This is a genomic window from Alteromonas genovensis, from assembly GCF_010500895.1.
GTDB lineage: Bacteria > Pseudomonadota > Gammaproteobacteria > Enterobacterales > Alteromonadaceae > Alteromonas > Alteromonas genovensis.
In genome coordinates this window covers 1-170,315 of the sequence record NZ_JAAAWO010000010.1, presented here as the reverse complement: position 1 = coordinate 170,315, position 170,315 = coordinate 1, and the positions used below count along the sequence as shown (strand labels likewise).

137 protein-coding genes, 2 tRNA genes and 1 other RNA gene are annotated in these 170,315 nt (G+C 44.1%); 72 read left to right on the top strand and 68 right to left on the bottom strand.

Features of this window, described 5'->3' with window-relative positions; genetic code table 11:
* Nucleotides 1-295 precede the first annotated feature (295 nt).
* The 3 genes from GTQ48_RS13625 to GTQ48_RS17940 all read right to left on the bottom strand — a co-directional run bounded on the left by GTQ48_RS13625 (nt 296) and on the right by GTQ48_RS17940 (nt 5,484).
* A complete protein-coding gene (locus GTQ48_RS13625) occupies nt 296-3,928 on the bottom strand; it encodes a YobI family P-loop NTPase (protein WP_163107156.1) in 3,633 nt (1,210 codons plus the stop codon).
* A gap of 342 nt (nt 3,929-4,270) precedes the next feature.
* Nucleotides 4,271-4,882 (bottom strand): tyrosine-type recombinase/integrase, encoded by a 612-nt coding sequence (locus GTQ48_RS13620; protein WP_203565232.1) that lies wholly within the window; start codon nt 4,880-4,882, stop codon nt 4,271-4,273.
* 347 nt (nt 4,883-5,229) lie between these two features.
* Nucleotides 5,230-5,484, bottom strand: coding sequence for a Fic family protein (locus tag GTQ48_RS17940; RefSeq protein ID WP_416359968.1), 255 nt, complete (start codon nt 5,482-5,484; stop codon nt 5,230-5,232).
* 774 nt (nt 5,485-6,258) lie between these two features.
* On the opposite strand from GTQ48_RS17940, the gene GTQ48_RS13605 reads away from it, so the two are divergent.
* The 3 genes from GTQ48_RS13605 (at nt 6,259) to GTQ48_RS13595 (ending at nt 10,359) form a co-directional block, all read left to right on the top strand.
* Nucleotides 6,259-7,248, top strand: coding sequence for a proline iminopeptidase-family hydrolase (locus GTQ48_RS13605; protein WP_163107155.1), 990 nt, complete (start codon nt 6,259-6,261; stop codon nt 7,246-7,248).
* A 568-nt stretch (nt 7,249-7,816) separates the two neighbouring features.
* A complete protein-coding gene (locus GTQ48_RS13600; protein ID WP_163107154.1) occupies nt 7,817-8,470 on the top strand; it encodes a hypothetical protein in 654 nt (217 codons plus the stop codon).
* Between the two features lie 761 nt (nt 8,471-9,231).
* A complete protein-coding gene (locus GTQ48_RS13595; protein WP_163107153.1) occupies nt 9,232-10,359 on the top strand; it encodes a M14 family metallopeptidase in 1,128 nt (375 codons plus the stop codon).
* 82 nt (nt 10,360-10,441) lie between these two features.
* Here GTQ48_RS13595 and GTQ48_RS13590 read toward each other — a convergent pair whose 3' ends face one another.
* The gene (locus tag GTQ48_RS13590; protein WP_163107152.1) at nt 10,442-11,353 is read right to left on the bottom strand and encodes an AraC family transcriptional regulator; all 912 of its coding nucleotides are present in this window, start codon (nt 11,351-11,353) and stop codon (nt 10,442-10,444) included.
* Nucleotides 11,354-11,586: 233 nt separating this feature from the next.
* On the opposite strand from GTQ48_RS13590, the gene GTQ48_RS13585 reads away from it, so the two are divergent.
* The 3 genes from GTQ48_RS13585 to GTQ48_RS17835 all read left to right on the top strand — a co-directional run bounded on the left by GTQ48_RS13585 (nt 11,587) and on the right by GTQ48_RS17835 (nt 14,286).
* A complete protein-coding gene (locus GTQ48_RS13585) occupies nt 11,587-12,537 on the top strand; it encodes an SDR family oxidoreductase (protein WP_163107151.1) in 951 nt (316 codons plus the stop codon).
* A gap of 457 nt (nt 12,538-12,994) precedes the next feature.
* Nucleotides 12,995-14,014 carry a capsular polysaccharide export protein, LipB/KpsS family gene (locus GTQ48_RS13580; protein WP_163107150.1) on the top strand — a complete coding sequence of 340 codons (1,020 nt, stop codon included), beginning with the start codon at nt 12,995-12,997 and terminating at the stop codon, nt 14,012-14,014.
* Nucleotides 14,015-14,151: 137 nt separating this feature from the next.
* Complete coding sequence (locus GTQ48_RS17835) at nt 14,152-14,286, top strand: MerR family transcriptional regulator (protein ID WP_275405639.1); 135 nt, start codon at nt 14,152-14,154, stop codon at nt 14,284-14,286.
* A 431-nt stretch (nt 14,287-14,717) separates the two neighbouring features.
* On the opposite strand, the gene GTQ48_RS13575 is transcribed toward GTQ48_RS17835, so the two are convergent.
* Entirely contained in the window at nt 14,718-16,433 is a 1,716-nt protein-coding gene (locus GTQ48_RS13575) for an ankyrin repeat domain-containing protein (RefSeq protein WP_163107149.1), read from the bottom strand.
* A gap of 683 nt (nt 16,434-17,116) precedes the next feature.
* On the opposite strand from GTQ48_RS13575, the gene GTQ48_RS13570 reads away from it, so the two are divergent.
* A complete protein-coding gene (locus tag GTQ48_RS13570) occupies nt 17,117-18,193 on the top strand; it encodes an ADP-ribosylglycohydrolase family protein (protein ID WP_163107167.1) in 1,077 nt (358 codons plus the stop codon).
* Between the two features lie 403 nt (nt 18,194-18,596).
* Nucleotides 18,597-21,224 carry a zinc-dependent metalloprotease gene (locus GTQ48_RS13565; protein WP_239060128.1) on the top strand — a complete coding sequence of 876 codons (2,628 nt, stop codon included), beginning with the start codon at nt 18,597-18,599 and terminating at the stop codon, nt 21,222-21,224.
* A 136-nt stretch (nt 21,225-21,360) separates the two neighbouring features.
* Here the strand turns inward: GTQ48_RS13565 and GTQ48_RS13560 are convergent, their stop codons facing one another.
* Both GTQ48_RS13560 and GTQ48_RS13555 read right to left on the bottom strand, forming a co-directional pair.
* Entirely contained in the window at nt 21,361-22,014 is a 654-nt protein-coding gene (locus tag GTQ48_RS13560; RefSeq protein ID WP_163107148.1) for a trimeric intracellular cation channel family protein, read from the bottom strand.
* Between the two features lie 54 nt (nt 22,015-22,068).
* On the bottom strand, nt 22,069-22,839 hold the full coding sequence (locus GTQ48_RS13555; RefSeq protein WP_163107147.1) for a HesA/MoeB/ThiF family protein: 771 nt from the start codon (nt 22,837-22,839) through the stop codon (nt 22,069-22,071).
* Between the two features lie 139 nt (nt 22,840-22,978).
* Between GTQ48_RS13555 and moaB the strand changes: the two genes are divergently transcribed.
* The 7 genes from moaB (at nt 22,979) to GTQ48_RS13520 (ending at nt 28,022) form a co-directional block, all read left to right on the top strand.
* Entirely contained in the window at nt 22,979-23,485 is a 507-nt protein-coding gene (gene moaB, locus GTQ48_RS13550) for a molybdenum cofactor biosynthesis protein B (protein WP_163107146.1), read from the top strand.
* Nucleotides 23,486-23,624: 139 nt separating this feature from the next.
* Nucleotides 23,625-24,152, top strand: coding sequence for a cyclic pyranopterin monophosphate synthase MoaC (gene moaC / locus GTQ48_RS13545; RefSeq protein ID WP_163107145.1), 528 nt, complete (start codon nt 23,625-23,627; stop codon nt 24,150-24,152).
* 67 nt (nt 24,153-24,219) lie between these two features.
* Nucleotides 24,220-24,480 (top strand): MoaD/ThiS family protein, encoded by a 261-nt coding sequence (locus GTQ48_RS13540; protein WP_163107144.1) that lies wholly within the window; start codon nt 24,220-24,222, stop codon nt 24,478-24,480.
* 2 nt (nt 24,481-24,482) lie between these two features.
* A complete protein-coding gene (locus tag GTQ48_RS13535) occupies nt 24,483-24,956 on the top strand; it encodes a molybdenum cofactor biosynthesis protein MoaE (RefSeq protein ID WP_163107143.1) in 474 nt (157 codons plus the stop codon).
* Between the two features lie 62 nt (nt 24,957-25,018).
* Entirely contained in the window at nt 25,019-26,044 is a 1,026-nt protein-coding gene (gene modA, locus GTQ48_RS13530) for a molybdate ABC transporter substrate-binding protein (protein WP_163107142.1), read from the top strand.
* Entirely contained in the window at nt 26,032-26,763 is a 732-nt protein-coding gene (modB, locus tag GTQ48_RS13525) for a molybdate ABC transporter permease subunit (protein WP_239060127.1), read from the top strand. The genes modA and modB overlap by 13 nt, the downstream gene beginning before the upstream one ends.
* Complete coding sequence (locus GTQ48_RS13520) at nt 26,760-28,022, top strand: ATP-binding cassette domain-containing protein (RefSeq protein WP_163107141.1); 1,263 nt, start codon at nt 26,760-26,762, stop codon at nt 28,020-28,022. The genes modB and GTQ48_RS13520 overlap by 4 nt, the downstream gene beginning before the upstream one ends.
* Here GTQ48_RS13520 and hemN read toward each other — a convergent pair.
* Complete coding sequence (hemN, locus tag GTQ48_RS13515; protein ID WP_163107140.1) at nt 28,009-29,454, bottom strand: oxygen-independent coproporphyrinogen III oxidase; 1,446 nt, start codon at nt 29,452-29,454, stop codon at nt 28,009-28,011. The genes GTQ48_RS13520 and hemN overlap by 14 nt on opposite strands.
* Here hemN and GTQ48_RS13510 point away from each other — a divergent pair.
* Nucleotides 29,431-30,342 carry an SGNH/GDSL hydrolase family protein gene (locus GTQ48_RS13510; protein ID WP_163107139.1) on the top strand — a complete coding sequence of 304 codons (912 nt, stop codon included), beginning with the start codon at nt 29,431-29,433 and terminating at the stop codon, nt 30,340-30,342. The genes hemN and GTQ48_RS13510 overlap by 24 nt on opposite strands.
* Before the next feature lie 161 nt (nt 30,343-30,503).
* Complete coding sequence (locus tag GTQ48_RS13505) at nt 30,504-31,145, top strand: DsbA family oxidoreductase (protein WP_163107138.1); 642 nt, start codon at nt 30,504-30,506, stop codon at nt 31,143-31,145.
* An 11-nt stretch (nt 31,146-31,156) separates the two neighbouring features.
* On the opposite strand, the gene GTQ48_RS13500 is transcribed toward GTQ48_RS13505, so the two are convergent.
* The 3 genes from GTQ48_RS13500 to GTQ48_RS13490 are packed head-to-tail and all read right to left on the bottom strand — an operon-like array spanning nt 31,157 to nt 34,460.
* Nucleotides 31,157-32,749 carry a GGDEF domain-containing protein gene (locus GTQ48_RS13500; RefSeq protein ID WP_239060133.1) on the bottom strand — a complete coding sequence of 531 codons (1,593 nt, stop codon included), beginning with the start codon at nt 32,747-32,749 and terminating at the stop codon, nt 31,157-31,159.
* A gap of 1 nt (nt 32,750) precedes the next feature.
* Complete coding sequence (locus GTQ48_RS13495) at nt 32,751-33,206, bottom strand: hypothetical protein (protein WP_163107136.1); 456 nt, start codon at nt 33,204-33,206, stop codon at nt 32,751-32,753.
* 9 nt (nt 33,207-33,215) lie between these two features.
* Nucleotides 33,216-34,460, bottom strand: coding sequence for a hypothetical protein (locus GTQ48_RS13490; RefSeq protein WP_163107135.1), 1,245 nt, complete (start codon nt 34,458-34,460; stop codon nt 33,216-33,218).
* A gap of 325 nt (nt 34,461-34,785) precedes the next feature.
* On the opposite strand from GTQ48_RS13490, the gene GTQ48_RS13485 reads away from it, so the two are divergent.
* The 4 genes from GTQ48_RS13485 to GTQ48_RS13470 all read left to right on the top strand — a co-directional run bounded on the left by GTQ48_RS13485 (nt 34,786) and on the right by GTQ48_RS13470 (nt 38,836).
* Complete coding sequence (locus tag GTQ48_RS13485) at nt 34,786-35,472, top strand: histidine phosphatase family protein (protein WP_032096588.1); 687 nt, start codon at nt 34,786-34,788, stop codon at nt 35,470-35,472.
* 11 nt (nt 35,473-35,483) lie between these two features.
* Entirely contained in the window at nt 35,484-36,698 is a 1,215-nt protein-coding gene (locus GTQ48_RS13480; protein WP_163107134.1) for an acyl-CoA dehydrogenase family protein, read from the top strand.
* A gap of 39 nt (nt 36,699-36,737) precedes the next feature.
* Complete coding sequence (locus GTQ48_RS13475; RefSeq protein ID WP_163107164.1) at nt 36,738-37,769, top strand: phosphotransferase family protein; 1,032 nt, start codon at nt 36,738-36,740, stop codon at nt 37,767-37,769.
* 92 nt (nt 37,770-37,861) lie between these two features.
* Entirely contained in the window at nt 37,862-38,836 is a 975-nt protein-coding gene (locus GTQ48_RS13470; protein WP_163107133.1) for an NADPH:quinone oxidoreductase family protein, read from the top strand.
* Nucleotides 38,837-39,038: 202 nt separating this feature from the next.
* Here the strand turns inward: GTQ48_RS13470 and GTQ48_RS13465 are convergent, their stop codons facing one another.
* The 3 genes from GTQ48_RS13465 to GTQ48_RS13455 form a co-directional block, all read right to left on the bottom strand.
* Nucleotides 39,039-39,317: a hypothetical protein gene (locus tag GTQ48_RS13465; RefSeq protein WP_163107132.1), complete on the bottom strand. Its 279-nt coding sequence runs from the start codon at nt 39,315-39,317 to the stop codon at nt 39,039-39,041.
* 272 nt (nt 39,318-39,589) lie between these two features.
* Nucleotides 39,590-40,354 carry an SDR family NAD(P)-dependent oxidoreductase gene (locus tag GTQ48_RS13460; RefSeq protein WP_163107131.1) on the bottom strand — a complete coding sequence of 255 codons (765 nt, stop codon included), beginning with the start codon at nt 40,352-40,354 and terminating at the stop codon, nt 39,590-39,592.
* A 43-nt stretch (nt 40,355-40,397) separates the two neighbouring features.
* Nucleotides 40,398-41,303: a haloalkane dehalogenase gene (locus GTQ48_RS13455; RefSeq protein WP_163107130.1), complete on the bottom strand. Its 906-nt coding sequence runs from the start codon at nt 41,301-41,303 to the stop codon at nt 40,398-40,400.
* Nucleotides 41,304-41,546: 243 nt separating this feature from the next.
* On the opposite strand from GTQ48_RS13455, the gene GTQ48_RS13450 reads away from it, so the two are divergent.
* The 4 genes from GTQ48_RS13450 to GTQ48_RS13435 all read left to right on the top strand — a co-directional run bounded on the left by GTQ48_RS13450 (nt 41,547) and on the right by GTQ48_RS13435 (nt 47,794).
* The gene (locus GTQ48_RS13450) at nt 41,547-43,667 is read left to right on the top strand and encodes a 3-hydroxyacyl-CoA dehydrogenase NAD-binding domain-containing protein (protein WP_163107129.1); all 2,121 of its coding nucleotides are present in this window, start codon (nt 41,547-41,549) and stop codon (nt 43,665-43,667) included.
* An 11-nt stretch (nt 43,668-43,678) separates the two neighbouring features.
* Nucleotides 43,679-44,860, top strand: coding sequence for an acetyl-CoA C-acyltransferase (locus GTQ48_RS13445; RefSeq protein ID WP_032096579.1), 1,182 nt, complete (start codon nt 43,679-43,681; stop codon nt 44,858-44,860).
* Between the two features lie 9 nt (nt 44,861-44,869).
* Complete coding sequence (locus GTQ48_RS13440; protein ID WP_163107128.1) at nt 44,870-46,669, top strand: acyl-CoA dehydrogenase C-terminal domain-containing protein; 1,800 nt, start codon at nt 44,870-44,872, stop codon at nt 46,667-46,669.
* A gap of 105 nt (nt 46,670-46,774) precedes the next feature.
* On the top strand, nt 46,775-47,794 hold the full coding sequence (locus GTQ48_RS13435; protein ID WP_163107127.1) for an alpha/beta fold hydrolase: 1,020 nt from the start codon (nt 46,775-46,777) through the stop codon (nt 47,792-47,794).
* Nucleotides 47,795-47,836: 42 nt separating this feature from the next.
* On the opposite strand, the gene GTQ48_RS13430 is transcribed toward GTQ48_RS13435, so the two are convergent.
* Both GTQ48_RS13430 and GTQ48_RS13425 read right to left on the bottom strand, forming a co-directional pair.
* Complete coding sequence (locus GTQ48_RS13430) at nt 47,837-48,235, bottom strand: DUF3718 domain-containing protein (protein ID WP_163107126.1); 399 nt, start codon at nt 48,233-48,235, stop codon at nt 47,837-47,839.
* A gap of 325 nt (nt 48,236-48,560) precedes the next feature.
* Nucleotides 48,561-49,463 (bottom strand): LysR family transcriptional regulator, encoded by a 903-nt coding sequence (locus GTQ48_RS13425; RefSeq protein WP_163107125.1) that lies wholly within the window; start codon nt 49,461-49,463, stop codon nt 48,561-48,563.
* A gap of 221 nt (nt 49,464-49,684) precedes the next feature.
* Between GTQ48_RS13425 and GTQ48_RS13420 the strand changes: the two genes are divergently transcribed.
* Nucleotides 49,685-50,131 carry a MaoC/PaaZ C-terminal domain-containing protein gene (locus GTQ48_RS13420; protein WP_163107124.1) on the top strand — a complete coding sequence of 149 codons (447 nt, stop codon included), beginning with the start codon at nt 49,685-49,687 and terminating at the stop codon, nt 50,129-50,131.
* 167 nt (nt 50,132-50,298) lie between these two features.
* Here GTQ48_RS13420 and GTQ48_RS13415 read toward each other — a convergent pair whose 3' ends face one another.
* Both GTQ48_RS13415 and GTQ48_RS13410 read right to left on the bottom strand, forming a co-directional pair.
* Nucleotides 50,299-50,454: an entericidin A/B family lipoprotein gene (locus GTQ48_RS13415; RefSeq protein ID WP_081926709.1), complete on the bottom strand. Its 156-nt coding sequence runs from the start codon at nt 50,452-50,454 to the stop codon at nt 50,299-50,301.
* Between the two features lie 62 nt (nt 50,455-50,516).
* Nucleotides 50,517-51,422, bottom strand: a complete 906-nt coding sequence (locus GTQ48_RS13410; protein ID WP_163107123.1) for a mechanosensitive ion channel family protein — start codon at nt 51,420-51,422, stop codon at nt 50,517-50,519.
* Between the two features lie 410 nt (nt 51,423-51,832).
* On the opposite strand from GTQ48_RS13410, the gene GTQ48_RS13405 reads away from it, so the two are divergent.
* The 12 genes from GTQ48_RS13405 (at nt 51,833) to rpsO (ending at nt 67,053) form a co-directional block, all read left to right on the top strand.
* The gene (locus GTQ48_RS13405) at nt 51,833-54,553 is read left to right on the top strand and encodes a TonB-dependent receptor plug domain-containing protein (RefSeq protein WP_163107122.1); all 2,721 of its coding nucleotides are present in this window, start codon (nt 51,833-51,835) and stop codon (nt 54,551-54,553) included.
* A gap of 164 nt (nt 54,554-54,717) precedes the next feature.
* A complete protein-coding gene (locus tag GTQ48_RS13400; RefSeq protein ID WP_032096572.1) occupies nt 54,718-55,020 on the top strand; it encodes a 4a-hydroxytetrahydrobiopterin dehydratase in 303 nt (100 codons plus the stop codon).
* Between the two features lie 193 nt (nt 55,021-55,213).
* Nucleotides 55,214-55,290, top strand: a tRNA-Met gene (locus tag GTQ48_RS13395).
* Nucleotides 55,291-55,343: 53 nt separating this feature from the next.
* Nucleotides 55,344-55,420, top strand: a tRNA-Met gene (locus GTQ48_RS13390).
* Between the two features lie 509 nt (nt 55,421-55,929).
* Nucleotides 55,930-59,262, top strand: coding sequence for an MHYT domain-containing protein (locus tag GTQ48_RS13385; RefSeq protein ID WP_239060126.1), 3,333 nt, complete (start codon nt 55,930-55,932; stop codon nt 59,260-59,262).
* A gap of 12 nt (nt 59,263-59,274) precedes the next feature.
* The gene (locus GTQ48_RS13380) at nt 59,275-60,276 is read left to right on the top strand and encodes a response regulator (RefSeq protein WP_163107120.1); all 1,002 of its coding nucleotides are present in this window, start codon (nt 59,275-59,277) and stop codon (nt 60,274-60,276) included.
* Nucleotides 60,277-60,576: 300 nt separating this feature from the next.
* A complete protein-coding gene (gene rimP / locus GTQ48_RS13375) occupies nt 60,577-61,035 on the top strand; it encodes a ribosome maturation factor RimP (protein ID WP_163107119.1) in 459 nt (152 codons plus the stop codon).
* Between the two features lie 45 nt (nt 61,036-61,080).
* Nucleotides 61,081-62,577 carry a transcription termination factor NusA gene (gene nusA / locus GTQ48_RS13370; protein WP_032096571.1) on the top strand — a complete coding sequence of 499 codons (1,497 nt, stop codon included), beginning with the start codon at nt 61,081-61,083 and terminating at the stop codon, nt 62,575-62,577.
* 24 nt (nt 62,578-62,601) lie between these two features.
* Entirely contained in the window at nt 62,602-65,184 is a 2,583-nt protein-coding gene (gene infB, locus GTQ48_RS13365; protein ID WP_163107118.1) for a translation initiation factor IF-2, read from the top strand.
* A gap of 90 nt (nt 65,185-65,274) precedes the next feature.
* Nucleotides 65,275-65,676, top strand: coding sequence for a 30S ribosome-binding factor RbfA (rbfA, locus tag GTQ48_RS13360; protein ID WP_163107117.1), 402 nt, complete (start codon nt 65,275-65,277; stop codon nt 65,674-65,676).
* Complete coding sequence (gene truB, locus GTQ48_RS13355; RefSeq protein ID WP_163107116.1) at nt 65,677-66,651, top strand: tRNA pseudouridine(55) synthase TruB; 975 nt, start codon at nt 65,677-65,679, stop codon at nt 66,649-66,651.
* Between the two features lie 132 nt (nt 66,652-66,783).
* Nucleotides 66,784-67,053, top strand: a complete 270-nt coding sequence (gene rpsO, locus GTQ48_RS13350; protein ID WP_032096567.1) for a 30S ribosomal protein S15 — start codon at nt 66,784-66,786, stop codon at nt 67,051-67,053.
* A gap of 181 nt (nt 67,054-67,234) precedes the next feature.
* Here rpsO and rluF read toward each other — a convergent pair whose 3' ends face one another.
* The 3 genes from rluF to GTQ48_RS13335 form a co-directional block, all read right to left on the bottom strand.
* A complete protein-coding gene (gene rluF / locus GTQ48_RS13345) occupies nt 67,235-67,981 on the bottom strand; it encodes a 23S rRNA pseudouridine(2604) synthase RluF (protein ID WP_163107115.1) in 747 nt (248 codons plus the stop codon).
* 145 nt (nt 67,982-68,126) lie between these two features.
* Nucleotides 68,127-68,942, bottom strand: a complete 816-nt coding sequence (locus GTQ48_RS13340) for an AAA family ATPase (RefSeq protein ID WP_163107114.1) — start codon at nt 68,940-68,942, stop codon at nt 68,127-68,129.
* Nucleotides 68,943-69,166: 224 nt separating this feature from the next.
* Nucleotides 69,167-70,717 carry a carbon-nitrogen hydrolase family protein gene (locus tag GTQ48_RS13335; RefSeq protein WP_163107113.1) on the bottom strand — a complete coding sequence of 517 codons (1,551 nt, stop codon included), beginning with the start codon at nt 70,715-70,717 and terminating at the stop codon, nt 69,167-69,169.
* A 220-nt stretch (nt 70,718-70,937) separates the two neighbouring features.
* On the opposite strand from GTQ48_RS13335, the gene GTQ48_RS13330 reads away from it, so the two are divergent.
* Both GTQ48_RS13330 and GTQ48_RS13325 read left to right on the top strand, forming a co-directional pair.
* The gene (locus GTQ48_RS13330; protein ID WP_163107112.1) at nt 70,938-71,618 is read left to right on the top strand and encodes a 2OG-Fe(II) oxygenase; all 681 of its coding nucleotides are present in this window, start codon (nt 70,938-70,940) and stop codon (nt 71,616-71,618) included.
* Nucleotides 71,619-71,788: 170 nt separating this feature from the next.
* Complete coding sequence (locus GTQ48_RS13325) at nt 71,789-73,558, top strand: response regulator (RefSeq protein WP_163107111.1); 1,770 nt, start codon at nt 71,789-71,791, stop codon at nt 73,556-73,558.
* Nucleotides 73,559-73,653: 95 nt separating this feature from the next.
* Here GTQ48_RS13325 and GTQ48_RS13320 read toward each other — a convergent pair whose 3' ends face one another.
* Together GTQ48_RS13320 and GTQ48_RS13315 are read right to left on the bottom strand one after the other, a co-directional pair.
* Nucleotides 73,654-76,263: an ExeM/NucH family extracellular endonuclease gene (locus GTQ48_RS13320; protein WP_163107110.1), complete on the bottom strand. Its 2,610-nt coding sequence runs from the start codon at nt 76,261-76,263 to the stop codon at nt 73,654-73,656.
* A gap of 360 nt (nt 76,264-76,623) precedes the next feature.
* Nucleotides 76,624-77,943 (bottom strand): DUF2252 family protein, encoded by a 1,320-nt coding sequence (locus GTQ48_RS13315; protein ID WP_163107109.1) that lies wholly within the window; start codon nt 77,941-77,943, stop codon nt 76,624-76,626.
* Nucleotides 77,944-78,243: 300 nt separating this feature from the next.
* Here GTQ48_RS13315 and ahpC point away from each other — a divergent pair, with 300 nt between their 5' ends.
* A complete protein-coding gene (gene ahpC, locus GTQ48_RS13310; protein ID WP_438823436.1) occupies nt 78,244-78,801 on the top strand; it encodes an alkyl hydroperoxide reductase subunit C in 558 nt (185 codons plus the stop codon).
* 166 nt (nt 78,802-78,967) lie between these two features.
* Complete coding sequence (gene ahpF, locus GTQ48_RS13305) at nt 78,968-80,581, top strand: alkyl hydroperoxide reductase subunit F (protein ID WP_163107107.1); 1,614 nt, start codon at nt 78,968-78,970, stop codon at nt 80,579-80,581.
* A gap of 77 nt (nt 80,582-80,658) precedes the next feature.
* On the opposite strand, the gene efpL is transcribed toward ahpF, so the two are convergent.
* The 3 genes from efpL to GTQ48_RS13290 all read right to left on the bottom strand — a co-directional run bounded on the left by efpL (nt 80,659) and on the right by GTQ48_RS13290 (nt 82,738).
* Complete coding sequence (efpL, locus tag GTQ48_RS13300; protein ID WP_032096555.1) at nt 80,659-81,225, bottom strand: elongation factor P-like protein EfpL; 567 nt, start codon at nt 81,223-81,225, stop codon at nt 80,659-80,661.
* Between the two features lie 469 nt (nt 81,226-81,694).
* Nucleotides 81,695-82,324: a demethoxyubiquinone hydroxylase family protein gene (locus GTQ48_RS13295; RefSeq protein ID WP_163107106.1), complete on the bottom strand. Its 630-nt coding sequence runs from the start codon at nt 82,322-82,324 to the stop codon at nt 81,695-81,697.
* Nucleotides 82,325-82,336: 12 nt separating this feature from the next.
* On the bottom strand, nt 82,337-82,738 hold the full coding sequence (locus GTQ48_RS13290) for a DUF4149 domain-containing protein (RefSeq protein WP_163107163.1): 402 nt from the start codon (nt 82,736-82,738) through the stop codon (nt 82,337-82,339).
* Nucleotides 82,739-83,057: 319 nt separating this feature from the next.
* Between GTQ48_RS13290 and GTQ48_RS13285 the strand changes: the two genes are divergently transcribed.
* The 3 genes from GTQ48_RS13285 (at nt 83,058) to GTQ48_RS13275 (ending at nt 86,678) form a co-directional block, all read left to right on the top strand.
* The gene (locus tag GTQ48_RS13285; RefSeq protein ID WP_420837608.1) at nt 83,058-84,188 is read left to right on the top strand and encodes an SMP-30/gluconolactonase/LRE family protein; all 1,131 of its coding nucleotides are present in this window, start codon (nt 83,058-83,060) and stop codon (nt 84,186-84,188) included.
* Between the two features lie 277 nt (nt 84,189-84,465).
* Nucleotides 84,466-86,172: a S41 family peptidase gene (locus GTQ48_RS13280; RefSeq protein WP_163107105.1), complete on the top strand. Its 1,707-nt coding sequence runs from the start codon at nt 84,466-84,468 to the stop codon at nt 86,170-86,172.
* Entirely contained in the window at nt 86,172-86,678 is a 507-nt protein-coding gene (locus GTQ48_RS13275; protein WP_163107104.1) for a hypothetical protein, read from the top strand. Before GTQ48_RS13280 ends, GTQ48_RS13275 begins: the two co-directional genes overlap by 1 nt.
* Nucleotides 86,679-86,831: 153 nt before the next feature.
* On the opposite strand, the gene GTQ48_RS13270 is transcribed toward GTQ48_RS13275, so the two are convergent.
* Nucleotides 86,832-89,150 carry a YgiQ family radical SAM protein gene (locus GTQ48_RS13270; RefSeq protein ID WP_203565230.1) on the bottom strand — a complete coding sequence of 773 codons (2,319 nt, stop codon included), beginning with the start codon at nt 89,148-89,150 and terminating at the stop codon, nt 86,832-86,834.
* A 182-nt stretch (nt 89,151-89,332) separates the two neighbouring features.
* Between GTQ48_RS13270 and GTQ48_RS13265 the strand changes: the two genes are divergently transcribed.
* Complete coding sequence (locus tag GTQ48_RS13265; RefSeq protein ID WP_163107161.1) at nt 89,333-89,794, top strand: EVE domain-containing protein; 462 nt, start codon at nt 89,333-89,335, stop codon at nt 89,792-89,794.
* A gap of 115 nt (nt 89,795-89,909) precedes the next feature.
* Here the strand turns inward: GTQ48_RS13265 and GTQ48_RS13260 are convergent, their stop codons facing one another.
* Nucleotides 89,910-90,353: a hypothetical protein gene (locus GTQ48_RS13260; protein ID WP_032096550.1), complete on the bottom strand. Its 444-nt coding sequence runs from the start codon at nt 90,351-90,353 to the stop codon at nt 89,910-89,912.
* A gap of 144 nt (nt 90,354-90,497) precedes the next feature.
* On the opposite strand from GTQ48_RS13260, the gene GTQ48_RS13255 reads away from it, so the two are divergent.
* The 9 genes from GTQ48_RS13255 to GTQ48_RS13215 all read left to right on the top strand — a co-directional run bounded on the left by GTQ48_RS13255 (nt 90,498) and on the right by GTQ48_RS13215 (nt 103,069).
* Nucleotides 90,498-92,843 (top strand): TonB-dependent receptor, encoded by a 2,346-nt coding sequence (locus tag GTQ48_RS13255; RefSeq protein ID WP_163107103.1) that lies wholly within the window; start codon nt 90,498-90,500, stop codon nt 92,841-92,843.
* A gap of 19 nt (nt 92,844-92,862) precedes the next feature.
* Nucleotides 92,863-95,016 carry an FAD-dependent oxidoreductase gene (locus GTQ48_RS13250; RefSeq protein WP_163107102.1) on the top strand — a complete coding sequence of 718 codons (2,154 nt, stop codon included), beginning with the start codon at nt 92,863-92,865 and terminating at the stop codon, nt 95,014-95,016.
* A 151-nt stretch (nt 95,017-95,167) separates the two neighbouring features.
* A complete protein-coding gene (locus GTQ48_RS13245) occupies nt 95,168-96,016 on the top strand; it encodes a DUF547 domain-containing protein (protein WP_239060124.1) in 849 nt (282 codons plus the stop codon).
* A 65-nt stretch (nt 96,017-96,081) separates the two neighbouring features.
* Nucleotides 96,082-97,338 (top strand): ABC transporter substrate-binding protein, encoded by a 1,257-nt coding sequence (locus GTQ48_RS13240; protein WP_239060123.1) that lies wholly within the window; start codon nt 96,082-96,084, stop codon nt 97,336-97,338.
* Entirely contained in the window at nt 97,338-99,185 is a 1,848-nt protein-coding gene (locus GTQ48_RS13235; protein WP_203565229.1) for an ABC transporter permease, read from the top strand. The genes GTQ48_RS13240 and GTQ48_RS13235 overlap by 1 nt, the downstream gene beginning before the upstream one ends.
* A 26-nt stretch (nt 99,186-99,211) precedes the next feature.
* The gene (locus tag GTQ48_RS13230) at nt 99,212-99,850 is read left to right on the top strand and encodes an ATP-binding cassette domain-containing protein (RefSeq protein WP_163107100.1); all 639 of its coding nucleotides are present in this window, start codon (nt 99,212-99,214) and stop codon (nt 99,848-99,850) included.
* Nucleotides 99,844-100,497 (top strand): CDP-alcohol phosphatidyltransferase family protein, encoded by a 654-nt coding sequence (locus GTQ48_RS13225; RefSeq protein ID WP_163107099.1) that lies wholly within the window; start codon nt 99,844-99,846, stop codon nt 100,495-100,497. Before GTQ48_RS13230 ends, GTQ48_RS13225 begins: the two co-directional genes overlap by 7 nt.
* 14 nt (nt 100,498-100,511) lie before the next feature.
* On the top strand, nt 100,512-101,327 hold the full coding sequence (locus tag GTQ48_RS13220) for a sterol desaturase family protein (protein WP_163107098.1): 816 nt from the start codon (nt 100,512-100,514) through the stop codon (nt 101,325-101,327).
* A 275-nt stretch (nt 101,328-101,602) separates the two neighbouring features.
* Nucleotides 101,603-103,069: a sensor domain-containing diguanylate cyclase gene (locus tag GTQ48_RS13215; protein ID WP_163107097.1), complete on the top strand. Its 1,467-nt coding sequence runs from the start codon at nt 101,603-101,605 to the stop codon at nt 103,067-103,069.
* 97 nt (nt 103,070-103,166) lie between these two features.
* On the opposite strand, the gene GTQ48_RS13210 is transcribed toward GTQ48_RS13215, so the two are convergent.
* Nucleotides 103,167-105,629, bottom strand: a complete 2,463-nt coding sequence (locus tag GTQ48_RS13210) for a TonB-dependent receptor (protein WP_163107096.1) — start codon at nt 105,627-105,629, stop codon at nt 103,167-103,169.
* Between the two features lie 448 nt (nt 105,630-106,077).
* Between GTQ48_RS13210 and GTQ48_RS13205 the strand changes: the two genes are divergently transcribed.
* Nucleotides 106,078-108,669 carry an HWE histidine kinase domain-containing protein gene (locus GTQ48_RS13205; protein WP_163107095.1) on the top strand — a complete coding sequence of 864 codons (2,592 nt, stop codon included), beginning with the start codon at nt 106,078-106,080 and terminating at the stop codon, nt 108,667-108,669.
* Nucleotides 108,656-111,052 carry an EAL domain-containing protein gene (locus GTQ48_RS13200; RefSeq protein ID WP_163107094.1) on the top strand — a complete coding sequence of 799 codons (2,397 nt, stop codon included), beginning with the start codon at nt 108,656-108,658 and terminating at the stop codon, nt 111,050-111,052. Before GTQ48_RS13205 ends, GTQ48_RS13200 begins: the two co-directional genes overlap by 14 nt.
* A gap of 68 nt (nt 111,053-111,120) precedes the next feature.
* On the opposite strand, the gene ssrA is transcribed toward GTQ48_RS13200, so the two are convergent.
* Nucleotides 111,121-111,477, bottom strand: a transfer-messenger RNA (tmRNA) gene (ssrA, locus tag GTQ48_RS13195).
* A gap of 129 nt (nt 111,478-111,606) precedes the next feature.
* Between ssrA and GTQ48_RS13190 the strand changes: the two genes are divergently transcribed.
* Nucleotides 111,607-112,845 (top strand): NADH:flavin oxidoreductase/NADH oxidase family protein, encoded by a 1,239-nt coding sequence (locus tag GTQ48_RS13190; RefSeq protein ID WP_163107093.1) that lies wholly within the window; start codon nt 111,607-111,609, stop codon nt 112,843-112,845.
* Between the two features lie 80 nt (nt 112,846-112,925).
* Here GTQ48_RS13190 and smpB read toward each other — a convergent pair whose 3' ends face one another.
* On the bottom strand, nt 112,926-113,405 hold the full coding sequence (gene smpB, locus GTQ48_RS13185; protein ID WP_032096540.1) for an SsrA-binding protein SmpB: 480 nt from the start codon (nt 113,403-113,405) through the stop codon (nt 112,926-112,928).
* Nucleotides 113,406-113,599: 194 nt separating this feature from the next.
* On the opposite strand from smpB, the gene GTQ48_RS13180 reads away from it, so the two are divergent.
* On the top strand, nt 113,600-114,031 hold the full coding sequence (locus GTQ48_RS13180; RefSeq protein WP_032096539.1) for a type II toxin-antitoxin system RatA family toxin: 432 nt from the start codon (nt 113,600-113,602) through the stop codon (nt 114,029-114,031).
* Entirely contained in the window at nt 114,028-114,372 is a 345-nt protein-coding gene (locus GTQ48_RS13175; RefSeq protein WP_163107092.1) for an RnfH family protein, read from the top strand. Before GTQ48_RS13180 ends, GTQ48_RS13175 begins: the two co-directional genes overlap by 4 nt.
* Nucleotides 114,373-114,377: 5 nt before the next feature.
* Here GTQ48_RS13175 and GTQ48_RS13170 read toward each other — a convergent pair whose 3' ends face one another.
* Together GTQ48_RS13170 and GTQ48_RS13165 are read right to left on the bottom strand one after the other, a co-directional pair.
* Nucleotides 114,378-114,857 carry a MarR family winged helix-turn-helix transcriptional regulator gene (locus GTQ48_RS13170; RefSeq protein ID WP_163107091.1) on the bottom strand — a complete coding sequence of 160 codons (480 nt, stop codon included), beginning with the start codon at nt 114,855-114,857 and terminating at the stop codon, nt 114,378-114,380.
* A gap of 28 nt (nt 114,858-114,885) precedes the next feature.
* Complete coding sequence (locus GTQ48_RS13165; RefSeq protein WP_163107090.1) at nt 114,886-116,850, bottom strand: choline BCCT transporter BetT; 1,965 nt, start codon at nt 116,848-116,850, stop codon at nt 114,886-114,888.
* 324 nt (nt 116,851-117,174) lie between these two features.
* On the opposite strand from GTQ48_RS13165, the gene GTQ48_RS13160 reads away from it, so the two are divergent.
* The gene (locus GTQ48_RS13160) at nt 117,175-119,877 is read left to right on the top strand and encodes a TonB-dependent receptor (protein WP_163107089.1); all 2,703 of its coding nucleotides are present in this window, start codon (nt 117,175-117,177) and stop codon (nt 119,875-119,877) included.
* Between the two features lie 96 nt (nt 119,878-119,973).
* Nucleotides 119,974-121,995, top strand: coding sequence for a tetratricopeptide repeat-containing sulfotransferase family protein (locus GTQ48_RS13155; protein ID WP_163107088.1), 2,022 nt, complete (start codon nt 119,974-119,976; stop codon nt 121,993-121,995).
* Between the two features lie 97 nt (nt 121,996-122,092).
* On the opposite strand, the gene ppsR is transcribed toward GTQ48_RS13155, so the two are convergent.
* Nucleotides 122,093-122,905 carry a posphoenolpyruvate synthetase regulatory kinase/phosphorylase PpsR gene (ppsR, locus tag GTQ48_RS13150; RefSeq protein WP_163107087.1) on the bottom strand — a complete coding sequence of 271 codons (813 nt, stop codon included), beginning with the start codon at nt 122,903-122,905 and terminating at the stop codon, nt 122,093-122,095.
* Nucleotides 122,906-123,167: 262 nt separating this feature from the next.
* Here ppsR and ppsA point away from each other — a divergent pair, with 262 nt between their 5' ends.
* Nucleotides 123,168-125,543: a phosphoenolpyruvate synthase gene (ppsA, locus tag GTQ48_RS13145; RefSeq protein WP_163107086.1), complete on the top strand. Its 2,376-nt coding sequence runs from the start codon at nt 123,168-123,170 to the stop codon at nt 125,541-125,543.
* A gap of 119 nt (nt 125,544-125,662) precedes the next feature.
* Here ppsA and GTQ48_RS13140 read toward each other — a convergent pair whose 3' ends face one another.
* The 7 genes from GTQ48_RS13140 to GTQ48_RS13110 all read right to left on the bottom strand — a co-directional run bounded on the left by GTQ48_RS13140 (nt 125,663) and on the right by GTQ48_RS13110 (nt 131,851).
* The gene (locus GTQ48_RS13140) at nt 125,663-125,881 is read right to left on the bottom strand and encodes a PGPGW domain-containing protein (protein WP_163107085.1); all 219 of its coding nucleotides are present in this window, start codon (nt 125,879-125,881) and stop codon (nt 125,663-125,665) included.
* 204 nt (nt 125,882-126,085) lie between these two features.
* Nucleotides 126,086-126,544, bottom strand: a complete 459-nt coding sequence (locus tag GTQ48_RS13135; RefSeq protein WP_163107084.1) for a GNAT family N-acetyltransferase — start codon at nt 126,542-126,544, stop codon at nt 126,086-126,088.
* Nucleotides 126,545-126,565: 21 nt separating this feature from the next.
* Nucleotides 126,566-127,678 (bottom strand): cupin domain-containing protein, encoded by a 1,113-nt coding sequence (locus GTQ48_RS13130; RefSeq protein WP_163107083.1) that lies wholly within the window; start codon nt 127,676-127,678, stop codon nt 126,566-126,568.
* A 118-nt stretch (nt 127,679-127,796) separates the two neighbouring features.
* On the bottom strand, nt 127,797-129,164 hold the full coding sequence (purB, locus tag GTQ48_RS13125) for an adenylosuccinate lyase (RefSeq protein WP_163107082.1): 1,368 nt from the start codon (nt 129,162-129,164) through the stop codon (nt 127,797-127,799).
* A 44-nt stretch (nt 129,165-129,208) separates the two neighbouring features.
* Nucleotides 129,209-129,835: a high frequency lysogenization protein HflD gene (hflD, locus tag GTQ48_RS13120; protein ID WP_032096527.1), complete on the bottom strand. Its 627-nt coding sequence runs from the start codon at nt 129,833-129,835 to the stop codon at nt 129,209-129,211.
* On the bottom strand, nt 129,835-130,944 hold the full coding sequence (mnmA, locus tag GTQ48_RS13115; RefSeq protein ID WP_163107081.1) for a tRNA 2-thiouridine(34) synthase MnmA: 1,110 nt from the start codon (nt 130,942-130,944) through the stop codon (nt 129,835-129,837). Before mnmA ends, hflD begins: the two co-directional genes overlap by 1 nt.
* 358 nt (nt 130,945-131,302) lie before the next feature.
* On the bottom strand, nt 131,303-131,851 hold the full coding sequence (locus tag GTQ48_RS13110) for an rRNA large subunit pseudouridine synthase E (protein ID WP_163107080.1): 549 nt from the start codon (nt 131,849-131,851) through the stop codon (nt 131,303-131,305).
* A gap of 691 nt (nt 131,852-132,542) precedes the next feature.
* On the opposite strand from GTQ48_RS13110, the gene GTQ48_RS13105 reads away from it, so the two are divergent.
* Together GTQ48_RS13105 and GTQ48_RS13100 are read left to right on the top strand one after the other, a co-directional pair.
* Entirely contained in the window at nt 132,543-134,762 is a 2,220-nt protein-coding gene (locus GTQ48_RS13105) for an NADP-dependent isocitrate dehydrogenase (RefSeq protein ID WP_163107079.1), read from the top strand.
* Nucleotides 134,763-135,040: 278 nt separating this feature from the next.
* A complete protein-coding gene (locus tag GTQ48_RS13100; protein WP_163107078.1) occupies nt 135,041-135,910 on the top strand; it encodes a polyphosphate kinase 2 family protein in 870 nt (289 codons plus the stop codon).
* A gap of 407 nt (nt 135,911-136,317) precedes the next feature.
* Here the strand turns inward: GTQ48_RS13100 and cspD are convergent, their stop codons facing one another.
* Nucleotides 136,318-136,536: a cold shock domain-containing protein CspD gene (gene cspD, locus GTQ48_RS13095; RefSeq protein WP_032096523.1), complete on the bottom strand. Its 219-nt coding sequence runs from the start codon at nt 136,534-136,536 to the stop codon at nt 136,318-136,320.
* Nucleotides 136,537-136,744: 208 nt separating this feature from the next.
* Here cspD and clpS point away from each other — a divergent pair, with 208 nt between their 5' ends.
* Nucleotides 136,745-137,065, top strand: coding sequence for an ATP-dependent Clp protease adapter ClpS (clpS, locus tag GTQ48_RS13090; RefSeq protein WP_032096522.1), 321 nt, complete (start codon nt 136,745-136,747; stop codon nt 137,063-137,065).
* A 24-nt stretch (nt 137,066-137,089) separates the two neighbouring features.
* Nucleotides 137,090-139,366, top strand: coding sequence for an ATP-dependent Clp protease ATP-binding subunit ClpA (clpA, locus tag GTQ48_RS13085; RefSeq protein ID WP_163107077.1), 2,277 nt, complete (start codon nt 137,090-137,092; stop codon nt 139,364-139,366).
* Between the two features lie 84 nt (nt 139,367-139,450).
* Here clpA and infA read toward each other — a convergent pair whose 3' ends face one another.
* The 4 genes from infA to trxB all read right to left on the bottom strand — a co-directional run bounded on the left by infA (nt 139,451) and on the right by trxB (nt 142,217).
* Complete coding sequence (gene infA, locus GTQ48_RS13080) at nt 139,451-139,669, bottom strand: translation initiation factor IF-1 (protein WP_013784390.1); 219 nt, start codon at nt 139,667-139,669, stop codon at nt 139,451-139,453.
* A 75-nt stretch (nt 139,670-139,744) separates the two neighbouring features.
* On the bottom strand, nt 139,745-140,458 hold the full coding sequence (locus GTQ48_RS13075) for an arginyltransferase (protein WP_163107076.1): 714 nt from the start codon (nt 140,456-140,458) through the stop codon (nt 139,745-139,747).
* On the bottom strand, nt 140,455-141,201 hold the full coding sequence (gene aat / locus GTQ48_RS13070; RefSeq protein WP_163107075.1) for a leucyl/phenylalanyl-tRNA--protein transferase: 747 nt from the start codon (nt 141,199-141,201) through the stop codon (nt 140,455-140,457). Before aat ends, GTQ48_RS13075 begins: the two co-directional genes overlap by 4 nt.
* 50 nt (nt 141,202-141,251) lie before the next feature.
* The gene (trxB, locus tag GTQ48_RS13065; RefSeq protein ID WP_163107074.1) at nt 141,252-142,217 is read right to left on the bottom strand and encodes a thioredoxin-disulfide reductase; all 966 of its coding nucleotides are present in this window, start codon (nt 142,215-142,217) and stop codon (nt 141,252-141,254) included.
* A 394-nt stretch (nt 142,218-142,611) separates the two neighbouring features.
* On the opposite strand from trxB, the gene yfbV reads away from it, so the two are divergent.
* On the top strand, nt 142,612-143,061 hold the full coding sequence (gene yfbV / locus GTQ48_RS13060) for a terminus macrodomain insulation protein YfbV (RefSeq protein WP_163107073.1): 450 nt from the start codon (nt 142,612-142,614) through the stop codon (nt 143,059-143,061).
* Here yfbV and GTQ48_RS13055 read toward each other — a convergent pair.
* The 5 genes from GTQ48_RS13055 to GTQ48_RS13035 form a co-directional block, all read right to left on the bottom strand.
* The gene (locus GTQ48_RS13055) at nt 143,058-143,549 is read right to left on the bottom strand and encodes a SprT family zinc-dependent metalloprotease (protein ID WP_163107159.1); all 492 of its coding nucleotides are present in this window, start codon (nt 143,547-143,549) and stop codon (nt 143,058-143,060) included. The two genes, yfbV and GTQ48_RS13055, sit on opposite strands and share 4 nt — an antisense overlap.
* Nucleotides 143,550-143,715: 166 nt before the next feature.
* Nucleotides 143,716-145,581, bottom strand: a complete 1,866-nt coding sequence (gene sppA, locus GTQ48_RS13050; protein WP_163107072.1) for a signal peptide peptidase SppA — start codon at nt 145,579-145,581, stop codon at nt 143,716-143,718.
* A 329-nt stretch (nt 145,582-145,910) separates the two neighbouring features.
* Entirely contained in the window at nt 145,911-146,858 is a 948-nt protein-coding gene (locus GTQ48_RS13045) for an MBL fold metallo-hydrolase (RefSeq protein WP_338023325.1), read from the bottom strand.
* A 66-nt stretch (nt 146,859-146,924) separates the two neighbouring features.
* The gene (locus GTQ48_RS13040; RefSeq protein ID WP_163107055.1) at nt 146,925-147,101 is read right to left on the bottom strand and encodes a hypothetical protein; all 177 of its coding nucleotides are present in this window, start codon (nt 147,099-147,101) and stop codon (nt 146,925-146,927) included.
* A 36-nt stretch (nt 147,102-147,137) separates the two neighbouring features.
* A complete protein-coding gene (locus GTQ48_RS13035) occupies nt 147,138-147,416 on the bottom strand; it encodes a hypothetical protein (protein WP_163107071.1) in 279 nt (92 codons plus the stop codon).
* On the opposite strand from GTQ48_RS13035, the gene GTQ48_RS13030 reads away from it, so the two are divergent.
* Nucleotides 147,407-147,958, top strand: coding sequence for an NAD(P)H nitroreductase (locus GTQ48_RS13030; protein ID WP_163107070.1), 552 nt, complete (start codon nt 147,407-147,409; stop codon nt 147,956-147,958). The genes GTQ48_RS13035 and GTQ48_RS13030 overlap by 10 nt on opposite strands.
* 95 nt (nt 147,959-148,053) lie before the next feature.
* Here the strand turns inward: GTQ48_RS13030 and GTQ48_RS13025 are convergent, their stop codons facing one another.
* The 15 genes from GTQ48_RS13025 to leuS form a co-directional block, all read right to left on the bottom strand.
* Nucleotides 148,054-148,896 (bottom strand): DUF2797 domain-containing protein, encoded by an 843-nt coding sequence (locus GTQ48_RS13025; RefSeq protein ID WP_163107069.1) that lies wholly within the window; start codon nt 148,894-148,896, stop codon nt 148,054-148,056.
* 11 nt (nt 148,897-148,907) lie between these two features.
* The gene (ansA, locus tag GTQ48_RS13020) at nt 148,908-149,915 is read right to left on the bottom strand and encodes an asparaginase (protein WP_163107068.1); all 1,008 of its coding nucleotides are present in this window, start codon (nt 149,913-149,915) and stop codon (nt 148,908-148,910) included.
* A gap of 140 nt (nt 149,916-150,055) precedes the next feature.
* Entirely contained in the window at nt 150,056-151,018 is a 963-nt protein-coding gene (gene lipA / locus GTQ48_RS13015) for a lipoyl synthase (RefSeq protein WP_032096513.1), read from the bottom strand.
* Complete coding sequence (gene lipB / locus GTQ48_RS13010) at nt 151,011-151,595, bottom strand: lipoyl(octanoyl) transferase LipB (RefSeq protein WP_239060130.1); 585 nt, start codon at nt 151,593-151,595, stop codon at nt 151,011-151,013. Before lipB ends, lipA begins: the two co-directional genes overlap by 8 nt.
* A 108-nt stretch (nt 151,596-151,703) precedes the next feature.
* Nucleotides 151,704-151,967: a DUF493 family protein YbeD gene (gene ybeD, locus GTQ48_RS13005; protein WP_032096512.1), complete on the bottom strand. Its 264-nt coding sequence runs from the start codon at nt 151,965-151,967 to the stop codon at nt 151,704-151,706.
* A gap of 89 nt (nt 151,968-152,056) precedes the next feature.
* Entirely contained in the window at nt 152,057-153,241 is a 1,185-nt protein-coding gene (locus tag GTQ48_RS13000; protein WP_052010217.1) for a serine hydrolase, read from the bottom strand.
* Nucleotides 153,242-153,475: 234 nt separating this feature from the next.
* Nucleotides 153,476-154,564 (bottom strand): septal ring lytic transglycosylase RlpA family protein, encoded by a 1,089-nt coding sequence (locus GTQ48_RS12995; protein WP_239060122.1) that lies wholly within the window; start codon nt 154,562-154,564, stop codon nt 153,476-153,478.
* On the bottom strand, nt 154,561-155,676 hold the full coding sequence (gene rodA / locus GTQ48_RS12990; protein ID WP_163107066.1) for a rod shape-determining protein RodA: 1,116 nt from the start codon (nt 155,674-155,676) through the stop codon (nt 154,561-154,563). The genes GTQ48_RS12995 and rodA overlap by 4 nt, the downstream gene beginning before the upstream one ends.
* Nucleotides 155,676-157,571: a penicillin-binding protein 2 gene (gene mrdA / locus GTQ48_RS12985; RefSeq protein WP_163107065.1), complete on the bottom strand. Its 1,896-nt coding sequence runs from the start codon at nt 157,569-157,571 to the stop codon at nt 155,676-155,678. Before mrdA ends, rodA begins: the two co-directional genes overlap by 1 nt.
* Before the next feature lie 27 nt (nt 157,572-157,598).
* A complete protein-coding gene (gene rlmH, locus GTQ48_RS12980; RefSeq protein ID WP_163107064.1) occupies nt 157,599-158,069 on the bottom strand; it encodes a 23S rRNA (pseudouridine(1915)-N(3))-methyltransferase RlmH in 471 nt (156 codons plus the stop codon).
* A gap of 88 nt (nt 158,070-158,157) precedes the next feature.
* On the bottom strand, nt 158,158-158,475 hold the full coding sequence (rsfS, locus tag GTQ48_RS12975; RefSeq protein ID WP_032096508.1) for a ribosome silencing factor: 318 nt from the start codon (nt 158,473-158,475) through the stop codon (nt 158,158-158,160).
* 11 nt (nt 158,476-158,486) lie between these two features.
* Complete coding sequence (gene nadD, locus GTQ48_RS12970; RefSeq protein WP_163107063.1) at nt 158,487-159,152, bottom strand: nicotinate (nicotinamide) nucleotide adenylyltransferase; 666 nt, start codon at nt 159,150-159,152, stop codon at nt 158,487-158,489.
* Between the two features lie 2 nt (nt 159,153-159,154).
* Complete coding sequence (gene holA / locus GTQ48_RS12965; RefSeq protein WP_163107062.1) at nt 159,155-160,183, bottom strand: DNA polymerase III subunit delta; 1,029 nt, start codon at nt 160,181-160,183, stop codon at nt 159,155-159,157.
* Between the two features lie 16 nt (nt 160,184-160,199).
* Entirely contained in the window at nt 160,200-160,724 is a 525-nt protein-coding gene (locus GTQ48_RS12960) for an LPS-assembly lipoprotein LptE (RefSeq protein WP_163107061.1), read from the bottom strand.
* A 13-nt stretch (nt 160,725-160,737) separates the two neighbouring features.
* Nucleotides 160,738-163,341 (bottom strand): leucine--tRNA ligase, encoded by a 2,604-nt coding sequence (gene leuS, locus GTQ48_RS12955; protein ID WP_163107060.1) that lies wholly within the window; start codon nt 163,339-163,341, stop codon nt 160,738-160,740.
* 357 nt (nt 163,342-163,698) lie between these two features.
* On the opposite strand from leuS, the gene GTQ48_RS12950 reads away from it, so the two are divergent.
* Nucleotides 163,699-166,095: a Lon protease family protein gene (locus tag GTQ48_RS12950; protein WP_163107059.1), complete on the top strand. Its 2,397-nt coding sequence runs from the start codon at nt 163,699-163,701 to the stop codon at nt 166,093-166,095.
* A gap of 107 nt (nt 166,096-166,202) precedes the next feature.
* Here GTQ48_RS12950 and GTQ48_RS12945 read toward each other — a convergent pair whose 3' ends face one another.
* Together GTQ48_RS12945 and yhbY are read right to left on the bottom strand one after the other, a co-directional pair.
* A complete protein-coding gene (locus GTQ48_RS12945) occupies nt 166,203-166,979 on the bottom strand; it encodes an SDR family NAD(P)-dependent oxidoreductase (protein WP_163107058.1) in 777 nt (258 codons plus the stop codon).
* Between the two features lie 95 nt (nt 166,980-167,074).
* Nucleotides 167,075-167,368: a ribosome assembly RNA-binding protein YhbY gene (yhbY, locus tag GTQ48_RS12940; protein ID WP_163107057.1), complete on the bottom strand. Its 294-nt coding sequence runs from the start codon at nt 167,366-167,368 to the stop codon at nt 167,075-167,077.
* A gap of 95 nt (nt 167,369-167,463) precedes the next feature.
* On the opposite strand from yhbY, the gene rlmE reads away from it, so the two are divergent.
* Nucleotides 167,464-168,093, top strand: coding sequence for a 23S rRNA (uridine(2552)-2'-O)-methyltransferase RlmE (gene rlmE / locus GTQ48_RS12935; RefSeq protein WP_163107056.1), 630 nt, complete (start codon nt 167,464-167,466; stop codon nt 168,091-168,093).
* Between the two features lie 101 nt (nt 168,094-168,194).
* Complete coding sequence (gene ftsH, locus GTQ48_RS12930) at nt 168,195-170,141, top strand: ATP-dependent zinc metalloprotease FtsH (RefSeq protein ID WP_032096498.1); 1,947 nt, start codon at nt 168,195-168,197, stop codon at nt 170,139-170,141.
* Nucleotides 170,142-170,315 lie beyond the last annotated feature (174 nt).

The window sequence follows — 170,315 nt, the reverse complement described above, 5'->3', positions numbered from 1 at the left end:
AAATAAATTGAGCCAGTCTTGCACTTCTCTTCGTTGGTGTCGCTGCATGGGTATTCTCCTTAGCAAAAAAAGAACACCATGCCGTAGCTAATTTATGAATTGAATGTGGGGATTACCGGACGGACACCGTCCGCTTCACGTAAGGTTCGGCCCGATGTCGAATACTGACGGACACCAAGAGACAAGGAGCGGACATTCAGGATTAAAGGCTTTGAGCTTACGAATGGTGCCAATTTCAGGCATTTAATTTGGAGTTGATGCGGTCTATTCCATTCTGTATGAACTAAACCGTTCACTAAACTGGCCTAATCTTCTTTGTATAGACTCTAATCTCACTCCCTTGAATCTTGACCTTGCCCACACAATCAGCTTCCTGAAGCGCTTCTACAAGCCGATTGTTCACTTCAGTATATGGGATCGAAGGCTGCTTTCCGTAGTTTCCAAGAGTGCTAATTGCAGATGGGAATAGCTCTATAGCCTTCATAACAGTTTTCTTACTCCAACGCTTCACGACTCTAATGAGAAGCTCTTTCGCTTCATCTTCGGCCCAATTCTCAAGAAACTTTTTGAATAGTCCAATACCAACGTCCTGATCTTTTACGACTACCATCAAACGCTGTATCACTTCCATTGACAAGCGAGAATCATCAACCTTCAGATAATAAGGTGATACAAGATTAGATAACTCAGCACTCGTACCTAGTATTTCAACATTCAATATGCCACTCAGCTCTATCTTAAAACCTTCTGGTAGTTCTTGATCTTGGAATAACTCAAGCGCAACATCATGCTGAATTGCGCCGGCATAGATATCGATTTCTTTTTGAAATTTTGAATAGTGTTGCTTGATCAGCGCAACCCGAAGCTCAGGATTGTCCTCGGTCTGTTCATAGATTTCTTGGTTAAATGACAATAGGCCCCGCACGACCAACAGCAATTTCTTGCTGTTGGATACTATCGGAAAACCTCTCAATGTCTTATTTAAACCAAGATTCAGTCTTTCATAAATATTGTCTGGAACTTCGTCCAAGTTATAGATGAACCGTTTAAAATTACTTATCTGCTCATCACTTCCTTCGACTCTAAACTTATCATTTCGCAGTGCTTGACTGGCTTTGTCCTCATTTATAAATGCCACTACAAGAGCATTGTCTACCTGCTGTGACATAAAGCATTGGAATATCGTACTCCACGTAGGAGCAACCTTATTTTCTTGCAGAAGATGTTGCCAAAGCTCTTCTCTAACCTTGTCGAGGCTCCTGAAAATGTGATTTTGATGGGAGATTACCCTTCTTTTCAAATCAGGGGATAGCGATTGATCCTGAATGATCATGCTGACCACCCAATCAGGCTCTTCTCGGTTTTGCTCATTACACAGCATCACCCTTTCTAGATATTCCGCTAAATTATCATTCACATAAGAAGTGACGTTCTCATCACACTCAGTGAGTAAGTAATACGTATGCGAATACATCTCGCTGGTATTTTTCGCACTTAAACCGAGCACTACGTGTATGTTTGACATATTGATTTTGAAAAGAAGATGGGCATGTATAAAACTTAATAGACTGGGATTTTCTGAAATCGATGTCAGATCTGAGACTTTGATACCAATGATGTTAAGCACATCGTAACTATATGTACCCGGAGCCGATACGCTGCTGTTGGCATAAATTGCTGCAAGGTTTTCTCCAAGATATCGCCTTAATTCATCTACCCCTTCATGATGCTCTATCAGATACATATCTGCACAATCCAATATTATAGCTATGTGCTGATCAGTATTGCTACCATTAATAACAGCATCAAAATACTCGGTCCATGTTTCGAGTAATGCGTTGCACAATTCTTTTAATCGTTTGCCTTTACTAAAATAAAGCGAAAAGAAGTCCTGAGTTTCATTCGAATTAAATGAATTTTTGACATAATTAAGCGCTAAATATTGCCCATCTTTTTCCGATTCTGACGAATTCAATAAATAGTCAAACAAATACACATTTAATACATAATTACTTGAAAAGTCGCTATTTTTCAGGCGTACACATACTTCTTTTGGGTGATCAATGACTAGATCCGGTTTTGCCGCATCACGTGATTTCATTATGGTATTGAATAGCCTGTCATTAGCACTCCATCCGTCTCTTTCACGGAAGATTGCAATATATAGTGCATAATCTTCATTTAGATAGCCACTTAAGATAAGGAAACGAAACAATCTAATGGGTGCGACATCAGAGATATCTTTGCCTTGATCCTGATAGCTATGAAAAAAAACCTTCAGCTTAGAAGTAAATTGATCCATTGACTTTGGTGATTCGCGTAGGAAATCGGCTAATTTAAGTTGTTCTAACTCTTGAATACGCTCCTTAATATCAGCAATCTCACTGTTGATCGTAGCCTTGGCTTTGTATGATTTTTTCCCTACCAACTTGACTCTTTCATTTAATGATAAATTAGGATCTATTTTCTTCTCTATTTCTGCAAATGACTTTCCACTACTAAATGTGCCATGGTTGCTAGTCTGTGCAAAACCAATGTTTCTTTGTCCTAAAAGTGGTTCGATATCTTTAAAGGTGTTCATTCTCGAAAATGGATAAAAATGATCATTCACTTTCACCCCCAAAACGGGATTTGGTGAGTGTTTTATCAACTCTCCAACGTAAGAGTTTACTAACTCAGATTCAGATCTTGCACGCTCGTTATCTACGTCTTCAATTAATTTTTTTAATTTTGATAGCTCCGCCTTAAAATCTGATTTTCTACATTCCAAAAGCGCCTTTTTATAATTTACCAAATCATAAAAAACACCTTCAGAGTCGTGTAGCGCTTCAAAATCTTTCCCGAATACATTTTTATAAATCATGAGTGCCAGTAGAAATGTAGGATCAATATTCTTATCGTTAATCTCCTGAACGTAGATGACAAACTCATTAAAAATATTATGTATTAGACGCGCATCATTTAAAAAATCAGACACGTCTCGTAGAAAATCTTGATTTAGAGGCCGCTTAAGTTCTGGTAATGACTTGCAGCGTTGGGTTATGACGTCTAGAGAGTTTGCTGTACCGATCACAGGAACAACAGGGATGATAAAATCAAAAAACTTGGTTCTCTGCCGCTCATTAAATGTGGAGTCTTTTAACGCATATAAAAACTGCACATGTCTGCCGTTACCGACACTGTGACACTTGTTAATTAGGGTATTGAGTTCACGCAACTTTATGAATATATCGGGCGAGTCAAAACGATCAAGGTCTTCAAAGATGACTAAGTTATACTCGGTCTGCTCAAAGAAATAGAGTATCTCATCCACATGTTTATTGAGAATGGATGCTGAATCCACATCTTTTTCTACCTCAATATTTTTTAGAGATATCTTTTTGAACGTTGCACCGAATGCACTCAAGTAAAAATGTTTAATCAACCACCAACTGCTAAAAATGAATGCCGTGACAAAAAAGAACAGCGCATAAAATGCACCACTCCACAGTGGTATTGAAAATATTTGTTTACTGTACTGAAAAAGGATCAACGCACCAATGATCCACAGCGTCATGGCCGTTGCGTTAATAATAGGTTTCTTGGGCGTTTTTATCCGCTTAAAACGAGAATATGGTAAGGCATCAGAAGGAGCACTGTAGATCATTTGCTGCAAAATACTGAGCTCAATTTCAGCTCCAGAGGGTTGCTCATTTTCAAAAGAAGCCAGTGAAATCTCTAGCAATTTCACATCATCAGGACAGTTTTCTTTATATCCCTTTATTACACTACTTTTCCCCGAACCGTATGGCCCCGTAAGAGCAATGTTGTAGATATCTCTATCCTTAATGCCAAAATTTAACGCCGACTGATAAATGCAACCATCTTTACTACGTGATACGGGCGCTAGATCAACAAACCATTCGTGCTTTTTTTTATTCTGGTCCATGAAATCCCTTAACTAATATTTCCAAAAAATAGTCATCCTAGGGTGGATTGAAATACTCCCACTGAAAATTGTGGCTGACTAAAAGATTTAATATAGCTGGTCTAGTCCACTGATTGTACTAGTACACTGACTAACCTACATTTTTTTCTTTTTAAAAGAATAACAACAAATAAGGCAAGGTTGCAGATAAAAATTAAAGCCCTACTATTCTTACCAATTTGTGGCAAAGCGACAAACTCCCCCTTCCAGTGACTACCACTTCGCTGATTGCAGAAGTTGGCTTTTAGTAACGCCAGTGTCCGCTATACGTACACAAGGGCTGCACAGGCAGCCCCTTACAGCCTAAACTTCTATAGATTCCGATATTTCCAAAGCGTCGTCCACCTCAATGCCTAAGTAGCGAACAGTGCTCTCTAACTTTTTATGGCCCAGCAAGAGTTGAACTACCCGGAGATTTTTAGTCTTCTTGTAAATCAGATAAGGCTTGGTTCTGCGCATTGAATGGGTGCTGTAGAGAGATGTATCTAGACCAAGTTTTTCAATCCATCCGTGAAAAATGCGGTTATATTGTCTAGTTGATATGTGCTCAGCGCTATGTATACGGGACTTAAAAAGATAATCAGAGGGTTTTAATCCAGCTTTCTTTACCCAAGCCAATATCGATTCTCCCGTGTTTGGTGTTATCTCAAATTGGACAGGACTACCTGTTTTTTGCTGAACGACATGCGTGCGCCTAAGAGCTGAGCGTCCGCAAACGACATCGGAGCCCTTGAGTTTAACAAGGTCACAACCTCGTAGTTTGCTATCAAGACCAAGGTTGAACAGTGCTAGATCACGAGTCCGTCCTTCAAGCTCTAAGCGAATCCGGATACCCCATATATGTGATATCTGAAGAGGCTTTTTCTGACCGATAATACGATTTTTGTTCCAAGGTGTATGGATTTTAATTGCCATGATTTGTCTCCTATTTAATAGGAAACATAATTATGGCAGTCCGGCCAAAGTTTATGGTTTGAATAATGGTACTGACAGATTTTTTTACCGGGAATTCAGCATTGCTCAACCATCAGACTGAGAAGCTATATGATTTCTTATATACTGTGCTTTCTTTACCCTACTTGCGCAGGTATGGCCAAAGTAAACTGCATGAAATTTTAACTATTTTGATTTTGTTCAGAAATATACTGAGCATAAAGAAGGTCAGCAAAATCCGCTTCACCAATTTTGCCCACAACCAAATCTCTGATGGCATCTGCGAATAATTCGTTATCAGCAATTAATTCATAATCATTGAGAGATAACTATTCCAAAGCTACAGCGAGACCAGTCCGTTTGTTTGCATCAGGAAGCGAATGAGAAAGTGCAATAGAGGAAGCATACTTTGCTGCTATTTCGAAAACATCATTCAAGCCTAAATAAACAATAGCATTATCAATCCTGCCTAGCGCCCCCTGAAGCTTATTGATATCAGCGGCCCCCTTCATACCAGGCTCGTTTTCGAGAATGTAGGCGTTAATCTCTATAACGCGCTCGAAGGGGAAAAAAATAAGCTCCATTACATGTAAGCGAGTTTTTCGAACGTACGCTTGTGTGTTCTTAGCACTAGCTTAGTTTCGGATTTCACGATCTGTTGCCCAAACTCACCAGAGAGGTCAAGTTTCTTTCTTGCTGGAACTTTGGGGCGTTGAACAGCTTTAACACCGTAAACTTCAATTTTTGTATTCATAAATACCTCTCATAACTAGGTCGATAGTATACACCTGATTTTAGGAGAAACATATTAAGCCAAGACTATTGGTATCATATGCACACATACCAAGCTAAATTGCCTCTTCAGGCAACAAAAGACAATAACCGGACGTTGATGCAAGGAATTTTTCCAACTCAAAGGACTGTAGACTATCAACTAAATCATCTGCACACTGAGATACCAGTCCCTAGTGAGGGCGCCATTGCTAGCAACTCACTTTCGTACCTATAAACGTTCCCGTCCACAGCAGACATTACTGTTTCAACTCGTTGAGCGATACTACCCTAAATTTAAAAAAATGCAGTAACATCAAGCTAAATCATTGCCATGTGATGTCGAAAAGAAATTCATCAAGCAAGGGCGTCAAAGTCAATAAGGGTTTCCCACTCAGATGTATTTGTGCTGAAGCTCGCCAGCGATACTCTGCGCCAAAGACCCCGAACATTAGTATCGCCTGTTTCAATCCACTGTTTGGCGCTAAAACACCAGTATGCGAACGCGCTTGTGTTAGTGTTATATCCCGAGTAAAGCATACTACTAAGATGAATATTTCACTTTATTCATACTTTAGGAATTAATCATGTACAAAACCTTTTACTACCTGATGTCTCGTTTATTAAATATACTATGTCTTTCATTGTTGGCATTCAGTGCATACGCTGAATACCCCGTGGTTACAGCAGATAAGGAACTCATGGTTCCCGTTGAAGGCGGGAACGTTTATGTCAGGCTTAACGGCGTCACACACACAGATTCCATTCCAGTGGTGTTTATTCACGGAGGTCCTGGCGGTACACACAATGGCTTTGTAGGCATGACTGAACTGGCAGACGAGCGCATTGTAATCATGTATGACCAACTCGACAGCGGAAAATCAGACCATCCAAACGACCCAATAAACTGGCGTGTTGAACGTTTTGTTGAATCATTGGATGCTATTCGCAAGCATTTAAAAGTTGAGAGATGGCATCTGGTGGGACATAGCTGGGGCTCAGCCATTGCCTTGGAGTACACAGCAAAATATCCACAGCACACAGTATCGACTGTGCTTGGCGGCACATTTATTTCTACGCCACACTGGATCATGGATGCTAACTTGTTGGTAAAAGCAGCCCCTCAAAAAATACAAGACACCCTTAAAGAATGTGAATCATCTCAACCTCCGGAAGCACCAGTATGCAATGCTGCATATATCAAGTTGTATTCTGCTTATTACACGCCAGTTAAGCCCAATGAAGCGATTATCTCTTATGAAGAAAACGTTGGGGGGAATGGATTCAACCCGGTGATTTACAATGCCATGTGGGGGCCAAGTGAATTTTTGTCTACGGGTGTATTGAAGCACTACGACGCCACCCATTTGCTAACCAATATTGACCCTGCTAGAACGTTGTTTATGATTGGTCAGTACGATTCAGCACGCATTGATACCGTTCAAGATTATCTCGCGTTAGCGCCCGGCGCCGAACTGGCCGTGGTGCCGGGTGGGGCACATGGTTTTTACGACGACAGACCTATAGTGACACTGGCGTTGTTGCGCAGTTGGTTAAGGCGCAAGGATGCAAATTAATGTGGTTTATATCTTTGGTTGAACCTTAATTACAGCATCTTGAATGTGCAGGGTAGGAAAACTAGCTACCCTAAACTTCTACAACAAGCTTTTCGTTTAACTTTCTAATTATGAGCGCTCCATGCGCCCAAGGGCAGGCCAACGATACATACAGACAAGGAGCAGTCGCTTAGGTTTTAAAAACCCTAGTGCTGCTTTGTGCCATAACCGGACATAGGAACATCAATCCTTGAACTGGCGCTTTGGGCAGACAACGGACGTTACTTCTGAACACGATATTTTGCAGGAATTAGTGTTCTAACCCAATTTATTGACTGGCAAGTCCCATTCAAAAACGCACATTCAGCCAGTCGTAGGATAGGTTTATTTTTGTCACAATTGCCTGTATCAAGTTCAAGGAAGAATCCACTGGATTACATTGGTAAGCTATTGTTGTGTCAGATTTCTTTGCACAGCACAATTATTAAATTAAAAAAATTGTACATTTCAGTGATTTACGATTAGGCATAAAATTTGCTCCGGTGCAGTATGAGTGAAACCTTTTTTGCATCGTTTGGGAATAGAAGTAATGTTAAATAAAATAAAAAAATCTGTGTATGCGTTAACTGTTATTGCGTTGAGCGCTAGTTTTAGTGTCAACGCAAATTTAATTTCTTTCGGAAATACAATCGTTAATAATCCTGAGAACTTCGAGGGTTTCGACAGATCAGGAGCAACCTCTATTGCTGTTACTGATGAATTTAGTTCTAATGGAATTACTTTTAATGCAATAAGCGGAAACAGAGGTCCTACCGCAAATATTAACGGCTCATGCAATGTGGGTGGATTAACAGGTTCTGCTTGGTTAATGATTGGTGTTTTCCCATCTTGCAGTGTAGACAACGAGGTCAATATCGTAGATATGATATTCGACGCCACTGTCACTGAGCTAAGCTTCTTGTTCAGAACTAATAATGCCGCTAACTATCTATACGAGACGTTTCTCGGGCAAACTCAACAAGCTCAGTTGAATATTTCTCGGAATACCGTTGGTAGTGCAACTCAGTTCTTGTTTTCAGGTGAATTTGATCGTATCAGATTTACTGAATTAACTAACTCTACTTGGTTTTGGGTAGATGATGTTCGATGGAACGCAACGGCTGTTAAAGCTCCAGAAACTCTTCTATTATTTAGCCTAGGGTTGTGCGCCATCGTTAGTCTAAGACGGATGAAAGCTATTTGATACTCACTATGACAACTGTCCTTCTATCTAGCTTGGTATGTTGAAATGTCGAATTGTGGAAGTTTTGTATGACGTTTCTTCGTAGTGATATTTTAGGGCAGCTCTGTGTTGTGAGCGGTAAATTCTACCCGTGCAACTTTGAATAGCGTACAGCAGCAACTGCCGTGAACTTGCCCTACGCGTTAGCTAAAACGTATGTCCGGTTATCGCTCTTTGCTGTCCTTGGTTGTAACCGAGGCCGAGGGGCTGCTTTACGTACTTTTCGGACAAGTTGAAACGTAGAATAATGACAAAACTGATAAAACCCGTCTTAGGCTATAAAGTGCAAATCAATCATCATGATTCGCTTTATTTATTATAAATAGAGAACCTGCGACCAATATCAACATGGGTAGTAAAAACCACAATTCCTGCATAATAAACTCCTTGTTGAGAACTTCTCTCAGCATAGCTTAAAAAATTACCCGTAATCAAATTTTGATGCCAGTAATTACCTCTTAAAACCAGTAGCGGCCTGGCAGTAATAATTAAACGATACCAGTTTTAAAATACTACGTTCAGCCACGCCAATGGTTGAAAATCTCCACCTTGGTGCTACTCTGCGTGCTTTCGCAGAGATGGTTTGCAAAAACAAGCATGGTCGGTCTTTACCTTTCTCAGGTATTCTTACCCTAATAGCGCCGTTCTATTTGTGTTAAGTTGCACAGCGACGAAAAAGGGGGCCAGCAGCGCTCCAAAAACTTAAAGATGTCAGAGTGAATATGTCCGCTAATAATACGCAGTTAAAAAAAGAATATTTAGTTGTTGCTCAAAACGCATCAGGCCGTAACTTAAACGTGCCTGTGTATACCTTTTCTGGCAGCAAACCTGGGCCCACTGTTTACATTCAGTCTTCTATTCACGGCGCTGAAGTGCAGGGTAACGTGGTGATTTATCATCTGATCAAGGAACTAAAAAATACCGATATTAGAGGAAAAATTATCTTAGTCCCTAACTGCAACCCTGTAGGCACTAACATTAAGTCGGGCGAATACACATTGGGTCGTTTTGACCCCGTTAATGGTACTAATTGGAATCGTGGCTATTTTTACGACCAAGCCGCGGTAGAACAATTTGCCAAAACCGTGACACCTGAAGAGCCTGTTGATGTGATTAAACATCGTTTTCGCGCTCACTTGTTAGCATCAATTGGGAAGAAGCTTGCAGAGCCTTGGGGACTTGGGCTAGCTCAACAACTAAACTTAAAGCTGCAGCAACTTGCGGTAAATGCAGACTTCGTACTCGATTTACATAACGGGCCTGTGTCAACGCGGCATATCTATATTCCTGAATACGCAAAAGACAGTGCGTTGCTCTTCAATATTCCTCACAATATTTTTATACCAAATGTATTTGCCGGTGCACTTGATGAAGCGACGTTTTGCCCTTGGTGGACATTACAAGACTCTGTTAGGCAAAATCTAGGGCGAAACATACAGTGTAACGTAGAAGCATTTACTCTTGAGATGGGAAGCCAAGAAGTGATTAACTTTGGCGAGGGCAGTGTGGATGCCCACAGTATATTGAGTTACCTCAACGGCAAAGGCGTATTGGTGAATAGTGATTTTACACCCGCTGAAATGACGAGATTAGGTGTTTATCTGCAAGATTACAAAACCTTATATTCTGATTTTGGCGGCATGGTGGAGTACATTGCCAAGCCTGGGCAAAAAGTGCAAAAAGGTGAGCCGTTAGCACAAATACTCGACATTGATGAATTGGACAATAGCCAAGGCAGCAGGATGTTGCACGCTCCGTGCGATCTTATCCCTATGTTGAATTTTCCTTCAGCCTCAGTACTAAGCGGTACCCAGCTGTTCAAATGTTTTACTAACTACTTTGAGTTGTAAGCTCTTGTTAGCAACTACTACTGTAAGTTCATGCTGATAGCTCAATCTATAGGAGCTGCGCGGTTTGTAACACACCACCAATTTATATTGGTGGTTTTGCTTGCTCATTAACGCGGTTGCGTATTTGATTTAGCCCCCACTGCTTTGGCGTTACGCCGTAAAGACGTTTGAAGTCTCTGCTAAATTGTGACGAGCTAACATACCCTACGTCCTCAGCCGCGACGCTTACGTTTGTGCCCTCAGCTATTCTCATTGCCGCATTGTTCAATCTCATGGATTTTATAAACTGAATTGGAGATAGGTTAGTTGCCTGCTTAAATTTGCGATGAAAAACCGCTCTGCTCATGCCCACATGACAGGCGAGGTCGTCGATAGTAACGGTATGCTGTAAATTTGATGATAAAAAGTCGATGGCACGAGGTATGGCGTTTCCAACCCCAAATGCCCGTCTAGCCGATCCACCTGCTTCACCTTTTAATATGGCGTAATACAGCTCTCTTAAACGGCCCTTGCCCAATATATTTATATCTTCCGGTTTATCGTCTAACGCTAATAATCGGATGAGTGCGTTGGTAAAGTCTTCATCCCACGCTGCGATGGAAAGCCCTTGGGCATGGCTATTTTCGTTTGTTTTATGTCGAGCTGTAGATGTACTTTCCATTTCAATGGCAAGCTCTGTCATCATTCGAGTATCTAACGTGATATAGACACCAATGAGCGGATTGTCAGGTGACGCGCTTGGGGTTCCTGCTTCAACAGGAAGCGGTACGGTGCAACTTATGTAGGCATTGCTATCATAAAAATGCTTTTTGCCATCTATTATAGCTTCTTTATCTCCACTCACAATTGCTGTTATCGACGGTTCATAAACCGCAGGCGCACAGCGAACAGACTCTGTTATCTTAAACAATTTCAAGCCGTGAATACCCGTATCTATCAGGCCGTTTTCATTCGCTTTGCTATTTATGATTTGTTTAATTAAGACTTTGCTCATATTTAAAAACTTATTGTTACTTTTTTTTAGAAGTACTGGTTAATCTGTAAAGAGTAGGCTGAATTTATTTCTGGTGATACAAATAGGCAGTTTTTAAAGAGAATTTCGCCTATTTATCAATGTGTATAGTCATTATAGTGTCACTTATTCGATTTGGTGTCTATGGCGTTTGTTTATCGTTAAGGCACACCAAAGATTTAATGTGATAAAACTTTTTTAAACAAAGGTAAGTGATGACTTCAAATAAACAGTTTGGTAAACAAGGGTGGATCCCAGAGCGCCTGAGCTCTCTTGAAAGTAAAACCTATCTCATTACAGGTGCTAATACAGGGGCTGGGTTTCAGGCTACACGTATACTGCTTTCAACAGGCGCTAGGGTGGTGATGCTAAACCGAAATGCCGAAAAGTCTAATGCGGCAGTCACAAAATTAAAAAGTGAATTTGGTAACAGTGCAGATGTTGATTTTGTGTGCATGGATTTGGCCGATATGGCGTCCATAAGGCGGGCATCTGAAGACGTACTTAAATTAGTTACGAAGATAGATGCGCTAATTTGTAATGGTGCTATCGCGCAGGTAGCTACACAGCAATTGACTGCTGATGGTTTTGAAAGTCAGCTAGGAGTAAACCATTACGGCCATTTTTTACTGTGCGGTTTACTGTTCAATAGGATTGATGCCTCGCACGGACGGATAGTTGTGGTATCGAGCGAAGGCCATAAGATGGGTTTACGAACTATTCAGTTTGACGATATGAATTGGGATAAAAACTACCACCCCAACAAGGTGTACAGTCAAAGTAAACTTGCGCAAATGATGTTTGCATACCAACTGCAAAACAAAGTTCAAGCTGCGGGGAAAAATGTAAAGGTGTATGTGTGTCACCCCGGTGCTTCAAACACCTCGTTAATACGAGAAAGTGCAAACAAGATAACCCGAATGTCTTGGGCCATCATGGTTAAGCTAGGTTTAGCGCAAAGCGCAGAAAAAGGCGCATACCCCGAGGTAATGTGCGCAACGGAAGAAAACCTTAAAGAGCGAGCATATTATGGCCCTACAGGTTTTATGAATTTTGGTGGGCCGGTGGGCGAGGGTAAGCTGGAGCCATTCGTTCTAGATAAACATGTAATGACTAAGCTTTGGATGCTGTCGGAGCACGAAACTTCTATGCATTGGACGATTTAGTCAGCATTGCTTGTCAGGGCTCATAGTAATAAAGACATTGAGCCTGTAAAGCTTGTAAAGCGACTAGATGCTCTCAGAGTGTCTGGCAACGAGCGAGAGTTGGTAAATGCTGTTTATTACAAGTCGTCGGCTGTATCTGAGCGAGTGACTGCGTTAATCAACTTTATTAAGCCTAGAATAACACTGTAGGTAGATGCCACGACATTTTGTTTACTTGTCAATTTTCGGCAACATAAAGCATTTATAAATACGTATCAGAGTTTAAAAGTGAAACGTGTTTATGAAAGTTCAGACAGTCAAAAACGTAAAAAGCGACAGCAAATTTTTGTTTATTGCCAGAGGCAGCTCGCACATAAAATACTTTAAAGGATTTGCTTCGCGCAGCAGTTTAAATGTTGACGTGATAAAGATAAATAAACATCTTTTTTTGCCGTCTCATTTAAAGCATTTAAAGCTAGTGAAACAAACCGACATCAATGCGCTTTTACATTTCTATCTTGCCAAAAAAGCGGCATCACACACCACTGTATCAAAGTCTTTTTTATGGGCAATCTATCGATTTGTGATGCGCGTTATCATCATGCTGGATATAGCAAAGAGTATCGACTTAATCGTTAAGTCAAATGCGGATGTAGTCGGCGTTTGGAACGGTCAAAAGCTGCCCAGTTCGTCAATTGCAGAAGCTGCGAAAGTATTGGGAAAGGAGGTAGTTTATTTTGAAAACGGTTTATTGCCCAATTCAACAACCTGCGACTGGTCTGGTGTAAATTGCAAAAGTTCTCTTCCTAAAGAGGGTGAATTTTACCGCCAATTCAATAGTGCAAAATCACTTCCTCGCACCTTGGTGCCAAGATCTCCTGTGGCAGAGAAACAAAAGGGAGTGGATGCAGAGTCGTTGCCTGAGCAGTATATTTTCGTGCCCTTTCAGGTTGAAACTGACAGTCAAATTATTTCAAATTCGCCTTGGATAAAATGCATGGGGCAACTATACCAGCATCTTGCAAACGTCATTGATAAAACAGATAACCCTCATTTACATATTGTTATTAAAGAGCATCCTTCCGAGTCAAAGCGACACGATGATTTGCATAATCGCCATCCTCGAATTGTGTTTGCTAATCAGTGCGAGACACAGCAATTAATCGAGCGTTCTCAAGCCGTGCTAACAATAAACTCAACCGTGGGTATTGAGTCATTACTATTAGGAAAATCTGTAATGACAATGGGGAAAGCGTGCTACGGCATTCATGGTGTGTGTGAGTCAATTGAATCTGAAGAAGCACTGCTTAAAAAGTTAAATCAACTTGATACCTGCTATGGCGAGCCCGAAATCAAAAATGGTTTTCTACATTTCTTATACGAACACTATGTTATTCCCACCGCTTGGAATAAGTTTGATGATGCTCACGTTGATGCGCTAACCAAGCGTTTAACGCAACAAGATTTGCTTTCAAAAAGCGTGGCAGCACAGCATTGATTTGCATCCCTGTTCTTAAAGATAAATCGTTCTTAAACATTATATAATTAAAAAGGTTGACCCTCACCTCAGGTAGTACTTCACAGTATTGCTTGAGGAAACTCACGTTATAAAACGACAAGCTCTGGTAATTAGTCATGAAGATAGCAAAAAAAGACAATTACAGTGTTGGGCAGTTGAGTAAGGCAAGCGGAGTACGTGTGCGCACTTTGCACTTTTTTTCAGAAAACTCACTTAAACAAAACGAAGAAGAGTTTATTAAGTTGCAGTAAGCTCGCGCATTTTAATGAGTGTTGACAGTTTGAGTTTTAGAAGCTTAAGCTGGTTCTGGCACTTTACTTTTAGGGCGCAACAGCCCTGTCATTAAACAACTCAATATTCGCTCTTTGAACATTTGTTACTAGGCTAATTGATGAAATAGAGTGACTGTGGCCTAGAGTTAAGTTGACGCTTGCAATGAGTGAATCTTCGCAGAATACCTTGCTTTTGAACGACGGCTCAAAACAAAGAACGGTCGTTCGGGTATTTAATATGGCAACAACTCATTTCATAGCTTTTAAAACCTATCAAGGAAAAGTAAAACCAGAACCAAAATATAGCTGTACTGCGAGACTATATCGTTACGTATTCTGATGCTTATAAAAACGGTAGGATTTTTCTAATCTCACTTTCTTTAAGGCCATGCTGAAAAGTTTTGTCGATGTTACCGAGAAGCTGTTTTTACAAACGAGAGTGCCATTTTTTTCTGAGGTTGCTCGTAGTGACCTCCTTCTACAACTCTCTCAGTAGTATTTACAACGTAATTGCGTACTTTCCTCGATATTCCAGAGCTTGAACGTTTTATTCTTATCATAGCCTCATATACGCCAAGCTTTGAAATTTCATATTTCGTGTTTGGCGAGATAGGTTTGATCCCTATACCTCTCTCGAATTTTGCTTCTGTATATTTCAAGGAGTTTAGTCCAGACATTGCCGCTGTAATAAGTGCAACTTGATTATGGGCGTCGACATCCGCTCCTTTATTGATTAGAGCATCTACAGTTCGCGCGATATGTTCGCGGTCTTTTTTGTAAAAATATTCGAATGGTAGTGAAAGTGCGGTATGCCCAGCACTCGTTTGTTGATTTGGATCTAAACCAGCCTCTATAAGAGGCGCAATATTATTATACTTACCGAAATAGGCCGCGGTATGAAGTAGTGTCCAATTGCCTATTTGGTTGCTCACATTATTGGTGTACCCCTGATAATAGCTAATCAGTGAATTATAAGGCCATCCACTAGCTGCCTCAGGGTTGGGATGACCTTGCACTCCCATCTGTATTCCAGAGGGATTTAAGTTTTTAGCATAAGTGGTTTCAGTGGAATCTGTTGCTGTATTGATTGGTATTCCAAATATCTCTGAAACAAGAATGATATTATTTATTTCAATGTCGGAAGCAGAAAGGAGTGAAAAGGTAGTTAATGTCGATGGAGCATACATCAACTCAGTTCCTAAGGTGTCTGTCAGTCCTTGTATGAAACCGATTGAAGCCACAGTCTGCCAGTTCGTATGTTTTTCTAGCGGGTCATAGCCGACAGCATGAAATAACGATAAAATTTCTTTGAGGTTATCGCCTCGCAATACTTTTAGAGCTCGAAGAAATGAAGTGGAGTCATTTTGAAACCCTCTGGAACTTAGTGTTTCATGAGGGGTCTTTTCGGTTCTTAACAGCAGTTTCTCTGTGTCTGCCTTTGTCGCTCTCGTCACCATATTTGTATCTTTAACAATTACATGTGTGTCTTTAGCGACTATATTGGTATCTTTTATAACTGCATTCGTGTCTTTAACAACTGTATTCGTATCCTTGACAACCAAATTGGTGTCTTTTACCACACGATTAGTATCTTCAGTAGTTTGTTTAATGTGCCTGACATCTTCATGCATGGCGACAATGGATGCTTTAATTTCTTTGATTTCTGCTAGTGTTTTTAATTGTTTGTCATTAACGCTAGCAATGGCTTTTTGAAGAGAAGTTAAATCACTAATGTATTTAGCGAGTATGCCACCGGAACGGTGCTCAAAATCATCAACGTCTTTGCCCTTTTCAATTTCTTCCGCGATGTCTTCCGACTTAGCAGCAACGACCATCTTCTTGCCGTTAGTCTTCGAATATTCGGATGCCCCAAGAACTATCAAACCTAGTAATAAGGTGGCGATGACTACCCCCCATTTCCAATACGGATAGTGCTCTCGTATTTTAGTACCCCAAGCGGACTTATCCGGTCCAAATGAAAACAGTATCGAGAGGCAAATGCAGAAGACCCCTGCCAGGAACCCGATTTTTATTAATGGCATTAAAACGTCTTGAATTATCGCAGCGAGAGATGCCATACCTACAAAAGCTGCGGAAAAAGATTTAAGTGGGCTCGCTTTGCTCATAATATCTATCCCTGATTGTTTTTATTGATTTTTTATGAAGTTATACATGAGTTAGAATAATATCTTCAAACTTTTTTTAGTTTGGGTGTTAAGTTCAATGATTTGGGCTACACGCGTTGAAGCACCGTTAAAAAGTTAATTTAATCTAGATAGAAAGCATGGCAGTAACCATCAACCGACCACATTGAAGGATCTAATTTTGAAATTAGGCGATGACAATCCGATAGATTAGAGCCAGAACCGCCACTAGTTAAGTAGACACACCACAACCAAAAAATTTGAGTGGACCTGAAATCTATTAATGTCCGCTTTGTCTTAGTTTCAATCGATGGACCCTGCAGCTTCTCAATTAAGAACCAATAAGACAGTTCTTGGCAGGGGCCTGCCCTCATTTTAAAAAGAATAGCGTAATCGAGTATCAGGTCTTATTCTCTTGATATTCGGCGATGCGATCATTCTTATCCAACTCTGCGTATAACTTTTTCTATAAAAACTTTTTCCAGATATCACTATTGCAACTATCACTGCACTTCGTCTATTTGCGAAAAGAACAACGCATTCAAATTGTCAGTTTGTTCTGCCAAAAGGGCGGTAGAAACAATTTGTTTAGATTAGGAGACAAAGCATTGGCTACATCGTCAGAAAGCTCAATACCACAACAAGAGGAAAATACTCCTTCAGCAATTCAAAGCGTTCTTGAGAGGCGCTTTGAGGCCGCATTAAAAAATGCGTTTATTGGTGATGCCTTGGCTATGCCGGTCCACTGGTATTACAACCCAGGTGATATCTTCAAAGCGTTTAATGGCGGCATTGTAAAGTTTGAAGATGCGCCTTCGTACCATCCCTCGTCAATAATGTCTCTGCACTCTACCAGTGAAGGGGGCAGGGCAAGAGCGTCGCGTCAGGCTAAAAAAGAGATTGTTGGTGACGTGATTTTGAAAGGTAAACGGCAATATTGGACGGGCGCGAATCAACACTACCATCAAGGTATGAAGGCCGGTGAGAATACGTTAAATGCCCATTGCGCCAGAGTAATGTTGAGATGCTTATCAAGGGGCTATCAGCGCGATACGTTTCTAGACGAATATATAAAAATGCTAACCGCAAGCCAGCCGCAACACCCTGACACCTATGCTGAGTCTTATCATCGCGGTTTTTTTGCCAATTTAGAGGCTGGAATGCCTGCCCATCAATGCGGTGCAGTAACCCATGATACTGCCTCAATAGGCGGGTTTGTTACCATTGCGCCACTCGCGCTTAGCGCGGCCGTGCGCGGCGACGAACTGAACGCGACACAAAGAGTATGCAGAGAACACTTAATGCTAACTCACCCTAGTGATGATTTAGCCATGGTGTGCGATTTCTATGTTGAACTGTTATTTCGCCTATTACACCAAGAAGGCGAATCGGCGCAGGAGATACTCGAAGATATTGCTACACGGTCAATGGGTTTGTCTTTACCTAAGTTAGTTGCAAAGAAGAAAAGTGACATGGAAGTAGTGGGGCATACCTATTCTCCAGCATGCTATATCTCAGGTGCGTGGCCGAGTATTCTTTACTTCGCTTATCGCTATAGTGATGACAGCAAAAAAGCACTGCTCGCTAATACTAATGTGGGCGGAGACAATGTGCACAGAGGCTTTGTGCTAGGCAGTATCGTAGGGCTTATGGCTGGAGAGCCAATTGACAGTCTTTACAGTGAACTAAGCGATGCAGAGCAATTGAGTACTGAAATTAGCCATGCGGGCAAGCCCCTTTGATAAATGCGTGTCTATTGAATCAGCTTTTTTGAATGGGCTTTGAAACAGGCTTTTCAATAGATAGTTTCTAATAGAGGAATGCCAACTTCAAGCGCCTTGAGTAGATACTTCACTCAGGGCGCCTTTGTTTATGAACCCCATAAGAACACACTATACCTTGGCTTTTGCGGTAAGAAAGTTACGCATAAGTTTAGTGCGAAAAAGCGACAAAATTGTCAGCGTTGACACATTTTGCAACATTTCCAACGGTCTATTGGCAGCAAAACGCGATAGTTTACAAAACAACCTTTTTGATATGCTCCATACTAGGTCTTAACGTTTTAGTAAGTGTAAAAATAACTTTAAATAAAGTAGTGTAAAAAGCCTACATCATAACGATAAAAATAGTCAGACAGGAAACTCTATGAAATTCAATAAAATAAACCAAGCGCTGATGATCGCTTTATTGAGTACGTCAGCAATAAGCCACAACGTCTATGCTCAAGACGAAAGTAAAGAGTCGATTTCAGAGGCCAAAGAAGAAATCAAAAAAGAAATTAAGGAAGAGATTAAAGACGAGAGCGCTGAAGAACAAACCCTTGCTCAAAGCCTAGAAGATAAAATTGCTTACGATGGCTATCTGCCTGTGTATCAAGACAGCGAAGACGGCACGGCTTTAATGGTTATCGATGAAGCTAAACTGAATAAACCGTTTTTATACTTTGCCAATACTGTTGAAGGTGTGGTGGATGCAGGGCATTTTCGCGGCGGTTTTCGCCAACATCGCCTCATTGAAATGCGTCGTGTTTTTGATCGCATTGAAATTGTGGCAATGACACCTCGCTATTATTTCGACCCTGACAACGCCATAAGCAAAGCCGCCAACGCTAATACCAGCGAGGCTGTGCTGGTTTCCACTAAAATTGTGAATGAGGAAGACGGTCGCATAGCCATAAAGCTAGAAGACGTGGTGAAAAATCAAAAGCTTCACCGCGTAGCGCCAATGCCGTCATCAAGACCAGAAGCAGAGAAGAAACGCTTTAAATTAGGTAAGCTTAGCGATGATAAAACTAAAATTGCTGCTATCGACAACTTCCCTGCAAACACCCACATCGTGGTTGATTACGTTTTTGAAAATGACACTCCAAAGGTACGTGGGGGCAACTATATTACCGACCCTCGCTACACCACAATTAGTTTACAGCATGCCTTTATTGAACTGCCCGATAATAACTTTGCATCCCGTAGAGACGACCCAAGAATTGGTTATTTTGGTAAACAATTTGACGATTTAACCACTGATCAAACCTTCATCGGTCGCGATGTAATAAACCGCTGGCATTTAGAAAAGAAAGACCCTACAGCGGCAGTGTCAGACCCCGTTGAGCCCATAGTTTGGTGGATTGAAAATACAACCCCAGTAGAGTGGCGAGACACTATACGTAATGCAACGTTAAGTTGGAATTCGGCGTTTGAAAAAGCCGGTATTAGCAATGCCATCGAAGTGCGTATTCAGCCCGATGATGCAGATTGGAAAGCCGAAGATGTGCGCTACAACGTGCTGCGCTGGACGTCATCGCCAAGACCCCCATTTGGCGGTTACGGGCCAAGCGTTGCCAACCCGTTAACAGGACAAATTATTGCCTCTGATATTATGCTGGAATACAGCTTTATGAAAGGGCGCTGGATTGCAGGAGAAATGTTTACCGACGGCGCTAGCTCTCTTTCATCGCAAATGCCCTCGTCGTTAGGTGATGATGCCGCGCAATACTGTTCATTAGGTCACGAACTTAATGCTGGACTGCTGTTTGGTGAATACGCGTCACTGGCAAAAGGGATGGGGGATATTGAAAAAGACAAGCTTCTTAGGCAAGCCATGCATTACCTTATTTTGCATGAAGTGGGTCATACCCTAGGGCTTAACCACAACATGAAAGCTTCTCAGTTACACGGTCATGATGAAGCCCATGACGCGTCGGTTACACAAGGTATTTTGGCAGGCTCGGTAATGGATTATCCGGCGGTTAACTTTGCGCCTGATGGCGTTTCGCAAGGCGATTTCTACACAGAAAAGCCCGGGCCTTATGATGATTGGGCAATTGAATACGGTTACTCTACTGCGCTAGCAGACCCAGAAGCCGAAGAGAAACGACTGCAAGCTATTTTGTCACGCAGCGCAGAACCAGAATTGGCGTTCGGTAACGATGCTGATGACATGCGAGCGCCAGGGCGGCATCTCGACCCACGAATCAATATCTTTGATATGTCGGGCGATGCAGTTGAATACGCGCGAGACCGGTTTGGGCTTATTAAGTCAACAGCCACAGAAATTAAAGATAAAACACTCGCTGATAATCGTTCGCACAACGACCTCGCTGTGGGTGTTAACGCAGTATTTGGTGAGTTTGCACGTCAGGCTAGTGTTGTTTCTCGTTATGTAGGCGGTGTCTATGTAGACCGCACGTTTGTGGGGCAAGAAGGTTACGAACAGCCCTTTACACCTGTACCTAAGGCGCTGCAGCAGCGAGCAATGGAAACACTTAGCGAGTTTGTGTTTGCGCCTAATGCTATCGAAACCATGGAACCGCTATTTGCTTACATTCAGCGTCAGCGACGCGGTTTCGACAATATGGGGAAAAACGAAGATCCTAAGCCACACAAAATGCTGTTAGGGGCACAAAAGAATGTGCTTACCCATTTGCTTCATCCTGCTGTTCAAATGCGAATGAGTGATACTGCGCTTTATGGCAACGAGTACAGTCTTGAGCAAATGATGGGAGAGCTCACCAAAGGAATTTTTGAGGCTGATATTAAGCGTGACGTAAATAGCTATCGCCGAAACCTGCAAACGGAATATGTGGAGCAGTTGATTAAAATTAGTGGTTTAGAAAAAGCCAGCAACTATGATCATTTGGCCAAAGCAGCTGCGCTTTATGAGCTGAACAGGATTAGTGATTTAGTCGATAACTCACGGGGTGATAGAGCGAGTAAGGTTCATAAATTCTACCTTACCGACCGTATTGAAAGAGCATTTCATAAAAGTAAGTCTTAGCCTTACCTAAGGTTACCGACGCTTTTAAAATAGTTTTTCAAAAGCCTAGCAAAGCCGGCACTATCATATGTGAGTGCCGGCTTTTTAATATTTTGGGATACAGCAAGCTTGTACACATGCAAGTTAATGAGGTGGTTTAGCTGTTTTGTACTTCACTTTTTTGTGAAACTTCACGATCTTTTTTTCTGAAGATAGTGATGTGCCACCCCCAATGTAGCGAGCCCAACCTAAGAGAAATGGTTGTAATAAGAGAACCTAAAATACACCATATGTAACTTATGTCTTGGCTAAATAAGGCGGCATAGACTAGACCGCCCGCCAAACAGGCTGACGCGTAAGGTTCGTTTCGCATTACCGATGGCACTTCCCGACATATAACATCACGGATCAGGCTGCCAAATATTCCGGTAGTAATACCCATCGTAATGGCAACCACCAGCCCCGAACCGCTAATGAGTGCTTTTTCGATACCCATAATATTAAAGATGGCCATGCCGATAGCATCTACCACCAAAAAATAATAATTGTTGACGGAGGGGAGGTAGCGGATAAGCAAAACCGTAGCAATAATGGCAGCGTAGGTTGAGTATAAATAATCCGGCGTTTCAATCCAAAATATGGGCTTGCTTAGCAAAATATCTCGCAGTGTACCGCCACCCAGTGCGGTAACGGTGGCAACCACCACAACGCCAAAGCCACTGATATTTTTTTCGTAGCCAAGCAGTGCGCCTGCTACTGCAAAAAATGCCACCCCAATTAAGCCAAGCACCAAAAAATATTCTGCTGTCATTTAACATCCTTTTACAAGCGTGTTTCGATGAGCAGCTAATGCAATTTTTATGCTCTACTTGGCGAAAGCGGGTCCGCAAATGTCACATTCTGTTGTATCGGGTAGCTGCCAGCGTTGCCACTCGTGCTCTAGGGCGTCAAACGTCATTAAGGTGTTTAATGGTATTGTGTCAAATTGCATGAGTACCTGCATAGCAAGTAAAGACTGATAGGTGCCCACAATATTCGCGACGGGTGAAAATATTCCCGACTCTACACAGCTTAAGTCTGGCGCTGTAAATAGCTGGCGTAAACACCCATAGCAGCGACTCTTGCCGGGAATGGCAACAAATAGCTGCCCTTCAAAGCGAATAGCAGCGCCTGATACTAAGGGCGTACCTGCGGCGTAGCAAAGCTTGTTAATAAGGTCTCTAGCTGTGGCGTTGTCGGTACAATCAAGCACCACATCACAGGAGTTCACGAGACTTTCATGTTCTTCGCCAAACGCTCCATTAACGGCATGAATTTCACAGTCGGTATTCATTTGCACAAGCTGCTGTTGTGCGGCGTGTACCTTACTTTTTGATACATCAGCTTCAGAAAAGAGCGTTTGGCGATGAAGGTTGGTTAATTCTACGTTGTCGAAATCAATAAGGGTGAGGGTGCCAACACCACTTGCACAGAGGTTCATGGCTGCGGCGTTACCTAGGCCGCCCATACCCACAATTAGCACTTTTGCATTTAGCAGCGCCTCTTGCCCGTCTAAATCCACACTTGGCAGAACAATATGGCGGTTGTAGCGCATAGCTTGTTCGTCAGTCAGGTCTCTGTGTCGTGTTTTACGCATAGGTTAAGTCAACTTAAGTATTGAATTCATGGGGTACACCCTTATAAAGTGTCTACTCACAAAAAATTGTGCTGGTTTCAGGGAAGTTTATACTTTATCAAAGCCAGACACGATGTCGCATAGCAAATTAGGAATTTATATGTCTGCTGTTAGCCAGCCGCTCAATATTGCCGTACTCACTATTTCAGATACCCGTTCTCTTGATAACGACAAGTCTGGAGATTATTTAACTCAGGCATTGACTGATGCAGGGCACAACCTTGCTGCTAGAGAGCTAGTAAAAGACGATATTTACCAGCAAAGAGCCGTTGTGTCCTCTTGGATTGCAGATAGTAACATTCACAGCATACTCATAACTGGCGGTACCGGCTTCACCCACAGAGACTCCACGCCAGAGGCGATTAGCGTATTGTTCGACAAAGAGGTTGATGGTTTTGGAGAGCTATTCCGCCAGTTAAGCTATGAAGAAATTGGCACATCTACTATTCAATCTAGAGCTGTCGCTGGCTTTGCTAACAACACGGTGATTTTTTGTTTGCCAGGCTCTACAGGTGCATGTAGAACTGGGTGGGAGCGAATTATTGCCAGCCAGTTAGATGTGGATTTTAAACCATGTAACTTCGTTAAACACTTGGTGACCCTGTGAATACGGGAACAGCCTTGGGCGGGAAAGCAGCCCTGAGCGGGAAAGCAGCCCTGAGCGGGAAAACAGCCCTGAGCGGGAAAGCAGCCCTGAGCGGGAAAACAGCCCTGAGCAGGAAAACAGCCCTGAGCAGGAAAACAGCATGAGCGAATCTTCGGGTAAATTCAGCCACATCGATGCCGGTGGTCAGGCAAACATGGTTGATGTAAGTGATAAAAGCGTAACAAAAAGAGAAGCAACTGCAGAGGGCTTTCTCTATGTTAGCGACAGTGTTATCCAGCAAATAAGCGAAGCCAAAATAGCGAAAGGTGATGTATTTGCAGTGGCAAGAATTGCCGGTATTCAAGGCGCGAAACGATGCAGTGATTTGATCCCCCTTTGCCATCCACTGGCATTATCTAAAGTAGACGTGAGTTTTGATGTTCAGCCCGAAGAAAAGCGGATACGAGCTACCTGTTACTGCAAGCTAAGCGGTAAAACAGGTGTGGAAATGGAAGCGTTGACCGGCGTGAATGTGGCGCTACTCACCTTGTTCGATATGTGCAAAGCCATCGACCCGACTATGCATATGGAAGGCGTACGCGTTCTTGAAAAGAAAGGCGGAAAAACGGGCCATTGGACTAACAGTGAAGTGAGCAATGAATTGAGCAGTGAAGTAAGTCAACAGTGACACATGCCGATAACGTCACAATAGGCGTCAGTAAAGCGCGCATACATTCATTTAGCATAGGAACAGCATGCAGATAACGGTGAAAACATTCGCTCAAACCCGTGAAATTTCGAAAACGCCCACCTTAAGTATCGATGTTGTTGTCGATAGCGATACGGAGGCGACAATTGCCCACGTTATAGCGCAGTTAAGAGAGTTAGATAGAAACTGGGCTCTTGCATTAGAAGGCAGCATTTTAACGGCTAAAAACCAGCAGTTGTGTGACAGCAGCACCGTGTTGAGCCCGGGCGATGAAGTTGCTTTTTTTCCTCCTGTTACCGGGGGCTGAAGATGTTTGCCTACATTCAAGAGCAAGACTTCGACCAGGGCGAATTATATGCTCAGTTGCAATCACAGGCTTCTGCTAAAACGATAGGTAATACGGGCGCTATCGTCACATTTACCGGCTTAGTGAGAGACTTTAACAACGCTGGTGATATTGACGGTATTGAGCTAGAGCATTATCCAGGCATGACTGAAAAAGCGCTGTCTACTTTGATAGACAAGGCGATAGAGCGCTTTTCACTTACCAGTGCCGGTGCGGTGCATCGAGTAGGCCGTATTTATAATAACGAGCAAATTGTTTGGGTAGGCTGCGCCGCTGCGCACAGGCAGGCAGCATTTGATGGCGCATGCTTTTTAATGGACATGCTCAAACAATCGGTCCCTTTGTGGAAAAAAGAGTTTAAAGGCGATAATTCCACGTGGGTTGAAGCAAAAGGTTCGGATGACGCTGCTGCGCTAAAGTGGATGTCTGAGCGTTGAGGGCAGTAACGCGTTTACTCACATTATTGGTAACAGCACTTTTGTTACTCTCAAGCTCCGCAATGGCCACCACGAAAAGTGCGCAAAATTTTTCAAATGTTTTTCACCATCATTATGCAAAGTCACCACGGCTTAACATTGCGGTTGCGGCAAATTTCGCGAAGCCTTTAGCGGCAATTGCATCCGATTTCACCGCTACTACCGGCATCGACGTATCCATAACAACGTCATCAAGCGGAACCCTTTACGCGCAAATTTTTCACGGCGCGAGCTTTGACGTTTTTCTCTCTGCAGACACAGCAAGACCCGCCATGTTAGCGAAGAACAACCTTATTCATCCCGATAACGTGACAGCCTTTGCCCGAGGCCGACTGGCCCTAATTACACCCAATGCCAGTACAGAGACGAAAACGGCGCTTGAACGTTTTATCGCAGAAACCAGCGGTAAGTTTGCTATTGCCAACCCTAAACTAGCGCCTTATGGGCTGGCCGCACAGCAGGTTTTACACAACACGTCATTGTGGAATACGCTTAAAGATAGGCTAGTAAAAGGGAAGAATGTGCTGCAAGCGTATCAGTATGTGAGTACAGGCAATGTAAAAGGTGCTTTAGTCGCATACTCTACAGTGCTTGCCGAAGGTGAGGGTAGTAGTGGCAGTCACAGTGAGAATGAGAACCTCGAAGGTGTATCAGCGCCAACATCAGGTACAATTCTCAATAAACCAGCTGGCTTTGATAAAACAGGTAGCTCTTATATAGCAACTGGCTTACATCAAACAATGTACTGGTCGCTTATTGATGAAAGCCTACACGCTCCCATAGTGCAATCGTTAGCCATTAACGACAACGATGCCGCTGCCTTAAGCCCAAATGTTTTTGATTCGATAAATAGCGTGGGTGAGGTAGTAAATACTGGATCGTTAGTCCACATCAAACCGGCGAGTCTTTTTGTGCAGTATTTACTGTCTTCGTCAGTGCAATCATCACTGAGTGATTGGGGGTATGAAGGTGTATTGAGTCATCATCACACTCATGTTCGCGCTACATATCACATAGGCAAAATGGGTGCTGATTCATGGGGTATGTAGATGCCGATATGGTGAATGCTGAAATGTTAAATACTGTCTTACTCACGTTTAAGCTAGCGTTAGTCACCAGTGTCTTATTGTTGATTATAGTTATGCCCCTTGCATGGATTTTGGCGAACTGGCAACACAAGGCAAAATCATTGGTTCTGTCTGTGCTGGCATTGCCGCTAGTACTGCCACCCACCGTGCTTGGCTTTTACTTGCTCATCGCGTTCTCACCCCAAAGTGCGCTGGGGCAGTGGTGGCTGGCATTAACAGGCAGTACATTGGTATTTAGCTTTCAAGGGCTTGTGCTTGGTTCGTTAATATATTCACTGCCCTTCGCCCTTCAGCCTTTATACAGTGGGTTCGTGCAGCTAGATAAACGGTATCTTGAGGTAGCGAGTTCTCTTGGTTTTTCGCGGTTAGAAGGTTTGTATCGTATTGTGCTGCCTCTTTGCAAAGCGCCAATCATAGTGGCATTTGGGCTCAGCTTTGCTCATACCGTAGGTGAATTTGGGGTTGTGCTCATGATTGGAGGCAACATACCGGGTGAAACCCAGGTACTTTCCATTGCGCTTTATGAGCAAGTTGAAGCACTAGAGTATGAGCGTGCTCATGTAATGTCCCTTGGACTACTTGTGTTTTCCTTTATTGTGTTAGCGCTACTCTATCGCTTTAATGGTGGCGCAGACCCTTCAAGTGGTACTAGAAATATAGACCCGGAGCGCAAGCGATGAGTGTGGCGTTTGAGGTATTGCTTCCAAGCAGAATAGAAGGCCGGGTTGAACTGCGTGCTTCCTCGTCATTTATCGGTATCACTGGGCCATCCGGTGCGGGTAAAAGCAGCTTGTTGCGCTGCATAGCAGGTTTTGAAAAAGGCGCATTAACCCAGGCTAATTGGGGCAATATGTCGACAAAAATTGGTATTGTATTCCAACAGCCCTTATTGTTCCCTCATGTGAATGTGGAAGGCAATTTACAGCTTGCCACCCGTCATGCCAGTGAGCATGCTATTTCTATTAATGAAGCGGTAAAAGGGTGTCACTGCGAGCACCTACTGTCAAAACAAATTGCAACCTTGTCTGGCGGTGAAGCCCAGCGGGTGGCTATTGCAAGGGCATTAGTTAACGGGCCTCACATTCTGCTGCTCGACGAATCACTTAGCGCAATTGATGCTGTAACCAGGCGGCACATTTACGCTTTTTTACGCCACTTGTGCGCGGTATCGCAACTTACATGCTTTGTGGTTTCCCATGACATTGATGAGCTTTTGTTACTGAGTGACGAGATGATTTACGTCTGTGCTGGGAAAATAAAAGCAGTAGGTAATGTAGATAGCGTTGTTCCCAATATGTACCAAGGCGGGGCGATACATACTCCCTCAGCCATACTTAACGGCGTTGTTGAATGTATTGCTGAGGCAACGTTGAGCAGCCACGCTGAAGAGAGTACTCACACAAACGCTGAAAAGACTACCCACCCTGAGCAAGAGATGCTTATTGAACACGCCACTGATTTTGGAGAACCAGATCAGAATACGGTGTATCAAGTCATTGTTAGCGGGCAGCGGCTGTACGTCTCCCAAAAGTCGCTCATTGCAGCAAGGTCCAGTATAGTAAGGTCAAAAGTCGCAAGCTTCAGTGAGTGTGAACCTAATCAAGCAGATAAAAACGAGATTGATAATTCGCTATCCGCTGGCGGCCAGGTGCGATTAGCGGTAAAAGCAAGTGAAGTCAGTATCGATACAAATACGGCAGCAATGACTGAAAATTCGACATCGAGCATATTGAATTCGCTCAACTGTGTGATAGAAGATATTACCCATTTCGATAATCATAAGAGCGGTCGAGTGTTGCTTAATCTTCGTATTATCAACCAGAATGACATGAGCGAGGACGAGCAACCAGCACTGCATGCGGTTATCAGTACGCTATCAGTAAGTCGCCTTCAACTCGCTAAAAATATGCTCGTAATTGCGCGCTTCAAATTGCTTTAGAAAAGCGGGTCATGTTTTTAGTCGAGTCGACATAAGCATCGAAGGTTGCACAAATGGCACGAATGAAGATTCTTGCACTTTCTGGCACCACTATCCCTTCATTCATATGCAACACAAGGCCGTCTTTTTGCAACGGGCGCAACGCGTCGAGTTCAATGGCAAAATAGTCGTCAAAGGCAATGCCGTACTTACCCTCAATAGCGTCTTTTTTTAGCGATAGATTGCACATGAGGCTTGATATTACATCTCTTCGAATAAGGTCATCGTTAGAAAGTGACAACCCAATAGCGGCAGCTGGTCTGTGGTTGTTAAGTTGCTCGTAATAGTCTTTTAATTGCTTTGGGTTTTGTGCAAAAGCGTTGCCTACAGTGCTAATAGCAGACACGCCAAAGCCTACTAAATCTGTATCTCCTTTTGTGGTGTAGCCTTGAAAGTTTCGATGCAGTTGGCCTGCGTTTTTTGCCCTAGCGAGTGGGTCAGCTTTTTTAGCGAAATGATCAAGGCCAATCATGTCATAACCAACCTGCTTAAATTCAGTTACCGCGATATTGTAGAGCGCTGCTTTTTGCTCTGCATTAGGCAAAATGTCTTTACCGAATTTACGCTGTGCGGCAAACCGTTCTGGCAGATGCGCATAGCTAAATAGTGATATTCTGTCCGGCGACATGGCTTTCGTGGCGGCTATTGTGGTTCTAAACGTGTCTTCGCTTTGATGAGGTAGGCCATAGATCAGGTCTAAGTTAATAGAACTAAAACCTAAATTTCTTGCCTCAAAGACTAAGTCTGCGATGTGAAGCGTGCTTTGAACTCGATTTATTGTCTGCTGAACTTGATAATCGGTATCCTGTAATCCAAAGCTTAAGCGGTTATAGCCGAGCTCTCTTAAATTCTTTAAGTAGGGAAGGTCCACGTTTCGCGGGTCTAGTTCAATGGCTATTTCTGCTTGAGCATCAAAGGTAATGTACTTTTTTAATGATGTCATTAAAGTGGCTTGCTGTTGCTCACTTAAAAAACTAGGAGAGCCGCCGCCTAGGTGAAGCGACACAGCCTGTCGTTCTGCTAGCAGATGTGACTTGCTTAATAGCTCTTTTTCGATGTAGTCGAGATATTCGTCTGCTTTGCTGTTGTGCCTAGTCACAATTTTATTGCATCCGCAGTAATAGCAAAGTGTCTGACAAAATGGGATGTGCACATAAATACTTAAAGCCTCAGCCTGTGTGTTTTTATTTGCAATACGAAGTATGTCATTGTTTACTGAGACGAAGTTAAGCGCAGTGGGGTAGGACGTATAGCGCGGTGCATGTTTTGCGTATTTTGCTATTGTAGTTAGATCTATTTCACTTGCTGGCCCTTTTAGTTGATTTACACTTTGGTTTTTATTCTGGCTTACGGCTTGCGGGCTTACAGCTTGGCTTACATCATTTGCGGCCATGACATTTCTTCTTTTACCGATGAGAGAAAACTAACAATATGTTATCAATACAAGGAAGGCGGTGAGTTGATTTGGTTCAATGTTTTGGCGCTTAATATTGGCTTGCTAGTCATTTTTCCCATTATCATTATTCAGGCTATGTGGGTTCGTAAGAAAACCCTTCGCTTACCAGAGCCATCGGGTGCGCGAGAGCTTAAAAGCGAACCTTTAGACCACAAGCCCGAAGGTAAGCAAATACCCTTTAACGTACTGGTGATAGGTGATTCAGCAGCAGCTGGCGTTGGCGTAAGTACGCAATCTGATGCGCTAACTGGAAAGTTGTACCAAGCGCTATCACAATCACTTGGCGAGTCTTTCGCAGTGTCTGTCACTCTCCACGCTCGCACGGGGCTAGCGAGTAGCGATATCATTGCATTGCTTAAGCATGAGCAAAGCCTCCGGTATCAGGTGATTGTGGTTTCCATTGGGGTAAATGATGTAACTAGATTCATCACCTTAACTAAATGGCGCAACAATCTTCGGCAAATTCATCACATTTTGCTGCAAAAATTTCTATGTGAGCAATCTCAACAAGCCCTAATTATTTATTCTGCGGTTCCACCCATGCATGCGTTTCCCGCCATTCCTCAACCCTTGCGTTTTATGCTGGGACAAAGAGCGTCACTGCTCAATCGCGTATTAGCAAGTACCATAGGCATATTACCTTATAGTAGGCTGCTTCAGCTTAATATAGTTAATGTGAAGGGCGAAGCGACAGCTGAACTAATGGCAGAGGACGGTTTCCATCCTTCAAGCGTTGGATATGCACTGTGGGCTGATCAGATTGTTACGCTTGTTAGAAAAGAGCAGAAGGGGGGTGTCGAGGGGGAAAATAGGCGCGCTCACTGAAAGAGCGAATGAGTAAAGTGATCTCCACGTCTTGGTCTACATACCAATAATTAGACTATTCGCACATCGATGACGTGTTTATAGCGTAGTGCGCTTGTAAGAGGGTTATCACATGCCGTACCTTGAGCTACTGAAGCGTCGTGAATTTTAAGGGAGGAAAAATGCAAACAGTTACAATTGATATGGTGTCTGACGTTGTGTGCCCCTGGTGTATTGTGGGCTACAAGCGGTTGCAACAGGCAATACAGCAGCTCGATAACATCAGTGTAGAGGTGAAGTTTCACCCCTTCGAACTTAATCCCGCAATGCCTGAAGAAGGGCAGAACTTGCGTGAGCACGTTATAGAAAAGTACGGTATTACTCCAGCACAAAGCAGTGAAAACAGGCAGCGCCTTATTGATGTTGGTAAAACAATTGGCTTTGATTTTAATCTTGCCGATGACGCTACCATGCAAAATACCTTCAAGGCCCATCAACTTATCCATTATGCCGACGAGATGGGCTTAGCGGTACCCATGAAAATGCGTTTGTTTGAAGCCTATTTTACTGAAGGAAAAGATATCAACAATACAGATATTCTTATTCAGGAGGGAAGCAGCATTGGTCTTGATGTTCAAACCATTAAAGACGTGCTTGCCGATGAGCGGTACAGCGATGCAGTGAGGCAACTAGAATCGGCTTGGATGCAACGAGGAATTCAAAGCGTTCCTACGTTTGTCATAGGCAATCAAGGCGTAGCAGGCGCACAAGACCCCGAAACCCTAGCCGCTTTCATCAAAGAGGCGGCCGGCGCTAGTCAATAGCGAATGAGGGTTTACGCCCTATCACCCTTTTCCTGAGAGTGTGGCTGAGCAAAAATAAGATAGTCATCTGGCGCCGCTATTTTATTTTGCTTAGCTTTGTACATTGCGATATCCGCAAGCTTTATTAATGTATTGATATCTTGGCTCATGCGGGGGTAAAACGCGACGCCAACGCTCATAGTAATAACGGTAGGCGTAGTTTCGTTATTAAAGTAAAACGGCTTCTTAATGGCATCATTCACTTTTGATATGGCCGTTTTCACAGACTTTTCGTCTTCGGCTTGCAACAGCAAAACAAACTCATCACCCCCCCAGCGAATTGCCATGTCATTTTTGCGGATCTTATCCCTAAGTTGTTCCGAAACAAAAATAAGCACTTCATCGCCTGCATCGTGCCCATAAATATCGTTCACCGCTTTAAATCCGTTCAAATCTATTAACGCAAGCGCAAAGTGATGTCCCTTACTCATTAGCTTTGAAATCAGCTTTTCACCGCCATTGCGATTGTATATTCCGGTCAGTGAGTCGAAGTCAGCTTGCAGAGCCAGCATCTGTAATTCATGTTTTCGGCTTGATATATCGTTCAGGGTCAATTGATAAAAACGCTCGCCGTCTTCGGTGATCAATGGACTGGCAATTAATTGAACCCAAATGACATTTTTATTCACCGACTTCAGTTTGAATTCGCCCGTTGCAAACTCATTGCGGGAAAATGACTCCAGTAGCGTTTCTTTAATGGCGGTAGGGTTTTCAAACAGCTCGCTCAACAACTCGCCGTAATCTGGCTTTACTTCTACACCTATTTTCTCGACTAAATCGGTAAAAGCGTTATTGTTAAGTTCAATGGTTCCCGTTTCAGTCATTAGCACCGTTGCCGATTTTGCATTTTCAAATAGCATCCTAAAACGCTTTTCTAAAAACTCAATCTCTTCTCTTAACTGTCTTTCTTGTGAAAACTGCTCTTCAACCTTACCTAAAAGTTGGTTGGTGTCGTTCACCAACGTACCAATTTCGCTGCGAGAGTGGTAGTCAGGTACATCAATGCGCTGTGCGGTGCCGGGTGTAATCTCATGAAGCGAACGTCCCACGCGAAGCATGGGGGCAATAATTATGTAGTAGGTGATAAACAAAGCAACAATACCCACCACCAAAGCTTCAGCGTATAGCGCATAGCTGTTGTCGGTACTGATTTTTTTGGCTTGTTGGATAATGTGATCAAAGTTCGGGTATATATTGACCTCGGCAAGGGCTTCTTCCGGGATAAAAGGGTTTCGCACCGCAAACATACGGGGCTCTGTGTCTCGGTTTATGGCTTCATTCACGTTAAGTTGATAATACAAGGCCTCGCTTTTAATAGAGGCAGCAAGAATCTTGTCACTTTTTACCAAACCATTAATGGCTTCTTTGGCAAGGTCTTCATCCTCTAAAAACGCCGCTATGGAAGCGGTTGCACTTACGGTACGGTAAAGCTCTTCAATGTCATGGTTCGCCTCATTTATTTCATTCTCGTAAGTCACGCGATAAAAAAACTCGGCCGTGGTTAACACCACCACCATAGCGGCAGCAATTAAAAACAATGACAGTCGAAAGCCTAACCCATGCATATTAATCAAAGCGATACACAACCTTCATATTGTCGGTAACATTAGACTCATAAATATAAGCGAGAGCAGACTCATCGTCTTCTAGACGTTGTTTTACATCATCAACGGTTTGTTCTATTACCGGTGGCTTTACCCGTCCTGAAAACCTCAACCTCGACCAGTAAGCATTTATACGTGCAAGGGGCAAACCCACTAATGCTTGGTAAAATTGCGCTTTAAGTTTTTCATCTAATTCAACATCGATAGGAGTCGCTTGTTTACCATTTGGAAACGCAGAATATTTACCCATAAATAAATTAATTAGGCCTTTTTTATCCAACACTTGAACATCGTTATTGTGATTCGTAACAACCACTATCTTACTTGGCACGTTCTCAGCGACATAAGCAAAACAATTGACACTCTCAAGTGCGAGAATTGTTGCAATAACGATGAAGCGGAGGCGATATAAATTCATCATCCACCCCTAAAAACTAAAACTTAAAGCAAGTAGCAGGGTATGAGCAACGCCGTCTTCACTATTGACAACTAATCCATCTCTTGCCCTAAGGCCGCCCCCTCTGGCCTCGATATCGGTTCGTTCGATTTGCGCTTTAAAGGCGAGATTTTCTTTTAAATCCCAACGCCACCCTACGGAAAATGATTGCTGATTGTGTGCCAGCGTACTTCCTACTTCTTCAATGAAAACGGCTAATTCCGCGGTAGTGGGGGTAATAGGAAAATCTGGCTGAGCCTCACTTAAAAAATAAGTGTCTGACTGTGCGAATGAATACAAACCATAAAACGTGTGCGCACCATAGTGATAGCTAACATTTAAAAAACCGTTCAGTGATTGCCTCAATGCAAGTGAATCAGAATCGATATGGGAGAGTTCGCCTGATACTTCCCAATCACCTAGGTACCTATTCATATATAACGATGTGTATTGGATGGTTGCACCGCGCAAACTTAATGAGTTAGCAAAATCGGTGGCGCCACTCCAAAAAGGTTGTAATTGGGCAACCGTTGTCGCAACAAACGCCGAGTCTGAATTATCATTTTCCGCCTCAGTTAACGTGTGTTTTATTGCAACACTCCAATCAAAAGCCACAAACTCAACGCCAATAGAGCGCAAGTCATTAAACGTAATTGGGTCGTACTCATTGCTGGTGAAGTCACTCTCACCTTGGCCCCAAAACGCTTTTACCAGTAGGTTGAAATCGGTGTAAGGTCTTGAATAGCTAATGTCAGCGCCATCAAAACTTCTGGCAGGTACGATCCCATAAACTTCGGTAGGTACTTTTACCCAAGGATAGGCAATTGAAACGTCTCTGGTATCGCTGAAGTGAAATAAATCGGCAGCAAGTCTTCCGGCCCTTAATTGCCACGACGGCGTGATATCGTATCTGAGAAAGGCCATTTGGGTCACTGAGTCTAGATTCTGCTCATCTTGCGCTCGATAAACAAATTGCCCAACAAAATCGAGGTTATTTGAAACACTGTAGTCAAACTGTACGCCAATCAAACTGAGTGGTTTAAAGGCTAAACCATTCTTTTTAGCAATCTCTGCTTGAGAACGGTCGTTGCGAAATTGATAAGTGCGAGTGTCTGCCGTTGCCGTAGCCAGCGTACCAAACCCGCTAACTTCAAGCTTTTCTTGCTCTGCAACAGCGCTGCGAGTCACCAGTAAACTCATTAGAAATGCAAAAAGGAAAAACTGCTTATTTAACATTTATCTGTGTCCATTTCGAAGACTATCCTTACTAACGCGAATAAATATATAAGTCTTTTACTCTTGATTATAGCAAGCATAGCTGAGAAACAAAGAAAGCTAAATAATCGGTATCTTTTGCAACATAACCTCATCGGGAAGACACAAGCAGAATTGCCATAGTTTTGTAAAAGGCTTCTGGGAGTTTATTTCTTTTCATGGCGACGACCAATTTCGTTCAGGTCCGAATAGTTTCACATGATGAACTCCCATTCAAAATATCAATTAAACTTATGCAACTAGTTTTCTTAGTATGGTTAACATATTGGTAACATAAGAGCGTGTAATGACAGATATCTATTTAGTTCGTCACGGGCAGGCGTCTTTCGGTAAGGCGAATTACGACAAGCTAAGTGAACTAGGCGCACAGCAAGCCGTGTGGTTAGGTGACTATTTCCACCATCGCGACATTCAGTTCGACAGCGTTTTTATGGGAGACATGGTAAGACACCGTGAAACTAACGAGGGTATTGCACAAGGGTTATCCGCTGGGGGGAAGTATTTACCAGAGGCTACACGAGACAGTGCACTTAACGAGTTTAACTTTCAGGCGGTTGCTGCTGCGTATCTTAGCCGTTTCCCGGAAGACAAAGTGCCTGAAGGAGCATCACCGGCTGAATTCTATCGCTTATTGAAAAAGGCCATGCTTGCGTGGTCACAAGATGAACTAGAGCATGGGTTGCTCGATGAAACATGGGCGCAATTTGAAGGGCGTGTAGGTTCAATGCTCACACGTTTGCAAAATAGCGATGCAAAACGCGTACTTGTGGTCAGTTCTGGCGGCGCTATCGCGATGATGCTGAAACATATTTTAGGCTACGACTCTGCAACGGTTATCAACATGAATTTGCAAATACGCAATGCCAGCTTTTCACAATGCTTTGCTAATAAGCGAGGCGTTCACTTAAATAACTTCAATAGCGTACCTCACCTGGATGTGACTGACAGGTTACACGCCATTACCTATAGCTAAACGGGACAGCGATGAATTTTGAATATAACGAAAAAACACAAGCGCTTTTAGAAAAACTAAGAGCGTTCATGAAAGACGAAGTGTATCCAATTGAGCAAGAGTACATCCATGCCGTAGAGAATGGAAAAGACCGTTGGAAAACCCCAGCGATGATGCAGGCATTAAAGCAAAAAGCGCGCGAGGCAGGGTTGTGGAATTTATTTCTACCCGAAGAGTACAAGCCTTACGGAGCCGGGCTGACTAACGCCGAATATGCACCACTTTGTGAAGAAATGGGGCGCGTGTTGTTCAGTTCTGAAATATTCAACTGTAGCGCGCCTGACACAGGCAATATGGAAGTATTAGCCAAATACGGCAACGAAGCGCAAAAAGAAGAATGGTTAGTGCCTTTGTTAAACGGAGAGATTCGCTCTGCGTTTGCGATGACTGAGCCTGCGGTGGCGTCGAGCGATGCAACAAATATTGAAACGTCTATTACGCGCGACGGTGATGAGTATGTTATCAATGGTAAAAAATGGTACACCAGTGGCGCAATGAATGAGAATTGCAAAATTATGGTGGTGATGGGCAAAACTGATTTTGATGCACCTCGTCATCAGCAACAATCGCAAATACTCGTGCCTATGGATACCAAGGGCGTCACCATTGTTAGGCCTATGGCAGCAATGGGATTTTATGATGAACCGATTGGTCATGCCGAAGTCTTGTTTGAAAACGTACGTGTGCCTGCTGAAAATCTGCTCGTGGGTGAGGGTAAAGGGTTTGAAATTGCTCAAGGCCGCCTTGGTCCAGGTAGAATTCATCACTGCATGCGTTTAATCGGATGTGCACAGCGCGCATTAGATATGGCCTGTGAACGAGTAGAATCTCGAATTGCCTTTGGCAAGCCGTTAGCAAAACAGCAGTCTATTCGTGAAACCATTGCCAAGATGCACTGCGATATTGAGCAGGCGCGTTTATTAACGCTAAAGGCAGCCGATAAGATGGACAGATACGGTAATAAAGTATCTCGTGACCTTATTGCGGCAATTAAAATTGTTGCGCCAACCATGGCGTGCAACGTGATAGACGACGCTATTCAAATGCACGGTGCGGCGGGAACGAGTCAAGACTTTGTATTGTCTGCAATGTATGCATATGCACGCACCATTAAGCTTGCCGATGGCCCAGACCAAGTGCACATGATGCAGTTAGGTCGTAATTTAATTGCTGATAAAAACGCATAAGGAGCTGTTTTGACTGCACAAAACACGACTGCACCTCATATGTTAGATTTAGCGGTATTAAACACTTACCTAACTACCGCGTGCCCAGAAATAGGGCACATTCAAGAGGCTGAAAAGTTTTCTGGCGGCCAGTCGAACCCGACTTTCAAGCTACTTACTGACAATGGCACCTTTGTTTTACGGCGCCAGCCTCCGGGAAAGCTGCTTAAATCAGCGCATGCGGTAGACCGCGAATTCAGAGTGATTAATGCGCTGCAAAATTCTGAAGTACCGGTTCCTAAGGCATATCACCTGTGCGAAGACCCAGATATTATCGGCAGTATGTTTTATATCATGGCCCATGTTGACGGTGATATTTTTTGGAATAGTGCGCTGCCTGAGATTGCTACTTCCAGCACCCGTAAGGCGATGTATGATGAAATGAACAGAGTGCTTGCGTCATTGCACAGCGTCGATGTTCAATCTGCAGGGCTGAGCGATTATGGAAAGCCCGGCAGTTATTTTGAACGCCAGTTAAGTCGCTGGACTAAACAATACCGAGCGTCAGAGCTAGAGCATATTAAAGAAATTGAAGAGCTAATTAGTTATTTAGAAGCTAATTTGCCTGATGATGATGGACAGGTCTCGTTGGTCCATGGCGACTTTAGACTCGACAACATGATGTTTGATATGTCTGATACCAAGCAACCTAGGGTAATAGCTGTACTTGATTGGGAGCTGTCTACACTGGGACACCCTTATTCAGACTTAGCGTATCAGTGCATGCAGCTGCGCCTTCCCTCAGACATTGCTCACGCAGCAGGGTTAGGAGGGCTAGATCGCGAGGCTTTGGGTATCCCTTCAGAAAAAGCGTATATAGATGCTTACTGTAAACGACGGAATATGGGAAAAATTGATAATTGGACGTTTTATCTCGCGTTCAGTTTTTTCCGACTCGCCGCTATTTTGCAAGGCGTAGTGAAGCGCGCTCACGATGGTAATGCATCTAGTGAGAAAGCGATGCAGTTGGGGGCGATGGTACGTCCTCTAGCGCAAATAGCGAATCAAACCATACACCAAGACAGTGAATAACAGACACACTTGTTTTCTATGATTTAACCCTCGGGGTAATGCGTTTTGGTTTTTTCGCCGAACACATAGAGAAAACAGAATACGGAGAAAAGATGAAAGCGATTGTATGTGAAGCCTTTGGGCCAGTAGATGATTTACGTGTAAAAGACGTTGCCGATCCTGTAGCAAAACCTGGGCATGTTGTTGTTGATGTTCAGGCGGCAGGGGTTAACTTTCCAGATGGGCTCTTGGTACAAGGCCTGTATCAAATGCAACCTGACTTTCCGTTTATTCCTGGCAACGAGGTGGCTGGCATTGTCTGTGAAGTGGGTGAGGGAGTCAGTCACGTCAAAGAAGGACAACGGGTTATCGCGCTCTCTAATCTGGGCGGTTATGCTGAAAAAGTAGCTGTGAAAGCAAGCCACGTTATGCCGTTACCAGACCCTATTCATGTGAATGAAGGTGCGGCGCTTGTTACTGCTCATGCTACTGCTCACCATGCCTTAAAACAGCGTGCGAAGTTACAGCCTGGCGAGACGCTGGTTGTGACAGGTGCAGCTGGTGGCACCGGCTTAGCGGCCGTTCAAATTGGTAAAACAATGGGGGCTAACGTTATTGCAGTATGTTCTACAGAAGAAAAGCTTGCCCTAGCAAAAGAGTATGGTGCAGATGTACTCATCAATTATAAAGACAAGGATCTCAAAGAGACGCTGAAAGAAGTGACGGGCGGAAAAGGTGCCGACGTTATTTATGAATGTGTCGGCGGTGATACTTTTCATGCTTGTAGTAGAAGTATGGCGTGGGAAGGCAGATTACTTGTTGTTGGGTTTGCTGGCGGAGAGATACCTAAGTTCCCAGTAAACTTAGCCTTGGTAAAAGGATACTCGGTAATGGGCGTATTTTGGGGCTCGTTTACTCAGCACGATCCCAAAGGGTTTGCCGAAAATATGCAAGAGCTCCTAACGTGGTATGTACAGGGAAAGGTAAAAGTAGTTGTTGATGAAGCCTTGCCTCTAGAGCAAGCAACCAAAGCGATGACAAAGGTTATGAATAGGGAAGTGAAAGGGAAAATGGTCATCACACCATAAGTATTTTTGCTACTTCCACTAAGCCCACATTACTGTGGGCTTTTTTATGTCTGTGTTAAACATCAGGCTGACAGGCGAGTAAAGCGAGTAGGGCAAGATATGCGTTATGTTAAAATGTATCAGTTGACTGATTAACCAGGGCTGTTAATTACAACAGCCAAAACAGTAAGTCTGAAGAGTTTAGAATAATGAAGTTTACGACTTACTCAGGTTGCGACAATGTGTATGGCAACGCTGTATGAATAAGATGGGCCTGCTTTAACGACGTTTTACTATTTCGCGGAGTGATAATACGTTGCGATACACGGTTAGATAGGTAATTAGAGCTGCGTCGAATTTTTTTGAAAATCGGTTGCACTTGCTCTGAACTATTGAGGTTTGGCTGGTGCTTTGCATCTTCTGCTGCAGCCAAATTATGAGGAAAAAGGGCAGCCGCTAAACAAGCACTAAGCAACATCATGCTAATAAGTGTTTTCATCATTGGCTCTCTTATAATGTTTAGTTCAGCCTCCGGTTTATTGCAGCATTTTATTACAGATTTGGGTGCACTAACCGAGAGAGAAAAGACGTCAGAGGCGGTTGCACTCGCCTCTTTCGTCAGACTTTGTTTGTTGATCTCCATTACAACTAAAATGGATTTAAAACAAAATAGAGTGGCTCATACCGTGGTATGAAAATTTATACTGTATGCTAGGCAATACAGCGGCTTTTTTGTCTTGCGATGACGCCGCTCTTTATTCGCGGTGAAGCCTCTTACCAAGCGGTGACGCCGCCATCTACTGCTATAGTTTGGCCGTTCATATAGCTGTTCCCAGGAGACAGCATTAGCATCATAGTGTTAACTATTTCCTGTGGCTCTCCTAGGCGCTTCATTGGGCTGCCCTGACCAAGTTGAGCTTGGGCCTCTGGTGTATTATACCCGTCCACATTTAGAATGTTGGTTGGGCTGTAAAATGGGCATATTGCATTTACACGCACATTTTTTCTCCCATATTCTACTGCTGCGGTGCGAGTGATGCCGGCAACGGCATGCTTTGCTGCTGCGTAGGCTGCGCCTTTCGGAGCGCCGCCAAGACCTGCAAGAGAACTCACGTTTAACACATGGCCCTTTTCTTGAGTGAGCATGGCAGGAATTTGGTATTTCATGCCAAACATCACGCCTTTAACATTAACCCCAAACTGACTATCCATGATGGCCTCAGTCATTTCATGAACGGGCGCTGGCGTGTGAGCAATACCTGCGTTATTGACGGCAATATCCAAGCGACCAAATTTCTCTAACGCCGCGTCTACCAGCGCCTTATTTAGACTTTCATCTGCAATGTTGCCTGCGATGCTCACCACATCGGTAACACTTTCAAGTTCATTTTTTACCGAGTTGAGCGACGCTTCATTTATGTCGCTGAGCACAAGTTTTGCACCGCGATGTGCAAGCCCTGTCGCCAAAAGCCGGCCAAACCCGCTGCCTGCCCCAGTAATCAGCACAACGTGGTCGGTAAAGTTAAGTAGTGAATCCATGATGTTTCCTTAATGTGTTCTGAAATACCTAGGTCAATACGCCCTAGTAATTGTTAATAAATGAAATAAGAACCTGAGCTAATTCTTCACCCTTGTCCTCTTGTAAAAAGTGACCACCAGATTTAATTGTGGTGTGTGCTATTCCCTTGCAGCCTAAAATGGTGTGCTGCATAAATTTGTCACCGCCTGCTGTCACAGGATCGCTATCGCTAAAGGCGGTCATAAAGGGTTTGTTGAACAGCTTAAGCGACTGCCAAGCGTTTCGATTGGCTTGAGAGTCTGTGCTGTCGGGTTGTGTAGGGACCAATAGGGGAAACATTCTTGCGCCTACTTTATATGTCTCATCAGGGAATGGTGCGTCGTAAGCCGCTTTCACACTATCTGATAAGTCGGTTACTGTGCCTTTATCAATGATATCTGAGGTTGGAAACTCCGGTACGTCTTGAGAAAATCGACGCCATGCTGTAAACGCCTTACTGGGTTTTTGGTCGCCCGTGGGTAGCCCGGTATTTGCAGCCACTACACCACAAAATCGCTCAGGCATATCTGCCACAAGTCGAAGACCTAATAGGCCTCCCCAATCTTGACAGAACAGCGTAGCGGGTTGTCTTACGACTTGGTTAAACCATTCTCGTACCCAAATTAAGTGCCTTGCATAGGTATAGTCACTGCTGCGTGTAGGTTTGTCTGAACGACCAAACCCAATAAGGTCGGGTGCAAGCACGTTGAAGCCTGCATCAGCTAAAATGGGGATCATCTTTCGATAGAGATAAGCCCAAGTTGGTTCACCGTGTAGTAAAACAACGGGATGACCGTCAGTCGGACCTGCTTGGTAGTAGGCCATGGACAGTTCGCTACTAACGGTATCGGTTACTTGAACATACTGTGGTTCGTACGGAAAATCAGAGATATTCGAAAAGGCGCTTTCAGGTGTTTTCAGTATCTGCATAGCTTACTTGTCCCTGTAAATTAAATGTAAAATAATTAACGATATGATAACAAAAACACCCTTATCTCATTCTGTCAATTAATCTGTAACTCCTGTATTGCCTAGCGTGAAAGCGGATCCGATGAAAAAACAGGGTTTCGTTGCCGTATTAAATATTGTGATAAATGTCTATAACACCAATAAACTTGGATGATTGGCAACACTGCAATAACATCCGGTTAACGTGATAAACAGGATATGGTTATGACTCAGACGGATAACAAAGCAGTAGCGTATGATGTGCAGCAGGGTGTTGCCACGCTTACTATGCAGAGTGCACCAGTTAACGCACTCTCTCGAGCACTTCGCGTAGGCCTAATAGGCGGCATTGAACAAGCGATTAACGACAGTGGTGTGAAAGCTATTGTGGTGACATCCGCTCTGCCAATATTTTCAGGTGGCGCCGATATCAGTGAATTTGCAGGCGGTGATTTATCACCAAACTTACCTGAAGTACTAGAGAAGATTGAAAACGCGTCAAAGCCGGTCGTTGCCGTTTTACCGGGGCCAGCGTTTGGCGGCGGTTTAGAAGTTGCCTTAGCATGCCACCATCGCATCACGTTTGCCGACAATAAAGTGGGTCTTCCAGAAGTTAATCTAGGTATTTTACCAGGCGCTGGCGGAACGCAGCGTTTACCTCGCTTGGCAGACGCGCAAACAGCCTTAACAATGATAGTGACAGGTAAGCCCACTTCTGTACTCAAATTACCAGGCGTTTTTGACAAGATATCAGATAAGCCTGAACACCTCTTAGAAGATACCAAAGCGTATTTAGCGTCTTTAGGTGGTGCAACGGCTATTAAGCGTACCTGTGATATTTCCTTAACAATGTCTGATGGAACACAAGCCGTTTTTGACGCTGTAGTCGCTCAAACGAAAAAAGCATCAAAAGGATTTTTCGCACCGCTTAAATGTATCGAAGCGGTTCGCGGCGCCTACACGTTGGCTTTCGAAGATGGCCTTAAAAATGAAGGCAAGTTGTTTATGGAGTGCATGAACACGCCACAAGCGCGAGCGCAGCAGCACTTTTTCTTTGCAGAGCGCGCGGCGGGTCATGTCAGTGACTTCGATAAATCAACACCTGAGCGCGCTATTGAGAAGGTAGCCATTATAGGCGCTGGAACCATGGGCGGCGGTATTGCGATGAACTTCGCCAATGCAGGCATCCCAGTAACGATGCTCGAGCTTAAAGAAGAAGCCTTACAGAAAGGGCTTGCTCTTATTCGCAAAAATTACGAAAACAGCGCTAAAAAAGGAAAGCTTACGCAAGAACAAGTTGAATCTCGCATGGCACTGCTTAGTGGCACAACCACCTACGATGACTTAAGTGACGTAGATTTAGTGATTGAAGCTGTGTTTGAAAAGATGGAAGTGAAAAAGACGGTATTCTCAACGCTAGATAGAGTATGTAAGCCAGGCGCTATTTTAGCTTCTAATACATCTACACTTGATATCGATGAAATTGCTACCTCAACATCTCGACCACAAGACGTCATTGGGCTTCACTTCTTCTCTCCTGCTAATGTCATGCGTTTGCTCGAAGTGGTCAAAGCTGAGAAGACGTCACCTGAGGTTATTAAAACCTGCATGAAGATGGCTAAGCGCATCAAAAAGGTCGCGGTGCTAGTGGGTGTTTGCTTTGGTTTTGTTGGCAATCGAATGATTGAACCATACGGACGAGAAGCGAACCGCTTATTGTTAGAAGGCGCTTCACCAGAGCAAGTGGACAAAGTGCTTACCGATTTCGGCATGCCCATGGGGCCGTTTACAATGGGCGATATGGCTGGGCTTGATATTGGTTACTACGTTCGCCAGTCTCGCCAAGAACATATTGCGCACGACCCGGCATACGGCGCTGTTGCCGACCGCTTGGTAGAAATGGATCGCAATGGCCTGAAAACTGGTCGCGGAACCTATAACTATGAACCGGGCAGTCGCGTTCCTATTCCTGACCCTGAAGTACTCGATATTGCGAAGAAGGAAGCACAGAGACTCGGCGTAGAGCAGCGCTCTGACATCAGCGATGATGAGATTTTGGTGCGAGTCATGTTTTCTCTTATCAATGAAGGTGCCTGTATTCTAGAAGAAGGCATTGCTGCTAAGTCTAGCGATATTGATGTGATTTACGTCTACGGCTATGGCTTCCCTGTGTTCCGTGGTGGTCCTATGCAGTATGCAGATGAAGTAGGGCTTCAGACTATTCTCGATAAGTTAACTACATACCGTGACCAACTTGGCGACTACGGAAAAATGTGGCTAGAGCCTAGCGATTTACTTGTAAAATTGGCGCAAGAAGGCGGCAGTTTTAAGCACTATAAAAAATAAGGAACAATACTATGCGTGATGCAGTAATTGTTAGTACCGCAAGAACACCAATTGGCCGTGCCTACAAAGGCGCGCTCAATAATCTACCTGCGCCTTCACTAGGCGGGCATGCGATAAAGCATGCAGTCTCTCGCGCTGGTATTGATCCAGCAAGCGTAGATGATGTTGTGATGGGTGCAGCCCTAACACAAGGCAGTGGCGGAATGAATATTGGCCGCTTAGCAGCGCTTGCTGGCGACCTACCTACGTCTGTTGCTGGAATGACATTAGACAGACAGTGTAGCTCTGGCATGTATGCTATCGCGACGGCGGCGAATGCTATTCGCACTGGCGATACCAACATCATGGTTGCTGGCGGTTTAGATTCTATTTCACTAGTGCAAAACAAAAGCATGAACATGCATCGTGCGGTAGACCCAGCATTAGTAGCGAAGCATAAAAATATTTATATGCCTATGCTGCAAACCGCTGAAGTGGTTGCAAAGCGATACAACATCAGTCGTGATGTGCAAGACGAGTACGGCTATCAAAGTCAAATGCGAACAGCCGCGGCTCAGTCAGCAGGCAAGTTTGATGACGAAATCGTACCGATTACTGCAACGCAGACACTCTTTAATAAAGAGACCGGTGAAACAAGCGAACGCGAAGTAACCTTATCTAAAGATGAAGGCAATCGTCCAGAAACATCACTAGAAGGTTTACAAAGCTTAAACCCGGTGATTGAAGGCGGGTGTATTACTGCAGGTAATGCAAGCCAGCTATCTGACGGTGCAAGCGCTACTGTTATTATGGATGAGCACTCTGCGGCAAAAGGCAAAGGGCAACCCCTTGGTATTTATCGCGGGATTGCGGTTGCAGGATGTGAACCAGATGAAATGGGAATTGGCCCTGTATTTGCCATTCCTAAGCTATTAAAGCAGCATGGATTAACCATGGACGACATTGGTCTATGGGAGCTTAATGAAGCATTTGCAGTACAGGTATTGTATTGCCGTGACAAGTTGGGCATTCCAGACGAATTATTAAACGTTAACGGTGGTGCCATTTCTATTGGTCACCCCTATGGCATGAGCGGTGCTCGTATGGTGGGTCATTCACTCATCGAAGGTAAAAGACGTGGTGCGAAATTTGTTGTTTGCACTATGTGTATCGGTGGCGGCATGGGCGCTGCTGGTTTATTTGAAGTTCTATAGGTAATTAGTATGGAAGGTTATAAAGCTCCACAACGCGACGCCATGTTTGTAACACATGAGCTACTCGACTTTCAAAGTCACTATCAAAAGCTAGGCTTCGATGAAGCCTCTGAAGACTTGGTATCAGCCATTTTTTCTGAAGCAGCGAAATTTTCAGAAAACACGCTAGCCCCAATTAATCAGTCGGGCGATGAAGAAGGCTGTAAATGGGAAGACGGTGTGGTAACAACACCTAAAGGCTTTAAAGAAGCTTATCAGACCTACGTAGAAGGCGGTTGGCCGAGTATGGCGCATCCGGAAGAGTTTGGCGGACAAAATCTTCCTTACTCTCTGGCTTCTATTATTGCTGAATGGTTCTCTGGTGCCAACCACTCGTGGGCAATGTACCCAGGCCTAAGTCAAGGCTGTATGGAAACATTAAAAGCGCACGGTACTAAAGAGCAGCAAGAAAAGTTCCTTCACAAGCTTATCAGCGGTGAATGGACGGGTACCATGTGTCTTACAGAAGCGCACTGTGGTTCTGACCTTGGTATGCTGAAGTGTCGCGCCGAGCCACAAGAAGATGGAAGTTATAGCCTTACCGGCACTAAGATTTTCATCTCTGCTGGTGAGCACGATATGTCTGAAAATATCGTACACATTGTGCTTGCGCGTTTACCGGATGCGCCAGAAGGCACAAAAGGTATTTCGTTATTCGTTGTTCCTAAATTCAACGTGTCTGACGACGGCGAGAAGCAAGATAGAAACGCAGTAAGCTGCGGCAGTATCGAACATAAAATGGGCATCAAAGCGAGCGCGACGTGCGTAATCAACTTCGATGGCGCGAAAGGGTTCCTGATTGGTCCTCCTAACCGCGGCTTAAACTGTATGTTTACCTTTATGAATACTGCACGTATCGGCACTGGCCTTGAAGGTTTGGCGGCATCAGAGGCGTCTTTCCAAGGTGCGCTTAAGTATGCCAAAGACAGAGTGCAATTTCGTTCAATGACAGGGCGCAAGAACCCAGACGGTCCTGCGGATCCTATTATTGTGCACCCAGACGTGCGTCGTATGCTATTAACGCAAAAAGCATTTGCCGAAGGTAACCGTGCTTTAGCTGCGTATTGCATGCAAATGGTAGACGTAACGCTTTACTGCGACGATGAAGTTGCCAAGCAAACAGCAGAAGCAAAACTTGCATTCTTGACGCCGATTGTTAAAGCGTTTTTGACTGAAACTGCACAGGAAACCACAAGCTATGGTATGCAGGTTTACGGCGGCCATGGTTTCATTAAAGAGTGGGGCATGGAGCAGCTTGCACGTGACACGCGTATTTGTACTATGTATGAAGGAACCACGGGTATTCAGGCAGTGGATCTACTTGGCCGCAAGGTGATGGGTTCTAACGGTGAATTGCTCAATGTGTTTGTTCAGGAAGTTCGCGATTACTGTAACTCACTTCGTGACAATGCACAGTTTAGCGCGTGGACAAACGCCCTTAATTCTCACCTCGATGAATGGCAGCAAGTAACCATGGATATCGGTAAAGTTGCGGCGTCTAACCCAGATGAAATTGGCGCGGCGTCAGTAGATTACCTTATGTATTCAGGTTATGTCACAGTAGGTTACTTCTGGCTTCGTATGGCAGTTAAAGCGCAAGAGCAGCTTGATGCCGGAAGCACAGAAACTGAGTATTATAAGAGTAAAATACTGACTACAGGCTTCTACTTTGACCGTTTGCTTACTCGCACGCGCTCACTAGTATCGGCGATGCAGTCAGGTGCAGACAACCTAATGTCTATGCCTGAAAGCATGTTTGCCGTTGAGTAATTAACGCTTACAACATCTTGTGGTAAAAGCCGGGTGAGGGTGAATGCGCTTAATACGTATTTCACGCTTCCCGGCTTTTTTATTTCCTGCCTATGAGGGAGTGTTATGTTGCAATCGCAATACGTGACAATTGATGGAAAACGCATTCATTATTTGAGTAGAGAGCCCTCAGCGGGTTTAGGTAAAAAGCCCTCAGCGACTCGAAGCAAAGAGCCCTCAGCCGGCTTAGGTAAAGAGCCTTTAGCTGGATTAGAAAAAGAGCCCTCAGCGGAGCTAGGTAAAGAGCCCTCAGCGAAACTAGGTAAAGAACTCACCAGCGATAACACATTGTTTGTATTATTTCATGGTTTTCCTGAAAACGCCCATGCATGGGAAGCGTTCATTCGTACCTTACCTTTGCACTACGATATCGTTGCGCCAGACTTACCTGGTTATCATCTTTCCGATCCTTTAAGTGAAGAACGACAGTATGAAGTTCCTGCGTTAATAAATCGTATGGCCACTTTTATTAAGAAGGTAAAAAAAGGCAGAAAAGTGATTCTGGTTGCTCACGACTGGGGAGGTGCTATTGCGTGGCCGCTCACTGCTTTTCATCCCGACTTAATTCATAAACTGGTTATATTGAATGCTGCGCATCCATCCACATTCACTCAATCTTTAATCGTAAGCAAACAACAACGAGTGAAGAGCCAGTATATCTCTTCGCTACGTGATAAAAACGCAGTGTCGAGTTTGATATCTACAGATTTCAAGTTACTTAAAGACATGCTTGGAGAAGGTTTTTTTGAGCAGCAATGGGATTATGCCTCCACGTTGTTGAATGATTGGGGGCAAGAGGCACGCCTTAGCGCAATGCTCAATTACTACAGATGCATGCCTCAAGATATCCCTCCTGTTGATGCGTCGGACGAAGTGCTACAGACTATTCATGTGCCCAATATTTATATTGGGGTACCCACGCTAGTGCTGTGGGGAAGAAACGATTTAGCGTTTGATAATGCAGTGCTACGCGGGATTGAAAAGTATGTACCTCATTGTGAGGTTATTTATCACGAGACAGCAACGCATTGGATCCACCGAGAGTTTCCAAACTGGGCGTCTGATAGAGTGTTAGCGTTTATTTAGCGCCTTATGAGGCGCTTTTTCGGGTTTAGCTATGTGTGAGTCTTAAATTCTGCTGTTTAGCTCTTCAGAGATTGGAGAAGACTGCAGTCCCTGTTCTGCTATCCATGCTTGCAGTGTTTTACCGTCTGCTTCAGGCGTTTGTAAAACTTTACTTGGCATTTTCTTAACCATTAATGTACCTACTTCAACCGCATTGCTAGAAAGTGCTGTTCTAATCAAGCTTTGTCCACCACACGATATACCCGAGTAATAGTCATGTAATTTTAATCTGTAATCTGACTGCACACGACGCATTTTTTTACGTAGTTCGCCTTTGTCGTCTGCTTCCACAATAGTGCAGATGTTAGCAAGGGCATCATTGATGTCGTCTGCCTGAGCAATGTTTGAAAAGGCGATAGTAGACGCGGCTATAAGTAGAGAAGATTTAACTATTTTCAACATGGTTAAAATTCCTATTCAATATGGGGTGGTTGTTTTGTGTACGACCAAATTAAACGCAATGTCGGGGAAAGCAAAAACATGCAAACAGATAACTAAGTATGAGCGTTCATACCCTATACTAAAGTTCATGCTACTTTAGTGTTGTTTTTAGCTTTTTGTATTAATGATTTGCGTATTTTTTATGCGCTTTTTCGCCAATGTTTGAAAATCACAATTCTGTTAGAAAAGGGTGTTGCTAGTATCAAGCTGACATAAAAAAGCCCCAATGAGGTTTAATCTTATTGGGGCTTAATATGGGGTGTTTAACAATTGATATCTATAAGGCTCAGTGAGGCTTAAAGGTGCTTGCTACTTCCATAATTTGCTCTCGCATCCACATATGAGCATAGTCATGATCAGCACTGACGTGCCAATATAGAAAATATTCTACTGGCGGTAAATCAAAAGGCACTTCATAAATAGCTAGGTCGTAGTGCTTGGCCAAATGGAATGGCAAACACGCAATCAAATCGGTCTTAACAATGGTACTGGGCACTGTTAAAAAGTGCTGACCGCGCATCACTTCTTTCCGGCGCTTACCCATTTTATCTAGTGCAATATCGATAGGGCCTGCTCCCGATTTTCTTTGAGATACGTTGATATGGCCTAAGCGCAAAAACGTTTCTAAATCTAGGCCGTTCTTAAGCGCCGGGTGATTTTTTCTCGCTAATACCACAAACCTGTCTTGAGCAATTTTATCTTTGCACAGGTGGGGGTCGGTAAAGGTAGACGCATCGGCAAAAAAATCTAATGTGCCGCTTGCCATTGCTGACACCACCTGGCTTCGTGGTATTTCGTAATTGGTTATACCGATATTAGGTGCTAAATTTTGAAGGCGAGACACTAGACGGGGCATGATACTGGCTTCTAACAAGTCTCGACTCGCAAAATTAAATGATTTTTCAGCCGTAAGCGGGTCGAAAGTGTGGCTTTCTTGCACACTTTTTCGCAATAGAGCGAGTGCTTGTCTAGCTGGAACGATGATATTTTGCGCCACGGGCGTTGGTGTCATGCTGTGGCCTGTGCGCACGAATAAGGGATCGTTTAGCATCTCTCTTAATCTTGCTAATGAGTTACTCACGGCAGGTTGCGTTATACATAGGACATCGGCTGCTTTTGTTAAGCTGCCAGCTGTGTATATCGCATCAAACACAGCAAAAAGGTTCAAGTCGACTCTATTGAGATTCATAAGTAATCCTTCAGTGGGGCGAGTGCCCTGAAAAAGCCAATAGATAAAACGGAAGCTATGATGACGTAATTAAATGTCACAATTATGTTCACAGCAACCACTAATTATTCACGAGAGTGTAACAAGAATATTTATAAATACCTATTATTAAAAGTTAATTGAAACATTCATCTTAGTAATAGTAGTTTAGTAACATTACAAATAGGACAGGATACAAACCAATGAAAACACTCATCGATTTATCAGTAGGCGATACAATTGAACAGTCAGAATGGCTTGTCGTGTCACAAGACATGATAACTCAGTTTGCCAATGCTACTGGCGACCACCAATGGATCCATCTAGATGAAGCACGATGCGCTAAAGAAAGCCCATTTAAAACTACGATTGCCCACGGCTTTCTATCTGCATCTTTAATGCCTAATGCATTTTCACAAGTTGTAGGGCACAGCGATAAAATTGCTTCAACCATAAACTATGGCATGGATAAGCTACGTTTTTTAGAGCCTGTGAGACGTGATGATGCTATTCGATATCAATTTAAAGTCACTGATATTTCTGATAAACTTCAAGGGAAATTGTACAAGGTCGAAGCTAGCTGCATGCTAAAATCAAGCGGAAAACCCGCACTGGTAGGGACTTTTTTAATGCTTGCTGTATTGGCCTAACGCCAACCTTTACGTTTATTCAAAGCTCGTTTTGAGGGTAGGGCGACGAGCATTCGAGAATATCAGCCGGTGCTGTACGCCCATGTACATGATACACGGACGTACAGTCCCGACTTAGCTTTTATTACATCATTGATGTTTGAACTAATACGCTTATCTGTACTAGCTTATGATGCGTCGTCAGCGGCATCTTCAATGGCGTCGCCAGCACTTTCAATATCTTCTCCAGCGCCTTCAACCGTGGCACAGCCACCGATGCTTGCACCCATTACTAGTGCAAAAAACGCAGTTCTTAAAATCTTTGACTCTATTAACTTATTCATAGTGTATCTCCGTTTTATGATTTGAATAGCCATTCTATTCATAAGATGTCGCAAATCAGTGTTCACTGAATTTCTTCTTTGTCCTTGAGCATAGTGTCAAGGTTATCGCTCCCTTTTGAATTAAAATCCAAAGTACGAATTGGGAACGGAATTAGAATATCGTTTTCTTCCAGAACGGTTTTAACCGTACATACTGCATCGTGGCGTACGCCCATAAAGCCATGTTCACCGGGGTAACTTATCCAAAACCACAGCACTAAATTAATACTAGAGTCGCCAAAGGATTCCGCATATACCGCAGTTTCATCTTTAATAATGACGTACTCTTTATCCTTCATCGCCTCGACAATGACCTTGCCGGCTTTTTCAATATCATCGGCATAGGATATGCCAACAGGAACTTCTATTCGCCTTTTTCCAAGAGTGGAGTAGTTGGTAAGAATATTTCTAAACAAAACCTTGTTCGGTATAACTTCTAACTGTCCGTAAAATGTTTCTACCAAGGTATTGCGCAAGTTAATACTTTTTACGTTACCAAATACGCCTTCTGCTTTTATTACATCACCAATTTCAAACGGCTTCCGAATGCCCATTGCGATACCGGCGATAAAGTTCTCTGTCATATCCTGAAAAGCAAAACCGATGGCTAGGCCAATAATACCTGCGCCGGCAAGTAGCGATGTCACCGTGCCCTTTAAACCCACGAAATCAAGAGCAATAAAAATACCGGCTATTAGAACAAGCGACTTAACAATAGACGTTAGTAACCCTGCAATCTGGCGAGATTCAAACGTACGACGCATCACAGTACCGGCAATATTTCCTACAATCCTCGCTATAAAGCCAAATGCGATGGCAATGATTAATGCAACCACAATGTTAGGAAGGATAGTTATTGCGCTTTCCATCCAAGTTTCTAGCTTTCCGGTGAGCAATTTATACACGTCGTCGATGCGAGGTATTTCCATAAGCGTGTTGTTTTCTTCTATTTGAGACTAATAGAGAAGGGTTAACAAGAACTGTTCCGCTTTTTCAAATCTTTTAAGGTTATGAATTTGTTGAGGTTTATATTTCATCCTTCACAAGAGGGTTGCATGTTGTGAACTAATTTCACGCCTAATCCGCAATTTCTACCCATTATTATCGATATTCACCGCAAGACTTATTCTAAAGTATAACTGGTAAGACCATGTGTAAAATTAATGTAAACATATTATTCACAATAAATTTACAAACTTAGAAATCAGGCATAGTATCAATTTGAGGACATAGGTTGTTTATGCCCTTATAAAAATAACAGAAAATCGAATAGCAGGTCGCTAGCGGAACGCGAGATTATATTTGCCGGTAGTGAAACGCCCAGATTTGGAATCACACTATGAAATTGAATACGCGTAAAACTGCAGTTGCTGCTTATGTTGGCGCTGCACTACTTTGCTCTCCCATGATCGCAACAGCCCAAGAAGCTGACACCGGAAATGAAAAAGAAGCAAAAAGGGATGTTGAACTTATTCTTGTTACTGGTAGTTTCGTTCGTCGCAGCGAAAACTTTGAATCTCCTTCTCCTCTAGCAGTGGTAGACAGCGTCGCAATCGACTCGATTGGTGCAAAAAATATCGCTGATATCACACAAACCCTTACTATTAATTCAGGTGCCGAAAATAACCCGGACGCATTCACTCAGAATGCGACGGCGGGAACCTCAAACATTAATTTAAGAGGTTTGGGTGTTGCTTCAACGTTGGTTATGCTCAACAGTCGACGTCAAGTGGTCAACTCTCAACAAACTAATGAAGGTTTAAACTTCGTTGATACAAGCTCTTTAGTACCGATGATAGCTATCGATCGTGTTGAAATTATCAAAGATGGTGCGTCTGCTCTTTACGGTTCAGATGCTGTTGCGGGTGTAGTCAACTTCATAACAAAACGTAATTATGAGGGAGCTAAAATTACAGCAGATTATCAAGATGGGGCGCATGGAGATAATTCTGAGTATGTACTGCAAGGATTGTGGGGGGCCAGCTCAGATAATGGAAATGTGATGGCTGCTGTAAGTTATACAAGCCGCGACCCATTGTTCTTGTCAGACAGACGTCTCTCTCGTCCACAAGACGATAGTAGTAATTTAGGTAATCCAGGTTCGTATTTTGGTGTACCCGGAATTCCTCCAGGCGTCCCCGTTATTGATCCTACTGGTTGTGCAGAATTTGGCGGTAATGCAAATATTGCAGCGACCGTTCCTTACCCTGGTTTCGGCTCGCTTGATTTAGGAACTTGCCAATATGACTTTGGTCCTGGTTATTCTTACGTTCCCGAAGAGAGTCGTCTAAATATATTCGTGAAATCTGATTATGAATTGTCAGACAGCCTCATGTGGGCCACGGAATTTGGAATGGCTCGTAATCGTGCTGAACGCGGTGGAGCACCAAGTTTTCCAAATTTACGCGGGCCTGTAGTGCCAGCTACTCATCCGGATAACCCGTTTGGTACAGCGGTCCAGTTTTTAGGACGAGCGGAAGGAAATGGTTTTGATGCAGATCCTGCCAACACGGAATCAGAAACATTTCGATTTAATACTAGCCTTAAAGGTGAGCTTGACAACGGCTTCTGGGAAATTAGTTACACCAACGCAAAAAATGAGTTTTTATTCAGCGTTGAAGATGTCTTGAACACGGAGTTCAATCTAGCATTATCGGGTTTCGGTGGAGCAAATTGTGATCCAAGCAGCCCATCTTCAGTCCCAGGTCAAGGGTCTTGTGAATACTTCAATCCTTTCGCTACGTCATTTACTACCTCACCAAATTCGCAATACGTCATAGACTCGTTTTCAGCGGATCAAGTTATTGACTCTGAATCGAAACTGCAAGTGTTGGAAGGTTTCGCTTCATTCGATGTTTTTGAAATGGGTGGCGGATTCGCTGGTCTTGCCGTTGGAATGCAGTACCGCGAAGAAGAGCTAAGCCAAGATTACGATCAATTATCAAATCAGGACAGCTTTTCATTCGTTATTGGTAACCCTGACTTCAGTGGTGAATTGGATGTTTGGGCGGCCTTCGCTGAAATGGCCTTGCCTGTAAATGATCAATTAGATATTCAATTAGCCCTGCGTTATGAAAATTATGGCGGTAGTATTGGCGATACTGTAGACCCTAAAGTAGCGTTCAATTACCGTTTTTCTGATGACCTCTCGTTGAGGGGATCTATTTCTACCTCATTTAGAGCACCATCAATATTTATGCGGAACGGCGGTGCAACAAGCTTACAACAGTTGACAGACTCAGTGGTACAAGGCAACGCATTCGCTGCGGTTCGCACCGTAGGTAATGAAGATCTCACACCAGAAGAATCTACAGCATACAATTTTGGCGTGTCCTTTGAACCATTCAAAGACTTATCGATAGAGTTAGATTACTGGAATTTTGAGTTTGAAGATTTGATTATTCAGGAAAGTGCACAGGCTCTTTTAGACCTTAACCCTACCGACACGTCACGCATTGTGCGTGCGGGGGACCCATTGACGGGTCCAGTTTTGCAAGTTAACAATACTTTTGTGAATGCGAGTTCTTTAGAAACAAACGGAATTGACTTTGTAACAAGCTACAAAATTGAATCTGAATTGGGTACTTTTGTACCAAACTTATCAGCGACTTACGTGTTGGGCTATGACTTGGATGACCCGCAAGCAGGCCAAATTGATGGCGTTGGTCGAAGAAACTTTACGAATATTGGAGTATCTTCACCAGAGTTGCGAGCAAACCTTGGCTTAACTTGGAGGAAAGAAGCTTACAGTGCCAATCTATTCGTGCGTTACACAAGCAGCTACGATGATGACCAAAACTGCGCGGACGGAACAATAATATCACAGGGCTGCGGCAATGCTGGTCTGAAAGAGATTGAAAGTCACGTAACTTTTGATGCTCAATTTAATGTAGATCTCAGTGCCCTGATTGACACTCAAACTTCTTACCTACTAACAGTGGGGGGCATTAATTTAACTGATGAAAATCCTCCTCAGGTTTTCACAAACAGTGGTTTCGACTCTAAGGTTCACGATCCAAGAGGTCGTCAAATATATGCAAGGCTTGCTGTTGAGTTTTAATAATTAGCTTTTTATATAAAAATAGCAAAGCCGGCTTCGATGCCGGCTTTTTTGTAAACATTTATCACCACTGATACCTGAGACTTGGCATTTTAATATTAGCGTTTACTTTTCAATTTATCGCTGAGTTATTTAGAGTATCTAAAACAATAGGAGATAGTGCTATGACAACGAAACTAGATGACGCCGCCATTGAGTCTAAATTAATCACACTCAACGAATTGGTCGTTGATGGTGACAAATGGGTGAGAGACGGTGATGCAATAACAAAGACGTTTTCGTTTAAAAGTTTTATTCGAGCGTTTGGCTGGATGTCACAAATTGCTATTTGGGCAGAAAAGCTTAAGCATCATCCCGAATGGTTTAATGTTTATAACAAAGTGGAAGTAAAATTAACCACTCATGATGTTGATGGATTGAGTGATCTCGACTTTTCACTGGCTGAAAAAATGGAAAAGTTTAAATAGATAGAGACGTAAAAGCGGATAAAACGTATTATTTTGTATTATGTTTGCACACATTGTTCAATAAACCTGCGAACAGTCAGAAAAATGCAATATTTTGATGTTAGACGCTTGTGTTAGAAAAGTCCCTATGTATAATACGCTCCACGTTGAGGCGAGGAAGAAAAGCCAAGCAATCTCAACCGATATTTTCTGGCGCGGGATGGAGCAGTCTGGTAGCTCGTCGGGCTCATAACCCGAAGGTCGTAGGTTCAAATCCTGCTCCCGCAACCACAGAAAATATACCAGAATTTTTAAAATGTGAATATCACATTTTACTGTACAGACGCGGGATGGAGCAGTCTGGTAGCTCGTCGGGCTCATAACCCGAAGGTCGTAGGTTCAAATCCTGCTCCCGCAACCACATTAAAAAGCCTCAGCATTTGTTGGGGCTTTTTTGTATTTGAAACACTGTCATCCTTTCTGAATTAGCATTCTTCACTAACCGCTATAAAACATCATCAGTCTCAATGAACTGTGCTGCTTCTGCAATGTCACCAAAGCATATGGACTTAGCTTTGCTCTATACTATGATTATTAACGATACTATAGTTTATTAACTATGTTTCATTTGCGCAGATAACGCTCTAATCTATATTTATGGCCAACCATCTAAATTACACCCAAACCATCGAAGAATTTTTAAAAACCGCTCTATTTGAAATATCAATTAGTCTAGTTTTCATTAATACGCGTCGCTAGAATTATATTGTGTGCTAATTTGCACACGTATCGGCTGCAATTTTTTGGTTTTATTATTTAATGACTCTCTTAGAACTTTTCATTTTTGACACAAATGCCTCTTTTCTTGAGGGTTCTTATAACTTTCCCCTCATTCTTCTATCTCTGCTTATCGCGGTCTTCGCGTCCTTCATGGCTTTTAATGTAGCCAATCAGGCATCCGTAACTAAACATAAAGCAAGAAAAAGTGTTCTGCTCATCACTGGAAGCTTTGCCTTAGGAGGCGGGGTGTGGTCCATGCATTTCTTAGGCATGCTAGCTTTGGAGCTTTGTACACCAGTAAGTTACGACATCTCAGTAACAATGCTGTCTGCTTTACCCGGAGTAGCGGCCTCTTGGGTTGCACTACATCTATTAACAAAGAGGAAAGTGTCTGTTTCTGAAATTGTGCAAGGCGGAGTTTTGATGGGGTCTGGCATTGGTTGTATGCATTACATTGGCATGGCTGCGATGGATATGGCGCCGTTGTTACGTTACGACCTGCCTATGTTTCTTTTGTCTGTTGTTGTTGCAGTCGTTTTGGCCGTGCTCTCACTATGGATAAAGTTTGGCATCAATGTTGGCGCCAAATCAAAACGAGCACTCTCACGGCACATTGTTTTGGCCAGTGTTGTTATGGGGCTTGCGATTGCGGGTATGCATTACACTGGTATGGCTGCGGCACGGTTTGTACTCCCACCTGGGTTTGAGCTTACTTCTCAGCCACCGAATATCACAACATATTTGGCTGTCGCCACCGCGGTAGTGACTACTGTGCTCATCGCATCGGCGTTAGGCGTGAGTCTATTGTTTAAATATCGAGATACAATGACGCGAGCTATTGAAAGTGAGCGAGTGCAGCGTGCTCTCACTAATACTGCTGTAGATGCCATTATTACCTTTGGTGATGACGGTATAATTCGCACCGCCAATCCTGCCGCTGGCGATGTCTATGGTTACACGGTTTCTGAACTCGTTGGCATGCATGCCAATGAGCTGCTTGTACCGGAACGTCGACATCTTTACGGTCCAGATTTTTTCAAAAAGACCTCCTTTGAAGAAGATCGGACAATTGGCAGAGGGCTTGAGGCCGAGGTGGTTAGGAAAGGTGGAGAGAGGATCCCGGTAAGAGCGGGGATTGGCCATACCCGAATTAATGGGAGAGGCATCTTTGTTTCGCTTGCTTCAGACATGAGAAAGCGAAAAGCAATAGAAAACAAATTAAGAGAGAGTGAGGCTAAATTCAGAAGTTTAATCGCCAACATACCCGGTATGGCCTATCGCAAGCTGGCGAATGCAAAACAGGAGATGACTTTTCTAAGCGACGCGGTAAAAGAGTTAACAGGTTATGAGGCGGATGATTTTACGCTACCTGACTCCAAGCGATGTTTCGCTTCGCTCTATCATCCAGACGATAGTGAATACATTAAAGAAAAGTCAGCACGCGAGGGGACTTTCATTCTTGAGTATCGAATAATTACGAAAGGTGGTGAGGTAAAATGGGTTATTGAGCAGGGAGTAATCGTTAACAATGAGCATGGCGAAGCAGAATATATTGATGGCTTTATTTCAGATATAACGCCAAGAAAAAATATGGAGAATGCGCTTAAAGCTGCTCGAGACAAAGCGCAGGAGGCCGCTGCCGCCAGAGCGGCTTTCCTTGCTAACATGAGCCATGAAATTCGTACGCCCATGAATGCCATAATTGGTTTTAGTGACCTGATGTTAATTGAGGCTACAAGCCAAGACCAGAAGGGGCATCTTACTACTATTAATCGCTCTGCTCGGTCTCTGTTGCATTTACTCAACGACATTCTTGATAGTGCCAAACTCGATAAAGGAAAGCTCGATATTGAACTCAGAGAGTTTTCTTTACGAGAGGAGCTGGACCTGGTTATTTCCACGTTTTGGTTAGAAGCGAAGCGAAAACACGTTGACTTGCGTTTATCGCTAAATGCCCAGCTAGTAGACACGTTTGTCGGTGCACCAGAGCGAATTAGGCAAGTGCTTAACAACCTCATTGGCAACGCAGTTAAATTTACCCACGAAGGTGAAGTCGTTGTTTCAGTGTATCTGCACAGTGACGATATTTACTTTGAAGTGGCCGATACCGGCATTGGTATGACAAAAGAGCAAGTGGAGAGAGTGTTCGACCCTTTTTCTCAAGCAGATGCCTCAATGAGCAGAAAATATGGAGGTACTGGACTTGGCACAACAATCTCAAAACAGCTTGTTGAGTTAATGGGAGGTTCGATATCCGTTTCTAGCGAAGAGAATAAAGGTTCATCTTTTACTTTTTCTTTGCCTCTTGAACCTGTTGAAGCTCCTGTAAAGACAAAATCTTCACGCTCATCTCATTCGAATATCAGACGGTCTCTAAAAGTCTTAGTTGCCGATGATGTCCAACAAAATACTGAGCTTCTTACTTTGTTCCTTACCCGCGCTGGTCATGAGGTTACGTCAGCCGAAGACGGAGAAGAAGCGTTGGAAATGATGAAGGAGCAGGATTTTGATATTGTGCTTATGGACCTACAAATGCCCAAGTTAGACGGACTTCGCGCAGCAAAACAGCGTCGTCAATTCGAAAAGGACAACAAATTAGTCCATGTGCCTATGATAGCACTCACCGCTAGCGTACTCGTTGAGGATAGATTGGCGGCAAAACAAGCTGGCATGGAAGGATTTGCGAACAAACCTGTCGACTTTGCTGCACTAATGCACGAGGTTGCGAGAGTTCTGGAGGAAGACACTAACGATGTACTTTCACTAGAATTTGATAAAGCAAAGTCGCCAGATGGAAAAGAATTATTGGGAAGTAAAGTTATCTCCAGTCAAACTACGGGCGTGCCTCATAATCAAGACATTGTTGATTTAGCACGAGCTACCTTAGTGTGGGGTGACGAAAAGACGGTGCTCTTAGAGCTATCCAAATTTCTAAATCTTGCTCGCGATAAGTTAACTGCGCTTGGCCGCGCCGTGTCAAACAATCACTCAAACGATGCAATTGCTGCTTTACATGCGTTAAAGGGAACCTCCGGAAATCTATGTCTAACTTCGTTCTATCGGCATGTTAAAACTATCGAGTCGCAAGCACTCAAGCATCAGCAAATAGAAAAGCACCAATTAGCGATGTTGAAGCACGATTTGGACGATATTGCTTCTTGCATAGCGACCTTAAGTAATGCTAATAAAAATGTGCACACTTATTCTGAAGGCTCAAACAGTAGCGCTTTGGCAGACAGTCTTACGGGAAAAAGCGCAGAGAGCATTTTGGCAGACAATGCAGTGTTGACTGAGCATGTTGTTAAATTAAAGCAAAGCCTGCTTCAAAACATGATAGATGAGAGTGAGTTAGTTTTTCTGCGTAACGAGGCCGCGTCTTCACACGAAGATGCTGTAGTTCAAATACTGTTCCATATTGATAACTTCGACTTCAAATCGGCGTTACAACACGTCGATGAACTGCTTACAAATTTAGAATCATAGTAGAGGCTGACTATGCTTGAGACAAAAATAGCTAATCCGGTTTTGTTACTTGTTGACGATGAGCCCGCAAATTTGCGAGTTCTCAAACAACTTCTTTCGCAGCAGTACCAGTTAGTGTTTGCTCGCGATGGGTATGAGGCGCTAGAGATAGCTTCAATGCGTAGACCAGACCTTATCTTACTAGATGTAATGATGCCAGGAATGACTGGCTTTGAAGTGTGTGAGTCTCTTAAAAGCAATGAAGTCACAACGCACATTCCCGTTATTTTTGTAACAGCGCTAACTGAAGATATGGATGAAGCAAAAGGCTTCGAGGTGGGGGCTGTTGATTTTATTACCAAACCTATATCACCGGCGGTGGTTAAAGCGCGAGTAAAAACACATCTAAGTCTAGTTCGCGCTGAAGCGCTTATGGAAAGTCGTCTGCACGTAGTTCAGCGGCTAGGGCGCGCCGCTGAGTATAAAGATAATGAGACCGGAATGCATGTGATGCGTATGAGCCATTTTTCAAGAGAGTTGGCATTGGCGTATGGTTTATCTGAGGAGCAAGCCACGACGCTCCTTCACGCAGCCCCGATGCATGACATCGGAAAAATAGGTATTGCTGACAGTATTATGCTGAAACCAGGAAAGCTGACGGATGAGGAGTTTAAGGATATGCAGCGCCATCCTGAGATTGGCGCAGAAATAATTGGTGATTGCGGGGATTCCTTATTATTCAAGGTTGCCAAATCCGTTTCGATGACACACCACGAAAAATGGGATGGAACGGGCTACCCGAAAGGTTTGAAAGGGGAGGAGATTCCTATAGAAGGTCGCATCTGTGCACTTGCCGATGTTTTTGACGCGCTGACAAGTAAGCGGCCTTATAAAGAAGCATGGAGTATCGAAAAGGCGGTAGAATTTATTCAGAGTCAGAAAGGTAAACACTTTGAACCCAAGCTAGTAGATCTACTTGTGGCAATGCTGCCAAAGATAGTGGAAATTAAAGAGGCGTTTAAAGAAATAGAGTAAATTTTGTATCGCTGTTGCTTAATGCAGTACCTGTACGTATAATGCAGTGATTAAGTAATGAGAGCGGGCTCCCTCAAGTTTTTAGGAAAGTAACGCACTTATTAATAGCAAGCTATCACCTGACGGTGTTTTTACCCACATAGATGTCGCTTTCTAATCGCGATGGTATAGGGTTCAGAATTACAACAAAAAGCCCCGCTAGTCCGGGGCTTTTTGTTGTATTAAAACCTAGTGAAGTAACGTTTTTCTAGGTGATGACAGGTGGGCTTATGGCCCTTTTTTCGTTTTTGGAGGTTTGGATTGGCAAGACTTGAAGATAAACTAACCGAAATGCTAAATCCTGGTGTTGAAGCACTTGGATTCGAGTTGGTTGGTGTCGAGTTTGTACGTGCGGGGAAACATTCTATTCTTCGCGTTTTTATTGATCACGAGAATGGTATTTCCGTTGATAATTGTGCAGATGTTAGTCATCAAGTAAGCGCAATATTAGACGTAGAAGATCCGATCAGTACCGAATACAACTTGGAAGTGTCATCACCGGGAATGGATAGACCGCTTTTCAATGAAAAGCATTACAAGGCTTCTGTAGGTGAAGTGGTTCAAGTTCGTTTGTCTATGCCGATGGACGACAGACGTAATTTCAAAGGCGAAGTACTTTCTTGCGAAGACGGCATGGTAAGTATTGAAGTGGATGGCCAACAGTTCCAGTTAGCTGTGGCGAATATCGAAAAAGGTAACGTTGTTCCCACGTTCGATTAACGGAACAGCTCTGCTTTCATCGACGAAGGCAAAAGAGAGGCGAAAATGAATAAAGAAATTTTGTTAGTGGCGGAAGCCGTTTCAAATGAAAAACAAGTGCCTAGAGAAAAGATTTTTGAAGCGTTGGAGTTTGCAATTGCAAGCGCGACGAAAAAGAAAAATGAAGGCGAAATAGAAGTTCGTGTAAGTATCGACAGAACGTCTGGCGACTTTGACACGTTCCGTCGCTGGTTAGTTACACCGGATGACCAAGAACAAGAAAACCCATACGCTGAAATTACAATTTCAGCGGCTCAGGTTGATGAGCCAGAGATAGAATTGGGTGACTATGTTGAAGAACAGATTGAATCCATCAAGTTCGACCGCATAACTACGCAGACGGCAAAACAAGTTATCGTACAAAAAGTTCGAGAGGCAGAACGCCAGCAAATGATTGCTGAGTACGAAGACAGAGTTGGCGAGTTAGTGACTGGTACGGTTAAGAAAGTTAACCGCGACAACATCATTATTGATTTAGGTAATAACGCAGAAGGTGTTATTTACCGCGACGATATGCTCCCAAGAGAGACATTCCGTCCAGGTGATAGAGTACGTGGTCTACTTTATGTTATTCGTCCAGAAGCCCGTGGTGCACAGCTATTTATTAGCCGTACACACCCAGACATGCTGGTTGAATTATTCCGCCTTGAAGTACCAGAAATCGCGGAAGAGACACTAGAAATAAAATCTGCAGCACGGGATCCAGGTTCACGAGCAAAAATTGCCGTTAAAACTAACGACAAACGCTTAGACCCGGTAGGTGCGTGTGTTGGTATGCGTGGTTCACGCGTACAGGCAGTATCTGGAGAGCTAGGCGGTGAGCGTGTTGATATCGTATTGTGGGATGAGAATCCAGCGCAATTTGTTATCAACGCCATGGCGCCTGCCGAGGTAGCATCGATTGTTGTTGATGAAGATAACAACACGATGGACGTAGCAGTTGAAGCAGATAACCTTGCGCAAGCAATTGGTAGAAGCGGTCAAAACGTACGTCTAGCCAGCCAACTAAGTGGCTGGGAACTTAACGTGATGACGGTTGACGATCTCAACAAGAAACACGAAGAAGAAAACGCGAAGGTACTTAACCTATTCACAGCTGGTCTTGATATTGATGAAGATTTTGCATCAGTACTAGTAGATGAAGGCTTTACCACGTTAGAAGAGGTAGCCTACGTTCCAGTAAGTGAGCTTTTAGCGGTTGAAGGATTAGATGAAGATACCGTTGAAGAACTGCGTACAAGAGCGCGTGCCTTCCTAACTACGCGAGCACTAGCGGATGAAGAGTCCCTTGAAGGTGCAGAACCGACAGAAGCCTTATTAAATCTTGAAGGTATGAGTAAACACGTGGCTTATGTGTTGGCCAGCCGCGGTATTACCGACCTAGAAGAATTAGCAGAACAAGGCACCGATGATATCAATGATATCGATGAACTTAACGACGAAACTGCAGGTGCATTAATAATGGCTGCTCGTAACATCGTTTGGTTCAGTGAAGAAGAGTAAGGTCAACAGGGGGATAATTACGTAATGGCAGATGTATCTATAGAAAAGCTCGCCAGCGACATTGGTACGACCGTTGACCGATTGGTTGGCCAATTTAAAGACGCGGGTATTGTAAAGAATGCCGGCGGTCAAGTTAACGAAGAAGAGAAACAAAAACTGTTGGATCATTTAAGTAAGCAACACGGTAGCTCAGCAGAGCCCACGCGCATGACATTAAAGCGCAAGACGACCAGTACATTAAGTGTTGGAAAGTCGAAAGAAGTAAAAGTTGAAGTACGCAAAAAACGTACTTACGTTAAACGTACTGACGTTGAAGAAGAAGCGAAGCGTCAGGAAGAAGAGCGTATTAAGCGCGAAGCTGAAGAAAAAGCGGCAGCAGAAGCTAAGCAAGCAGCCCAAGAAAAAGCACGTAAAGCAGCAGAAGCGAAGAAAGCGGCTGACGAAGAGCGTGCCCGCCGTGCAGAGCAAGCTAAGAAAGACGCTGAAGCTCGTAAGAAAAACGAGCCGGAGCTTTCTGAAGCTGAAAAAGCGAAGCAAGAAGCAGATCGCCAAGAAGAAGAACGTTTACGTAAGGCTCAAGAAGAAGAGTCTCAGAAGAAGCTTGAAGAAGATGCCAAAAAGGCAGCTGAAGAAGCGCGTAAACTAGCTGAAGAAAATGAACGTCGCTGGAAAGAAGAAGAAGAGCGCCGTAAAAAAGCGGAAGCTGAAGAAGTTCACTTGCACTCAAATCGCTATGCTCAAGAAGCAGAAGACGAAGAAGACATGCAGGTTGAGCGTTCATCACGCCGTCGTCGCAAGTCGAAAAAACATGCTGGTGAACACCTTAAGCAAGGCTTTAACAAGCCCGCACAACCTGTAGAACGCGTAGTTAAACTTGGCGCTACTATTACGGTTGGTGAATTAGCAAGCAAGTTAGCGATTAAGTCTAATGAAGTTATCAAAGCCATGATGAAAATGGGTGAGATGGCAACCATTAACCAAGTGCTTGACCAAGACACAGCCGTTTTAGTGGTTGAAGAAATGGGGCATAAGTTTGAGTTAGTGAACGACAATGCGCTAGAAGATGAATTACTCGCTGAAGGCATGGACGGTGTTAAAACAACTCGTGCTCCAGTAGTAACTATCATGGGTCACGTTGACCATGGTAAGACATCACTACTCGATTTCATTCGTCGCGCTAAAGTAGCAGACGGAGAAGCCGGTGGTATTACTCAGCATATCGGTGCCTACAAAGTAGAAACTGATAACGGCGAGATTACTTTCTTAGATACGCCTGGACACGCGGCATTTACTGCAATGCGTGCACGTGGTGCAACGGCGACTGATATTGTTATCTTGGTTGTTGCTGCCGATGATGGTGTTATGCCACAAACTAAAGAAGCGGTTCAGCATGCTAAAGCGGCTGGCGTTCCTTTGATTGTTGCTGTAAACAAAATGGATAAAGAGTCTGCGGACCCTGATCGCGTTAAGAGCGAGCTACTTCAACTTGAAGTTATTCCAGAAGAATACGGCGGTGAGCACCAGTTCTGTAATGTATCAGCGAAAACTGGTATGGGTGTTGAAGAATTACTAGAAGCTATTGTACTTCAAGCTGAATTGCTTGATTTAAAAGCGGTACCTGAAGGTCCATGTCGCGGTATCGTCATTGAATCACGTCTTGATAAAGGCCGTGGTCCCGTAGCGTCTGTATTGGTTCAAGAAGGACAACTTCGCCCAGGTGACATCCTGTTGTGTGGTGAAGAGTACGGTCGTGTTCGTGCAATGCGCGATGAAAATGCACAAGAGATGAAGTTTGCTGGTCCATCAACGCCTGTTGAAGTACTTGGTTTATCTGGTGTACCGGTTGCCGGTGAAGATGCGGCAGTAGTGCAAGATGAGCGTAAAGCTCGTGAAGTAGCTGCGAAGCGTCATCAGAAGAAGCGTGAGCTTAAATTAGCACGTCAGCAAAAAGCGAAACTTGAAAACATGTTTGCGAACATGGCATCAGGCGACGTGAGCGAATTGAACATCGTACTTAAAGCCGATGTGCAGGGCTCTGTTGAAGCGATTGCTGAATCACTCACTAAACTTTCTACATCAGAAGTAAAAGTTAACATCGTTGGTAGCGGTGTTGGTGGAATTACTGAAACTGACGCTACACTTGCAGCGGCATCTGGTGCAATTGTTGTTGGCTTTAACGTTCGTGCCGACGCATCTGCGCGTAAAGTGCTTGAAGCGGAAGAAATTGATTTGCGCTATTACAGCGTAATCTACAGCCTTATCGACGAAGTGAAAGCGGCCATGAGCGGTATGCTTGCACCTGAGTTCAAACAAGAAATCATTGGTTTGGCTGAAGTACGTGACGTATTCAAATCGCCTAAACTTGGTGCGATTGCAGGGTGTATGGTTACCGAAGGTAACATTAAGCGTAGTAATCCAATCCGCGTACTTCGTGAAAACGTTGTTATATACGAAGGCGAGCTAGAGTCACTTCGTCGCTTTAAAGACGACGTACAAGAGGTTCGTAACGGTATGGAATGTGGTATCGGCGTTAAAAATTACAACGATGTGAAAGTAGGTGACCAAATTGAGGTCTTCGAAATCGTTGAGGTTAAGCGCGAAATTTAATTGCCTGGTTTAATTGGCATTTAAAAAGCGGGGGCCGAGTGCTCCCGCTTTTGTCTATACGCTTTTTATAAATAGGGTAAGGAGTTCATAATGGCTCGTGAATTTTCACGTACCGATAGGGTCGCTCAGCAAGTTCATAAAGAAGTAGCGAGTATCCTTCAAAACGAATACAAGCACAGAGTAGGCGACATGCCGCTAATCACTGTGTCTGAAGTTGAGGTATCACGAGATTTAGCACACGCGAAAATCTACGTCACCATCTACAACAGTACTGAAGAAGAAGGTAAAGAGCAGGTTAAGCAACTTAAAGAACTTAAAGGCTTTGTGCGCAGTATTCTAGCGAAGCGTCTACGCATGCGCTCAGTGCCTGATCTTCATTTCTTCGAAGACAGGTCGATCATTGAAGGTATGCGCATCTCAAACTTGGTTTCTCAAACCATTGCTACTGATGAGTCAAAGCGCGACCTTGATGACGAACAAGAGTCGGAGTAAATGGCAAGACGACGTAAAGGCCGTGATATTAACGGCATAGTACTACTTGATAAGCCGCTTGGCGGGTCATCCAACCAGCTGCTTCAAAAGGTTCGATGGTTGTATAAGGCAGTAAAGGCAGGACACACAGGTGCACTAGACCCTTTAGCTAGCGGCATGTTGCCATTGTGTTTAGGCGAGGCAACTAAGTTTTCTCAGTTCTTGCTCGATGCCGAAAAAACCTATGAAGTTACCGCTCAATTAGGTGTTCGTACTACCACTTCAGATGCTGATGGCGAAGTAGTTGAAGAGAAGCCCGTTGATGTTACTGATGCACAGGTTAACGAAGCATGCCTCGCTTTTTTAGGTAAAAGCAAGCAAATACCCTCTATGTTTTCCGCGCTCAAACATCAAGGCAAGCCTTTGTATTTCTACGCCCGTCAAGGTATTGAAATAGAGAGAGAGCCTCGCGATATTGAGGTTTTTGAGCTTGATGTTTTGCGCATCGAATTGCCTTACGTGGATATGCGAATAAAGTGCAGCAAAGGAACTTACATACGCTCAATTGTTGACGACTTAGGTCAAAATCTAGGTTGCGGCGCGTATGTAACACGTTTGCATCGCACTGAAGTTGCAGATTATCCAACGAATAAAATGGTGTCATTAGATACCCTTATCAGCACGCAAGAATCACTCGATGAGGGTAACTTTGCCGCATTAGATGCCTTTCTTATCCCCATGGATACAGCAGTAAGCCGCTTGCCTCGTGTTACTGTTAATGATGAAGAACGCAGTCGCTTCGACCATGGTCAAAGTGTTAGGGGTGTATGCGAAGCAGAACTTATCGCTGGTGTTTCCTACCGCGTTTATCATCAGCAGGCAGACGATTTGTTGTTTTTAGGCGTAGGCGAGGGGGTAAAAGACCCGCGAGATCAGGGACAGCCCAAAAACGAAATCTTCGTTAATCCAAAACGACGGGTGGTATATCCTTCTTAAAAATTAGTTGAGAAGAAATAATAAAAAGAAAGTGCCTTTGTGGCTTGCTAACTGGGCAAGCGTCATTATAATACGCGCTTCATTCCGTTCTGCTGAATTAGTGATCGGCGGAACATAATTTAGGAGAATGTTATGTCACTAACTAAAGAACAAACTGCGAAAATCATTGCTGAGTACGGCGTTAAAGAAGGCGACACTGGTTCACCAGAAGTTCAAGTAGCTTTGCTTACTCACAACATCAACAAGCTTCAAGGTCACTTCGCTGATCATAAGAAAGATCACCACTCACGTCGTGGTCTTCTTCGTATGGTTAGCCAGCGTCGTAAGCTACTAGATTACCTTAAAGGCAAGAACGCTCAGCGTTACCTTGACCTTATCAAGCGTCTAGGCCTTCGTCGATAAGACTTGGGTTATACAAAAAAAGCGTCCATTGGACGCTTTTTTTGTGCCTTGAATTTATTGCTATCTTTTTACTGCTATCTTAGTTGGGGTTTACAGACGTTTTATAACTGTTTTATGAGCACGTTTACACGTGCTTTCACGATTACCGATGAGCACTCTTCTTTTAAACACCTACACCGTCTCACTTTTCTTGCGATGTCTTAGTTGAGTGTTTCACCGCATTATTCAAAGTAGCTAGTTCCCGAGTGGTGAGTTCTCGCCATTGTCCTGGACGAAGGTTACTTAACGCTAAATGCATAATTCTTGTGCGCTTTAACTTAGTAACTTCATACCCTAAAAATTCACACATTCTGCGAATCTGCCTGTTAAGGCCCTGAGTTAAAATAATAGTAAATTTATTTCTGCCTGTTTGCTTAACTGTACATGGCTTGGTCACCGTCCCTAAAATAGGTACGCCGCGGGCCATTTTAGTTAAAAACCTCTCACTTACTGGTTGATCTACCGTGACTTCATACTCTTTGTCGTGCGCGTTCTCTGCACGCAATATCTTATTTACGATGTCACCATCGCTAGTTAAGATAATAAGTCCCTCTGAAGGCTTGTCGAGGCGTCCTACGGGAAAAATTCGCTCTTTGTGACCAATGGCATCAATAATATTGCCTTTCACATGACGCTCTGTGGTGCAGGTGATCCCAATGGGCTTATTATAAACAAGATAGACGCGATCCGATTTATCCTTGGCAACAGCGCCAATACGCTTTTTATCAACTTCTACAGTGTCGTTTGGGCCTACTTTAGTGCCTAATTCTGGAGTCTTGCCGTTAATGGTAACGCGATTTTGCTCAATAAGTTTATCGGCCTCACGGCGAGAACATAATCCTGTATCACTAATGTATTTATTCAAGCGTTTAAGCGTCTGCTCGCTCATTGAACTTGGTTTCCTCTGTTGTTTAGGGCTGTGTGTTGGTAAGTCACCACGACTCGTTTAATAGAAAATAGCGGCTGTTACACGAACAAAGGGGCAGTGAGCCCCTTTATTTATTCATACCGTATTTGCCAATCGCTTTGTTTTTTTAGCCGGCATTTGGCGATGCAGCAGGGCTTGCTCCTGCCGCAGGGGCGCCGTTTGTATTACTCGCGCTTGTACCTGATACCACCTTGGTAGCAATTTCCCTAATTTCATTTTCTAAGCTGTTCAGCCTGCCAGATAAGGTTGCGTTGCGCTTTTCAAGCACAGATAGGGTGTCAGCTAAGTTTTTAACGTCTTGCTGGGTACCTGCTTTGTCATCCGCAGTTTGCTCAAGACGAACGTTCACTGCTAAAAGCTCATCAGCTACTGAGGCCAGCTGGTTTTTCAAAGAACCCATGGTTGCCGATTGTGCATCTACATCTTCAGATACCGCATTTATGTCTTTATTCGCGGCACTTTGAACCTTACTCACGCGCTCACCTAAATCTGCAATTTCTTTTTGGTTTCTGCGCCACGCAGAAGCCCAAAGTTTATCCATTTGTTCCCATAATTCACTGGTTTTATCGTTTAGTTCATTGACTTTAACTTGCAGAGCAACCGTCGATTCGCCCATTTCCTCACCTGTAGCAGAGAGTTTATTCTCCAGTAACATGATGCGCTCTTCTGCTCGCTCAGCAATCGCTTTTTGCTGTTCAAGTAATGTGAATAAATAATAACAGCCACCGCACGCAGATAAGGCAATGAGGGCAATCAACGCTACCCAAATACCGTTGCCACCGGATGAAGATGAGGTGCTTGTTGCTGGAGAGGGCGTGGAAGTACTATCAGGTGACGTTTGGCGCTTGGTTTGATAATCGCGACGGTCTTCGTCATCTAACCTAATAGTTGGAAATTCATCATTTTTTGAGTTGTTAGGCATAATATCGTTACATTCTCATTCTGGTTGTTTCTTCATCGATTAAACCTTACTTTACAAAGCCTAAGGCACAGGTTTACCGCAAGAAACGCTAATTCTTTGCTCACTACAGCATGGTATCGCTTATTTTAATCAAATGCCACGGCTTATCCGTTTAACTCCTTTACATGACGGGGATAGTAAAAAGGCGAACACTTCACGCTGTTGTGTTCGCCTTTTAAGGATGTTTAATCGCCCATCCACTCAACTCGGTACAGGTCGCGACGTCTATCTAAATAGTTTCTCACCGAACCTTCGTTTTGCAGTTTCGTCAGCTTGTCTAAATCTAAATCAACAATCAGAGTCATTTCTGTATTTGGCGTTGTTTCAGACACAATAGCATCGTGAGGAAAAGCAAAATCACTAGGTGAAAATACCGCAGTTTGTCCGTATTGAATATCAACGTTGTCTACTTTAGGTAAGTTACCTACGCTGCCAGCAATTGCCACGTAACACTCATTTTCAATGGCTCTTGCTTGCGCACAGCGTCTAACGCGTAAGTAGCCATTTTTTGTGTCTGTCCAAAACGGTACGAAGAGAATTTGCATTTCCTGATCAGCAAGAACGCGCGCCAGCTCAGGAAACTCAACGTCGTAACAAATAAGCACGCCTATTTTGCCGAAGTCGGTATCAAAGGTTTTCAGGCTATTTCCGCCTTTCATGATCCAGTCTTCTTTTTCATGAGGGGTAGGGTGTAGCTTATACTGACTTTCTATGGTGCCATCACGCTTACAGATATAGCTTACGTTATAAAGCAAATCGTCTTCTACCACAGGCATAGAGCCCGCGATAATGGTGATGTTATAAGACACGGCTAAATGAGACACTGACGTAAGGATTTCATCGGTATAGGTAGCAAGGTGCCATATTGCGTCAATGGACGACTCGGTCGGGCACAGCCCCATAAGAGGTGCATTGAAAAACTCAGGGAACAGAGCGACATCACAGGAGTAATCTGACAACGCATCGACAAAGTATTCAACCTGCTGCAATAACTCTTCTACATTGTTGAAGTAACGCATCTGCCATTGAATACAGCCTATTCTGGCACTCAGTTTTCTACTGGCAATTAGCGACGGAGTGCCTGGCTCGTAGTAAATATTGTGCCATTGTAAAAGCGTAGCGTACCCTTGTGACGCTTCATCTTCGGGAAGATAGGCAGTCATTACTTGCTTTACTTCAAATCCATTAGACAATTGAAAGGTAAGGATAGGATCGTAAATATCCTTCAGTTTTACCTGCTCAATGTATTCATATGGCGTCAGTTCTTGGGCATGGTTACGGTAGTTAGGAATACGACCACCGGCCATAATCGATTTCAAATTAAGATTTCGGCACAACTCTTTTCTTGCTTCATACAGCCTTCTGCCAAGTCTTAATCCTCTGTATTCAGGGCAAACAATGACCTCTACGCCGTAAAGTACATCACCATTTGGATCGTGAGTAGTAAGATAGGCATCGCCTGTGATTTCATCGTAGCTATGTTTGTCACCAAATTGATCATAATCAACAATGACGGATATAGCGAAAGCAACCACTTTGCCCTTATCTTCTATACAAATTTGACCATCAGAAAACGTGGTTACCTGTGCTTTGTAATTAGAGTAGGGCCACGCGCCGCCAACATTGGCGTAAACCTTATCCATAAGATCTTTGACATCGTTGTAGTCATCTAATCGTAAATTTCGTAAGTCGAGGTGATGCTCTGTCTCTTCTATCTGTGTTTGATCTTGACTCATTAACAACTCTCTTTTGCGTTACGTCTTGGTAGGGCCGTTCAAGGTATGCCTACATTCAATCATACATTCAATTAAAAATAAGCAAAAACCATGCTTTTTATTTAGCGATAAAAAATTTTGTGGATCACAACAAAAAAATAGCGGCTCGTAAGCTGTGATATATGTTGTGAATAAGGCTGATTAGCTCTATAACGCTGACAAATCATTTTTCGAATACATCATGCAAAGTCTTAACGTTACTCACCTTACCAATGTTAACCCCCTTCCTGTTTATAATGAGGCTCTTTTCGAGTCAATCGTCAACGACTTAGTGACGCAAGGGTTTAGTGTTCAGCACTCTGCACTGCCTAGTTTTATTACCGACGCATTGCTGTCTTGTCAGGGCGCTATGGCAGACAGTGAATATCAAAAAGCCGGCATTGGTCGAGCGTCAAGTTTTCAGCATGTGGATGCTATACGCACAGACGATATTAGCTGGATTACCGGCAGTACAGTTGAAGGAGAAATCTGGCTATCGTGGTGTGAAGCTCTTAAAACCTACATTAATAAAACCCTGTTTATGGGGTTGTTTTCATTTGAGAGTCACTTTGCTTGTTACGATGTAGGAGCTTATTACAAACGCCACGTAGACGCCTTTAAAGGACAAAGTAACAGGGCGCTCTCACTGGTAGCCTATCTCAATGAACAATGGCTAGAAAGCGATGGCGGCGAACTCGTTTTGTACACAAGTGAAGACGATGCTACAGGTTTTATAGTGCGACCAGAAAAGGGGACGTTTGTGATTTTTTTAAGTGAACAATTTCCCCATGAAGTCTTAACGTCAAAACGTCAGCGTCATTCAGTGGCGGGGTGGTTTAGAGTAAATGGTAGTATTAATGGTCAAATAGACCCACCAAGATAACCATGACTAGCGCAATATGGGAGGTAAGTGCTAATATCAATCCAGATGCAATATTATGCATACTTGCCCACAGCGTTGTTTTTTCATTACTGTAAGTCTTTTACCCAAGCAGGTGCGCTTACAATCAACGTTGTGTTACTTAAGGAAAAGACGTAAGAAGTGGTTGTTAAATGTTGGAAAAAATCCCTGATCCCGTACCAAGAGAAGACCTTCATGTATTGGTTATTGATAATCAAGGATTAGTGCATGATGTAGTGGCCTCAGCACTGCACGAAGTTGGGATAAATCATGTGAGTAGCGCATTTAACGCCTTTCATGCGAAACGCTTATGCGAAACCAGACAGTTTGATTTTGTTTTACTTGCCTTTAATGTCAGTCACGATAAAGATGGCTTTCACTTATTTGAAGAGTTGAAACATCTTAATTACATCAACGATACCACCACGGTTATTTTCTTAAGCGCTGAAACGTCCACAGAGCTGGTAAACTGCATTGTCGAGTTGCAGCCCCATGATTTCTGGGTAAAACCATTACAGCGAACGAAAATAGTTTCTCGTCTTCAGTATCTTCTCCATATTCGATACAAACTGCATAAAATGCTGCACTGCATGCAAAATGGCGATTATTCCACGGCCATGTATTACGCAGAGCGACAATTAAAAGACAGCTCGTTAATAGAATATCACCCGAGAATAAAGCGCTTAATTGGCGATTGCCTGCTGCAATTGCGAGACTTTGAAACCGCCGAAAATTACTTTCGAGAGCTGCTGCAAAGTATGGACCACGCCTGGGTACACATTGGGCTCACTCGCTCGCTGCTTCGCCAAGACGAGCTAGAAGAGGCTCAGCTAATTGTAGATGATTTGCTTCAGCGGCCTGACACTCGCTTTCTTACGTTCGATTTACTGGCCCAGTATTTTATTGAAAAAGAGCAGTTCGATATTGCCTACGAACAAATGAAAGAGGCGAGTCGACTTGCACCGAGAAACATTGAACGAAATAAACGCTTATGGGATTTAGCACGGTTAAATCACGACAAGATTGGCCAGCTATCTGCTGTACAAAATATGGCGAAATTTGCTAAAAACTCTATTCATGACTCACCTCAGCTTTCTTTAAATGTAATACGTTCTACCATCGATTTAGCCACTAGCCTTGGCGGTACTGATGCTGAAAAGTATATTCAACGTGCGCAACACGACCTTGATAATGTCGCACAGCAAAAAGGGGTACGCACTGAACTGGGCGAGCAAGTGAACGTTATTAAAGCCAGAGTGCTGTGTCTAAAAGATGACAAGAAAGGCGCTGAGCAAGTGATGAAGCAAAGCTCAGCGAATACGGATGGTCTGTCTATGGAAGACAGTCTGGATAAGATGAAAGCTTTTCACGAGCTAGGTATGCGCGAGCACTGCATTAGTATTTTGGAAAAACTTCGAAAGCAAATTGAGGGCGATACGTTCACATCGCAAGTGGTAGATGAATATCTCAAGCAAGAGTCTATAGAACGAAACGAAATTCAATTTACGCCTAAAGAGCTCAAGCACATGGCGACGGTGAACTACAAAGAAAATCGTCTTGGTCCTGCTTACAACAACCTTCGACAGGCGCTAACAATTTCTCCCACCGACAAGCAAGTGGCCCTAAGCTTACTTAAGATTATTACAAATATTCACGTGGGCGAAGATTTAACTGAAGATCAAATTGCGTCAGCTAAGGCGGCTGCAAAGGTATTGGTAGAGGGCAAGCTCTCTCCTACTCAAGCTGAAAAGCGAGATATGTACATTCAGCGCTTAGGGCTTGAAATTGATGATGTGCACGCGTCTGACTTTATTGGCGTTCTGTCACAAGAAGTCAGCGCTTTAGACTCCAGCTCTTCAAACAGCAGCGCTTTACAAAGTAGTGATAAGGACGGCGCTAAAGAACGCGAAGCATCTCAATAGAAAAATACCGTACAAATAAGCATTATGTTTTTATAGTAAAATAAAAAGAGGCAGCTAAACGCTGCCTCTTTGTGTTGTCGTGTTATTTTCGACGTTTAGCTAGCGCGTTTTTTAGAAACAGCAGACCAACGGCGAAAGCCAACCATTGCAGCAAGCAATGTTAGAATTCCTCCCATTGAGCCACCAGAACTATCTTCGTCTTCATCGGGTATTGGAAGCGGAGCTGGCTCGTCTGCGACTAAATTGAAGGTAGCAATAAACGGGTCGTGATCAGAGCTTCTAAAAGGACCAATATCAGTAAAAGCATAACCTTCTTCATCTGGGTAGAATCGAAGTGCCTGGTTATATTGAAGTTGATAGGCTTCCACAGAATTGATGTTCCAATGTGTGCCATCAACGGCGTCCGCTAGCATTGCATCGCTTGCTAATACGTGGTCTAGGCTACCCACTTGCTCGGTACCAAAGAACCAGTAAGAAAAACCATCTTCATCAAAGGTTTCTGCAAGGTTATGATAACCATAGCTTGCGTCCACCTCGACAGATTCACCCTCATCCATTCCAGTGTTAATTGCAGTTTTAATCGTGTATCCGCGGTTTTCTGGCGTGTAGTCGGTAAGCACTGCAACAGGGTCTTCTGCGCTGTAGGCATTTAGATCGCCCAGTATTATTTTGCGCTCAGGCAGTGTTTCATCATTTAGCGCATTACCTAGCGTGATGGCAGCAGATACACGAAGTGCGTTACAGCTGCCCTGAATGGTATCAATATCAGAAGGAGCTTCTGCAACATCTTCGGCACACTGCGAGCCCTTTGACTTAAAGTGGTTGACTGCAACGGCAAACGTTTCGCCGCTTTCAGTGTGCTCGAAGGTTTGCACTAGCGACGGACGCATTCTCGCTAGTCTATCTTCCGATACTTGTTGTTCAGGCATCGCCACTATTACCGCATCGCCTTGTGGTGTTACCACTGTGCCGCGATACAATAGCCCAACGGTAATTGCGTCAGTGCCAATTTGCGAGTTATCAGCAGTACTGATAAACGCGTATTGCTCTGCTTCGCCAAGCTGGGCATTAATAGCATTAAGTAAAGATTGAATGGCACTATCATCGCCAAAACCGTCGTTCTCGATTTCCATTAGGCCGACCACGTCAGCATTTAAATCAACAATGGCTTCTACTATACGACCTTCCTGAAGTGCAAAAGCCGCTTCGCTTTCAGCGCCACGATTATCGTCGTAGTCGAACGTCAGTTCACCGTTTTCATCTTCATCACCATTGAAATAGTTAAGAACGTTAAAGGTAGCTACTGACAGATTACCCTCACTTACTACTGGGGTATCTTCACGAGTAGAAGTAACCGCGATGACGTCGGTAGGATTGATGCGATAAGTTCCAAAACTAAAATTCAGCGGGCCCGATGCAGACACAGTGTCGCCAATACGAATGGTATTTGCGTAGCTAAAGTTGGGGAAGAAGCTGATGGCATCTGGGTATTGTGAACCGCTATTATCTTCAATAGTTAATAGGCTAGCTTCGCTCTCTGTCTGTGCAGCAGCAAAAGCATCAGAAAGGGGAGGAGCAATATCGCTTGGCTGACGTTTAACACTATCACTCACCACAATTTCACCGAAACGCCAAAGCGAGTTGGTGCTGGTTACCGTGGCATCGGTGACGCTAACTAACATTCCTTCAAGAGCCTCCAAATCTTCTTCGTAAGGCATTGAAATGCTAGTGGTCATGACATCATCGCTCGCACCGCAATCTGCGGCTACAACGTCGCTATCCATCTCTATGGTTGTCATGCCGAAGTTTTCAGTCACGCTTCCATATAAACGAATGATATTACCAACTGTAATGTCCGTCTCGCCTTCGACAATAATCGCCTCAGATGTCGTTGCATCGCCATCGCTATCAGCGTTTTCTTCTTGGATAAAGAAGCCGCCTTGTCGTGTGGCCGTAATGATGGCTTCAATAATATGACTATTTCCTGCTTCATCAGAGGCAGCGTCATAGCCTTGTATTGCGCTTATGAGTGTTGCATCATCGCCACAAGCGCCTAATGCAACTGGTGGCTCAACAGGCGGAACTTCTACATCACCACCGCCTTCAGTGGTAAAGGTACCTAAAGGAAATGGCGTAGATGCTTCTGCGTTAGTGTTAGCACCGTCAAGGGCATCAACACCGCTGTATGCCCAGTTTTCATCATTAAAAGTTCCTGCGTTTGCGGTTTGTCCATTGCTACGGTAGGCCCATCCATCTAGATATTCCCAAGCAGTGCCGTTACCATCAACGTTTATGTCGCCAAAGGTATCAATAACGTTGCCGCCTTTGAAAAGCTCGACTGCATCATCACCGTTAATCCCCATAGCTGAGCTATCAAAGTCTGGAGCCATACCGAAAAAGCTAGTAAAGCCGTCTATTTCTGAGGCGATATACAGGTACGTTCCTGCTGACGCACTTTGAACTGGAAACGTAAATTCTTCACCATCGCTACCGCCTCCGTTATTGGCACTTCCAATGCCATACTCGGATAGGTCAGCAACGTCATTTATCACATAAAGCTCAACTGCCTTTGGTACACCGCCCGATAAAGGGCCGTCAATCACACCGCTGATGACAATGTCGTTTGCCAACGCGACGTTAGTTGCTGCAGAAAGTGAGAGCGCCGATAGGATGCCTGCGCTAAGTAAAGATAGTGATGTTCTCACGTCATTTTCCCTTTTGTAGTAGTGTTTTTTTATTTTTTTATGCCCGTGAGGGCAGGCAACATTATTGTTGCTTACACTACCGTATAGGGATTTTTTAAGCGTAAATATGACTTAAGTATATTCAAGCTGTTTTTTGAGATTTCATTTATAAACAGTGGCTTAAGTTGTATAGGTAAGTTTATTTATCACATTGGCTATCGCTAAGGAGCTAAGTGATAGCGTTAAGTAACAGTACTGCGTTGTTTTTAGTAACCAAAAACTCGGTGAAGTAATGCACTAGCGTAAGATACGCTCATACCTTTAAAAGCTCATATCTTCACAAAAAAGTGCTTATCGAAGCGCACCCCTTACAAAAGCAGATCATGACAAAGCCAGCTCCTCGCAAAAGTACGCATAATCATCGAGCACTTTATATGCATATTCATTCGAGGCGGTGACCATGTCTTCACCTGCGTCTGGCAATAAATTACAGGCAGCGGTGGCAAATCGCGTGCTGCGACGGTCGCCACGGCAATGCGCCAGTGCTAATGTGTAGCCACAGAGCTCTGCAAAGTAGTTAAAGCCACCTTGATTTGCTTTTTTGCCCATGACGACATCTTCAGGTGAAATGCCAACTTTTGCATGATGGCGCGAACGGATGAGATAGTGCTTGTTGTCAAAAATCGCTTCGTCGAGGATAAGGTCTGGATTGCGCTGCATTCGGCGCTGGCTTCGTGCGGTTAAATGAGCAGGATTAAGCTGATTGACCGGGCAAAGGGATGCGAAGTGATGAAGCGGAGCAGCCTCACGCTGTTGTTTCACTTCTACAATATGACAATGGGAAAAACTCACCGAAGTATGTGGCTTTTTGGGACCGACTAAAAAATAGAAGCGGTCGAGGTTTACCGAGCCGGTTCCGGCATCCTCGCGGCGCACGATATCAACCACTGAGTCATCCATAAAAGGCGCAAAGGCGTTGTAGAGTTCAGAATATTCTTCGTTAGTTAGCGGAGTGAATTTTGCGCTGTTAGCCTTAAATGACAAGGTATCATTATTAAAGTCTACCGCCCGTGCAAGGGCACTTTTTGTTGTAAAAGCGCTGCCGTTAGCGCTTCTCAATACTGCCTTATCGTAAAGCTTGGCTAATTTTGTGGCTACTTTATCAGGTCGCCAGTTAACCGCTTCGTTAATCACGGCTTCATCTTCGGTCACTCTACGGCAGGTTTCGATGTAAGCGTTTAAAAAAGTATGTTGTGCGTTTATCACGTCGTTTTTGCTAATGACGGGTTTTGTTGTGTCAACGTCCTTATCCACATAGGCTCCACTCACAATACCTTCACAATGTATTTGAGACAGCGTAAATGACGTGAGCAACCGCATTATGTCCCAGTGCGCTCTGCCAACGCAGGCATCGTCAAAATCGTTGGGTGAAAAAATGACGGTATCACCGTGGGAGCCCTCTTCAGTAAGAAACCCAAAATTAGACAAGTGGCAATCACCCACAATACTTGTCAGAGGAATGGCATTAAGGTTGTCTGGCAGGCATATGACCCCATTATACACGTCGGAGTAAAATAGCTGTGCAGTACCGCGGAAGAAAACAAAAGGGCTTGAAGCCATTTTTATATGTTTTCCGATAGTCCTTGACGGTGTCGAACCATCAATTCTGGCAATGTCTTGGGCAATTCGCGAGTTTCGCATTAGACTACTCCGGTGTTATATCGCGTTGTTTTTAACCATATTTGATAAGTTTTAATCGTTCGATTCAATAAGTTGATTAGACGATTCACATTTACCAATTAGTGTTTTATAAATTAGCGCGCTATTCTTTGCATCAAGTTGAAGGGCACTTGAATTTAGCGAAACAAAAATTGCAAAACCAAGTGGTCATAAAAAACGTAAAGATTACTCTCGTATGCTACTGGCTTACGAATCTAATTTAAAAGCAATCTTTCTTAAAACATTCTTTCTTAAACCATAATGGAGAATTTAAACATGGCAATGATCAATACTGCTATTAAGCCTTTTAAAGCAACAGCATTTAAAGACGGCGAATTTATTGACGTAAGTAGTGAAGACATTAAAGGCAAATGGTCAGTATTCGTATTTTACCCAGCTGATTTCACGTTTGTATGCCCAACTGAGCTTGGTGATATCGCTGATAAGTACGAAGAGCTACAGTCTCGTGGTGTAGAAGTATTCTCAGTATCTACTGACACTCACTTCACTCACAAAGCATGGCACGATTCTTCAGACACAATCAACAAAATCAAATTTGCAATGATTGGTGACCCAACGGGCGAAATCACACGCAACTTCGATTGTATGCGTGAAACAATGGGCCTAGCTGACCGTGCAACGTTTGTTGTAGACCCAGAAGGTATTGTACAAGCAATGGAAATCACGTCTGAAGGCATTGGCCGTGACGCAGATGACCTAGTACGTAAAATCAAAGCTGCTCAGTACGTAGCGAACAACCCAGGCGAAGTATGTCCAGCAAAATGGAAAGAAGGCGAAGCAACACTAGCACCTTCACTTGACCTAGTTGGTAAAATCTAAGTACTGACGTAACTAGCGCGTTTTTTCAAAAACGCAATTAGTTGATAGGGAGTGAATTCTCGCTCCCTCTATTCAATTTTTATTTAACTTTCCAGTTTCCGCTTATAAGTTGACCATCAAAAATGGTTGGCGGGGATCGGCATGTCGAAAATAAGGCAGGACAACCGTGTTAACTAAAGAAATTTTACAAGCGTTGAAGGGTTATACCGAGACAATGCAAAAAGACGTAACCTTTGTCGTACAGACCGGTGAACACAGCAAGCGTGAAGAGCTTGTTGGCTTTCTGTCCGACATTGCAGGTATAAGCGATAAACTTAGCGTTGAAGAACGCGACACAAACGGCATACTTCGTAGCTCTGTAAGCTTTTTATTAGAAGCTGATGGCGAAGATACGGGGATAAGATTTTCAGGTATTCCGGGCGGTCATGAGTTTAACTCACTGATTCTAGCCATGCTGCATGCTTCAGGAACCGAATTAAAACTAGATGACAGCGTAGCGTCTATAGTTAAAGCAGTGAGCGAACCACTCAATTTTGAAGTGTTTATCAGCCTAAGCTGCCACAACTGCCCAGAAGTCGTTCAAGCGCTAAATCAGTTTGCGTTAATTAATCCAAACATTACGTCTGAGATGATAGATGGCGGTTTGTATCAGAACGTTATTGAAGAACGTGACATTCAGGGCGTACCAAGCGTTTACTTAAACGGCGAACTATTCGCTAACGGTAAAGTAGATGCTGCTGTGCTTATTAATAAGCTTATTGAACAAAACCCAAGTTTAAAAGACGCCAACAAAGGCGAATCAATGCCGTTACAAGACGTAACTGTTATTGGCGGTGGACCAGCTGGTGTGGCATCTGCTATCTACAGCGCTCGTAAAGGCTTAAAGGTATCGGTTATCGCAGAAACATTTGGCGGCCAAGTAAAAGATACCATGGGCATTGAGAATTTAATTTCAGTGTCGAAAACCACAGGCCCAGAGCTTGTAGGTAACTTGATGGAACACGTGCGCGATTATGACATTACTCTTAAAGAGCATGTGCGTGTTGATAACATCGAAAAAGGCAATATCAAAACAATTACGCTTTCTTCTGGCGAGCAAATTCGTACTCGTAGTCTTATTGTTGCCACCGGCGCTCGTTGGAGAGAACTAGGTGTGCCTGGTGAGAGAGAGAACGTCGGGAACGGCGTGGCATATTGCCCACACTGTGACGGTCCATTCTTTAAAGGAAAAGATGTTGCAGTGATTGGTGGCGGTAACTCAGGTATTGAGGCAGCCCTTGATTTAGCCGGTATTGTGAAATCGGTGACTGTTTTTGAATTCATGCCTGAATTAAAAGCAGACCAAGTATTGATTGATCAAGCAAACAAGCGTGACAACATTACCATTATCAAGAATGCGGCAACGCGTCAGATTTTAGCTGAAAATGGCAAAGTAAATGCTATCGAGTACCAAGATCGCAGTACCAACGAAGTGCACACGAAAGAATTAGTCGGTGTGTTTGTTCAAATTGGATTGGTACCGAATAGCCAATTTATGAAGGATACCGTTGAGCTTACTCAATACGGAGAAGTTGTTATTGACGGTAAATGTCATACTTCTGAGCCTGGCATATTCGCTGCCGGCGACGTGACAACAGTGCCTTATAAGCAAATTGTAATCTCGATGGGCGAGGGTGCTAAAGCGTCGCTAGCCGCTTTTGAATATTTGCTAAGTCATGAAGTAGCTGACACTGAAGAAACTAGCGAAAAAACTAGCGAAAAAGAAACAGAAGCTGCCTAACTAAACAGCGGCAGCAGTAACCAAAAACCGGATAAGTTTACTTATCCGGTTTTTTTATAGGCATTGTCTAGTCTAATTTAGGCACGGCTTTGGAACTTGCGTTCCTCAGTGTTCACTTTTATCCATTCGCCAGTGCTGATGTATTCAGGAACTTGCACGACAAGGCCAGTAGATAGGGTAGCTGGCTTGGTGCGCGAGGTTGCTGAAGCGCCCTTGATTGACGGGTCAGTTTCAACCACTTCTAGTTCTACGCTCATTGGTAAGTCGAGAGCAACAGGCACATCACTCACAATTAACACCTGAATAGACTCAGTCTTTTCATTAATGAACAAGGCTTCATCAGCAATACTCTCTTTGTTTAGGTGATAAGGCGTGTAGTCTTCGTTATCTAGAAAGACAAATTCGTCGCCGTCCATGTATGAAAACATCACCGGGCGGCGCACTAAATCAGCCATTTCTAACATGTCTGAGTCTTTAAATGTTTCGTCGAATTTAGCGCCGCTGACGACATCGTACATACGCATACGATATATGCTTCCGCCAGCGCGGCCCTGAGGTACTGAACGATCAATATCTCTTACAATACATGTTTTTCCACCGTAAACGATGGTGTGATTTTTTTTAATTTCACTTGCCTTTGGCATGGTCTTACCCTGTTATTAATGGCTTTATCTACGCGTAGCCATGTTAAGTTTCCCTACTATCTTCCGCTATTTTGCACGAATGAGGAAGTGGATTGTAGCTAAAGTTGTTGCTAAAAATTATAGTTTAAAGGAATTGGCGTTCATATTGTGGGCGATGGGGGTTAGCCGCACCGATACGGTTTTAATTACGCTTATTTCGTTTCCATGTACCGCCGTAAATATAATCACTACAAACAGATACCTCTAGCTGGCAAGTTTTACAGATAATATGCCACTCCCCCCTATAACTAACGCGATACTGAACGTCTGCTTCCACCTTGCAATTGTCACATTGTCGTGGCGGCCTTTCTCTTGTCTTTTTTCCCAATTATGCTTTCCTACCTACACTTTCCACCTAATACTTTCCTACTAGTACTTTCCAACAAAGAATCTCACCAACTCAATGGTTATCTATTTACGCTGACAAGCCCTAGATTTTCTTTGCCATAACAACGGCGATTGCTGAGCCTTTACCTACCATGTTACCCCATAATTTCATGGCACTCGTTGGGGCAGAGGTCATTGCATTGTACGCTTCGTCTCTGTGACTTTGCTCGTCTGACTGGCAACGTCTAAATTTTTCCAGCACATCAAAGGGCGTAGGTTCAACGCTCTCAAGCAGGCCGCACTGTTCTTCGTAGTGCTCATCAACGAAACACTCAACGCAATAGATGGTATAAAAAAACCAGTTACGCCCCAAAATCCTCGGAAGAAAACCGGTCATAAACCCAGCTACCATCCAAAGCAACAGCATATAGCTGCCTCGAAACGGGGGCATGTGGTTTTCAAATATATCGAGATGACTCTTTTCAGTGGCCAGGTGCTCAGAAGCAAACGAAGACATGTTATCGTCTCTCTTTTGCTTTTCATCCTCCTGTCCACTCAGTCTTGGCGGCGTTAGTTTAGCCCAAAGGCCTGCCACTATGCTCACTAAGAAATCGGCGGTAAGGGCGCCGCGGTAAATCCAAACTGCGCCAGTCTCGCCGGCGTGACTAGCTCGTAACTCTTTGTCTACTAGACTTATCCAATTGTTGGTCATCGCTTTGCTTATTATCGACATCACTTTTCCTCGTTAATAGGGGGCCAACAACCCATAGAAAGCCACGCATAGCGCAACTAGCTGTACCGTATTAATTAACACGGTAAGGCGGTGGTATATTTGGAATTTCTTTTCCTGTTGGTTATCGGTAGCGTGATTTGCCAGCGGCATAAGTATTTGACGGCTAACAATGAAGCCGAGTGTGACAGGCGCTATTAGCCAGGCCACTTGCCAATGGCTGCTTATAATTGCAGAAGCGGTAGCAAGTAAACTCAGTGCGCCAAAATACAAATAATAAAAGGGAAAAAAGGTGCGAATAAAAGGTCGGGCGACTTCGCTTGGGAGTTTTATAAAAATTAATGGCGCAAATAGAGCTTGGAAAGTCACCATGCCGCCAACGATAACCACAAGGCACCCACACAATAGAAGAAACATAAACACAGTACTCGTAATCAATGAGTAGTTAATACCGCTGTGGCTACAGTAAAAGATTGATACTTAACGAATTGTAATTTTTAAAAAGACGAGGCATAAAACTAGGTGCATACGCTAGACATTTAACTATTTGGTTTGCCCAAAAAGGACAGGGTCGCTGAAAAAGTGACCAGCAAAGGGCAACGTGCGCCAGAATCATAGGACCTAGGAAACATAAATCAGTACAGCATGACTTAATATAACTAAAATAAAGAGTTCATTTTTAAATAGAGTTGGTAAATTAATAAAAAAAACATGAGATTGCACCGTGGGCACTGCCATATTTCGTTTCCTTTTTCGATTCCTTTTAATAGCGCTTTTTCTTCTTTGTATATGCGCGGCCTATTTCTCTTTTTGGCCAGTACCCATTTCACCCGCATCTTGGCAGGCGCCAAAAGACAATGGCCTGGTTGAAAGTTTCAAGCAGAATGAAAAATTAAAGGCGCTTCGGCGCATACCAATGGCTGATGATTATGGCCCCGAGGACCTTGCAATAAGTGCAAGCGGTGTCATCGCTGTTTCGAGTCATTCTGGAAATATTCTTAGAAAGCGCCCCAGTGATACTCAGTTTGAGGTTTGGGTTAACACAGTAGGTCGTCCTCTTGGGATAGAGTACGATAGCGACGACAATCTATTGGTTGCTGATGCACACCGAGGCCTACTTAAGATTGATGTCGCTGGCACAGTTAGCGTATTGGTCGATAAAGTTGAGGATGGTGGCAAAGATACTGCAGTTGTTTTCGCCGACGATGTTGATATTGCCGATAATGGAATGGTCTACTTTACTGATGCGACATCCAAATTTGCTGCTCAAGATTACGGCGGAACGCTGAAGGCCAGTATGCTTGAGATAATGGAGCACAGGGGGAATGGGAGGCTTATCGAATATAACCCCGTTACTGGGGCTTCAACTGTTATAATGGATGCTCTTATTTTTGCCAATGGAGTCGCAATAAGTAACAACGGCGATAGTGTACTTGTGAATGAAACGGGAAAATACCGTGTATTACGCTATTGGCTAAAAGGCGTTAATAAAGGCAGGGTGACTGTGTTTATGGATAACCTACCAGGGTTTCCAGATAATATTAGTACCACCAAGGAAGGGGATTATTGGCTAGGCTTTGCCGCACCGCGCAGCAGCATGATTGATGAACTGTCTGCTAGTCCTTTCTTAAGAAAGGCCATAATGCGCATGCCCGCCGCGCTGCGTCCAAGTGCAGAGGCTCTCGGGCACGTGATAAAAGTGAGTTCAACAGGTGAGGTACTGCAAAGCCTTCAATCTGCCGAAGGGGGCTATGCGTTTACCACCGGTGCACTTCAAACGGCGGACGGGCTTTATATCTCAAGTTTAACAGAGCCCTCCATAGGTTTTATCCCTAGTGCAGAAATGCCATTTGAAGACAGTGAGTGACTCTTTTCAACACGCCCTCATTTTAAACGAGCAATGTCCTAATAATGTTCCAGCAATATTTCCGCCATATTTTAATTGTTTCATTAGCGTTTGTTTACAAAATTTTAAAGTAGATAAATGTTAAATTGCGGATGTGTGTGGCAATATCGATGTAGAGTTTATTATTTGATCAGTGCGCTGCGAACAGAAACACGTTTACTCAAAGCCATGTTTACGCAAAGCCACGTTTACATAGAGAGCTACGTTTACTCCACTGGTTGCTACAAGGAATATTTGTATGAAGGTAAGCAATTTTTCATCACTAAGAGAGCTCACGATAGCCGCTCTCGTGATTTCATCTGTCACTGCGTGCGGTGGTAGTGGTTCTTCTAACACCACACCTGAAGCCAGCGTCACTCCTCCTACTCCTCCTGTGTCAGAAACGCCAAGTGAACCTGACTGGCAGGCAGGCGTTTACGAGCCCGAATCAAATTTTATCAACCAGTGTGAATCGCCAAGAAGCGGTATCGATCCGTTTTCAGGTAATTCTTATCCTGATGAAGCTGGCACTGCAATGGATGAAAAGCTGTGGATGCGCTCATGGACTAACGATACATATCTTTGGTATGACGAAGTAGACGATAACGACCCTGCTAATTTTTCAATTGCCGCGTACTTTGATCAGCTCAAAACCACAGAGCTTACGCCTAGCGGTACTCCTAAAGACAATTTTCATTTCTCCCGCGCTACCGAGGAGTACAATACGTTAACGCAAACTGGGGTGTCATCGGGTTACGGGGTTGAGTGGGAGTTTGTCAGTTTGACTGCGCCTAGAGAGCTCATTGTGCAGTATACCGAACCAAATTCGCCTGCAGAGACTGCGGGCATACCCCGTGGTGCGTCGCTGAAAACCATCGACGGCGTAGATTTTGTTAATGCTAATACCCAGGCCGAGGTGGATGTGATAAACGCAGGGTTATTCCCCAGTGAAAGTGGCAACACCACCAACCTGACTTTTGAGCTTGTAGACGGTAGCGAGCTATCGGTGAGCGTTACTTCTGCTGACATTGAAGTATCGCCAGTTCAAAACGTCACTGTGCTTGAGACCAGCGCGGGCAAAATGGGATATTTTCAGTTCAATACCTTTATTCGTACAGCACAAGGCTCGCTGATAAACGCATTTGACCAATTTGTGAATGACAACGTTACCGAGCTTGTTATCGACCTTCGATATAACGGCGGTGGGTTACTTGCTTTAGCGTCTCAGCTTTCTTACATGGTGGCGGGCCCTAATCAAACTGACGGCGCTATTTTTGAGACGTTGCAGTTTAACGATAAATATCCAACAAGAAACCCGGTAACAGGCTCTACTATAAGTCCCACACCGTTTTACTCGACAGAAATAGATTACAATGCAGGCTTGCTCACTAATACGCTACTTCCAAGTTTATCGCTAACCACAGTTTATGTAATTACGACCGGTTCTACCTGTTCTGCCAGTGAAGCGGTGATTAACTCATTGCGCGGTGTGGATGTAGAAGTAGTGCAGATTGGTACACCCACGTGCGGAAAGCCTTATGGGTTTTATCCAACAGATAACTGCGGAACCACCTATTTCACTATTCAATTCCAAGGTGTGAATAACAAAGGGTTTGGTGATTTCGCCGATGGGTTTATTCCTAGCTCAACGCCCAACTTTGAATTCGAGTTACCAGGTTGCGATGTGCAAGATGACTTTACAAAACCACTTGGCGATGCCAGTGAAGGTATGCTGTCAGCGGCAATACAATATGCAGAATCTGGTGCATGCCCAGTGAGTACTGCATCTTCAACGTCGGCATCTTTAATATCTGGCTCACACTCTAATGCACCATCTAACAGCCAAGCAACTGGTCAAACTACTGCGAGCGAGTCGTCCCTAGCGATAAAGCCACCTCATACACAGCGAGATGAGTTGATACTGCACAATAAAATTAACGAGCCTATCCTTCGAGGCGACAACTAATGGCGTTTTTAAAGCGTAGAAGAGGCGCCTGTACACGTATTGCAAGCACTGCTAATACCTCAGCGGCATGGGCGCTAAGCAAAGAAAAGCGCAAAGAAAAACGCCTGTCAGCCTGTGTGTTGACGCTTGTTTTGACAGCGACAGTAGGGTGTACTTCCACAAAAGCTGATTCTCCTGAAATGGCCTTACTTGCGACATCACCTCAAACTGTGGCGACCTCAAGGGCTGAATTAGACAGCGTGGCTGTTATCGAAACGGCGATTGGTCAGTGGTTTGGCGGCATGGATATCACCCTTGCAGACAATGCGTTTACTGCGTCGTCTACCTTAAGTATCGAACGAAAGGGCGCAATGGATAAGCGAGGTTTGCCTCTTGACGGCAGGCACAGTAACCCTGCATTTGTGTTTACGTTGCTAAAACGCGGTGATGAGTGCTTTATTCGTAACGAACAGAATAATGAAGAGATGCTGCTTGACGGAGTTGATTGTGTGGCAGCGAAACGATAGTTCACCATAGTTATGATATGTGAATTGCGGTATACGCATTCTTAAAAACAAAAAGGGCCTTTTAGTTACTAAAAGGCCCTTTTTTAGTTTTTTTAAGCTTGTGATTAACACTGCTTTTTTTATTGCGCTCTCTTTCGTTTATTTAGACCGCGCTTATTTAGACCGCTGGGCTTTAGGTCTGTTTGACTTGTTGCCAACGTTTACAGCTTGGTTGCCGTTAAATCCGCCTTTGCCGCCGCTCCTATTTGAACCAGAGCTTTGCTCCTGACGGCCTCCTGATTTGGTATTCTGGGTGTTGCCTTTACCACCGCTCTTGCCATTGCTTTTACGCTGGAATGACGGAGGTAGGCCTGTGTGCTTCGTCAACGCTCGCTCACCTTTACGCCCACGTTGCGCTTTTTGACGCTTTTCATCGGCAGTTTCAGGTGGCACTAAGTGCTGAGGACCGCGACCAATAAGATCTTCTCTGCCCATATTGACCAACGCTTTACGAATTTGCGCAAAGTTTTTAGGGTCGTGATAACGAAGCATAGCTTTGTGCAGACGGCGATGAATTTCACCTTTTGCTGATGGTACTTCTTCACTGTCTTTTGTGACTTTACGAAGAGAGTTTACCTCTGTGTGGTACATGGTCGTTGCTGTGGCCATGGGCGAGGGGTAAAAGTTTTGCACTTGGTCTAGTTTAAACTTATTTTCTTTAAGCCATATAGCAAGACTAAGCATGTCTTCATCAGTGGTACCTGGATGAGAGGCAATAAAATACGGAATTAAGTACTGCTTTTTGCCTGCCTCTTCAGAATATTTATCAAATAGCTCTTTAAATCGATCGTAGGTGCCCATGCCAGGCTTCATCATTTTCGAAAGCGGGCCATCTTCTGTGTGTTCAGGGGCAATTTTTAAATAGCCACCCACGTGGTGTAAGGCCAACTCCTTAACATATTCAGGATCTTCAATGGCTAGGTCGTAACGAACGCCGGAAGCAATAAGAATTTTCTTTATTCCCGGTAAGTTACGCGCACGACGATAAAGGTCTATCGTCGGCTTATGATCGGTGTCCATGTGGGCACAAATACTGGGGTACACACAAGAAGGGCGACGACAGGTTGCTTCCGCTTTAGGGCTTTTACAGCGTAAGCGATACATGTTGGCTGTAGGGCCACCCAAATCAGAAATAACGCCGGTAAAGCCGGGTACAGTATCGCGAATTTGCTCTATCTCTCTGATGATAGAGTCTTCAGAACGGCTTTGAATAATACGGCCTTCGTGCTCGGTAATAGAACAAAACGTACAGCCACCGTAACAGCCTCGCATAATATTGATGCTGAAGCGGATCATGTCGTAAGCTGGAATTTTCGCATCACCATAAACCGGGTGAGGTATGCGCTGATACGGCAAATCAAACACAGCATCCATTTCTTCAGTTTCAAGGGGCATCGCTGGTGGATTTATCCAGATATGTCGGTCGCCATGACGCTGCATAAGTGCTCGTGCACAGCCCGGGTTTGTTTCTTGATGCAAAATCCGCGATGTGTGGGCGTAAAGCATTTTGTTATCTTTTACCGTTTCATAAGCAGGAAGCTTAACGTACACATTTTCCCAAGGCTTACGCTTTTCTTTTTCTTTTTGAGGTGGCTGAATAACAATGGGCGCTGCGTCTGGTGCTTCGCTACTTTTGCTGTCTTTTTCCTCAGAATCACATTCCGGCTCCATAATGTAGGGGCTTGGAATAGGGTCTATTTTGCCAGGACGGTCAAGGGATGTAGAGTCTACACCTTGCCACTCGGGCAACGCCTCTTTCACAATAATTGCGGTGCCACGAATATCGCGCATGTCCGCAATATTTTCACCAGCGGCTAAACGGTGCGTGACTTCAACCAATGGACGCTCTGCATTACCAAAGAAAAGCATATCGGCTTTTGAATCGAATAATACCGAACGGCGGACTTTTTCGCTCCAGTAATCGTAGTGAGCAATGCGGCGCAAACTGGCTTCAATACCGCCAGCAATAACAGGCACGCCCTTGAACGCTTCACGACAACGCTGTGCATACACCGTTACCGCTCTATCTGGACGCTTACCACCTACGTTGCCCGGCGTATAGGCATCGTCATGACGTAGCTTTTTGTCTGACGTGTAGCGGTTAATCATGGAGTCCATGTTGCCGGCAGTCACACCAAAATAGAGATTAGGTTTGCCAAGCTTCATAAAGTCGTCTTTGCTCTTCCAATCTGGTTGAGCAATGATGCCTACGCGAAAACCGTGGGCTTCTAATACGCGACCTATTACTGCCATACCAAAACTTGGGTGGTCTACATAGGCGTCGCCGGTCACCAAAATAACATCGCAGCTATCCCAACCTAATGCATCCATCTCCTCCTTTGACATAGGAAGAAACGGCGCTGTGCCGAGGCAGTGGGGCCAATATTTAGGGTAAGAAAACAGACTGCGGTCGGCTTTAATGGTGGCTTGCATAATGATCACATATAAAAAAACAAAGTTTGCCTGAAAAGCTTGGGCGTGTTGGCGCTAGGCAAATTTTCAGAAATGAACCGTAATTATAGCAGTGTTGCTGCGGTGGGGGTATAGCGCTGTCATTAAATAAGCGCCCTTTGTATACTTAAGGGAATGTGAATAATAAAAATGAAGATACCGCTATGGCTTATTGGTTGTTTAAAACTGAACCCGACGCTTTTTCTATTGATGATTTAGTACAACGGCCGAACCAAACTGAACCCTGGGATGGCGTGAGAAACTATCAAGCGAGAAACTTTCTTTGCGACAGTATAAAGGTTGGCGACTTAGTGTTTATTTATCACTCGAGTTGCAAAACGGTGGGTATCGCAGGAGTGGCCGAAGTTGTGAAAGGAGGCTATCCAGATGTTAGTCAATTCAACCCCGAGTCCAATTACTACGATATTAAGGCAACCACTGACAAGCCTAGGTGGTACTGCGTAGACGTAAAACATGTAGAGTCGTTTAACCGTGTGCTTCCTCTTTGTGAAATAAAAGCGATGCCAAATATTACAGAAATACCCTTGGTAACCAAAGGCGGGCGTTTATCGGTGATGCCAGTAACAGAAAATGAATGGCAGCAGCTATATGCTGCTGCCAAGTAGCGCGATAACTCGTCTATTGAGATCACAATGCTGACTCGGATTGTTAGCTCAGTATGCTAGACCCGCATTTGTCTTCGTGGGCTAGCTTACTATGCTGGCGCTTCAGTGTTTAAGGCTACTTTTTAGAAAGAGTAAATTTAGTGTCTGCTTCGCGAAGAATATACAGTGCAAAGCACGCGCCCCACATTGGCCAAGCGGCAAAAAAGAGCAGATGACTGAACGCATCAATATACTGCGGGAATGAGGACAGCGTTGAGCCACCGTGAAGTAAAAAGATAAGCCCATAGGTATATCGCTTAGCCACGCCGCCAAGAAAAGCAAAAACAAGCGCAAGCTGAAATAGGCCCATAATGTATACTGCCATTTCTGGCACACCGCCAATACCGTAGAACTTTTCAAAGATAGCCATGCCGTGGGCAGGGTTTACAAATTTGTCGAGTGTCCACACAAACATCACGATAAACACAGTGACGCGCAGTGCCAGTAACGCCCAAGGTAGTCGAGTAGTAATAACATCTGATTGTGCAGAAAGGTGTGAATGTGTAGCTGATTGACCCATAAAGGTCTCCAATTGGTTATGAGATAAATGTGATTAATAAAGAACGGGTTGGAGAATAAAAAATTTCAGAAAATAAAAAATGCGCTGAAATTTTTTTAATAACGTATCGGTCTTGTCACATAATATTAAAAAACGGAAACATACATGAATAACCTAGTAGGCCTCGCCATCAGTTCTTTGGCTCTTGCAGTTAGCCAAGGCGTGCAAGCACAACAAACCCAAGAACGGGATATTGAAGTTGTCGAAGTGAAAGGAAATGCGTCTTCACTTGGCAATTTAAATCCAGGCGACAATCAGTTAAAAGGTATCTTTGGCGCCGGAATGTCGGCGGCAGAAACACCTCGTTCAGTCACATCCTTGTCTAGCGAGGCACTAGAAGCATTCAACATTAATGATTTACACGACATTGTCAAAGCTGCTCCCAATGCCTATGCATCAAGTGGTTTTGGTACACCAAGCTTACCAAGCATAAGAGGCCAGCTAGGCGAATTGTTCCAAGACGGTATTCGTCGCCAGGCCGGTAACAATGGTTTCGGACTGCCGCTGTCTTTCAATGGCGTAGAACAAGTCGACGTGGTTAAAGGCCCGTCACCTGTATTATTTGGTAGTACACAGCGAAACGGCGGGTTTGTAAATTTGCAAACTAAAGCCGCCTCAACACAAGGAACGCAAGGTAAGGTGACACTTCGCGCCGGTCGTTGGGAGCAATACTCTGGTCAGGTCGATGTTAATACGGCGATTGAAGAGGGCAAAAGCGGCTTTCGCATAAGCGCAGAATACCTCGATCACGGCAGCTTTTACGATTTTGCAGAGCGAGACAGCGTTAATCTCTTCGCTGCGTATCGCTACACCCCAAGTGATGCACTCACTTGGGATATTAGTGCTGAATACTACGATACCGATTATCCGGACAATGCGGGTATTAATAGACCCACTCAATCGTTAATCGATGATGGCTTGTACATTACCGGTCAGGGCGTTCAGCCTAACGGCAGCACGGTACCTGGTGCGGGGGCAATAATTTCACCCACCGGTGAGGTAGTTATTCCACGTAATCGTGTATTTACCAACCCTGATGATATTAATGGTGCAACCACCACCGTGGTGCGCAGCAGTATCGACTATCAATATGCCGACAACATCACTATTCGCAACTTATCGTATTATCAATATTTAGAGCGCGAAGAAGTGGCGCAAAACAGCTTCGTCGAAATAATCGATGGTGCTGATACCTTTGAAAATAGAACTGAGGTTGATTATCAGTGGTCTGACTCGCAAACAACAACGGTTGGATTATCAATTCGCTATAACGATGTGTTGGGCTACAGCCAATTTACCACTGAAGCCGATAACCCTATCGACTTGACAGGCCCGCTTTCAAACCGCGTAATTCCCCTTACTGATGCACAAAAAGCCCGTTTAGTGCAGTTGCGCCCAGGCGTATTTGTCTCTCCTGGTGCCCAATACGACCTAAACGGTGACGGGGCTGGAGATTTCAATTTATCTGACACGACAGACTCTACCACGTGGCAAACCGGCATAGCGGTGCAGCAGCAATCAAAGTGGACTGATAATTTAACCACTATTGCCGGTGTGCGAATTGATTACTACGACGTTGAGGCCCGAGACCCGTTATCGCCAGAGGGCGTTGAAGCAGCCTCTGATACCTACAGTGATACTTTAAGTAGCTATCAGCTAAGTGCGGTTTACAAGCTTACCAACGCGATTAATCTTTACGCTGCATTTTCCGAAAACGATGCCACCTCCAATAGCATGGGAGGTGGTACGGTACTGGGCGGAGATAACGAGATTAATCCGCTGAATTTCGCTACTGAAAATACGCTGTATGAAGTTGGTGTAAAATATTCACCTAGCAGCGAGTGGTACGCAGAGGTATCGGTGTTTGACCAAACCCGTAGTTTGCGAAACCGCGATGGCAGCAATAGCGGCGTTAAAACCCAAGGTGCAGAGTTTCAAGTGTTTTACCAACACAATGATGTGTGGGTAAACGCAGCGTATAGCTATTTAGACGCGCGCTTTGATGACTCTGCAGCTTTCCAAGGAACGTCACAAGTGATTGATGCCTTCGATAACAGCCGCCCCGATATTGTTAGCGGTACGGGCGTTGGCTCACCATCGTTTACGGCGTTTGCCCCTTCAGACAGTCGAGTGCAGGGAATACCTCGTCAAATGGTGTCATTGAATACAGGCTGGCAGTTAACCGATGACTTCGCAGTAGGCGCTAGTGCTCTTTACACCAAGTCGTTTCCATTAGATTTCTTGCAAACGGTAAACATTCGCGACCAGTATTCCCTTGACTTAAATGCGGACTATCGCATTAATGAACAATTACGTGTTCGTGCAGACGTTATTAATGTGACTGATCAGGACAATTGGCAACCACTGTTTGAAGGCGGTTATTTTGGTGCAACGCTTGTTATGCCTAATGTACCTCGTCATGTTCAGTTAACTATGCAGTATGCGTTTTAAGCGCACATAAGGAATAATAATGTTTAAGAAAATTGCGTTGCTTGCTGTCATTGCAGCCGCTGTCGTTGGGTTTTTCTATTTTGATCTCAACTCGTATTTGACGCTAGAGGGGATGAAAGGCTCGCTAGATACGTTCAAAACTCAAATATCTGAAAACCCGGTGTTAAGCGTCGCGATTTTCTTTGCGATTTACGTAGCGGTAACGGCGCTGTCGTTACCTGGAGCGGCTATTCTTACGTTAGCCGCTGGCGCCTTATTTGGCCTGTTCCAAGGCCTAATTATTGTGTCCTTTGCGTCTAGTTTAGGCGCAACACTGGCCTTTTTCGTCGCCCGGTTTATTTTGCGAGACACGGTACGTAATAAGTTTAAAGAGAAGCTGAAGAAAATTGATGAGGGCGTTGAAAAGCAAGGGCCATTCTATTTATTTACCCTTAGGTTAGTGCCGGTTTTTCCATTCTTTTTAATCAATTTATTGATGGGCTTAACGTCTATCAAAACCTGGACATTTTACTGGGTAAGTCAAGTAGGCATGCTTGCCGGTACGGTTGTTTACGTTAATGCTGGCACCCAGTTAGCGCAGATTGATAGCCTTTCGGGCATTTTATCCCCTGAGCTACTTTTCTCTTTTGTTTTGCTGGGTATATTTCCTTGGATTGCGAAAGGCATTGTGGCCATAGTTAACCGTCGTCGTGCTTACAAAGGCTATAGCAAACCTAAAACCTTCGATAGAAACTTAGTGGTTATCGGTGCAGGCGCTGGCGGCCTAGTAACCAGCTACATTGCTGCTGCGGTTAAAGCGAAAGTAACGCTTATCGAAGCGGGGGAGATGGGTGGAGATTGTCTTAACTATGGCTGTGTGCCCAGTAAGGCAATAATAAAAACGGCCAAAGTCGCTAATCAAATGCGCCATGCCGATGATTACGGGCTAAACCCAGTTTCACCGTCTATGTCGTTTAAAAAGGTAATGAAAAGGGTGCACGAAGTTATAGCAACCATCGCCCCTAACGACAGCGTAGAGCGCTACACAAACCTAGGTGTGGATGTGGTAAAAGGCTATGCGACCATTATCGACCCATGGACCGTAGAAATTAAAACCAATGAAGGCGACGTAAAGCGCTTAACCACCAAGAATATTGTTGTTGCTACTGGCGCTAGCCCATTTATTCCTGAGCTTCCTGGTATCGAGGAAAGTGGGTATGTTACTTCAGACACCCTTTGGACTAAGTTTGCCGAATTAGACGATGCACCTAAAAGGTTAATAGTGCTAGGCGGCGGCCCTATTGGTTGTGAGCTAGCACAGGCCTTTGCCCGGTTGGGCAGTGAGGTGACTCAGGTAGAGCGTGCTCCCCGTTTAATGGGGCGTGAAGATACGGATGTGGCCGACTATGTGCAATCGGTGCTCACAGAGAGTAACGTTAAGGTTCTAACACAGCATGATGCATTGCGGTTTGAAACTCGTGGTGATGACAAAGTGTTAGTGGTGGCTAAAGATGGCAACGAAATCGACGTTGCCTATGACGAAGTTATTATTGCAGTAGGGCGTAAAGCTCGCCTCAATGGCTTTGGCCTAGAAAAGCTGGGCATTCAGTTTGACAGAACGATTGAAACCGATGAGTACCTGCAAACACTCATGCCAAACATTTATGCTGCAGGAGATGTAGTGGGGCCGTATCAATTTACTCATGTTGCAGCGCACCAAGCGTGGTTTGCAGCGGTAAATGCGTTATTTGGAACGTTTAAAAAATTCAAAGTGGATTACAGCGTAATTCCTTGGACGACGTTTATCGACCCTGAAGTGGCGAGAGTGGGTTTAAGCGAACGAGACGCTGTCGAGCGAGATATTGACGTAGAAGTGACGCGATACGAGTTTGCCGAACTAGACAGAGCGGTGACAGAAAGCGCCCGCAAAGGATTTATTAAGGTACTTACACCCCCTGGCAAAGACAAAATTTTAGGTGTAACGGTGGTGTCTGAACACGCCGGAGACTTGCTGGCAGAGTTTGTTATTGCCATGAAGCACGGGTTGGGACTAAACAAAATTTTAGGCACCATTCATACCTATCCAACGTGGGCTGAGGGCGCTAAGTACGCTGCCGGTAATTGGAAGCGCGCGAATCAACCTGAAAAGCTATTAAGCTTTGTTGAGAAGTTTCACACATGGCGCAGGGGCTAATAATGCAATTGGGTAACGTGAAGTTCGGTATATTCTCACCTACCGCTATTAGTGGCTTTTGTGCCACTGCACCTAAACTAGTACCTGAACAAGCACCTAAACAAGCACCTAAACAAGCACGTAAACTAACAACTAGAAGGGCACCTAAAAAATGCGTGAAAATGCACTGATGAAAATGCTCAAAAGATTAAGCGCAGTCGCAGCAATAGGCTGCGCGCTATCCGTGTTCTCGCTAAACGCATTGGCAAACAGCAAATTACATGAGAAATACAATGCACTACTCGATAAACATGTGGTGACTATCGACGGTGGTGCCAGTACTCAAGTTGACTATAAAGGGTTTAAGCGCGATCAAAGCCAGCTAAGCAGTTACCTTGACCAACTCGCCGCAGTGCCGCCGCGTACATTCGACTCGTGGGATCAAAATACGCAGCTAGCATTTCTTATTAATGCGTACAACGCCTATACCATCGATTTAATTCTTACCGAATACCCTGAACTTGAGTCTATTCGAGATTTAGGCAACTTTTTTTCCTCTCCTTGGGACAAAGAGATAGCCCCGCTTCTCGGTAAGTCCCGGTCCCTTGACGATATAGAGCACAATTTAATAAGAGGGGACAATAAATACAGCGAGCCACGTATTCACTTTGCGGTTAACTGTGCAAGCGTTGGCTGCCCAGCGCTTCGAGAAGAGGCCTATGTGGGCGAGCGATTAGACGCTCAGCTCGATATGCAAACAAAGCGTTTTTTAAGGGATAGTTCCCGCAACAAGATAGAAAACGAAACACTCTATTTATCAAAAATTTTCTCATGGTATAAAGGCGATTTTGAAAAAAACTGGAAGGATACTAATTCGGTGTTTGAGTTTATCCTTTTATATAAAGACGCGATGGCGCTAAGCAGTGCTCAAGTCGATTTAATTAAGAACGGAACGGCTGATATTGATTACCTAGAATACGACTGGTCGTTGAACGATACAAAAGCGGCAGCGAAAAATTAGTCATAATGAGAAGGGCGTGCGTTTTTTTACCCGTGTGCAGCGCAAAAAACACTTGCGATGCAATCATGGCTTTCGTTCGGTTAGCATGCCTAACGATATTAATTATCGCAGGTAGTGCTTATGCCGATTCGTTAGTAAATGGCAGTGACAATCCTATTGCTGGTCCAGTTGTTAATCCCCAGACTAATCCCAAAACTGATGCCAACCCCGTTGTGCGATTTCACGCATGGGGCGGCAGTGCGCAGGTAAATAGTTACCTCAAGTGGGTTGCCGATAGGGTTGAGCGCAAACACGGCATTGCGTTAAAGCACGTGAAGCTTGCCGATACCAGCGACGCGGTTTCAAGAGTATTAGCAGAAAAAGCCGCGGATAACTTACATAATGGCAGTGTCGATCTCATTTGGATCAACGGTGAAAATTTCGCTGCTATGAAAAAGAATGCGTTGCTGGCAAAGGGATGGGTGGGTGATATTGCAAACTTTGCGTTAACAAATCCAGATAGTAATTCGGCAATGGTGACAGATTTTGGTGAGCCAACGCTGGGAATGGAAGCGCCGTGGGGTAAAGCATCTATGGTGTTTTACTACCGTAAATCGCACTTTGACTCATACAATAAGCCAGTACCCCAAACTATTCATGCCCTTTTGCAGTTTAGTCAGCAGCAGCCTGGTCGGTTTACTTATCCAGTGGTAACAGACTATTTAGGTATAAGCTTCATCAAGTACGCTGCTATTGCCCTTAATTCGTCAAACCAATCGCTATTTTATAAACCCGTTACTCAAAACGCCCTAGAGAAGATTACTCCTTCGTTATGGACGTACCTTGATGCGCTGCATCCCACAATGTGGCGTAATGGCGAATACATGGTACGACAAGCATCTCAGCTACAGCGATTAATTGGCAGCGGTGAACTTTCGTTGGCCTTTTCGTTTACCGCTGCAGAAATACCAAGTGCGGTAGAGCGGTTTGATTTACCGCGGGATGTGCGTACTTTTGCAATGTCAGACGGTAGTCTGGCAAATGTGCATTTTATAGGGCTAACCTTTAATTCGCCTAATCAAGCGGCGGCAAAAACGGTAGTCAATTTTCTATTGTCCCCTAAGGCCCAGGCAAAAAAACAACGTTTACAGGTATGGGGTGACGACACCGTACTTGACACTAACCTGTTATCCCCTTCGCAAAAAAGCATGTTTGAAACCCAGCAGTCTCATCCTTCAGCACTTGATAAGTCTCAGTCAACGCCTCTGTACGCAGAGCCTCACGCTAGCTGGACCGATGCACTGAGACAGGCCTGGGAAGAGCGATACGGGGCGAGATACTGATGTCTAATTTCAATTCTCAATCTACGCCTCGATCTAGGCCTCAATCTAAGCCTCTATCTAAGCCTCTGTATAAGAATAGAAACCGAAGCTTGGCGCAGGGCCATTTCAATCGCATTGCGGTTTGTGCAAAGTGGCTATTACTCTGCTTACTGATTATTCCCGTGGCTGCTGGCGTTATAGGGGTTTTCTTACCTGCCATGGGTTACTTTCCTGCCATTGGCGCGAATCAATTTGATTTTCGCGTTTTCGCCGCATTATTTGATGTGGCAGGCATTCACACCATGATGTGGCTTTCGCTTTTCACAGGCGTAGTTGCGACAGTGATTGCTGCGCTATTTGCGTTTGTGTTGCTGTCTGTATTTTATCGCTCGCAAATGCTCTCTCGATTACAGATAGTACTAAGCCCTTTTTTGGTATTGCCACACGCCGGTGCAGCAATAGCCCTAGTATTCTTACTGAGTCCATCGGGGTTCTTTGCACGGCTTTTTACGTTCAATAGCAGCGCCATTGCCTCTGCAAATGAAGGTGTTTTTCTTTTCGATAGTTACGGCATCAGCATTATATTAGCGCTAGTGTTAAAAGAAACTCCGTTCGTTCTTCTTATGGCAATAAGTGTGATGTCGCAGCCGCTAATACGGGAGAAAATCAACGGTTACTTTAAAGCAGGTACCGCTCTTGGATACTCACCTATCGCTATTTTCTTTAAATTAGTGCTGCCAATAGTGTTTCCACAAATACGACTGCCTCTTTTAGCAGTATTGGTTTTTGCGGTTTCAAACGTAGAGATTCCGCTCATACTTGGGCCTAATGATCCCAGTACCCTAGCCGTAGCCGTACTGCATTGGTTTAATCATATTGATTTATCTATGCGCTTGCAGGCCTCCTCTGCAGCAGTTGTGCAGGTGGGTATCGCTGTGTTTGCTATTATTGTGATGTTGGCAGTTGAGAAGGGCTTCACCTTTTATGGTAAAAAATGGCTGCAGCGCGGGAAGCGACACGTTACCGATAAAGCAATTAGCGCCATAGCCTACCTACTATTGATAGCGTACGTGGTGCTAGTAGTGAGTGCTATTTACACACTGGTTGCGTTCTCGTTTGCGAAGCAGTGGACGTTTCCTAACATTATACCGGCTGACGTCACCATGGTTCACTGGAACACTGTGTTAGACGCGGTGTTAACGCCCTTATCGAATACCGTGTTATTAGGTGTTAGCGTAAGCTTCAGTGCATTAGTATTAGTGTTACTTACTCTTGAGAGCGAACCATTGAATACTGGAAAGACACGGGCTTCGCTGCTACTTCCTACGGCCTTATTTTTACCTCTTCTAGTGCCTGGGGTAGCCTTTTTGTATGGCTTAGTGTGGTTCCAGCAGCTTATTTTAAAGGATGCCGTTTGGTTTCATGTGTATGTGGCGCACATGGTTTATGTGATTCCTTATGTGTACCTATCACTGGCTGTAGCGTACCGAAAGTTTGATAACCGTTATGTAATGGTGGCGCTAAGCCTTGGCAAATCACCAATGGGTGTGTTCTTTTTAGTAAAACTTCCTCTGCTCATTGGGCCCATTCTGGTTGCCTTTGCTTTAGGGCTGGCAATTAGCTTCAGCCAGTACCTTCCTACGTTACTCACCACTGGCGGGGCAATTTCTACAGTTACCACAGAGGCAGTGGCGTTAGCTGCGGGAAGCAGCGCAAGATTAAGTGCAGCTTATGTGGTTATTCAAGCTGTAATGCCATTGTGTGGGTTTGGTTTAGCGTGGTGGTTATCGAACATACTCTTCAAACCGAGCACAACCAAAATAAGTACAAATAAATCCAGCACAGGTAAAAGTGTAAGAAGCGTATGATCTATCTAACAGAAAAGAGAGCGTAAATGGCACTGACACTCAGAGAGCTTGAAATTTTTAAGGGGAGCGCTTTGCTACTTTCCCTTGATGTCACCGTTGATGAGGGTGAAATTTTAACGGTAATGGGGCCAAGTGGGTCGGGTAAGTCAACGCTGCTGCAGGCAATAGCAGGGCATCTCGACACGCCTTTTTCGTTTTCGGGTTCCATCTCAATAGATGGAACGAATCTAGCTAGTCAGCCGCCACATCGGCGCGGTGTTGGCGTTATGTTTCAAGATGCACTTTTGTTTGAGCACATGACGGTAGAGCAGAACATTATGTTTGCTATGCCTAGTGCTAAGTATCAAACAAAGAGCAGAAAACGAGAAGCTGTGGCAAAGCTGCTTCACGCTGTTGAGTTAGATGAAATGCAACATAGAGTGGTAACCACATTGTCTGGTGGTCAGCAAAGTCGTATTTCTCTATTGCGTACGTTAGCTGCAGAGCCACAGGCGGTATTACTTGATGAGCCCTTTAGTAAATTAGACACAGCGCTTAGACAACACATTCGGGAATGGACATTCACGCAGTTGCGCGAGCGCAATATACCCGCACTACTCGTTACTCATGACAGTGCCGATGCTGTGTCAGCCGGTGGTCAAGCCATTGAGCTATCATCATGTTAGATGCCAAAGTAACCCCGTTTATCAAACCGCTTTTAAGACCCATAGTTGTTGGCTTAGACAAACGTGGTATAACGCCTAATCACGTAACACTCGCAGGATTTATTGTTGGTTTGATAGCCGTGCCTTTAATAATTCTTAACTGGTGGCTAGGGGCCCTTGGCTTCATCATATTCAATAGAGTGTGTGATGGTATCGACGGCGAGCTTGCGCGATATCAAAAAAGCAGTAGCAGTGCTGGTGGTTATTTAGATATTTGCTTAGATTTTCTATTCTATGCTTCAATTCCATTAGCGTTTGGCATTGCGAACCCCAGTGAATGGGGGATACCTGCTGTGGTATTGTTGGCCACCTTTATTGGCACGGGAAGCAGCTTTCTTGCATTCGCAGTCGCGGCAGAGAAATTCAATATCGACCGCCCACAGTTTGCGAATAAAAGCTTTTATTACATGCAAGGGCTTACTGAAGGTACCGAGACGATAGCTGTCTTTTTAGCGTTTTGTATCTGGCCTAACCATTTTCCTATTATGGCTTACTGTTTTGCAGCGGCCTGTCTCGTTACCATAGTGACAAGAGTAAGCGGCGGCTTTGCTACACTTAAACGAGTAGAGCAGTCTAACGCGAGTAGTCAGAAATCAAACCAGCTATAAGAAGAGTGGGGTGAATGGACACTACATCAGTAATCCGACTTTCAGTGTTTATTTCGGTTTTCTTCATCATGGCGATGCTAGAGGCGTTTTTACCTGCGCGTAAATCAACTCTATCTCGCAAAGAGCGGTGGGTAGGCAATCTGTCTATGGTTGTTTTTGGTGCAGTGGTTTCTCGGCTTCTTGTGCCAGCTTCATTGGTAGGGATGTCGTTGTGGGCTAGCGAAAAAGGCTACGGCCTATTCAACATTCTCTTTGCATCAAATAGCACGCTAGTCAGTGCAGTACTCGTTGTGGTGGGGGTATTACTACTGGACGTGGTTATTTATTGGCAGCACAGGTTGTTTCATACCATTCCATTGTTGTGGCGCATTCATAAAATGCATCACGCAGATAGCCATGTAGACACCACCACAGGTTTACGTTTCCACCCAATAGAGATAGTGATCAGCTTAGGTGTGAAAACTGCCGCTGTAGTCGCGTTTGGCGTGCCTGTTTTAGCAATTGTCATTTTTGAAGTCGCATTGAATGGTTTTGCGCTATTTAATCATGCCAACATACGACTGCCTCAAAAGTGGGACGATAGACTGTCGACACTCATCATTACTCAACGATTACACCGCATTCATCATAGCCAAGCTAAAGAAGAATCTAACAGCAATTTTGGTTTTAGCGTATCGTGGTGGGATAAGGTATTTAATAGCTTTAAGTCCCGTGCCCATGAAAGCGACGATAAGTTGCCAATAGGGCAACGTGATGTGCCGCCCACAAAAGACAACGCAAGCATGCTATCGCTGCTTCGTCAGCCCTTTTCCAGACCGGCTAAAGATTGAGCTGAATAAACCTTCCAATCGTTTTTGTTTATATTGTTAATTTTTTTACTGGATGCATATATCATTCATGGGTGTTGAAAAAAACAGCAAGTGGAGGTAAGTGTTGTTATACTTCGCACATAACCAATGCCTGTTTTATCAATAAATACGTTTTTTAACATAGATGTGCACGCTTGGAGTTAGCGTTTCAGTAGAGATTGCGATGATGAAATATACAGCTTAGAAGCTTATCATTGAGACTAGCTTCTAAGCCTCAAAGTAACGAGAGGTTGATATTGCACAGTAATAAAAGAAATGAATTGCTTCAGCAGCTTCCCACACCCCTTATGTTTAAGCAAAGAGGTGATAGCAGCTATTGCTTAAATACCGCGTTTCTTTCACTTTTCGGCATATCACCTGATAGCAAAAAAGGCAGTGAACCCACAGATTTTCGTTTTTATGACCCCCTCACTAAGAATGAGCTTACTGGTGAGAAATGTCCTTATCAAGCATTAGAAAAAGGCGATGTAGCAAGCACCTGGGTTCGCCTTCAAACTCCTGAGCGCTCGTTACACTGCTTTATTAATGGCTCAACCATTACAGACAATGGCACACAATGGCTGGTGTTCCACATTGATGCGAATAATCGAGTGACCGCCAATAACGGAAACGATAGCGCTGGTGCACAGCGGCATATTGAATTTAACCAGTTACTTACCAAATTTTCCTCAAAACTCATTAATGCCAGTGCACAAGATTTGGACGTTATTATTGCTCAAAGTCTCGCTGCCTTTGGTGAGTTTTGTGATGTTGACCGCTGTTATCTTTTTGAGTTCTCAGACGATTTTGCTTTGATGTCTAACACCCACGAGTGGGTGGCCGCGGGCGTTAACCCTTACATTGACGAATTGCAAAATATGCCAACAAAGGAAATGCCGTATTTAATAGGTCATATTGAGCATGGTCTATTTAAAGTGGATGACGTAAGCAACATTCCCGACTCAGCGATTGCCGAACGTGAAGAATTTCAGAAAGAAAATATATGTTCTATCTTGTGCTCCCGAATTATGGCAGATGGTAAAACTCACGGCTTTATAGGTTGTGACATCACCGGAAGCCCTTATACGTGGAGTGCTTCAGATATAGAATACTTAAAGCGAATTGGTGACATGTTGGGCAATACGCTGCAAAATATTTATAATCGTAAAGCCATTCATACTATGCAGCAGGAGCTGATTGAGGCTAATAGACAACTGCAAAAATTAGCTAATATTGACGGATTAACGGGCATAGCAAACAGACGCCTGTTTAACAGCACTTTAGATAAAGACTTAGCCCAAAGTTGTCGAAAACAAGACGCACTATCTCTTTTGCTGATTGATGTGGATTTTTTCAAACTATACAACGACCAATATGGTCATGTTGCCGGTGACAGCGTGCTTCAAAAAGTCGCTCAGACACTAGCAGACAGTTGTGTGGGTACCGATGATTTAGTCGCCCGCTACGGCGGAGAGGAGTTTGCTGTTATCCTGCCTTCTACAACCACCGACCGAGCGAAGGACATAGCCAATCGTATTGTTGAGAATGTTAAGGGGTTGGGTATAGAGCACGAAGCATCGCCTCATGATGGCCTGTTAACGGTGAGTATTGGCATTGCTACTCAAGAAGATAACTGTGATGAGAACTGTGTTGAATTGATTGATAAGGCTGATAAGGCGCTTTACCGAGCAAAATCGACGGGAAGGGGACGTGTCTGCGCTTAGTGCATTGTTGAATTAAAGCGCTCCTTAATAAAAATAAAAAAAGCCCGCTTTGAAAAGTTAAAACACTCCAGAGCGGGCTTTTTTTGTTTGTTATAGCCTAAAACTCATAAGACACGGTTGCACCGAATGTACGAGGCTGATTCGGGTATGCATTGTAACTACCGGCTTGAATTGGTGGTGGAAAGGCAGATAAGAAATACTCATCATTGTTCAAGTTGCGAACCCACACTTTTACGCTTAAACCGTTATCCATAGTTAGGCCCGCACTCGCGTTTAACGTGCCTACTTCTCGAGTAAGTTCAGCGGGAACGTTTTCTACAAGTCGTGCTTCACTTTCAAAAAGATAGTCTGAACGAACAAAGCCATACATGCCGTTACCTAATTCGAAGTTATAGGTAAGCCCCGCAACAAAGCTGCGTTCATGTATGCCTGCCGGCTGTGTTCCTGATAGATCGACTGGCCCGTCTACGCCGTTTGCTCCTTCAAAAGAATCGTAAACCGGGTCGAGAATGGTCCCGCCAAAGGAAAATACCAGTTCATCAGTTAGGTTGAACGTAGAATCAAACTCTATGCCTTTAGTTGATTGTTCACCTGCGTTTGCCAGAACAAAGCCCGTACCGACGAAAATACTCGACTGAAATCCTTCAATGGTTTGGTCGAACAATGTGACGTTAAATGCGCCCCGTTTAAATCTTGCCTTAACACCAAGCTCGTAAACCGTAGACTCCTCGGCTCCTGCATAGCGTGTACCGTAGCTTTGATTTGCTCGCGTTAAACTCGCTGTTTCAAGTGCTTGCTGATCGCTAGGAAACGGACGAGTATCACGAGATAGGTTCCACGAAGAGGCTTTAAAACCTGTTGCAGCGGATGCAAACACGTTGAAATTTCGATTAACTTCATAGGCTAAGCGCACGTTCCACGTGGTTTTGCTGTCGTTTGTATTCCCTCCCTCTACCTCATTAGGAAAAATAAGCTGCGGTGGCAAAAATTGAACACCTTTTAAGGTAGGCACAAACGGTTGTAAATCTGGAATGAAAGCAAGTGGTACGCCGAATACGGTAGGGTCCGTATCAAAATCAATCGCCGACAGTGTTTCGTTGTGAACTTGAGACACCGACACGTCTTTTTCATCATCAGTATACGAAATTCCAACCGTCGCGGTGAGTTTGTCACTTAAATCGTAATCAACGGTAGCAAACAGGCTAAACGCATCGTTTTCTTGCAGGAAGTCTGTGGCCACAAAGTTACTCGCGTTAAAAAAAGCGTTGCGAGGTTGTGCATATACGTCTTCAGCACTCTCTAAAAGTGGCTGTAAACCAAGAATGTTGAAAAATGGTCGTGTTCCTTCCCCATAGTAAAGTACATCGCCTGTATCCACTTCTTCAGAGAAGTAAAATCCGCCTACCATCCAATCGAATTCGTTATCGCCAGTCGAGGTTAAGCGAAATTCTTGGGTAAAGGTTTCTATATCGGTATTACCAGTTTCGGTAAGGATATCAAGTGAGGTGTAATCTACATCAGAATCGTAGCTGCTCGTATTTTTTCGAAACGCAGTAATTGACGTGAGTGTAAAAGAGTCATAATCCACGTCTATTTGAACAGAAACACCGCCATCTTCAACTGTATTAGTAGAGTTTTGGTTAAGCGCTGATTTGAATTCAAACTGGTCTTCTACATCAAGAACGGTTCCACCGAGAGCCCGCACAGCGGCTGTCGTTGGGCCATTGATAACATCGGCCACGGTGCAACAGCGTTCATCAATTTCACTGTAATCAGCAATAAATCGGATTCGTGTATCTTCGGTTGGTTCGTAAAGCGCCTGACCACGGACATTCCACCTATCACGGTTATTCATATCATCAAGTCCAACAACACTGTCGGTATAGCCGTCTCGTTTGTTAATACCGCCAGATACGCTAAACGCCAACTCTTCGGTAATTCCGTTCGTGTAATAACCTCTTAATAAGCGCTGATTAAAGTTGCCAACACCTAATTCCACTTTGGCGGCTTCTATAAACGAAGGGCCTGCTGTTCTAACGTTAATAACACCCGCAGAGGCGTTTTTGCCAAACAGTGTGCTTTGCGGGCCGCTTAATACTTCAACTTGTTCTAGGCGAGGTAAATCACCAATTTGTGCAGCAGCTCTAGAGCGATAAACGCCATCGATGAAAACGCCCACAGAGGGTTCGATACCTGTGTTATTTGTACCGTTACCAAATCCGCGAATTGAAAAATTTGTATTAGAGGAGCGTTGCAGTGGCGTTACACGAAGTGTAGGGACTAAAGCCTGTAAGTCTTGTATATCCAATACTTGCGTTTGCGCTATATCCTCTCCAGTAGTGACGGTAACAGCGATAGGCGTTTCTTGCAGTCCTGTTTGTCGTTTTGATGCGGTTATCAGAATTTGTTCAAAGAGATCGTCATCGGTTTGTGCCTCAGCTTGCGGTGTGTTGGTAGTTGATTCCTGTGCAAGGGCGACATGGCCTGACAGGCCGAGTGTTACTGCAACCATAAGCGCAAGTGGCTTTCGTTTAAAAAATGAAAGTGGACACTTTTCCATAGTACGTTCTCTTGTTGTGTTTATTTTTATAATAAGTTCGTCAATATTGCGTGTTATCTGACATAAATATCGGCGAACGAAGACAGATGTCTAACTTAACGTAAAATCAATCCATGTAAATATAATGTTATCATTTAGTTAAATGATGTTTTATATAAGGTTTGAGTGATATTTGAGCACTCGCCGGCAGGTAGTTAACGTTCTTTCAATTTTAAAGCACTATTTTTCACAAAATAGCACTGTTTAACTTGTTGATTTATCGAGATTAATGACACTTGCGACATTGCATAAACATGAAGTACACCTTTTGTCTAGATTGAGTAATTACGTATAGTATTTTATTTCTTCATAGTCTATTACTTATATAAGTCGTGAATAAAGCAGACAGCAGCTCGACATGCTTTGATGTTGCGATACAAATAAAGGTTTGTATACAAGGTAAACAGCAATGGATTTACAATGGCAAAGCAACAGTGATATAGGTACCGAGTGCGACAAAGAGCCTATTCATGAGCTCGGCCGAGTACAGTCTTTTGGTTTTTTAGCTGCAACTGACAAAGAAGGTATATTTACCCACATTTCCAGAAACGCAGATTTTGGCCCAGGTATCGACAATAACGCACTGTTGGGCACCTCTTTCTGGGAGCTTGTGGGACGAGACGCAAGTCACTCTATTCGAGGAGCACTTCATCAAGCCTCGATAATCAAAAAACCAACTCGACTTTACGCTTTCACACTTCCTACAACAGACACACTTTTCGATGTAAGCGTACACCAAAGTGGTAGTTCCTCAATTATTGAGTTTGAAAACAGAGATCACCGCGCCTCACAAGACAATGTTTTGGCCGCGATGATGAGTCAGATAGCAGAGCCGGATACCTTAGACGAACTCTACGCCGCTTTGGTTGCGGGGATAAAAGTAGCATCAGGGTTTGATAGAGTTATGCTTTATCGTTTTCTTGACGACGGAGCCGGTGAAGTTATTGCTGAAATGAAAGAAAGCAATATGGAGCCTTTTTTAGGGCTGCGTTATCCCGCTTCAGATATTCCAAAACAGGCACGAGAGCTGTATAAAAAAAACCTCATTCGCGTTATTACAGATGTTCACGACGTTACTGAGCCTATCGAATGCGACCATGATATAAAGCAGCCATTGGATCTCTCGTTTTCCAGAACCCGCGCCGTTTCCGAGGTGCACATTCAGTATCTTAAAAATATGGGTGTTGCAGCTTCGATGTCAATCTCATTGATTGTTGACGGCAAATTATGGGGTTTAATAGCGTGCCATCACAATACTGCAAAACTGATGTCCTCGCGAGTATTAGAGGAATTAGAGCTGTTTAGTGAATTATTTTCGCTAGAGCTTGCTCGTAGATTGGTGATGGAGCGGATTATCGTTAGCGAAAACGCGAATGCCTCGTTTGCTAAGATGCTCAGTAATCTGTCTATCAGCAATTCGTTAACGCTTTCAACGGTTGAGCAACTGGATTTGATTAAAAAGCTTATTGATATTGACGGTATTGGTTGTGCATTTAATGGTGATTATAAGCATAATGGAGTGTCGTTGAGTGAAAAGAAAATCCACATGTTGGTGGAAGTGCTTCAGAAACTGCCGAATACGGAGGTTCATGAGCTCGACAATCTAGTGGCCGCAGACAGTAGATTATCTGACAAGCATGTGGCCGGTGTATTAGCGCTGCAGATTTCTAAGCTTCCTTGTGATTACATTTTTCTTTTTAGAACCTCTGTCACTCAGGAAGTTAATTGGGCCGGCAATCCTGAAAAGAGCGTTTCCCAAATTGGCGATCGTAAAGTGCTCACCCCACGCACAAGCTTTGAAAAATGGGTGGAATACAATGAGGGTAAAGCAAAATCTTGGACGACGCTGGACATCGAGCGAGCTAAATCAATTCGACTTGGCATCATGGAGCTCACAATACGGCATCTTCACGAAAAAGAAGCGTTACAGCGAGAGGCCAACGAACGACTCGAACTCTTAATTGGAGAATTGAACCACAGAGTGAGGAACATTCTCAACTTAGTGAGCGCCATTATTGGGCAAACCTCGCAAAGCAAGACTGATTTAAATGATTTCGTTGCATCACTCTCCTCTCGCATTACCGCTCTTGCTCTAGGCCACGACCAACTTACCCATTCTTCTTGGAACAGCATCAGCTTTTCCACACTACTGTTAAATGAACTGAAAGCGTATATGGTTAATGAGGCTGCGTTTAAGATTGAAGGGCCAAACGTAAAGTTAACCGCCTACGCTGTTACTCCACTGGTACTTGTTTTTCATGAACTCATTACCAATGCTGCAAAGTACGGAGCGCTTAGCGCAACCAGCGAAAAAGGCTCGGTGTCAATTACTTGGGATTACAATGAGGCAGGAGATTGCGAGATAAAATGGCAAGAATGGGGCGGGCCTCCGATTACCAAACTGCAAGACGATGGTTTCGGTATGACGGTGATTAAATCGGTTATTCCTCATGAGCTTGGTGGTGAAGCTTTGATAGAGCCCAAGATTACAGGTTTGCAGGCTTCATTTGTCATTCCTAAAAGATACGTTGAGAAGGGAGAAGGTGAAATACCGTCTATCGAAAACCATGGAGCAGCTAATATAGATACGAGTTCTGTAGCTCGTCACAAACAACCAAAAAGGCAACGGTTAGTGAGAGCGGTGATTGTAGAAGATAATTTACTTATATCACTGGATCTTCAAAAAAAGCTTAAACGAGCCGGATTTGAAGATGTTGATATTTACGGCGATTTAGCCTCTGCAAGGATTGGGCTAGACCATAATAAGCCACAAATGGTCTTTCTCGATGTACATCTAGGCAACGAAAACTCCTTCGAACTGGGAATGGAAATTTTGAAAAAGCACATTCCCTTTATGTTTATAACGGGATACGGCGCCGGAATAGATCTACCTCCAGCGTTAAAGAACGTGCGGGTACTGACGAAACCAGTAGATTTTGGGGTGTTGCAAGACGCCATAAATGAAAACGCTGGTGCGAGTGCAGTCTATGCGGAACTTTAAAGACAAGACAGCAGTTATTGTTGAAGATCAAACCATCGATGCATTGAATGCGAGTAGATTCGTCGAAGGATTAGGCATGCGAGTACTAGGCGTTGCAAAGTCAGCTGAAAAGGTTTTCTCTTTATTAGAAAACGAAATACCCGATCTCATCCTGCTTGATATTAATCTAGGTGGAGAAGAGACGGGAATAGAAATAGGGCAGGCGATAACTGGCTCTTACGGTATTCCCATAATTTTTACCACGTCATACGGCGACGATGACACCATATCCAGTGCGCTAGCTATCTCTCCGTACGGGTATTTGATTAAGCCTTATGGTCGGTCGTCGCTTGAAACGGCGATAGGTGTTGCTATGGAACGCAGGCGAATTGAAGATGATATAAGAAACACAAATTCTCGATTCTCAATGGCCTCAAGTGTGGCGAAACTCGGTGTGTTAGAAGTTGACGTTGCATCAAATTCGGTAGTGGTTAATGGCGTCGAAGAATTAATGGATTTTCCGCACTCCCTTAGCTTAGAAAGCTTTTATAACCTGTTTCCAGAGGAGGAAAGAGGTAAGCTTAAAGCCGCCGTCAAAAGGAAAAATAAATATCGCACCATGCTGCAAGTTGAACTTGATGGAAGCGATACACGTTGGTACGAAGTCGTATTGTCTGATGTCACAATGTCGGAGGGGGCGATTCAAATTGGTGCGATTCAAGACGTTTCACCAATGGAGTCTGTTAAATCTAAGCTGAGCATTGCAGATAAAATAATAAGCGAGATCCAGGAAGGAGTCTTGGTGTGTGACGATTGCGGTATTGTGATGAAAGCTAACGATGCCTTTTGTGACATGCTGGGCAAGGTGAAAGAAGAAGTGCTTAATTATCATGTTATGTCCGTATTCCCTAGTGATAGGAAAGACGATGTGCAGCCAGATGTGTTAACTGATGGTTTGAGGGCAGAAGTGACCGTGGTGAACGACTTTGGCATTAGGCATCACCTGGTTATGTCTGTTACGTCTTTCTATCAAGATGGTTCTAACCAATTCTTTGTTGCTATATTCACCGACATAACAGAGTTAAAATCGTCTGAAACCCAGCTAAAGCAACTAGCGTATACCGACTCATTAACAGGTGCTGGCAACCGAAATTATTTGAATACAATCATAAAGAGCTACACATCTTCTAACGAACACTGTGCCATTGTTTTTATCGATATTGATGAATTTAAGCTGATCAACGATTCACACGGTCACGAGGTAGGTGATGAGGTGCTGAAAGGCTGTGTAGCTAGGTTGAGAGCCATAGTTCGGGAAGAGGACAATATAATTAGGTTTGGTGGCGATGAATTTATTATTGTAACCAGCTCAATTTTGCGAGAAGAACTAGAGGGTATTACTAAAAGGCTTAAAGACATATTTGCTGAACCATTTCAAACCAATATTGGCAATTTTAGAATAACTGCTAGTTTGGGCGTAGCGGTGTCTTCAGAATCGATGACGGCTAGTGAATTACTTAAGAATGCAGATATCGCCATGTATTCTGCCAAGCGAAATGGAAAAAACAGTGTGGTTAATTTTGACGAGAGCTTGTCAAAAGATATTGAGTATAGACTGTTTATACAGCAAGGGTTAGATAACGCAGTAGCCTCTAAAGAAATAAGCGCCTATTTCCAACCTATAGTAGACACCGAAGGCAAGGTTTTATCATTAGAGGCATTGGCTCGCTGGCACATTCCAAATTATGGTTCTGTTAGCCCAGAAAAATTTATCCCTATTGCTGAGCTTACGCAACATATTCATGAAATTGGCGTTCACATGCTAACGGAAGCGTGTATTGCATTAAATAAACTGAATTCATGGGGCTTTGACGAAATCAAAGTTAACCTGAATTTGTCAGCAGTGCAGCTGCAAAAGAAGGGGATAATTGAGGCGTTTAAAACGGTCATCGACGCTAATAATATCGATTCGTCTAAGTTAGTACTCGAAATAACCGAGTCTACACTGCAAAACTCAAGAGCGCGGGTTACGCTAAATAAGCTAAAGCTGCTTGGTTTTAAAGTGTCTTTAGACGACTTCGGTACAGGCTTTTCATGCATATCTGAGCTTGCCGATGATATTTACGATGCCATAAAAATCGACCGCTCCTTGTTACCCACTTTTCCGCTTAATGACGACAGCGCTAAGCGAAGAGCGCTTATCATAGAGAATGTAATTTCGTTATGTTCTGCTTTAGATATGCCATGCACATTGGAAGGGCTTGAAACTAGCGAACAGGTGAGCTTTGCCAGACGCATTGGTGCTACGGCAATGCAGGGCTATCACTTTGCGAGACCATTGAGCATGTTCGCATTGATGGAGTATATGCAAGCTAACCATGCGACTAAAAACCAAGCAGGATGACCTGCTCAGCCTTAATTTACTCAATTTCAGGCACAAAAAAAGGCGTTGAATACGCCCTTTTTATGAATTGGTGGAGCTGGCGGGATTTGAACCCGCGTCCAGAAAATGTCTACCTTTGGTACTACATGCTTAGTTTGTCTTTTCTTTAACTACTTTAGACCCCGACAAACAGGGTTCCTGGTAGCTGTCCTAATACTATTTCGCGGTTCAACCTTAGGAAAGTTTCCCTCGCTAGTTTGCTTATATGACCTTCCAAACCCACGCTAGCAAACTAAGCTGTGGTGGAAGGGCCTATACCGGTTATTAAGCGGCTAGTGCGTAGTTTTCGTCGTTTGCGACTATTTAAAGCGGCTTTTTTAAGAGGCCAGCCGCACCTCTGCATGCACCTCCGGCTTCCTAGATCCTGTCGAATCCTAATCAGCCCCGAGTGTGAGACCGAAGTATAACATAACTCAGTGTACGTTAAACGTTTCTTTTATAAATTGCTTTCAAAAGATGCATTTATAATCAATTACCTTTAAAATGCCAGCTATTCAAATCTAGCTGTGTTGTGCATGTCTTCAAACTCTATTCTATATTCACCCTATACATTGCCTTGTGGTATTACGGTTAGAAATCGCGTAGTTAAAGCGGCAATGGAAGAAAATATGTCAAGCAAGGGGTGTGTGCCTGGCGAATCTCTTTACTCCCTTTATCGCTATTGGGCTCATGGAGACCTAGGTATGGTCATCACCGGAAATGTCATGGTAGACAAAGAGGCCATGACAGGGCCAGGTGGCGTGGTGCTAGAGAAAGACACAAATCTTGCACCCTTTCAAAAATGGGCAAAAATTATAAAGTCCAACGGCGCGCTTGCCGTAATGCAAATAAACCATCCTGGTCGCCAAGTATTTAAAGCCATGCAGGGTAAAGCGATAGCGCCTTCTGCGGTGCCGCTAGATATGGGTAAGCACTCTAAATTGTTTGCCGAACCTCGAGAAATGACCTGCCAAGATATTCACGATGTGTGTCAGCGTTTTGTGCATACTGCCAAACAAGCCGAAAAAGCTGGGTTCGATGGCGTAGAGGTTCATGCCGCTCATGGCTACTTGCTCACCCAGTTTCTGTCACCACTAACCAATCAGCGTCAAGACGAGTGGGGCGGCTCTATTATCAATAGAGCACGGCTACTGATTAATATTGTCAGCCAAATACGCGCGGTGTGTGCGAAAGATTTCATTGTTATGGTGAAGTTGAATTCAGCCGATTTTCAAAAAAATGGATTTTCCTTCGATGATGCTTGTGAAGTGGTAAATCGATTAGAGGCGCTGGGGGTCGATGTTGTTGAACTTTCAGGGGGAAGCTATGAAGCACCCGCCATGCAGGGGCAGACCAAAGACAATACCACTCTTGCCCGAGAAGCTTATTTTTTAGAGTTTGCGCACACGTTAGAGAGTAAGACGGATATACCGTTAATGACAACCGGTGGGATTAAACGCGCTGAGATAGCTGAGCGAGTAGTGCAAGAAGGGTGTGAGCTTGTTGGTCTAGCGAGTGCACTTGCCATTACGCCGAATTTGGCGAAAAAATGGCAACAGGAATGGACATATTCCGGCATTATCCCGCACTGCACATGGAAAGATAAATCTTTGGCGAGCCTTGCGAACATGGCCATTGTAAGAAGACAGCTCCGTCGCCTTGGAAACAACCTCACCACACTGCGAAGCCCATCTCCGCTGTGGAGTTTAATATTAGACTTACTGCACCGTAAGAAAATGACTAAGCGGGATGTGGCATTTAGAACGCCTCAGTAAGACCGGCACTTAGTAGCACGACTGATAGGGCGTTTGATAGGTCGGCTTTAAAGGCGTTTTATAACGGGGAGTGCACAGCGTTACACGCTGTGCTTCATCATTCTTTCTTTCTGGCGCTGCCAATCTTTGTCTTTCAGCGTATCTCGCTTATCGTGAGCGTGCTTACCTTTCGCTAAGTGAATTTCTAGCTTAACCCAGCACTTCTTCCAATACATAGATGTAGCAACAATCGAGTAACCTTGTCTATCACGAGCTCCCATCAAACGGTCAATCTCTCGTTTTTTAAGCAACAGTTTACGTGCCCGTTCTGGAGCGGCAATAACGTGGGTCGATGCCTGAGTTAGCGGACTTATTCTACACCCAACAAGGTATGCTTCTGCGTTTTGGATAATGATATACGCATCGGTAATATTGACTTTACCAGACCGAATACTCTTAATTTCCCAGCCTTGAAGCTCTAAACCAGCTTCAAACTTGTCTTCTAAGAAATAATCATGACGCGCTTTCTTGTTCTGCGCGATGTTTCCGGTGGTATTTTTGTTTGCTTTATTCTTTTTCATGGGCGCTATTATACTGATAGTGTGAATAAATGTCTTTAAATGTGTCTTACAAATTTGGGCGTGTATCGTTTTATATTCGCTGAAAAGTATCAGCTGCTAACAGATTATTCATGCACAAATGTGGTTTCAGATCTAAAAAAATGAAAAATAACTGTGATATAATTTTGCGATTAGAAATTGTATTAGTGAAGTAGATGCCAAGTATTCATAGAAGTGCGCTTGTAGCTCATAGTGCAGAGGCCATGTTTAACTTAGTGAATGACGTTGAGTCGTATCCAAAGTTTTTACCAGGTTGTGCAGACAGTAAAATTCTGAACAATACAGAACAAGCGATGAGCGCATCGTTGTTAGTCTCAAAAGCAGGGATTAAACAGTGGTTTACTACCGAAAACGTATTGTATCCAGCTGAGCGAATTGAAATGCAGTTGGTCGACGGTCCTTTTCGGTCTCTATCAGGCGGTTGGACGTTTTCAGCGCTATCTGATGAAGCGTGTAAAATTGAACTTAACCTGCACTTTGAGTTTGCCAATAAGCTTGCGGAAATGGCCTTTGGAAAGGTGTTTAATAGCTTGGCGTCCAGCATGGTGACCGCGTTTACTGAAAGAGCAAAGAGTGTATACGCATGAGTAGCGAGCTAATTACCGTTGAGGTAGCCTACGCGCTGCCTACTAAGCAGTCTCTGGTTAGCATTGCCATAGATAGAGATGCGACAGTGGAAGAAGCTATAAAGTCCTCTAACCTTCTCTACGAGTATCCCGATATCGATTTGTCAAAAACTAAAGTAGGTGTGTGGAGTCGCGTAGTTCGGCTTAAAGACACACTTATTGATGGCGACAGAATAGAGATTTATCGCGGACTAATTGCCGATCCTAAAGAAATAAGAAAACGTCGAGCGGAGAAAGCGAAAGAAGAGGGTAGAGCCGACAAAGTGACTGGCGGCAAGGTCAACCCTCTCAAAGCGAAGTAAACGTACTAGACAGTTTTATCGGAAATGCTTCCTAGTTCCAAAAATGGCGAAGCGTCGATATTTTCTGCATCCATCATGGTGGCTATGCGTTGCATTGTTGCCACCATCTGACTCTGTTCCCATTCCTTAAGCTGAGAAAAACGCTCAACAAAATGTTCTTGCAAAGGGCGAGGTGCATCTTTAACCGCTTCTTTACCGCGGTCGGTAAGAAACACGCCTACCTTTCGCTTGTCTTTGGTGCTTCTAATACGTGTGGCTAGGTCTCGAGACTCAAGCCGGTCCAAAATATTAGTGATAGTTGCAGGGCTCAAATTAATGTTCTCTGCAATTTCGCGAACCATAATGCCTGGCTGCTCTTCTATATTTTGCATAACGAGCAATTGCGGGCCAGTTAGACCCACGTGCTTACTAAGCTGTTTGCTGCGCAAGTCTACGGCGCGGATAACGCGCCGTAGGGCAACAAGCAATTCTTCTTCTTTTCGCATATTTTTTCCAACAAATGCGTAACGTGTGTTACTTAAGCAAATGAATAAAGTGCTGGTGCTTGTGATAGTGATCTATCACATCATTGATTACCGATAACTTCGACCAACCCATGATGTCGTAGTTTTGACCACCTTCACTCAAGTGAACCTCGGCGCGATAATACGTCTTTTGTACACCTTCGTCCATTTGCTCTGATGGCGCGAACTCAGGTTGATCAGTTGGAGTAGGATATACCGCATAAATAAAGTCGGGGTCTGTACCCATAGTAACGGTAAGAATAAAAGCTTCATCAGTTTCTTCAACGTTCACTTCGAAGTTCTGTTCTTCAAATTCTTTACCCACTTCATTCATTGCGGGCAGGGCTACTTTTCTCATAAAGCGAAGTACAGCTTCTTCATCAGGGAACGATACGATGTTCTCTAAACGCCCTTTCCAATTTTTGTCAGCATCGCTGTGCTGTGGTGTACCTGCAAGTACTTGTAAGCTCTCGCGTTTGAAGCCTTCCACGCGCAGCGCTTTCAGTAAGCCAAACATCGCAATAAGCAATACAATAGCAAACGGCAAGGCTGCGGCAATGGTCATAGTTTGCAATGCGCCAAGCCCTCCTGCGTATAGCAGTACAGCACTCACCACACCTACACCTACGGCCCAATAAATTCGTTGCCATACTGGTGTGTCGTTGCGTCCGTGTGAACACAACATATCGACAACCATGGCGCCAGAGTCACAAGAGGTAACGAAGAAAACGATAACCATGAGTACTGCAATGAAGCTAAGTACGCTTGAGTATGGGAATTGTTCTAAAAATACAAATAGTGCTACGGCGGTATCTTCATTCACCATATTGGCAAGCACGTCTTGTCCCTGCACGAGTACTTGGTCAATGGCGCTGTTTCCAAACACGGTCATCCAAAATAACGTGAATACCGATGGAATAAGCAGCACGCCGAGTATAAATTCTCTGATTGTTCTACCGTAAGAAATACGAGCGATGAATAGGCCAACAAACGGTGCCCATGCTAACCACCAACCCCAGTAGAAAATTGTCCATCCACCAATCCAGTCGGTTTTGTCGTAGGCGAATAGGTTAAAGGTGTTTCTAACAATATCAGCAAGGTAAGCGCCGGTGTTCTGCATAAAAGCCTGCAGCAAGAAAACCGTAGGGCCTAAAATTAGCACGAGCAGTAAAAGTGCTATGGCCAGTACCATGTTTGTTTCTGACAGTCTTCTTATGCCCTTGTCTAGCCCAGTGGTTACTGAAATAACAGCGAGACCAACAACGCAAGCCATAATCAGTATCTGAACACCGGTACCCGATGGCATGCCAAATAAGTAATTGAAACCAGCGTTAACTTGAGAAGCCCCAAGGCCGAGAGAGGTTGCAATACCAAAAACCGTAGACGTTACTGCAAAGATATCGACTATATGACCAGGCCACCCATAAATTCTTTCACCAATAAGTGGGTAAAGCGCAGACCGAAGAGTTAGCGGGAGGTTTTGTCTATAAGAGAAATAGCCCAATATGAGCGCGACAATCGCATAGATGGCCCACGCATGAATACCCCAATGGAAAAAGGTGGTTTTCATTGCCTCTCTTACCGCATCTATTGTACCGGCTGCAGCTGTTGGGGGAGCTAAAAAATGCATTAGCGGTTCTGAAACACCAAAGAACATTAGCCCAATACCCATTCCAGCAGCAAATAACATACTTAACCATGTTGGAAAGCTGAATTCAGGTGAAGCGTGGTCGGGACCGAGTTTTATCTCACCGTAGCGAGACATGCCAAGGTAAACGACAAACAGCACCACGAAAGCAACTGCAAGCACGTAAAACCAGCTGCCGTTGGTCACAATAACACTTTGAACAGTTTTAAAGAGAGCGTCAGCGACTGTTGGCATTAAGGCCGCGAAGCACATCAGGCAAATGATGATGGCAGAAGATGTATAAAACACCGGTTTGTTTAGGGGAGACTTGTTTTCATTTTCTATCACGCAGAAAAAATCCTTCCACTTTTGTTCGATTAAAACGATTGCTATCAAATATACCGTAAACTCTCGATTTTATAAACATGAGTTTAAATAATTAGCTTTGAAGTTAACAATGAGAAGAATTCTCATATAATGCGCAATCGAGGTGTGCTTTTTCGCTTATTATTAGTCATTAGTTTATATTTTCGGTGTTTTTGCATGAAACTTAATCGTTAGAGTAGAAATTAATTTCTGTTTGTGGGTTAATAATACTGATCTTATTGATACGTGTTTCAAGTAAACAGTATCCGAAGAATAAAAAACCATTTTCAAAGGAAAACACACATTATGCGTAAAACTCAGCTTAGCTGTGCGATCGTCGCTGCATTGGCAACAACATCTATAGCCGCGCAGGAGTCGAAAGCACCCGCGAAACTCGAAACTATTGAAGTCACTGCAACTAAACGTACTGAATCTATCCAAGACGTACCCGTTGCTGTTCAAGCTCTTAACGGTAAAGCCTTAGAAAATCTTGGCATTGATAACTTCCAAGAGTACGTCGAGTTCCTACCTAACGTTGTTTTCCAAGGAACGGGACCTGGCCAAAACGAGATTTACATCCGCGGCGCCGCAACAACACAATCAAATATAATGCTTTCTTCAGTTCAAGCATTACAACCATCGGTAGCTTTTTACCTAGATGAAATGCCGGTTTCAATGGCGGGTCGTAACCTTGATGTTTACGCCACTGACGTAGAGCGTGTTGAAGTGCTACCTGGGCCACAGGGCACACTGTTTGGCGCTAGCTCGCAGGCAGGTACTATTCGTTTAATCACTAACAAACCAGACCACACAGGTTTTGGCGCTGGTTTCGACACTAACATTGGCTTCACCAAAGACGGTGAGATGAGCAACTCTGTTCAGGCCTACTTCAATATGTCACTTACCGACGACTTAGCAGTTCGCGTAGCGGCGTACAATGACCAACAAGGTGGTTGGATTGACAACGTAAGAAACGTGCCTGGTGAGGGTGGCTATATAGGAAGCGCGGTTGTTGTTGACCGTATCTCTGGTGGCGTACTAGCTGACCCAGTGGCGATGGATGCGAACCGCATTACTAACCCTAACATCTCTTCAAGTTCTGAAGCATCGGTAGTATCGCCTCAGAACGACGCACTTGTTGAAGAAGATTTCAATGATGCGGTTTACTCTGGTGCTCGTTTTGGTTTGTCGTATCACATCAATGACGACTGGGACTTGCTAGTACAACATACTCAGCAAACGCTAGACACTGAAGGTGTATTTTCTTACGACCCAACGCTAGATGGCGAAACGTCTGCTATTCGTTTCCAAGCAGATGAAAACAGAGATGAGTTTGGTCTTACAACGTGGACCGTTGAAGGTCGTATGGACAAGCTCGATGTTGTATATACCGGTGGTTATTTAGACCGTGAAATCGACACCTTGGCTGACTACACGGGCTACACTAACGGTGGTTTGTTCTCGGCATATTACCTTTGTAACCACTACGATACGCCGGATAACGCTGCAGATGAGCGCTGTCTAGATCCAACTAAGTACTATCAAGAAGATACTTCTTCTACACGTAACACACACGAGCTGCGCTTCAATACGACTATGGATACGCCTTGGCGCGTAACTGCTGGTTTGTTCTACGACGAACAAGAAGTAGCGACCGTTGGTCAGTTCAAAATTGCTAATACCGAAATGAGCACGTTTGGTTTTGACAACCTTCAACGTACGCTAGTTGGCAATGAAGGCATTAATAGTGACGGCGGGCCATTCCCAGCTGAAGTAAGTTTTGTTAACGACATTACCCATACTATTGAACAAATAGCGGTATTTGGTCAGGTTGAGTACGACCTAACAGAGAAGTTAACTGCAAGTATTGGTGCTCGTTGGTATCAAATTGACGATATCTACGTAGGTTCAACGTCTACTGTAGACGTAACTCGCCGAATTCGTGCATTTGGTACCCAAGACGCTGACGAATTAGCAGCAGTGGGCTTAGACCCTGATGCCGTTAATGCAGCCATTCAGAGCGGTCAATTAGAAACAGATCTTCTTGATAGCAATGGTGTGCTAACGGTTGACGACACCATTTTCAAATTTTCACTCGATTATAAAGTGAATAAAGATGTATTGGTGTTTGCTAACTACTCTGAAGGTTTCCGTCCTCCGGTAACGAACCGTGTTGGTGGTGGTTTGTCGACAAACCAAGAAGGCAAGTTTAACAACTTCCGTATTCCAGTATATTCAACCACAGATACGCTAGATAACTACGAGCTTGGTTTAAAAGGCGACTTCTTTGACGGTTTATTCCGCGTAAACGCGACAGCGTATTACTCTGAAATTACCGACCTGCAAACGTCTCGTTACGACCCTACAAATATCTCATTCCTAGTATTCACTGATAACGTTGGTGATGCTGAGATAAAAGGGTTAGATGCAGATTTAACGTGGCTTGCTACTGATGACCTAGTGATTAACGCGGCGTTTAGCGTACTAGATACAGAATTGACAAGCGTTAACTCTGAGCTTGAAGGTATTGCGGCAGGTGTTGGTTCACAACTACCTTACTCTGCAGAATTCTCTGGTAACATTAACGCCCGCTATTTCTTTGAACTAGATGGCGACAAGCGCGGCTACGTTAACGGCTCTGTAAGCTACACGGGTGACCGCTATGCAGGCATGGTAATGGATGCTTTCGTAATGGAAGATGCTACTCAGAATATTTACGGCACAGGTTCTGGTCTTAAAATTGAGCAAGAAGCCGCTGTATATGAAGGCGTTACCTACGCAGATTCAAACGGTGAAACCTTCCGTGGCGGCCGTTATGTTCAAGAGTCATACTTCATTGCTAACTTAGCAGTAGGTGTTACGAACGACGTTTGGAAAGCTGAACTGTACATCGACAATGTATTTGATGAGCGAGCGGTTCTAAACATCGATACGCAACAGTTTACGCCAAAAGTAGTTACAAACAGACCTCGCACTATCGGAATGCGTTTCTCTTACGACTACTATTAAGTTATTGTTTGAGACATTGGCTAAGCCATAGGTGAAAAATTAAAACGGCAAACTTTCGGGTTTGCCGTTTTTTCTATTTTTAGGCATGCTGTATAAATGAATACAAAAGAACAACAAACACTTCTTACTATTAAGAAAACCTTAATGCAGTCTCACTTTCAATCGGTGATCACGCAATGTAGTGAATTGCTGACTGCACAGACTCAATCTAATGTGACAGACGCTGCTCTTGATGAAACTAGTAAAGCAGGTGAAACTGGTCTCAGCAGTGATGCACAGCGCGAAGCGCTATATTTACAAGCGGTCGCCTACAGGCTATCAGGTAACACGCAAAATGCGATTGCTACTCTTGATAACGTTATTGCTTTATTTCCAGATTACGGAAGAGCGTTTCAAGAACTGGGTTACTGCTACGCGAACATAGACGGTAAAAAGTCTGCCCACAGCTTTTATCAAGCCACTCGATTTAATCCTGCCTTACTTGCATCGTGGCAACAGCTCGAAAAAGTGTATAAAAGAGACGACCAGAAGCAAGCGCTAACATTGTGTCAGCAGCAAATTCAATTTTTAACCTCACTGCCAAAGCCGCTATTAGGTGCTACAGATTTAATGCACGAAGGCCAATTGCACAAGGCTGAACAGGTTTGCAGACAGTTTCTTACTAATAACAAGCATCACCCTGAAGCCATGATGCTGCTTGCTGAATTAGGCATTCAATTAAAGGTATATAGCGACGCTGAGTTTTTATTAGAAAGCTGCGTTGAAATGTATCCCGACAATGACAGGGCTGCTGCGGCCTTTCAAAGCCTGCTATCAAAGTTAGGAAAATTTCCTGAAGCAGCGGCGCTGGCTAAAAAGCGCTTGGCGCTATCGCCAGATAATTTTACCGTGCAAGTCTCACTGGCTCATGCTCTGGTAGGCATTGGCTCGTTAGATGAAGCAATTCACATATACCAAGAGCTATTATCTGCCAATGATGATCGCCCCGCGTTGTGGGTTGCTCTGGGTCATGCTTACAAAGCGCAAGGCAACATGGAGCAAGCAGTAAGCGCTTATCAAAAATCAATTGCCTTTGCCGCTGATTTTGGAGACGCCTACTGGAGCTTAGCCAATACAAAAACCTACCGTTTTGATGAGCAGACAATGGCAAAAATGGTAGAGCAGGAGTCGTTGGCGTCTACGAAATTAGATGACAAAATTCACCTTTGTTTTGCATTGGGTAAAGGTTTTGAAGATAGAAAAGACGCTAAAACCGCGTTTCACTATTACAGCCTAGGTAATGCGCTTAAAAAACGAACCTTGCAGTTTGATATTAGAAGAACTGAAGTGGCATTAGATGCTCAGCAAAAAGCGTTTAATGCAGAAAGCTTTAATAAGGCTAAAGGCTGTCAGGCTCCAGACCCTATTTTTATTGTCGGCCTTCCGCGTGCTGGCTCAACGTTACTTGAGCAAATACTGGCTTCTCATTCTATGGTAGATGGCACTATGGAACTGCATGACGTATTGGGAATTGCATCTTCACTGAGTCATAAAAAAACGCCGTATCCGTTTAATGTAAACGAATTAGACGATGAAGCGTGTAAAGCACTGGGTCAGCGATATATCGATCAAACTCAAGCTTATCGGCAGGGCGCACCATTTTTTATTGATAAAATGCCAAATAACTTTATTCATATTGGCCTTATCAAAAAAATACTGCCTAACGCAAAAATCATTGATGCTCGCAGGGCTCCCATGGATTGTTGCTTCAGCGGCTTTAAGCAATTGTTTGGGGAAGGGCAAGAGTTCAGCTACGGACAAGACGATATTGGCCGTTATTATGTAGCTTATGAAGCGTTAATGACTCATTGGAAATCAGTACTTTCCGGTGAAATATTAACGGTGCAGCATGAAGATGTGCTTGATGATTTAGAAGGACAGGTAAAGCGCATACTTGCGTTTTGCGACCTTCCGTTTGAAGAAAGTTGCCTCTCATTTTACGAAACAAAGCGAGTTATCAAAACGCCAAGCTCAGAACAAGTTCGCCAGCCTATTTATAAAACAGGTATGGAACAATGGAAGCCATTTGAGGAATATTTAGAAGAGCTTAAACAAGCATTAAGTCGTTTGTCTTCTTAATATTGTTCAGCCCTGTAATGGAAAAAAGCAGCGCAGGCTGCTTTTTTCAATGGAAGCTAGTGTAAGAGTAGAGCTGTTATTTCTCAGCCGACTTTCTCTAATATTTTCTTCGCTTAAGTCCGGTTTCGGCTAAGATTTTTGCTGATATTTCTTCAATGGAATACTTAGTACTGTTCAAAAAAGGAATCTTTTCTTTGCGGTACAAATTTTCCACCTCTCTTAACTCCATCCGACATTGCTGCATCGAGGCATATTTACTGTTGGCACGTCGCTCAGAACGAATTTGATGTAAACGTTCAGGCTGAATAGTTAAACCAAACAGTTTGTTTTTATAACGTCTTAATGCTGGAGGTAGCTTTAGCATGTCTCCCATGTCTTCTTCAGTAAACGGGTAATTAGCGGCTTTTATACCAAACTGCAGTGCCAAATATAAACTTGTGGGTGTTTTTCCCGAGCGAGATACGCCAGTGAGAATAATATCCGCCTCGTCATAGTCTTTTAAGTTTGAGCCATCGTCATTCGCTAACGCGTAATTTACCGCCTCAATACGAATATCATAGGTTGTTTCGTGAATACTGTGCGTACGATGTTTTTCTGGTTTAGACGGTACGCCAAGCACTTTCTCTAATGGAGCAACAAATTGGTCGAGGAAATTGTAGTTAATACCTACCGATTTAGAGATAATTTTGCGAATATCTACATTCACAATTGTATAAAAAACGAGCGGTCGTTCTCCGGTATCTTGAAAACTTTCAGAAATTTGTTCTAAAACTTTCTGCGCTTCTTCCTCAGTTTCTACAAATGGGATGGTGTTGTGATTAAACTCAACGGGGAATAATGATAGTAGAGCGTGACCAAACACCTCTGATGTGATGGCTGTGCCATCTGAAATATAAAAAGCTGTTCTCACAACATATCCTTAACATTGTCGTAATTTAATTACAGAATTAATAAAGAGTTTACATTCTCGATACACCCATTCTATGATGATTTCGTCGAAAAGCCAGACGCTTATCGCGAATGACGACCATTTAAAACAGACTTATGTTGTCGCGCGAAAAGTAGTGGTCATTAACATTTCGACTAACGAATTGAATTTTTTCGGGTAATAAAATCAACAAAACCTGAAATTAACCTCATACCCTACACAAAAAAAGCTGGAGGCTTGGGCTGTGCAAGATTACGTACTTTGGTATCAAGAACTGGGCATGCACGATGTAGGTCGCGTAGGCGGCAAAAATGCATCATTGGGCGAGATGATCTCAAACCTTTCAAACGCCGGTGTGCAGGTGCCAGGTGGCTTTGCAACAACCGCCGAAGCGTTTAATGCGTTTTTAGAACAGAGCGGGTTAGAAGCAAAAATCCACGAAACGCTAGATGTACTTGACGTTGACGATATTGGCGCACTTACTGAAGCGGGTAAGAACATTCGCCAATGGATTATTGACACGCCGTTTCAACCACAACTCGAAGATGCTATCAAAGATGCATTCGTCACTCTGCAGGGGGACGCAGGCGATGAAGCATCTTTCGCCGTTCGTTCTTCAGCTACCGCAGAAGACATGCCAGATGCATCATTTGCTGGGCAGCAAGAAACGTTTTTGAACGTGAAAGGCTACGACTCAGTAATGGTAGCCATTAAACACGTATTTGCTTCACTGTTTAACGACCGCGCCATTTCTTATCGCGTGCACCAAGGTTACGACCACAAAGGTGTTGCGCTATCGGCAGGTATTCAGCGTATGGTGCGCAGTGATATCGCCTCTTCGGGCGTTATGTTCACCATCGATACTGAGTCAGGCTTTGAAGACGTTGTGTTCATCACTAGCTCGTTTGGTTTAGGCGAAATGGTGGTTCAGGGTGCGGTAAACCCTGACGAGTTTTATGTGCACAAGCCAACCCTAGATAAAGGTTTACCGGCTATTGTTCGTCGTAACATTGGCAGCAAGCTCACTAAAATGATTTATTCTGATGATGAAGCTCACGGCAAGCAGGTTTCAATTGTCGATATTGAGCCAGTTCAGAGTAAAACGTTCTCGTTAACTGACGATGAAGTGATGGAGCTAGCTAAACAAGCCCAGATCATTGAAAAACACTACAAGCGTCCTATGGATATTGAATGGGCCAAAGACGGTGTAGACGGCAAGCTTTACATCGTACAGGCTCGTCCAGAAACCGTTCGTAGCCGAGAAGACTCTCAAAGTATCGAGCGTTTCCAGCTTAAAGGCCAAAGCAACATTATTTGCGAAGGTCGCGCTATTGGCCATAAAATTGGTGCAGGCGTTGCGAAAGTTTTAGGCTCTATCGAAGAGATGGATAAGATCCAAGCGGGCGATGTGTTAGTTACCGACATGACAGACCCTGATTGGGAACCTATCATGAAAAAAGCATCAGCGATTGTGACTAACCGTGGTGGACGAACTTGTCACGCAGCAATCATTGCTCGTGAACTGGGTATTCCTGCGGTTGTAGGTTGTACCAACGCAACAGACAGCATTCAAAACGGCGATAGAATCACCGTGTCGTGTGCAGAGGGTGATACTGGTTACATCTATGGTGACGTACTTGAATTTGATGTTGTTACCTCACGCATCGATTCTATGCCAGACCTTCCGCTTAACGTAATGATGAACGTGGGTAACCCGGATCGCGCATTCGACTTTGCACGTCTTCCTCATGCAGGAGTCGGCCTTGCCCGTTTAGAATTTATCATCAACCGAATGATAGGCGTTCACCCGAAAGCTCTTCTTAACTTCGACAGCCAGCCTGAAGAGTTAAAAGAAGAAATTACCGATATGATAGCGGGCTACGAGTCGCCAACGGAATACTACATCGAAAAACTTGTTGAGGGTATTTCAACTATTGGCGCTGCGTTTGCACCTGAGAAAGTTATTGTTCGTATGTCTGACTTTAAGTCGAATGAATACTTCAACCTTGTTGGTGGTTATCAGTACGAGCCTGATGAAGAAAATCCAATGTTGGGGTTCCGTGGTGCAAGCCGCTATATCTCAGAAGATTTCAGAGACTGTTTTGCGCTAGAGTGTGAAGCGATAAAGCGCGTACGCAACAAGATGGACCTTACGAATGTGGAAATTATGATCCCATTTGTCAGAACCGTTGAAGAGGGACGCAAAGTTATTGAGCTTTTAGAAGAGCAAGGGCTTAAGAAGGGCGACAAAGGTCTTCGCATCATTATGATGTGTGAGTTACCGTCAAACGCACTGCTTGCTGACCAGTTCTTAGATATCTTTGACGGCTTCTCAATTGGCTCTAACGACCTTACCCAACTTACCTTGGGGCTAGATCGTGACAGTGGTCTTATTGCTCACTTGTTCGATGAACGTGATGATGCAGTAAAAGCCCTGTTGTCTATGGCAATCAGAGCGGCTAAGAAGCGTGGCAAGTACGTGGGTATCTGTGGACAGGGTCCATCGGATCACGAAGACTTTGCAGCGTGGCTAGTGGCTGAGGGCATTGACTCTGTATCATTAAACCCTGATTCAGTGGTAGAAACATGGTTGTACCTTGCTGAAAAGCACGGTCAATAAACGCCTAAAGTAAAACGAAAAAACCGCTCAATTGAGCGGTTTTTTTTGTTCATAGTTCGTGTTCATAGTTCGTATTCAGAGTTCGGCTAGTTAACTGCATGTTAGCCTAATTTTCAGCGCTACTTTCTTAACCGGCGCATCAACATCATGCGGTCTAATTTTCTCGCACTGGTTGTCATCGATTTTTGGCTAAACTTAAGCCATCCGCGAGCGCGGGGCCAATCGTAACTGAGCAGCATCAACCCTCCAAGTACAAGGAGGATAGAGCCAGGTAATAGGGTAAGGATAATACCGCTGATTAGCAGCAACCCACCAATGGTTAATCGCACTGTCTTCATGTTTATCTATCCCGCTGAATATGTCTTGATACAAAAACGGCAAAAAATGCTGTTACTACTAAAGCATTTGTTCGTACTTTATATACGTATGACTAGATAATGCGCTCTAGTTAGGTAAAAGCCAATAAGTTAAATGTAACTAAGTGTAGATATCGTTCTTTGGGAGAGGGGGCACTGAAGATACCAGCAGTAGTAAATGTGGTGTCAGTGTAACTGGGTGACGTCGGGTAGGGGAAACTGTTTTGCTTTACATTTAAGACGCTGTCTTGGCACGCCCGCGTCCATAAATACTCTACCCGCGGGTTTAAAGCCAATTGAGCGATGGTAGGCCACGCTGTCGAGGTTACACACCACATTGAGTGTAGGAAAAGACTGTTGTTTTGCAGTTTTAAGAAGCGCGGCAAATAACGTTTTATAGATAGACAGTGTTCGATGACTTCGTTTCACGGCTATTCGCCCTAATTCGCCACCTCTAGTGAGTCTTGCAGTGGCAACCGCCTCGTCGTCCCTGTCTAAAATCAGAACATGTGTTGCCGTGCTGTCTTGATCATCAAATTCACTGGCCTGCGGAATTCGCCACTCAACCACAAACACACTTTTTCTGAGTGATTGAATGATTGGTTTTCCATTTTCCCAGTCGACGCTTTTCACCGTAAACGCCATAGTGACATTCCACCCTATTAACTATTCCCAATATCCGTTATTAATAAGTGTAGTTAATGTCTGCAAAAATGCAAAAGAGGGGGCATCTTGGCTCGATGTGGCATCGAACGTGTTGCCTGAGGCAAGTATTTCATACCACTCAATATCGTTCTCGGCCACATCGAATCGGCTACCATTGACGTACAAAGCTAGCGGAAGTCCGTTCTTACCGTCACATAGCAAGGGCCTTATACCGGGTGCGGGCTGAAAGCTTAGGCCCGTTGCAAGATCGTTAGACACCTGCTCAATGGTGACTTCTTGTTCTAATGGAAACTCAGGAATACCTTGTTCGCTCATTGCTTCTAACAGTGAGTGGGTGTAATCCTTTGAATTAATGGTGTCGATTAACTGTTGTTTTAGCGCATTTACATCGCCAGCAATAACTTTCGCGGGTTGCATGGTACTAGGGCGGGAAGGGTCGCTAAAACGCTGATTTCCCGTTCCTTTATCAAGCATCATCGCTAGGCTTTCTGCAAGCTGAAGATTATCAGGTGCACGATAACCAACGGAATAGGTCAAGCTGTCTTCTATTGTTTTACCGTCATGAGGCCAACCTGGCGGTACATAAAGTACATCGCCGGGCATCATTGTTTCATCAATAATGGGGAAGAAATCTTCAATTTGACGAAGCTTTCCATGGGGATGAATTTCAGCATAATGACCTGGCTCGCCTACTCGCCACCGTCGCGAGCCTTTGCCCTGAACTAAAAATACGTCGTACTGATCGATATGAGCACCAACCCCTGCGCCTTCGGTAGCAAAACTAACCATTAGATCGTCAAGGCGCCAATTTGGAATAAATGAGAAAGGCGCGAGCAGGGGGGTTACGTCCCCGATATATTTGTCCACACCTTGAACGAGTAATGTCCATTGTCCTTGGCATACGCGCTCAAAATCTGCTATTGGCCCTTCTTCTACATGCCATTGTCCATTGTCATGGCTGATTATTCTGCTGTCTACTTCACCCTCTTGTGCTAATCCTGCGAGGTCGTTTTCATCAAGAGGGTCGACAAAGTTTTTAAAAAAACCTTTTAGTACAACAGGTTTCTGTTGCCAGTATTCATTGAGAAATGTGTCGATATCAAAGTTTTGCATAGTGTCTCGCTAAAAAGCCTCGCTCAAAAGGCTCGCTAAAAAAGGAAAGAGAGAAAGAAAAAAGCGCGGTAAATAACCGCGCTTTAACAGGGATAATACACCCTAGTATTTACACTTATTACAGTTGCTCTACAAGCCTAATCGCATCGCCAATGTAATTAGCTGGTGTGAGTGCTTTTAGCTCATCTTTTGCAGACTCTGGCATTTCAAGGTTATCAATAAAAGCTGCGATACCGTCAGCATCTACCTTTTTACCGCGAGTCAGCTCTTTTAGTTTTTCATAGGGCTTTTCTATACCATAACGACGCATCACGGTTTGAATTGGCTCAGCAAGAAGCTCCCAATTATTATTAAGCTCGTTAGTGAGACTTTTTTCGTTTACCTCAAGCTTGCTGATGCCTTTAAGCGTAGCTTGGTATGCAATAACTGCATAACCCACACCCACACCTAAATTACGCAAAACGGTTGAATCGGTAAGGTCACGCTGCCAGCGAGAAATAGGCAGCTTAGCGGCTAGGTGGTCAAAAATGGCGTTGGCCAGACCTAGGTTGCCTTCGGAGTTTTCAAAATCGATAGGGTTCACTTTATGCGGCATGGTTGATGAACCAATTTCGCCGGCAACGGTTTTTTGCTTAAAGTGACCCAGTGCAATGTAGCCCCATACATCTCTATCAAAGTCGATAAGAATGGTATTAAAGCGGGCAATAGCATCAAACATTTCGGCAATGTAGTCATGGGGTTCGATTTGCGTAGTGTAGGGGTTCCACGTTAGGCCTAGCGACGTTACGAAGCCTTCTGAGACACTGTGCCAATCTACATCTTTATACGCAGATAAGTGAGCGTTGTAATTACCTACAGCACCATTGATTTTACCTAACAGCTCTACGTTTGCAATTTGCGTGCGCTGGCGCTTAAGGCGGATAGCCACGTTGGCCATTTCCTTACCCATAGTTGTAGGGGATGCAGGCTGGCCGTGAGTTCTTGCCATCATAGGTACCGACTGATACTTTTTCGCTAGTGTAATAAGCGCATCTATGAGTTTATCGCAGTAAGGTAATATAACGCTTTCACGGGCTTCATTAAGCATAAGTCCGTGAGAAAGGTTGTTGATGTCTTCTGATGTACATGCAAAGTGAATAAATTCGTTAACAGCTGAGAGCTCAGCGTTATCCGCCACCTTTTCTTTTAGAAAATACTCAACCGCTTTTACATCGTGGTTAGTGGTACGCTCGATATCTTTGATACGAGTGGCATCTTCAACACTGAAATCAGCCACAATACTGTCTAACAGCGTCTTTGCTGATCCAGAAAAAGCGGGAACTTCCTCAATGTGCTCGTTGTTCGACAGCATTTGTAGCCAACGAACTTCTACTTCTACTCGGTACTTTAATAAGCCATACTCGCTAAAAATACTGCGTAATTCTACGCTTTTGCCAGCATATCGACCATCGACAGGGGAAATTGCAGTTAACTGACTCAGTTCCACCTTGAGCTCCTCACTAGTTTATTAGTATGAGCGCCTTAACGGCACTAGTTGATTAATCTGAGCGCTTTAACAGCACTACTTAAAATTTGTTTGCGCTTGAACAAAATGTTGCGTCTTTTACCACCCATTTGACGCCACATTACCGCCGCTCTAACACCTGACAGTAATATTGCCCGCACTTTATGTTGGGTACCCGGTTGGCTTAGGTAATCGGGATTGCCTGCAACCTGAATTTTCGGCGCAAGTGGGCTAACAACATCGCTGTATATACTTGCAAGGGAAGACACAATTTGTGGATTTTGAAAGTCCACATGGGCAAGCTGTCGCTGAACGTGTGAAATGCGGTCGCCCAGCTCGTGCATGGCTTTTGATTTGCGCGCTAGCTTGCGCTCAAGGCCAAGAATACTCGCAATGTAACGAGTAAGCTCTGTATCTTTGGTTGCCTGCTTATCGGACAGTTGTGAAACCAGAGTAGAGTATCCCAACTGCAGGTTACTCAGTTGACCAAACACCTGCTGTGGTGTTTCCGGATCGGTAACAAGGATACTTGATAAGCTAGCCTCTATGGCGTCATTATCTGCTGTACCTTTTCTTGCAAGTTGCTGAACAAGCGCTGCCGCTTGGCATACACCAGCAAGGGCTAAGTTATCTTCAATATCTGCATCTAACATTATCGGATATAGCTCTCAATAATACCGCCACCTAAACATACTTCATCGAGGTAAAAAACGGCTGATTGGCCTGGAGTAACGGCTTTTTGTGGCTCGTCGAACATGACTTCGATAGTGTCATTGTCTTTCGGCGTGATGGTACAAGGGATATCAGCCTGGCGATATCGTGTTTTGACCATAGCCTTGAACGGCGCATTCACGTTTTCTCGGTCGACCCAGTGTAGCTGTTTCGCCACTAAACCTTTTGAATAGAGGCGAGGGTGGTCTGCACCTTGACCTACAATAAGGACGTTACGTGCTACGTCTTTATCTACTACGTACCATGGGTCTTCACCAAATTTAGCAAGGCCGCCAATATGAAGCCCTTTACGCTGACCTAGTGTGTGATACATCAAGCCTTCGTGCTTGCCTATTTCCTCACCTTCAGCGGTTTCAATAATACCTGGCTGTGCAGGCAGGTACTGCGCTAAAAAGTCTTTGAATTTTCGCTCACCGATAAAACAGATGCCCGTGGAATCTTTTTTATCATGAGTAATAAGGCCTTGTTCTTCAGCTATTTTTCTAACCAGTGGCTTCTCAATGTCTCCTACTGGAAACAACGTTTTGGCAACGTGCTCTTCGCCTAGTGTATAAAGAAAGTAGCTTTGGTCTTTGTTGTTGTCTAACCCGCGCAGCATTTGCCATTTACCGTCAACCTCGCGACGGCGTACATAATGACCCGTTGCAATATAGTCGGCGCCTAAGTCTTCTGCTGCAAATTCTAGAAACGCTTTAAATTTAATTTCCTTGTTGCACATAATGTCGGGGTTTGGAGTTCTACCCGCCTTGTATTCTTCAAGGAAATATTCGAATACGTTATCCCAGTACTCTGCAGCAAAGTTGATCGTGTGCAGTTCCATGCCAAGCTTGTCAGCGACTGCTTGGGCATCTTTTAAGTCTTCAGCTGCGGCGCAATATTCGTCGTTGTCATCTTCTTCCCAGTTTTTCATAAAAAGCCCTTCAACCTGATACCCCTGCTGTTGAAGCAGGTAAGCTGAAACGGATGAATCTACACCGCCGGACATTCCGACAATAACTTTTTTGCTGGCGTTTGAATCTATGTCAGTCACTACGTCTTGCACACTCAATAATTAGGAAATTGCAGGAAAAACCCAGGCTGTTCTCTGGGATAGTTCTTTCAACCGGCTTTTTGACCGATTTTTCAATGTCGCTCTCTGAATGAACGACAACTTGCTTGCGTATCAATTTTTAGGTCGCGGATTTTATCAGAATTGGAGGGGTAATTCACGCTAATATCTTTTCAATACGGCATAGCTTATAAGGTAGGGTGTTTACGTCTTAATTCAATATGAACAGTCGTTTTAACTCTTTCTCTACCATAAGTGCTAATGCTAATAAGGCGGGCGACCTTGTACTGAATATAGGCTCTCGAAATAAAGTGGTTATTTCGTCACACTATTTTGCACACTATGCATCAATGCTTACGAACTTGCCGTTTTGAATGCCGTCTATGGTCCAATTTCCAACACGATAACGAATCAGTCGCAGAGTAGGGTAGCCCACGTGAGCCGTCATTCGCCTAACTTGTCTGTTACGTCCTTCGGTAATGGTAATTTCAAGCCATGAAGTAGGAATAGATTGACGAAACCTCACAGGTGGATGCCTATCCCATACCGTAGGCTCAGGCATTAATTTAACTTTGGCAGGTTTAGTCATGCCGTCTTTCAGCTCTACACCCGCTTGCAGTGACTGAATAGCGGCATTATCTGGTATGCCTTCAACTTGAGCCCAATAGGTTTTGCTGGTTTTAGCTTTTGGGTGGGCAAGCTTGTGCTGTAATTTACCGTTGTTGGTAAGCACTAATAGTCCCTCAGAATCTCTATCGAGTCGACCCGCCGCATACACATCAGGAACCTCTATATAGTCTTTTAACGTTTCGCGACCGTCTGCATCGGTAAACTGAGAGAGCACTTGGAACGGTTTGTTGAAAAGAATAACTTTTGTATCGGACTGCATAGAAAGCCTGTTTAAAGTGGTATTGATTTGCGTGTTGTCAAAACTACGGTTGCTGCGTTGCGGTTTTCATTTACGTGACGAAACTATACGTTGGATATTGTCTGTCAAGCATAGCTTTTATGGTGTTTGTACTTGTGACGTGCTTTGTTATCACCATTTTTCACCACCTTCAGCATGCCAATGATCGTAGCATGGTTCAAATAAAGGTTCCTGTGTTTCCCTCTGAATTTCCTTCTGTATTTCTTTCTCTACTTCCTTCTGTATTCCAAATGCTATTTATATAGGGTATTTCTCTGACGTTTCAGATTAAATTGCCAATTAATACGTTGATCTTTATCACTAAGACAATGGTATGACTTGTAACTCGAACTTTCGACCCTATACTATTGAACGCAGCCAATGTAATAGGCTGTGCATTCGTTTATCCGTTGTAAAATGACAGAGTGATATGTGAAAGGCGTTAGTTGCATTGATATGCCGCAAAGACACGCCGCTTAAGCACATTGTTAGAAGGATGTGCGGCGGAAAACGAAGACGAATGAGAATTATCGCGTTTACAGACAGCAATGCTTTGTAAGGCGAAAGAGTAATTACGTATTGCAATGACCGTGGGCGTTACCTTTTGTAGCGGGTTGTTGCAACAGAATGGATTAAAAACGGCAGCACTCTGCCGACTTAACAGAGGTATATAATGACCAAGTCTAAGATCATCTATACGAAGACGGATGAAGCGCCAATGTTGGCAACGTATTCGTTACTTCCAATTATCAAGAAATTTGCTGCTGCGGCAGGCATTGATGTTGAGCTAACCGACATCTCACTAGCTGCCCGTGTTTTAGCAAACTTCCCAGAATATCTGAAAGAAGAGCAAAAAGTACCGGATGCATTATCTGAACTTGGTGATTTGACTCAAGATCCTAATGTAAACATCATTAAGCTTCCAAACATCAGCGCCTCAATTCCACAGCTTCGCGCAACCATCAAAGAGCTTAACGACAAAGGGTTCAATGTACCTGCATTTCCTGACTCGCCGAAGACTGATGAAGACAAAGAGATTCGTGAACGCTACAGCAAAGTACTTGGTAGCGCAGTAAACCCTGTACTACGTGAAGGTAATTCTGACCGCAGAGCACCAACAGCAGTTAAGAACTTTGCACGTAAGCATCCTCACTCAATGGGAGAATGGTCTCAAGCGTCTCGCTCACACGTTGCTCACATGCGCGGCGGCGATTTCTACTCGGCAGAAAAGTCGGTTACCGTTGAAAAAGACGGTCACGTAAGCATTGAATTTACGGGTAAAGATGGCAGCAAGAAAACCCTTAAGCCTCGTGTAGATTTGCTAGCTGGCGAAGTTATCGACGGCATGTTCATGAGCAAAAAAGCGCTTTGTGAATTCTTTGAAGAACAAATTGAAGATGCGAAAAATTCAGGCGTATTGTTCTCACTACACGTGAAAGCAACGATGATGAAAGTGTCGCACCCTATTGTATTCGGACACTGTGTTAAAGTTTTCTACAAAGACCTGTTCAACAAGTACGGCGACCTTTTCGAAGAGTTAGGCGTTAACCCTAACAACGGTTTAGGTAGCGTTTACGACAAAATAGCGACCCTTCCTGAAAGTCAGCGTTCTGAAATCCAAAAAGATATCAATGCGTGTTACGCAGATAGACCACCAATGGCGATGGTTAATTCAGACAAAGGCATTTCAAACCTTCACGTACCAAGTGACGTTATTGTAGATGCGTCAATGCCTGCAATGATCCGTAACTCTGGTCAAATGTGGGGACCGGATGGAAAAGCACACGATACCAAAGCGGTTATTCCAGAAAGTACGTACGCGACTATTTATCAAGAAGCGATTAATTTCTGTAAAACGCATGGTGCGTTCGATCCAACAACAATGGGTACAGTGCCAAACGTTGGCCTAATGGCGCAAAAAGCAGAAGAGTACGGTTCACATGATAAAACATTTGAGCTAGAAGCTGATGGTACCGTGTCTATCGTAGACCAAGACGGCAACGTGCTTATTTCTCATGACGTTGAGGAAGGCGATATCTGGCGTATGTGTCAGGTGAAAGACGCGCCTATTCAAGATTGGGTGAAGCTAGCGGTGACTCGTTCACGTCAATCAGGCATGCCTGCGGTATTTTGGTTAGACGATGAGCGTGCACACGATGCCCAGCTGATTGAGAAAGTGAATACCTACCTTAAAGATCACGATACATCTGGCTTAGACATTCAAATAATGTCTCCAGTACGCGCTATCCGTTACAGCATGGAGCGCGCAATTCGCGGGCTTGATACTATTTCGGTAACCGGTAACGTGCTTCGTGATTACCTTACTGATTTGTTCCCAATTTTAGAGCTTGGCACTAGTGCTAAGATGCTATCCATTGTTCCATTGATGGCTGGCGGTGGCCTTTACGAGACAGGTGCAGGTGGTTCAGCACCGAAGCACGTTCAACAATTTGTTGAAGAAGGCCATTTGCGTTGGGATTCACTAGGCGAATTTCTTGCGTTAGCCGTGTCTCTAGAAGATGTTGCTATTAAGCACGAAAACCCGAGAGCAAAAATTCTTGCACAAGCATTAGACAAGGCAACTGAAGCACTGCTTAACAACGGGAAGTCACCACTGCGTAAAGCAGGGCAGCTTGATAACCGTGGTAGCCACGTCTACCTTGGGCTGTATTGGGCACAAGAAGTGGCGAATCAAAGCGAAGATGCTGAACTTGCCGCGCAGTTCAAGTCTGTTTATGACGAACTGTCTGCAAAAATGGACGACATTATTGCAGAGATTGATGCGACACAGGGTAAAGCGCAAGAAATTGGCGGTTACTACTACCCAGACGAAGACAAGGTTTTCGCTGCAATGTCACCTAGTGAGACGCTTAAAGCAATTATCGGCGCTTAAGAGCTTTAGCTCAGTTGATAGCGCACAAATAGCGCACATACCAAAAACCCAGAAGTGTTGCTTCTGGGGTTTTTATTGTCTTTTTTCCGTCCTAAAGCCTCTTTTTGCTATGGTAGATGTAAAGGCTAGCGCCTATTTTTAAGAGCTGACATGTCGTGTCTACGTCTATCTCTGCGTCAGTTTTAGCTAGTGTGTCGAAGCTGGAGCCTGAAGGCCGCGACTTAAATCAATAGGACGCAGCTTAAGTCAATAAAGCGTAATGCGAAGGGAGTTTCATCATGCACGAAAAAGAACAAAGTTCGGTGGTGTCGAGCGAAAAGCTTGAAAAGCAAAAGCAGGAAACCCAGAACACACTCACGCTTGTGCATGAGTTTCCTGCGTCCCGCTTTACGGATAAAGAGACTTACAAAGCAGAAGAGAAAGCCCTTCAAGAACAGCTTTTTCACGTTCAGCAGGCGTATTTTCATCAAAATCGACGAGCATTGATTATTTTTGAAGGCTGGGACGCTTCGGGGAAAGGCGGTGCGATAAGGCGAGTTACCGAAAAGCTCGATCCCCGCGGCGTGCGAGTATTACCTGTGGCTAAGCCTGATGAAATAGACCAAGCAAAGCATTTTCTTTATCGCTTTTGGCATCATGTTCCGGCTCCTGGGAATATGACTATATTTGACCGTTCCCATTATGGAAGGGTGTTAGTCGAACGCGTTGATCAATTGGCCAGTGATGCACAGTGGCAGCGTGGGTACCGAGAAATAAACGAGTTTGAAGAGACACTTCACAATAGCGGCGTTCGCATTGTAAAGCTGTTTATGCATATCTCAGCTGCAGAGCAGCGAAAACGCTTTGAAGAAAGACTTCGCAATCCTTATAAACGTTGGAAGCTCACTGCAGAAGATTTACATAACAGTAAGCAACGACATCATTATATTCGTGCAATTAATGACATGTTTGCCAAAACAAACACGCCATTCGCTCCATGGAAAATTATTGATGGTGAGCATAAGTGGCAAGCTAGGGTTGAAGTGCTGCGCGCTATTGTTGAGGTGTTAAGCGCTGATGTGGATATTGTACCGACACCTCTCGATGAAGACTTAATAGCAATGGCTACGCAACAACTTAATATTACTGATGAGTTACCGGGTATCTAGCTCTTTGCTTTCGAGCTTTTTACATTTTTCCATTGAAAAGTCTAATTGGGTGAAGGGTTTTGCTCGATTAAAAGATGCTAGCCTAGCTTGCGGCATGTGATTTACATCCACTCATAGCTATTACAATTTATCCATATTCGAAGAGAATTTTGATTAAAAGTACGAAACGGGATGGGGCTTTTATTTAAATAAGCGCGATATTCGAGTGCAGATTGAGTTAAGAAAGCGGAGATTTAAGGCTTAGGATAGGTCGCGAAACAATGTGATTTGGTAAGGAAGGGCCGTGAACCTAAAAATCATAGGTAATATTTGGGACGACAAAAACCGCTCTTTCTCCTTTAATATTGACCGGAAAAAAGAGTGTTAGAAGAGCCCGACATGGCAGTCGGGCTGCTTAGAATTTTTCTTTAACGCTCTGGTTCTTCTACAAAACCTATGTTCTCTGCATGCAAGCCCTTAGGACCTTGTTGCACCTCGAACTGAACTTCTTGACCTGCCTTCAATGAGCGATAACCTTCCATCTGAATTGTTGAGTAGTGAGCGAATATGTCATCACCACCTTCCTCTGGAACGATAAACCCAAAACCTTTCGCGTTGTTAAACCATTTAACTTTGCCAACCGCCATACTTCGACTTCCTCTTAATCCTTGAACTCACACGTTTATGCCCCCATTATAGATCCGAGAGCATAGTGTATTGAGTATCGATATAGACAGATACTCAATGTCACTATCAAAATGTAGATTTTTTAACCATATTATGTCAAGAGCTAATGTGAATTAATTTTATCCAAAAGTTTAACGACATCTGCCAGTAACACACTATTATTAAGTTATGAGTAAAGACAACGCTATTAGTATTGAAAAGGAAAAGCAAAAAGACGCGCAGCGACAAAAGCCGCAGCCGCCTCCCATGTATAAAGTGTTGTTGAATAATGACGACTATACACCAATGGATTTTGTTATAGAGGTTCTCACGCAGTTTTTCAATTTGGACGCTGAGAAAGCCAATCAACTTATGCTTACCGTGCATTATCAAGGTAAAGCGGTTTGTGGTGTGTTTACCGCTGAGATTGCAGAAACAAAAGTGATGCAAGTCAATCAGTACGCACGCAAACATCAGCATCCATTGATGTGCACTATGGAGCAGGCATAAGGCAATTTGTAGAGGGCGAGCAATATGTTAAATAAAGAATTAGAACAAACGCTAAATAGTGCGTTTGTATTTGCCAGAGAGCACCGTCATGAGTTTATGACGGTAGAGCACTTGTTGTTGGCATTGCTGGACAACACAGCAGCTCGCGATGCATTAAAAGCGTGTGGTGCAGACGTTGAGGCCGTTAAAAGCGAATTGTTATCTTTTGTGAAAGATACAACGCCGCTAATTCTTGACGAGCAGCTTAACGAACGAGAAACCCAGCCAACGCTTGGATTTCAACGGGTGTTGCAGCGCGCGGTCTTTCATGTTCAATCTTCAGGTAAAGACGAAGTGACTGGCGCAAACGTGCTAGTAGCAATCTTTAGCGAACAAGAGTCGCAAGCGGTTTTCATTCTCAAGAAAGCAGACGTCACCAGATTGGATGTAGTTAATTACATCAGCCATGGTGTGAGTAAAGCCGAAGATGATGAGTCAATCAATTCTGAAACCCCAGAAGAGGCTGAGAGCGGCGAAGAAAACGGCACAGCGTTAGGTAAATACGCTACCGATTTAAACCGCCATGCTAAAGATGGCAAAATTGATCCCCTTATCGGCCGTGATGCAGAGGTTGAACGTACTATTCAAATCTTGTGCAGACGTCGTAAAAATAACCCGCTACTTGTTGGTGAAGCGGGTGTGGGTAAAACGGCCATTGCCGAAGGGTTAGCTTATCGTATTGTGAACAACGACGTCCCTGATGTCATCGCAGAGAGTACCGTTTACTCTCTTGACCTTGGCGGTTTATTGGCGGGAACAAAATATCGCGGCGACTTTGAAAAACGTCTTAAGGCTATCCTTAAAGAGCTAAGCAAAGATGAACACGCCATTTTATTCATAGATGAAATTCATACCATTATTGGTGCAGGTGCTGCCTCTGGCGGCGTCATGGATGCGTCTAACTTACTAAAACCTAAGTTATCAAGCGGCGAATTACGCTGTATTGGTTCTACGACGTATCAAGAATACCAAGGTATTTTTGAGAAAGACCGTGCCTTAGCGCGTCGTTTCCAAAAGGTTGATGTGACTGAGCCAAGTGTTAGCGACACTACGAAGATTTTACTTGGACTGAAAAGCCGTTACGAAGATCATCACAATGTGCGCTTCACGCAAAAAGCGATTCAGGCTGCAGCAGAGCTGTCTGCGAAGTATATCAATGAGAGACATTTGCCTGATAAAGCCATTGATGTAATGGACGAAGCGGGCGCTAGTCAGCGTCTTCTTGCACCTTCAAAGCGCAAGAAAACAATCAATGTGGGTGATATAGAGCAAATTATTGCGAAAATGGCTCGTATACCTGAGAAGTCCGTATCGGCATCTGACAAAGAAGTACTTAAAAACCTAGGGCGCAACCTTAAGATGGTAGTGTTCGGTCAGGACAAAGCGATAGAGACCCTCAATGACGCTATATTGCTGTCTCGCTCTGGATTAGGCGCTGAAACAAAGCCAATCGGTAGTTTCTTGTTTGCAGGTCCAACCGGTGTAGGTAAAACGGAGGTGACGCAACAGCTTTCAAATATTATGGGTGTTGAGCTAGTGCGCTTCGATATGTCTGAGTACATGGAACGTCATGCTGTAAGTCGCCTAATTGGTGCGCCTCCAGGTTATGTTGGGTTCGACCAAGGCGGGTTGCTGACTGATGCGGTAATTAAAAACCCGTATTCGGTTGTGCTATTGGACGAGATTGAGAAAGCTCACAGCGATATTTACAACATATTATTGCAGGTAATGGACCACGGCACACTGACTGATAACAACGGCCGTAAAGTTGATTTCAGAAATGTTGTGCTAGTGATGACAACGAATGCTGGCGTTCAGGAAACCGTGCGTAAGTCGATTGGCTTTAAGCAACAAGATCACAGCCACGATGCGCTAAGTGAAATCAATAAGATATTCACCCCTGAGTTCCGCAATCGTCTTGATGGCATCATTTGGTTTAATCACTTGGATGCTGAAATCATCCTACAGGTGGTAGACAAGTTCATTATCGAATTGCAGGCCCAGTTAGACGTGAAAGGTGTGTCTTTAGAGGTGACCTCTGAAGCACGAGCTTACATGGCTGAAAAAGGGTATGACAAGTCGATGGGTGCGCGCCCAATGGCACGTCTTATAAAAGACGAGCTTAAGAAAGAATTAGCCAATGAGCTACTGTTTGGTGAGCTGGCGAAAGGCGGAAACGTGAAAGTGGATTACGTTGATGACAAATTAACGTTTGAATACAGCGGCGTGGATACTAAGTCAGAACAAGCCGAGCCTAGTTAATTGTGCAAGGCTGTTAAGAATGAAAAAGCCCGATAATTAAAAAATTATCGGGCTTTTTTTATGCGTTACCGCTTCAATGGCTCATTATCTTGCGCGATAAATGATACGACCTTTGGTCAAATCATAAGGAGTCATCTCAACAGTGACCTTATCGCCAGTAAGAATTCGGATATAGTTCTTACGCATTTTACCAGAAATATGTGCAGTCACAACGTGACCGTTTTCTAGTTCTACGCGGAACATAGTATTAGGTAGAGTGTCTTGCACCGTACCTTCCATTTCAATACAATCTTCTTTTGCCATGTAAAGCAGTTACCTCAGTAATTCAAAATTTTTGCCGCGCAGACATTAACCAATCTTGCGTGCAGTGTAAAGCGATTAAGCTGGTTTTTTAGTAAATAGACGCCATTGGTTGTCTATAAACTGTTCAAAGGGGTGAAATTTGTGTTTATAGCTCATTTTTTGACAGCCTTCCACATAGTACCCTAAGTAAACGTAATGGTGGCCTGCTGACCTTGCCTGCTCAATTTGCATGAGGATCATCCACGTACCGAGAGATGAAGCAGCATAGTCAGGGTCAAAAAAGGTGTACAACGCAGATAGCGCGCTAGTGTGTACATTGTCCTCTAGTACGTCGGTTACTGCAACCGCTACAAGCTTATCATTGTCATAAGCTTCCAAAAAATGCGGCGCCATCCATGTGCAGCTTAAAAAATTGTCAAATTGCTCATAGGAGGGCGGGTACATAGACCCGTCCGAATGCCGTTCGTTGATGTAGCGTTCGTATAACGGATAATATTCTGGCTTTAAAGAAGTGCTTAACTTTACAGATAGTGTGGCATTTCCTTTTAAAATCCGCTTTTGGCTGCGAGAGAGGGCGAAAGCATCAACGGGTATCCTCACAGACTGACATTTATTACAGCTTACACAGTGGGGACGATAAATTTGCTCGCCACTGCGTCTAAAGCCAGCTTGAATGAGCTGTGAATAGCGCGCTGATAAAAATGCATCTTCCTCTGCATAGACCAGTAAACGTTCTTCCTCGTTGGGAAGATAGCTACACGAAAATGATTGTGTAATACCAAACTTCATGGCGTTATTTCCCTCGGACGCCAGCGCTGTACATACTCAGAGCTTAGCTCACCCTGAGAATTTACTGTCTGATTATTCTCTCTTAGCGTCTTAATGAAGTCGTTTCTGCTGACAGTGCGTGCGCCCAGTGAGGCCAAATGCTCTGTAGGTAACTGGCAATCTATAAATGCCATCTGTTGTGAACGCATGTGTTCAACAAGGGCAACCATTGCAAGTTTAGATGCATTACTTTTCTTGTGAAACATAGACTCACCGCAGTACACCTTACCAATACCTACGCCGTAAAGGCCGCCAACGAGTTCTTCGTTTTCCCATACCTCAACAGAGTGGGCAATGCCTAAGCCATGAAGCTGCGAATAAGCGGCTTTCATATCGTCGGTAATCCAGGTTTCGTTAGATACGCCGCTTCCAGATTGCGTAACCCGAGGTATTGCAGAGCAAGTATCGATAACTCTATCAAATGCATGATTAAGGGTTACCGTGTATTTTCGCTGTCTGACGAGTTTCTTTAAACTTTTTGAAACGCAAAAACCATCTAAGCTAATAATGGCTCGCGGATCAGGAGACCACCATAATAAGGGCTCGTCATCACTGAACCAAGGAAAGATGCCTTGAGAGTAGGCAGAAAACAAACGTTGCGGGCTCAAGTCGCCGCCAAAAGCAAGCAAGCCATTGGGATCGTCTAACGCCTCATGAACTGGAGGGAAAGGCGCATCATTTTCAATGTAGTGTAGTGCTAGCATAAGAGAGGCCTCACAAATTCCTATCAGGATAAGTAAGGCCTATATCGTGATTACCCTTGTTCAGAAGCCATTCCGTCCAAGAATTTTTCTGCATCAAGTGCTGCCATACAGCCAGTGCCAGCAGACGTGATCGCCTGACGATAAACGTGGTCACTCACGTCACCAGCGGCAAAAACGCCTTCAACGCTAGTTTGTGTGGCGTTGCCGTGCAAACCACTGTTCACAACAATATAGCCGTCTTTCATGGTGAGCTGGTCGGCAAATATATCAGTGTTTGGCTTGTGACCAATGGCGATGAATAAGCCCATTACATCAAGTTCTTCAGTGGCATCGCCGTCGGTATCTTTGATTCGGATTTTTGTAACACCCATATCATCACCAAGTACTTCATCTAATGTCTTATTCAGATGCAATACAACGTTGCCGTTTTCCGCTTTGTCTCGTAGACGCTGTTCAAGGATCTTTTCACTCCTGAAAGTATCTCTTCTATGGATTACATGAACTTCAGAAGCAATGTTAGACAAATATAGCGCTTCTTCTACCGCGGTATTACCACCGCCAACAACCGCTACTTTTTGGTTGCGATAGAAAAATCCGTCACAGGTTGCGCATGCTGATACGCCTTTACCCATGAAGGCTTGCTCTGACTCAAGGCCTAAATACTTTGCTGATGCCCCAGTAGAAATGATAAGTGCGTCGCAAGTGTAAGTACCGTTATCACCGTGTAGGGTGAATGGACGCTTGCTGAGGTCAGTTTTGTTGATGTGATCAAAAATGATTTCAGTATCAAATTTTTCAGCATGTTTTTGCATGCGAACCATCAAGTCTGGTCCCGTTAGTCCTTCAGGATCGCCAGGCCAGTTTTCAACTTCGGTGGTGGTTGTAAGCTGTCCGCCTTGTTGAATACCGGTTAATAGAACCGGTTCTAAGTTAGCACGTGCTGCATAAACTGCTGCCGAGTAACCCGCAGGACCCGAACCTAAAATAAGTAGACGGACGTGTCTGCTTTCTGACATTTTCCTCTCCAATAACACCCATCAACAGGGTATGTAGACTATTCAAAAATTTGTACAAAAGAAAGTGAGGTCGTTTGGATTTAAATCAACCTTTAAAGCCCCATTCTTTTCAGCCATGTATGCTGAAAAAAGTGCTGGCGAAGCAATTCGACATGTCTCGCCAAGACTCCAAACCTCGTAATGAGCGCTAGGATATCAATATTCGAACATCTACGTGGATAAAAATTTTGAAATTTCAGTCAATATAAATTAAGAATCGGCAATCTAGCAATAAAACACGGCAGAAAAAGTGGGCAAGACGTCGGTGTTTCTTGTATTAAACGTAAAGAAGATTACAATTTACGTTAAGCAATAAATCAGTGCGTGGTGCAATACGCACGTTTAGAGGTGAAGCATGTCTCAGTCAGTGATGGCAATGTTGAAAGATGGCCAACAATACATGAAAACTTGGCCCATGAGGAAAGAGCTCTATGGTTTTTTCCCAGAGTGCAGAGTTGTGGCTGCCACTAAATTCGCTATAAAGACCATGCCACCAGCCACCATGGTGATATGTTTGCTATTGCTTCAAAACTTAGGTACGCAGTTTATTCCACAGACTATCGCAATGGGTATGTTTTTTCTTAGTCTCCCCATACAAGGCTTGCTGTGGTTAGGCCATCGCTCTGACCAATATTTACCGCCCCAGTTAAACAGTTGGTATCAAGAAATACATTCTTCAATGCGCTCACAGGGCTGTAAAGTCGCTTCAGTTAAATCAAAGCCAAAATATAAAGAACTAGCGCAGTTACTTAAAACAGCGTTTAAAGACTTAGACAATGCGTTTACCGAGAATTGGTTTAATTAATTCTGGCTGAGTTCTGTATTACACTTTCTACAGCGATAGCGTGTACCGGTGATAATACTTTTATGGCGTCGCATTGACAGGGCATGCTCACTGCAGTCACAGGAATAAGCCACGGTGTTCGTCACCGCTTTGATATCAAAGCTATGCGTTGTTTTTGCCTCACATCCAAATACCTCAATCATAATGCTCTGCCACTCGTTACCGTGAGGTTTAACCCTTCCGAACAAAGTCCAAACCAGAAGATGGCTTACTTCATGAGGTATCACTTCTTCTAAAAATGCCTGCTGGTTTTGCTTAAACAGCAATGGGTGCAGATTAATTCTATTTTGTTGCAGGAATGCCGTGCCAGCGTTTTTACCAGAGCGTCGAAATGACAGGTGAGGGCGCACGAATTTCCTATTAAAATAGTCATCAGCTTTGTCATAACAAGCGGTTAGCGCAGCATGAATTTCTTGTTGCTGTTGCTCAGATAAGTCACGAGTAGCGATGGCAATTGTCCTTTTTAATCACAGGCTTTCAATTCGGTACGCTGCCACAAAGTGAGTACCGAAGGCAGAGTTAAATAAAAATAAAATTGAAAAAAGTACATCTATAAAAAAACGCCGTATCAAGCGGCGTTTTCTCAAAGCATTGTGAGGTAGAATAAGTTAATGATTATCTCACATCGCAGGGTAAGCACAATATGTACGTGCCTTTTGGATCGTTAAGCTCATTGAGGGTATTAAACTCACCCATAACGCGTTTAAATTCATTGATAAGCGCAGAGTTGCTGTTAGCGAACTGCCATTTACCAACAAATGTCATGGCCTGACCAAAGAATTCTTTCCAAAAAAGTTCTTGAGCAGAAAGACTGCGCTGCACATACACAGTGTCGTAGTTTTCTAGTTCAGCGAGTTCAGCAGCAGTTGCTACTGCATCATCAAGCTCACCAAGCTCATCAACAAGACCTAACTCTAATGCGTCTTCACCAATCCACACACGCCCTTGAGCAACAGTGTCGACTTCTTCAACAGTCATATCCCTAGCGTTTGCTACTAATGATAGAAAGTTTCCGTAGGTGTTCTCCACATTGCGCTGAAGGATTTGTCCAAACGCCGGAGACAGGGCTCTTGCTGGCGATAAGCCTGCAATGTCAGTAGAGCCAACGCCATCGCTGTGTATGCCTAAATAGTCTAGTGAATTTTCATACGTCATAAACATACCAAACACACCAATTGACCCTGTGATTGTGCTCGGACTTGCAAAAATCTTATCAGTGCTTGCTGCAATCCAGTAACCGCCAGATGCTGCATACGTACTCATTGAAGAGATAACCGGCTTGCCCGCTTGACGCAGTTGTAATATTTCTTGGCGAATCACTTCTGAGGCAAAAGCACTGCCGCCGGGTGAGTCTATTTGAAGTACAACTGCTTTGATATTGTCGTCTAAGCGAGCCTGACGCAGTAAACGGGCTGTGCTGTCGCCACCAATCGTACCGGCTTTTTGATTACCATCTAAAATGGTACCTTTTGCCACTACAATTGCCACCTTGTCCATATCGTTATTGATCTTAGGCATCGGCGGATTAATGACTTTTAAGTAGGTGTTAAAGGCCGTTAGGTTGATTCCCTGCTGGTTATCACCTTCACCCACTAATTCGATAAGCTCTTGTCTCACTTCTTCTCGGGTTTTAAGTGCATCTACCCAATTGTTATCCAGGGCATATTGAGCGAAATCGCCTCCAGCAGCCTCAAACTTAGACAGCAATTCGTTAGCCGTTTCATCGAAGTTAGTGACGTCTATACCGCGAGCGGCTGCAACATCTTCTTTATACTGCTTCCAATACCCGTCTAACCACTGCTTTTCTGCTTCTTTTGCTTCAGCAGACATGTCATTTCTCATGACCGGCTCGACTGCCGACTTGTATGTGCCCACTCTGAATATATGCGTAGTCACTTTGAGCTTGTCTAGCATGTCTTTAAAATACATGCCGTAACGGCCGTACCCCTCAAGCAACAGGCCGCCCATAGGATTAAGGTAAACCTTGTCAGCTTGAGCTGCTAAGTAGTATTGATCCTGAGAGTAATAGTCGCCTATTGCGTAAACAGGCTTTTCAGATTCTTTAAATGCCTCTATGGCCTGGGCAACAACGCGAAGCTTGTCTAGTCCACCACCCGTAAGTCCTTGTAGGTCTAGTACGAGTGCTTTAATTCTTCTGTCTTGTGCCGCGTTTTCAAGCACGTCTACAACATCACGTACTAGCACTTCTGGATTGTCGGGTTCGCTGCCTAATGACTCTTGCAAAAACTGCTCGAAGGGGTCAACGCTCTCTTTTTCAATCACCAGCTGGCCATTAAGTGTGAGGTATAGCGCACTATCGGATTTGACTGTTAGCTGCTCACCGTCTTGGTTCGCGATGGCCATGATTATGCCAACGAAAATTACAATGAATATTACGTTGAAGAAAAGTTTGCGGGTGAAGTTCAGTACCGTCCACAAGCCAATAAACAAGGATTTAGTCCAATTTCCCTTGGCCGCCATATTTTACTACCTTTTTCTAAAGTGTGATTGCTTTTCAAATTTTTGAGCGCTATGTGCGATGGTAAATCCAACTACACTAATGTCATTATGTTACCTGTTTCGCATAAGATCGCTAAGTTAATTGTAATTTTTTGTAACTCCTGCCGATAAAACAGCGTTAAACACGTTAAAACGAGTAAGCAACGGACAAAATGAATATATACCGCATAACTACGGAACTCATTTTATTTCCCCATCAGTACAGTCTTTTTAGCGTCAAGCCAACACTGAAGTCGACGTTCATTTATATTGGATAAACACGGCCATAGTTCAATAAAGGCAAGACAGAGCTAATCCAGTGATGAAATTTTTTCCTTCACATTATTTCTTAATTCGTTGTCTATGTAATCGTTGATAGCTTCATTGCCGACGACCAACGGGTTTGGCATAGACGTTTTCTGTTGTTTCAATAATGTCATTTTTTCTATCAAATTATATGAAAACGGATGATTTGAAATAGTGACGTCGGCTCTTTTTTCATTAACGACTTTTTGAAAGTAGTTTAAAGATTGAAGGTAACGTTTATTTGCCTCTAACGTATCGGGTAATCCTGTTCCCCCCCATAACGCTACAGTATGTTTTTCTCCATCGTCTTCAGCTGATATTATGAGCGATGTTGCGCCTGGTGTGTGCCCCGGTGTGGCAAGAATGGTTACTTGGGTATCCCCGAAATTTAAGACGTCTTTATCAGCCAAAGATGTATAGGTCGTTGGAGTGGGTATTTCTGTTGAGTAATTGCCAAATGGATCTGTTAAAACAGGTGCCTCTGGGTTATTAATAAAGCGCCACTCTTGTTCCCGCATTAATATTTTGGCCCCATATTCCTGTTCAAAGTAATGCGCGCCACCATAGTGATCACTATGTCCATGTGTTATCAAAACAAACTTGATGTCACTAGGGTCTAATCCAAGTTCAATCATTCCTGGCACTATTACCGTTTTGGCATCGTTTGGCGTCCACATCGAGTCGATGAGTACAATTCCATCGGAGGTCTGTATAACAAAGCTACCGACGCTGACATATCCAACAAAGTAGAAATTATCAAACAACTGAGTGGGTTTAAGAATAGTGGTGTCAAAAAGCTCGCTTGATGTTAGGGCGTCAGGCAACTCACTAAGTCTCGCCTTCGCAGTATTCTCAGGTTGTGCTTCGCTTACTTCGTTAGATACGGCTTTGCAACCGACTACGAGCGCTATTGAAAAAAACATTATAAATAGATGTGTCAGTAAACTTCTCACGAATCCTCCGTTATTTCCGTTCGTTTATTTCATATATACATAGCGCTATAGACGAGTGCTATGTCACTATTTATCGCGTTCTAACCAGTTAGCAATGAGTTTAGCAATTCGCTTGTGGTCATTTTCACTCATCTGCATAAGCAAGTTTCCAGAGGTAGATTTATAACCTGTTTTTGACTGGCCTTTTTTCATCAAACGAGACAATGGAGAAGCATTAGGAGTTGTATTAGATGACTTGTTCAAAATCTTAATCTCCTTATTTGCAGTGTATTGTGAATATTAAAAATACGTAATCTGACAATAAAAGGATTTCACAACCGCATAGAGTCTTTGCAGTACACTCTTTAAAATATCGCAGAATTCGTAATTGATATATTGCAATGCGATTAAATGACTTTCTTTAATGTCAAACAGGGTGGTTAGGGTCGACAGCCACGGCTGTCCTACGTAAGATTGACGCACAAACGAATTCGTTTCTTTATCAAAATACTGACGCCACAGTACATCAATATCTTGTTTCAATGCGGCGTCATCAAGGAGGCCCCAAAGTGGATGCACTAACTCTACTTCTTAATCGAAGCTCTCAGCCACGCTTAAACGAGCCTGCTCCTAGCGGAGATGCGCTGGAAAACATTATGCAAGCGGCATTACGTGCCCCTGATCATGCTTGCCTTACCCCATGGCGATTTGTGGTATGCCAAGGTGAAGGGTTAAACAAGCTTGGGTCACTTTTTGAAACGTCTGCGATTGAAAACGACAAAAGTCAGAAAGAAATAGATAGAGCGCCACAACTTCCTTTGCGTGCGCCTATGGTCATAGTTGCCATTGCACAATATAAAGAGCACGAAAAAGTCCCTCGTGTTGAGCAGATAGCGTCTGCCTCTTGTGGTGTTATGGCCATGCAGATGGCGGCTGTAGCACAAGGGTTTAACGGAATGTGGCGCACCGGTAGCTATGCACAGTGTCCCGTTGTCAAAAGTGGGCTGGGGATGTCAGAAGAAGACGAACTCGTTGGTTTTTTGTATTTAGGTACGCCAGCTTTCGAGCCAGCACCAAAGCCAGAACGTGACACTACTGCGTTTTTTGAGCATTGGAGTTAATGAAACGCACTAGCTACTTTAGATAAATGTAAAGGCGCACATTGCGTGCGCCCTTTATCAGTTAATTTTCTTTGCGGCATCTATAAGACAAGGCGTTAGAAAACTTGAAGCGTGACGTTATAGCCAGCAAATTTTCGAATGTTGATAACCCTGTCTCCATCAAGCATCCAGTATTGCCCTTTAATACCCTTAAGCTCACCAGAAAAGTCAGGGGTTTTGTCGAGATTAATCGATTTTATTTTTTCTGGGTAGGTGTCTACCGGAAAGTTGATTTGATGTACTTTCGACTCTACCTCAGATACAGCTTGAAGCCCTTTTTCTTGTTTTAGCGCAGCAAGTTCATCGGAAATTTTCTCCATGAGATCGTGTTTTACTGCTATTAAATCCACTTCTTCTGGCTTGCCTTTTAGCATGGTGCGCCAGTTAGTCTTATCGGCAATATGGTTTTTGCATAACGTTTCCACAAGCCCGCTAGTTAATCTGTCTGGTACGCGCAGCATAACCGTGGCTTGCGTTGCGCCTTGGTCCATCCAACGAGGCGAGACAGATTCGGTTACTTCTCGGGTAATACCCACTTTCACGTTGCCTGTATTAGCTAAGTAGACAAAGTGTTCGTTAAAGCAGTGGGCCTCTCCCCATTCTGGCTCGCGACACGTACCTTCGTGGTAGTGGCACTTTTCAGGTTTTATAATACAGCTGTCGCACTGAGCAAGTGAAATGAGGCAAGGGTAGCAATAACCCTGGTTGAAACTCTTTTTGGTTTTTCGGCTGCAGTGAACACAGTGAATTTCATTGTTAAAGGACAATGAAATCTCCCGTCCTATCAGTGCGTTCATGTCTACGCTGCTATCTCCAATAGGGAGTTCATAGCAAACTTCACTATTATCAAATGCATGAGTACGCATTTTTCGTAATGCACCAGAATAACTTTGTGTCAAAATTTAGTACCTTATTCGCTTAACTCGCCGCGCAGGTTGGCGGTGAGCAGTAAATTGATTTGTTCAAACGAGAGATTTTTACTTAATAAATAATGCAGCTTTGCTAGTGCAGCCTCGGGGGTCATGTCACTGCCCGAAAGCACGCCAACCTCTTGAAGACCATGGCCGGTGGCATACCCACCCATGTTTACTCTACCGCGAATGCATTGTGTGCAGTTAACTACCGGTATTTCTCTAGATTTAGCGTATTGCAACTGCTCAATCAGTTTTGGATTTTGAGGTGCATTCCCCACACCATAACTTAATAGTATGAGTGCATTAACCGGTTGCTGCAGCGTATTTTTAATGACTTCAGGCGCAATTCCCGGATACAGGCTCACCATGCCAATGGGCTGAGCGGATACATTAGAAACGGTCAGCTTTTTATCTGACGCTTTTGCTAATTCACCTGCTTTAAGGCGAATATTTATTCCGGCCTCTAGTAGAGGAGGGAAGTTGGGTGAGTCAAATGCGTTAAAGCCGTCTGCATCTACTTTACGGCTGCGATTTCCGCGTAGTAAACGATTGTTAAAAAATAACCCGACTTCTGCGATAGGGAAATTGGCGGCAATAAACAGGGCATTTAACAGGTTTACCTGACCATCTGAGCGCAGTTCAGCCAGCGGTATCTGAGAGCCCGTCACTATCACCGGCTTAGCGAGGTCTTCAAGCATAAAGCTTAAGGCTGACGACGTGTAGGCCATGGTGTCGGTACCATGCAAAATAATAAAGCCGTCGTAGTCGTCATAGTTATCAGCTATATCGTCTGCAATACGCTGCCAATCCGATGGGCTCATATCCGAAGAGTCGATTAAATTGTCGTACTCATGAATAGTAAAAAGCGGCATTTCACTGCGGTTAAACTCAGGCATTTTCGCCAGAGTTTCTGTTAAGAACCCAGCAGCAGGCACATACCCTTGACTCGATGGCTTCATCCCTATGGTGCCGCCTGTATAGGCGATATAAATATGTTTACGCATGAATACCCTGTTGTCTGCTTTTTGCGTTTTTTGCGATAAATAAGTGTGGCTGCATTTTAGCAGTCGTCCATACTTTGTCACTCGTTATACAAAAAAGGCGGCTCGCTATTAACGGCCGCCTCTTATTGACATAGATATGCCTATTTTACTTCTACACCGGCAGCTTGCTGATCAGCATGGTAACTTGAGCGTACCATTGGACCACACGCAGCGTGGGTAAATCCTATCTCTTTCGCGTAATCACCTAGAGCATCAAACTCAGTAGGGTGCACATATCGCTTCACAGGAAAGTGGTGACGGCTGGGCTGTAGGTATTGACCTAGCGTCAGCATATCAACGTCGTGATCCCGAAGGTCTCTTAATACACCTTGGATCTCTTCGTTTTCTTCACCCATACCCATCATCAAACCTGACTTGGTTTTAATGTGAGGGTGCTGCGCTTTAAACTTCTTAAGCAAATCAAGCGACCACTGATAATTGGCACCAGGACGACATTCGCGGTAAAGGCGAGGAATGGTTTCTAAGTTGTGATTGAACACATCAGGCTCACCATTTTTAAATATCTCAAGCGCACGGTCCATTCGCCCTCTGAAATCGGGTACTAGCACTTCAATAGTGGTAGTAGGGCTGTGCTCTCGAATGGCATTAATACAATCTACAAAATGCTGTGCACCGCCATCGCGTAGGTCATCTCGGTCAACAGACGTAATAACCACATAGCGAAGGTTCATCTCTGCAATGGTTTTAGCTAGCTTTTCAGGCTCTTCAGCGCTTGGGGGTAATGGCTTACCGTGAGCAACATCGCAAAACGGGCAGCGACGTGTGCATATATCACCCAAGATCATGAACGTTGCAGTACCATGATTAAAGCACTCAGCTAAATTTGGACAGCTTGCTTCTTCACAAACCGAGTGCAGATTGTTCTTTCTAAGCGTACGCTTGATGTGATCAATTTTTTCCGTAGAGCGGGGGAGTTTAATCTTGATCCACTCAGGCTTCCTCAGCATTTCTTCCTTTTCAGTGGGAACAATGGTGATTGGAATGTGTTTTACTTTTTCATCATCTCGGAGTTTTACCCCCGCTGTAGGTCGTGCGTTACTCATCAAAACCTTCTTTATATGTTGTTTCCGTAAAGGAAAGCGCCTCTAGTAATAAGCGTACAAGCTCATCGCCAGCCTGTTCAAGCGAATCGGGACCGTTAAGACGCGCGGTGTCCGTCATTTCCATACCTGCATAGCCGCATGGATTAATACGCTGAAACGGTGATAAATCCATATTAACATTTAACGCTAGTCCATGAAATGAGCAACCATTACGTATTCTTAAGCCAAGTGAGCAGACCTTTTGCTCGTTGACGTAAACGCCTGGTGCATCTGGCTTGGGATAAGCACTAATATCATGGGGGGCTAGCAATCCTACCACCGCTTCTTCCATTGCGGTGACGAGGTGTCTTACGCCTAATTTTCTACGTTTAATGTTTAGAAGCAGGTAAATTACCTGCTGACCTGGGCCGTGATAGGTGACTTGACCACCTCTATCAACTTGTACAACAGGAATGTCGCCAGGCAATAATATATGTTCTGCTTTTCCAGCTTGACCTTGTGTAAACACAGGGTCGTGTTCCACTAACCAAATTTCATCAGTAGTGTCATTGTCACGCTTATCAGTAAAGCGCTGCATTGCTTGCCAAATAGGTTCGTAAGATTGACGTCCCAACTGGCGAATAATGACGTCACTTTTGGAGTTAACGTCATCGCTGGCTTTAACAACCTGCTCTTGCGTACTCACTTACAGAACAACCCTAACTAATTCTAGCTTAGCCAGCTCGGTGTAAATGGTTTCCATATGTTCTTTGCTGGTTACTCGTACGCTTAATGACAATGAGTGATAGCTGCCTTTGCTGCTAGGCTTTATAGCAGGCACATAATCACCAGGCGCGTGCTGCTGCAAACACGATATTACCTGTTCAGGTAAGTCTTCATGGGCAACGCCCATAATTTTAAACGTCTGGTGTGTGGGAAAATCTAACAGTTCGTCGAAACGGGTATCCATGCGATATTCTCGGTATGTAAACTTTATATAAAAAAACGGCCAGATTGTATCAATCTGGCCGCTTCACAACTAGGTGTTAACGCAATTATTTATTCGTCGTCAAAACCAATTTGAAGCATTATGTAATCTTTTAGGCGGTTGAACATGCTGCCTTCCTTCACTTCTTGAAGTGTAACAAGGGGATAGCTGGCTACGTCTTCACCACCAAGCTGAAGGTAAAGTTTTCCAACAACTTGTCCTTTTGCCAGTGGTGCTTCAAGCTTTTTATCTAGCTCAAAATTAGCTTCTAGGTTCTCAGCTTGACCGCGTGGAATGGTAATGGGGGTAGATTGATTAATTCCAAGGTCCACAGTTTCTCTGTCACCCATGTAAATTCGGTGTGCCACAAAGCTCTGACCTGCTTCATAAGGAATGACGGTTTCGAAAAAGCGGAAGCCGTATTTAAGTAGCTTCTTATTTTCAACCTTACGCGCTCGCTCGCTGTCGGTGCCCATAACAACTGAAATCAGGCGCATGTCGCCTTGCTCTGCTGATGTGATAAGGCTGTAACCTGCATCAGATGTATGTCCAGTTTTGATACCGTCAACATTGAGGCTTTTATCCCACAACAAGCTGTTGCGGTTATATTGCTTAATGCCGTTAAACGTGAATTCTTTTTCGCTGTAAATCGCATACATTTCTGGCGTTTCAGCAATAAGTGCGCGAGATAGCACTGCCATGTCACGGGGGGTGGTGTAGTGGTCTGGGTCGTGTAAACCATGTGCATTAACCCAGTTGGTGCTGGTTAATCCAAGGGCCTGAGAATGTGCATTCATCATGCTTGCAAAGGCCGATTGAGAGCCTGCTACATGTTCTGCCATTGCCACACATGCGTCGTTACCTGATTGCACCACAATACCGCGAAGTAAGTCGCTTACTGAAACCTGAGTACCTACTTCGATAAACATTTTCGAAGAATCTGGAAATTTCTTCGCCCATGCGTTTTCTGAAATAGTGACTTCATCATCTAAGCTGATATTGCCAGACTGAAGTTCCTTACCTATTACGTAGATAGTCATTATTTTAGTAAGACTTGCTGGAGCGAGCTGCATATCAGCATTTTTTTCCGCAATAACATGACCTGTTTCAAAATCAGTAAGCAAAAAGCCTTCTGCGGCTACAGTAGGCGCTGGGGGGGTAACAACAGCAGCGTGAGCAATGTTAAAAAATACGCCGAGCAATAAGAAGGCAAATGACAGTGAAGGCGCTTTAGCGCGTTTAATTATTTTTAGCATGGTTTATTTCTTTTACCGAGTTATATCCGTGTGAGTTTACAGCTACTCTTAGATTGACGTTCTCACCACTAAGACTACCCATCAAGAGCGATTAGTAATTGCATATCAAAATGACATATAGAGATTGTCATAGAAATTGCGATAGAAATTACACTAGAGATTGCAATAGTACCGAAGTCTATCGCAAGGCTGAACATAGGACTAGGGTTTACCGAAAAAGTTTCGATGAAAGTGCTATTGAGGCTGTCTTATTGCATAAGCATGTGGGTAGCCGTTTTGTTTAAGCTGACTTAACACGTCTTCAATCATTTGTTCGTCTTCAATAGGACCAAGCTGAAGTTTGTAGATATTGTTACTTACAGGAAGATGGGCGGGGAGCTGATATAAAGCAGACAACACATTGCTTATGGATTTTGCCTTCTCTGCGTTAGATAGGGCAGCAACCTGAATAAATATACCGCCAGCGTTGATGGGGCTTTCATTTTGGGTGGCTGTAGACTGTTTATTGCGTTGTGCTGTGTTTTCTACAGCTTCAGACTGAGCCATCTTAATTGGCGCTGCGTTACTCGTAGCAATCTTATCCGGAACACCTATACCCAAGTATTCATCATAACTGACGGTGGGATTACTCCCTATCGTGACGTTATTGTCTTCATCGAAATGAATGACCTCTAGTTTTACCTTTGCAGTGCCTTTGCTGTGATAGCCCAGCTTCACCGCAGCGGCATAAGACAAGTCAATAACCCTATTGTCATGAAAGGGGCCCCGATCGTTTACACGAACAATAGCTTGTTTATTATTCTCTAAGTTTGTCACTCTCACGAAAGAGGGTAGAGGCAAGGTTTTGTGTGCTGCACTCATGGCAAACATATTGTACGTTTCACCATTTGACGTAAGGTGGCCATGAAACTTCTGACCATACCAACTGGCATATCCCACCTTTTCGTAGCCTTTGCCTGAGGTCATCGGCGTATAATGTTTGCCAAGGACTTTGTAGGGTCTGTTGTTAAAGGTGCGGTAGGCTTCGAACTTAGGCACAGCGTCGAGGGTTTCTGGCAGTTTAGCCACGTAATTAGGGGCGGAGTCTTGTGATTGTGTATAGCGACCAGTTTGGCCTGACTGACATCCGCTTAACAGTAACGTCGATACACATGAGAAAAGCAAAAAGCCTCGGGTATTTGCGTGAATGATGCGCTTAACCAAACTTGGCGAGTTTAACAACGAAAGCAACGGCAACAAAACCGATGGCAACGATAACAATATACGACAAAACTGATGCATTAGCTTCGAAATTTGCGGGCGCATTGAAATTGGCAAGGTCATCGGGATATTAAACGTTTTTGCGTTGCTATAGACATAAGAATGCCAAAACCCGCCATTAATGTCACCATTGATGTACCGCCATAACTCACTAATGGCAATGGAACACCCACGACAGGGAGTAAACCGGATACCATGCCCATGTTTACGAATACATAGACAAAAAAGGTTAAGGTAATACTACCACCGAGTAATTTTGAAAAGGCGTCTTGAGCCCGACTAGAAATGATTAAACCGCGTAAAATAATGCACAAATAGATAGCCAGTAGTACCATAACGCCGGTTAGACCAAACTCTTCACTAAAAACAGAAAAGATAAAGTCGGTATGCCGCTCAGGTAAAAACTCTAGTTGAGACTGTGTACCTTGAAGCCAGCCCTTGCCCTCAACGCCACCGGAACCAATCGCTATCTGAGATTGAATAATATGATAGCCCGAGCCAAGTGGGTCGCTCTCAGGATTTAAAAACGTTAATACCCGCTGCTTCTGATAATCTTTCATTAAGAAAAACCACATGATAGGGGCAAATGCGCCAATAAGCGCACCTACCAAAGAGATAAGGCGCCAGCTCATCCCTGCAAGAAAGATGGCAAACACACCAGAGCTTGCAATAAGTAACGATGTTCCCAAATCAGGCTGCTTGGCAATGAGCACCGTGGGCACTACCACCATAGTAAAGCCTAGCGCAATATGATGCGTTCGCGGGGGTAGGGTATGTTTACTAATATACCATGCTACCATCATTGGTACGGCGAGTTTCATCAACTCCGATGGTTGAAAACGAATAAAACCAAAGTCAAGCCAGCGCTGCGCGCCTTTTCCCATGTCACCAAAAAGTAAAACGGCAACTAACATAAGTAGCCCCACCGCGAAGGCAAAAGGTGAGAGACGTCGATAGAAACCAGGCGGCAATTGAGCCAGTATTGCCATAACGACAAAGCTCAGACCTAAGCGAGTAAACTGTCGCTCCATTTGCGCCATATCTTGACCTGACGCAGAATAGAGTGTGACTAGTCCAACGCCACTTAAGACCAACAGGCCAAGCAGCAACCAGCCATCCACATGGATACGCTGTAAAAAGCTTATTTTATCTGGCGTGATTGCCGTTCTTTTCATTATTCGTCGAGCTCGCTGTCGATACTTGCGGTTTCAAAACGTCTGTCTCGAAAATAAAAATCCATTAATTTCCTTGCTATAGGCGCCGCATTAGAGCTTCCGCCACCGGCATTTTCTAGCACCACCGTAATAGAAATTTCTGGGTTGTCGAAGGGCGCAAAGCCAACGTAGAGGGCGTTGTCGCGAAGCCTTTCATCCACTTCGTCAGCGTTGTACTTTTCGTCTTGCCCTACGGTAAATAACTGAGCGGTTCCCGTCTTGCCCGCAGATTCATAAGGCGTGTCGGCGAAGGCAAAGCGTGCGGTTCCCTCTTCGCCATGAACTACATCGTGCATAGCATTTAATACAATATCGAGGTTCTTCTCATCGTTAATCTGGATTGGGCGCGAGGTTTTCAATGGGATCAGGTCGTCTGTGCCATCAAGGTTTCTGTAACCGCGAATGATCTGAGGTATATAGCGCTCGCCTCGGTTGACTAACGTGTTGATTGAGTGGGTAAGCTGAATAGGCGTGGCGGTCCAAAAGCTTTGTCCGATGCCTACAGGAATAGTATCACCAATATACCAAGGCTGATTAAAGCGGGCGCGTTTCCACCCTCTGCTTGGCATATTCGCATCGGATTCTTCGTACAAATCGATACCCGTGTAATCACCAAAGCCGAAATTTCGCATGGCCTCACTGATTTTATCGATACCCAAGTTATAGGCTAAATCGTAATAGTAGGTGTCACAGGACACTTCGATCGCTTTCGCAATGTCCACTTCACCATGACCCCACCGTTTCCAGTCTCGCCAAACGTGATCTACGTTAGGTAATCGGTAACGGCCGTTATCTTTAATAGAGTAGTCCTCATTAACTACGCCGTCTTCTAGCCCAAGCAACGCCAAATGCGGCTTTATGGTAGATGCTGGTGAGTATTGGCCCTGTGTAGCGCGGTTAATGAGCGGCCGGTTTGGTGAATTTAATAACGCGGAGTAATTTTTACTGCTGATACCGTGAACAAATAGGTTCGGATCGTAGCCAGGGTTAGAGTAGAGCGCCAGCACGCCGCCAGTCTTAACTTCTGAAATTACTACTGCACCACGAGTACCTTCTAAAATGCGCTGAACTTCTTGTTGCAAAGTCAGGTCGAGGTTAAGAACAATATCCTTGCCTGGTGTGGGCGGCTCTACGTTTAATACACGTATTATCCGTCCTTGGTTGTTCACTTCAACCTGTTGGTATCCTACTTCACCATGGAGAATTTCTTCATGGTACTTTTCGATACCAAGCTTGCCAATATCGTAGGTGGCGGCGTAGTTATCTTCTTGACCGGCTTCAACTATCTTTTGTAAGTCCCGTTTGTTAATGCGTGCAACGTAGCCCAGTACGTGGGTGAGGGTTTCTGCATAGGGGTAATGGCGAGCAAGACGAGCTTCTATTTGCACCCCCGTAAATTTATGTTTGCTGGCTGAAAAAATTGCCACCTCTTCTTCAGATAGCTCTGTGCGTAATACAATAGGCTTGAAGCGGCGAGTCCCCTTTAAGTTTTTCTGAAAGCGTTTAATTTCGTCATCAGTAATATCCATCAGCGTGCTAATTCGCGCCAATGTTTCATCGATGTCGTCAACTTTTTCTGGGATGACTTCCAAACTAAACACGGGTCTATTTTCGGCAAGCAATACACCATTTCGGTCGTAGATTAACCCACGATTTGGCGCAACAGGCAGTACTTTAATGCGGTTGCCATTTGAACGAGTTTGATAGTCATCGTGTTGTGTAACTTGCAAGGAGTAAAGATTGTTAAGCACGATGCCTAGCATGGCGGTAACAATGATAAAGGCAATGGTTGCACGACGGGCAAACAGATTGGCTTCCGCGGAATGGTCGCGAATAGCTTGGCGCTTACGGTGCATTGAATTCCTTTGCATTAATGACTGCTTCTATTCTCTATGATAAGGATGATTCTGTGTTACTGACCATGCGCGGTAAACGCTTTCTACAAGGATAATACGAACCAAAGGGTGGGGAAGTGTTAGCGCTGATAATGACCACTTTTGTTCAGAAGCCGCTATGCAAGAGGGGGCTAATCCTTCAGGACCACCAATGAGCAAGCTAACATCTCTACCGTCCATCTTCCAATTATCTAGCTGTTTTGCCAGCATGGGTGTATCCCATGGCTTTCCGGTTACTTCAAGCGTCACTGCGCGGTTGCCTTTGGGTATGGCCGCCAACATCTGCTCACCCTCTTTTTCGAGGATCCGTTTGATGTCCGCATTTTTTCCACGTTTGCCGGCCGGTATTTCAGTGATGCTCACAGGCATATCGCTAGGGAATCGACGGATAAACTCGTCGACGCCCGCGGATACCCATGAAGGCATTTTTGTTCCCACAGCAACTATTTGAATCTTCAACACTGCACCATGAATGACAGTCCTAACCTTAATGGGTGTTGTGGATGAAAATAAGACATGCTTATTGCTTACTCTGTAAGGGCAAGGCCTATGACCAGAGCTTTTCTAGCTGATAAAAGTCTCGGGTTTCATCTTGCATAACGTGCAAAATGACATCGCCGAAATCAACCAGTACCCATTCTCCGGTGTCTTTGCCGTCAACGTGTCCAGGCGCATGCCCAGCGTTTTTCGCTTCAACCAATACATTCTCTGCAATTGAGGATACGTGACGTTTTGAATTACCAGAACAAATGATCATGGTATCTGTAATGGTCGACTTACCTCTAACATCAAGCTCAATGATATCACGGCCTTTCATGTCATCTATTTTGTCTTTAACAAACTGCTTAAGTTGTAGACTCTCCAAGTGTTTTCCTCTTATCTTTCTTCAATATATAACTGGTTGGCATCAATGTAATCAATGACGCTGTTTGGTATCCAGTTTTCAATAAAATCTTGAACGGCTTTATCTAAAGCCCCTGCGTTTTTTTGGGTTATGGTATTGCGCAACTGCGTTGACGAAATTGCTTTAAGGGGAGTATCAACTAACAATACATGTCCATTTTTACGTTGATGTAACTGCGCCGCATCTCGAGTAACAACAGGTTTGAGCCAATCTGCTACAGCCGGTGGCGGTGCAAAATTTTCGTCATCTCTTCGCATTACAATAAGGTGACAATACGCTAATAAGCATTCCCACTCGTACCACTTATCTAGATTATACAGTGAATCGGCACCAATGAGAAAACAGATTGTCTCGTCGGTTTGAGAATTTAATTCTCGCAGCGTTTTTACTGTATAAGATGGGGAAGGGAGAGAGAGCTCAATCAGCTCTGCGTGAAGCTTGGGGTTTTCTTCGCAACACAGATTGATCATATTCACTCTGTGTTTCTCAGACACTGATACCGATTTATGAGGCGGTAACTTGCATGGCATCAGGTAAACAGAGTCAATTGCTAAGGTTTCTGAGGCATTGAGCGCAGGCGTAATGTGACCGTAATGGGGTGGGTTAAACGTACCGCCCAATATCGCTTTTAACGCCACAGCTATTTATCCAATAACGGAATATTAGCTAAATTTACACCCATAAACATCATACACAGGTGGCATAGCTTTACATAAGGACGGGATATAACTTGTTGCTTAAAGGCAAGGTCGGCTTGACTCAACGCGTGTTGAATACTTTCTAACTGTTGCAAAGAAAGACGCTGCATTGCATTTTGATATACCGCCTGTTTATTTCGCCAAATGCCAAATCTCTGCCATTGAATAGGCTGTCCTTGTTGTTCAGCCGCTTTTAAATTCCACAGCTGTTCCCATTCTCTCACTAATGCCCAAATGATTATATTTGGCTCTAAACCCTCACTTTCTAATCGGTAAAGCATTTTAATACAGCGGGTGCTTTCTCCATTAAGCATCACATCAACAAGCTGAAAAACGCTGAAGCGAGATTGATCGACCATGGCTCGCTCAATTTGCTCATCGGTTACAGACTGATGCGGATAAAGCAGCGCAAGTTTATCTATCTCTTGTTTTGCGGCAAGAAGGTTGCCCTCACAAAAGTCGGAAATCATTTTTGCGCCATTTGCCGATACAGAAAGCTGATGCGAGGTAAGCTGCTGGTTTATCCATGTGCTTAATTGGCGTCCTTCAAGGGGATAACATAGTGTGGATGCGCCTATTTCGTCGAGAACTTTAAACCATTTTCCACGCTGTACGTCTTTACCAATTTTAGGCCCATGAATTAATAACAGCATGTCTGGGTTGAGTTTAGCGGCGACTTCTTGCAGCATTTTACTGCCCTCAGTGCCTGGCTTACCGGTAGGAAGTTCTAGCTCAATAAATTGCTGGCTTGAAAACAGAGACATACTTTGTGTTGCCTCAAGCAGCTGGTTCCATGAAAAACCGGTGTCAGCAACCAGGGTAGTTCTCTCGTCAAATCCCTTTGATTTTGCTTGTGTTCGAATTTGCTCGATAACGTCGAACTTCTGCTGCGGCTCGTCTCCAAACACCAAATAACAAGGTCTCAGACCTTTTTTGATATCTTGATGAAACTGGTTTGGGTAAATTTGCATGCCTAGTTGTCAGTCATCATTTTTCAATGTCCAATGCAGCAACCGCTTGACCGGATAAGCGTCTAATGATCATATCTGCTGCCTCGGCGCGCATTTCATCAAGCATTAAATCCAGCTCTCTCGATTTTGCCAATACCTGATCGGGGTCATCTTGATAATCACGCACCACTTCAAACTGCGCCGTCAAAGGCTCTTTGTTAGGAAAGGACACGCGATAACGCACCACATAAATGAGGTCGTACTCCGCGACTTGACCTGATGGATAAACGGATAAAAGTTGGCGTTCCAACTTTTCCGGTAAAAGGTAGATGCTGATGTTCTCACTCGGTGCGCTGTTGCTACCCCGTTCTTGTGACTTTAATCCGTAAATGTTCAATCTATTGTCGAGCGCACGCGCTAAGGGCGCATGTGCTCGGGCACTTTCAATTACAATAGTGTTGATATTGTCAGGGAGGCTGGGAGCGCCACGCAGATGAAAACCACAGCTGCTAAGGGTGCTGACTATCGCTGCAATACCGACTAATTTTAAAAGTGCATTCATTATCAATAGTCGCCTAGTTCGCTACAATGTTTACAAGCTTGCCGGGCACAACAATTACTTTTCGAATGGTTTTCCCATCGATAAATTGTTGGACATTCGACTGGGCGAGGGCGCTTGCTTCAATGTCCTCTTTGCTGGCATCAGCGGCAATGGTCATTTTGGCGCGTACCTTGCCATTTACCTGAACAATGATCAGCTTTTCGTCTTCAACAAGTGCGTCTTTGTCCACTTCTGGCCACGGCGCAATATCAATATCTTCGTTATGTCCAAGCACCTTCCACAATTCATGGGCAATATGCGGTGTAATTGGGTTAAGCAACAGAAGCACAGACTCGGTCGCTTCGCGCATAATAGCAATGTCCTGCACATCATCTTGCGGCGCTTTTTGAAGGTGATTCAGTAGCTCCATAATGGCAGCAACAGCTGTATTAAAAGTTTGTCGACGGCCAAGGTCGTCGCTTACCTTTTGAATAGTTTTGTGCAGTTCACGACGAAGAGCTTGCTGTGGTTTATTGAGCGCCTTCACGTCTAGCGCATCAGGAGTCCCTTTTTCAACGTGCTCAGTCACTAGCTTCCAAATACGACGAAGGAAGCGGTTAGCGCCCTCTACACCCGAATCTACCCATTCAAGAGTTTGTTCAGGTGGAGCAGCAAACATAGTAAACAAACGCACCGTATCTGCACCGTACTGATCGATAACTTCTTGCGGGTCAATGCCATTGTTCTTCGACTTCGACATTTTTGTCATGCCGCCGTGAGTGACAGGGGTGTTATCAGCGGTAAGCCATGCGTTAACAATACGGCCTTTGTCGTCTTTTTCAGTGGTTACTTCAGTAGGCGAATACCAGGTTTTCTTACCTTTATCGTCTTCTCGATAGTAAGAATCTGCTAGCACCATGCCTTGGCATAGTAAGCGCTTAAATGGTTCGTCTGAGTCTACCAAGCCTTCATCGCGCAATAATTTGTGGAAAAAGCGAGAGTAGAGTAGGTGCAATATTGCATGTTCTATTCCACCAACATATTGGTCAACAGGCAGCCAGTAGTTAGCTGACTTCGGGTCTAGCATGGCATCGGCGTTAGTTGCACTAGCATAGCGGGCGTAGTACCACGACGATTCCATAAAGGTATCAAACGTGTCCGTTTCACGCAGAGCGGGTTCACCATTGTAGGTTGTTTTTGCCCATTCAGGATCCGCTTTGATAGGCGAAATGACGCCGTCCATCTCTACGTCTTCCGGTAGCTCAACAGGAAGTTGCTCCGCCGGCACAGGCGCAGATTCACCGTTTTCTAGCCTTAACATTGGGATAGGGGTACCCCAATAGCGCTGACGACTTACCCCCCAATCTCGTAGGCGATAATTCACTTTGCGTTTGCCGCATTCTTTACTTTCCAGCTCATCTGCGATGCCGTTAAATGCCGCATCGAAATCAAGACCATCAAACTTTTCAGAGTTAATTAATGTGCCTTTTTCAGTGTAGGCAGACGCTGAAAGGTCGCATTTATCTTCATCACCTTCTTTGGCGGCAATAACTTGCTGAATGGGCAGATTGTACTTTGTTGCAAACTCCCAGTCTCGTTGATCGTGCCCAGGAACGGCCATTACAGCGCCAGAGCCGTATTCCATTAGTACGAAGTTAGCAATCCAAATTGGTAGCTTTTCGCCGGTAAGCGGATGAACAACCTCTAATCCTGTGGCGCAGCCCTTTTTATCCATAGTGGCCATTTCTGCTTCAGCAACTTTAGTATTTTTGCATTCGTCGATAAAACGAGCGATGTCTGGATTTGACTGTGCTGCAAATTCTGCCAACGGATGTTGGGCAGCAACAGCAACATAAGTAACGCCATAAAAAGTATCAGGGCGGGTGGTGTAAACAGTAAGATCGGCGATATCATTGACGGGTGACGCCAAATTAAAAGTAATGTCTATCCCTTCAGAGCGACCAATCCAGTTCGCCTGCATGGCGCGCACTTGGTCAGGCCATTCTTCAAGCTGTTCTAAATCGCTTAATAATTCTTCAGCATAATCGGTTATTTTGATAAACCATTGAGGGATTTCTTTTTGCTCAACTAACGCACCAGATCGCCATCCGCGGCCATCAATAACTTGTTCATTAGCCAACACCGTCTGGTCAATGGGATCCCAGTTCACTGTTGAGTTTTTCTTATAAACCAGCCCTTTTTCGTAAAGGCGGGTGAAGAACCATTGTTCCCAACGATAATAATCAGGTTTACACGTTGTAACTTCGCGGTCCCAATCGTAGCCAAAACCAAGCGAGCGAAGCTGGGTTTTCATATAATCGATATTAGAATAGGTCCACTTAGCAGGCGCCGTATTGTTGTTGATTGCTGCATTCTCAGCAGGCAGACCGAACGCATCCCAACCCATTGGCTGCATGACATTTTTTCCCTGCATACGCTGGTATCGGCTGATAACATCGCCAATGGTGTAATTGCGCACGTGACCCATGTGCAGACGTCCGCTTGGGTAAGGGAACATTGATAGGCAGTAAAATTTTTCTTTATCTACGTCATCAATTGCTTTGAAAGATTGATTATCTTCCCAATACTGCTGAACGCGTTTTTCTATATCTTTTGGGTTGTACTGATTATCGGCCATGAAACTTAGGCTTCCGCATTATTAAGTTGAAACGTTCTTACTTTGCTAGATGGTCGTTATTCTTGGCTCAAAATGGCGCCCAAGAATGGCACCAAAAGGTGATAAACAACGAAAATGTAGCGAGTTGAGTACTTATTTAGCCGCATAGAATACCCCACGGGAGAGTCATGCCTCAATAGCTTAACGTATATGAGCGGGATTTTTATTGCCACTTGCTGTAAAAATAAGCAAGTGGCGGTGTGTGTTTGTCTGATTCTTGTTCATTTGCGCTACGAAATCGTGGCAACGGGCGATAAGGGTTTGACACCCCAGTTAAATAGAGTTTCACTTACCTAAAAGCACTATAAAAAGAATGATATGTCAGTTGACAGTAAAGCCTTTGCGTTAGCTACCGATGCCTTAACGCCCACAATAAACAGACGAGTAATAAACAGCGCGCTTAAAGACGAGCAGGCGCTCAATGCCACCTTTATTGGACAAGAAAGGGCGAGAGAAGCCTTGACCTTTGGTTTAGGGATCGATGCCATTGGGTATAATTTATATGTGATGGGTGAACCTGCCACTGGTCGATTTACATTGGTAAAAGACTACATAGAGCGGCAAGTTGCGCGGTTGAGCTCGCCTGATGACTGGTGCTACATCAATAACTTTGACGAAGAGCGTGAGCCCGTGGCCCTTCGTTTTCCTCCTGGCGGTGGTAAGGTTTTTCAAAAAGATATCGCCCAACTTATCGACGACGTGTTAGACACATTTCCAGTGGCTTTCGACAACCCTGGATATCAGCGCAAACGCGCCTCTATTTCACGAGATTTTGAACAAAAGTACGACGAGGCCATCGACGCGGTAGAACGCTATGCCAACGCCAATGATATTGCTATGTTCGAAGAGAGTGGCGCCATCACATTTGTTCCTATTGTCGACGGTAAACCCGCCAACGACAGTCACGTTGCTACGCTGAGTAAGCAGCAGCGCCAACACTTTTATACACTCGTGGATGAACTAGAGAATAGATTAAGCGAAGGCTTGTTAAGTCTCCCAGCGTGGAAGCGTGAAAACTCTGAGCGTCTTCGAGAGCTTGATAGGGGGACTGCAGAGCAGGGAATTAAAACCCTAATAAAAGACCTTGAGCATCAGTATGCCGCAAATCTCGGTGTGATGAAGTACCTTAAGCAGCTAAAAACTGCTTTGGTCGACGCTATTCTCGTTATTCACCAAGAAGAACAGAAAGAAGAAAAAAGTGACGACTTTGACAAAAAGATATTTTTGGAAGAGCAGCTTTTACCTAATGTATTAGTGGCCAATAAGCGCGACGATGCTGCCCCCGTTATTTATGAGCCTAACCCCACTTACCAAAACTTATTTGGAAAAATTGAATATACCAACATTAACGGCAGTGTGTTTACTAATTACAGAATGATTCAGCCAGGTGCCTTACACCGCGCTAATGGTGGTTATTTATTGTTGGATGTTGACCAGCTTATCGAGCAGCCCTATGTATGGGAAACGTTAAAACTAGCTATTAAATCTGGGCGATTAAGAATGGATTTACCCCAGCAAGACGTTGGCATGGTCAATAACATTACGCTAAATCCACAGCCCATTGACTTGACTGTTAAGATTGTTCTGCTTGGTTCTCGAGATTTGTATTACACCTTGCAAGACTTTGATGACGAATTCGATGAGCTATTTCGGGTGTTGGTGGATTTCGATTTAGAAATTCCAGTCACTCGTCAAACTCTATTCGATTTCGTTGGAAAAATCCGTGCGCATTTAGCGTCATTAGGGCTCAAGGGTATTACCGCGAATGCCATGTGTCGCTTGGTCCAATTTTCATTGCGAAAAGCTGAACATAAAGAAAAGCTATCGGCACACTTTGCAGATGTGATAGAGCTAGTTAATGAAGCGCATTATTTCTGCGCTATGGCCGGTGCCAGTGAAATTGAACTTGGACATTTAATTACCGCCCTTGATGCAAAAAAGCGTCGAACCGGTCGAGTCAGTCAAACTTTGCTAAACGATATAAAGGAAGGCCACGTTCTTATCGACACTGAAAACAAAGCAGTGGGTAAGGTTAACGGGCTGACGGTTTTAGATGTAGGAGATACGGCGTTTGGCACACCTGCTCGTATAACGGCAACGGTATTTGCCGGCGCAAGTGGCGTGGTGGATATAGAGCGGGAAGTCGAGTTAGGGCAGCCCATACACTCTAAAGGGGTTATGCTGCTTAATGGTTACTTGGGTAACAAGTATGCTCAACATTTTCCCTTAACCCTTTCGGCCAATATTGCCCTTGAGCAATCCTATGGTCACATTGATGGTGACAGTGCATCGTTAGGTGAGCTGGTTGCGCTTATTTCTGCGTTAACGGAGATCCCTTGCCTACAAACCTTGGCCATTACAGGGTCAATAAACCAATATGGTGAAGTGCAAGCTGTGGGGGGCGTTAATGAAAAAATTGAAGGTTTCTTTGACCTTTGCCAATACCGCGGGCTTACAGGAACTCAAGGCGTTATTATACCTAAATCTAATGCTATTAATTTAGTGTTAGATGCAACCGTCGTGGATGCGGTGAAAAAAGGGCTGTTTCACATATACACAGTGGAAACTGTTGATGATGCGCTTACTATATTGATGCAGCAAGAAGCGGGCAAACTAAGTAGTAAGGGAAGATACCCGAAAAACTCAATTAACTATCATGCCGTAAACAGGCTATACAATATTGCGTTAATTGTTAGCGGTGGCGATGGAGAGTAAAGCGCGGCATTGTCACTACAATCAGGTGACCGCCACGCTTTTAACGTTAATGTCGGTCGGCCCTAGGCAACTCAATACTAGTTCGCAGCATAACTAATGAGTGTCGACTATTTGGGTGGCATCCGAAGGCCACCGTCCAAACGTATAGTTTCGCCATTAATATACGTGTTATCTGCGATTTGCATAACCAGTTTTGCAAATTCTTCAGGTAAGCCTAAACGCTTTGGAAACTGAACATTTGCTGACAGAGCTTCTTGCACTTTTTCTGGCATAGCAAGCAGCATAGGCGTACCCATCACGCCGGGCGCGATTGTATTCACGCGAATACCTAGTGGCGCCAAGTCTCGAGCCATAGGTAGGGTAAGACCAATGATGCCGCCTTTACTCGCAGCATAGGCCGTTTGGCCTATTTGGCCTTCATAGCCGGCCACCGATGCCGTATTAATGATAAGGCCACGTTCACCTTCATCATTGATAGGAGACTGTTTTGCCATTGTTGCAGCAACAAGCCGTGCAACGTTAAAGCTGCCAACAAGATTAATGTCGATGGTTTTTTGAAAGTCGCCAAGGGGGGCAGGGTTGCCTTCTCTGTCGAGTAAGCGTTTTGCTGGAGCAATACCGGCGCAGTTAACCACCATACTTATGGCGCCAAATTTTGCAGTGGTAGCGTCGATTCCTCGTTGAACCTGCTCTTCATCGCGAACGTCTACGTGAGAAAAAAGCGTGCCTTCTTCACCTAGTTCAGATACGCGCTGGGCGCCCTGTTCGTTATTTAAATCGAAAAGACTGACTTTAACGCCGGCGCCTCTAAGCGCAACCGCAGTTGCATGGCCCAAACCAGAGCAGCCGCCAGTGACTATTGCAGTAAGATTAGTTAACAACATTGATATCCCGTTTGTTCTCGTTGTTTTAACAAGATTTTAACGGGATTTGGTAGGAAAAACTATGGCGCTAGCCTATGCTAGCACCAAAAGCTTTCTTATTTTGGCAACTGAATTTTACAGTCTTCGCCAGGACGGTAAATAATAAGCGTGTGACCTATGACCTGAAGCTTGTGTGCGTTAGTTTCGCGAACGATAGCATCCATTATCAACGATTTTTCTTCGCGATCGTCAGAGGGCACTTTTACTTTGATCAATTCGTGATGATTTAAGGCGCTATCAATTTCCGCTACTACGCCCTCAGTGAGGCCGTTTGAACCAAGCTGTACGATTGGTTTCATTGGGTGAGCTAGGCCTTTAAGAAATTGTTTCTGTTTATTTGAAAGTTTCATTTAATAAATATTCTTACAATTATTCTGTTAGTTTATGCTTGAAATAACGTATTCTAACGCCATCTCCCCTACAATCCTAATAACATTGTAATTGAATGACAAAAAAGAACCAATCCGCCAGCAGTAAACGCTGGCTCAAAGAACATTTCGACGACCATTATGTGCAAAAAGCGCAGAAAGAGGGTTGGCGGTCTCGCGCTATCTACAAGCTGGAAGAAATTCAGAATAAAGATAAATTAATCAAACCTGGAATGACATTGGTCGATTTAGGTGCAGCCCCTGGTGGCTGGTCACAGCTCTCTGCAAAGTTAGTCGGCGACAAAGGTCAGGTCATCGCTTGTGACATTTTACCTATGGATTCCATTGTAGGTGTAGACTTTCTTCAGGGTGACTTTCGCGAAGAAGAAGTTTTAAATGCATTATTGAACAGAATTGATGGGAACACCGTAGATATAGTGTTGTCTGACATGGCACCTAACTTAGCTGGTAATTCGGCGGTGGATCAGTCTCGTTCTATGTACTTGTGTGAGCTGGCGTTGGATATGTGTCATCAAGTATTGAAGCCGGGTGGCTCATTCGTCATCAAAGTGTTTCAAGGTGAAGGTTTTGTTGAGTTTATGAATTCACTTAAACAATCTTTCACCACCATAAAAACGCGGAAGCCTGCTTCGTCGAGATCACGGTCTCGTGAGGTGTATTTGGTGGCTTGTGGGTATAAAGTGTAGTACGCTTTGAATTAAGCGATTTTTGTTGCGAACCGTTTTGCATATTGAATAAACAACTTGTTCAAAACCGCATCGGTTCGGATTTATAGAGGTTAGTAGCATTGAGCGACATGGCAAAAAATTTAATCTTATGGTTGGTTATCGCCGTTGTATTGATGTCGGTTTTCCAGAGCTTTTCACCGAGTGAATCTGCTCGTTCACAAACTGACTACACAACATTCCTAAGAGAAGCGGAGCAGGGCAATATCCGTGAAGTTCGCATTAACAATGATGGCGAAATTCGCGGCACTAAGCGCTCTGGCGAATCTTTTCAAACCTTTGTACCTTACTTCGATGACAAGCTGGTTTCAGACTTGGTGAAAAATGACGTAAGAGTTTATGGAGAGCCACCAGAGGAGCAATCACTCCTCGCATCGATATTTATATCGTGGTTCCCAATGTTACTGTTAATTGGTGTTTGGATATTCTTTATGCGCCAGATGCAGGGCGGCGGTGGCAAAGGCGCCATGTCTTTCGGCAAGAGCAAGGCGCGCTTGTTAGGCGAAGATCAAATCAAAACGACGTTTGCAGACGTTGCGGGTTGTGACGAGGCAAAAGAAGATGTGTCTGAATTGGTTGACTTCTTGCGCGATCCTTCGAAATTCCAAAAGCTAGGCGGTAAAATCCCGAAAGGCGTATTAATGGTCGGTCCTCCGGGAACGGGTAAAACGCTGCTAGCAAAAGCCATTGCCGGTGAAGCCAAAGTGCCATTCTTCAGCATCTCGGGTTCTGACTTTGTTGAAATGTTTGTGGGTGTAGGCGCATCACGCGTTCGCGATATGTTCGAACAAGCGAAAAAAGCAGCACCCTGTATTATCTTTATTGACGAGATAGACGCTGTCGGACGCAAGCGTGGTGCTGGATTAGGCGGTGGTCACGATGAGCGTGAACAAACCCTTAACCAGATGTTAGTTGAAATGGATGGCTTTGAAGGTCACGAAGGGATTATCGTTATTGCGGCAACTAACCGCCCAGACGTACTCGACCCTGCGTTACTTCGTCCAGGTCGTTTTGACCGTCAGGTTATTGTTGGTCTTCCCGATATTCGCGGTCGTGAACAAATTCTTAAAGTGCACATGCGTAAAGTGCCTATCGCAGACAATGTTGAAGCATCATTGATTGCTAGAGGAACACCAGGTTTTTCTGGTGCTGACTTAGCAAACCTAGTGAACGAAGCTGCTCTATTTGCCGCCCGCGGTAGCAAGCGTGTCGTTGCCATGGAAGAGTTCGAGAAAGCGAAAGACAAAATCATGATGGGCTCTGAGCGTAAGTCTATGGTGATGTCTGAGTCTGAAAAAGAAATGACAGCATATCACGAAGCAGGACACGCAATTGTAGGTCGTATAGTGCCTGAGCACGACCCTGTATATAAAGTGTCAATTATTCCTCGTGGTAGAGCACTTGGTGTCACTATGTATTTACCGGAGAAAGACCGCGTAAGTCATTCTAAGCAGCACTTAGAGAGTATGATTTCGAGCTTGTTCGGCGGTCGAATTGCAGAGCAAATCATTTACGGCGATGACAAGGTGACTACCGGTGCATCAAACGATATCGAGCGTGCTACTGATATCGCTCGTAAGATGGTAACGCAATGGGGATTATCTACTAAGATGGGACCTATGCTGTACGCAGAAGAAGAAGGCGAAGTTTTCCTCGGTAATTCAATGTCGAGAGCGTCAAGTATGTCTGACGACACAGCCCGTGCCATCGATGCTGAAATTAAATCACTGATCGACCGTAACTACGACAGAGCGCAGCAAATTCTAGAAGACAATAAAGATGTTCTTCATACGATGAAAGACGCGCTTATGAAGTATGAAACCATCGATGCTAAGCAAATTGATGATTTGATGAACCGTACCGAAGTGCGTCCTCCTGCAGACTGGGACGACAGCAAACCATCGGGTGGCGACAAGCCTAGTGGTGGTTCGCCAGTGAAAGAAGGTGAAATTAAAAACGACGGTGTAGATAAACCATCAGTCGGTAAGCCAGGGGATATTCCTAGCTAGCACCTCTTTACACTATTTTTTGTAATTCAAAAAACGCCAGTTAATCTTGGGCTGATACTTAAATAGGGATCTGAAAAGTCAGATCCCTTTTTTTATTTCATAGTGAAATCAGTTGTTTAATAGTGATGTAATATCATAAATCGCATTCGAGAGCAGATTTATATACAATAAAAA

What these genes read in the sequence shown, in the direction of transcription:
- lipA (WP_032096513.1), bottom strand. Translation starts at nt 151,018, where the DNA reads ATGAGTAACGCACGACCTACAGCGGGGGTAAAACTCCGAGATGATGAA.
- GTQ48_RS13565 (WP_239060128.1), top strand. Translation starts at nt 18,597, where the DNA reads ATGAAATTCAATAAAATAAACCAAGCGCTGATGATCGCTTTATTGAGT.
- rpsO (WP_032096567.1), top strand. Translation starts at nt 66,784, where the DNA reads ATGTCACTAACTAAAGAACAAACTGCGAAAATCATTGCTGAGTACGGC.
- rbfA (WP_163107117.1), top strand. Translation starts at nt 65,275, where the DNA reads ATGGCTCGTGAATTTTCACGTACCGATAGGGTCGCTCAGCAAGTTCAT.
- GTQ48_RS13330 (WP_163107112.1), top strand. Translation starts at nt 70,938, where the DNA reads ATGCAAAGTCTTAACGTTACTCACCTTACCAATGTTAACCCCCTTCCT.
- GTQ48_RS13000 (WP_052010217.1), bottom strand. Translation starts at nt 153,241, where the DNA reads ATGCTAAAAATAATTAAACGCGCTAAAGCGCCTTCACTGTCATTTGCC.
- GTQ48_RS13240 (WP_239060123.1), top strand. Translation starts at nt 96,082, where the DNA reads ATGGCTTTCGTTCGGTTAGCATGCCTAACGATATTAATTATCGCAGGT.
- GTQ48_RS13605 (WP_163107155.1), top strand. Translation starts at nt 6,259, where the DNA reads ATGTACAAAACCTTTTACTACCTGATGTCTCGTTTATTAAATATACTA.
- ansA (WP_163107068.1), bottom strand. Translation starts at nt 149,915, where the DNA reads ATGCGTAAACATATTTATATCGCCTATACAGGCGGCACCATAGGGATG.
- GTQ48_RS13465 (WP_163107132.1), bottom strand. Translation starts at nt 39,317, where the DNA reads ATGATGAAAACACTTATTAGCATGATGTTGCTTAGTGCTTGTTTAGCG.
- GTQ48_RS13455 (WP_163107130.1), bottom strand. Translation starts at nt 41,303, where the DNA reads ATGCAGATACTGAAAACACCTGAAAGCGCCTTTTCGAATATCTCTGAT.
- clpA (WP_163107077.1), top strand. Translation starts at nt 137,090, where the DNA reads ATGTTAAATAAAGAATTAGAACAAACGCTAAATAGTGCGTTTGTATTT.
- smpB (WP_032096540.1), bottom strand. Translation starts at nt 113,405, where the DNA reads ATGAAAAAGAATAAAGCAAACAAAAATACCACCGGAAACATCGCGCAG.
- GTQ48_RS13600 (WP_163107154.1), top strand. Translation starts at nt 7,817, where the DNA reads ATGTTAAATAAAATAAAAAAATCTGTGTATGCGTTAACTGTTATTGCG.
- GTQ48_RS13235 (WP_203565229.1), top strand. Translation starts at nt 97,338, where the DNA reads ATGTCTAATTTCAATTCTCAATCTACGCCTCGATCTAGGCCTCAATCT.
- GTQ48_RS12960 (WP_163107061.1), bottom strand. Translation starts at nt 160,724, where the DNA reads ATGAATGCACTTTTAAAATTAGTCGGTATTGCAGCGATAGTCAGCACC.
- GTQ48_RS13155 (WP_163107088.1), top strand. Translation starts at nt 119,974, where the DNA reads ATGAATACAAAAGAACAACAAACACTTCTTACTATTAAGAAAACCTTA.
- GTQ48_RS13205 (WP_163107095.1), top strand. Translation starts at nt 106,078, where the DNA reads ATGGATTTACAATGGCAAAGCAACAGTGATATAGGTACCGAGTGCGAC.
- trxB (WP_163107074.1), bottom strand. Translation starts at nt 142,217, where the DNA reads ATGTCAGAAAGCAGACACGTCCGTCTACTTATTTTAGGTTCGGGTCCT.
- GTQ48_RS12950 (WP_163107059.1), top strand. Translation starts at nt 163,699, where the DNA reads ATGTCAGTTGACAGTAAAGCCTTTGCGTTAGCTACCGATGCCTTAACG.
- GTQ48_RS13505 (WP_163107138.1), top strand. Translation starts at nt 30,504, where the DNA reads ATGCAAACAGTTACAATTGATATGGTGTCTGACGTTGTGTGCCCCTGG.
- GTQ48_RS13230 (WP_163107100.1), top strand. Translation starts at nt 99,212, where the DNA reads ATGGCACTGACACTCAGAGAGCTTGAAATTTTTAAGGGGAGCGCTTTG.
- GTQ48_RS13200 (WP_163107094.1), top strand. Translation starts at nt 108,656, where the DNA reads ATGCGGAACTTTAAAGACAAGACAGCAGTTATTGTTGAAGATCAAACC.
- GTQ48_RS13245 (WP_239060124.1), top strand. Translation starts at nt 95,168, where the DNA reads ATGCGTGAAAATGCACTGATGAAAATGCTCAAAAGATTAAGCGCAGTC.
- GTQ48_RS13280 (WP_163107105.1), top strand. Translation starts at nt 84,466, where the DNA reads ATGAAGGTAAGCAATTTTTCATCACTAAGAGAGCTCACGATAGCCGCT.
- GTQ48_RS13260 (WP_032096550.1), bottom strand. Translation starts at nt 90,353, where the DNA reads ATGGGTCAATCAGCTACACATTCACACCTTTCTGCACAATCAGATGTT.
- GTQ48_RS13400 (WP_032096572.1), top strand. Translation starts at nt 54,718, where the DNA reads ATGACAACGAAACTAGATGACGCCGCCATTGAGTCTAAATTAATCACA.
- GTQ48_RS13290 (WP_163107163.1), bottom strand. Translation starts at nt 82,738, where the DNA reads ATGTTTCTTCTATTGTGTGGGTGCCTTGTGGTTATCGTTGGCGGCATG.
- GTQ48_RS13315 (WP_163107109.1), bottom strand. Translation starts at nt 77,943, where the DNA reads ATGCGAAACTCGCGAATTGCCCAAGACATTGCCAGAATTGATGGTTCG.
- GTQ48_RS13560 (WP_163107148.1), bottom strand. Translation starts at nt 22,014, where the DNA reads ATGACAGCAGAATATTTTTTGGTGCTTGGCTTAATTGGGGTGGCATTT.
- GTQ48_RS13405 (WP_163107122.1), top strand. Translation starts at nt 51,833, where the DNA reads ATGAAATTGAATACGCGTAAAACTGCAGTTGCTGCTTATGTTGGCGCT.
- leuS (WP_163107060.1), bottom strand. Translation starts at nt 163,341, where the DNA reads ATGGCCGATAATCAGTACAACCCAAAAGATATAGAAAAACGCGTTCAG.
- GTQ48_RS13325 (WP_163107111.1), top strand. Translation starts at nt 71,789, where the DNA reads ATGTTGGAAAAAATCCCTGATCCCGTACCAAGAGAAGACCTTCATGTA.
- GTQ48_RS13270 (WP_203565230.1), bottom strand. Translation starts at nt 89,150, where the DNA reads ATGCAAGCCACCATTAAAGCCGACCGCAGTCTGTTTTCTTACCCTAAA.
- efpL (WP_032096555.1), bottom strand. Translation starts at nt 81,225, where the DNA reads ATGCCAAAGGCAAGTGAAATTAAAAAAAATCACACCATCGTTTACGGT.
- GTQ48_RS13180 (WP_032096539.1), top strand. Translation starts at nt 113,600, where the DNA reads ATGCCAAGTATTCATAGAAGTGCGCTTGTAGCTCATAGTGCAGAGGCC.
- GTQ48_RS13190 (WP_163107093.1), top strand. Translation starts at nt 111,607, where the DNA reads ATGTCTTCAAACTCTATTCTATATTCACCCTATACATTGCCTTGTGGT.
- GTQ48_RS13105 (WP_163107079.1), top strand. Translation starts at nt 132,543, where the DNA reads ATGACCAAGTCTAAGATCATCTATACGAAGACGGATGAAGCGCCAATG.
- hemN (WP_163107140.1), bottom strand. Translation starts at nt 29,454, where the DNA reads ATGGCCGCAAATGATGTAAGCCAAGCTGTAAGCCCGCAAGCCGTAAGC.
- GTQ48_RS13495 (WP_163107136.1), bottom strand. Translation starts at nt 33,206, where the DNA reads ATGAATTTATATCGCCTCCGCTTCATCGTTATTGCAACAATTCTCGCA.
- ybeD (WP_032096512.1), bottom strand. Translation starts at nt 151,967, where the DNA reads ATGGATACCCGTTTCGACGAACTGTTAGATTTTCCCACACACCAGACG.
- GTQ48_RS13410 (WP_163107123.1), bottom strand. Translation starts at nt 51,422, where the DNA reads ATGGAAATACCTCGCATCGACGACGTGTATAAATTGCTCACCGGAAAG.
- infA (WP_013784390.1), bottom strand. Translation starts at nt 139,669, where the DNA reads ATGGCAAAAGAAGATTGTATTGAAATGGAAGGTACGGTGCAAGACACT.
- GTQ48_RS13250 (WP_163107102.1), top strand. Translation starts at nt 92,863, where the DNA reads ATGTTTAAGAAAATTGCGTTGCTTGCTGTCATTGCAGCCGCTGTCGTT.
- ahpC (WP_438823436.1), top strand. Translation starts at nt 78,244, where the DNA reads ATGATCAATACTGCTATTAAGCCTTTTAAAGCAACAGCATTTAAAGAC.
- GTQ48_RS13425 (WP_163107125.1), bottom strand. Translation starts at nt 49,463, where the DNA reads ATGAATCTCAATAGAGTCGACTTGAACCTTTTTGCTGTGTTTGATGCG.
- modB (WP_239060127.1), top strand. Translation starts at nt 26,032, where the DNA reads ATGGGGTATGTAGATGCCGATATGGTGAATGCTGAAATGTTAAATACT.
- infB (WP_163107118.1), top strand. Translation starts at nt 62,602, where the DNA reads ATGGCAGATGTATCTATAGAAAAGCTCGCCAGCGACATTGGTACGACC.
- GTQ48_RS13595 (WP_163107153.1), top strand. Translation starts at nt 9,232, where the DNA reads ATGTCCGCTAATAATACGCAGTTAAAAAAAGAATATTTAGTTGTTGCT.
- yfbV (WP_163107073.1), top strand. Translation starts at nt 142,612, where the DNA reads ATGTCTCAGTCAGTGATGGCAATGTTGAAAGATGGCCAACAATACATG.
- modA (WP_163107142.1), top strand. Translation starts at nt 25,019, where the DNA reads ATGGCCACCACGAAAAGTGCGCAAAATTTTTCAAATGTTTTTCACCAT.
- GTQ48_RS17940 (WP_416359968.1), bottom strand. Translation starts at nt 5,484, where the DNA reads ATGGAGCTTATTTTTTTCCCCTTCGAGCGCGTTATAGAGATTAACGCC.
- GTQ48_RS13430 (WP_163107126.1), bottom strand. Translation starts at nt 48,235, where the DNA reads ATGTTGAAAATAGTTAAATCTTCTCTACTTATAGCCGCGTCTACTATC.
- GTQ48_RS13555 (WP_163107147.1), bottom strand. Translation starts at nt 22,839, where the DNA reads ATGCGTAAAACACGACACAGAGACCTGACTGACGAACAAGCTATGCGC.
- GTQ48_RS13460 (WP_163107131.1), bottom strand. Translation starts at nt 40,354, where the DNA reads ATGGATTCACTACTTAACTTTACCGACCACGTTGTGCTGATTACTGGG.
- moaC (WP_163107145.1), top strand. Translation starts at nt 23,625, where the DNA reads ATGAGCGAATCTTCGGGTAAATTCAGCCACATCGATGCCGGTGGTCAG.
- GTQ48_RS13210 (WP_163107096.1), bottom strand. Translation starts at nt 105,629, where the DNA reads ATGGAAAAGTGTCCACTTTCATTTTTTAAACGAAAGCCACTTGCGCTT.
- GTQ48_RS13160 (WP_163107089.1), top strand. Translation starts at nt 117,175, where the DNA reads ATGCGTAAAACTCAGCTTAGCTGTGCGATCGTCGCTGCATTGGCAACA.
- GTQ48_RS13585 (WP_163107151.1), top strand. Translation starts at nt 11,587, where the DNA reads ATGACTTCAAATAAACAGTTTGGTAAACAAGGGTGGATCCCAGAGCGC.
- GTQ48_RS13135 (WP_163107084.1), bottom strand. Translation starts at nt 126,544, where the DNA reads ATGGCGTTTACGGTGAAAAGCGTCGACTGGGAAAATGGAAAACCAATC.
- GTQ48_RS13625 (WP_163107156.1), bottom strand. Translation starts at nt 3,928, where the DNA reads ATGGACCAGAATAAAAAAAAGCACGAATGGTTTGTTGATCTAGCGCCC.
- GTQ48_RS13275 (WP_163107104.1), top strand. Translation starts at nt 86,172, where the DNA reads ATGGCGTTTTTAAAGCGTAGAAGAGGCGCCTGTACACGTATTGCAAGC.
- cspD (WP_032096523.1), bottom strand. Translation starts at nt 136,536, where the DNA reads ATGGCGGTTGGCAAAGTTAAATGGTTTAACAACGCGAAAGGTTTTGGG.
- GTQ48_RS13590 (WP_163107152.1), bottom strand. Translation starts at nt 11,353, where the DNA reads ATGAGCAAAGTCTTAATTAAACAAATCATAAATAGCAAAGCGAATGAA.
- GTQ48_RS13110 (WP_163107080.1), bottom strand. Translation starts at nt 131,851, where the DNA reads ATGCAGTCCGATACAAAAGTTATTCTTTTCAACAAACCGTTCCAAGTG.
- GTQ48_RS13575 (WP_163107149.1), bottom strand. Translation starts at nt 16,433, where the DNA reads ATGAGCAAAGCGAGCCCACTTAAATCTTTTTCCGCAGCTTTTGTAGGT.
- GTQ48_RS13140 (WP_163107085.1), bottom strand. Translation starts at nt 125,881, where the DNA reads ATGAAGACAGTGCGATTAACCATTGGTGGGTTGCTGCTAATCAGCGGT.
- GTQ48_RS13535 (WP_163107143.1), top strand. Translation starts at nt 24,483, where the DNA reads ATGTTTGCCTACATTCAAGAGCAAGACTTCGACCAGGGCGAATTATAT.
- GTQ48_RS13380 (WP_163107120.1), top strand. Translation starts at nt 59,275, where the DNA reads ATGCTTGAGACAAAAATAGCTAATCCGGTTTTGTTACTTGTTGACGAT.
- GTQ48_RS13220 (WP_163107098.1), top strand. Translation starts at nt 100,512, where the DNA reads ATGGACACTACATCAGTAATCCGACTTTCAGTGTTTATTTCGGTTTTC.
- GTQ48_RS13420 (WP_163107124.1), top strand. Translation starts at nt 49,685, where the DNA reads ATGAAAACACTCATCGATTTATCAGTAGGCGATACAATTGAACAGTCA.
- GTQ48_RS13470 (WP_163107133.1), top strand. Translation starts at nt 37,862, where the DNA reads ATGAAAGCGATTGTATGTGAAGCCTTTGGGCCAGTAGATGATTTACGT.
- sppA (WP_163107072.1), bottom strand. Translation starts at nt 145,581, where the DNA reads ATGGCGGCCAAGGGAAATTGGACTAAATCCTTGTTTATTGGCTTGTGG.
- rodA (WP_163107066.1), bottom strand. Translation starts at nt 155,676, where the DNA reads ATGAAAAGAACGGCAATCACGCCAGATAAAATAAGCTTTTTACAGCGT.
- GTQ48_RS13225 (WP_163107099.1), top strand. Translation starts at nt 99,844, where the DNA reads ATGTTAGATGCCAAAGTAACCCCGTTTATCAAACCGCTTTTAAGACCC.
- aat (WP_163107075.1), bottom strand. Translation starts at nt 141,201, where the DNA reads ATGCTAGCACTACACTACATTGAAAATGATGCGCCTTTCCCTCCAGTT.
- GTQ48_RS13415 (WP_081926709.1), bottom strand. Translation starts at nt 50,454, where the DNA reads ATGAATAAGTTAATAGAGTCAAAGATTTTAAGAACTGCGTTTTTTGCA.
- GTQ48_RS12945 (WP_163107058.1), bottom strand. Translation starts at nt 166,979, where the DNA reads ATGTTGTTAACTAATCTTACTGCAATAGTCACTGGCGGCTGCTCTGGT.
- GTQ48_RS17835 (WP_275405639.1), top strand. Translation starts at nt 14,152, where the DNA reads ATGAAGATAGCAAAAAAAGACAATTACAGTGTTGGGCAGTTGAGTAAG.
- GTQ48_RS13450 (WP_163107129.1), top strand. Translation starts at nt 41,547, where the DNA reads ATGACTCAGACGGATAACAAAGCAGTAGCGTATGATGTGCAGCAGGGT.
- rluF (WP_163107115.1), bottom strand. Translation starts at nt 67,981, where the DNA reads ATGAGCGAGCAGACGCTTAAACGCTTGAATAAATACATTAGTGATACA.
- moaB (WP_163107146.1), top strand. Translation starts at nt 22,979, where the DNA reads ATGTCTGCTGTTAGCCAGCCGCTCAATATTGCCGTACTCACTATTTCA.
- GTQ48_RS13130 (WP_163107083.1), bottom strand. Translation starts at nt 127,678, where the DNA reads ATGCAAAACTTTGATATCGACACATTTCTCAATGAATACTGGCAACAG.
- GTQ48_RS13175 (WP_163107092.1), top strand. Translation starts at nt 114,028, where the DNA reads ATGAGTAGCGAGCTAATTACCGTTGAGGTAGCCTACGCGCTGCCTACT.
- GTQ48_RS13385 (WP_239060126.1), top strand. Translation starts at nt 55,930, where the DNA reads ATGGCTTTTAATGTAGCCAATCAGGCATCCGTAACTAAACATAAAGCA.
- GTQ48_RS13500 (WP_239060133.1), bottom strand. Translation starts at nt 32,749, where the DNA reads ATGCATGGGTTAGGCTTTCGACTGTCATTGTTTTTAATTGCTGCCGCT.
- GTQ48_RS13075 (WP_163107076.1), bottom strand. Translation starts at nt 140,458, where the DNA reads ATGAAGTTTGGTATTACACAATCATTTTCGTGTAGCTATCTTCCCAAC.
- hflD (WP_032096527.1), bottom strand. Translation starts at nt 129,835, where the DNA reads ATGTTAGATGCAGATATTGAAGATAACTTAGCCCTTGCTGGTGTATGC.
- GTQ48_RS13440 (WP_163107128.1), top strand. Translation starts at nt 44,870, where the DNA reads ATGGAAGGTTATAAAGCTCCACAACGCGACGCCATGTTTGTAACACAT.
- GTQ48_RS13170 (WP_163107091.1), bottom strand. Translation starts at nt 114,857, where the DNA reads ATGCGAAAAGAAGAAGAATTGCTTGTTGCCCTACGGCGCGTTATCCGC.
- rlmE (WP_163107056.1), top strand. Translation starts at nt 167,464, where the DNA reads ATGACAAAAAAGAACCAATCCGCCAGCAGTAAACGCTGGCTCAAAGAA.
- GTQ48_RS13295 (WP_163107106.1), bottom strand. Translation starts at nt 82,324, where the DNA reads ATGTCGATAATAAGCAAAGCGATGACCAACAATTGGATAAGTCTAGTA.
- GTQ48_RS13475 (WP_163107164.1), top strand. Translation starts at nt 36,738, where the DNA reads ATGTTAGATTTAGCGGTATTAAACACTTACCTAACTACCGCGTGCCCA.
- GTQ48_RS13620 (WP_203565232.1), bottom strand. Translation starts at nt 4,882, where the DNA reads ATGGCAATTAAAATCCATACACCTTGGAACAAAAATCGTATTATCGGT.
- clpS (WP_032096522.1), top strand. Translation starts at nt 136,745, where the DNA reads ATGAGTAAAGACAACGCTATTAGTATTGAAAAGGAAAAGCAAAAAGAC.
- holA (WP_163107062.1), bottom strand. Translation starts at nt 160,183, where the DNA reads ATGCAAATTTACCCAAACCAGTTTCATCAAGATATCAAAAAAGGTCTG.
- GTQ48_RS13265 (WP_163107161.1), top strand. Translation starts at nt 89,333, where the DNA reads ATGGCTTATTGGTTGTTTAAAACTGAACCCGACGCTTTTTCTATTGAT.
- GTQ48_RS13255 (WP_163107103.1), top strand. Translation starts at nt 90,498, where the DNA reads ATGAATAACCTAGTAGGCCTCGCCATCAGTTCTTTGGCTCTTGCAGTT.
- GTQ48_RS13520 (WP_163107141.1), top strand. Translation starts at nt 26,760, where the DNA reads ATGAGTGTGGCGTTTGAGGTATTGCTTCCAAGCAGAATAGAAGGCCGG.
- yhbY (WP_163107057.1), bottom strand. Translation starts at nt 167,368, where the DNA reads ATGAAACTTTCAAATAAACAGAAACAATTTCTTAAAGGCCTAGCTCAC.
- mrdA (WP_163107065.1), bottom strand. Translation starts at nt 157,571, where the DNA reads ATGCACCGTAAGCGCCAAGCTATTCGCGACCATTCCGCGGAAGCCAAT.
- nusA (WP_032096571.1), top strand. Translation starts at nt 61,081, where the DNA reads ATGAATAAAGAAATTTTGTTAGTGGCGGAAGCCGTTTCAAATGAAAAA.
- GTQ48_RS13100 (WP_163107078.1), top strand. Translation starts at nt 135,041, where the DNA reads ATGCACGAAAAAGAACAAAGTTCGGTGGTGTCGAGCGAAAAGCTTGAA.
- GTQ48_RS12995 (WP_239060122.1), bottom strand. Translation starts at nt 154,564, where the DNA reads ATGACCTTGCCAATTTCAATGCGCCCGCAAATTTCGAAGCTAATGCAT.
- lipB (WP_239060130.1), bottom strand. Translation starts at nt 151,595, where the DNA reads ATGCAGCGCTTTACTGATAAGCGTGACAATGACACTACTGATGAAATT.
- truB (WP_163107116.1), top strand. Translation starts at nt 65,677, where the DNA reads ATGGCAAGACGACGTAAAGGCCGTGATATTAACGGCATAGTACTACTT.
- GTQ48_RS13485 (WP_032096588.1), top strand. Translation starts at nt 34,786, where the DNA reads ATGACAGATATCTATTTAGTTCGTCACGGGCAGGCGTCTTTCGGTAAG.
- GTQ48_RS13540 (WP_163107144.1), top strand. Translation starts at nt 24,220, where the DNA reads ATGCAGATAACGGTGAAAACATTCGCTCAAACCCGTGAAATTTCGAAA.
- GTQ48_RS13445 (WP_032096579.1), top strand. Translation starts at nt 43,679, where the DNA reads ATGCGTGATGCAGTAATTGTTAGTACCGCAAGAACACCAATTGGCCGT.
- GTQ48_RS13435 (WP_163107127.1), top strand. Translation starts at nt 46,775, where the DNA reads ATGTTGCAATCGCAATACGTGACAATTGATGGAAAACGCATTCATTAT.
- GTQ48_RS13480 (WP_163107134.1), top strand. Translation starts at nt 35,484, where the DNA reads ATGAATTTTGAATATAACGAAAAAACACAAGCGCTTTTAGAAAAACTA.
- GTQ48_RS13490 (WP_163107135.1), bottom strand. Translation starts at nt 34,460, where the DNA reads ATGTTAAATAAGCAGTTTTTCCTTTTTGCATTTCTAATGAGTTTACTG.
- GTQ48_RS13335 (WP_163107113.1), bottom strand. Translation starts at nt 70,717, where the DNA reads ATGAGTCAAGATCAAACACAGATAGAAGAGACAGAGCATCACCTCGAC.
- GTQ48_RS13340 (WP_163107114.1), bottom strand. Translation starts at nt 68,942, where the DNA reads ATGCCTAACAACTCAAAAAATGATGAATTTCCAACTATTAGGTTAGAT.